The sequence below is a fragment of the Pseudomonas sp. PDM15 genome (assembly GCF_014851565.1).
Taxonomy (GTDB): Bacteria; Pseudomonadota; Gammaproteobacteria; order Pseudomonadales; family Pseudomonadaceae; genus Aquipseudomonas.
On the sequence record NZ_JACVAA010000003.1, the window covers coordinates 565,936 to 744,421 of the forward strand.

At 64.9% G+C, this 178,486-nt stretch carries 178 protein-coding genes (1 of these 178 cut by a window edge); 59 read left to right on the forward strand and 119 right to left on the reverse strand.

The features are described 5' to 3' along the window. The 9 genes in view from ccmI to ccmA are tightly spaced (at most 13 nt apart) and all read right to left on the reverse strand, a layout consistent with a single transcriptional unit that may run on beyond the window. Positions 1–1,167 carry the 5' portion of a c-type cytochrome biogenesis protein CcmI gene (gene ccmI, locus IB232_RS10555; protein WP_192398455.1) on the reverse strand. 30 nt of this gene lie to the left of the window's left edge, so 1,167 of the gene's 1,197 nt are visible here — the first part of the coding sequence; its start codon is at positions 1,165–1,167; its stop codon lies off the left edge, out of view. Further along, positions 1,167–1,649 carry a cytochrome c-type biogenesis protein gene (locus IB232_RS10560; protein WP_192398456.1) on the reverse strand — a complete coding sequence of 161 codons (483 nt, stop codon included), beginning with the start codon at positions 1,647–1,649 and terminating at the stop codon, positions 1,167–1,169. The genes ccmI and IB232_RS10560 overlap by 1 nt, the downstream gene beginning before the upstream one ends. Continuing rightward, the gene (locus IB232_RS10565) at positions 1,646–2,179 is read right to left on the reverse strand and encodes a DsbE family thiol:disulfide interchange protein (RefSeq protein WP_192398457.1); all 534 of its coding nucleotides are present in this window, start codon (positions 2,177–2,179) and stop codon (positions 1,646–1,648) included. Before IB232_RS10565 ends, IB232_RS10560 begins: the two co-directional genes overlap by 4 nt. Further along, positions 2,176–4,149, reverse strand: a complete 1,974-nt coding sequence (locus tag IB232_RS10570) for a heme lyase CcmF/NrfE family subunit (RefSeq protein WP_192398734.1) — start codon at positions 4,147–4,149, stop codon at positions 2,176–2,178. The genes IB232_RS10565 and IB232_RS10570 overlap by 4 nt, the downstream gene beginning before the upstream one ends. Before the next feature lie 11 nt (positions 4,150–4,160). Beyond that, positions 4,161–4,616: a cytochrome c maturation protein CcmE gene (gene ccmE, locus IB232_RS10575; RefSeq protein ID WP_192398458.1), complete on the reverse strand. Its 456-nt coding sequence runs from the start codon at positions 4,614–4,616 to the stop codon at positions 4,161–4,163. After that, the gene (ccmD, locus tag IB232_RS10580; protein WP_192398459.1) at positions 4,613–4,789 is read right to left on the reverse strand and encodes a heme exporter protein CcmD; all 177 of its coding nucleotides are present in this window, start codon (positions 4,787–4,789) and stop codon (positions 4,613–4,615) included. The genes ccmE and ccmD overlap by 4 nt, the downstream gene beginning before the upstream one ends. Then, entirely contained in the window at positions 4,786–5,544 is a 759-nt protein-coding gene (locus IB232_RS10585) for a heme ABC transporter permease (protein ID WP_192398460.1), read from the reverse strand. Before IB232_RS10585 ends, ccmD begins: the two co-directional genes overlap by 4 nt. Positions 5,545–5,557: 13 nt before the next feature. Then, positions 5,558–6,229 carry a heme exporter protein CcmB gene (gene ccmB / locus IB232_RS10590; RefSeq protein ID WP_137972873.1) on the reverse strand — a complete coding sequence of 224 codons (672 nt, stop codon included), beginning with the start codon at positions 6,227–6,229 and terminating at the stop codon, positions 5,558–5,560. Then, complete coding sequence (gene ccmA / locus IB232_RS10595; RefSeq protein ID WP_192398462.1) at positions 6,226–6,861, reverse strand: cytochrome c biogenesis heme-transporting ATPase CcmA; 636 nt, start codon at positions 6,859–6,861, stop codon at positions 6,226–6,228. Before ccmA ends, ccmB begins: the two co-directional genes overlap by 4 nt. A gap of 149 nt (positions 6,862–7,010) precedes the next feature. On the opposite strand from ccmA, the gene IB232_RS10600 reads away from it, so the two are divergent. Further along, positions 7,011–8,561 (forward strand): flagellar hook-length control protein FliK, encoded by a 1,551-nt coding sequence (locus IB232_RS10600; protein WP_192398464.1) that lies wholly within the window; start codon positions 7,011–7,013, stop codon positions 8,559–8,561. Next, complete coding sequence (locus IB232_RS10605) at positions 8,558–8,902, forward strand: EscU/YscU/HrcU family type III secretion system export apparatus switch protein (RefSeq protein ID WP_192398465.1); 345 nt, start codon at positions 8,558–8,560, stop codon at positions 8,900–8,902. The genes IB232_RS10600 and IB232_RS10605 overlap by 4 nt, the downstream gene beginning before the upstream one ends. Here IB232_RS10605 and IB232_RS10610 read toward each other — a convergent pair. The 15 genes from IB232_RS10610 to flhA all read right to left on the reverse strand — a co-directional run bounded on the left by IB232_RS10610 (position 8,856) and on the right by flhA (position 23,606). Beyond that, positions 8,856–9,323: a rhodanese-like domain-containing protein gene (locus tag IB232_RS10610; RefSeq protein WP_192398467.1), complete on the reverse strand. Its 468-nt coding sequence runs from the start codon at positions 9,321–9,323 to the stop codon at positions 8,856–8,858. The two genes, IB232_RS10605 and IB232_RS10610, sit on opposite strands and share 47 nt — an antisense overlap. Positions 9,324–9,442: 119 nt before the next feature. Further along, positions 9,443–9,847 carry a DUF2802 domain-containing protein gene (locus IB232_RS10615; RefSeq protein ID WP_192398469.1) on the reverse strand — a complete coding sequence of 135 codons (405 nt, stop codon included), beginning with the start codon at positions 9,845–9,847 and terminating at the stop codon, positions 9,443–9,445. Positions 9,848–9,850: 3 nt separating this feature from the next. After that, the gene (locus IB232_RS10620) at positions 9,851–10,330 is read right to left on the reverse strand and encodes a chemotaxis protein CheW (protein ID WP_137972867.1); all 480 of its coding nucleotides are present in this window, start codon (positions 10,328–10,330) and stop codon (positions 9,851–9,853) included. Between the two features lie 79 nt (positions 10,331–10,409). Continuing rightward, positions 10,410–11,228, reverse strand: coding sequence for a CheW domain-containing protein (locus tag IB232_RS10625; protein ID WP_192398470.1), 819 nt, complete (start codon positions 11,226–11,228; stop codon positions 10,410–10,412). An 85-nt stretch (positions 11,229–11,313) separates the two neighbouring features. Next, positions 11,314–12,102, reverse strand: a complete 789-nt coding sequence (locus IB232_RS10630) for a ParA family protein (RefSeq protein ID WP_192398471.1) — start codon at positions 12,100–12,102, stop codon at positions 11,314–11,316. A gap of 52 nt (positions 12,103–12,154) precedes the next feature. Next, complete coding sequence (gene motD / locus IB232_RS10635) at positions 12,155–13,039, reverse strand: flagellar motor protein MotD (RefSeq protein WP_192398472.1); 885 nt, start codon at positions 13,037–13,039, stop codon at positions 12,155–12,157. Between the two features lie 17 nt (positions 13,040–13,056). Further along, complete coding sequence (locus tag IB232_RS10640; protein ID WP_192398473.1) at positions 13,057–13,797, reverse strand: flagellar motor protein; 741 nt, start codon at positions 13,795–13,797, stop codon at positions 13,057–13,059. Continuing rightward, positions 13,797–14,921 (reverse strand): protein-glutamate methylesterase/protein-glutamine glutaminase, encoded by a 1,125-nt coding sequence (locus tag IB232_RS10645; RefSeq protein WP_192398474.1) that lies wholly within the window; start codon positions 14,919–14,921, stop codon positions 13,797–13,799. Before IB232_RS10645 ends, IB232_RS10640 begins: the two co-directional genes overlap by 1 nt. Before the next feature lie 39 nt (positions 14,922–14,960). Continuing rightward, positions 14,961–17,177, reverse strand: a complete 2,217-nt coding sequence (locus IB232_RS10650; protein ID WP_192398475.1) for a chemotaxis protein CheA — start codon at positions 17,175–17,177, stop codon at positions 14,961–14,963. A gap of 29 nt (positions 17,178–17,206) precedes the next feature. Next, on the reverse strand, positions 17,207–17,995 hold the full coding sequence (locus IB232_RS10655; RefSeq protein WP_192398476.1) for a protein phosphatase CheZ: 789 nt from the start codon (positions 17,993–17,995) through the stop codon (positions 17,207–17,209). Between the two features lie 19 nt (positions 17,996–18,014). Continuing rightward, a complete protein-coding gene (locus IB232_RS10660; RefSeq protein ID WP_171016308.1) occupies positions 18,015–18,389 on the reverse strand; it encodes a chemotaxis response regulator CheY in 375 nt (124 codons plus the stop codon). An 82-nt stretch (positions 18,390–18,471) separates the two neighbouring features. Further along, a complete protein-coding gene (gene fliA / locus IB232_RS10665) occupies positions 18,472–19,218 on the reverse strand; it encodes an RNA polymerase sigma factor FliA (protein ID WP_137972859.1) in 747 nt (248 codons plus the stop codon). Then, on the reverse strand, positions 19,215–20,048 hold the full coding sequence (gene fleN, locus IB232_RS10670) for a flagellar synthesis regulator FleN (RefSeq protein ID WP_137972858.1): 834 nt from the start codon (positions 20,046–20,048) through the stop codon (positions 19,215–19,217). The genes fliA and fleN overlap by 4 nt, the downstream gene beginning before the upstream one ends. 96 nt (positions 20,049–20,144) lie before the next feature. Further along, complete coding sequence (gene flhF / locus IB232_RS10675; RefSeq protein WP_192398477.1) at positions 20,145–21,470, reverse strand: flagellar biosynthesis protein FlhF; 1,326 nt, start codon at positions 21,468–21,470, stop codon at positions 20,145–20,147. Positions 21,471–21,482: 12 nt separating this feature from the next. Next, positions 21,483–23,606 carry a flagellar biosynthesis protein FlhA gene (flhA, locus tag IB232_RS10680; RefSeq protein ID WP_192398479.1) on the reverse strand — a complete coding sequence of 708 codons (2,124 nt, stop codon included), beginning with the start codon at positions 23,604–23,606 and terminating at the stop codon, positions 21,483–21,485. Between the two features lie 182 nt (positions 23,607–23,788). Between flhA and sodC the strand changes: the two genes are divergently transcribed. Then, complete coding sequence (sodC, locus tag IB232_RS10685) at positions 23,789–24,310, forward strand: superoxide dismutase family protein (RefSeq protein WP_192398481.1); 522 nt, start codon at positions 23,789–23,791, stop codon at positions 24,308–24,310. A 4-nt stretch (positions 24,311–24,314) separates the two neighbouring features. Here the strand turns inward: sodC and flhB are convergent, their stop codons facing one another. The 47 genes from flhB to IB232_RS10920 all read right to left on the reverse strand — a co-directional run bounded on the left by flhB (position 24,315) and on the right by IB232_RS10920 (position 71,413). Beyond that, entirely contained in the window at positions 24,315–25,451 is a 1,137-nt protein-coding gene (gene flhB / locus IB232_RS10690; RefSeq protein ID WP_192398483.1) for a flagellar biosynthesis protein FlhB, read from the reverse strand. 12 nt (positions 25,452–25,463) lie between these two features. Next, positions 25,464–26,240 carry a flagellar biosynthetic protein FliR gene (gene fliR / locus IB232_RS10695; protein WP_192398484.1) on the reverse strand — a complete coding sequence of 259 codons (777 nt, stop codon included), beginning with the start codon at positions 26,238–26,240 and terminating at the stop codon, positions 25,464–25,466. Beyond that, on the reverse strand, positions 26,240–26,509 hold the full coding sequence (fliQ, locus tag IB232_RS10700) for a flagellar biosynthesis protein FliQ (RefSeq protein WP_192398486.1): 270 nt from the start codon (positions 26,507–26,509) through the stop codon (positions 26,240–26,242). The genes fliR and fliQ overlap by 1 nt, the downstream gene beginning before the upstream one ends. Positions 26,510–26,520: 11 nt before the next feature. After that, positions 26,521–27,309 carry a flagellar type III secretion system pore protein FliP gene (fliP, locus tag IB232_RS10705; RefSeq protein ID WP_192398487.1) on the reverse strand — a complete coding sequence of 263 codons (789 nt, stop codon included), beginning with the start codon at positions 27,307–27,309 and terminating at the stop codon, positions 26,521–26,523. Continuing rightward, complete coding sequence (gene fliO / locus IB232_RS10710) at positions 27,309–27,743, reverse strand: flagellar biosynthetic protein FliO (RefSeq protein ID WP_192398488.1); 435 nt, start codon at positions 27,741–27,743, stop codon at positions 27,309–27,311. Before fliO ends, fliP begins: the two co-directional genes overlap by 1 nt. 7 nt (positions 27,744–27,750) lie before the next feature. Next, positions 27,751–28,233 carry a flagellar motor switch protein FliN gene (gene fliN / locus IB232_RS10715; RefSeq protein ID WP_192398490.1) on the reverse strand — a complete coding sequence of 161 codons (483 nt, stop codon included), beginning with the start codon at positions 28,231–28,233 and terminating at the stop codon, positions 27,751–27,753. Positions 28,234–28,319: 86 nt separating this feature from the next. Continuing rightward, positions 28,320–29,291 carry a flagellar motor switch protein FliM gene (gene fliM / locus IB232_RS10720; RefSeq protein ID WP_192398492.1) on the reverse strand — a complete coding sequence of 324 codons (972 nt, stop codon included), beginning with the start codon at positions 29,289–29,291 and terminating at the stop codon, positions 28,320–28,322. A gap of 12 nt (positions 29,292–29,303) precedes the next feature. Further along, a complete protein-coding gene (gene fliL, locus IB232_RS10725) occupies positions 29,304–29,843 on the reverse strand; it encodes a flagellar basal body-associated protein FliL (protein WP_192398494.1) in 540 nt (179 codons plus the stop codon). 209 nt (positions 29,844–30,052) lie between these two features. Further along, positions 30,053–31,348, reverse strand: a complete 1,296-nt coding sequence (locus IB232_RS10730; RefSeq protein ID WP_192398496.1) for a flagellar hook-length control protein FliK — start codon at positions 31,346–31,348, stop codon at positions 30,053–30,055. Positions 31,349–31,417: 69 nt separating this feature from the next. Beyond that, positions 31,418–31,768, reverse strand: a complete 351-nt coding sequence (locus IB232_RS10735) for an Hpt domain-containing protein (protein WP_192398498.1) — start codon at positions 31,766–31,768, stop codon at positions 31,418–31,420. 29 nt (positions 31,769–31,797) lie between these two features. Then, the gene (locus IB232_RS10740) at positions 31,798–33,492 is read right to left on the reverse strand and encodes a fused response regulator/phosphatase (protein ID WP_192398500.1); all 1,695 of its coding nucleotides are present in this window, start codon (positions 33,490–33,492) and stop codon (positions 31,798–31,800) included. Positions 33,493–33,497: 5 nt separating this feature from the next. Further along, entirely contained in the window at positions 33,498–33,803 is a 306-nt protein-coding gene (locus tag IB232_RS10745) for an STAS domain-containing protein (RefSeq protein WP_137972844.1), read from the reverse strand. 70 nt (positions 33,804–33,873) lie between these two features. Beyond that, a complete protein-coding gene (gene fliJ, locus IB232_RS10750; RefSeq protein WP_137972843.1) occupies positions 33,874–34,323 on the reverse strand; it encodes a flagellar export protein FliJ in 450 nt (149 codons plus the stop codon). Between the two features lie 3 nt (positions 34,324–34,326). Next, the gene (gene fliI, locus IB232_RS10755) at positions 34,327–35,685 is read right to left on the reverse strand and encodes a flagellar protein export ATPase FliI (protein WP_192398502.1); all 1,359 of its coding nucleotides are present in this window, start codon (positions 35,683–35,685) and stop codon (positions 34,327–34,329) included. Beyond that, the gene (gene fliH, locus IB232_RS10760; protein ID WP_225592241.1) at positions 35,675–36,457 is read right to left on the reverse strand and encodes a flagellar assembly protein FliH; all 783 of its coding nucleotides are present in this window, start codon (positions 36,455–36,457) and stop codon (positions 35,675–35,677) included. The genes fliI and fliH overlap by 11 nt, the downstream gene beginning before the upstream one ends. 3 nt (positions 36,458–36,460) lie before the next feature. After that, complete coding sequence (fliG, locus tag IB232_RS10765; RefSeq protein WP_192398504.1) at positions 36,461–37,477, reverse strand: flagellar motor switch protein FliG; 1,017 nt, start codon at positions 37,475–37,477, stop codon at positions 36,461–36,463. After that, a complete protein-coding gene (gene fliF, locus IB232_RS10770) occupies positions 37,470–39,263 on the reverse strand; it encodes a flagellar basal-body MS-ring/collar protein FliF (protein ID WP_192398506.1) in 1,794 nt (597 codons plus the stop codon). The genes fliG and fliF overlap by 8 nt, the downstream gene beginning before the upstream one ends. A gap of 17 nt (positions 39,264–39,280) precedes the next feature. Further along, positions 39,281–39,613, reverse strand: a complete 333-nt coding sequence (fliE, locus tag IB232_RS10775; RefSeq protein ID WP_137972839.1) for a flagellar hook-basal body complex protein FliE — start codon at positions 39,611–39,613, stop codon at positions 39,281–39,283. A 151-nt stretch (positions 39,614–39,764) separates the two neighbouring features. Beyond that, positions 39,765–41,222, reverse strand: a complete 1,458-nt coding sequence (gene fleR, locus IB232_RS10780) for a sigma-54-dependent response regulator transcription factor FleR (protein ID WP_192398508.1) — start codon at positions 41,220–41,222, stop codon at positions 39,765–39,767. Positions 41,223–41,226: 4 nt separating this feature from the next. Continuing rightward, entirely contained in the window at positions 41,227–42,444 is a 1,218-nt protein-coding gene (locus IB232_RS10785) for a sensor histidine kinase (protein ID WP_192398510.1), read from the reverse strand. Positions 42,445–42,601: 157 nt separating this feature from the next. Then, positions 42,602–44,077 carry a sigma-54 dependent transcriptional regulator gene (locus IB232_RS10790; protein ID WP_192398511.1) on the reverse strand — a complete coding sequence of 492 codons (1,476 nt, stop codon included), beginning with the start codon at positions 44,075–44,077 and terminating at the stop codon, positions 42,602–42,604. Between the two features lie 179 nt (positions 44,078–44,256). After that, complete coding sequence (fliT, locus tag IB232_RS10795) at positions 44,257–44,553, reverse strand: flagellar protein FliT (RefSeq protein WP_137972835.1); 297 nt, start codon at positions 44,551–44,553, stop codon at positions 44,257–44,259. Between the two features lie 29 nt (positions 44,554–44,582). Further along, entirely contained in the window at positions 44,583–44,963 is a 381-nt protein-coding gene (fliS, locus tag IB232_RS10800) for a flagellar export chaperone FliS (protein ID WP_192398513.1), read from the reverse strand. An 87-nt stretch (positions 44,964–45,050) separates the two neighbouring features. Beyond that, positions 45,051–45,446, reverse strand: a complete 396-nt coding sequence (fliS, locus tag IB232_RS10805; RefSeq protein WP_192398515.1) for a flagellar export chaperone FliS — start codon at positions 45,444–45,446, stop codon at positions 45,051–45,053. A gap of 2 nt (positions 45,447–45,448) precedes the next feature. Then, positions 45,449–47,206 carry a flagellar filament capping protein FliD gene (fliD, locus tag IB232_RS10810; RefSeq protein ID WP_225592242.1) on the reverse strand — a complete coding sequence of 586 codons (1,758 nt, stop codon included), beginning with the start codon at positions 47,204–47,206 and terminating at the stop codon, positions 45,449–45,451. Positions 47,207–47,283: 77 nt separating this feature from the next. Beyond that, the gene (locus IB232_RS10815; RefSeq protein WP_192398517.1) at positions 47,284–47,664 is read right to left on the reverse strand and encodes a flagellar protein FlaG; all 381 of its coding nucleotides are present in this window, start codon (positions 47,662–47,664) and stop codon (positions 47,284–47,286) included. Between the two features lie 72 nt (positions 47,665–47,736). After that, positions 47,737–49,356 (reverse strand): flagellin, encoded by a 1,620-nt coding sequence (locus IB232_RS23755; protein WP_192398519.1) that lies wholly within the window; start codon positions 49,354–49,356, stop codon positions 47,737–47,739. Between the two features lie 264 nt (positions 49,357–49,620). Further along, positions 49,621–50,385, reverse strand: coding sequence for a cephalosporin hydroxylase family protein (locus IB232_RS10825; protein WP_192398521.1), 765 nt, complete (start codon positions 50,383–50,385; stop codon positions 49,621–49,623). A gap of 20 nt (positions 50,386–50,405) precedes the next feature. Beyond that, on the reverse strand, positions 50,406–51,302 hold the full coding sequence (locus tag IB232_RS10830) for an NAD-dependent epimerase/dehydratase family protein (protein ID WP_192398522.1): 897 nt from the start codon (positions 51,300–51,302) through the stop codon (positions 50,406–50,408). Beyond that, positions 51,302–52,525 (reverse strand): class I SAM-dependent methyltransferase, encoded by a 1,224-nt coding sequence (locus tag IB232_RS10835; RefSeq protein WP_192398524.1) that lies wholly within the window; start codon positions 52,523–52,525, stop codon positions 51,302–51,304. The genes IB232_RS10830 and IB232_RS10835 overlap by 1 nt, the downstream gene beginning before the upstream one ends. Further along, complete coding sequence (locus tag IB232_RS10840; protein WP_192398526.1) at positions 52,522–53,082, reverse strand: dTDP-4-dehydrorhamnose 3,5-epimerase family protein; 561 nt, start codon at positions 53,080–53,082, stop codon at positions 52,522–52,524. Before IB232_RS10840 ends, IB232_RS10835 begins: the two co-directional genes overlap by 4 nt. Next, positions 53,079–54,152 (reverse strand): CDP-glucose 4,6-dehydratase, encoded by a 1,074-nt coding sequence (gene rfbG / locus IB232_RS10845; RefSeq protein WP_412547728.1) that lies wholly within the window; start codon positions 54,150–54,152, stop codon positions 53,079–53,081. The genes IB232_RS10840 and rfbG overlap by 4 nt, the downstream gene beginning before the upstream one ends. After that, positions 54,143–54,916, reverse strand: a complete 774-nt coding sequence (gene rfbF / locus IB232_RS10850) for a glucose-1-phosphate cytidylyltransferase (protein ID WP_192398530.1) — start codon at positions 54,914–54,916, stop codon at positions 54,143–54,145. Before rfbF ends, rfbG begins: the two co-directional genes overlap by 10 nt. Continuing rightward, the gene (locus tag IB232_RS10855; protein WP_192398531.1) at positions 54,916–57,735 is read right to left on the reverse strand and encodes a tetratricopeptide repeat protein; all 2,820 of its coding nucleotides are present in this window, start codon (positions 57,733–57,735) and stop codon (positions 54,916–54,918) included. Before IB232_RS10855 ends, rfbF begins: the two co-directional genes overlap by 1 nt. A gap of 132 nt (positions 57,736–57,867) precedes the next feature. Next, positions 57,868–59,547, reverse strand: coding sequence for a flagellar hook-associated protein 3 (locus IB232_RS10860; protein ID WP_225592243.1), 1,680 nt, complete (start codon positions 59,545–59,547; stop codon positions 57,868–57,870). A gap of 14 nt (positions 59,548–59,561) precedes the next feature. Then, positions 59,562–61,625 (reverse strand): flagellar hook-associated protein FlgK, encoded by a 2,064-nt coding sequence (gene flgK / locus IB232_RS10865; protein WP_192398533.1) that lies wholly within the window; start codon positions 61,623–61,625, stop codon positions 59,562–59,564. A 10-nt stretch (positions 61,626–61,635) separates the two neighbouring features. Further along, positions 61,636–62,793, reverse strand: a complete 1,158-nt coding sequence (gene flgJ, locus IB232_RS10870) for a flagellar assembly peptidoglycan hydrolase FlgJ (protein WP_192398535.1) — start codon at positions 62,791–62,793, stop codon at positions 61,636–61,638. An 11-nt stretch (positions 62,794–62,804) separates the two neighbouring features. Then, positions 62,805–63,905: a flagellar basal body P-ring protein FlgI gene (locus IB232_RS10875; RefSeq protein ID WP_192398537.1), complete on the reverse strand. Its 1,101-nt coding sequence runs from the start codon at positions 63,903–63,905 to the stop codon at positions 62,805–62,807. A gap of 13 nt (positions 63,906–63,918) precedes the next feature. Continuing rightward, on the reverse strand, positions 63,919–64,632 hold the full coding sequence (gene flgH, locus IB232_RS10880; RefSeq protein WP_192398538.1) for a flagellar basal body L-ring protein FlgH: 714 nt from the start codon (positions 64,630–64,632) through the stop codon (positions 63,919–63,921). Positions 64,633–64,690: 58 nt separating this feature from the next. Then, a complete protein-coding gene (gene flgG, locus IB232_RS10885) occupies positions 64,691–65,476 on the reverse strand; it encodes a flagellar basal-body rod protein FlgG (protein WP_137972812.1) in 786 nt (261 codons plus the stop codon). 46 nt (positions 65,477–65,522) lie between these two features. After that, a complete protein-coding gene (locus tag IB232_RS10890; RefSeq protein ID WP_192398540.1) occupies positions 65,523–66,266 on the reverse strand; it encodes a flagellar basal body rod protein FlgF in 744 nt (247 codons plus the stop codon). A gap of 196 nt (positions 66,267–66,462) precedes the next feature. Further along, complete coding sequence (gene flgE / locus IB232_RS10895; RefSeq protein ID WP_192398541.1) at positions 66,463–67,773, reverse strand: flagellar hook protein FlgE; 1,311 nt, start codon at positions 67,771–67,773, stop codon at positions 66,463–66,465. A gap of 44 nt (positions 67,774–67,817) precedes the next feature. Beyond that, positions 67,818–68,486, reverse strand: a complete 669-nt coding sequence (flgD, locus tag IB232_RS10900; RefSeq protein ID WP_192398543.1) for a flagellar hook assembly protein FlgD — start codon at positions 68,484–68,486, stop codon at positions 67,818–67,820. Positions 68,487–68,508: 22 nt separating this feature from the next. Further along, complete coding sequence (gene flgC / locus IB232_RS10905) at positions 68,509–68,952, reverse strand: flagellar basal body rod protein FlgC (protein WP_192398544.1); 444 nt, start codon at positions 68,950–68,952, stop codon at positions 68,509–68,511. 14 nt (positions 68,953–68,966) lie between these two features. Continuing rightward, entirely contained in the window at positions 68,967–69,374 is a 408-nt protein-coding gene (gene flgB, locus IB232_RS10910; RefSeq protein WP_192398546.1) for a flagellar basal body rod protein FlgB, read from the reverse strand. 234 nt (positions 69,375–69,608) lie between these two features. Beyond that, positions 69,609–70,436: a protein-glutamate O-methyltransferase CheR gene (gene cheR, locus IB232_RS10915; RefSeq protein ID WP_192398548.1), complete on the reverse strand. Its 828-nt coding sequence runs from the start codon at positions 70,434–70,436 to the stop codon at positions 69,609–69,611. 44 nt (positions 70,437–70,480) lie between these two features. After that, positions 70,481–71,413: a chemotaxis protein CheV gene (locus tag IB232_RS10920; protein ID WP_192398550.1), complete on the reverse strand. Its 933-nt coding sequence runs from the start codon at positions 71,411–71,413 to the stop codon at positions 70,481–70,483. 78 nt (positions 71,414–71,491) lie between these two features. On the opposite strand from IB232_RS10920, the gene flgA reads away from it, so the two are divergent. From flgA to IB232_RS10940, 4 genes are all read left to right on the forward strand, one after another. After that, the gene (flgA, locus tag IB232_RS10925; RefSeq protein ID WP_192398552.1) at positions 71,492–72,250 is read left to right on the forward strand and encodes a flagellar basal body P-ring formation chaperone FlgA; all 759 of its coding nucleotides are present in this window, start codon (positions 71,492–71,494) and stop codon (positions 72,248–72,250) included. 133 nt (positions 72,251–72,383) lie between these two features. Continuing rightward, positions 72,384–72,725: a flagellar biosynthesis anti-sigma factor FlgM gene (gene flgM / locus IB232_RS10930; protein WP_192398553.1), complete on the forward strand. Its 342-nt coding sequence runs from the start codon at positions 72,384–72,386 to the stop codon at positions 72,723–72,725. Between the two features lie 49 nt (positions 72,726–72,774). Then, positions 72,775–73,242 (forward strand): flagella synthesis protein FlgN, encoded by a 468-nt coding sequence (locus IB232_RS10935; protein WP_192398554.1) that lies wholly within the window; start codon positions 72,775–72,777, stop codon positions 73,240–73,242. Between the two features lie 77 nt (positions 73,243–73,319). Next, positions 73,320–74,060: a flagellar brake protein gene (locus IB232_RS10940; RefSeq protein ID WP_192398555.1), complete on the forward strand. Its 741-nt coding sequence runs from the start codon at positions 73,320–73,322 to the stop codon at positions 74,058–74,060. 46 nt (positions 74,061–74,106) lie between these two features. Here IB232_RS10940 and IB232_RS10945 read toward each other — a convergent pair whose 3' ends face one another. From IB232_RS10945 to IB232_RS10955, 3 genes are all read right to left on the reverse strand, one after another. Next, the gene (locus IB232_RS10945; RefSeq protein ID WP_192398742.1) at positions 74,107–75,348 is read right to left on the reverse strand and encodes a glutamine synthetase family protein; all 1,242 of its coding nucleotides are present in this window, start codon (positions 75,346–75,348) and stop codon (positions 74,107–74,109) included. 178 nt (positions 75,349–75,526) lie between these two features. Continuing rightward, positions 75,527–75,763 carry a glutaredoxin family protein gene (locus tag IB232_RS10950; RefSeq protein WP_192398556.1) on the reverse strand — a complete coding sequence of 79 codons (237 nt, stop codon included), beginning with the start codon at positions 75,761–75,763 and terminating at the stop codon, positions 75,527–75,529. 46 nt (positions 75,764–75,809) lie between these two features. After that, on the reverse strand, positions 75,810–76,952 hold the full coding sequence (locus IB232_RS10955) for a DUF5610 domain-containing protein (RefSeq protein ID WP_192398557.1): 1,143 nt from the start codon (positions 76,950–76,952) through the stop codon (positions 75,810–75,812). A gap of 148 nt (positions 76,953–77,100) precedes the next feature. Here IB232_RS10955 and IB232_RS10960 point away from each other — a divergent pair, with 148 nt between their 5' ends. Beyond that, the gene (locus IB232_RS10960) at positions 77,101–79,059 is read left to right on the forward strand and encodes a cation:proton antiporter (protein ID WP_192398558.1); all 1,959 of its coding nucleotides are present in this window, start codon (positions 77,101–77,103) and stop codon (positions 79,057–79,059) included. Between the two features lies 1 nt (position 79,060). Here the strand turns inward: IB232_RS10960 and IB232_RS10965 are convergent, their stop codons facing one another. After that, entirely contained in the window at positions 79,061–79,618 is a 558-nt protein-coding gene (locus IB232_RS10965; RefSeq protein WP_192398560.1) for a TetR/AcrR family transcriptional regulator, read from the reverse strand. A 128-nt stretch (positions 79,619–79,746) separates the two neighbouring features. Between IB232_RS10965 and IB232_RS10970 the strand changes: the two genes are divergently transcribed. The 3 genes from IB232_RS10970 (at position 79,747) to IB232_RS10980 (ending at position 82,673) form a co-directional block, all read left to right on the forward strand. Further along, the gene (locus tag IB232_RS10970) at positions 79,747–80,343 is read left to right on the forward strand and encodes a glutathione S-transferase family protein (protein WP_192398562.1); all 597 of its coding nucleotides are present in this window, start codon (positions 79,747–79,749) and stop codon (positions 80,341–80,343) included. Positions 80,344–80,441: 98 nt separating this feature from the next. Further along, positions 80,442–81,299 carry an MBL fold metallo-hydrolase gene (locus tag IB232_RS10975; protein WP_192398564.1) on the forward strand — a complete coding sequence of 286 codons (858 nt, stop codon included), beginning with the start codon at positions 80,442–80,444 and terminating at the stop codon, positions 81,297–81,299. A gap of 108 nt (positions 81,300–81,407) precedes the next feature. Beyond that, positions 81,408–82,673, forward strand: coding sequence for an OprD family porin (locus IB232_RS10980; RefSeq protein ID WP_192398566.1), 1,266 nt, complete (start codon positions 81,408–81,410; stop codon positions 82,671–82,673). 57 nt (positions 82,674–82,730) lie between these two features. Here the strand turns inward: IB232_RS10980 and IB232_RS10985 are convergent, their stop codons facing one another. After that, positions 82,731–83,939 (reverse strand): ammonium transporter, encoded by a 1,209-nt coding sequence (locus IB232_RS10985; protein WP_192398568.1) that lies wholly within the window; start codon positions 83,937–83,939, stop codon positions 82,731–82,733. Positions 83,940–84,314: 375 nt separating this feature from the next. Between IB232_RS10985 and IB232_RS10990 the strand changes: the two genes are divergently transcribed. The 3 genes from IB232_RS10990 to IB232_RS11000 are packed head-to-tail and all read left to right on the forward strand — an operon-like array spanning position 84,315 to position 85,404. Continuing rightward, entirely contained in the window at positions 84,315–84,686 is a 372-nt protein-coding gene (locus tag IB232_RS10990) for a DUF883 family protein (RefSeq protein WP_412547729.1), read from the forward strand. Positions 84,687–84,709: 23 nt separating this feature from the next. After that, positions 84,710–85,090, forward strand: a complete 381-nt coding sequence (locus IB232_RS10995) for a phage holin family protein (RefSeq protein ID WP_192398744.1) — start codon at positions 84,710–84,712, stop codon at positions 85,088–85,090. Beyond that, complete coding sequence (locus tag IB232_RS11000; RefSeq protein ID WP_192398571.1) at positions 85,087–85,404, forward strand: hypothetical protein; 318 nt, start codon at positions 85,087–85,089, stop codon at positions 85,402–85,404. The genes IB232_RS10995 and IB232_RS11000 overlap by 4 nt, the downstream gene beginning before the upstream one ends. Before the next feature lie 217 nt (positions 85,405–85,621). Here the strand turns inward: IB232_RS11000 and IB232_RS23760 are convergent, their stop codons facing one another. Further along, positions 85,622–86,734 (reverse strand): GGDEF domain-containing protein, encoded by a 1,113-nt coding sequence (locus IB232_RS23760; protein WP_192398572.1) that lies wholly within the window; start codon positions 86,732–86,734, stop codon positions 85,622–85,624. Positions 86,735–86,944: 210 nt separating this feature from the next. On the opposite strand from IB232_RS23760, the gene IB232_RS11010 reads away from it, so the two are divergent. From IB232_RS11010 to IB232_RS11020, 3 genes are read left to right on the forward strand one after another with little or no spacing between them, the layout of a single operon-like run. Continuing rightward, positions 86,945–88,276, forward strand: a complete 1,332-nt coding sequence (locus tag IB232_RS11010; protein WP_192398573.1) for a deoxyguanosinetriphosphate triphosphohydrolase — start codon at positions 86,945–86,947, stop codon at positions 88,274–88,276. Positions 88,277–88,280: 4 nt separating this feature from the next. Next, positions 88,281–89,330: an FUSC family protein gene (locus IB232_RS11015; protein ID WP_192398574.1), complete on the forward strand. Its 1,050-nt coding sequence runs from the start codon at positions 88,281–88,283 to the stop codon at positions 89,328–89,330. Between the two features lie 54 nt (positions 89,331–89,384). Next, positions 89,385–92,339, forward strand: coding sequence for an HD domain-containing phosphohydrolase (locus tag IB232_RS11020; protein WP_192398575.1), 2,955 nt, complete (start codon positions 89,385–89,387; stop codon positions 92,337–92,339). 58 nt (positions 92,340–92,397) lie between these two features. Here the strand turns inward: IB232_RS11020 and IB232_RS11025 are convergent, their stop codons facing one another. Then, on the reverse strand, positions 92,398–92,739 hold the full coding sequence (locus IB232_RS11025) for a YggL family protein (protein WP_192398576.1): 342 nt from the start codon (positions 92,737–92,739) through the stop codon (positions 92,398–92,400). A gap of 197 nt (positions 92,740–92,936) precedes the next feature. Here IB232_RS11025 and dacB point away from each other — a divergent pair, with 197 nt between their 5' ends. After that, on the forward strand, positions 92,937–94,370 hold the full coding sequence (gene dacB, locus IB232_RS11030; protein ID WP_192398577.1) for a D-alanyl-D-alanine carboxypeptidase/D-alanyl-D-alanine-endopeptidase: 1,434 nt from the start codon (positions 92,937–92,939) through the stop codon (positions 94,368–94,370). A 125-nt stretch (positions 94,371–94,495) separates the two neighbouring features. On the opposite strand, the gene rlmKL is transcribed toward dacB, so the two are convergent. Continuing rightward, positions 94,496–96,688, reverse strand: coding sequence for a bifunctional 23S rRNA (guanine(2069)-N(7))-methyltransferase RlmK/23S rRNA (guanine(2445)-N(2))-methyltransferase RlmL (gene rlmKL / locus IB232_RS11035; RefSeq protein ID WP_192398579.1), 2,193 nt, complete (start codon positions 96,686–96,688; stop codon positions 94,496–94,498). A gap of 405 nt (positions 96,689–97,093) precedes the next feature. On the opposite strand from rlmKL, the gene rmf reads away from it, so the two are divergent. Continuing rightward, on the forward strand, positions 97,094–97,309 hold the full coding sequence (gene rmf, locus IB232_RS11040; protein WP_043216230.1) for a ribosome modulation factor: 216 nt from the start codon (positions 97,094–97,096) through the stop codon (positions 97,307–97,309). A gap of 87 nt (positions 97,310–97,396) precedes the next feature. Here rmf and IB232_RS11045 read toward each other — a convergent pair whose 3' ends face one another. Together IB232_RS11045 and IB232_RS11050 are read right to left on the reverse strand one after the other, a co-directional pair. After that, on the reverse strand, positions 97,397–98,422 hold the full coding sequence (locus IB232_RS11045) for a quinone-dependent dihydroorotate dehydrogenase (RefSeq protein ID WP_192398581.1): 1,026 nt from the start codon (positions 98,420–98,422) through the stop codon (positions 97,397–97,399). 107 nt (positions 98,423–98,529) lie between these two features. Continuing rightward, entirely contained in the window at positions 98,530–98,751 is a 222-nt protein-coding gene (locus tag IB232_RS11050; RefSeq protein ID WP_137972780.1) for a DUF2835 domain-containing protein, read from the reverse strand. Positions 98,752–98,900: 149 nt separating this feature from the next. Between IB232_RS11050 and IB232_RS11055 the strand changes: the two genes are divergently transcribed. Next, positions 98,901–99,794: a DUF6685 family protein gene (locus IB232_RS11055; protein WP_192398582.1), complete on the forward strand. Its 894-nt coding sequence runs from the start codon at positions 98,901–98,903 to the stop codon at positions 99,792–99,794. A 65-nt stretch (positions 99,795–99,859) separates the two neighbouring features. Here the strand turns inward: IB232_RS11055 and IB232_RS11060 are convergent, their stop codons facing one another. From IB232_RS11060 to IB232_RS11075, 4 genes are all read right to left on the reverse strand, one after another. Then, positions 99,860–100,216 carry a ribonuclease E inhibitor RraB gene (locus IB232_RS11060; RefSeq protein ID WP_137972778.1) on the reverse strand — a complete coding sequence of 119 codons (357 nt, stop codon included), beginning with the start codon at positions 100,214–100,216 and terminating at the stop codon, positions 99,860–99,862. A gap of 242 nt (positions 100,217–100,458) precedes the next feature. Beyond that, a complete protein-coding gene (locus IB232_RS11065; protein ID WP_192398584.1) occupies positions 100,459–101,220 on the reverse strand; it encodes an SDR family oxidoreductase in 762 nt (253 codons plus the stop codon). After that, positions 101,217–102,140 carry an alpha/beta hydrolase gene (locus tag IB232_RS11070; RefSeq protein ID WP_192398586.1) on the reverse strand — a complete coding sequence of 308 codons (924 nt, stop codon included), beginning with the start codon at positions 102,138–102,140 and terminating at the stop codon, positions 101,217–101,219. The genes IB232_RS11065 and IB232_RS11070 overlap by 4 nt, the downstream gene beginning before the upstream one ends. Next, positions 102,124–103,599 carry a flavin-containing monooxygenase gene (locus IB232_RS11075; RefSeq protein ID WP_192398588.1) on the reverse strand — a complete coding sequence of 492 codons (1,476 nt, stop codon included), beginning with the start codon at positions 103,597–103,599 and terminating at the stop codon, positions 102,124–102,126. The genes IB232_RS11070 and IB232_RS11075 overlap by 17 nt, the downstream gene beginning before the upstream one ends. Before the next feature lie 108 nt (positions 103,600–103,707). Here IB232_RS11075 and IB232_RS11080 point away from each other — a divergent pair, with 108 nt between their 5' ends. Beyond that, on the forward strand, positions 103,708–104,718 hold the full coding sequence (locus IB232_RS11080) for an AraC family transcriptional regulator (RefSeq protein WP_192398590.1): 1,011 nt from the start codon (positions 103,708–103,710) through the stop codon (positions 104,716–104,718). Here IB232_RS11080 and IB232_RS11085 read toward each other — a convergent pair. Continuing rightward, on the reverse strand, positions 104,707–105,657 hold the full coding sequence (locus tag IB232_RS11085) for a helix-turn-helix transcriptional regulator (RefSeq protein WP_192398592.1): 951 nt from the start codon (positions 105,655–105,657) through the stop codon (positions 104,707–104,709). The two genes, IB232_RS11080 and IB232_RS11085, sit on opposite strands and share 12 nt — an antisense overlap. Before the next feature lie 85 nt (positions 105,658–105,742). Here IB232_RS11085 and IB232_RS11090 point away from each other — a divergent pair, with 85 nt between their 5' ends. Beyond that, entirely contained in the window at positions 105,743–106,450 is a 708-nt protein-coding gene (locus tag IB232_RS11090; protein ID WP_192398593.1) for a glutathione S-transferase family protein, read from the forward strand. A 1-nt stretch (position 106,451) separates the two neighbouring features. Here the strand turns inward: IB232_RS11090 and IB232_RS11095 are convergent, their stop codons facing one another. From IB232_RS11095 to IB232_RS11125, 7 genes are all read right to left on the reverse strand, one after another. After that, on the reverse strand, positions 106,452–108,524 hold the full coding sequence (locus IB232_RS11095; protein ID WP_192398595.1) for an LTA synthase family protein: 2,073 nt from the start codon (positions 108,522–108,524) through the stop codon (positions 106,452–106,454). Between the two features lie 82 nt (positions 108,525–108,606). Beyond that, positions 108,607–110,208, reverse strand: coding sequence for a SulP family inorganic anion transporter (locus IB232_RS11100; RefSeq protein ID WP_192398597.1), 1,602 nt, complete (start codon positions 110,206–110,208; stop codon positions 108,607–108,609). Between the two features lie 6 nt (positions 110,209–110,214). Next, the gene (locus IB232_RS11105; RefSeq protein WP_192398599.1) at positions 110,215–112,725 is read right to left on the reverse strand and encodes an efflux RND transporter permease subunit; all 2,511 of its coding nucleotides are present in this window, start codon (positions 112,723–112,725) and stop codon (positions 110,215–110,217) included. 21 nt (positions 112,726–112,746) lie between these two features. After that, positions 112,747–113,817 (reverse strand): WD40/YVTN/BNR-like repeat-containing protein, encoded by a 1,071-nt coding sequence (locus tag IB232_RS11110; RefSeq protein WP_192398601.1) that lies wholly within the window; start codon positions 113,815–113,817, stop codon positions 112,747–112,749. Between the two features lie 162 nt (positions 113,818–113,979). After that, positions 113,980–115,338 (reverse strand): DUF1329 domain-containing protein, encoded by a 1,359-nt coding sequence (locus IB232_RS11115; RefSeq protein WP_192398603.1) that lies wholly within the window; start codon positions 115,336–115,338, stop codon positions 113,980–113,982. A gap of 40 nt (positions 115,339–115,378) precedes the next feature. Then, positions 115,379–117,283 (reverse strand): DUF1302 domain-containing protein, encoded by a 1,905-nt coding sequence (locus IB232_RS11120; protein ID WP_192398605.1) that lies wholly within the window; start codon positions 117,281–117,283, stop codon positions 115,379–115,381. A gap of 122 nt (positions 117,284–117,405) precedes the next feature. Next, on the reverse strand, positions 117,406–117,966 hold the full coding sequence (locus tag IB232_RS11125) for an RBBP9/YdeN family alpha/beta hydrolase (RefSeq protein WP_318652257.1): 561 nt from the start codon (positions 117,964–117,966) through the stop codon (positions 117,406–117,408). A 293-nt stretch (positions 117,967–118,259) separates the two neighbouring features. Here IB232_RS11125 and IB232_RS11130 point away from each other — a divergent pair, with 293 nt between their 5' ends. After that, the gene (locus IB232_RS11130) at positions 118,260–119,273 is read left to right on the forward strand and encodes an AraC family transcriptional regulator (protein WP_192398609.1); all 1,014 of its coding nucleotides are present in this window, start codon (positions 118,260–118,262) and stop codon (positions 119,271–119,273) included. 1 nt (position 119,274) lies between these two features. Here IB232_RS11130 and IB232_RS11135 read toward each other — a convergent pair whose 3' ends face one another. The 10 genes from IB232_RS11135 to IB232_RS11180 form a co-directional block, all read right to left on the reverse strand. Then, positions 119,275–120,003 (reverse strand): hypothetical protein, encoded by a 729-nt coding sequence (locus tag IB232_RS11135; protein WP_192398611.1) that lies wholly within the window; start codon positions 120,001–120,003, stop codon positions 119,275–119,277. Positions 120,004–120,197: 194 nt separating this feature from the next. Then, positions 120,198–120,824 (reverse strand): CoA transferase subunit B, encoded by a 627-nt coding sequence (locus IB232_RS11140; protein WP_192398613.1) that lies wholly within the window; start codon positions 120,822–120,824, stop codon positions 120,198–120,200. Positions 120,825–120,826: 2 nt separating this feature from the next. Next, positions 120,827–121,522, reverse strand: a complete 696-nt coding sequence (locus IB232_RS11145; protein WP_192398615.1) for a CoA transferase subunit A — start codon at positions 121,520–121,522, stop codon at positions 120,827–120,829. A gap of 46 nt (positions 121,523–121,568) precedes the next feature. Beyond that, on the reverse strand, positions 121,569–122,579 hold the full coding sequence (locus tag IB232_RS11150) for a YeiH family protein (protein WP_192398616.1): 1,011 nt from the start codon (positions 122,577–122,579) through the stop codon (positions 121,569–121,571). Then, a complete protein-coding gene (locus IB232_RS11155; RefSeq protein WP_192398618.1) occupies positions 122,576–122,749 on the reverse strand; it encodes a hypothetical protein in 174 nt (57 codons plus the stop codon). The genes IB232_RS11150 and IB232_RS11155 overlap by 4 nt, the downstream gene beginning before the upstream one ends. Beyond that, the gene (locus IB232_RS11160; RefSeq protein WP_192398620.1) at positions 122,746–123,408 is read right to left on the reverse strand and encodes a DsbA family oxidoreductase; all 663 of its coding nucleotides are present in this window, start codon (positions 123,406–123,408) and stop codon (positions 122,746–122,748) included. The genes IB232_RS11155 and IB232_RS11160 overlap by 4 nt, the downstream gene beginning before the upstream one ends. Beyond that, complete coding sequence (locus IB232_RS11165; RefSeq protein WP_192398622.1) at positions 123,405–124,736, reverse strand: MFS transporter; 1,332 nt, start codon at positions 124,734–124,736, stop codon at positions 123,405–123,407. Before IB232_RS11165 ends, IB232_RS11160 begins: the two co-directional genes overlap by 4 nt. A gap of 314 nt (positions 124,737–125,050) precedes the next feature. Continuing rightward, complete coding sequence (locus IB232_RS11170; protein ID WP_192398624.1) at positions 125,051–126,100, reverse strand: 3-keto-5-aminohexanoate cleavage protein; 1,050 nt, start codon at positions 126,098–126,100, stop codon at positions 125,051–125,053. 52 nt (positions 126,101–126,152) lie between these two features. Further along, the gene (locus IB232_RS11175; RefSeq protein WP_192398626.1) at positions 126,153–127,001 is read right to left on the reverse strand and encodes a TauD/TfdA dioxygenase family protein; all 849 of its coding nucleotides are present in this window, start codon (positions 126,999–127,001) and stop codon (positions 126,153–126,155) included. A 10-nt stretch (positions 127,002–127,011) separates the two neighbouring features. After that, positions 127,012–127,992 carry a quinone oxidoreductase family protein gene (locus IB232_RS11180; protein WP_192398628.1) on the reverse strand — a complete coding sequence of 327 codons (981 nt, stop codon included), beginning with the start codon at positions 127,990–127,992 and terminating at the stop codon, positions 127,012–127,014. 214 nt (positions 127,993–128,206) lie between these two features. Here IB232_RS11180 and IB232_RS11185 point away from each other — a divergent pair, with 214 nt between their 5' ends. The 8 genes from IB232_RS11185 (at position 128,207) to IB232_RS11220 (ending at position 135,674) form a co-directional block, all read left to right on the forward strand. Then, positions 128,207–129,544, forward strand: a complete 1,338-nt coding sequence (locus IB232_RS11185; protein WP_192398630.1) for a DUF3300 domain-containing protein — start codon at positions 128,207–128,209, stop codon at positions 129,542–129,544. Positions 129,545–129,559: 15 nt separating this feature from the next. Beyond that, positions 129,560–130,450, forward strand: coding sequence for a DUF2950 domain-containing protein (locus tag IB232_RS11190; RefSeq protein WP_192398632.1), 891 nt, complete (start codon positions 129,560–129,562; stop codon positions 130,448–130,450). A gap of 113 nt (positions 130,451–130,563) precedes the next feature. Then, a complete protein-coding gene (locus tag IB232_RS11195) occupies positions 130,564–131,001 on the forward strand; it encodes a hypothetical protein (protein ID WP_192398634.1) in 438 nt (145 codons plus the stop codon). 3 nt (positions 131,002–131,004) lie between these two features. Further along, complete coding sequence (locus IB232_RS11200) at positions 131,005–131,355, forward strand: VOC family protein (protein WP_192398636.1); 351 nt, start codon at positions 131,005–131,007, stop codon at positions 131,353–131,355. Positions 131,356–132,449: 1,094 nt separating this feature from the next. Next, positions 132,450–132,989 (forward strand): methyl-accepting chemotaxis protein, encoded by a 540-nt coding sequence (locus tag IB232_RS23935; RefSeq protein ID WP_412547730.1) that lies wholly within the window; start codon positions 132,450–132,452, stop codon positions 132,987–132,989. A 20-nt stretch (positions 132,990–133,009) separates the two neighbouring features. After that, positions 133,010–133,603: a YdcF family protein gene (locus IB232_RS11210; protein WP_192398640.1), complete on the forward strand. Its 594-nt coding sequence runs from the start codon at positions 133,010–133,012 to the stop codon at positions 133,601–133,603. Between the two features lie 132 nt (positions 133,604–133,735). After that, positions 133,736–134,743, forward strand: coding sequence for an alpha/beta fold hydrolase (locus tag IB232_RS11215; protein ID WP_192398642.1), 1,008 nt, complete (start codon positions 133,736–133,738; stop codon positions 134,741–134,743). Positions 134,744–134,873: 130 nt separating this feature from the next. Then, positions 134,874–135,674 carry a substrate-binding periplasmic protein gene (locus IB232_RS11220; RefSeq protein WP_192398644.1) on the forward strand — a complete coding sequence of 267 codons (801 nt, stop codon included), beginning with the start codon at positions 134,874–134,876 and terminating at the stop codon, positions 135,672–135,674. A gap of 71 nt (positions 135,675–135,745) precedes the next feature. Here IB232_RS11220 and speE read toward each other — a convergent pair whose 3' ends face one another. Further along, positions 135,746–136,606 (reverse strand): polyamine aminopropyltransferase, encoded by an 861-nt coding sequence (gene speE, locus IB232_RS11225; RefSeq protein ID WP_192398645.1) that lies wholly within the window; start codon positions 136,604–136,606, stop codon positions 135,746–135,748. Between the two features lie 118 nt (positions 136,607–136,724). Beyond that, a complete protein-coding gene (locus IB232_RS11230) occupies positions 136,725–136,907 on the reverse strand; it encodes a PLD nuclease N-terminal domain-containing protein (RefSeq protein WP_192398647.1) in 183 nt (60 codons plus the stop codon). Between the two features lie 236 nt (positions 136,908–137,143). On the opposite strand from IB232_RS11230, the gene IB232_RS11235 reads away from it, so the two are divergent. The 7 genes from IB232_RS11235 (at position 137,144) to IB232_RS11265 (ending at position 142,138) form a co-directional block, all read left to right on the forward strand. Further along, on the forward strand, positions 137,144–137,410 hold the full coding sequence (locus IB232_RS11235) for a hypothetical protein (RefSeq protein ID WP_137972742.1): 267 nt from the start codon (positions 137,144–137,146) through the stop codon (positions 137,408–137,410). 132 nt (positions 137,411–137,542) lie between these two features. Further along, entirely contained in the window at positions 137,543–137,827 is a 285-nt protein-coding gene (locus IB232_RS11240) for a DUF1652 domain-containing protein (protein WP_192398649.1), read from the forward strand. Between the two features lie 10 nt (positions 137,828–137,837). Beyond that, positions 137,838–138,530, forward strand: coding sequence for a DUF421 domain-containing protein (locus IB232_RS11245; protein WP_192398651.1), 693 nt, complete (start codon positions 137,838–137,840; stop codon positions 138,528–138,530). Beyond that, positions 138,527–139,618, forward strand: coding sequence for a DNA topoisomerase IB (locus tag IB232_RS11250; RefSeq protein WP_192398653.1), 1,092 nt, complete (start codon positions 138,527–138,529; stop codon positions 139,616–139,618). Before IB232_RS11245 ends, IB232_RS11250 begins: the two co-directional genes overlap by 4 nt. 84 nt (positions 139,619–139,702) lie before the next feature. Next, positions 139,703–140,686, forward strand: coding sequence for a DJ-1/PfpI family protein (locus tag IB232_RS11255; RefSeq protein WP_192398655.1), 984 nt, complete (start codon positions 139,703–139,705; stop codon positions 140,684–140,686). 32 nt (positions 140,687–140,718) lie between these two features. Beyond that, the gene (locus IB232_RS11260) at positions 140,719–140,964 is read left to right on the forward strand and encodes a DUF1272 domain-containing protein (RefSeq protein WP_192398657.1); all 246 of its coding nucleotides are present in this window, start codon (positions 140,719–140,721) and stop codon (positions 140,962–140,964) included. Between the two features lie 7 nt (positions 140,965–140,971). Then, positions 140,972–142,138: an MFS transporter gene (locus IB232_RS11265; protein WP_225592275.1), complete on the forward strand. Its 1,167-nt coding sequence runs from the start codon at positions 140,972–140,974 to the stop codon at positions 142,136–142,138. A 110-nt stretch (positions 142,139–142,248) separates the two neighbouring features. Here IB232_RS11265 and IB232_RS11270 read toward each other — a convergent pair whose 3' ends face one another. Both IB232_RS11270 and IB232_RS11275 read right to left on the reverse strand, forming a co-directional pair. Next, a complete protein-coding gene (locus IB232_RS11270; protein WP_192398661.1) occupies positions 142,249–143,205 on the reverse strand; it encodes a GGDEF domain-containing protein in 957 nt (318 codons plus the stop codon). 2 nt (positions 143,206–143,207) lie between these two features. Beyond that, on the reverse strand, positions 143,208–144,209 hold the full coding sequence (locus tag IB232_RS11275; protein ID WP_192398663.1) for a response regulator: 1,002 nt from the start codon (positions 144,207–144,209) through the stop codon (positions 143,208–143,210). 278 nt (positions 144,210–144,487) lie between these two features. Between IB232_RS11275 and IB232_RS11280 the strand changes: the two genes are divergently transcribed. Further along, positions 144,488–144,967: a hypothetical protein gene (locus IB232_RS11280; RefSeq protein ID WP_192398665.1), complete on the forward strand. Its 480-nt coding sequence runs from the start codon at positions 144,488–144,490 to the stop codon at positions 144,965–144,967. A 15-nt stretch (positions 144,968–144,982) separates the two neighbouring features. Beyond that, positions 144,983–145,432 carry a hypothetical protein gene (locus IB232_RS11285; RefSeq protein ID WP_225592245.1) on the forward strand — a complete coding sequence of 150 codons (450 nt, stop codon included), beginning with the start codon at positions 144,983–144,985 and terminating at the stop codon, positions 145,430–145,432. Positions 145,433–145,471: 39 nt separating this feature from the next. Here the strand turns inward: IB232_RS11285 and IB232_RS11290 are convergent, their stop codons facing one another. Further along, positions 145,472–146,023, reverse strand: a complete 552-nt coding sequence (locus IB232_RS11290) for a pesticin C-terminus-like muramidase (RefSeq protein WP_192398667.1) — start codon at positions 146,021–146,023, stop codon at positions 145,472–145,474. Between the two features lie 165 nt (positions 146,024–146,188). Here IB232_RS11290 and IB232_RS11295 point away from each other — a divergent pair, with 165 nt between their 5' ends. The 4 genes from IB232_RS11295 (at position 146,189) to IB232_RS11310 (ending at position 148,486) form a co-directional block, all read left to right on the forward strand. Further along, a complete protein-coding gene (locus tag IB232_RS11295) occupies positions 146,189–146,572 on the forward strand; it encodes a Mor transcription activator family protein (RefSeq protein ID WP_137972730.1) in 384 nt (127 codons plus the stop codon). 80 nt (positions 146,573–146,652) lie between these two features. Further along, entirely contained in the window at positions 146,653–147,318 is a 666-nt protein-coding gene (locus IB232_RS11300; protein ID WP_192398668.1) for a DUF2589 domain-containing protein, read from the forward strand. Positions 147,319–147,382: 64 nt separating this feature from the next. Beyond that, complete coding sequence (locus IB232_RS11305; protein WP_192398669.1) at positions 147,383–147,952, forward strand: DUF2589 domain-containing protein; 570 nt, start codon at positions 147,383–147,385, stop codon at positions 147,950–147,952. Continuing rightward, positions 147,953–148,486, forward strand: coding sequence for a hypothetical protein (locus IB232_RS11310; protein WP_192398670.1), 534 nt, complete (start codon positions 147,953–147,955; stop codon positions 148,484–148,486). Between the two features lie 8 nt (positions 148,487–148,494). Here the strand turns inward: IB232_RS11310 and IB232_RS11315 are convergent, their stop codons facing one another. Together IB232_RS11315 and nfuA are read right to left on the reverse strand one after the other, a co-directional pair. Then, positions 148,495–148,905, reverse strand: a complete 411-nt coding sequence (locus tag IB232_RS11315; RefSeq protein WP_192398671.1) for a hypothetical protein — start codon at positions 148,903–148,905, stop codon at positions 148,495–148,497. Positions 148,906–149,032: 127 nt separating this feature from the next. After that, entirely contained in the window at positions 149,033–149,617 is a 585-nt protein-coding gene (gene nfuA, locus IB232_RS11320) for a Fe-S biogenesis protein NfuA (protein WP_137972725.1), read from the reverse strand. 136 nt (positions 149,618–149,753) lie between these two features. Between nfuA and IB232_RS11325 the strand changes: the two genes are divergently transcribed. Together IB232_RS11325 and IB232_RS11330 are read left to right on the forward strand one after the other, a co-directional pair. Beyond that, the gene (locus IB232_RS11325) at positions 149,754–150,704 is read left to right on the forward strand and encodes an adenosine deaminase (protein ID WP_192398672.1); all 951 of its coding nucleotides are present in this window, start codon (positions 149,754–149,756) and stop codon (positions 150,702–150,704) included. Positions 150,705–150,745: 41 nt separating this feature from the next. After that, complete coding sequence (locus IB232_RS11330) at positions 150,746–151,534, forward strand: outer membrane protein OmpK (RefSeq protein WP_192398673.1); 789 nt, start codon at positions 150,746–150,748, stop codon at positions 151,532–151,534. A gap of 55 nt (positions 151,535–151,589) precedes the next feature. Here IB232_RS11330 and IB232_RS11335 read toward each other — a convergent pair whose 3' ends face one another. After that, positions 151,590–153,866 carry a fatty acid cis/trans isomerase gene (locus tag IB232_RS11335; protein ID WP_192398675.1) on the reverse strand — a complete coding sequence of 759 codons (2,277 nt, stop codon included), beginning with the start codon at positions 153,864–153,866 and terminating at the stop codon, positions 151,590–151,592. 155 nt (positions 153,867–154,021) lie between these two features. Here IB232_RS11335 and metH point away from each other — a divergent pair, with 155 nt between their 5' ends. From metH to IB232_RS11360, 5 genes are all read left to right on the forward strand, one after another. Next, positions 154,022–157,732, forward strand: a complete 3,711-nt coding sequence (metH, locus tag IB232_RS11340; protein ID WP_192398677.1) for a methionine synthase — start codon at positions 154,022–154,024, stop codon at positions 157,730–157,732. A gap of 39 nt (positions 157,733–157,771) precedes the next feature. Beyond that, positions 157,772–158,506, forward strand: coding sequence for a hypothetical protein (locus IB232_RS11345; protein WP_192398679.1), 735 nt, complete (start codon positions 157,772–157,774; stop codon positions 158,504–158,506). A gap of 78 nt (positions 158,507–158,584) precedes the next feature. Further along, complete coding sequence (pnuC, locus tag IB232_RS11350; protein ID WP_192398680.1) at positions 158,585–159,148, forward strand: nicotinamide riboside transporter PnuC; 564 nt, start codon at positions 158,585–158,587, stop codon at positions 159,146–159,148. After that, entirely contained in the window at positions 159,145–159,666 is a 522-nt protein-coding gene (locus IB232_RS11355; RefSeq protein ID WP_192398682.1) for an AAA family ATPase, read from the forward strand. Before pnuC ends, IB232_RS11355 begins: the two co-directional genes overlap by 4 nt. Positions 159,667–159,721: 55 nt before the next feature. Continuing rightward, positions 159,722–160,375 carry a potassium channel family protein gene (locus tag IB232_RS11360; protein WP_192398683.1) on the forward strand — a complete coding sequence of 218 codons (654 nt, stop codon included), beginning with the start codon at positions 159,722–159,724 and terminating at the stop codon, positions 160,373–160,375. 55 nt (positions 160,376–160,430) lie between these two features. Here IB232_RS11360 and IB232_RS11365 read toward each other — a convergent pair whose 3' ends face one another. Further along, the gene (locus IB232_RS11365) at positions 160,431–160,976 is read right to left on the reverse strand and encodes a hypothetical protein (protein WP_192398685.1); all 546 of its coding nucleotides are present in this window, start codon (positions 160,974–160,976) and stop codon (positions 160,431–160,433) included. A gap of 200 nt (positions 160,977–161,176) precedes the next feature. Between IB232_RS11365 and osmE the strand changes: the two genes are divergently transcribed. Both osmE and IB232_RS11375 read left to right on the forward strand, forming a co-directional pair. After that, a complete protein-coding gene (osmE, locus tag IB232_RS11370) occupies positions 161,177–161,509 on the forward strand; it encodes an osmotically-inducible lipoprotein OsmE (protein WP_192398687.1) in 333 nt (110 codons plus the stop codon). A gap of 309 nt (positions 161,510–161,818) precedes the next feature. After that, positions 161,819–163,087 carry a sensor domain-containing diguanylate cyclase gene (locus IB232_RS11375; protein WP_225592246.1) on the forward strand — a complete coding sequence of 423 codons (1,269 nt, stop codon included), beginning with the start codon at positions 161,819–161,821 and terminating at the stop codon, positions 163,085–163,087. 1 nt (position 163,088) lies between these two features. Here the strand turns inward: IB232_RS11375 and IB232_RS11380 are convergent, their stop codons facing one another. Then, on the reverse strand, positions 163,089–163,382 hold the full coding sequence (locus IB232_RS11380) for a DUF1883 domain-containing protein (RefSeq protein WP_192398689.1): 294 nt from the start codon (positions 163,380–163,382) through the stop codon (positions 163,089–163,091). Between the two features lie 147 nt (positions 163,383–163,529). Here IB232_RS11380 and IB232_RS11385 point away from each other — a divergent pair, with 147 nt between their 5' ends. The 6 genes from IB232_RS11385 to IB232_RS11410 are packed head-to-tail and all read left to right on the forward strand — an operon-like array spanning position 163,530 to position 168,244. Further along, on the forward strand, positions 163,530–164,006 hold the full coding sequence (locus tag IB232_RS11385; RefSeq protein ID WP_192398691.1) for a DUF2846 domain-containing protein: 477 nt from the start codon (positions 163,530–163,532) through the stop codon (positions 164,004–164,006). A 16-nt stretch (positions 164,007–164,022) separates the two neighbouring features. Further along, complete coding sequence (locus IB232_RS11390) at positions 164,023–164,625, forward strand: DUF1344 domain-containing protein (RefSeq protein WP_192398693.1); 603 nt, start codon at positions 164,023–164,025, stop codon at positions 164,623–164,625. Between the two features lie 28 nt (positions 164,626–164,653). Beyond that, complete coding sequence (locus tag IB232_RS11395) at positions 164,654–164,974, forward strand: cupin domain-containing protein (RefSeq protein ID WP_192398695.1); 321 nt, start codon at positions 164,654–164,656, stop codon at positions 164,972–164,974. Positions 164,975–165,022: 48 nt separating this feature from the next. Beyond that, complete coding sequence (locus IB232_RS11400; protein WP_192398696.1) at positions 165,023–166,051, forward strand: RNA methyltransferase; 1,029 nt, start codon at positions 165,023–165,025, stop codon at positions 166,049–166,051. Then, the gene (locus IB232_RS11405; protein ID WP_192398698.1) at positions 166,051–166,965 is read left to right on the forward strand and encodes an endonuclease/exonuclease/phosphatase family protein; all 915 of its coding nucleotides are present in this window, start codon (positions 166,051–166,053) and stop codon (positions 166,963–166,965) included. Before IB232_RS11400 ends, IB232_RS11405 begins: the two co-directional genes overlap by 1 nt. Before the next feature lies 1 nt (position 166,966). After that, a complete protein-coding gene (locus tag IB232_RS11410) occupies positions 166,967–168,244 on the forward strand; it encodes a leucine-rich repeat-containing protein kinase family protein (protein WP_192398699.1) in 1,278 nt (425 codons plus the stop codon). 44 nt (positions 168,245–168,288) lie between these two features. On the opposite strand, the gene IB232_RS11415 is transcribed toward IB232_RS11410, so the two are convergent. The 6 genes from IB232_RS11415 to IB232_RS11440 all read right to left on the reverse strand — a co-directional run bounded on the left by IB232_RS11415 (position 168,289) and on the right by IB232_RS11440 (position 178,300). Continuing rightward, positions 168,289–169,365 carry a polyamine ABC transporter substrate-binding protein gene (locus IB232_RS11415; protein WP_192398700.1) on the reverse strand — a complete coding sequence of 359 codons (1,077 nt, stop codon included), beginning with the start codon at positions 169,363–169,365 and terminating at the stop codon, positions 168,289–168,291. Positions 169,366–169,415: 50 nt separating this feature from the next. Next, on the reverse strand, positions 169,416–169,757 hold the full coding sequence (locus IB232_RS11420; protein WP_192398750.1) for a cupin domain-containing protein: 342 nt from the start codon (positions 169,755–169,757) through the stop codon (positions 169,416–169,418). 14 nt (positions 169,758–169,771) lie between these two features. Next, positions 169,772–171,178, reverse strand: coding sequence for an NAD(P)/FAD-dependent oxidoreductase (locus IB232_RS11425; RefSeq protein WP_192398701.1), 1,407 nt, complete (start codon positions 171,176–171,178; stop codon positions 169,772–169,774). Between the two features lie 45 nt (positions 171,179–171,223). Continuing rightward, complete coding sequence (locus tag IB232_RS11430; protein WP_192398702.1) at positions 171,224–172,045, reverse strand: helix-turn-helix domain-containing protein; 822 nt, start codon at positions 172,043–172,045, stop codon at positions 171,224–171,226. 246 nt (positions 172,046–172,291) lie between these two features. Then, on the reverse strand, positions 172,292–177,823 hold the full coding sequence (locus IB232_RS11435) for a calcium-binding protein (RefSeq protein WP_192398703.1): 5,532 nt from the start codon (positions 177,821–177,823) through the stop codon (positions 172,292–172,294). 24 nt (positions 177,824–177,847) lie between these two features. Further along, entirely contained in the window at positions 177,848–178,300 is a 453-nt protein-coding gene (locus IB232_RS11440; RefSeq protein ID WP_192398704.1) for a hypothetical protein, read from the reverse strand. Positions 178,301–178,486 lie beyond the last annotated feature (186 nt).

Sequence of the window (178,486 nt, forward strand, 5' to 3'; positions counted from 1 at the left end):
CAGTTGCTGGGGCTCGCTGGTGCTGCTGGCGATCGGCTGGCCGCGACCGACCCACTCACCCTGAGTGGCCACGCCACTGCGCGAAATCCGCGCCACCAGCTGGATCTGCGGGAAGCTGGAGAGTTTGAGCTGCTCCATCATCGCATCCTTGTCGCTCAGTTCGACCTTGGCCGGCAGGTCGGCCACGGTCAGGCGCTTGACCGCCAGCGGCATGGGCGGGCCAGACGCGGCGCGGGCGAAGACGAACACCGTATCGCCCGGCTGCACCTTGGATTTGAGTGTAGGAGCCAGATCGACGCTGACGCGGATCACCGCCATGGATTTGTTCACCACTTCACCCGGTGCCGGCTGGCCGGCGGCCTGCATCTGTTCGCGGGCACGGTCGATGCCGACCTGGATCGAGGCGCGGGCCGGGTCTTCCGCCGGCATCTGCGCCGACAGGCGCTGCCAGTAGTCGATGGCGTCGGCGAAGCGCTCTTCCTCGAAGGCGGCAATGCCCAGCAGACCGAGGCTGGTGGTCTCGTTGGGATCGGCCTTGAGCGCCTCGTCGGTGAGCGCCTGCATCTGCGCGCTCCACTGCTTGTTCGCGGCGAAGTACAGGGCCTGGGCCCACAGGCCGAGCAGCTCGGGCGCGCGGCCGGCGGCGCGCACCGCGTGCTCGTAGGCCATGGCGGACTTGCCGGCATCGCCGTTGCCCATGTAGATGCGGCCCAGGTAGTACCAGGCCTCGGCGGAATCCGGGTTGTCCTTGACCGCCTGTTCCAGGCGCGCAGTCATCTGGTCGATGGTCGGCCGATCCTGCATGGCAGCCAGGTCCTGGCTGGCGCCCCAGTGCCAGTACAGGCCGAAGGTGAGGCCCGGCAGCGCCAGGGCGATCAACAGAGGCAGGGCCTTGCCCAGCAGACGGCCGCGACCATTGCCGGCACCCTCGGTGTCGGCCAGCAGCTCACGCGCGGCCTCGGCCTGGCCGGCGTCGAACTGCTCGCCAGTCAGCGTGCCGGCCTCGCGCTGGGCGGTGAGTTCGGCCAGGCGCTCCTGGTACAGGGCGACGTTGAGTGCGGTGCGGTCTTCCTCGGCCTGGGCACGACGGCCACGCAGCACGGGAATCAGCAGGAAAGCCGTGCCGACCAGCAGCAGCAGGCCGACGGCGAGCCAGAATTCGATCATCAGTCTTGGGTATCCCGGGTTTCTTTCAGCAGAGCGTCCAGGCGCTCACGTTCGGCGGCGCTCAAGGCCACCTGTGCCGGCGCCTGCTCCACCTTGCGCCGGCGCAACACCAGCACGCAGAGCGCGATGGCGCCCAGGCCCAACAGGCCGAAGGGGCCGTACCAGAGCAGCCAGGTACGGCTGTCCAACGGCGGCTTGTACATCACGAAATCGCCGTAGCGCATGACCAGGAAATCGACGATCTCCTTGTCGCTCCTGCCCTCCTCCAGCATGCGGAAGATCTCGCGGCGCAGGTCGGTGGCGATCGGCGCATTGGAGTCGGCGATGTTCTGGTTCTGGCACTTGGGGCAGCGCAGCTCTTCGGTGAGGCCACGGAAGCGCTCGCGCTCCACCTCATCCTTGAACTGGTAGGTATCGATGGCGGCGCGGGCGGCGCCGACCAGGCTCAGCCCCAGCAGGCAGGCGATCAGCAGGCGCTTCACGGCTTCTCCTCCTGCAGGGCCTGGTAACGCGGCGCCAGCTCCTTGCGCCAGACGTTCTCGTCGATGGCGCCGACGTACTTGTGGCGGATGATGCCCTGGGCGTCGATCAGGAAGGTCTCTGGCGCGCCGTACACGCCCAGGTTGATGCCCAGCGAGCCCTGCGGGTCGGCGACGTTGACCTGGTACGGGTCGAGGTAGTCCTTCAGCCACTTGCGCGCGGCCTCGCTGTCGTCCTTATAGTTGACCCCGTGGATCACCACGCCGGCCTCCGCCAGGCGATTGAGCATGTGGTGCTCGGCCTTGCAGGTAGGGCACCAGGTGGCCCAGACGTTGACCAGCGCCGGGCCCTTGAGGTCCTTCTCGGTGATCAGGCGTTGCTCGTTCTTCAGGTCCGGCAGGCTGAAGGCCGGCAGCGGCTTGTCGATCAGCGCCGAGGGCAGTTCCTGCGGGTTGAGGAACAGGCCACGGTAGAGGAACACCGCCATGGCCAGGAACAGCGCCAGCGGCAACAGCAGAATCAGGCGTTTCATGCGGTCGCCTCCGGCATGCCCAGCACGTCGCGCACGCGACTACGCACCTTGACCCGGTAGCGCGGGTCGAAGGCCGCCAGCAGGCCGCCGAGGCCCATCATCAGGCCGCCCAGCCAGATCCAGCGCACGTAGGGTTTGATATGTACGCGCACGGCCCAGGCGCCATTCTCCAGCGGCTCACCGAGGGCGACGTAGAGGTCGCGGGTCAGCCCGGCGTCGATGCCGGCCTCGGTCATCGGCATCTGCTGCACGGTGTACAGGCGCTTCTCCGGGTGCAGCACGGCGACTTCCTCGCCATCCTGCAGCACGCGCACGGTGCCCTTGTCCGAGGTGAAGTTGGGGCCCTCGAAGTGCTTGGCGCCCTCGAAGACGAATACATAGCCGCCCAGCTCCAGGGACTCGCCCGGTGCCAGACGCAGATCGCGCTCGGCGCTGCCGTGGCTGACCAGCACCACACCGATGGCGCACACGGCGATGCCCAGATGCGCCAGCTGCATGCCCCAGTAGCTGCTGGAGAGGCTGCGCATCCCCTTCAGCAGGCCCTTGTGGCGGCACTTGTCGAGCAGGTCGCGACCGCCGGCCAGCAAGACCCAGAAGGCCAGCAGGAACACCGCCAGCACGCTCCAGTGGAAATCGCCGAAAGCCCAGCTGGCGAGGAAGCCGAGCACCACGCTGCCAACCAGTACCGGGGTAAGCATGCCGAGCAGCCATTTCACCGGGGTGTCCTTCCAGCGCACCACCACGCCGACGGCCATCACCAGCATCAGCAGCGCCATCAGCGGTACGAACAGGGCGTTGAAGTAAGGCGGGCCAACCGACAGTTTGGCGCCGGACAGCGCATCCAGCACCAGCGGGTAGAGGGTGCCGAGCAGGATCATCGAGGCCGCCACCACCAGCACCAGATTGTTGGCCAGCAGCAGCGTTTCACGCGACCACAGGGCGAAGCCGACCTGGCTCTTGACCACCGGCGCACGCACGGCGAACAGCGCCAGCGAGCCGCCGACCACCACCAGCAGGAAGATCAGGATGAACACGCCTCGCGCCGGGTCGTTGGCGAAGGCATGCACCGAGGTCAGCACGCCGGAGCGGACCAGGAAGGTACCGAGCAGGCTCAGGGAGAAGGCGGCGATGGCCAACAGCACGGTCCAGCTCTTGAACACGCCACGTTTCTCGGTCACGGCCAGCGAGTGGATAAGCGCGGTGCCGACCAGCCAGGGCATGAACGAGGCGTTCTCCACCGGGTCCCAGAACCACCAGCCGCCCCAGCCCAGCTCGTAGTAAGCCCACCAGGAGCCCAGGGCGATGCCGATGCCGAGAAAGGCCCAGGCGACTATGGTCCAGGGACGCGACCAACGTGCCCAGGCGGCGTCCAGCTTGCCGCCGAGCAGCGCGGCGATGGCGAAGGCAAAGGCCACCGAGAAGCCGACGTAACCCATGTACAGCATCGGCGGATGCACGATCAGACCGAAGTCCTGCAGCAGCGGGTTGAGGTCGCGGCCGTTGAGCGGCGCGTCCGGCAGCAGACGCTCGAAGGGGTTGGAAGTGATGATCAGGAACAGCAGGAAGCCGACGCTGATCATGCCCATCACGGCCAGCACGCGGGCCAGCATCACGTCCGGCAGCTGGCGCGAGAAGATCGCCACGGCGAAGGTCCAGCCGCTGAGGATCAATGCCCACAGCAGCAACGAACCCTCGTGGGCACCCCATACGGCGCTGAACTTGTAGTACCAGGGCAAGGCGCTGTTGGAGTTGTTGGCTACGTAGGCCACGGAGAAGTCGTCGGCCATGAAGGCCCAGGTCAGGCAGGCGAAGGCGAACGCCAGCATGGCGAACTGGCCCCAGGCCGCCGGCTGGGCCAGGCCCATCCACTGGCGATCTCCCAGCCAGGCGCCGATCAGCGGCAGGGTCGCCTGCACCAGGGCCAGGCACAGGGCGAGGATCAGGGCCACATGGCCCAGCTCGGGAATCATCAGCGCGGCGTTCATTGCTTGGCCTCGCCGCCTTCCGGCAGCTTGCCGCTGTCCTTCAGGGCCTTGGTGACTTCCGGCGGCATGTAGTTCTCGTCGTGCTTGGCCAGCACCTCATCGGCCACCAGCACGCCGTCGGCGCCCAGCTTGCCGAGGGCGACTATGCCCTGCTCCTCGCGGAACAGGTCCGGCAGGATGCCGCGGTAGCGGATGGTCACGTTCTTGGCGAAGTCGGTGACCACGAATTCGACGTCCAGCGAGTCGGCGGAACGCTTGACCGAACCCTTGGCGACCATGCCGCCGGCGCGGATGCGGGTGTCCTGCGGCGCTTCGCCGTTGGCGATCTGGGTCGGGGTGTAGAACAGGTTGATGTTCTCCTGCAGCGCGCTGAGGGCCAGGCCTACCGCGGCGGAAACGCCGACGAGGATGGCCAGGACGATGTACAGGCGTTTCTTGCGGACCGCATTCACTGTTGTTTCTCCCGGCGCAAACGGCGCGCCTCGTCTTGCAGGTAACGCCGGCGCGCCATAATCGGCAGCGCGACGTTGAGGGCCAGCACCGCCAGGCTGATGCCGTAGGCCGACCACACATAGGCGCCATGGTGACCCATGGCGAGGAATTCGGCGAAGGAGGCGAAACTCATGCCCTGCCCTCCACCAGACGACCGATCTCGGCTTTCACCCAGCTGCTGCGGGCCTCGCGCTTGAGCACTTCGGTGCGCATGCGGTAGAGCAACACGGCGCCGAGGAAGCAGTAGAAGCCCAGCACGCAGAGCAGCAGCGGCAGCCACATCTCCATGCTCATGCTGGCCTTGCCGGTGACCTTGAAGGTGGCCGGCTGGTGCAGGGTGTTCCACCACTCCACCGACTTCTGGATGATCGGGATGTTCACCGCACCGACCAGCGCCAGCACGGCGCAAGCCTTGGCCGCGCTATCGCGGTTGCTGATCGCATTGCCCAGGGCGATGACGCCGAAGTAGAGGAACAGCAGGATCAGCATCGAGGTCAGGCGTGCGTCCCAGATCCAGTAGGTGCCCCAGGTCGGCTTGCCCCAGATGGCACCGGTCACCAGCGCGACGAAGCACAGCCAGGCACCGATGGGCGCGGCCTGCTGCAGGGCCACGTCGGCCAGCTTCATCTTCCACACCAGGCCGACCAGGCCGGCCACCGCCATCATCAGGTAGCAGGACTGGGCGAGGAACGCCGCCGGCACGTGGATGTAGATGATCCGGTAGCTGTTGCCCTGGTACTTCTCGGGCGGAGCGAAGGCCAGGCCCCAGACGATGCCGACGGTCAGCAGCACGATGGCGGCCGCGGCCAGCCACGGCAGCCAGCGGCCACTGCGCTCATAGAACCACTTGGGCGAACCCCACTGGTGAAACCAGGTCCATCTCATCACGGTGACTCTTTAGTTATTCGCCGACGCTGATTCGCAGTCCGGCGCCGATTGCAAAGGGTGTCAGGGTGACCGCCAGGGCGGTCAGGCTGGCCAGCCACAACAGGTGACCGGCCGCGGGCAATCCTTGCAGGGCCGCCTGTAGCGCCCCGGTGCCGAGAATCAGCACCGGGATGTACAGCGGCAGAATCAACAGCGCCAGCAGCAGCCCGCCGCGCTTGAGACCGACGGTCAACGCCGCGCCAACGGCGCCGAGCAGGCTCAGCACCGGGGTACCGAGCAGCAGCGAAGCCAGCAGTACCGGCAGGCAGCGCCCGGGCAAACCGAGCATCAAGGCCAGCAGCGGCGCCAGCAGCACCAGGGCCAACCCCGAGAACAGCCAGTGTGCCAGCACCTTGGCCAGGACCAGAAGGGGCAGCGGGTGCGACGAAAGGACCCACTGCTCCAGCGAGCCGTCCTCGAAATCACTGCGGAAAAGCCCGTCCAGCGAGAGCAGCACGGCCAACAGCGCTGCCACCCAGATCAGCCCAGGCGACAAGGTCTGTAACAGATTGGTCTCGGGACCGACCGCCAACGGGAACAGGGCGATGACGATGGCGAAGAACACCAGCGGGTTGGCCAACTCGGCCGGGCGGCGGAACAGCAGGCGGGCTTCGCGTGATAGCAGCAGGAGGAAGACGTTATTCATGCGCTGCGCCTTCCCAGGTCCAGCTCGCGGTAGCCGGCAGGCTTCTCGCTCAGCGTGTGGTGGGTGGTCAGCACCACCAGACCGCCCTGCTCGCAGTGGCGAGCCAGGTGCGCTTCGAGTTGCGCCACGCCTTGTTTATCGAGAGCGGTGAAGGGTTCGTCGAGAACCCACAGCGGCGGCGCGTCCAGATACAGGCGGGCCAGGGCCACGCGGCGCTGCTGGCCGGCGGACAGAGTGTGGCAGGGCACATCCTCGAAGCCGCGCAAGCCGACCGCCTCCAGCGCCTGCCAGATGGCATCGCGCGCGGCCGGCTGATGCAGGGCGCACAGCCAGGCCAGGTTTTCTTCGGCGGTGAGCAGGCCCTTGATACCGGCGGCGTGGCCGATCCATAGCAGGCTGCGCCCCAGCTCGCCATGCTGGCTGGCCAGCGGCTTGCCGTTCAGCAGCACCTCACCGGCTGTTGGCTGCATCAGCCCGGCCAACAGGCGCAGCAGGCTGGTCTTGCCGCTACCGTTGGGACCAGCTACCTGCAACAGGATGCCGCCGGCGAGGTCCAACTCCAGGTGCTCGAACAGCAGACGCCAGTCCCGCTCGCAGGCGAGGGCAACGGCTTGGAGTCGTGGACTGATCACTGCATGGCATCCCGGAGGGGTTCAAGTCAGAGGGGGGCTGGCCGCTATACTGTGGCAAGTTGACCGTACAGCCAGCCCGAAACGGCCGGCATTATACATGCCGGGCTTTACCCTCCGAAGCCGGCTTTTTGACAGGGTGTGACCCGGCCATGGCAGAAATCAGCAGTCCTCGCCCGCTTCCCGCGACGTCGCCGGTCGTCCGCCCCGCCACGCCCAACGCCGCCGATCTGGCGGTGAAGCTGCTGCAACCCCTGGAGGGCATGCTGGCCGCCGGCGAAACCGCCAAGGCCGAGGTGCTGGCAGCCAAGGAGGTGGCGCAAAGCTTCCAGCTGCTGCTCAAGCTGACACTGAACGGCGGCAAGCAAGCCACCCTCGAAGCCAGCAGCCCACGCCCCTTGGCCCAGGGCACCACGCTCGCCGTCACTGCGCTCTCAGAAACTCGGCTGGCCGTGGCCCTGCAGGGTGGCGACACGCGCCTGCTCACCAGCCTGGACCTGGAGCAGTTGCCGGTCGGAACCCTGCTGCAGGGCAAGGTCGAATCCCGCGAGCAAATCGCCCAGCTCAAGACCCAGCAAGCGCTCTACCGGGTAGTGGTCAATCTGCTCAATACCTCGCTGTCCGGCAGCAAGCTGAGCGTGGAAACCCCGCTGCCGCTGCCCATAGGCAGCCTGCTCACCGCCCAGGTCCAGGGCAGCCAGGCACTCAACTTCCTGCCGCTGAGCGGCCGCCTGGACCAGTTGGTGCTGGGCCAGCAGCTGGCCGCCCAGCAGAGTCGCCAGGGTTCGCTCGAAGGCCTGTTCAAGGGCATGCAGGGCATGGCCCAGCAGGACGGCCTGCCGACCGAGCTGCGCACCAGCATCGACAAGCTGCTCGGCATGCTGCCGGACGGCAAGCAGCTGGGCAGCGCCGAAGGCCTGGCCAAGGCCATGGAGCAGAGCGGCGTGTTTCTAGAAGCCAAGCTGCTCAGCGGGCAGACCCAGAACCTGCCGCAGGACCTCAAGGCCAGCCTACTGCGCCTGGTGTCGCAGTTACTGCCTACACTACCGGGCGGCGGCCCGATGCCTTCAGCCAGTGCCGGTAGTGCACTGGCTCAAGCCATGCCCGCCTTCGTGCGCAACGCCCTTGGCGCACTCGGTCAGGCCGGACTGCGCCAGCAAGCCATGAGCTTCCCCCTGCCCTCGCGCCTGCTGCAGTCGATGGACGAGGAAGCCGATCTTGAGGCCCTGCTCAAACTGGCCGCTGCCGCCGTGTCGCGTCTGCAGACGCACCAGCTGTCGAGCCTGGCCCAGTCCCAAGTGACGCCTGAAGGCAACCTGCTGACCACCTGGCAGCTGGAACTGCCGATGCGCAACCAGCACGACGTGGTGCCGTTGCAGGTCAAGCTGCAGCGCGAGGAGCCGGGCAACACGGGCAGCAAGAAGGAGCAGAAGGAAACCCTGTGGCGCATCGACCTGGCCTTCGATCTCGACCCGCTGGGCCCGCTGCAGGTACAGGCGCAGCTGCTGCGCGGCAGCCTGTCCAGCCAGCTATGGGCCGAGCGGGCGGACACCGCGCAGCTGATCGATCAGGAGCTGGACAACCTGCGCCAGCGCCTGCTCGGCGCCGGCCTGGAGGTGGGCGAGCTGAGCTGCCGCCAGGGCATGCCGCCGCAAGGCCCGAAGACCAATCTGGAACAGCGCTGGGTGGATGAAACCGCATGAAGCAGGACAAAGCCCCGCGCCAAGCCATTGCCCTCTCCTACGATGGCAGCAATGCGCCCAGCCTCACCGCCAAGGGCGATGACGAGCTGGCCGAGGCGATCCTGGCCATCGCCCGCGAGTACGAAGTACCGATCTACGAAAATGCCGAGCTGGTGCGCCTGCTGGCGCGCCTGGAGCTGGGCGACGCGATTCCCGAGCCGCTGTACCGCACCATCGCCGAGATCATCGCCTTCGCCTGGTACCTCAAGGGCAAGCGTCCGGCCGGCTTCGTCGAGGACCCGGCGGAGCGCGACGTCACTCCGCAGTCTGACCGGCCGCGGTTGGCGGCTCCCCAGCGATAAAGGCGAACAGCTCGCCCTCCTGCCCCCGGCCCAGGGGGAAGTCCAGTAGCTGCCAGGCGAAGTAACCCGAGCGGAAGTAGAAGACTTGCTGGAAGCCCCAGCCCACGGCCCGGCGTGCGGCCTCGGCACTCGCCGGGCAGACCTCGCTGTCGCAGTACAGGACGATGGGCATGTTGCGCGGCCAGTCGGGGCTGGACAGCTCGGCGAAACGCTGGTCCAGCTGCAGATGCAGCGCCCCGTGCACATGGCCCCAGCCCCATTCGCGGGCCGGGCGCACATCGATGAACAGCACGCCAAACTCGTAAAGCTGGCGCGCCTGCACGGCATTCACCGTAGTGGCGCCGCGCACCTCGAGCGGCGCCTCGCTGGCATCCACGTTCGACACGACCAGGCACAATAGCAACAACAATGCAGAACGCATGGTGGCCTCCTTAGGAAGTCAGCTCCATGTATTCAGCTTAGGCACAGGGATATCGCGCGCTTGGAACGGTTAGCGTCGCGCGATCGGAGAGTCAGAACCGAAGGATGTAAGGGAGAGGCTCAAGAACGCTGCTTTGGCGCCTTGTGCAGGCGACTGACCAACTCGGCCTCGGCCTGGGTCAGGCCGCAGGAGTGGGTCAGGTCATCGACGCTGGCGCCCATCCCCACCAGGCGGGCGGCCTGGGTGAAGGAAAGGCTGGAGGGATCGCGCTGCTCCATCTGATTCAGCTTGTCCGGCAGCGGCGCCACCACGCGGCGCAGCTCGTGCAGCTCCTCACCCATGCGGATGCTACCGGTGAGGTAGGCATCCAGGCGGCGGGCCAGCTCTTTCACGCGTTGATCGCGGAGAGCGTCCCGCTCCTTCTGCAGCTCCTCCTGCTGACGCAGTTTCAGCGACAGCTGGTAGCAGAAACCGGCAAGCAGCACGCTGAACAAGCCGAGCACGGCAACCGCGATCTCCAGCATGGGTCAGATGCTCTCCAGCTCGGACCACTCTTCCTCGCTCATCATCTTGTCCAGTTCGACCAGGATGAGCAGCTCGCCATTCTTGTTGCACACGCCCTGGATGAACTTGGCCGACTCCTCGTTGCCCACGTTCGGCGCGGTCTCGACCTCGGATTGGCGCAGGTAAACAACCTCGGCGACGCTGTCGACCAGGATGCCGACCACCTGCTTGTCCGCCTCGATGATGACGATACGGGTGTTGTCGGTGACCGGCGCTGGCGACAGGCCGAAGCGCTGGCGGGTATCGATCACGGTGACCACGTTGCCGCGCAGGTTGATGATGCCCAGCACGTAGGTCGGGGCGCCCGGAACCGGGGCGATCTCGGTGTAGCGCAGTACTTCTTGCACCTGCATCACGTTGATGCCGTAGGTCTCGTTATCCAGGCGGAAGGTTACCCACTGCAGAATCGGATCTTCGGAACCTTGCGCTGACGATTTCTTCATGTCCCTAGCCTCGGTCAAGTTCGCGGGTGTGCCCGCTTGTCGTTAACTATAGAGCCCCGCGCGGAACGGGGCGTTGTATTCAATTCGCGCGGATCGCTCCGTTGCGCGTGGCGCCACTGGCGATCAGCTCGGCCAGGGCCGAGACATCCAGCAGCGCGCACATGTGTTCGATCACCGTGCCGGCCAGCCAGGGGCGTTGCGAACGCTGGCTGCGCCATTTGATCTCGCTCGGGTCCAGGCGGATCGAGCGGCTGACCTGATGTACCGCCAGCCCCCATTCATAGCCCTGCACGGAAATCACGTACTGCAGGCCGTCGCGAAAGTCTTCACGGTAGCGCTCGGGCATCACCCAGCGCGCCGTGTCCAGCACCTTCAGATTGCAGTCCTGACCCGGCAGCAGGCCGAGGAACCAGTCCGGCTGACCGAACAGCGGCGTCAGCTCGGTGCCCGCCAGCGGGTGAATGGTGCCCAGGCATACCAGCGGCACGGCCAGCGTCAGGCCGGCCACGTCGAACAGCAGGCATTCGAAGGGTTCTTCCGCCCAGCTCGGCCGTCCTTCCAGGCTCGGTGCGGCGACCGGCGCAGGTGCCACCTGCACTTCGACTTCGGGCTCGGCCGGTGCCACGGGCACTTCGATGACCGGCGGCACTTCCGGCATGCGCAGCTCGATGGTCGGCAGCACCTGCGGCTTGGCTTCCGCCAGGGCCAGCGGCCTGGCCAGTACCGGCTTGGCCTCCACGCGACGAGCATCGCGCACCTGCTCCTCGAGCACGGCGGCCTCGAACTCGTCGAAACTCAGCTCATGTTCCAGCTCGACAGCCGCGTCCTGCAGCAGCGCATCCAGGTAGGACTGCAGGGCCTGCTGTGGGCGAGTGGCGGTGGCGGCGGTACGGCTCATAGGGAGTTCCACGAAATAGGTCTTACAGACTATCGGCAGGGCTGGCCGATGACTTGAACCGGTCTGATCAGCATAGCCTGCTCCGTCAGGCTACCTGACTGGCCGGTTGCCCCGCCAGCAGGTGCTTGAGCAGCGCGCGGTACGCGATGACGCCGCGGCTGTTGTTGTCGAACTGGGAGGGCGTCTGCCCTGCCCGGCTGGCGTCGCGTAAGCGCGTGTCCACCGGTACGTAGGCCTGCCACAGGTGCTCGGGATAGGAATTGCGCAGCACCCGCAGGGTATTCAGTGATGCCTGGGTGCGGCGGTCGAACAGGGTCGGCACGATGGTGTAGGGCAACGGCTGCTTGCGCGAGCGATTGATCATGGCCAGGGTGCTGACCATGCGCTCCAGCCCCTTCACCGCGAGGAACTCGGTCTGCACCGGGATCACCAGCTGCTGGCTCGCGGCCAGCGCGTTGACCATCAGCACGCCGAGCAGCGGCGGGCTGTCGATGATGGCGTGGTCGAACTTTTCCCACAGCTGCGCCAGGCTCTTGGCGACGACCAGGCCCAGGCCGTTCTGCCCTGGCGACTGGCGCTCCAGCGTGGCCAGTGCGGTGCTGGAAGGCAGCAGAGAAATGTTCTCGTGGCTAGTCGGCAGCAGCAGGCGCGCCGGAAGCCCCTCGGGCACCGTGCCTTGGTGCAGGAACAAGTCGAAGCTGCTGTGCTCCAGGCTATCCGGATCATGGCCGAAATAGCTGGTCATCGAACCATGCGGGTCGAGGTCAACCACGACCACACGCTTGCCGGCGTCGGCCAGCAGGCCCGCCAGGGCGATGGAGGTGGTGGTTTTGCCGACTCCACCTTTTTGATTGGCTATTGCCCAGACTTTCATCTTCTTCGTCCTCCCGGCCTGGCCGTCCCCCTGCCGAGAACTGGATGACGCCTCACGGTGCGGGCGTCGGAATATTGGCGGAACCGCTCACCGGTGCCGCCTGTGGCTGTGCCGGTGCAGGTTGCGTGCCAGCCCGCTTCAGGGCGGCATCGGGCTTGGCGTTACCGCTGCCCACGCCACTGACGCTGCGGCGCACATCCAGATTGCGCGAGATCACCAGCACCACACGACGATTGCGCGAACGACCCTCGTCAGTGGCATTGTCGGCCACCGGCTGGAATTCGCCATAGCCGACCGCCGCCAGACGTCCGGGATTGACTCCGTCCATCGCCAGCATCCGCACTATGCTGGCCGCTCGCGCCGTGGAAAGTTCCCAGTTGCTGGGGTACTGGGCGGTGCTGATCGGCAGGTTGTCGGTGAAGCCTTCGACGTGAATCGGGTTCTCGTAGGGCGCGAGAATCTTGGCCACCTTCTCGATTAGGGTGAAGGCCATCTCGTTGGGCACCGCATCACCGCTGGGGAACAGCAGGCTGGAATTCAGCTCGATCTCCACCCACAGCTCGTTACCGCGCACGGTCAGCTGTTCGGAGGCGATCAGGTCGCCAAAGGCATCGCGCATGCTGCTGGCGATCTGCTGCAGCGGATCGCTGGGGTCTTCGCTGGAGGTGCTGCTATTGGGGTTGTCTTCGATCATCGAACGATCGGGTTCGGTGGTCCGAGGCTTCTCCTCACCGATGGGAATCGGCTTGATAGCCCGTTCGGGCTCGCTGAACACACCGACCAGGCTTTCCGAGAGCACCTTGTACTTGCCCTCGTTGATCGAGGAAATCGAGTACATCACCACGAAGAAGGCGAACAGCAGGGTGATGAAGTCCGCGTAGGACACCAGCCAGCGCTCGTGATTCTCGTGTTCCTCGTGGTGGCGCCGCCGGGCCATGTCGGTCCCCTACCCCGTCAGTCCATGAAGCCTTGCAGCTTCAGCTCGATGGAGCGCGGATTCTCGCCCTCAGCGATGGAGAGGATGCCTTCCAGCAACATTTCGCGGTAGCGCGACTGGCGCGCCGCGATCGACTTGAGCTTGTTGCCGATCGGCAACAGCAGCAGGTTAGCGAAGGCCACGCCGTAGATGGTGGCGACGAACGCCACGGCGATGCCGGCGCCCAGCTTGCTAGGGTCGGCCAGATTGCCCATGACGTGGATCAGGCCCATCACCGCACCGATGATGCCGATGGTCGGCGCATAGCCGCCCATGCTCTCGAACACCTTGGCCGCCTGGATATCGCGCCCTTCCTGGGTGTAGAGGTCGACCTCGAGGATGCTGCGGATGGCTTCCGGCTCGGCGCCGTCCACCAGCAGCTGCAAGCCTTTGCGGGCATAGGGATCGGGCTCGGCATCGGCGACCGGTTCGAGGCCGAGCAGCCCTTCCTTGCGCGCTGCCATGCTCCAGCTGACCACGCTGGCAATGCCGCCGGCCAGGTCGACGCGCGGGGGGAAGACGATCCAGCGCAGGATGACCAGGGAACGCTTGAACACGCTCATCGGCGCCTGCAGGAAGGCCGCGCCGAGGGTGCCACCGATCACGATCAGCGCTGCCGGGCCGTTGAGCAGGGCCCCGGCATGGCCGCCTTCAAGGTAGTTGCCGCCCAGAATGGCGACGAATGCCAGGATGATCCCGATGAGGCTCAGTACATCCATCAGATGCAGGCCTCGGCCAGGTGCCGGCCGATATCGTCCAGGCCGTACACGGCGTCGGCCAGGTTGGCCTTCACCACCGCCATGGGCATGCCGTAGATCACGCAGCTGGCTTCGTCCTGGGCCCATACCTGGCTGCCGCCCTGCTTGAGCAGGCGCGCGCCTTCGCGGCCATCGGCGCCCATGCCGGTGAGCACTACGGCCAGCACCTTGTCATTGAACGACTTGGCGGCGGAGCCGAAGGTGATATCAACGCAGGGCTTATAGTTCAGGCGTTCGTCACCCGGGAGGATGCGCACCGAGCCGCGCGGGTCGACCATCATCTGCTTGCCGCCAGGAGCCAGCAGGGCGACGCCTGGGCGCAGCAGATCGCCGTCCTCGGCTTCCTTGACGGTAATCCGGCACAGCTTGTCCAGGCGCTCGGCAAACGCCTTGGTGAAGGCCGCCGGCATGTGCTGGATCAGCACGATGGGCGCCGGGAAATTGGCCGGCAGCTGGGTCAGCACCCGCTGCAGGGCGACCGGGCCGCCGGTGGACGTGCCGATGGCGACCAGCTTGTAGGATTTACGCTTTGGGGCACCACCACTGGGCGCCGCCGGTGCAGGCGCCGCGCTCGGCCGGCTGGTGGCCGGAGCAGGTGCGGCAGTCGCCGGGCGCGCCGAGGCGCTGGAGGTGCTGCTGGCAGGCGCCGCCGCGCTGGGCGGTACACTGAAGGTGCTGTAACGGCGGTTACTGCGCGCGATGGTATGCACCTTCTCGCACAGCATGGCCTTGACCTTCTCGGGGTTGCGCGAGATGTCTTCGAAGTTCTTCGGCAGGTAATCGACCGCACCGGCATCCAGCGCATCGAGGGTGACGCGGGCGCCTTCATGGGTCAGCGAGGAGAACATCAGTACCGGCGTCGGGCAGCGCTGCATGATGTTCCGAACGGCCGTGATGCCGTCCATCATCGGCATCTCGTAGTCCATGGTGATCACGTCCGGCTTCAGCGCCAGGGCCTGATCGATGGCCTCACGGCCGTTGGTGGCGGTACCGACCACCTGGATATCGGGGTCGGCGGAGAGGATCTCCGAGACCCGGCGGCGGAAGAAGCCGGAATCATCCACCACCAGGACCTTGACTGCCATAAACACTCCAGAGCGACTGGCACAGCCAGCCGCGATCAATCAGATACGACGCGCGTAACGCTTGAGCATGCTCGGCACGTCGAGGATCAGGGCGATGCGCCCGTCACCGGTAATGGTAGCGCCAGACATGCCGGGCGTGCCTTGCAGCATCTTGCCGAGCGGCTTGATCACCACCTCTTCCTGGCCCACCAGCTGGTCGACCACGAAGCCGATACGCTGGCTGCCCACGGTGAGGATCACCACGTGGCCCTCGCGCTGCTCCTCGTTGGATGCGCCATTGACCAACCAGCGCTTGAGGTAGAACAGAGGCAGTGCCTTGTCGCGCACGATCACCACTTCCTGGCCGTCCACCACGTTGGTGCGCGACAGGTCGAGGTGGAAGATCTCGTTGACGTTGACCAGCGGGAAGGCAAAGGCCTGGTTGGCCAGCATCACCATCAGGGTCGGCATGATCGCCAGGGTCAGCGGCACCTTGATGATGATCTTCGAGCCCTGGCCCTTGACCGAGTGCACGTTGATGATGCCGTTGAGCTGGGAGATCTTGGTCTTCACCACGTCCATGCCGACGCCGCGGCCGGACACGTCCGAGATTTCGGTCTTGGTCGAGAAGCCCGGGGCGAAGATCAGGTTGTAGCACTCGGTCTCGCTCAGGCGGTCGGCCGCGTCCTTGTCCAGCAGGCCCTTCTCCACCGCCTTGGCGCGGAGAATCTCCGGGTCCATGCCTTTACCGTCGTCGGAGATCGACAGGAGGATATGGTCGCCTTCCTGCTCGGCGGACAGCACCACTCGCCCACCGCGCGCCTTGCCGGCGGCCTCGCGCTCTTCCGGCCCCTCGATGCCGTGGTCGACGGCGTTGCGCACCAAGTGCACCAGCGGGTCGGCCAGGGCCTCGACCAGGTTCTTGTCGAGGTCGGTCTCTTCGCCGACCAGCTCCAGGTTGATCTCTTTCTTCAGGTTGCGCGCCAGATCGCGGACCAGGCGCGGGAAGCGCCCGAAGACCTTCTTGATCGGCTGCATGCGGGTCTTCATAACCGAGGTCTGCAGATCGGCGGTGACCACGTCGAGATTGGACACGGCCTTGGCCATGGCCTCGTCGCCGCTGTTCAGGCCCAAGCGCACCAGGCGGTTACGCACCAGCACCAGTTCGCCGACCATGTTCATGATCTCGTCCAGGCGCGCAGTATCGACCCGCACCGTGGTTTCCGCCTCACTGGCGGCTCCGGCTGGGGCACCACCCGCGGCAGCTGCTGGCGCTGGCGCCGCAGCAGCGGCCTTGGCTGGCTCGGGCTTGGCCGCCGGTTTGGCAGCAGGCTTGGCCGGTTCGGCCTTCTTCGGCTCCGCCTTCTTCGCGGCCGGGGCGGCTACGACAGGCTTGGCGGCCGGAGCGGCGCTCTCGTCGGGGCCGGTGAACTTGCCCTTGCCGTGCAACTGGTCGAGCAAAGCCTCGAATTCGTCGTCGGTGATCTCGTCGCCGCCACCGGTTGTCGCAGACGAGGCTGCCGTCGGCTTGGCCGCAGGCGCCGGCTCTTCGGCGGTGAACTTGCCCTTGCCGTGCAGCTGGTCGAGCAGCGCTTCGAATTCGTCGTCGGTGATCTCGTCAGCGCCGGAGGCCGGCGCAGGAGCGGCAGTCTTAACCGAAGCGGCAGGAGACTCGTCCGCAGCGAACTTACCCTTGCCGTGCAGCTGGTCGAGCAGCGCCTCGAATTCGTCGTCGGTGATTTCGTCACCGCCGGCTGCCGACGTGGGCGCTTCCGCCGGTTGATCGCCGATGGCATCCAGGAGCTGTTCGAACTCGCTGTCGGAGATATCTTCATCAGCAGCCGCTTCCGACTCCGGCTCGGCCGCGGCGGCCAGTTCTTCGGCGCTCTCCGGCTCGGCCAGGCGCGCCAGTGCGGCCAGCAATTCGGGGGATGCGGGGGTAGGTTCGACCCGCTCGCGCACCTGGCTGAACATCTCGTTCACCGAGTCCAGCGCCTGCAGCACCACGTCCATCAGCTCGGCGGTCACGCGACGCTCACCCTTGCGCAGGATGTCGAACACGTTCTCCGCAATGTGGCAGCACTCCACCAGCTCGTTCAGCTGGAGGAAGCCCGCGCCACCCTTGACGGTGTGGAAACCACGAAAAATGGCATTGAGCAGGTCCATGTCATCGGGTCGGCTTTCCAGCTCGACCAGTTGCTCGGACAGCAACTCAAGAATTTCGCCGGCCTCTACCAGGAAGTCCTGGAGGATTTCTTCATCGGCGTCGAAGCTCATCGGTGCGCTCCAAAGGCTCTGTTAGAGCCTTAAAATCCAAGGCTGGACAGCAGATCGTCGACGTCGTCCTGACTGGACGCCACGTCCTCACGCTTATCGGCATGAATCTGCGGACCTTCACCCTTGGAAGGCTCTTTTTGTTGTTCTTGCTCGGCGCGGAGCACTGCGTGATCGTGTTCGATGCCGGCGAAACGGTCGACATGGCTGGCCATGAGCACCAGCTTGAGCAGGTTGCTTTCCACTTCGGTGACCAACTGGGTCACCCGCTTTATCACTTGTCCGGTGAGGTCCTGGAAGTCCTGCGCCAGCAGGATGTCGTTCAGGTGGCCGGAGAGTTTCTGGCTGTCGCGCTCGCTGCGGGCGAGGTACAGCTCGATGCGCTTGGCCAGGTCGCGGAAGGCGTCGGCGCCCATCTCGCGGCGCATGAACTTGCCCCATTCGGCCGACAGGCTCTGCGCCTCGTCGCCCAGGCCGTTGACCAGCGGCGCGCTCTGCTCGACCAGATCCATGGTGCGGTTGGCCGCCTTCTCGGTCATGGTGACCACGTAGGACAGGCGCTCGGTGGCATCTGAAATCTGCGAGATTTCCTGGGCGCCCGGCATACGCGGGTCGATCTGGAAATTGACGATCGCGTTGTGCAACTCGCGGGTGAGCTTGCCGACTTCCTGGTACAGGCCGTGATCGCGCGCCTTGCTCAACTCATGGATCAGCTGTACCGCTTCGCCGAAACGGCCTTTCTCAAGGCTGTCGACAAGTTGGGTAGCATGTGTCTTCAGGGTCGATTCGAGTTCGCCCAGGGTGGAATCATCGTTTGCCATAGCGCCCTCGCGGCGGACATCAGCCGTTAACCCGTTCGAAGATCTTCTCGATCTTCTCCTTAAGCACCTGGGCGGTGAACGGCTTTACTACATAGCCATTCACCCCGGCCTGGGCGGCTTCGATGATCTGCTCGCGCTTGGCTTCCGCAGTCACCATCAACACCGGCAGGGTCTTCAGACGGTCATCGGCACGCACCGCACGCAACAGGTCGATGCCGGTCATGCCGGGCATGTTCCAGTCGGTCACCAGGAAATCGAAGCTGCCGCTCTGCAGCATGGGCAGAGCGGTGTTGCCGTCGTCGGCCTCCGCGGTGTTGGTGAACCCCAGATCACGCAGGAGGTTCTTGATGATCCGTCGCATCGTCGAAAAATCGTCAACGATGAGGATTTTCATGTTCTTGTCCAAGTCGACCTCCGTACAGTCCTAAACGCCCCAGCAGCCCGGCAGCGTCGCAAATCATGAAACCGGCTAGCCGTCAGCTGGCCCGCCACTCGCCCAGCCTGGACCGCAAACGCGCGGCGCACTGGCTGTGCAACTGACTGACCCGGGATTCGCTGACCCCCAGGACTTCGCCGATTTCCTTCAAATTCAGTTCTTCGTCGTAATACAGCGACAGCACCAGGCGCTCGCGCTCCGGCAGGTTGGCGATGGCATCGGCCAGGGCCGCCTGGAAGCGTTCATCTTCCAGACCATGCAGGGGCCCTCCGTGACTGCTGCTGACATCCTCGTGCAGACCACCGCTCTCGCCGTCCTGAACCAGGTCGTCGAAGCTGAACAGACGGCTGCCCAAAGTGTCGCCAAGGATGCCGTAGTAATCCTCGAGACTCAATTGGAGTTCGGCCGCAACCTCTTGATCTTTAGCGTCTCTCCCGGTGCGCGCCTCGATTGCCCGAATCGCGTCGCTGACCATGCGGGTATTGCGGTGTACCGAACGCGGTGCCCAGTCACCCTTGCGCACCTCGTCCAGCATGGCGCCGCGGATGCGGATGCCGGCGTAGGTTTCGAAGCTGGCGCCCTTGCTGCCGTCGTATTTTTTCGAAGCTTCCAGTAGACCGATCATGCCCGCCTGGATCAGGTCGTCGACCTGCACGCTGGCCGGCAAGCGCGCCAGCAGGTGATAGGCGATGCGCTTGACCAGGGGCGCGTAGCGCTCGATCAATTGGTGCTGGGAATCCTGCGCCTGCGCCTTGTTGTACATGCGTAGTCCACTGGCTGCTGTCATACGGCCGTACCCGCGATCGGTTGCTGCACCAGACGCTCGACGAAGAACTCCAGATGGCCGCGCGGGTTGGCCGGTAGCGGCCAGGTGTCGACTTTCTGGGCGATCGCCTTGAACGCCAGTGCGCATTTCGAGCGCGGGAAGGCTTCGTATACCGCGCGCTGCTTCTGCACGGCCTTGCGTACGGACTCGTCATAAGGAACAGCGCCGACGTACTGCAAAGCCACATCAAGAAAACGGTCGGTTACCTTGGTCAGCTTAGCAAACAGATTGCGCCCTTCCTGCGGCGTATGGGCCATGTTGGCCAGCACCCGGAAGCGGCTCATGCCATAGTCGCGATTGAGAAGCTTGATCAGCGCATAAGCGTCGGTGATCGAAGTCGGCTCGTCGCAGACCACCACGATGACTTCCTGCGCCGCGCGCACGAAGCTGACCACGCCGTCGCCAATGCCGGCGGCGGTGTCGATGACCAGGACATCGAGGTTATCGCTGATGTCACTGAAGGCCTGGATCAGGCCGGCGTGCTGCACCGGGGACAATTGCACCATGCTCTGCGTGCCGGACGCCGCCGGCACGATGCGCACGCCGCCAGGGCCCTGGATCAGCACATCTTTGAGATCGCACTCGCCGGCGATCACGTCGGCCAGGGTGCGTTTGGCGGTCAGGCCGAGCAGGACGTCGACGTTGGCCAGGCCCAGGTCGGCGTCCATCAGCATGACCCGGCGACCGAGGTCGGCCAGTGCCAGCGAGAGATTCACCGACACATTGGTCTTGCCGACACCGCCCTTGCCGCCTGTGACTGCGATCACCTGTACGGGATGCATACTACCCATGTTCTTCTCTTACCTTGTCTTGCCTGGACTGGGCTGGTCGGGCAACCACACCGACCCTTTCCTAACACTAGAACGCCTTGCACGCTGCCGCCTGCCTTACCCCACGCGGCGCGCCGGGTGGTGGTACAGGCCGGCGAATACATCCGCCATGGCCTCCTCGCTCGGATCTTCGGCGGTCTGCAGACTAACGGCGCGGCTCACCAGCTGATGGCTGCGCGGCACCTGCAGATCGTCCGGAATCTTCGGCCCATCTGCCAGATAGGCTACCGGTAGATGCTGGCTGATAGCCAGCCCCAGAACTTCACCCAGGTTGGCGGCTTCATCGACCTTGCTCAGGATGCACCCAGCGAGGCCGCACTGCTTGTAGCTGTGATAGGCGGCCTTGAGCACCTGAGCCTGGCTGGTAGCGGCCAGCACCAGGTAATTTTTCGATTTGACCCCACGCGCGGCCAGACTTTCCAACTGCAGACGCAGGGCCGGATCATTGCCCGGCAGGCCGGCGGTATCGATCAGTACGACCTTCTTGCGCGCCAGCGGGGCCAGGGCCTGGACCAGCGACTGGCCCGGATCGACCTGGGTTACCGGCACGTTGAGGATGCGGCCGAGGGTCTTGATCTGCTCCTGGGCACCGATACGGAAACTGTCCATGCTGACCAGAGCGATGCTCTGCGGGCCGTATTTCAGCACATAGCGCGCCGCCATCTTGGCCAGGGTGGTGGTCTTGCCCATGCCGGCCGGGCCGACCAGGGCAATCACACCGCCCTCTTCCAGCGGTTCCACTTCAGGCGTCTTGATCGCGTGAGCCAGGTGGGCCAGCAGCATGCGCCAGGCCTGGCGCGGCTCGGCGACCTTGGCCACGCGCTCCAGCAGAGCCTTGGACAGCTCGGCGGACAGGCCCATACGCTGCAGGCGACGCCACAGGTTGGCCTGTTGCGGCTTGCGATTCTGCAGCTGGCCCCAGGCGATGGAACCCAGCTGTACTTCGATCAGCTCACGCAGGCCGTGCAATTCGAAGCGCATGGCATCCAGGGCGCGCTGGTCCACCGCAGCGGCAGCCGGCTTGACTGCAGGCTGTGCGGCGGCCACTGGGCGCTGGGCCTTGACGGCAGTGGCCGGCAGCTCGGGGGCGACCAGCGATTCATTGGCGAACAGCTGGCGATCCTTGCGCTCGTCGGCCACGGCGCGAATGGTCAGTTCGGCCTGGGCATTGGCGATCTTCGCCTGGGTCTTGCGCAGCTCGGCTTCCAGAGCCGGGTTGGCCTGGCGCGCCGGGGCGGTCGGCTGGTAGTCCAGGGCAGCGGTCAGCTCCACGCCACCGGCCACACGGCGATTGCCGATGATGGAGGCATCGGCGCCCAGCTCATCACGCACCAGTTTCATGGCGGTACGCATATCGGCGGCGAAGAAGCGTTTGACTTGCATGGCTTAGAACCCTCAGTTCTGGCCGACCGTGGCAACGATCGTGACCTGCTTGTTATCCGGTATTTCCTGGTAGGCCAGTACGTGCATGGCCGGCACGGCGAGCCGCGCGAATCGCGAGAGCATCGCCCGGACCGGACCGGCGACCAGCAGGATCACCGGTTTGCCGAGCATTTCCTGGCGCTGCGCCGCTTCCACCAGGGAGCGTTGCAGCTTCTCGGCCATGCCGGGTTCGAGGAGGATGCCATCCTCGGAGCCCTGACCGGCCTTCTGCAGGCTATTCAGCAATAACTGTTCCAACCTGGGCTCCAGCGTGATCACAGGCAGCTCCGGCTCTAGTCCCACAATGCTTTGCACGATTGCGCGAGAAAGCGCGACGCGAACGGCAGCCACCATCGCGGCGGGATCTTGACTCTTGCCGGCCACATTGGAGATGGCCTCGGCGATGCTGCGGATGTCGCGCACCGGCACCTGCTCCTGCAGCAGGGTTTGCAGCACTCGCAGCAGGGTCGACAGGGAAATCATGCCCGGCACCAGCTCTTCGGCCAGCTTCGGCGAGCTCTTGGCCAGCAGCTGCATCAATTGCTGGACCTCTTCGTGGCCGAGCAGTTCATGGGCATGCTTATGCAAGACCTGGTTGAGGTGAGTGGCGACCACGGTACTGGCGTCCACCACCGTGTAACCGAGCGACTGCGCCTGGTCGCGCTGGGTCGGGTCGATCCACACCGCCTCCAGGCCGAACGCCGGATCTTTGGCGGCGATGCCGTTGAGGGTGCCGAACACCTGGCCGGGGTTGATTGCCAGCTCGCGCTCCGGATACACCTCGGCCTCGGCCACGCTGACGCCCATCAGGGTCAAACGGTAGGCGTTGGGCAGCAGGTCGAGGTTGTCGCGGATATGCACGGACGGCATCAGGAAGCCCATCTCCTGGGACAACTTCTTGCGCACGCCCTTGATCCGCGCCAGCAGCTGGCCACCCTGATTGCGGTCGACCAGGGGAATCAGGCGATAACCCACTTCCAGGCCGACCATGTCCACCGGGGTCACATCGTCCCAGCCCAGTTCCTTGACCTCCTGGGCCTTCTGCGCCGGCAGCAGCTCCTGCTGGCGCTGGACTTCCTTGACCGCATCTTCCTTGGTCCTGCGCTGCTTGTGCGCGATCCAGTAGGCCGCACCGGCGGCCACCAGACCGAGACTGATGAAGGAAAAGTGCGGCATGCCCGGCACCAGGCCCATGGCGATCATGATCGCCGCCGACACAGCCAGAGCCTTGGGCGAGTTGAACATCTGCCGGCTGACCTGGGCACCCATGTCTTCCGAGGTGGATACGCGGGTCACCATGATCGCGGCGGCGGTCGATAGCAGCAGCGACGGGATCTGCGCCACCAGGCCGTCACCGATGGTCAGCAGGGTGTAGATGCGCCCCGCCTCGGCGAATGCCAGGTCGTGCTGCAGAACACCGATGGCCATGCCACCAATCAGGTTGATGAAGAGGATCAGCAGGCCGGCGACGGCGTCACCGCGGACGAATTTCGAGGCACCGTCCATCGAACCGTAGAAGTCGGCCTCCTGGGCCACCTCGGTACGGCGCTTCTTGGCCTCGGCCTGGTCGATCAGGCCGGCGTTGAGGTCGGCGTCGATGGCCATCTGCTTACCAGGCATGGCATCCAGGGTGAAGCGGGCACTCACCTCGGAGATACGCCCGGCACCCTTGGTGACCACCACGAAGTTGATGATCATCAAGATGGCGAACACCACAGCGCCGACCACGTAGTTGCCGCCGATCACCACCTCACCGAAGGCCTGGATCACCTTGCCCGCGGCGTCGTGGCCTTCCTGGCCGTGCAACAGCACCACGCGCGTCGAGGCCACGTTCAGCGCCAGGCGCAGCAGCGTCGCGGCTAGCAGCACGGTAGGGAACACGGCGAAGTCCAGCGGCCGCAGGGAGTAGATAGCGACCAACAGGACCACGATGGACAGGGCGATGCTGAAGGTGAAAAGCACGTCGAGCAGGAATGGCGGAATCGGCAGCATGACCATGGCGAGCATGACCAGCAGCAGCAACGGGATGCCCAGATTGCCGTGGCGCAACCCCGCCAGGTTGCTGCGTACATCACCGATGAGTTGCGCCCGATCCACTGCCACTTGATTACCCCAGCCAGTTCAATCTTTTGACGCAAAAAGGCGCCATGGGCAGGTCAGAGCAAGAACCCGGCCAGATTTTCCAGGCTTTTGAAAAACAAGGGCTTACATCCGAAACAGGAAACCCTGGCAGCAACTGGCAGTCACAAGTTCTCCAACCACCCATCAGGAGAACCGCCATGCGCCAATGGACCCTCGCCGCGCTGCTCGCCGCGGCCGGCAGTGTGCAGGCAGCCCCGCTCAACATTCCGCTCAACGCCGTGGATGCCAACGGCACCGGCCAGCAGGTCGGCACGGTCAAGGTCGAGCAGAGCCGCTATGGCCTAGTCTTCACCCCTACCCTATCCGGCCTGACGCCGGGCATCCATGGCTTTCACCTGCACACCAACGCGGATTGCGCGCCCGGCAGCAAGGACGGCCAGCCCTCGGCCGCCGAAATGGCTGGCGGCCACTGGGACCCGGACGGCGCCGGCAAGCATGGCACGCCATGGCAGGACGACGCCCATCGAGGCGACCTGCCGGCTCTGTATGTGGACGCAGACGGCAACTCCGGGCAACCGGTGCTGGCGCCGCGCCTGAAGAGCCTGGACGAACTCAAGGGCCATGCCCTGATGATTCACGCTGGCGGCGACAACCACGCAGACCATCCCAAGCCGCTGGGCGGAGGCGGTGTACGCGTGGCCTGTGGCGTGATCAAGTGACGCGTCACTCGTCGCGACGCAGGTCCGGCGGGATGGGCAGATTCGACAGCGGCGCCGGGCGCTTGCCCTTGCCAGAGCGGAACTGCTTGAGCTGGTAGACGTAGGCCAGTACCTGAGCCACGGCCAGGTACAGGCCCGCGGGGATCTCCTGGTCCACCTCGGTGGAGTAGAACACCGCCCGCGCCAACGCCGGCGATTCGAGCAGGGTGACCTTGTGCTCCTGGGCGATCTCGCGAATCTTCAGCGCCAGGAAGTCGCCGCCCTTGGCCAGCAGCATCGGTGCATTGCCCTTGGCCGGGTCGTACTTGAGCGCCACCGCGAAGTGGGTCGGGTTGGTGATCACCACGTCAGCCTCGGGCACCTGTTGCATCATCCGCCGCTCGGCCATCTGCCGCTGCAACTGGCGGATCTTCGACTTGACCTCGGGCTTGCCCTCGCTGTCCTTGTATTCGTCGCGGACTTCCTGCTTGGTCATCATCAGCTTCTGCTTGGTGTCCCAAAGCTGAAATGGCACATCAACGGCGGCGATCAGGATCAGCCCGCAGGCCATCCATAGCAGGCTCCAACCCGCCACCTGCATGGCATGCAGGATCGCCGACTCGACCGACTCGTTGGCGATGGCCAGCAGGTCGTCCTGGTCCGACTTCAATACCGCCAGGGCCACCATCAGGATGATCACGAACTTGGCCAGGGCCTTGAGCAGCTCCACCAAGGCCTTGGTGGAGAACATGCGCTTGAGCCCTTCCAGTGGGTTCATCCGGCTGAACTTGGGCTGCAGCGCCTCGGCGGAGAACAGCCAGCCGCCCAGAGCCACGGGGCCGACGATGGAAGCGATGAGCATGACCACGAAGAATGGCTGCAGGGCCAGCAGCGCCTCCATGCCGGTGGCCAGCAGGTGGCGCGCCATGGAGCCGTCGTCCAGCAGCACGTCGCGCGACAGGGAGAAGTTGCCGCGCATCATGTCCAGCATCGACTGGCCCATGTCGGCACCGAAGATCAGCAGCGCCGCAGCGCCGCCAAAAGTCACCGCCAGGGTGCTGAGCTCCTTGGAACGGGCTATCTGGCCTTTCTTGCGCGCCTCTTCAAGGCGCTTACTAGTGGGCTCCTCACTCTTGTCCGCGCCGCTTTCGCTCTCAGCCATCGCAGAGCCTCCTCAGCGCACGCGCGCGACTTCGCGCAATTGTTGTAAGGCCTCGCTGGTGAACACCTGGAAGTGCGCGAGGAAGTCGGAGACGCCGAGCCAGAAGATGAACAGGCCGAGCACCAGGGTCAGCGGGAAGCCGATGGAGAAGATGTTCAGCTGCGGCGCGGCGCGGGTCATCACCCCGAAGGCCAGGTTGATGATCAGCAGCGCGGTGACCACCGGTAGCGCCATCAGCAGGCCGGCGGCCATCACCCAGGTCAGCTTGCCGGCCATCGTCCAGTAGTGATCCAGAAGCATGCCCTCGCCCACCGGCAGGGTGACGAAGCTTTCCGCCAGCACTTCGAACACCACCAGGTGGCCGTTCATGGCCAGGAACAGCAGGGTCACCAGCATCAGCAGGAACTGGCCGAGCACCGGTACCGACACGCCGTTGGCCGGATCGACCATGGAGGCGAAGCCCAGGCCCATCTGCATGGCGATGATCTGCCCTGCCACGGTGAACAGATGGAAATACAGCTGCAGAACGAAGCCGAACATCACCCCGACCAGCACCTGCTCGCCGATCAGCAGCATGGACTGCAGGCTCACGGCGTCCACCTGCGGCATCGGCGGCAGGTTCGGTGCCAGCACCAGACAGATGGCCAGGGACAAGTACAGGCGCACCCGCATCGGCACCAGCTGGGTACCAATCACCGGCATCACCATCAGCATGGAAGCGATGCGGAACAGCGGCAGGAGGTACTGGCCCACCCAACCGCCGATCTGCATGTTGGTCAGCTCTAACATCAGCCGATCAACAGCGGGATGTTCTGCACCAGTGTCTGGGTGTACTCCATCAGCTCGCGCACCAGCCAGGGGCCGGCCCACATCAGCGTCAGCAGCATCACCAGCAGGCGCGGAACGAAGCTCAGGGTCTGTTCGTTGATCTGCGTGGCCGCCTGGAACATGGCCACCAGCAAACCTACGATCAGGCTCGGCAGCACCAGCAGGCCGACGATCAGGGCGGTCAGCCAGAGCGCTTCGCGGAACAGGTCGACGGCGATTTCCGGGGTCATCTGCGCGTCCTCTATAACGTGCCGAAACTACCAGCCAGGGTACCCATGATCAGCGCCCAGCCATCGATCAGGACGAACAGCATGATCTTGAACGGCAGGGAAATGATCAGTGGCGACAGCATCATCATGCCCATGGCCATGAGGATGCTCGCCACCACCATGTCGATGATCAGGAACGGGATGAAGATCATGAAGCCGATCTGGAAGGCGGTCTTCAGCTCCGAGGTGACGAAGGCCGGGATCAGGATGGTCAGCGGCGCCTGCTCCGGCGAGAGGATGTCGGTGCGCTTGGACAGGCGCACGAACAGCTCCAGGTCGGAGGCGCGGGTCTGCGCCAGCATGAACTCCTTGATCGGAACTTCGGCTTTGGCAATGGCCTGCTGCGCCGGCAGCTGCTCGTTGAGATAAGGCTGCAGGGCGTCGCGATTAATCTGCTCGAACACCGGCGCCATGATGAACATGGTCAGGAACAGCGCCAGGCCGATGAGGATCTGGTTCGACGGCGTCTGCTGCAGGCCCAGGGCCTGGCGCAGGATGGAGAACACGATGATGATCCGGGTGAAGCTGGTCATCAGCATGACGAACGCCGGGATGAAGCTCAGCGCCGTCATGATCAGCAGGATCTGCAGGCTGACCGAGTATTCCTGCTGCCCTTCGGCGTTGGTACTCAGGGTGATGGCGGGAATCGACAGCGGATTTTCGCCCTGCTGGATCAGCGCAGAAACGCCCGGCGGAGTCTCCTCGGCGAAAGCCAGCGAGGCGCCCAGACTGAGGACCAGTACCAGCAACAAACGCAGCATCAGGATTTGTCCTTCTGGTCCTTGCCGAGCAGTTCCATCAGGCGCTGGGCGAACTCGGGCGTGGCGGGCTCAGCAGCTTCGAGGCTTACCGGCTCCTTGAGTACGTGCAGTGGCGTGATACGTCCGGCAGTGAGGCCGAGCAGAACCTGCTCGCTGCCCACCTGCACCAGCAGTAGACGGTCGCGCGGGCCCAGAGCCTGACTGGCTATCAGCTTTATCGCCTGGTTGCCGCGCGGGCCGATCTGCTGCACCCGACGCATCACCCAGGCCAGGGCGAAGATCAGACCGATCACCAGCAACAAGCCGAGCAGCAGCTGCGCCAGCTGGCTGCCGATGTCGCTGCTGGCCATGGGGGTGGTCACCGCCTTGGCCGCCGGCTCGGCGGCCAGCACCGTCAGCGGGGCCAGCAGGAAGAGACTGCAGAGTGCGCGCATCATCGCCTCAACGCAGCTTCTTGATGCGTTCGCTGGGGCTGATCACATCGGTCAGGCGAATGCCGAACTTCTCGTTGACCACCACCACTTCGCCGTGGGCGATCAGAGTGCCATTGACCAGCACGTCCAATGGCTCGCCGGCCAGACGATCCAGCTCCACCACCGAACCCTGGTTGAGCTGCAGCAGGTTGCGGATGGAGATTTCGGTGCTGCCCACTTCCATGGAGATGGACACCGGGATATCGAGGATCACGTCCAGGTTCGGCCCGTCCAGCGAGACCGGTCCATTGCCCGGCTTGGGCGCGGCACCGAACTCCTCCATCGCCATGCGCGGCGCGGCTGGGGCGGCAGCACCGCCACCACCCTGGCTCATCAGCGCGTCGATGTCCGCCTGCCCGGCGTCGTCACCAGCCTCGGCGAGGGCCGCGGCCCACTCGTCGGCCAGGGCCTGCTCCTCGGGGCTGGTGCCTTCTTCGTTTTCGTCTGCCATCGCTCTACCTCGGCTGGCTGTTCATCTGAGGGTCAGTCGGACCGGAAGCGCGACTGACCGGAATATTGACCCGGGGCCCCGCGCCGTCAGCGCAGGCGCTCCACGGGTTCGAGAATCTGCAGGGCCAGGTTGCCCTTGTGGGCCCCTAGCTTGACCTTGAAGGCCGGCACGCCGTTGGCGCGCATGATCATCTGCTCCGGCAGCTCCACCGGAATCACGTCGCCGGGCTGCATGTGCAGGATGTCGCGCAGCTTGAGCTCGCGGCGCGCCAGGGTCGCCCCGAGCGGCACGCTGACGTCGAGGATGTCTTCGCGCAGGGCTTTGATCCAGCGCTCGTCCTGATCGTCCACGTCAGACTGGAAGCCGGCGTCGAGCATCTCGCGGATCGGCTCGATCATCGAATAGGGCATGGTGATATGCAGGTCGCCGCCACCGCCGTCCAGCTCGATGTGGAAGGTGGACACCACCACCACTTCGCTGGGGCTGACGATGTTGGCCAGGGCTGGGTTCACTTCCGAGTTCATGTACTCGAAGTTGACGTCCATTACCGCGTGCCAGGCTTCCTTGAGATCGATGAAGGCCTGGTCGATGACCATGCGCACCACGCGCAGCTCGGTCGGGGTGAACTCGCGGCCCTCGATCTTGGCGTGGCGGCCGTCGCCGCCGAAGAAGTTGTCCACCAGCTTGAACACCAGTTTGGCGTCGAGAATGAACAAAGCGGTACCGCGCAGCGGCTTCATCTTCACCAGGTTGAGGCTGGTCGGCACGTACAGTGAGTGCACGTACTCGCCGAACTTCATCACCTGCACACCGCCCACCGCCACGTCGGCGGAACGGCGCAGCAGGTTGAACATGCTGATACGGGTATAGCGGGCGAAACGCTCGTTGATCATCTCCAGGGTCGGCATGCGTCCGCGGACGATGCGATCCTGGCTGGTCAGGTCGTAATTCTTGACGCTGCCAGGGTCGGCATCGGCCTCGGTCTCGACCAGGCCATCGTCGACGCCATGCAGCAGCGCGTCGATCTCATCCTGTGACAGCAGATCTTGTACGGCCATGCGGGGCTCCTGCTACTGCAGCACGATGTTGGTGAACAGTACCTGTTCGACCACGGTTTTACCGGTTTCTTTCTGCGCCACTTCCTGCACCACGGCGGTCGCCTGGCTGCGCAGCATTTCCTTGCCGACCGGGGTCATCAGCGCGCCGAAGTCCTGGCCGGAGAACAGCATCACCAGGCGGTTGCGGATAAGCGGCATGTGCACCTTGAGAGCATCCAACTCGGCTTGGTTGCGCGCCATCAGCGCGACGCTGACCTGCATGTAGCGCTGCCGGCCCTGATGTTTGTAGTTGGCGATAAAGGCCGGAGCGATGCTCTCGTACAGCGCCGGCTGCTTGACCGGGGCCGCGCTTTCGCTGGTTGCTTCCTCGGTAGGTTTCTCTTCTTCCGCGCCCTTGTCTTTGCCCAGCAGGAACCAGGTGGCGCCAACGGACCCACCGATCGCCAACAGCAACACCACCACGATAATGATGATGAGTTTGAGCTTGCCCTTGCCGCCGGCCTTTTCGCCGCCTTCGGCAGCCGGTGCTTTAGGAGCTGGTTTCTTTGCCATGCCAAAAATCCGTCACTATTCAGTGTTTTGTCCCTGGTCAAGGGCTTAGGAGCAAGTGTTATGCCATCTTGTAAACAAGATAGCCGCTATCGCCCCGCCCGACACAGGCAGCCGATATACCAAGGCAACGACCGCCTGTCACCCGAAAACGACTGCGCCCGGTGCTTTATCGGCACCGGGCGCAGGATATTGCGGAGCTCGGCGAAGCGTCAGGCGTAGTAGTCCACCAAGCCACGCGGCGCGGCAGAGGATTGGCCGCGCAGCTCGCTGACGCCCGTCAGCACCTCGTCATCGCCGGAGCCGCTCATACCTCGGCCGCCGCCGTGCCGCCGCCCTTCCTCACCACCGCCCTGGGAACCACGGGCCATGGACTGGTCGGAAACGTTGACGTCCAGCTGGTTCATGCCCTGCTGGGCGAACAGCTCGCGCAGGCGGTGAACCTGGCCTTCCAACTGGTCACGCACGCTGGCGTTGGCACTGATGAAGGTGACCTGGGCCGCCTGGTCCTTGTTCAACTCGATGCGCACCTCCATGCGCCCCAGTTCGGCGGGGTCGAGCTGGATCTCGGCGGACTTGAGGTTCTGGCTGGACAGCCACATCACCTTGTCGACCACCGCCTCGCTCATGCCGGGATGGTTCACCTGCACCGGCTGGCCGGGTACTAGCGGCAGGCGCTGTACATTGTTCTGCTGATTGATGGCCTGGCTCAAGGCACTGAGCTTGCTGGCGAAGGCCTCGGCACGTGCGTCAGCCTGGCTTTCGCGAGCGGTGGACAGGGAAGTGTCCAGTCCTTCGACGAGCAGCTCGCCCTCCAGCCCCTCGGTCGATGTCTCCTCGCTGGGTACTGCATCGCCGGAGAAGGCGGCCAGGGCATTGGCGAAGCCCTGGCTGGCATTGGCCGACTTCTCGGCAGCTACCGCTCCAGGGCTCAGCTGTTGCTGTGCGGCAGCCTTCTCCTGCGCCCCCACTTCGAGCGCCAGCTTCACCGCCGGCAGGCTGTTGAGCATGTCCAGCTCGGGGTCATGGCTGGCCTCGGTCATGGTCGCCGGAGCAGCATTGGCCACAGCCGGCGTGGCTGCCTGCAAGAGAGGATCGCCACCCTCGACCGGTGCCTCGCCTTCGGCAACCAGCGGATCGACCGTCTCAGCCGCCGGTAGCTGACCGGTCATGGCCATCAGCAGCAACGGATCGACGCCCTCCTCGCTGCCCTCGGCCGACTCCTCCGGCAAGACATTGCCGCTTTCGGCAACGACCGGCTGTTCGGCGGCAGGCTCGGCCGTCACCTCATCTGCCGGCTTGGACTCCGCAGAGCGCTCCTCGGCGGCCTTGGCGTTGGCTTCCTTGCGCTCTGCGGCCTTGCTCTGGCGCTCCTTGGCGTAGACCTCAGCGAAGCTGGATGCCTCGTTGTTGCGGGGCTCCGGGGGATTGGACGGAGCCTTCGCCGCGGGTGTCTTCGGCCGCACTTCGGGCGCGGACTGAAGGAGAAAGTCGGGTGCAACGGACATGGGTACTCTCCGTTAGTGAGGGATCGTACCGGGATAGAGCAAGGGCCGGGCCAACTTTGCCCGACGCGCTCAGCGATAGCGTTGGCGCTCGGACTTGAGCAGGATGCGCACGATGGCGAACTCGCGGCCGATCTGCTCGATCAGTGCCGGCGCCTCGTCCAGCCGCTCACGCCGGGCGGCCTCCTCAAGATGCTTGCACAGGCCGGCCAGCAACGTGGCGCCCATGTTGCTGCAACTGCCCTTGAAGCTGTGCGCGGCTAGGCGCAGGGCCTGGGCGTCTTCGGCGGACATGGCCTCATGGATATGGCGCTGGCGCTCCTCCGAGTCGAGCAGGAAGGTATCCAGCAGCACGGGGTATTCCTCCCCCATGACATCCAGCAGGGAAGCCAACACGCTCTGATCGAGATGGGAATCGGACACCAGCTCACTCCATGATCGGGAAGCGCCGATTATGCCTGAGCCGCCCAGCGAAACTCCACGATGGCGCCACGCCCGTCGGACGACCACCGGCATTGGTCGGCAAGTTCGCAGATCAGGCGCAGGCCACGGCCGCTGAGGCTGCCGCAGTCGCGCTGCCGATCCAGAGCGCGGCTCACATCGAAGCCGGCGCCGCTGTCCTGCACATGGATGCGCAGGCAGCCGCCACCGGCCTCGGGCAGCAGCTCCAGGTCGAAGCGCACGAAGCCTTCCTGTAGCGACAGCAGGCGCTGGCTGCGCTCACGGTAGTACTGAGCGAAGCCCTGGGCATCAGACTTGAGCTTGGAGTCCAGGCCCAGCACACCGTGCTCCAGTGCATTGGAATACAGCTCGGCCATCACCGTGTACAGCGCCCCGCCTTGGGCGCGCAGGCCGCGCACCTCCATCAGCAACTGGAGCAGGAACGGCAGCGGGTTGAAGCGCTTGAGCGCCTCGGCGCGGAATTCGAAGCTGGCCGACCAGTCCAGCGGACTGCTCTGGCCACTGTCGGAAAAAGCCAGCGGCGGGCGACTGAGGTCGGAGTCGTCGACCATGCTCAGCTCGATCATGCTGACGTCGTCCTGGGCTTCGCCACGGAACGCCGCCAGCGCGCGCTGGATCTCGTCGAACAGGCGCTCCGGCGCATGACCACTGTCGAACACCTGCAACAGGCGCTCCTCGCCGAACAGCTGCTCGCTGGCGTCGCGGGTCTCCAGCACACCGTCGGAGAGCAGGAAGATGCGATCACCGGGCTGCAGCGGGTGAACCTCGTAGGCCTCGTTGAACGATGAAGGGTCCAGTACGCCCAGTGGCAGATGGCGCGACACCAGTGGCACCCGCTCGCCGCTGCCTACGCGCAGCAGGTGGCCATCCGGCAGACCGCCGTTCCACACCTCCACCACCCGGCGCTGGAAGCTCAGGTTGAGCATGGTGGCGCAGCAGAACACTCCGACCGGCAAGATGCGCTTGAGCTTGGCATTCATCTCGCGAAGGATTTCCGCCATGGAGAAGCCCTTGGCGGTCATGCCGTAGAACACCTCGGACAGCGGCATGGCCCCGATGGCCGCCGGCAGGCCGTGGCCGGTGAAGTCACCGAGCAGCACGTGCATGCCGCCGGAGGGCTTGAACGCGGCCAGCAGCAGGTCGCCGTTGAACAGGGCGAACGGCGATTGCAGGTAGCGGATGTTCGCCGCACTGAGGCAACCGGAGTGGGCCACCTTGTCGAACACCGCCTTGGCCACCCGCTGCTCGGTGAGCAGGTGCTCGTTGTGCTTGGCGATCAGGTCGCGCTGCTCCAGCACCGTCTTCTGCAGGCGGCGCAGGCGGTCCATGGCGGTGATCTTGGCCTGCAGGATGACCTGGTTGTAGGGCTTGGCGAGGAAGTCGTCACCGACCTCCAGGCAGCGTACCAGCGCTTCGCTCTCGGTCAGGGAGGTGAGGAAGATGATCGGCACCAGCGACTCGCCGGCCAGTTCCTTGATCCGCCGCGCCGCCTCGAAGCCGTCCATCACCGGCATCAGCGCATCCATCAGCACCAGCTGCGGGCGCTCCTGCTCGAACAGCCCGACCGCCTCCAGGCCATTGCTGGCGGTGAGCACGCGATGGCCCTGGCGGCTGACGATGGTGGACAGCAGCATCCTGTCCGCAGCGCTGTCCTCGGCGATCAGGATGGACAGGCGATTGGGCATGACAATCAGCCGATCTGGAACAGCTGTTCGAAGTTGGAGATCGAGAGAATCTTGCGCACGTCTGGATTGCAGTTCACCAGGCTGATGCGCGCATGGTCGCCGCCGGCGTGGTCACGCAGAAGCAGGAGCATGCCCAGCGCCGAGCTGTCCAGGTAGGTGGCGCCCTTGAGGTCTACCACGTAGCGCTTGGGGGTTGCGCTCACCCGCTCGTAGGCATCGCGGAATTCCTGGTGCGCAGAGAAATCGAAGCGTCCCTGGATGTGAATGGTCAGCTCCTGCCCGTCGCCCGAAGGTAGCGCGGTGATGGCCATGTAGCACTCCTTGTTGATTCTTATGCAAAGAGAAGATGTAGCACCCACAGGTGACGACGGCAACCGCGCGTCAATTCTGCTCGCGCTGCGGTAGACGTTGCGACAGCTCGTCGAGCAGCTTCTGCTCGCGCTTGTCCTCGGCCGCACGCGCCTCGTCCAGGTAGCGTTGGACGAGCTTACGCAGACCTTCCACCCGCGTATAGCGCTGCTGCCAGGCGGCTCTCGCCTTGTTGAGGTTCTGCCGGTGCCAGTTGATGCTCTGCAGCTGTTGGCCGATGGCGGTTTCCAGCTGGCTGAGGAAGCGTTGGTAGTTCATCAGCCATTGCCCGGAAACGCCTTTGCTGCCCTCGCTGATCCATTGCTGCTGGTAGTCGGCGCGGTAGCGCTCCAGCTCGCCCAGCTGCGCCTCGGCCTTGGCCAGCAGACCCTGCATGTGAGCCATCTGGCGGGCCGCTTCGCGCTCGGCGCGCTCGGCCATCTCGACAACCGGCGCCAGGCGCGCGGCGCGGCTGTTGGCCATCTATCAGGCCTGCGCCTGCGGGTTGAACACCTGGGCCAACTGGCGGACGCTCTCGGCCATGGACTCGCTCTCGCCCAGACTCTGCTTCAGGTAGCGCGCCATGGCCGGCTGGCGGGCGATGGCCAGATCGGTGTCGGGATCACCGCCCGGCACGTAGGCGCCGACGCTGATCAGGTCTCGGCTCTGCTGGTAGCGCGACCACAGCTGCTTGAAGCGCTGAGCCTGCTTGAGATGCTCCGGGCTGACCACCTGGGGCATGACCCGGCTGATCGAGGCCTCGATATCGATGGCCGGATAGTGGCCTTCCTCGGCCAGGCGGCGCGAAAGAACGAAGTGGCCGTCGAGCACGCCACGGGCAGCGTCGGCGATCGGGTCCTGCTGGTCGTCACCCTCACTGAGCACCGTGTAGAAGGCGGTGATCGAACCGCCACCCTGCTCCGCGTTGCCGGCCCGCTCCACCAGGCGTGGCAGCTTGGCGAACACCGACGGCGGATAACCCTTAGTCGCCGGTGGCTCGCCGATGGCCAGGGCGATCTCGCGCTGGGCCTGGGCGAAGCGGGTCAGCGAATCCATCAGCAGCAGGACGTTCTTGCCCTTGTCGCGGAAGTATTCGGCGATGCGCGTGCAGTACATGGCAGCGCGCAGGCGCATCAGCGGCGCATCGTCCGCCGGCGAGGCGACCACCACGGAGCGCTTGATGCCCTCCTCGCCGAGAATCTCGTCGATGAACTCCTTGACCTCGCGGCCCCGCTCGCCGATCAGGCCGACCACGATGATCTCCGCCTCGGTGAAACGGGTCATCATGCCCAGCAGCACTGACTTACCCACGCCGGTACCGGCGAACAGGCCCAGGCGCTGACCGCGGCCGACGGTGAGCAGGCCGTTGATGGAGCGGATGCCAACGTCCAGCGGCACATGAATCGGGTCGCGATTGAGCGGGTTGATGGTCGGGCCGTCCATTGGCACCCAGTCCTCGGCCTTCATCCCACCCTTGCCGTCCAGAGCGCGACCAGCACCATCCAGCACGCGGCCGAGCATGGACATGCCCATGGGCAGGCGACCGGTGTCCGGCAACGGCACCACGCGGGCGCCAGGGGCGATGCCGGCCAAGCTGCCGACCGGCATCAGGTAGATCTTGCCGGCGGAGAAGCCCATCACCTCGGCCTCGACCTGCACCGGATGGTAACTGTCGTCGTTGATCACCAGGCAGCGGCTGCCCAGCGCGGCACGCAGGCCCTCGGCCTCCAGAGTCAGGCCGACCATGCGCAGCAGGCGGCCCTCCACCACCGGCTGGGTCGGAAGCTCGACGGCCTCCTCGTAGCCGGCCATGCGTTTGGCGAAGCTGGTGCGCTCAAGGCGCATTGGGGCTCTCCAAATCGACCTGGATATCGGCCTCCGGCGGATTGGTGACCTGTGCCCGCTGCTGCTCGAACAGCTGCTTGAGGGCCATGCCCATGCGCGTCTCGACGCTGGCGTCGATGCGGCTGTGCTCGCTCTCGACCCGGCAGCCACCGGGCTGCAGGGAGTCGTCCTCGAGGATGCGCCAGCTCTCCTCGTGGCGCTCGCGCAGGGCCTTCACCAACTCGAAGTCCTGCGGATGAATATGGATGCGCACGTTGCTGGCACCCATGGGCAGCAGTTTCAACGCCTCGCGCAGCACATGGCGGATCTGGCTGGAGTCGCTGGTCAGCTCGCGCTGGATCACCTGGCGGGTCATCTGGCTGATCAGATTGACCAGCGCCTTCTCCAGCTCCTGATCCTGCTCGGCGATGGGTGCCATCAGATGGCCCATAAGCTGCTCCAGCTGCGCCAGCTTGCCGGCCAGGGCGGCATCGGCTTCCTGCTTGGCCTTGAGCTGGCCCGCGCGGAAGCCGTCTTTCTCGCCAGTGGCGAAACCTTCGTTGTAGGCGTCCTGACGAATCGCCTCGAGCTCGTCGAGAGTCAACGGCTTGACGTCTTCGACGGCCACCTCCTCCACCTGAACCGGCTCGGCCTCGACCGCAGGTGCGGGCTCCGGTTCGGGTTCGGGCGGAGTCTCGACCTCGGGATCGAAGCTGGGTATGGCCCAACGGTCGAAGCCCGCCACGTCCTTGGCGCGGATCAGCTCGCTGGGCGCTTCCTTGGGCGGCACCATGGCTTAGATCATCGCCTCGCCGCCGGCACCGCCGAGGACGATCTCGCCGGATTCGGCCATGCGTCGAGCGATGGTGAGGATTTCCTTTTGCGCCGTCTCCACTTCGCTGACGCGCACCGGGCCCTTGGCCTCCAGGTCGTCGCGCAGCAGCTCGGCGGCGCGCTTGGACATGTTCTTGAAGACTTTTTCCTTAATGCCGTCGTCGGCGCCCTTGAGGGCCAGCACCAGAATGTCCGAGGACACCTCGCGCAGCAGCGCCTGGATGCCGCGGTCGTCGACGTCGGCCAGGTTGTCGAAGACGAACATCAGATCCTCGATCTGGCTGGACAGGTCCTCGTCGACCTCGCGGATGGAGTCCATCAGCTGGCCCTCCACCGAGCTGTCGAGGAAGTTCATGATGTCCGCCGCGCGTTTCACGCCGCCCAGGTTGGCGCGGGTGGTGTTGGCGCTGCCGGAGAACTGCTTCTCGAGGATCTGGTTGAGCTCCTTGAGAGCCGCCGGCTGTACGGTGTTGAGCGAGGACACGCGCAGGATGATGTCCAGGCGCACCTTGTGGTCGAAGTGGCTGAGCACCTCGCCGGCCTGGTCCGGGTCGAGGTAGGCGACCACGATGGCCTGAATCTGCGGGTGTTCGTAGCGGATCACGTCGGCCACGGCGCGCGGCTCCATCCACTTCAGGCTGTCCAGGCCGCTGGTGCTGCCGCCGAGCAGGATGCGGTCGATCAGGTTGCCGGCCTTGTCCTCGCCCAGCGCTGCGGTGAGCATCTTGCGGATGTAGGCGTCGGAGCCCACGCCGAGGCTGGTCTGGTCGCCGACGATGTCGACGAACTCGCCCATCACCTGCTCAACCTGCTCGCGCTGCACGTTGCGCATGCCGGCCATGGCCACGCCGACCCGCTGCACTTCCTTGGGCCCGAGGTGGCGCAGCACCTGCGCCGCGTCCGTCTCGCCAAGGGACAGCAGGAGAATGGCGGCCTTGTCGACCTTGTTCAGCTTGACGGCGGTGCGATTGTCACTCATCGGCGTTGATCCACTCTTTGACTACCTGGGCGACGCGGCCCGGATCTTCCGCCACCAGACTCTTGATGGCGTTCAGTTGTGCATCATAACCCTCGGTGGGGCTTGGCAGCAGGATGCTCTGCGGGCCGCCGAGACTTACCCGATCGGAGGACAGCTCGCCCTCCAGGCCACCCATGTCGCCCAGTTCCACATCGCCCTCGCGGCCTTCGCCGGCGGCGTTCTTGCCGCCACCGGCGATGTTGTTGAGCACCGGGCGCAAAACGAACCACACCAGAAGGAAGATCAACAGTGCGGGGAAAAGTTGCTTCAGGGCGCCCATCCCCATCAGGAACAGCTCGCTCTGATACCAGGGAGTCTCGATGACTTCGCCCAGCTCGGAGGAGAACGGCGCGTTGATCACGCTGACGCTGTCGCCGCGGCTGGCATCGAAACCCACCGAGTCCTGCACCAGACGGGTGAAGCGGGCCAGATCATCGGCACCCCAGGGGCTGCTGGTGGTCTCGCCGGTTTCGGGGTTGATGCTGACCTTGTCGTCCAGCACCACGGCCACCGACAGGCGCTTGAGGCGGCCTTGCTGCTGCTTGGTATAGCTGATCGAACGGTCCAGCTCGAAGTTACGGGTGGACTGCTCGCGCTTGTCCGCCGGATACGGCGCCAGCATCGGCTGGCCGGTGGCCGGATCCATGATCTGCGCGCCGTTGGCATCCAGCAGCGGCTGGCCCGGGGCGACCGGGCCGGCCGGCGCCGGCGCTGCGGCGGCCTGTTCGGGAGCGGTGGCGGCTCCCGGCGGCTGGTTGCTCAGGGCACCCGGCACGCCTTGCGGCGGCATACTGCTGGAGCGCTGCTCGTTGACCTGCTGCTCGCTGCGCAGGGCCGGCTGGTCCGGGTTGAACATCTCAGAGGTGGATTCCACCGCACTGAAGTCGACGTCGGCAGAGACCTCGGCCTTGTAGCGGCCATTGCCCAGCACCGGCTGCAAGATGTTGTGCACGCGCTGGGTGAACAGGGTTTCCATGCGGCGGGTGTAATCGAACTGCTTGCCGGCCATGGTCAGCTCGGACAGTTCCTGCTGGTCGGACAGCAGGTTGCCCTTCTGGTCGACCACGGTGACCTGCGACTTGGTCAGCTCAGGCACGCTGGTGGCCACCAGGTTGACGATGGCCATCACCTGACTCGGCTCCAGAGTGCTGCCCGGGTACAACTCGACCAGCACCGAGGCGGTGGGCTTGCGTTCGTCACGGACGAATACCGAGCTCTTCGGGATGGCCAGGTGCACGCGGGCGCCCTTGACGTTGTTCAGGCTGGAGATGGTGCGCGCCAGCTCGCCTTCCAGGCCGCGGCGATAGCGGGTGGCCTCCATGAACTGGCTGGTGCCCAGGCTCTGCTCCTGGTCGAGAATCTCGAAGCCGACATTGCCGTCGGTCTGCGCCACGCCGGCGGCAGCCAGCTTCATACGAGCGCGGCCGAGGTCCTCGGACTTGACCAGCAGCGCGCCGGAATTGGGCTCCACGGTGTAGGCGATATCGGCGGCGTTGAGCACCTCCATCACCTGGTTGCTGTCCATACCGGCCAGGTTGCCCAGCAACGGCTTGTAGTCGGGCTGTTGCGACCACAGGACCACGGCGAAGCCGATCGCCACGCTGGCAGCCAGGCCGACCAGGAGGCCGAGTTGGCGCAGCATGGACATCTCGGAGAGGTTCTCCAGGAAGGCCAGCCCGAATAGCGGCTTCTTCGGCTCGTCGGCGCCAGTGGTGGCGGGTACGTTTGCAGCAACTGCTTCAGCCATGACTCAAATCCGCCCTGTTAAACCGGCATCTGCATGATGTCTTGATAGGCCTGAACCAGCTTGTTGCGCACCTGGGTCATGGCCTGGAAGGAAACGCTGGCCTTTTGCGAGGCGATCATCACGTCGGTGATGTCGACACCCGCCTGCCCCATCTCGAAGGCAGTGGCCAGTTGGCCGGAAACCTGCTGGGTCTCGTTCACCTTTTCCACGGCCTGGCCGAGCATATCGGCGAAGTTCGGCGCACCCGGCTCCGGCGCTGCAACCTGCGCAGGCTTGATCTTGGCCATGGCCTCCATCTGCATGGAGCGCATTTCCAACATCAGGCGATTGAATTCGACACCCTGGCTCATGACCTTTCCTCCAGCGGCCGCGGATTTTTGACGCTGCGCGGCCTATGCGGGGGTATCTGCAAGCACAGTGCCAAAAAACAAAGACCCGCGCGAGGCGGGCCAAGAGGGGACTGTTACTGCCCCGCCCGGCGAGGCCGGACGGGGCGAATGTTTAGCTGGCGTAGAGATAGGCTTCCACATCCATGCCGGCATCGCGCATCTGCGCCAGCTTGTAACGCAGGGTCCGCGGGCTGATGCCCAGGCGCTCGGCAGCCTCCTTGCGGCGGCCGCGCTCGGCGCGCAGGGTATCGATGATCACCTGGAACTCGCGACGACGCAGATCCTCACCCAGAGCGCCTGCGCCCTCCGCTGCCGGGGTTGGCTCCTCTGTCGGCAGCGGACTGCTAGTGGGCGTTCGGAGCGACGTTCCGGTCGCAGGGGCCACTGGATTGCCGGCCACCAGCCGCACGGTTGGCGCGACGCTGATCGGCGCCATGCCGATGGGCGCCGTCAGGCACAGGTCATGCGGCTGAATCAGCCCGCCCTGCTGCAGGATCAGCGCCCGCTGGATGGCGTTGTCCAGTTCGCGAACATTGCCTGGCCAGGCGTGAGCCACCAGAGCGGCACGGGCCTGCGGCGAGAGCTGCACGGCGGCATGATTCATTTTTTTGACGTGCTTGCTGAGCAGGCGTTCGGCCAACGGCAGAATGTCGGCAGGCCGCTCGCGCAGGGAGCGCCAGGCCAGCGGGAAGACCGACAGGCGATAGTAAAGGTCTTCACGGAAACGCCCGGCTGCCACTTCGCCAGCCAAATCACGGTTGGTGGTGGCCAGCACGCGGATATCCAGGTTGATCGGCTTGCGCGCCCCTACCCGCTCCACCTCGCGCTCCTGCAGCACGCGCAGCAGCTTGGCCTGCAGGCCCAGCGGCATTTCGGAAATCTCGTCGAGAAGAATGGTGCCGCCATCGGCCAGTTCGAACTTGCCCGGCTGGGCGGCGATGGCGCCAGTGAAGGCGCCCTTCTCGTGACCAAACAGGGTGGCCTCGAGCATGTTGTCAGGAATCGCCGCGCAGTTGATGGCGATGAACGGGCCATTACCCCGGTTCGACTGCTGGTGGATGTAGCGCGCCAGCACTTCCTTGCCGGTACCGGACTCGCCGGAGATCAGCACGGTGGAGTCGCTCCTGGCCACGCGGGCGGCCAGCTCCAGCAGTTGCCGGCTGGCCGGCTCGCAAGCCACCGGGCCATCGCTGTCGCTGGCCGGCAGACGACCGAGGGCATGGCGCGCCACCAGCTCCAGCAAGGTACGCGGCTCGAACGGCTTGACCAGGTAATCGGCAGCGCCCTGGCGAATCGCATCCACCGCGCGCTCTACCGCGCCATATGCCGTCATCAGCAATACTGGCAGCTGCGGATAGTTGGCACGGATCAGGCCGAGCAACTGGTGGCCGTCCATGCCGGGCATGTTGACGTCGCTGATCACCAGGCTAAAGGCCTCTTCGCCCAGCGCCTCGATGGCGTCCTCGGCGCACTCAACGGCTCGGAAGTCATGGCCGCCGAGCAGCAGGGTGTCGGCAAGCGCTTCACGCAGTGCGCGGTCGTCTTCGACCAGCAGAACCTTGGCGGTCATGGGCTTACTCCTGAATAACCGGTTGCGCCGCGCTGATCAGCGGCAATACGAGGGTGGCGCAGGTGCCGCGACCGACGCGGGAGCGCAGGCGCAGCTCGCCCTGATGGGCGCGCACCACCGCCTGAACCACCGCCAGGCCTAGACCGGTACCGGTGGTCTTGGTGGTGAAGAAAGGCTCGCCGAGGCGCGCCAGGGTGACTTCGTCTATGCCCGGACCGTTGTCGCTGACGCAAAGGCGCAGGCTGTTGTCGCGGGCATACAGATGAATCTTCAGGTTGGCTTCGCGGCCGCCGGCCTGGATGGCGTTCTCGATCAGATTGAGCACGGTGCCTACCAGGGTGTCGCGGTTGCACAGCAACTCGCCCAGGCGGACATCGCATTGCCAGCGCACATTCATGCCCAGCACATGGGGCTCGGCGGCACCGCGCAAAGCGTCGAAGAAGGCATTGGGGGCGATGCGGTCGGGCAGCGGCAGCTCGCCACGGGCGAATACCAGCATGTCGCGCACTTGGTGTTCCAGCTCGTGCAGGCGTTCCTTGATGCGGCCGGCGAAACGCTGTTGCTGCTCGAACGGCAGCTCCTGCTCGGCAAGGTGGCTGGCATACAGCAGCGCGGCCGACAACGGCGTGCGGATCTGGTGAGCCAGCGAGGCGACCATGCGCCCCAGGGACGACAGGCGCTCGTGGCGCGCCAGCTGATCCTGCAGGCGACGGGTTTCCGTCAAGTCGGTCAACAGCACCAGTTGGCCCGGCTCGCCCTGCAGGGAGCGCGTGGCAATGGACAGGCGGCGCCCGTCCTTGAGGGAAATCTCGTGACCGTCGTCTTCACGCGGGGCGAAGTTGCGTGCGATCACCTCGCGCCAGAGCATGCCCACCAGCGGCTTGGCCAGCAGGCTGCGCGCCACCGGATTGGCCTCGCGCACCACACCCTGCCCATCGATGACGATCACGCCCCCGGGCAGCAGATCGAGCAGACTCTGCAGGCGCTGGGCCAGGCGCTCCTTCTCGGCCAGCTCCTGCATGCGCTGAGCGCTAACCAGAGCCAGTTGACCCTTGAGCTCGCTGACCCGCGCCTCGAGCATGCTGTAGGAGCTGCTGAGCTGCGTGGACATCTGGTTGAACAGAGCGAAGGCCTGCTCCAGATTGGCACGGCTGGCCTGTTCGATAGGCGCAGCTGGCGCGGCGGCTTCGGGCGTAACGGGCGATGGGGCGGCTTGGCTCATGCTCTTCTCTCGGCTGGCGAACCGTCAGCAGACGGTCAGTCGAGAGTGTCTTAGCAATCCTCGTGCCTAAAAATTAGACCTTATATTTCAAGCACTTAAAAAATAAAGTCGGAGCTTGCGTCAAAGCTCCGGCTCCAATTCTTGAAAGCGAGGAGATTCAGTCCTCGTCTCCACCTTCGTCGTCACGGCGGCTCATGCCGTACTTGCGCATCTTCTCCACCAGGGTGGTGCGGCGAATGCGCAGGCGCTCGGCGGCTCGTGCCACGACGCCATTGGCATCGTGCAGTGCTTGCTGGATCAGGCCTTGTTCTAGATTACCGAGGTAATCCTTCAGATCCAGGCCCTCTGGCGGGAGCATGGCGGTGTTGGCTATGCCTGGCATGCTGGCGCCGATAGAGGCACGCTCGTCCAGCTCCTCGCGCAAGCTGATGGCCAGCTGCTCGTCCTCGTCATCGACGTGACGGAATTTCTTCGGCAGCTCACCGACGCCGATCACGCCGTAGGGATGCATGATCGCCATGCGCTCGACCAGGTTGGCGAGCTCGCGCACGTTGCCCGGCCAGTCATGACGGCACAGTGACATGATGGCAGCGGAGTTGAAGCGGATGGACCCGCGCTTCTCGAACTCCATGCGCGAGATCAGCTCGTTCATCAGCAGCGGAATGTCTTCCACGCGCTCGCGCAGTGGCGCCATCTCGATCGGGAAGACGTTCAGGCGGTAGTAGAGGTCCTCGCGGAAGGTCCCCTCCTCGATCATCTTCTCCAGGTTCTTGTGGGTGGCGGCGATGATGCGCACATCCACCGATTGGGTCTTGTTGCTCCCGACCCGCTCGAAGGTGCGTTCCTGCAGCACGCGCAACAGCTTGACCTGCATCGGCAGCGGCATGTCGCCGATCTCGTCGAGGAACAGGGTACCGCCGTTGGCCAGTTCGAAACGCCCGGCACGGCTGGTGATGGCGCCGGTAAATGCGCCCTTCTCATGGCCGAACAGTTCGCTTTCCAGCAGCTCCGCCGGAATCGCCCCGCAATTGACCGGCACGAACGGTGCTTCGCGGCGCTTGGAGTGATAGTGCAGGTTACGCGCGACCACTTCCTTGCCAGTGCCCGACTCGCCGAGGATCAGCACGCTGGCCTCGGTATCGGCCACCTGCTGCATCATCTGGCGCACCTGGTGGATGGCACGGCTGGTGCCGACCAGGCTACGGAACAGATTCGGCTCGCGCTGGCGGCCACGCTCGCGGGCCTGGTCGTACATCTCGCGATAGACCTGGGCGCGGTGCAAGGAGTCGAGCAGCTTGTTGTAGCTGGGCGGCATTTCCAGGCTGGCCAGCACGCGGCGGCGCAGATCCTCCGCCCAATCGGCCGGAACAGGCTCGCCGATCATCAGCAGCGGCAGGTTCTCGTCCCAGGCGATGATCTGCTTGAGCAGCTCCAGGGCACCGCCCTTGGCATTCACATCGCCAAGCAGGACGTTGAGTACTTCGCGGCTGGAATCGAGCTTGCCCACAGTCTCGCGCCAATCGGCGCTGCCGCAGGCCAAGTGGTCTTCGCCAAGAAAACCGAGGATCACCGCAAGGTCGCGGCGGCGCTCGGCGTTGTCGTCAATCAGCAGGATTTTGGTTTCACGCCACATCTTGTTCTGGTCTGGCTCGCGGGCTGGAAGAGGAAGTCGCCAAGCGACAACGGCAATTGGCCACTAGTAAAGTCAAAAATCAGGCGAGAGTCAAATTTATGGCGTAATTTTTTCTGCGAATCCCGAGAGCATCCGTAATTGTCTGTAGATGCCCGGGAAATTCGTAAGGAAGAGGAAACTCAGGTGAACAGCTGGTAGACCTTGGCACCCTGCTGAGACTGGTTGAGCTGTACCAACTCGCCAGCGAGGCGGCGCTGCTCGGCCTGGCAGGTCATCACCAGTTCGCGGTAGAGATCCAGCAGTGTCTGCATACGCTCACGCAGCACGCCCTCGTCACGCTCGGCCTCGACCATGGCCTCATCGACGGCATGGCGGCACTGGGCATCCAGTTCACCAATGGCAGCCCAGTCCCGGCGGGCGAGCGCATCGCGCAAGGCGTTACCGGTGGCTTCAAGAAGCTGGACGGATGAACTCATGGATACTTCCCCTTCACACTGCAGATGCTTCAGTGACTGATGGCATCCCAACCGGATTTCACGTTGCGCAACAGCTCGGCCACTTCATCGATGATAGCCACATCGTTGCCGATGTTGGCCTCGACCAGGCGCGAAACCATGTACTCGTAGAGTCTGTCGAGATTAGCGGCAATTTCGCCGCCTTGCTGCAGATCGAGACTCTCGCGCAGGCCGCCGATAATACCAATTGCCTTGCTGATCAGCTCGCCTTTCGCGGCGTGCTGGCCATGCATCATGACGCCCTTGGCCTGAGCCAAGCGGGACAGGCCACCTTCCATAAGCATCTGAATCAGTCGATGCGGGCTGGCATCGCTGACCTGGGCCTGAGTGTTGACGGTTTGATACTGCCGAAGGGCCACCATTGCGTTCATGATTGCTCCACTGAACATTGCCTGGATACAGTCTCTGTATCGGCAAAGCGGCACTCATCTTGAGGACCGAGCGAAGCAAAAAACGGATTATTCCGTAGCGGCGGCAGGCTCTACTTCGGGACCGATGCCATCCCAGGCGGACTTCAGCTGAGTCAGCAGCGCCTGCACTTCATCAAGACTACGCGGCGTATCGTCCAACGCCACGCCGGCCAGACGGCGAGTCATGTAGTCATAGAGCGCATCGAGGTTCTCGGCGATCTCGCCGCCCAGCTTCTTGTCGAGGCTGGCCTGCAGTACCCCCAGGATAGTGATGGTGCTGCCCACCGCCATGCCACGGATTTCGATGTCGCCCTCTGCCTGCGCCTGGCGCGCCAGCATAACTCGCTCCAGGGCGCCATCCAGCAACATCTGCACGGCGCGATAGGGGCTGACCTCTTGGCTGGTCTTGACCTTTTTGTAGGTATCGATCGGCTTCTTGCTCATCATCAATCCTTCTTCACGAGGCCGGGCAGGCTGGCCAACTGATTAGCCAGGCTCTCGCTGGTCTTCTGCAGACGGGAAACCAGTTGGTCCATGGCGGTGTACTGGGCGACCAGACGATCCTGAACCTTGGCGATACGCATATCGAGAGCCTCACGCTGGTCGTCGATATTGGACAGCGTGCTCTGGAGAGCCTTGGTGCGCTGATCAAGCACGCCGTCGCTCTTCAGGTAGTTATTGACATTGGCCTCCAGACGCCCCATCAGGCCGTTGTCGCCGGCCAGGTATTCGGAGACCTGCTCGAAGTTGCTGTCCAGCGCTGTGGTCAGCTTGGTGTCGTCAATCTTCAGGGTGCCATCTTTCTGGGTAGTGATACCCAGCTGGGCAAGTGCCTGAATGCCCTCGCCGCCGGCCATCTTCACTAGCTCGCTGCGCAACCCGGACACCAATCCTCTGGCGGTGACATCGCCCACTAAGGCACCGGTGACCGGATTCTCCCCCTCACCCATTGGCACCACGGCCGTCATCTGTCCCACACTGGTCATCAGGCTGTTATAGCCATCGACGAACTTTTGCAGATTGGTTTTGACCGTCGCTTTATCCACACCAATGGTCACGTCGACCGTCTTGCCGGCAGCGATGTCAGCGGAGCTCTGAATGCCGGCGAGATTCAGTGTGACGCCATCGATGGCGGAGGTGACCGAGTTGCTGTCGCTGACTACCTTGAGGCCATCGACGAACAACACGGCGGACTGAGCCTTGCTGATGATGCCGGCCGCACCGGTAGTGGAGTTTGGACCGGTAATGGTAGAGGTCGTACCCGTCGCCGGATTGAGAGTAGTCAGTGCGTTGCTGCCAACGGAACCACCGGACGAGGTAGCACTGGCAGTCAGGTCGGTGCCATTGGAGGAACTGAGCACCAGACGGGCACCGGAGGCATCGGTCTGGATAGCCGCAGAGATGCCTTGGGGATTGCCATTGATATTGATCAGGTCACGAACGTCTTCCATGGTGAAGCCATCAGGGATGGTCACGTTCAAATTGACGTCGCCTGAGGAGATGGAGATGTCGCCCCCCTGGAAGGTGGAGGTGGGACCACCCGCGAAGCTGGGTAGCTGCAGGCTCGAAGATGGCTTGAATGCTTGAGTGGTCAGCGCCACCGTGCCGGTGGTGACACCGTCTTCGGTAGCCGCAACCTCGATGTCGTTGCCTTCACCCGTCTTGCTGGAGCTCAGCACCAGGCGCGAACCCGAGGAGTCAGTGACTATGGTCGCGCTGACGCCGGCACTCTTGCCTTGGGCATTGATGGCATCACGCACGCCGGCCAGCGTGTTGTTGGCCGCAGTGACATTGACCTCGAAATTGGAAGAGCCCGTGGAGATGGTTAGCTTGCCGCTGTTGAACTTGGTCGAAGAGCTGGAATCGACCGATTGCAGGCCGACCTTGCTGCTGGAGGCCAGTTGCTGCACCTGCACACTGTACTTGCCGGCAATGGCCGAGCTGGTGGCCTTGGCGGTGAGCACCGAAGTGTTATTGGACAAGGCAGTCCGGCTATCGAAGATGGAAGCTTTGTTAAGCCCCTGAATAGCCGTCTGCAGGCCGCTCAGAGAACCCTTGAGCGTTCCGAGCGCGGAGAAGCGCGAGGTGGTGGCCTTTTCTAGGCGGTCCAGCTGCAGAGTCTTCGGCGCCTTCTCAGCGTTAACTAGCGCGGCGACGATTTCATCAATCTTGATGCCCGTTCCAACACCTAGTATTCCAGCCATATCTCACCTCGCCAAAAAAATGACTTTTAACGCCTCATGAGCGCTAACAGTCAAAAGCCGTGCCAACACTTTGGGCGTCAGGCCTCGGCCTTGAACAGCAGACTGCGCACTTCCTCCAGACTTTCCGCCAACTGCAGCGCCTCTTCGGAAGGAATCTGCCGAATGATATCCCCGGAACTGGAGTCGGTGACTTTCACCACCACCCTGCCGGACGTGTCTTCCACCGAAAAGTTGATGTTGCGTCGAACCGACTGGACGAACTCCTGGATAGTCGATACCGCAGATTCGACCTGATCCCGCGATGCCTCGGTCTGTTCGGTGGCTGCCGCCCTGCTCGCCTGCTCCTCACCGCTCGCCTCGACGGCGCCGGTTACCTGCTTGGGCTCGGATGCAGCGGGCGCCTTGCCCCCACTGGCCAGAGCCGGATTCAGCGAATTCTTGATTGAGCCGACGTCCATAAATTTCTCCTCACAATGAGGTAGCGGGGAGAAGAGCCAAGCCCTTCTCCCCGCAGTCTAGCGCCTTTGGCCTTAGCCGAGCAGGCTGAGTACAGCCTGCGGCAGCTGGTTGGCCTGGGCCAGGATTGCAGTACCGGCTTGCTGCAGGATCTGATTCTTGGTCAGTTCCGAGGTTTCGGCAGCGAAGTCAGTGTCGCGGATCCGGCTACGAGCAGCAGAAGCGTTCTCCGAGATGTTCTGCAGGTTCGAGATGGTGTTCTCGAAGCGGTTCTGCACAGCACCGAGCTGAGCGCGCTGACTGTCGATGTTGGAGATCGCCGAGCTGATGATACCCAAGGCGTTCTGCGCACCGACCGCAGTACCGATATCCACCTCGTCCACCGATTCCAGGGTGCTGTAAACGCTAGCAGCTTGGTTACCGGCATCGACAGTGTCGAAGTTCTCTACCTCGAAGGCATCCGGCGACTCGAAACGCACCTGACCGACGGTCACAGCACCATCACTGCCATCACCGGTCAGGGCAGCAACAGCGCCCACGGTATCGCTGGCATCTTCACCATCGTCTACGCCGTTGTCGCCATTGAAGGCCATGCTCTGCAGTTCAGCAGTGACGGTGGTGGCAGCGCCCAGGTCATCCACGGCAGAAGCGGTGAACTCGGTGATGCCAATATCGTCGCCGTTCTCGCTGGTCAGCTCCAAGGTGCCATCATTGAGCACAGTTGCGCTGACACCTGTGCGACCGGTCTCCTTGTTGATCGCATCGGCCAGACCGGACATATCGCTCCAATCGGTCATGTTGGCGGAGATGCTGACGCCATCGCTCTCTTCGGCATTGTTGGAGCCGTACAGGGTGAAGCTGATGGTACCGCCGGTCTGGGTATTGCTGAAGGCGCCGCCACCTGTAGCCTGCAGGCGGGCCACGGTGCGGGCATCGGCGGTCACGCCGGTGGAACCGGACACGTTGTTCACCGCGTTAGCCAGGTCACGAGCGGAAGTGCCGTCAGTCAGCGCGACCGAAGCGGTCCCCAGTTTGCCCTTGATGGTCAGACCATCGGTGTTAGCCGGGGAAGAGGCGTAGCCAACATCGGTAGAGATCACGTCGGTGTAGCCGGCGACCACGGAGGCTGCGATACCAGCCTGCGAATCAGTGCCTGCAGAGACGCTGCTGTTGAAGCGGTTTGCACCGATGCGCGAGGCGGAAGCCGCGCCGACGGATACGCTGATGGTTTCGAAGGCGTTGGCGCCGACCTGGAAGCTCTGCGAACCAAAGGTACCGTCGAGGATCTTGCGACCACCGAAGCTGGTGGTATCGGCGATACGATTCAGTTCCTGTTGCAGTTGGGACACTTCGTCCTGCAGAGCGGCACGTTCGCTGGCGCCGTTAGAGCCGTTGGCCGATTGCAGTGCCAGATCACGCATACGCTGCAGGATGCCGGTGGACTGCTGCAGGGCACCTTCAGCAGTTTGCGACAGGGAGATACCGTCGTTAGCGTTGCGGGTAGCAACGTTCAGACCGTTGATCTGGCTGGTCAGACGGTTGGAGATCTGCAGACCAGCAGCGTCGTCTTTGGCGCTGTTGATGCGGAAACCGGTGGACAGGCGCTGGAGAGAAGTATCCAGACCCTTGGACGAGGTGCCGAGGTTACGCTGAGTGTTCAGCGAGGCTACGTTTGTGTTGACTGTAAGGGCCATGGTGTTTGCCTCCAAAGGACCGTGCTACTGAGTTTGTCTGAGCCTGCGAGCTTTGGGCCTGCTTTTGCTCAGACGCCCCATAAAGTTCGCATTCGGTAATTTTATCGGCGCTACCGGCGGCAACTTTAGGTGGCTTTAGCAAGGAAAATCGATTTTTTTTATCGCTTTGAAAACAGATACTTAGAAGAAGAAAACGGTCCAGCGAGGCAGGAAAAAGAGATTTTTGACGCGCCGAACCAGGGTCAGCGCGCCATTCCCTGTGGATCAGACCCGCTTCAACCAGGCATCAGGCCAGTGGGTAATGTTCTGACTTAGGCTGCTCTCGTTGAAAAGCCAGGCTGGCTGCTCGATCACGAACTGCGGATTGGCCTTGGCGAAGTCGATGGCTGCATTGGAGGGGTTGTCGGTAGCCCAATCCTTGCCGGCACGGGGTACATCCTTCACTTCCTTCATCACGCCATCGGTAGAGACGATGTAGGAGCCCTTGGTCACCAGCGGCGAATACAGGCGCAGCTCTTCAGCCACGTGCGCATAGGTGTGGTTGGAGTCGAGGATCACCAGCACCGTCTCGCCCGGTTTGATCAGTGATTTCACCTGGGCCACGATATCGTCGGCAATCGAACTGCCCTCGATAAGGGTCAGGTAGCTGAACAGCTCATGCTCCTCAATGGCCTTGCGGTTGTGTGGGCGGATTTCGATGTCCACACCGATCACCCGCCCCTTGCCCATGGCCTTGAACAGGCTGGCGTAATAAATGAGGGAGCCGCCGTGGGCAATGCCGGTCTCGACGATCACGTCCGGCTTGACGCTGTAGATCACTTCCTGGATGCGGATCATGTCTTCCGGCAGCTGGATCACCGGGCGGCCCATCCAGGAGAAGGTATAGGGATATTTCTGGTTCCAGCCGAGGTTGACCCATTGCTGGGACAGCAGCTCGAAGGATTCGTCGGTGTACAGATCCAGCTCGCGGACGGCACCGCCCTCTTCCAGGATCAGCTTCTTGTTATCGGTATCGACTGTCAGTTTCACGTCCTGCTCCTTTCCGAGTATCAAATTCGCCCACGCCACCAGACGAGGGCATCATCCAAACCGCTATGCAGATCGAACCGCGGCTTCCAGCCGGTGGCCAGCAGGCGCTGGTTGTCGGCGATCAGCAACGGCGGATCATTGGCCGCAACCGAGATCGCACCGAATTGCAGCAGGTGTTCTGCGTCCAGCTGCCTGGCCAGGTACTCAATGACCTCGCGCAGGCGTATCGGCTGGCCGCCGCCAATATTGAATGAGCCATCAGCCTTGGTTTGCAGCAACTGCACCATGGCTGCAGCAACATCCGCCACATGCAGCAGGTCGCGCAATTGCTCGCCATGGGAGCAGCGCGCCGGCTCGCCCTTGAGCAAGGAGCCTAGTACCGCCGGGACCAGACGCCCTTGAGCCTCATACGGGCCATAGGCGTGAAAGATCCGCGCCCAGGCCACCGGCATACCGTGCAGCTGGCCGAACAGCTCGGCCAACTCGCGAGTGACATTCTTGCAACGGCCGTAGGGGGTCGCTGGCTGCAAGGGAGTTTCATACTCCCGACAGATGCCCTCACCACCCCAGTCGTATTCGGCACAGCTGCCGACCAGCACGGCATGTTCGCCACCGTGGCGCTGAAACGCTTCCAGCAGCTCCAGAGTCGACCGCACCCAGCCGAGATTGTCCGGCGAGGTCCAATACACCCCGGGCTTGGCGCACCAGGCTAGATGCAGCAAGCGCTGCGGGCGAACTCTATCGATCAGCGCAGCAGACGCACCTGGCTCAAGCAGATCGACACGGTACTGGTTGGCCACGCCATCCAGTGACTGCTGGCCGCAGGCCGCGTGCACTTCATGCCCTGCCGCCTGCAGCTGCTCGACCACCTGGCGGCCGACGAAGCCGCTGGCACCCGTGACCAGCACTCGCGCCATCAGAGGCTCCGCAGCTCGGGCACGGCCACCACGAACTGGCCCCCCCAGGATTTGACCATAGCCTGCTGCGCCATTACCTCGGCCAGAAGGTTCCATGGCAGCACCAGGACATAGTCCGGCTTCTCAGCTGCAATACGCGCCGGTTCAACGATAGGAATCCGGCTGCCCGGCAGGAACTTGCCCTGTTTATGAGGGTTGGCGTCGGCAACCCAGGCCAGCAGGTCGCCACGCACGCCGGCGTAGTTGAGCAGCGTATTACCCTTGGCAGCCGCCCCGTAACCCACGACTTTCTTGCCTTCGACCTTGGCCTTGAGCAGGAAACGCAGCAGCTCGTGCTTGATACGTTCGGCGGCCGGCGCCAAGCTGGCGTAGTAGGCAACGGTCTTGACGCCGCTCTCCTCCTCGCGCGTCAGCATCGCAGCGACTGCCGCCGATACCGGACGCTCGCCAGCGGTGTGCTGAGCAAACACCCGCAACGAACCACCGTGAGTGGGCAACTCTTCGACGTCGAACACGGCCAGGCCATTGCGCGCGCAGAGCGCCTGCACGGCCGTCAGCGACAGGTAGGAATAGTGCTCATGGTAGAGCGTGTCGAACTGATGCTCAGCCATCAGCCGCAGCAGATGGGGGAACTCGAAGGTCACCACGCCAGTCGGCTTGAGCAGCGCAGCAAAGCCTTTGAGGAAGTCATTGATGTCCGGCACATGGGCCAGCACGTTGTTGGCTACCATCAGGTCGGCGCCCCAGCCCTCTTCTGCCAGCTTGCGCCCAACCGCCTCGCCGAAGAACAGCTCGCGAATCTCCAGGCCTTTCTCCCGCGCAGCCCGTGCCGTGCTGGCAGTCGGTTCGATACCCAGACAGGGAATGCCACGCTTGGCCACGTACTGCAGCAGGTAACCATCGTTGGCGGCGATTTCCACCACCCGACTCTGCGCATTCAGGCCGAAGCGTTCGGTCATGCTCGATACATAGCGGTCAGCATGCGCTAACCAGCTGCTGGAGAAAGAGCTGAAGTAGGCGTAGTCGGCATCGAACAGGCTGTCAGCGCCGCGGTAGTCCTCGGTTTGTACCAGCCAGCAGGAGTCGCACACCTGAACCCGCAACGGCACCCACTGCTCCGCCTGGTCGAGCTGCGCGGCACTGACATAGGCATTGGACGGCGGCGCCGTACCCAGGTCGATCAACGGCAGGTGCAGGTGCGCACCACAGCCACGGCAATTCATAGACGTACTCCTTGGAAACTCTCATCCAGCAGCGGATGGCCGGCATCGCGGGCCGACAGGTTCTTGAATAGCAGCGGCCAGTCGATGGCCAGGCGTGGGTCGCTGACGGACAAGCCGCCCTCGTGGCCCGGGGTGTAGTCGGCGCTGTGCAGGTAGAGCAGCTCGGCATCGTCGCTAAGCGCCTGGAAGCCGTGGGCGAAGCCAGGTGGCAACAGCAGGCTGCGGCCGTCGCCCTCTTCCAGGCGTTCGGCATGCCAGTGCAGGAAAGTCGGCGAGCCCTGGCGCACGTCCACTGCCACATCCCACACGGCGCCGCGCAGGCAGCTGATCAGCTTGCTTTCGGCGTGCGGCGGATACTGGAAATGCAGGCCGCGCACGGTGCCACGCTCGCGGGTCAGCGACTGGTTGATCTGTCGTACATGAAATGGCTGGCCGAACAGCTGCAGGCTGCCTTCGCAGTACAGACGGGCGAAACGCCCACGCTCGTCCTTGTGTACACGGTGCTGCAGGGCGAACAGCCCGGGCAGCGGCAGCTCGATCAGCTGCAATTCGCTCATGCTTGCCCCCAGTAGCCGGCCAGCTGCGCCAGGGTTACGGCGCGCATGTCGTCGCCGCGCTGCCAGGCCAGATGCCAGTCGAGGGTCTGTTGCAGGCAGTCGTCCAGCGCCCAGCGTGGCTGCCAGCCAAGCAATTGGCGCGCGCGGCTGCTGTCCAGGCGCAACAGGCCGGCCTCGTGCAGCTCGCTCTGCTCGACCTTGAGACCAGGCGCCTGCGGCCAGCGCGCAGCAAGACGCGCCACCACCTCGCCAACATTGCAGGTATCACTATCGGCCGGCCCGAAGTTCCAGGCGCCAGCCACCGCCGTGCCCTGCTCATAAAGGCCCTGGGCCAGTTGCAGATAGCCGGCCAGCGGTTCCAGGGCGTGCTGCCAAGGACGCACAGCTTGGGGATAACGTAGGGTCACCGGTTCGCCGCGCGACCAGGCCGCCAGCACATCCGGCACCAGGCGATCGGCAGAGAAGTCGCCACCGCCCAGCACGTTACCCGCGCGCGCCGTGGCGAGGGCCAGGCCATGCTCGGCGTAACGGGAAACCGGGAAAAAGGACGATGCAAAGGACTGCGCGACCAATTCGCAGCACGCCTTGCTGCTGCTGTAGGGATCATGCCCGCCAAGCGGCTCGTTCTCCCGGTAGGCCCAGGCCCACTCATTGTTGGCGTAGACCTTATCAGTGGTCACCACCACACAGGCCTTCACACCACCGGCTTGGCGTACCGCTTCGAGCAGGTGCAGGGTGCCCATTACGTTGCTGGCATAGGTGCCCAGCGGATCGCGATAACCTTCGCGCACCAAAGGCTGAGCCGCCAGGTGCAGAACGATCTCCGGCTTAACTTCGGCCACAACCGCCAACAGCGCCGGCAGATCACGCAGATCGCCAATGCGGCTATCAATGCCCTCACCCACCCGCGCCAGCTCGAACAGGCTGGGATCGGTGGAAGGATCAAGGGCGAAGCCGGTAACCTGAGCACCCCAACTCTGCAGCCAGAGCGCCAGCCAGCCGCCCTTGAAGCCGGTATGGCCGGTCAGCAGGACGCGCTTGCCACGCCAGAACTCGCGGTTCAGCTCCACTGTTTCCAAGGTGCCTCTCCGCTCTGCCACAGCTGTTCCAGGTAGTTCTTGTCGCGCAGGGTATCCATCGGATGCCAGAAGCCTTCGTGCTGGAAGGCCATCAGCTGGCTATCGCTGGCCAGCTTGTCCAGCGGCTCGGCCTCCCAGGTGGTGGCGTCATCGGCGATGTACGGCAGCACCTTGGGCGACAGCACGAAGAAGCCGCCATTGATCCAGCCGCCGTCGCCGCGCGGCTTCTCGACGAAGCCGGTGACCTGATCCCCCTCGCGGGCCAGCGCGCCATAGCGACCTGGCGGCTGCACGGCAGTAACCGTGGCGTACTTGCCATGTTGTTTGTGGAAGGCCACCAGGGCTGCAATGTCCAGATCCGACACGCCGTCGCCGTAGGTGAAGCAGAACGCCTCGTCCTCTTCGAGGAAGCGCCCGACCCGGCGCAGGCGTCCGCCGGTCATGGTCTCTTCGCCGGTGTCGACCAGCGTCACGCGCCATGGCTCGCTGTAGTTCTGGTGCACTTCCATCTGGTTGTTACGCATGTCGAAGGTGACATCGGAGGTGTGCAGGAAGTAGTTGGCGAAGAAGTCCTTGATCGCATAGCCCTTATAGCCCAGACAGATGACGAAGTCCTGAATGCCGTGGGCCGAGTACTGCTTCATGATGTGCCAGAGAATCGGCTTGCCGCCGATCTCGATCATCGGCTTGGGCTTGAGGTGGGATTCCTCGCTGATGCGGGTCCCCAGGCCACCGGCCAGGATCACTGCCTTCATTATTGTTCTCCTTGTTCGCAGTAGCGTTGCCACATATCTCGGTAGGTTTGCTCCATGCGACGAGTGAAATCGACGGCATCACAGAGTTTTGAGGCCAGCATCTCGGCGCGCAAGCCCGAACGCAGCTTGACCAGTGCCGGTATGTCGGACCCGAGCGCTACCAGCTTATCCAGATACTCTGCTTCGCTGTCGGCTATCCATTCGTCGCGCCCAGCGCCATGCAGGATCAGCGCGCCGACCCGCCCCATAGACGGCCGATCGCGAAGGCTCACCACCGGCAGGCCCATGTACAGGCTTTCGTACAGAGTGGTCCCGGAGTTGTGCGGGAAGCAGTCCAGGGCGATATCCATCTGGGCCAGGGCGCTGGTCGCCGGCGAGGTGTAGCCCAGCAACAGACGCTCGGCGGCGATGCCCTGCTCGCCGAATAGCTCGATGTAGTGCTGCTGCAGGCTCTCGTCACTGAAAGAGCTGCTGTCCAGCATCAGGCGGGAATTCGGTACCCGCCTCAACAGCTCGGACCAGACGCGGATCACCTTGTGATTCAGGCGCACCGGGCGGGTCAAGCTGCCGAAAGTGACATAGCCATTGCGCAAAGCCGGCAGCTCGCCGATCTCCACGTCCATACGCTCCGGCGGCACATAGGCCACCGCGGGCGCCGGCATGCGCCAGAGCTGTTCGGCGAAGGAGGACTCGCAGCCCGACGGCAGCATCTGCTCGTCGGCCAGGAAGTAGTCCACTTGCTTCAGGCCGGTACCGAAGGCGAAGCCCATCCACCAGCTGACCTGTACCGGTGCCGGCTTGAGGGCGAAAACCTGCAGTCTGCTGCTGCCGGTATGACCAGCCAGGTCCACCAGTATGTCGATGCCATCGGCACGGATCTGCTCGGCGATGGCCTGATCACTGAGGCCCACGCAGTGCCGCCAGTGATCGACATGACCGATGAAGCGTTCGGTGACAGTGTCTTCGCGACGCACCAGGGAATAGGCGAAGATCTCGAACTGCTGGTGATCGTGCTGGCTCAGCAGCGGATCGATGAAGATCGCGCAGACATGGTTGCGGAAGTCCGGCGACATGTAGCCGATGCGCAACCGGCGAGCGCTGGTTCGCTCGTTCCCATACTGGAAGTAGAGCCTCCGTGGATAGCGCCGGGTGACCTCCCGATAGAGTTCGAACACCTGCTCGCCGGTCCAGTCGGCATGGTAGTTGGCGAAGAACAGCAGATTGGTGGTGGCGCCAGGAACATCGAGAGCTCCACGCAGCAGTTCGATCGATCGATCCAAGTTACCGAAATGCGACTCCACGCCCGCCAGATTGACCAGCACCGGCTCGTAATGGGGATCGAGCTCCACAGTCTTACGGAAGGCCGCCAGAGCCTCCTTCAGGCGCTTACCGCTGCTGAGGATGTTGCCCAGGTTGTTCCACAGGCTCGGCGAGTTGGGATTCAGTTCGAGGGCGACCTGCATCACCTTCTCCGCCTCGCTCAGCAGATGCCCGTCCAGATAGGTGTTAGCCAGGTTGTTCCAGGCCAACGGCTGCGATGGCGAGATGGCCAGGGCACGCATGAAGCAGCCCTCCGACTCATGCTGGCGCCCCACCGACTGATAGACCCCGCCCAGCATGTTCCAACCCGGCTGATAGTCTGGTTTGGCCTGTAGTCCCTGAGTCAGATAGCGCAGCGCCGTGTGCGGGTCCTGCTCGCTCTGGTAGGACTGCCCCAGCCAGCACAGCGCTTCATGATGCTGAGGATTCAGCTCCAGCGCGCGCTGCAGGTACTCCCGCGCCTCCGGGATCCGATCGGTCATCACCGCCGACATGCCGCGATGACACCAAGCATCCGCATCGCTCGGACAATGCTCGGTCCACTCACGCATGGCCTGCAGGTCATCCTCAAGCCGCTGGTTCTTGCGCAGGAAGTGACTAAGCCGCTGCCAGGCCAGGGAACAGTCGGGGCTATGCCGGAGCAGCTCGCGAAGGGCTGACTCGGCTAACGCCGACTCCCCTCGCCGCGCATGAACGGCCGCCAGTACCAAACGGGCTCGCCACTGGCTCGGATCGGCAGACAACACCGACTCTGCCAACCCTCGCGCACGGCCGACGTCATGATCCAGTTCAAGATCCGCCAGGGCGGAACGCAGCTCGAGGTCATCCGGCTGCTGGGCGTAAGCCACCAGCACCAGGGAATAGGCAGTTTCTCTCTGACTGAGGTGATAGCGGGCCAAGGCCTCGGCTCGACGAGTCTGCGGGGTCTGGCTCTTCAACTCCTCGGCCAGGGCCACGACCCGCTGCCACTCGCCGGCGAGATGGGCCTGCTCCAAGTGTTGCACCATGAGCTGCTGTGAGCTCTTCTCGAGGCAACACTTCTTATACTTGAGCCCACTACCACAGGGACAGGGATCATTGCGGCGCGGAGCTGCCGCAGGCAGTTGTTGAAGGATGTTCAAGCGTTCCTGCAACTGCTCCAGCAGCACCAATGCCTCATGAGCCCCGGCATGGCCTGGCTGCAGCACCAGCACCTGACTGAAGGCGGCGACGGCGGCAGGCCAATCCTGCGCCTGCAGGCTCGCTTGTCCGAGCTTCATCGCATATTCGGCGCTTTCGGGCTGCAACTCCAGCAACTGGTCGAAGGCCCGCAAGGCCGTAGCACCATCGTGACTGGCCAGTGCGGCCTCGCCCATGAGGGACCAAGCCTCCTTGTCCGTAGGGACGTGCTGGAGAACTTCCCTGCAGCTATTGCGGGTGCGGGTGTAGTCACCCTCCTCGAACCCCAGGCGCGCCTGGCGGCGAAAGAAATCCACTAACCACTCGGTATCGACTGACATGCACGGTCCCGTCAATTTTTCATCGCTATCTGTGCAAGTTAGCAATTAACAAGCCAGATGAAATCAGAAAAATCAGGGAGATGGGACCAGCGGAGATATCGCCCGCTTTACCCGGGCGAGCGATAGCCTCAATCAGCGCAGCTGGTTGAACAGATTCAGCCCGGCGATCTTCACGTAACTCTGCTGTGCGGCCTCCAGAATCACCGTCTGGAACGATAGGCGCGACAGCGCTTCGGCATAGTCCAGTTCGCGTAGGTCCGCCTGAACGGCCTTGTTGACCAGGGTGACGTCCTCGTTGTCGACTTCGGTCGAGTCGACCATGTTCAGGCGGGCACCAATTTCGGTTTGCACTTCAAGCACCTGACCAATGCCATTATCCAGATTCTTCAGGGCGATATTGACTTCGTCACGTATTGCCAGATTCCCGACGGGAGATGTGGGCGACGACTCCAAGGCTTGGCGCAATTGGGAGATCGTGTTGAGGATGCTGCGCTGTTCCTGGAACTGCGGCTTGACGCCGAATTCATCACCGGCCGCCGCCGCCCCGCTGAGGGTGAAGTCGGCGCCGAATACGTTGAAAGTCGCCGGATAGGGGCCGGGTGCTGTCCCCGAAGCGATGGGCGTACTACTTGGCCCCACGGGCTGGGCATAGACGTCAAAGTCCGAGGCGTTGGTGAAGCGCAGCACCACGCCGGAGGTGGGGAACTGGGAGTTAAATGTCGCCTGGTTGCTGATAGTGCCCCCGGCAACCACCGCCGTTGAGGCGTTGGTCGAGGAGCGAGTCACAGCGAATTCGGTTGGCGCCGCCTGCAGAGTGAAACTGTGGGTACCAATGCCTGGGGTGCCTGGCGTAGCAGTGTCGGCCAACAGAGCATCCAGATCCTGCTCGTTGTCACCCGGCTGCAGCACCACATCCAGCTGGAAACGCATGCCGCGGAAGTTGATGACGTTGCCCCCATTGGCCAGGGGATCAATCTGTCCACCGCCCGGAATTTCCGAAGTCACATCGGTGCCGGCACTGTCATAGATACGAAACTCGTTACCGCTGACGAACGCCAGTGAATAGGGCTCACCACTACGAAAGCTGTTATTGAAAGTGTCTTGATCTTCGACCAGCCCCTGGGACATGAAAACACGCTGATCCGCAGCCGGCACTGGCGGAATCGTGGTCGCCGGCAGCGGAGGTACCTGACCGGCCAGGGCCGGGTTATTGATGCCTGCGGTCTCCAGCACCCGATCTGCGTTGGTTACGTCTTCAAACAAGCGCTTGCCGTTGTCGTTGATCGCCACCGTGGTGGAACTGGCAACCTGCAGGCTGCGCTGCCCTTCATCGCCGAAGTATGAATATGTACCGTCGGGATTGCGGATGAACGGTTCTGTCTTGCCCAGGAACCCGGAGAACAGATATTCCCCGCGGGCATTGCGGCTATTCATCAGGTTGAGCAGCTCGCCCTCGCGCTCGCTAAGCTCTTTGGCAATGGACTTGCGGTCCTCCGCCGACAGGGCGCCGCCACCGGCCTGCACCGCCAGCTCGCGGATGCGCTGCAGCACGGTGTTGACCGAGTCGAGGGTGGTTTCTTCCTGGGTCAGGCTGTTCTTCGCCGCCGTCAGGTTGTCCTTGTACTGAGTCAGCAGCGCCTGCTGCTGCTCCAGTTGCAACAGACGCACCGACGCCACCGGATCGTCCGCCGGGGTCAGAATGCGCTTGCCGCTGCTGATCTGCTCCTGGGTGCGGATCACGTCGGAATAGTTGCGCCCAATGCCGTTCACACCGTTATTGAAGGCCTGGATGGAGGAGATGCGCATGACCATGATGGCTATCCGCCTTAGAAGGTGTTGATCAGGGTATCGAACAGAGTTCGCGCGACTTGAATGATCTGCGCCGACGCCTGGTAGTACTGTTCGAACTGGATGAGCTTGGCCGCCTCTTCGTCGAGGTTCACCGCCGACACCGAATCGCGGTTGTCGGTGGCCTGCTTGAGGATGGCTCCAGTTGCTTCACCATCCACCCGCGCCTGGCTGGTCAGGGTGCCGACCCGCTCCACCAGATCACCGTAGGAGTCAGTAAAACTCGTGCCGGTGGTACCAGGGAAGTTCGGGTCGATACCGATCGTCGCCTTGTTCTGCAGATCAGCCAGTTTCAAGGCGTTGCGGTTGTCCGATACGCCGTTGGTATTGAAGGCGATGGTGAAGTTGTCGCCGGTGCTCGGCCGGCCGCTGATGGTGAACTCGAAGGTGAAATCGTTGGGCGGCGTGCCGGCGGTGATCTGCTGGGTATTGTTCTGCCCCGGTACTATGGTGTTGCTGCTCAGCACGGCGCCGGTGGTATCCACCACGTCGTAACCGGTGGTCGAGGTAAATACGATGCGCAGCGGCGGCGTGGTGCGCAGGCTGTTCTCCAACGCCGCCTGGGCCACCGGGTCATAGATGTCGATCTTGGTCGTCAGGCTCGGCTGGGTGATCACACCGGTACCGATGTTGCCTGGGCTAGTTTCCGCCTTGAGCGGTGAGGCGAAGGCCAGCTCCTCTGCGTTCTTTAGATCGGCACGAATATCGTCACCAGCCGTACGGGTCGGCATCACCCGGAAGCGGTCGCCGGCGGCAAAGGTGCCTGCCGCGACATTCATCGAGAACCCCTCGAACACCAGAGGCGTACCGCTGGTGATGTCGTAAGGCGAAGGCGCTGCGACCAGCGGGGTATCCGGATCGCCATCGTCGTCATATAGCGCCGAGACCGTTTGCCCATCGGAGACCCGGCGCACTACATATTCGGTGGCGCTGGTAAATTCGACCTCGTAGTCGCTGGTGCTCAGCGCCGTGGTGTCTTCGATCAGCACATTGAGGTTGGCGGTTGTGTCGCTGTTGCCCACCCGGGCAATGCTGCGCTGGCCAATCAGCAGCGGATCGTTGATCGCGCGGAACAGCGGCTCGCCGAAGTTGCCCTTGAGATCCAGGCCCTGGCCGAGCTGGCTGTTGACCTGATCGGCAATCGAAAGTGCCAGGCGTCCCACGGCGTTCAGCGACTCGTCCAGTACATCTTCGCGGTAGCGAATCAGTCCGCCCATCTCCCCGCCAGTGATCAGCGAGGTGATGCCTTGGCGCGAGTTACCGCTGACGAACTGCACCTCGGCGCGCAGTGGGTCGGACTGCCCCGGCACCACTTCCAGGCGCGAGGCGGTGGCGCCGACCACCAGCGGCTGGCCGGAACCGATGAACAGGTTGTAGCTGCTGTCGTCCTGCGGCACCACGGTCACGCCGATGAACTCGGAAAGCTTGCGTACCGCTTCCTCGCGGGCGTCCAGCAGGTCGTTGGGCGCCTGGCCGTTGGCTGCGGCCACCGCGATGGCGTTGTTGTAGCCGGCGATGGAGGTGGCCAGTTGGTTGACCTGGTCGGTCACCGCCTCGAGCTGCTTGTTGATGAAGGCGTTCTGCTCGTACAGACGGTCGTAGATGGTATTGAAGCGCTTGGCCAGACCCTCGGCCTCGGACAGAACCAGCTGCCGTGCCGGGATATTGGCGGGGTCTTCCGCCGCAGTCTGCAGCGAGGCGAACAGCTTCTGCAGGCCGGGGGTGACGCCGGTGGTGCTGCCGGCCAGCAGCGAATCGAGCTGGTTGATCTGATCCAGATAGGCGGACACGTCGCTGTTCAGCGCCGTGCTGGTCCGCACCTGGGTCGTCAGGAATTCGTTGTAGATGCGCCGCACGTCTACCAGGGTGGTGCCCGAACCTATGTAGCCGGCCCCGCTGAACTGCGGGATGCGCGTGGCCTGCACCGTGTCCTGCCGCGAGAAGCCGGGCGTATTGACGTTGGTGATGTTGTGGCCGGTGACTGCCAGCGACGTCTTGTTCGCCGACAGGCCCGACAGGCCAATGCTCAGTAGGTCAGCCATGATCTAGCTCTCAGGTCCTTGTGGTCGGGCTGTCGACGGCGGCTACAGCCTGATAGGTCTGCATCTGCCGAGCGATCTGCGCGATCTTGCGGGCGTACTGAGGGTCGGTGGCGTAACCGGCCTCCTGCAGCTCACGCACGAAGCGTTCCGGTTTGTCGGTCACCGCCAGGGCTTCCTGGTAGCGGCCATTGCCCTGCAGGAAGCTCACGTAGTCGTTGAAGCTCTGCTGGTAGGAGTCGTAGGCACGGAACGACGCCGACTCCTTCACCGCCTCGCCGCCCTTGTATTCGGTGGTCAGCACCCGCGCCGAATCGCCTTCCCAGCCGCCGTGGGCCTTGATGCCGAAAAGGTTGTGGCTGCTGGAGCCATCGGCCTGGCGAATGATCGACTTGCCCCAGCCGGTTTCCAGGGCAGCCTGGGCCACTAGGTAGCGGGCGTCGACGCCGATCTTCTGCGCAGCCTCCTCGGCCATCGGCAGCATGGTCTCGATGAACTCGGCGGCCGAGGCGAAGGCCGACTTGCCCTTGGCCAGCGGCGGCTGGGCCACGCGGCGACCGCTAATGGCGTCGCTGTCGCCCAGGCTCAGCGGCTTGTCACCCGCCACAGCCGTGGCTTGCGCCGGCACCCAGTCGCTGCCGGCCAGCGGCTGCGCTTCGCCGGCGGCCGGTACTATGCCGGCCAGCAGACGGTCGGTGAGCTTGCTCGGCAGGCTCAGGCGACGCTGATTGAGCAGCTGCGAGTCGTCACGGGAGGCAACGCCGCCCTCGCCCGCCGGCTTGAAAGCACCGGCACGCGCCGCGCCCGCCGGTGCCTCGACCTGGGCGAACGGATTGACCCGCTTCGGCCCGCTCTTCATCTGGCTGAGCTGACGCTCCAGCACCGACGCCAGGCCGATGCCGCCATTGCTGGTCGACAGGGTCACGGCCAGTTGCTGGTCATGCATGTCCTGGTAGGTCTTGCTCTCGTTGCTGTTCATGAAGTTGCCTTCGCCGAACACTTCGTTCGCCTTGCGCATGGCCTTCATCATTTCGTTGAGGAACAGCGATTCGAATTCCTGGGCGACCTTCTTGATGTTGCTGTCGCTATCGCCGCCGACCTTGAACTGGTTGAGCCGGTTCAGGTCGGTGTAGGCGCCGCTGTCGAGGCCGGCTGCGATTCTGGAGTCCATGGTCGCCTCCGTTAGATCACGATCAGGTCGGCTTGCAAGGCGCCGGCTTGTTTCAGCGCCTCGAGGATGGCCATAAGGTCGGAAGGTGCGGCTCCCACCTGGTTAACCGCACGCACGATCTCGTCCAGGGTGGTGCCCGGGCCGAACTTGAACATCGGCTTGGCTTCCTGCTCGGCATCCACCTGGGAGCGCGGCACCACGGCGGTCTGGCCACCGGCCAGGGCGTTGGGCTGGCTGACGATGGGGTCTTCGGTGATGGTCACGGTCAGGCTGCCATGGGTCACCGCGGCCGGCTGCACCTTGACGTTCTGGCCGATGACGATGGTGCCGGTGCGCGAGTTGATGATGACCTTGGCCGCCGCCTGGCCCGACTCGATCTCGATATTCTCCAGCACCGCCAGGTAATCCACGCGCTGGTTCGGGTCCAGCGGCGCGCTGACACGCACGGAGCCGCCGTCGATGGCCTGGGCCACGCCCGGGCCGAGCAGACCGTTGATCTGGTCGACGATGTTCTTCGCCGTGGTGAAATCCGGGCGATTGAGGTTCAGGGTCAGGCTGTTGCCCTGGTCGAAACCGCTCGGCACCGGGCGCTCGACGGTGGCGCCAGCAGGAATGCGGCCGGCCGACGGCACGTTGACGGTGATGCTGGAGCCGTCGCTGCCGGTAGCGTCGAAGCCGCCTACCACCAGGTTGCCCTGGGCGATGGCGTAGACGTTGCCGTCGATACCCTTCATCGGCGTCATCAGCAGGCTGCCTCCGCGCAGACTCTTCGAGTTACCTATCGAGGAGATGGTCACGTCCAGGGTCTGGCCAGGCTTGGCAAAGGGCGGCAGCTCGGCATGCACGGACACGGCGGCGACGTTCTTCAGCTGCACGTTGCCGCCACCGGTCGGCACCTTGATCCCGAACTGGGCCAGCATGTTGTTGAAGGTCTGCAGGGTGAACGGCGTCTGGGTGGTCTGGTCGCCGGTACCATTGAGGCCCACCACCAGGCCATAGCCGATCAGCTGGTTGGTCCGCACGCCCTGGATGCTGGCCAGGTCCTTCAGGCGTTCGGCCTGCACGGCAGTGGCGGCGAGCAGCAGGCAGAGGGCGGAAAGCAGTCGCTTCATGATCGATACCTGGTCAGAACGGGAACAACGGGTTCATGAAGAACCGGTCGAACCAGCCCGGCTGGCTGGCGTCAGCGAAGGCGCCAGTGCCGGAATAGGTGATGCGGGCGTTGGCCACACGGGTCGAGGACACGGTGTTGTCGGTGGCGATATCGTCGGCGCGGATCATGCCGGCAATGCGCACCAGCTCGTCGCCGGTGTTCAGAGTCAGCCACTTCTCGCCGCGCACGGCGAGGATGCCGTTGGGCAGCACTTCGGCCACGGTCACGGTAATCGAGCCGGACAGGCTGTTGCTCTGGTCGGCCTCGCTCTCGCCATCGGTATCACGGGTACCTTCGTAGCCCACGTCCAGACTGAGGTTCTCGGCCTTGAGCGGGTTGAGGCTGGTGCTCGGGTTGTCGATGGACACGCCGCCGCCGAACAGCGAAGTCAGGCCGAGGTTGGCGCTGCTGTCCTTGGACATGCTGGAACCGGCCTTCTTGCTCGCCTGGGTGCGCTCGCTCAGGTTGATGGTGATGATGTCGCCGACCCGGTAGGCCTTGCGATCGTCATACAGGTTGGTTTCGAAGCCGGCCTGGTAGATCGAACCGTTGGTCTGCGCCGCCGGCAGCGGGGTGCGTGGCAGCACCGGCGCGTAATAGGGATCGTCCGGCTTCGGCGGAGGCGTGACGCAGCCACTCAGGACCACGCAGCCCAGCAGGGGGAGAAGAATCATCAGCCGGTTCATAACCACTACCTCACGGCGTTCGTGTTGCTAGTTGCCGGCGCCTAGGGCGCCCGCAGGATTAAAGGTTCTGCGTAATGAAGGAGAGCATCTGGTCCGAGGTGGAGATCACCTTGGAGTTCATCTCGTAGGCGCGCTGGGTGGTGATCATGTTGACCAGCTCTTCCACCACGCTGACGTTGGAGTTCTCCAGGGTGTTCTGCAGCACGGTGCCCAGGCCGGTCAGGCCGGGAGTGCCAACCTGCGGGGCACCGCTGGAGGCGGTCTCCAGGAACAAGTTGTTGCCGATGGCCTGCAGGCCCGCCGGGTTGACGAAGTCGGCGGTCTGGATGTTGCCGATCACCTGGGCGGCCGGGTTGCCGGGAGTGGTCACCGACACGGTGCCGTCTTCACCGACTGTGAACGTCTGCACCTCGGCCGGCAGGACAATGGCCGGCTCCAGGGGGAAGCCCTGGGAGGTGACGATCTGGCCGTCGGAGTCCAGGTGGAAACTGCCGTCACGGGTGTAGCCGACGGTGCCGTCCGGCATCAGGATCTGGAAGAAGCCGCGACCGTTGACCGCCATGTCCAGCGGCTGCTCGGTGGTCTGCAGGCTGCCGGCGGTGAAGATCTTCTGGGTGCCGGCGATGCGCACACCGGTACCGAGCTGCAGGCCGGTGGGCAGCTCGCTGTCCTGGCTCGACTGGCCGCCGGGCTGGCGACGGATCTGGTACAGCAGATCCTCGAACTCGGCGCGATCGCGCTTGAAGCCGGTGGTCGAGACGTTGGCCAGGTTGTTGGAAATGGTGGTCAGGTTCATGTCCTGGGCGGACAGACCGGTTTTCGCAACCCAGAGTGCAGGAAGCATATTCTTTCTCCTCGAGCGCCAGATTCATGGCGCTTCGCGTTGGTGATTAGCTGAGTTGCATGACCCGTGCCATGGCCGCCGCATCGTCTTCGGCGGTACGCATCATTTTCACGTGCAGCTCGAACTGGCGGGACAGCGAGAGGATCGCAGTCATCTCCTCGACGGCATTGACGTTGCTCGACTCGAGGAAGCCGGAGGTCACGCGCACGTTGGCATCTGTGGCGATTGGCTCGGTGGCGCCCTTGACGCGGACCAGTCCGTCGGTGCCCTTCTCCATGGTCTTGGGATCCGGATTGACCAGCTTGATGCGGTCCACCTCGGCCATCACGTTTGGCGCCTCGCCGAGGGCGCGGATGCTGATGGTGCCGTCCTGGCCGATCTCGACCTTCTGCTCCGGCGGCACGGCGATCGGCCCGCCATTGCCGAGTACCGGCAAGCCGTTGCCGGTGCGCAGCTGGCCGAAGGCATCAATCTGCAGGCTGGCGGTGCGCACGTAGGCTTCGCTGCCATCGGCCGCCTGCACGGCCATCCAGCCCTGGCCGTCGATGGCCACGTCCATGTCGCGGCCGGTCTCCTGCAACGAACCGGGGGTGAAGTCGGTGGCCGGGCGCTCGGTCATCGCGTAGACGCGAGCCGGATAGCTGTCGCCGAACACCGGCATCGAGCGCGCTTGCTCGTAGTCGCGCTGGAAGCCGCTGGTGGAAATGTTCGCCAGGTTGTTGGCGTGGGCACGCTGGGCCAGGGTGTTCTGGCTGGCGCCGGTCATGGAGATGTACAGCATCTTGTCCATGGTTTGCTCCGCAGGTCGGCAATTGCCGCTCGTAACTCAGTTACCTGCTGTACAGCAAGCCGCGTGCCAGGACTTATAAATATATCTATCTACATGATTAATAAGGATTTATTAAAAGAAAAGACTCCTTATGGAGCCTTGCTTGCAGGTCATCCGGCGGGGACTTGCCGCTGGCGGCAAGCCCCCTCCTCCCCTATCAACGCAGGTTGATGATGGTCTGGGTGATGGCGCTCTCGGTCTCGATGGTCTTGGCGTTGGCCTGGTAGTTGCGCTGGGCGACGATCAGGTTCACCAGCTGGTCCGACAGCTCGACGTTGGAGTCCTCCAGCGCACCGGCCTGCAGGGCACCCAGAGTGCCGGAGCGCGGCGTTCCGACTACCGGCTCGCCGGACTGGAAGGACTGTACCCAGGCGGTCTTGCCGACCGGGGTCAGGCCCTGCACGTTGGCGAAGTTGGCCAGTACCACCTGACCCTGGATCAACGACTGGCCGTTGGTGTAGCGCGCGAAGATCACACCGGTGTCGTCGATCTCCAGGCCAGCCAGCTCGCCGGTGGTGTAGCCGTCCTGGCTGACGGCGGTCACGGCGAAGGCACTGGAGAACTGGGTGGCATCGCGAATATCGATGGTTACCCCGGCTGCCGCCGCAGAGGCGCCGTTGGAACTCCATACTGGCGGCACCGAGTTGTCAGGGGCGGCCGGTGTCCAGTTGGTCATGGTCATCAGACCGGTAGCCGGGTCCACGGTCAGTTCCGGGGAGCTCAAGCTGGCGAGGTCGAGCTGGCCGGCGGTAGTGAAGCCCAGATTCGCGGTGAAAGGCGCAGTCGAGGTCGGATCGTTGGGGTTACGCCCGTCGATCAGCACATTCATGGTCCAGGTGTTGGCCGCCGTCTTGACGAAGTACTGGGTCATGACGTGGGCATTGCCCTGGGTGTCATAGATGTTGGTCGAGGTCGACGAGTTGTAGGTCTGCGGGTTCGTCGGGTCGAACGGCGTCACGGTCGGCACCGTGTTGGTCGAGTTCAGGTTGAAGGTCTGCTCCAGGTTCTCGGTGGCGCGTGGAGACTGGGCGGCGGTCTGAATCTGAATATCGTCGACGATACCGTTCTGCAGGTTGCCGGCCGCATCCACCGCATAGCCCTGCAGGCGGTAGCCGAAGTTGTTGACCACATAGCCATCACGATCGGTACCGAAGTAGCCGGCACGTGTATAGCTGATCTCGCCATTGTTGCTGGTAACGAAGAAGCCGTTGCCGTTGATGGCCAGGTCGAGAGCATTCTGGGTGTAGTTGATGTTGCCCTGGTTGAACAGCTGCGAAACGTCGCCCAGCAGCACGCCACTGCCCTGCGGGTTGGAGCCAGAGCCGAGCACCGAGGCGGCGTAGACGTCGGCGAACTCGGCGCGCGACTGCTTGAAGCCAGCTGTGCCGGCGTTGGCGATGTTGTTGCCGGTGACGTTGAGGTCGCTGGTGGCTGCCCGCAGACCGCTGAGACCGATGTTGAAAGCCATGGATATGCTCCTTTGCCGTTACTGCCGGCGCTTACAGCCTGGGGTTATTGACCGATTATCTGGACCTGGGACAGCGGCACTGCGCCGATGCCTGCCAGGTTGAGTTTCATTTCGCCACCGTTCTGGCCGAGGGCGACGCTGTCGACATTCGCCGGCAGCAATGTGTAGAGGCCCTTGGTGCCGTCGGCGTAGGTGGCCTGCGCTTCGAACTTGTAGGTGCCAGGCGGCATGAGATTGCCGCTCGAGTCCTTGCCGTCCCACATGAAGCTGACATTGCCGGCAGCCTGCTGGCCAAGGTTGACGCGGTTCACCGCCTTGCCGGCGCTGTCGTAGACGTTGACGTAGACGTTGCTGCTGGTGACCGGCAGAACCAGGCTGCCCTTGAAGGTCTCGCTGGTATCGACCACGGCCTTCTCGGAAGGCACGATCACCTTGCGCCCGACCAGCGACGAGGCCTGCAGGGCCTGGGAGGACTGATAGCCGGACAGCAGCGACTCCATGCGGGTGTTGAGCTGCTCGATACCCTCGACCTGGCTGAACTGCGCGAGCTGGGCGATGAACTCGCCGTTCTCCTGCGGCTCCAGCGGGTTCTGGTTGTTCAACTGCGCCACCAGCAGTTCGAGGAATTCATTCTTACCGAGCTCCTTGCTCTTACCGGTTTCCGGCTTGATCTGGTACTGGTCGAGTACGGAACTGACGCCACTGACACTCATTGTCTTGCTCCTCGTTCGCCGCTTACTGACCCAGGGTCAGCACGCGCTGCATCATCTGCTTGGCGGTGTTCATCATTTCGACGTTGGTCTGGAAGGCACGACTGGCGGAAATCATGTCGGCCATCTCCTCGACCACGTTGACATTCGGGTAGTACACGTAGCCCTTCTCGTCCGCCGCCGGATGGTTCGGCTCGTAGCGCGGGGTCAGGCTGCTCTGATCCTCGACCACACCCAGCACCTGAACACCGCGACCGGCCTGATCCTGGTCGGCGAACAGCGAACCGCGGTCGCCGCTCATGCTCGACTCGAACACGGTAGCGAACACCGGATGGCGCGCGCGGTAGGTCTGATCGATGCTCGAGGAGACGGTCTCGGCGTTGGCGATGTTGCTGGAGATGGTATTCAGGCGAGTGCTCTGGGCGCTCATGCCGGTACCGGCGATGTTGAAGACACTGGCGAGTGACATGTTCGTGATCTCCCTTATTCGCCGCGCAGGGCGCCGATCAGCCCTTTGAACTTGCTGTTGAGCATGGTGAAGCTGGCCTGGAACTGCACCGCGTTCTCGGCGTAGTTGGCCTGCTCCTGCTGCATGTCGACACTGTTCTGATCGATGGACGGATGGAACGGGGTGCGGAAGCGCAGCGCCGGATCGGCCAGCTGGATGCCGTCGACGGCAATATGCTGGCTATCGGTGCGGTTCAGGCCGAAGTGTTTGCCGTTCTGCTTCTCGTTCTGTTCGGCGAGCACGGCGGAGAAGTCCAGATCACGAGCCTTGTAATGCGGGGTATCGGCGTTGGCGATGTTGTTGGCCAGCACTTCGGCGCGCTCTGCGCGGAAGCCGAGGGCCGTTTCGTGGATGCCGAGTGCGTTTGCGAAGCTGATGCTCATGATCTGGAACCTTTGCCGTTTGGGCGTCGTGCCAGACATAAAGCAATGGCTGTGCCAGTTTTATTTTTACTTATAAATCATATGCTTATGTAAATAATTGAGTTATCCGAGAGCGGCAAGCGGCAAAGCTTTTCCGCTACGTGGCAAGGCCTTTGGCGGCACGGCAAAGCCCTTTGCCGCGCAAAAACGAAAACGGGAGGCTGTTGGCCTCCCGTTGCATTTTCCGACTTCGCCTCACTTCACCTTGTAGATGATCCCGGGGCTGCACTGAACCATCTGGTACAGATCCGGCAGGCCATTGAGCGCCTCAGAAGCACCGAGGAACAGGTAGCCGCCCGGCTTGAGGGTCGCGTGGATGCGGGTGAGGATGTCCTTCTTCACTTCGGCGGAGAAGTAGATCAACACGTTGCGGCAGAACACCACATCGAACTTGCCGAGGGCTGCATAGCTTTCCAGCAGGTTGATCGCACGGAACTCGACACGGCTCTTGATCGGCGCCTTGACCACCCAGCGCCCCGGCCCTTTGGGGTCAAAGTAGCGCTGCAGCCGCTCCTGTGACAAACCGCGGCCCATGGCAAGACTGTCGTACTCGCCGGACTTGCAGTTGGTCAGCATGGATGGCGACAGATCGGTGGCAACGATCTGCACCCCAGCCTTGAGCTGCCCCAGGTTGGCCTTCTCGAACTCGTCGATGGTCATCGACAGCGAATAAGGCTCCTGCCCCGAGGAGCAGGCCGCCGACCAGATGCGCAGACGCTGGTTGGGCGCCGCCTTTATCAGTTCGGGCAGCACCCGATTCTTCATGACCTCGAAGGGATAGGTATCGCGAAACCACAGGGTCTCGTTGGTGGTCATGGCGTCCACCACCTGCTCGCGCAACCCTCCGCGAGGCTGGGCCTGCATCTTCTGCACCAGCTCACCGAGGGTCTTGATTCCCTGCTGCTCCATCAGCTTGTTGAGGCGGCTCGACACCAGGTACTGCTTGTTGCTCCCCAGCAGAATGCCGCAGGCCTTTTCCAGAAAGGTACGGAACTGCTCGAAATCCAAATTGCCTGAAGACACTAATGCCGCCTCACCAAACATAGTTCTAACCGAGGGCAGAGCCCTCAGCCCCCATCCGCTACCCGGATACGCTCGACCACGCGGGAAGCCAGCTCGTCCGGACGGAATTTCGCGAGGAAATCGTCTGCGCCGACCTTCTTCACCATCGCCTTGTTGAACACCCCGGAGAGCGAAGTATGCAGAATCACGTGGAGGTTCTGCATCCTTGGATCGGAGCGAATCTCCGCAGTCAGGGTATAGCCATCCATCTCCGGCATCTCGATGTCGGAGATCAGCATGAGGAATTCCTCTGCCGGGGCCTTGCCCTCTTCCACTAGCTTGCGCAGGTAGTCGTAGGCTTGCCGACCGTCGTTGAGCGCCACCACCTCGACCCCGATGCTCTCCAGGCAGCGCGAGACCTGCTTGCGCGCCACGGACGAGTCGTCGCAGATGAGCACGCGCTTCGATACCGCGCGAGCCTGGGTCTCGACGTCAACCACGCCTTCGGAAATGGCCTCCGACATCGGTGCCACCTCGGCGAGGATCTTTTCCACGTCGATGATTTCCACCAGCTTGTTGTCGACACGAGTCACCGCCGTCAGGTAGTGGTCGCGGCCGGTTCCCTTGGGTGGCGGATGGATCTCTTCCCAGTTCATGTTGACGATGCGCTCGACCGAACGCACCAGGAAGCCCTGAACCTTGGTGTTGTACTCGGTGATGATCACGAAACTGTTGTTGATATCATCTAGCGCCTGCCTACCGGTGGCCAACGCCAGATCGAGGATGGGAATGGTGCCCCCGCGGATGTTCGCCACACCGCGCACCACCTGGCTGGACTTGGGCATCACGGTGAGCTTGGGGCATTGCAGCACCTCCTTCACCTTGAACACGTTGATGCCATACAGCTGCGAGCCGTCCAGACGGAACAGCAAGAGCTCGAGGCGGTTCTGCCCGACCAGTTGGGTACGCTGGTTAACCGAGTCCAATACTCCGGCCATGCCCAGACTCCTTATTGTTTATATCGTCGCGCTCCCGCTAAGCCTAGCAGGCGGCACGAGCCTTGCTTTGTGAGCTGCATGAACGCACTCACGACACTTTACCGACGCATGATGGCAAAACGCCTTCTCCTTGCCGGTGTTGTACCCGCTTTGGGCCTGCTCGGCTACAGCTCGCTGTACGCCGCGCCGCTGACCCTACCCGAAGAGCTTATCGGCGCTACCGAGGGCTTTCTTGAGTTCACCGTCGAGGACTATCTAGAGCGTAGCGAAATCCCGGCACGCCATGAGATTCAGGTGAATTCGATCGATCCGAGATTGCGCCTCGCCGCCTGTGACAGCGATTTGACGCAGAGTCTGGAAAGCCCCGCTCAGCCTGTTGGTCGAGTCACCGTCCGGGTCAGCTGTGAAGGCACAACGCCTTGGACAGTGTTCATCCCCGCTCAGGTGCGCATCTTCCGACCGGTGGCAGTACTAAAGAACCCGCTCAAACGCGACAGCATCATCGGTCCGGCGGATGTCGCCATGATCGAGCAGGACATCGGACTGCTCAACCGAGGCTATATCAGTGATCCCGAGCAGGCCATCGGCAAAAAACTGACGCGTCCGCTTCAGGCAGATCAAGTATTGACTCCTGCAACCCTCCAGCTGGCGGAAAGCGTGCGCCGCGGCGATCAGGTGGTGATCGCCGCGCGTAGTGGCGGCATTAACGTGCGTGTGCAAGGCGAGGCCTTGTCCGGTGGGTCTCTTGGCCAGCAGATCAACGTGCGCAACCTAAGTTCGCAACGCGTGGTCAGAGCCAGGGTGATAGGCCCAGGGCAGGTAGAGGTGGGGATGTAGGCACGATTCTTGTAGCGCATATCCCTGACGATTTCCTACACTGTTAAATGACGCACACAATTGCGCCCTAAAGTTTCGACGGGACCGGCCGACAACCCAGTCAAGCGTCCAGATACCGTCAGAGGTTTACAACATGGTTATCGACTTCAACCGGCTGAACAATGCCGCCAGCCCCGCCAACAGCGGGCGCACAGGCAATGCCCAGGCCAGCGGCCGTAACGAGGCTGTCAGCAGCACTCCGCAGAACGCGGCAAAGGTTGCCGACGAGCAGGCCACTGCCGGTAAGACTGGCGAATCCGTGCAGCTCAGCCGTGAAGCCCAGCAATTGCAGAAAGCCGGCGATAAGCTGCGCGACCTGCCGACCGTCGATAAAGAACGCGTCGCCAAGTTGAAGCAGGCCATTGCCGATGGCAGCTACCAGGTGGATGCCAAGCGCGTCGCCGGCAAGCTGCTCGATTTCGAATCCCAGCGCTAGTCCCAGGGCTGCGCTGGGGGTGTTGGACGCCCGATCCCCAGAGCCCGCGATGCAAAGTAACGATCTGCTGCAACTGTTCATCGAAGATATCGGCACGGCCCAGCGCCTGCTTGAGCTGATCGATGCCGAATTCCAGGCCATGGGCGAACGCGACCTGCCGCGCCTGGAACAGATCCTCGGCGAGAAACTCCCTCTCCTCACCCTGCTCGACCAGCACGGCAGCGCACGCAGCAAACTGCTCAGCGAGCAGCAACTGAGCGCCGATCGCGCCGGCCTGGAAGCCTTTGCCGCCCGCCAAGCCAACGGTGCAGAGCTACTGACGCGCAGCGATGAGCTGAACCAGCTGCTGGAAAGCTGCCGCGACGCCAACCAGCGCAATGGTCGGCTGATCCGCGCCAATCAGGCATCTCTAAAGAGCGTGCTCGGCATTCTCCGCGGCGGCGAGACGCCTGGGCTCTATGACAGCCGGGGCGGCGCCGCTAGAATCGCGCAGCAACGCCCACTCAGCCAGGCCTGAGCCATAACAACAAGCACAGGGACATACCGGCAATATGCCAGTATGCTAGTGCGGTAGTACCTGGAGATACCCGGATCGTGCCCAACCCATTCCTTGAGGACGATGGCCCACAGCCACCCAAGGTGCTTACCGCACCCTTGGAGATCTTTGCCAATCTGCGTTTGCTGCAGCAGAGCCATGATCCCCTCATTGTCATGTTCAAGGACCGCAACCTGCGGTTCCAGAGCTACCTGATCGAAATCGACCGCGATCGCGGCGTAATTGCTCTCGATGAAATGATTCCCAGCGATGGCGAGCGTTTCATGCAGAACGGCGAGCCGTTCCGTGTGGAAGGCTTTCACGATGGCGTGCGCATCGCTTGGGAGTGCGAAGACCCGGTGCAGATCGGCGAGCTGGACGGCTCGCGTTGCTACTGGAGCTACCTCCCGGAGCGGGTGACCTATCACCAGCGCCGCAACGCCTTCCGCGCAGCGCTCGGCCAGGGCCAGCTGGTCAACATCGAGCTGTCCGGCAGCAAGCTCAATCCCGGCATTAAGGGCCAGATGCTGGATATCTCCGCTACCGGCTGCCGCCTGCGCTTCGCCGGTGATGTCAGCAGCCGCCTGCAGCCCGGCCAGGTCTATGAGCGCTTCACCGCCATGTTGCCGATCGGCTCCATGACCACCGCCGGTGAACTGCGCCACGTGCACTATGCGGAGAAGGTCAACATGACCTTCGTCGGCCTGCGCTTCCACCGCATGAGCGGCCTGGAACAGCGCCAGGTGGAGCGCTTCGTCTATCAGCTACAGCGCGAGGCGCGCCGCGTCGAGCAGGAATAGCCTGCCTGCGCCAACCAGAGGCCGCCCACGGGCGGCCTCTGGCGTTTCAGGCCTGGGCTCCCAGCACCCTTCGCTCCCAGGGCGTGATCTCGTCCAGGTAGCTCATCAGCTCCATGCCCTTGCTGGCGCAATAGCCGCCGACGAATTCCTCACCAAACCACTGCCGAGCCAGCGAACTGTCCTGCAGGCGCTGCAAGGCAGCATGCATGGTGCACGGTAGGCTGAGCGCAGGCGGCACTTCGAATTCGCCCTGGACCGGCGCGCTCGGCTCCAGCCGTTGCTGCAGACCATGCAGGCCGGCGGCCAGGCTGGCAGCAATGGCCAGATAGGGATTGGCATCGGCCCCGGGCAGACGATTCTCCACCCGCCGCGCCGCAGGCCCGCTGGCCGGGATACGCAGCCCGGCGGCACGGTTGTCGTGTGACCAGCAGGCATTGTTCGGCGAGGCGTAGGGATGACACAGGCGCTGGTAGGAATTCACATGCGGCGCGAACAGCAAGGTGAAGTCCGCCAGCGCCGCCTGCTGCCCGCCGATGAAGTGGAAGAAGGCCGGCGTCGCCGTGCCATCCTCGGCACTGAAGATATTGCGTCCACTGCCCTGCTCCACCACGCTCTGGTGAATGTGCATGGAGCTGCCCGGCGTATGCGGCAGCGGCTTGGCCATGCACACCACCGCCAGACCGTGCTTGAGCCCGACCTCGCGCAGCAGATGCTTGAACAGGAAGGTCTGGTCGGCCACCTGCAGCAGGTCGCCGTGCAGCAGATTGATCTCGAACTGGCTGACGCCCATCTCGTGCATGAAGGTATCGCGCGGCAGACCAAGCGCCGCCATGCAGCGATAGACCTCCTCGAAGAATGGCCGCAGTCCGTTGCCGGACGACACGCTGAACGCCGAGCAGCCGCTCTCGCGACTGCCGTCCAGGCCCAGCGGCGGCTGGAAGGGTCGATTAGCATCGAGATGTCGCTCGAAAACGAAGAACTCCAGTTCGGTGGCCACCACCGGTTGCCAACCACGCTCGGCATAGCCAGCCAATACGCGCTTTAGCAGGCCGCGGGTGGAGAGCCCGGAGCTGCGCCCATCCAGTTCGTCGGCATCGCAGATGGCGATGGCCCGCGGTGACTCGCTCCAGGGCAGGCGGAAAACTCGCTCAGGGGAGGTGGTGAGCATCAGATCCCCGTCGTCGCTACCGTAGAAACGCGCCGGCGGATAGCCGCCCATGATGCACTGCAACAGCACTCCTCGCGCCAGCTGCAAGCGGCGGCCTTCGATAAAGCCCTCTGCAGTCATCACCTTGCCCCGCGGCACCCCGTTGAGGTCGGCGGTGACACATTCGATCTCGGTTATCCCGGACAAGCGCTCTGCGAGCGCACTACGGCCGTCGGTGCTCATGACTGCAATCCCTGTGGTTGATCCGTACAAAATACGCATCGGCCGTTCAAGATATCAAGCAGCCAAAAGAGATGGATCAGCGCAGGAAGGCTACAACCTGATCGGCGTCGAAGGGCCAGTCGAGCTCGGCGCCGTTGTCGTTGCGACGCAGCACCGGAATACGCAAACCGTATTGCTCGACCCAGTCCTCGCGCTCGGCGATGTCCACCAGTTCGACCAGCAGGCCATGTTCGACGAAGGGCATCAGCAACGCCTCGGCCACCTCGCAGAGGTGGCAGCCGAGGGTGCCGAAGAGTTGGCATTCAGGGGGCATCGCGCGCGTCTCCAATCAATCAGAGACGCAGTCTAGCACCCGCCGCTCAGGCCTCCTCGGCCGGCGCGTTCTGCAGCATGCCCTGCAGACCGTCGAGCAGGCGGCCGTTGAGTTCCTTGGCCTTCTCCAGCAGCGATCCGTCGAAACGCTCGTCGAGACTAAAGCCTCCGTCCAGCAGCTGCTCCAGGGTGCCCTTGGCATCTTCCGATACCTTGTCGGCGGTGCGCAGCGCATCGAGCAGGCCACGGGCGTAGTCGATCAGGTCGTCGTTCACCGCACTGGCCGCCTGACCACCCTGCTGGGCCACGGCGCCATAGGCATCGGTAGCCTGACGCACGCTGGTCTGGGTCAGTTGCAGCGACATCGAAGCCAGTTGCGAGCCATCCATATTCAGCTGCATGGCGCGGTCGAAGGCGCCCGCCAGATTGCCCGAATAAAAGTCGCTGGAAATGTCCTGCACCTGCTTGAACAGATCTTCCAGGGCAGCGCGCTCTTCATCGTCCAGCTCGCCTTCCACCTGCACCTGCCAGCCCCCGATCTGCATGCTGCCGGAGCTGCTGCTGGCGCTGGCCACGGAACCATTGCCGTTGCTGGCCGCAGCCGCACTGCTCTGCGACCAACTGGCGGAGGCGCTGGCGATGGAAATATTCAGGCGGTCGCCATCGCGGGTGGTGACCTGCATATCGAAGGTCTCGGCCTGAGCGGCGAAACGCTCGCTGCGCGCGGCCACGGCGACAGTGTTGCCACCACCGCTGGCGGGAGTCTTGGCGCCGTAGTCGGACTCTAGGCCTTTCAGGCCGTTCTGAATCTTGTCGTAGGTGGCATTGATGTCTTCCGCCACCTTGCCCTTGAGCACGCCCATGCCGTCGAGAATCTTGCGTGCTTCCTCGAAGCCTTTCTCCACGCCCTCACGGGCCTGGGCCAGCAGGCTTTCCAGCTTGGAAGTGTCGGCGCCGGCGGCGGCTTCGCTTTTCAGGCGCTGCTCGATGAAGCCGAGCACACGGTCCGCCACCTTATCGGGCGTGAAGTCCTCGCGCTTGCCGTCCAGTGCGCCCGGCTCCAGGCCCAGGCGATTGGCCAGGCGGTTGGCCAGCGTGCCCTGCGCATCCACATGGCCGCGCGGGTTGGCCAGGGTATTGATGCCAGTGGGGCGGGAATGCGACGGGGAAAGGGAAGCCAGAGTATTCATGATGAAGTACCAAGCAGGGTGAACTGCCTCTTTGACGGCAGGTACCCTGGAAAATTGAGGCAAAACCGACCAATGGCCACCTTGACCGAGAGCATGGACGCCCCGCTGCCGCTTCGGCATGCTCGCAGGCAATCGAAGGAGAATCGCCTTGTTCGCCGATCTGTTGATCATCCTGGCCTGCTCGCTGCTGGTCATTGCCCTGTTCCGTCGCCTGCGCCTGCCGCCGGTGCTCGGCTACCTCTGCGTCGGTCTGCTGGTGGGGCCGGCGGCGCTGAACTGGATAGGCTCGGCCCGGGACCTGCCGCGGCTGGCCGAGCTGGGCGTGGTGTTCCTGCTGTTCAGCCTCGGTCTGGAATTCTCCCTGCCGCGCATGCTGGCGTTGCGGCGTACCGTGTTCGGCCTGGGCAGTCTGCAGGTCGCCCTGTGCGGCCCGGCCCTCGGCGCCCTGCTCTATCTGGGCGGCGTGGCGCCGACCAGCGCCGCGGTGCTCGGCCTGGGCCTGGCGCTCTCCTCCACCGCCATCGTCGGCAAGGAGCTGGTCAGCCTCGGCGAGGTATTCAGCGGCCATGGCCAGAACGCCATGGGCGTGCTGCTGTTCCAGGACCTGGTGGCGGTATTGCTGCTGACCCTGGTGCCCGCCATTGCCGGGCACGGCGGCGAGCCCTGGTACCTGGCCATCCCATTGACGCTGGGCAAGACCGTGCTGCTGTTCCTCGGCCTACTGCTGGCCAGCCGCTGGTTGCTGCCAAAGCTGTTCCACGAGGTGGCGCAATCCCATTCCGCCGAGCTGTTCGTCATGCTCGCCCTGGTCATCGTCCTGCTCACCGCCTGGCTCACCCATATGCTCGGCCTGTCCATGGCCCTGGGCGCCTTCCTCGCCGGCATGCTGCTGGGCGAAAGCCACTACCGCCACCAGATCGAGGCGGATATCCGTCCGTTCCGCGACATCCTCCTCGGCCTGTTCTTCGTCTGCGTGGGCATGCTGATCGACCTCAAGCTGTTCGCCGAACAGGGCTGGGTCATCCTCGGCGCCACACTGCTGCTGCTCGCGCTCAAGGGCGGCCTGGTGGCCGTGTTGGTCAAGGTTCGCGGCGAGAGCGGCGAGACGGCCTGGCGCAGCGGCCTGGCCCTGGCCCAGGCCGGCGAGTTCTTCTTCGCCCTGGTGGCGCTGATGCGTCAGCAGCAGATGCTGGACGCACCGCTGGCCGGACTGCTGCTGGCCGCCGCGTTCTGCTCCATGGCGCTGACTCCGCTGCTGCTGCGCGCCGCGCCGCAGCTGGCCGCGCGCCTGCGCCGTACACCGGGGCGCGAGAGTCATCTGGAGGAAATCGCCAGCCACAGTGCGGAGCTGCAGGGCCATGCGGTGATCTGCGGCTACGGCCGGGTCGGCCAGTCCATCGGCCGTTTCCTGCAGCGCGAGGGCCAGGTCTTCGTTGCCCTCGACGACGACCCGGTGCGGGTCGAGGAAGCCAGCGCCGGCGAGAACAACGTGCACTACGGCGACTCGCGCCGGCGCGATCTGCTGGAGGCCGTCGGCATCGCCCGCGCGCGCCTGCTGGTGGTGGCCGTGGACAAGACCGACGTGGCCCTGGTCATCGTCGAGCAGGCGCGCCTGCATTGCCCCGATCTGCCTATCCTGGTGCGCACCCGCGACGATAGCCGGTTCGCCGAGCTGCAGGCGGCGGGCGCCAGCGAGGTGGTGCCGGAGGTGCTGGAGTCCAGCCTGATGCTGGCGTCTCACGCCCTGGTGATGCTCGGCACTCCCCAGCAGCGCGTGCAGCAGCATCTGGACGAGGTACGCAGCAATCGCTATCGCCTGCTGCACGGCTTCTACCACGGCGCCCAGGCCAATCTGGTGGACGCCCAAGGCCAGCCGCGCATGCTCCTGCATGCGGTGAACCTGCCACCGGATGCCCACGCCTGCGGCCGCTGCCCGACCGATATGCAGCTGGAGGCCCTAGGGTTGGAAGTGCAGGCGGTGCGCCGCGATGGCGTCGATCTGCCAATCGAGAAACGGCCCCAGCTGCAAGGGGGCGATACGGTGTTACTGTCCGGCCCGCTGCAGGCCATCGAAGCCGGAGAGGCGCGCCTGCTCGGCGGCGACTGAGTCAGACGCCGGCGGCGCTCAGCAACACCTCGGCCGCCGCCTTGGCCTGTAGGGCCTGGTCGCCGGGGCCCTGCACATGGGCCATGCTCAGCGCCCCTTCCAGAAGGAACTGCAGCTGCCCGGCCAATTGCTCCGCCTGGGGCGCTCGCAGCGCGTGCAACAGCTCGCGGAAATGCCCACCAAAAGCCGCCTTGAACCCCGCCGCCTGGCGATGGATCGGGTGCTCGCGGTCATGAAACTCCGCCGCCGCATGAATGAAGCTGCAGCCGCAGAAATCGCGTTCATTGATCCATGCATGCAGGCCGTCGAAGGTCAGCAGCAGCGCCTCCCGCGGCGGCCTGGCGGCGCGCAGCTGGGCCAGGTTGCCGAGAGTCTCGCGCTCGCGCTCTTCGAGCACGGCGAGGATCAGCTCATCCTTGGAGCGGAAGTGCTTGTACAGGGTCATCTTGGCCACCCCGGACTCTGCCAGGATGCGGTCGATGCCCGTGGCGTGGTAGCCCTCGCGGGCGAACAGGCCTTGGGCGGTGCTGATCAATTGTTCGCGTTTGCTCGATGCCATCGGGCCCTCCAAGTGGCGGACATTATGCGGGCGGTGATGACCGTCGCTCCAGTTCGGAAAAATCTCGCTTGAAATATACAGACCTGTCTGTCTAATATCGAGTCACATTCACCCGCGAGACTCATCCCATGCAGCTCCATGACTTCACCCTCTCCGGCAACTGCTACAAGGTCCGTCTATTCCTCGCCTTACTCGGCCGCGAAGTAGAGCTGCAGCAGACCGACTTGCTCGGCGGCGCGCAGAGGCGCCCTGAGTTCCTCGCCCTCAATCCGCGCGGCCAAGTGCCGGTGCTGGTCGACGAAGGTCAGGCGCTCTATGACTCCCAGGCCATCCTGGTGTATCTGGCCAGTCGCTATGCCGATGCCAGCTGGTATCCGCAGGACGCCCTGAGCCAGGCGCGCATCGCCAGCTGGCTGAGCTTCGCCGTCAACGAAGTGGCCAAGGGGCCGGGACAGGCCCGACTGCATGGACTGTTCCGCATGCCCGGCGACCTGCAGCAGGCCCAGCAGCGCGCCGTGCAGGTACTGGAGTTGGTGGACGCGCACCTGGCCCAGCACACCTGGCTGGCACAGGGTTCGGCTCCGAGCATCGCCGACATCGCCGTCTACCCTTATGTCGCCCTGGCTGGCGATGGCGGCCTCGACCTTGTGCCCTACGCCCATCTCGCCGCCTGGTTCGCGCGCATCCGCGCCCTGCCCGGCTACATCGGCATGCCGGGCCTCTGAGGGGCTCCGCGATCATATGCCGCCGCCCCGGCTGCGGGCGCCCTGCCGTTGGCTTTCGGCGCCGCCGTATCCCCCCCTGCACGTTGAAGGAAACTGATATGCGCTCCCTGCTCTTCGCTCTGCTGCTGGTCGCCGCCGGCACCAGCCAGGCCGCCGGCCTGCGCTTCGCCCTGGTCAAGACCGCCGAGACCGAGACCCGCGACGCCTTCACCGTCGAGGGTGGCGCCTGGACCGAAAAGGCCATCGCCAACCACGTCGCCGTGCTGATCGAGCATCACGCAGCAACCCTTTTGCTCGACACTTCCCTGGGACGCCAGGTGGACCAGCAGTTCGAATCGGAAATGCCCTGGTACGACAAGCCGCTGCTGCGCTACGGCCAGGTCACCCCGGTGCGCGACCAGCTGGACCGCGCTGGCATCCGTGTCGACCGCATCCTGCTCACCCACAGCCACTGGGACCACGCCTCGGGCCTGGCCGACTTCCCGGAGGTGCCGGTGTGGGCGCCCTACGAGGAGATCGAATTCAGCCGCATCGCCACCCCGCCGGCCGTGCTGCCCAGCCAGTTCGCCCATGCCATCCGCTGGGTGCCGTTCCAGTACGGCGAATACCCGTTCATGGGCTTCGCGCGCAGCCACGACATGTTCGGCGACGGCAGCCTGGTACTGGTGCCGCTGGAAGGCCACACGCCAGGTTCGGTCGGCCTGTTCCTGACCCTCGACAATGGTCGCCGCTTCTTCTTCACCGGCGACACCAGCTGGCGCCTGGAAGGTTTCACCGGGCCGAAGGAGAAGTTCTGGATCAGCAAGCGCATGGTCGACAACGACCCGGAGGGCACCCGTCAGCAGCTGGAGAAGGTCCACCAATTGCTGCTGGAGCAACCGCAGCTGACGGTGATACCGGCCCACGACGAAACGGTGCAGCGCCAACTCGGCTACTACCCGCACTGGATAGAGTGAGGCCCTCGACCAAGGTCTAGAAGCCGCCGCGGCGGCAAAGTGGTTTATTCCCCTCGCTGCAACCGGACCGGACAACCGGGCCGCCATCACCAGCCGAGGACAATAACAATGAGCAAGTCCCCTCTTGCCCGCGGCGTGGCCCTGGCCGCGCTGGGCACCAGCCTCACCCTGCCGACCATTAGCCAGGCTGCCTTCATCGAAGACAGCAAAGCCAGCGTGGAGCTGCGCAACTTCTACATGAACCGTGACTTCCGCCAGGAAGGTGCCGCCCAGTCCAAGGCCGAGGAATGGGCCCAGGGTTTTCTACTGCGCTACGAATCGGGCTACACCGAGGGCACCGTCGGTTTCGGCGTCGACGCCATCGGCACCCTGGGCCTGAAGCTCGACTCCAGCGCCGACGAGAGCGGCACCGGGCTACTGCAGCGCGACCGCGACACCGGCCGTGCCCAGGATGACTACGGCGATCTGGGCGTCACCGCCAAGGTCAAGGTCTCCAATAGCGTGCTCAAGGCCGGCACTCTGATGCCCAAGCTGCCGACCGTGCAGGCCAACGACTCGCGCCTGCTGCCGCAAAGCTTCCAGGGTGGCTGGATCAACTCCCAGGAGATTGCCGGGCTGACCTTCGATGCCGGCCAGCTGAGCCGGGTCAACCAGCGCGACTCCTCCGATCACGAAGCCATGACCATGACCACCGGCAACGGCCGCGGCATCACCGGCACCGGCGGTGTCACTAGCGACGAATTCAACTTCGCCGGCGCCAGCTACAAGTGGAACGACCAGCTGACCACCGCCTACCACTACGGCGCCCTGGATGAGTTCTACAAGCAGCACATCCTCAACGCCGTGCACCTGCTGCCGCTGGGCGACAAGCAGAGCCTGAAGAGCGATATCCGCTTCGCCCGCTCCACCGACGACGGCCAGACCAACGTCGACAACAAGGCCTTCGGCGCCATGTTCACCTACAGCCTGGGCGGCCACGCCTTTGGCCTCGGCTACCAGAAGATGAGCGGCGACACCGGCTACGCCTACATCGGCGGCACCGACCCGTTCCTGGTCAACTACGTGCAGATCGGCGACTTCGCCTTCAAGGACGAGAAATCCTGGCAGGCTCGCTACGACTACAACTTCGCCGCCCTCGGCATCCCCGGCCTGACCTTCATGACCCGCTATCTCTCCGGCGACAACGTCGACCGCGGCGCCGGCTTGTCCGAAGGCAAGGAGTGGGAGCGCAACACCGACATCGCCTACGTGTTCCAGGATGGCCCGCTGAAGAACTTCGGCGTCAAATGGCGCAACGCCACGACCCGCTCCAACTTCGGCAACGACCTGGACGAGAACCGTCTGATCCTCAGCTACAGCCTGTCGCTCTGGTAAATCCTGCGGCAACGAAAAAGCCCGCCAATCGGCGGGCTTCTTTTATCCAGCGCAGACTCAGTCCTGGCTGTTGGCGCCGATCTTGTGGATCGACAGGTCGGCACCGTAGTACTCCTGTTCCTGACTCAGGCGGATGCCGGTCAGGGTCTTGAGCAGGCCGTAGACCAGGAAGCCGCCGACCAGCGCCACCAGCACGCCCAGCGCGGTGCCAATCAGCTGGCTGGCCAGGCTCACGCCACCCAGGCCGCCCAGGTAGCTCTGGCCGAAGATGCCACAGGCAATACCGCCCCACACGCCGCACAGGCCGTGCAGCGGCCACACGCCGAGCACGTCGTCGATCTTCCATTTCACTTGGGTCGCGGTGAACGCCCAGACGAACAGCGCACCGGCGATGGCGCCGGTGACCAGCGCGCCGACCGGGTGCATCAGGTCAGAACCGGCGCACACCGCCACCAGGCCGGCCAGCGGGCCGTTGTGCAGGAAGCCCGGGTCATTGCGCCCGACCAGCAGCGCGGCAACGGTGCCGCCGACCATGGCCATCAGCGAGTTGACCGCCACCAGGCCGCTGATGCTGCCGAGGGTCTGGGCGCTCATCACGTTGAAGCCGAACCAGCCGATGATCAGGATCCACGAGCCCAGGGCGAGGAACGGGATGTTCGACGGCGCGAAGGCTACCAGGCGCCCCTCGCGATAGCGGCCGTCGCGACGACCGAGCAGGATCACCGCGCCGAAGGCCAACCAGCCGCCCACCGCATGCACCACCACCGAGCCGGCGAAGTCATGGAAGGCAGCGCCGAAGCGTTCGGTCAGCCAGGCCTGCAGGCCGAAGTTGCCGTTCCAGATCAGACCTTCGAAGAACGGATAGACGAAGGCGACGATCAGCAGCGTGGCGCACAGCTGCGGGCCGAACTTGGCGCGCTCGGCGATGCCCCCGGAAATGATCGCCGGGATGGCGGCGGCGAAGGTCAGCAGGAAGAAGAACTTCACCAGGGCGTAGCCGCTGCCGGCGGTCAGCTCGCTGGCCGGCGCGAAGAAGGTCACGCCATAGGCCACCCAGTAACCGACGAAGAAGTAGGCCAGGGCCGAGACGGCGAAGTCGGAGAGGATCTTCGACAGAGCGTTGACCTGGTTCTTGTGCCGCACCGTACCCACTTCGAGGAAGGCGAAGCCGGCGTGCATGGCCAGGACCATGATCGCGCCGAGCAGGATGAACAGGGTATTGGAGCCGTGAATCAGGGTTTCCACGGCGCTGTTTAGGTTTTCCATCGAATGGTTCCCCGGTCGAATAAGCACCAAAAACGATCTCGATCCCGATACGGCGCACCAAACACGAGCAATCTCTCGTCATGCACCGCTGTCGCCGCGCCCCGAATCGGAGCAGAAGCTTTCGCAAAAAATCATCAGCGATATTTTTCGCCTTTATTTTCAGCGATATACCGAAAGAGACAACAGATCCGCCGTGGACCGCGCGCGCCACCAAGGGGCGCGCCCGAAACACGGCGCACCAAGGCGAGGCAAAAGATGTGCCACACAAGGGCACGAATAAAGCCTGAACCTGGCCGGCCTGGCTCGGCTCGAACCTGAAGAGTCCGCAACCACGACCCATAGGAGGGCGCCATGCCTACCACCCCGAACTCCGACCTGTCCGGCTTCGAAACCACTGGCACCACCAGCACCACTCCGAACATCGACAAGGACGCCCACCGCCGTAATCTGCGCGATGCGCAGAATGCGTTGTCCGCCGAGTTCCAGGCCCTGATCAGCGACACCGAGAGCCTGCTGCGGCAGACCTCCGACGCGGCTGGCGCACAGGTTCAGGAGCTGCGTGCGCGTATCAGCGGCAACCTCGGCCGGGCCAAGGACATCCTCAAGGACACCGAACACACCCTGGAGCAACAGGGCCGTCTAGCGGTGGCCAAGACCGAGGAGTACGTCCAGCAGCATCCCTGGCAAACCCTCGGCGTAGCCGCTGGCGTGGGCTTCCTGCTCGGCCTGCTGGCCGGTCGTCGCTAAGCCGGAGGCCGAGCATGGATGACATGCAGTCGCAGGCGGCCAGCGAGCCGCCCAAGCCTTCCCTGAAGAAGCTGGGCGGCGCCCTGGTCGGGCTGCTGCAGGGCCATCTGGAGTTGCTCGGCATCGAGTTCCAGGAGGAGAAGTCGCGCTCGTTCCGGCTGTTCATCTTCTCCGGTCTCAGTCTGATCTTCGGTCTGCTGGTCCTGCTCGGACTGTCGACCGTGGTGCTGATCGCCTTCTGGGACACCTACCGCCTGCCCGCGGCCATCGGCCTGTGCCTGGTGTTCGCCACGGCCATGCTGCTGTGCGTGTTCAAGGCCATGCGCCTGGCACGCGACGGTGAGTCGCCGTTCCGCGCCACGGTCACCGAGCTGGCCCGCAACAAGGAGCGTCTATTGCCATGAGCGAAACACTGTCCAGCGCGGCCCGCCGCGACATGCGCAAGGAGCTGGTCCGCCTGCGCATGGAGATGCACCGCCAGCAGCTGCGCTACCACGTGCAGCCGCTGACCCATCCCTTGCAGCAGCTACGACAGATGCGCCAGGGCGAGCCGGCCAATGTGAAGACTCCGCTGATGGTCGCCGCCGGCGTGCTGCTGACTCTGTTCGGCGGCCGACTCGGCACCTTCGGCAAGCTGGCCCGCGTAGGCCTGATGCTCTACCCGGTGGTGCGTGGCGTGCAGGCCGCGCAGCGGCCGAGCGTCGAGCGGCATTACTAGGCTATCCGGCGCTCTTGCCAGATCGACCGCCTGCGTCGGATGGAGTGACGCGGTTTATCCGAGCATGAGCTGCCTTAATCAAAGGCAGCTTTCGCCATGTTGGCACCAGAGAGCGAAGCTCATCAGGACTTGGCAGCCCACAACTCGTTGCGCCTCACCCTCCTCCAACCAACTCACCCGCCATGAGCGCAACTACTGTTCAAGCGGCGGTCTCGGGTCAGATCAGGATCGGCCGGTGGAAGGGTGCCAGCTCCATGCGGTTGCGTCCGTTCTGCTTGGCCCGGTACAGCGCCTTGTCGGCGCGCTCGATCAGCGCCGGCACCGTCTCCTGCAGGTAGTACTGGGCAACGCCGATCGAGGCGGTGACGCGCACATTGGCCGGCATGCCCTCGAAGCTGACTTCGGCCAGCGCATCCTGGATGCGCTTGATGCAGTGTTGGGCCATTTCCAGCGAAGTCTGCGGCAGGAACAGGAGGAACTCCTCGCCGCCATAGCGGGCGAAGAAGTCGGTGCTGCGCAGCAGCGGCTGCACTGTATTGGCGAAGGTCCTGAGCACCTCGTCGCCGACCGGATGGCCGTAGGTGTCGTTGATCCGTTTGAAGTAGTCGAGGTCGAGGATGCACACGCAGAAGCCGGCGCCACCACGGTCGGTGCGGTTCTTCTCGTGGTGCAGCATCTCCAGCAGGTAGCGCCGGTTGTAGACCCCGGTCAGCTCGTCATGGGTGGCCAGCTCGGTAACCTGCTGCAGCACTTCCTGCAGCTGGACATTGCTGGCCATCAGCTTCTTGCGCAGGTCGCTGATATTGCCGCCGAGGATGGAAATGAATGGCAGGAAGGCGGAGAAGCTGCACCACAGCACCATCTCCACGGCCAGATTGAAGCGCTCACCGTCGATGCGCTGGATCAGCGGCAGGGTCAGGCCGTAGGCGGCGATGGTCAGCAGGCTCAGTACCAGGAGCTGCCGGGTATGCAGCTTGAAGCAGCCGAACACCATGATGATCAGCAGCACCACCAGATAGGCGCCACGTGCCTCGCCGGCATAGGTCTGGGTGAACAGCACCATGGCGATGGCCGCGACCATCTGCGCCATGGTCAGGCTGGGGTCGCGAAAACGCAGATTGAGGCCGAAGTGGAACAGCAGGAAGAAGCCGAGGTTGGTGAGCACCGCGATGACCGCCCAGACCGGCATGACCCAGGACGGCGAGATACCGTTGTACAGGGAAACGCCCTGGGGAACGCAGGCCAGAACGTACATCGCCACGCTCATCTGGAAGCGACGGATGCGTAGTTGCTGCTGCGAGTCCTTGGGTAAGGCAGCTTCTGAAATCACGTGTTTATTCTCTAATTGTTATGTACGCGATGGCACGACGATATCACTGTGATCACAAAAAACCCATGCGCCACCCTGCCGCCTGTCGCCCGCTCAGCGGTGGTGGGAGCGAAGAGTCCCGGTACTTGCAGGCATCGTCGCGAACACCGAAGCTAGGGCCATATGGCCTGGCGGAGCGCCAGGAAACCACCCCACCGGCGAGGACAGCCCTTGGATTGGCAAACCCTGCTCACCCGTGAACGTCTCGGCAAACCTGTCTATAGCTCTGACGAGCTTGGCCGCAGCCCGTTCCACAAGGATCACGACCGCATCATCTTCTCCGGCGCCTTCCGCCGCCTGGGACGCAAGACACAGGTCCACCCGGTCTCCAGCAACGATCACATCCACACCCGCCTGACCCACTCTCTGGAGGTCGGCTGCGTTGGCCGCTCGCTGGGCATGCGCGTCGGCGAGATGCTGCGCGACGCGTTGCCGAACTGGTGCGAGCCGAGCGACCTGGGCGTGATCGTGCAGTCCGCCTGCCTGGCCCACGACATCGGCAATCCTCCGTTCGGCCACTCTGGCGAAGACGCGATCCGCCACTGGTTCCAGCAGGCCAACGGGCGTGGCTGGCTGGACGACATGAGCGACGCCGAGCGCGGCGACTTTCTCAGTTTCGAGGGCAACGCCCAGGGCTTTCGCGTACTCACCCAGCTGGAATACCACCAGTTCGACGGCGGCATGCGCCTGACCTACGCGACCCTCGGCACCTACCTGAAATACCCGTGGACCGCTCGCCACGCCGAGGCCGTGGGCTACAAGAAGCACAAGTTCGGCTGCTACCAGAACGAGCTGCCGCGCCTGGAGCAGATCGCCGCCAAGCTCGGCCTGCCGCAGCTCGACGAACAGCGCTGGGCACGCCACCCATTGGTCTACCTGATGGAGGCGGCCGACGACATCTGCTACGCGCTGATCGACCTGGAAGACGGCGTGGAGATGGAGCTGCTCGACTACGCCGAAGTCGAGGCGCTGCTGTTCGACCTGGTCGGCGATGACCTGCCGGAAACCTACCGCCAGCTCGGCGCCAGCGACTCGCGCCGACGCAAGCTGGCGATCCTGCGCGGCAAGGCCATCGAACACCTGACCAACGCCGCTGCGCGGGCCTTCGTCGAGCAACAGCCGGCGCTGCTCAGTGGCACCCTGGAAGGTGACCTGGTCGAGCACATGCACGGCCCGGCCAAGCGCTGCGTGTTGCGCGCCAAGGGCATGGCACGGGAAAAGATCTTCCAGGACAAGCGCAAGACCCTGCACGAGATCGGCGCCTACACCACCCTGGAGATCCTGCTCAACGCCTTCTGCGGCGCGGCCCTTGAACAGCACTCCGGGCGCGGCCTGTCGTTCAAGAACCGGCGCATCCTCGACCTGCTGGCGCACTACGCGCCGGAGCCAGGCTGGCCGCTGTATCTGTCGTTCCTGCGGATGATCGACTTCATCGCCGGCATGACCGACAGCTACGCCACCGAAATGGCCCGGGAGATGACCGGGCGCTCCAGCCCGGTGTGATGCGATGAGGGAGCTGCTCAAGCAGGCGATCAGCTGGCACGCGGGCCCTCCGGCCTGGGGCCCGGCGGTGATCGCCTGCCTGGGCTGTGCCCTGCCCCTGGTGCTCGGTCTTTTCAGTGGCCACCCGGGCTTCCTCTGGGCCTCGGCCGGCGCCTTCCAGGCCGCCCAGGCCAACCCGCTGCATCGCTTCGGCATGCTGCGCCTGCTGTTGCTCACCCTGCTCGGGGCCTGCAGTGCCGGCCTGGGTTTCTGGTCGGCCAGCCACCCGCTGCTCAGCCTCTGCCTGTTCGGCGCCTACGGCTTCCTCCTCGCGTGGTTACAACGCTTCGGCACCGAGGCCGGCAAGCTGGGCATCGGTCTGGCCGTGTGCCTGTGCCTCGGCCAGGGCCAGTTCGGTATCGGCGGCCTGAAGAACGCCGACGCGGTGGGCACGCTGTTCGTCCTCGGCGGGCTCTGGGTCGCCCTGCTCGCCTTCGGCCTGCGTGGCCTGCACGGCCTGCGTATGTGGCCGTACATGCCGCGCTTCATGGCCATCCTCAAGGTGCTCAAGCGCCACGCCAAGCGCCTGCCGGAGCAGCGCTGGCGCCTGCACGCCCTGGGTTGCACCCTGGGTTGCGCGGCGGCCGGCCTGATCGTACAGCTCGCGGATCTACAGCGCGGCTACTGGCTGACCCTGGCGCTGATCGCCACCCTGCAGCTGGAGATCCGCGGCAGCCTGGTGCGCGCCCTGCAGCTGAGCATGGCCAGCCTGTGCGCCGCGGCGCTGCTGATCTACTTCGGCCACAGCCTGCAGAGCCCGCCGCTGATGGTGGCCTTCATCCTGCCGCTGATTGCTCTCAGCCGCGCCTTCCAGGCCCATCACTACGGTCTGTTCGTGCTGCAGGTGACGGTCAGCTTCGTACTGCTGGCCGAGAGCCTGTCGCATGACTGGCACCTGGCTCAGGTGCGTCTGTTCAACAGCCTGATCGGTGTGGTGCTGGCCATTCTGGTGGCCCTGCTGATGCACGGCCTGGCGCAGTGGCTGAGCAGAGATCGAACGGATTCGCAGAGCTAACGAAGCGGCTATGCTTCTGGCCTGACCTGAGATGTTTGTCAAAGGAGTGAGACAATGCAGGGCAAGACTCGAGGCAAAGAGCGGCGCTTTCCACTCCACGTTCATATCAGCGTGCTGTTCACTCTGCTGCTGCTCGGCAGCGGCGTGATCCTCGGCCTGTTCAACTACTACCAGACCACCCAGGTCATCCTCTCCAGCAGCAAGCAGTTGTTCGCCCAGATGCGCGAGGAAGTGGAAGCCGACCTGCAGCACACCTACCAGCCGATCCGCCATCTGCTCGGCCTGCTTGCCCTCAACGAGCGCAACCTGTCTCGCGACAGCTACCAACGGATGAGTCTGCTGCCAATCTTCGCCCAGGCCCTGCGCGACAATCCCAAGCTGGCCTCGCTCTACCTGGGCTACGAGGATGGCGACTTCTTCATGGTGCGGCCGCTGCGCGACGAGCGGCTCAAGCAGATCTTCAATGCCCCGGCCAACGCGGCCTTCCAGGTCTGGAGCATCGACCGCAGCGGCGAGGCCCGGCCGATCTCCGAGTCGCAGTTCTTCGACGCCGAGCTCAACTGGATCAGCCGCCGGCAGAACCTCAGCGAGAAGTACGACCCCCGTACCCGCCCGTGGTACCAGAGTGCCCGTGAGCGTGGCGAACTGATCACCACCGAGCCCTATGCGTTCTTCTCCACCAAGGACGTCGGCACCACCCTCGCCCGCACCAGCAGCGGCGACACGGTGCTCGGCGCCGACCTGACCCTGGCCGACCTCTCCGCCACCCTGGCCCGGCACAAGGTCACACCCTCCACCGAGGTGGTGCTGTATCGGCCGGATGGCGCCGCCGTCGCCTATCCGGATATTGGCAAGCTGGTGGTGAGCAACGGTACCACCCACCTGGCCCAGGTCGAGCGCCTCAGCCCGGCCCTCGGCGAATTGTTCCAGCGCAGCCTGGACAAGGACCGCGAAGGTGCCATGAAACTGGCAGGCAAGCGCTGGCAAGTGTCCTACAGCCAGCTCGACGAGGGCGGCCCTAACGGACTGCGCCTGGCCCTGCTGGCGCCGGAGGAAGAACTGCTCGCCGACGCCTACCGCATTCGCTGGCAAGGCGCGATGCTGACCCTGACCATCCTGCTGTTGTGCATCCCGCTGGGCTGGCTGATGTCACGCATCCTGGTCAGACCGCTGCGCGCCCTAGTCGCCGAGGCTGAGGCGATCCGCAGCTTCAACTTCGCCCACCCGGCCAGCGGCCGCTCGCCGGTGCTGGAGATCGACCAACTGGCCGTGGCCATGGGCAAGATGAAGGACACCCTGTCCAGCTTCCTCGACATCACCGCCAGCCTGTCCGCCGAGACCCGCTTCGACGCCCTGTTGCGCCGTGTACTGAAGGAGACGGTGGACCTCAGCGAGGCCAGCGCCGGGCTGCTCTACCTGCGCGACGGTAGCAGCGGCGCCCTGGAGCCCCACGGCCTGTTCATCAACGACGAGCAGCACAGCCTGGAACAGCACCGCATCCCCGCCTATCCGGCCGGCGCGGCCAGCATCCCCGCCTGGATCCGCCAGCCCGCCGAGGGCGGCGCTACCGCCGTGGCTTCGCTGGGTTTCGACCAGGCCGAAGGCTTCCAGAGCCTGCTGCACACCCTCGACAGCCCGCGCATACATCTGGTCTGCACCGGCCTGCACAACCGCCAGGGCGAGACGGTCGGCGTGCTGATGCTGCTGCACCGCGACACAGGCGAGGAAGCCGAGCCGACCATGTTGAAGCCGCAGCGCATCGCCTACGTCGAGGCGGTGTCCGGCGTCGCCGCCCTGTGCATCGAGAGCCAGCGTCTGCTGGAGCAGCAGAAGCAGCTGCTCGACGCCTTCATCCAACTGATCGCCGGCGCCATCGACGCCAAGAGCCCCTACACCGGCGGCCACTGCCAGCGCGTGCCGGAACTGACTCTGATGCTCGCCCGCGCTGCTGCCGCCAGCGACGCCGAGCCGTTCGCCGGTTACCAGCCCAGCGACGAGGAATGGGAGGCCCTGCATATCGCCGCCTGGCTGCACGACTGCGGCAAGGTCACCACGCCGGAATACGTGGTCGACAAGGCGACCAAGCTGGAAACCATCTACGACCGCATCCACGAGGTACGCACCCGTTTCGAGGTGCTCAAGCGCGATGCCTGGATCGCCTATTGGGAGGGCGTGGCCAAGGGCGGCGCGGAGGCCGGCCTGGCCGCCCTGCGTGACGAGACCCTGGCCGCCCTGGACGACGAATTCGCCTTCATCGCCCGCTGCAACCTGGGTGGCGAAGCCATGGCCGACGCCGACCTGGAACGCCTGCGCAGCATCGGCGCTCGTACCTGGACGCGGACCCTGGACGACCGCCTCGGCGTGTCCTGGGAAGAGAACCAGCGCCAGGCCCGCAGCCCGGCGCCCGCGCTGCCGGTGCAGGAACCGCTGCTGGCCGACAAGCCCGAACACCTGCTGGAGCGCCCGGACAGCGAGTTGATCCCGACGGACAACCCCTGGGGCTTCAAGCTCGACGTGCCGCTGCACAAGCTCAACCGCGGCGAGCTGTACAACCTCGGCATCACCCGCGGCACCCTCACCGCCGAGGAGCGCTACATCATCAACAATCACATGGTGCAAACCATCCGCATGCTCGATCACCTGCCGTTCCCCAAGCACCTGGCGAACGTCTCGGAGATCGCCGGCGGGCACCACGAAAAGATGGACGGCAGCGGCTACCCGAAACGCCTGAGGCGCGAGGAAATGAGCCTGCCGGCGCGGATGATGGCGATTGCCGACATCTTCGAGGCACTCACCGCAGTGGACCGCCCATACAAGAAGGGCAAGACCCTCACCGAGTCGCTCACCATCATGGCCGGCATGTGCCGCGGCGCCCACGTCGACCCGGAGCTGTTCGGCCTGTTCGTGCGCAGCGGCATTCCGCTGGCGTACGCCGAGCGCTACCTGCGCCCCGAACAGATCGACCCGGTGGACACCGCGGCGATCCTGGCCAAGGCCGGCCTGAGCTGATCTCCGGCCACAAAAAAGCCCGGCGCTGGCCGGGCTTTTTCATTCGCGTGGTGGCCGATCAGGCCTTGTTCACCGGGTTTTCCGGATACCACACGTCCATCAGCGGGCTGAGACTGAACTCGCTCAGCTCTTTGCGGCCCCTCAGCCAGGCTTCCAGAGCAGCGCGCTGCTCCTCATTGACCGAGCCGCGCTTGGCCAGGCAGACGAAGCCGTAGTCTTCACCGCCGACATAGCCCAGACCGTTGGCGTCGATACCGTCGCGCAGGAACTCGTCAACGAACTTGTCGGCGCCTTCTTCGCTCAGGCCTTCGTTGAAGCCGAGGGTCAGCTCGCAGCCCAGTTCCTGGAATTCGTCGACGCACAGTTTCTTGCGCAGGCGGCGGGAACGGTTGGTGGCCATAAACACTCCTAGATACTCATTGATTGCAACGGGCGGCACTCTAGCAGGTTGCCGCGCGAGCTGCCCGCCCGTTCAGAAATAAAGCCCGCGCAAGCGACTGTTCGAACCCCAAGTTCTGCATGCTTGGGGCATAATGCGCGGCAAAACAGCGGTATCCGCACCTCTTTTCGCCCTTTTTTCTGCCTGGGCCCGTGCCAATGATCAGAACGTTCCGCAGTCTCGTCGTCGCTTCGCTCCTGCTTCCCATCGCTCTTCCCCTCTCCGCCGCCCAGGTCAGCAGCACGCTGCCGGCCAAGGTGCAGCAGTCGCTCAAGGCCAACAAACTGCAGGCCAGCAGCCTGTCGCTGGTGGCCCTACCACTGGATGGCAGCGGTGGCGGCATCATCCACAACGCCGATGTGTCGGTGAACCCGGCCTCGACCATGAAGCTGGTCACCACCTACGCCGCCCTCGAACTGCTCGGCCCCACCCACCAGTGGCGCACCGAGTTCTATGGCGACGGCCCACTGAAGAACGGCGTGCTCAACGGCAACCTCTACCTCAAGGGTGGCGGCGACCCCAAGCTGAACATGGAGAAGCTCTGGCTGATGATGCGCGACCTGCGCGCCAACGGCGTGCAGCGCATCACCGGCGATCTGGTGCTGGACCGCAACCACTTCCACCACCCGACCCTGCCGAGCTTCAACGACGACGGCGGCGATCCGAACAAGCCCTTCCTGGTGGGCCCCGACTCGCTGCTGGTCAACCTCAAGGCCGTGCGCATGATCGCCCGCACCAGCGGCGGCAAGGTCAGCGTGATGATGGAGCCGCCGCTGACCAACGTGCGCATCGACAATCAGGTCAAAGCCCTCGGCGCCGCCAAGTGCCCGGCCTGGCCGGACGTGCGCTACAACCCCGTCACCCAGTTCGACGGCACCACCCTGGTGGTGACCGGCAAGCTGGCCGAGGGCTGCAGCGCCCAGACCTACCTGGCCCTGCTCGACCACCCGGCCTACGCCGCGGGCGCCGTGCGCGCCATCTGGCAGGAACTGGGCGGCAGCATCATCGGCAAGGACCGCGTCGGCGACGTGCCGAAGAACGCCCAGCTGCTGGCGCGCACCTTCTCGCCGGACCTCACCGAGATCATTCGCGACATCAACAAGTACAGTAACAACACCATGGCCCAGCAGCTGTTCCTCAGCCTGGGGCAGACCTTCCGCGACCGCGCCGACCCGGACGATGCCAAGGCCGCCCAGCGGGTGATCCGCAACTGGCTGGCGAAGAAAGGCATCACCGCGCCGCATCTGGTGATCGAGAACGGCTCCGGCCTGTCGCGCGCAGAAAGGGTCAGCGCCCGCGAGATGGCCGGCATGCTGCAGGCCGCCTGGCACAGCCCCTACGCGCCGGAGTTCATCGCCTCGATGCCGCTGGTGGGCATGGACGGCACCATGCGCAAGCGCCTCAAGCGCACCGGCATGGAAGGCCAGGGCCATATCAAGACCGGCACCCTGAACAACGTGCGCGCCATCGCCGGCTTCACTCGCACGGCCAAGGGCCAGAACTGGGTGGTGGTGGCGATCCTCAACGACCCGCGCCCTTGGGGCGCCTCGGCGATCCTCGACCAGGTGCTGCTGGACATCTACCGGCGCTGAGTGCGCCGCAACGAAAAAGCCCGCCATTCGGCGGGCTTTTTCATGTCGTACATTCCCGTGCGTCACCCTTCGGGCAGCTTCGCCGTGAAAAACGGCTGTCCTGCCGTTTTTTCATGGGAGCTGCATCAGGCCTTGGCGGTCAGGCGCCAGGCCCGGTGGATCTTCGCGTTACGCGCGAAGTCCTGGTCGATGGTCTGGGCGCTGATCTCCTCCACCGCATAGCGCTCGGTCAGGCTCTCGTCGAGCTGGAACTTGCGGAAGTTGTTGGAGAAGTACAGCACGCCGCCCTTGGCCAGGCGCGCCATGGCCAGGTCGAGCAGGTGCACGTGATCGCGCTGCACGTCGAACACGCCCTCCATGCGCTTGGAGTTGGAGAAGGTCGGCGGGTCGATGAAGATCAGCTCGTACTCGCCGCGATCGGCCTCCAGCCAGGCCATCACATCGCCCTGCTCCAGGCGCTGCTTATCGGAGAAACCATTGAGCGACAGATTGCGCCGCGCCCAGTCCAGGTAGGTCTTCGACAGGTCGACGCTGGTGGTGCTGCGCGCGCCGCCCTTGGCCGCGTGCACGGTGGCCGTGGCGGTGTAGCAGAACAGGTTGAGGAAGCGCTTGCCGGCAGCCTCCTGCTGGATGCGCAGGCGCAGCGGACGGTGGTCGAGGAACAGGCCGGTGTCCAGGTAGTCGGTGAGGTTGACCAGCAGGCGCACGCCGCCTTCGCTGACTTCCATGAACTGGCCTTGCGCCGCCTGGCGCTCGTACTGCTTGCTGCCGGTCTGGCGCTCGCGGCGCTTGATCACCACCTTGTCCGGCGCCACGCCGAGGGCCACCGGGATCGCAGCCAGAGCATCGAGCAGGCGCGCCTGGGCCTTGTCCGGGTCGATGGAGCGCGGCGGTGCGTACTCCTGCACGTGCACCCAGTCGCGGTACAGGTCGATGGCCAGGGCGTACTCGGGCATGTCGGCGTCGTACAGGCGATAGCACTCGATGCCGGCCTTCTTCGCCCACTTACCCAGGCTCTTGAGGTTCTTCTGCAGGCGGTTGGCGAACATCTGCCCGCCTTCGGACAGGCGAGCCGGCTCGCTGGCCACCGGCGCCGCAGCGCCCTCCTCGCCAGCATGACGGCGCTCGCTGCGCTCACCAGTGACGAACTGCTGCGGAAGCACCTTGAACAGCAGCAGCTTGCACGGCAGCGCACCGTTCCAGAAGGCGTACTGCTTGTGGCTACGCAGACCCATGCGCTTGCCCAATTCGGGCGCGCCGGTAAACACCGCCGCCTCCCAGTTCAGGCAGCTCTGGCGCAGGCGCTCTCCGAGGTTCTGGTAGAGATACAGCAGGCTCGCCTCGTCGCCCAGGCGCTCGCCGTAGGGCGGGTTGCTGACGATCAGGCCGGTCTGGTTCTTGTCCGGGCGCGGCTCGAAGGTGGCCAGTTCGCCCTGGTACAGCTTGACCCACTCGCCGAGGCCGGCGCGCTCGATGTTGTTGCGCGCCGGCTGGATCAGTCGCGGGTCGGCCTCGTAGCCGCGAATCCACAGCGGCGGCTTGGCCAGGCCGGCGGCGGCGCGCTGCTCGGCCTCGGCGTGCAGCTTCTTCCAGATCGCCGGCACATGGCCCAGCCAGTTGCTGAAGCCCCAACGCTCGCGACGCAGGTTCGGCGCCATGTCGGCGGCCATCATCGCCGCCTCGACCAGGAAGGTACCTACGCCGCACATGGGGTCAGCCAGGGCGCCGCCCTCGGCAGCGATGCGTGGCCAGCCGGCGCGGATCAGGATGGCCGCGGCCAGATTTTCCTTGAGCGGCGCGGCGCCCTGCTGCAGGCGGTAGCCGCGCTGGTGCAGGCTGTGCCCGGCCAGATCCAGCGAAAGCACCGCCTCGCCCTTGTCCAGGCGCAAATGCACACGCACGTCCGGATCGACCTTGTCGATCGACGGCCGGGTGCCGGCCGGCGTGCGCAGCTTGTCGACGATGGCGTCCTTGACCTTAAGCGCGCCGAAGTGCGTGTTGTCGATGCCGGCGCCATGGCCGCTGAATTCGACCGCCAGGGTGCCGTCCGCCTCCAGATGCTCGGCCCAGTCCACCGCCAGTACACCCTGGTAGAGCTCCTCGGCGTTCTGCACCGGGAAACGGCGCAGCACCAGCAGCACGCGGTTGGCCAGGCGCGACCACAGGCACAGGCGGTAACCCACCTCAATGGGTGCGAAGCCGCGCACGGCGGCGGTCTGCTCGCGGGCCTCCTCCAGGCCCAGGCCGCTGGCTTCTTCGAGCAGCAGGCCTTCCAGGCTCTTGGGGCAGGTGAGGATCAGTTCGTAGCGGTCAGACATGGGGCATCCAGTAATCGGGGTGGCTGCATGGCCACCATATGTGACGGAAGGTCGCACGGCGACCCTTCGTCGGAATAAACAGCGCTCGCAGACGAGAGCAGTTCGCAATGGCAAAGCGCCTGCGTGGACAGCCGAGGTTCCCAAACGACGCGGCCCTCAGCAATCGGGCCAGCAAAAAAGGGTTGAACCTTATGGCTCCCATCCCACTCACGTTACGTCCTTATGACAAAACGATCATTCACAGGGTGGAACGCATTCGATAGAAATCAACTCAGGCCGGCACCGCAACGGTGCTGGCAGGTGGCCCGCCACGCCGGCAGCGGGCCCTACTGGCAGGAGCATTTTCTGCCTGGTCCCACCAAGGGGCCAACGGGACATAACAGTCAACAGTGAGGGCAACACCCGATGAGAAGACTTAAGCGTGATCCGTTGGAACGAGCTTTCTTGCGCGGCTATCAGCACGGCATTCATGGTAAATCCCGCGATATGTGTCCTTTCACCCACCCTACTACCCGTCAAGCCTGGATCAATGGCTGGCGCGAGGGCCGCGGTGACAACTGGGACGGACTGACCGGCACCGCCGGCATCCACAGACTCAACGAACTCCACGCCGTCGGCTGAATCAGGATCACCCCGACTTCACCAGACCGTCCCATCCGGGCGGTGGGCGAGAGCCCAAGGGCCCCTTCGGGGCCCTTTTTTATGACTTCAGTTCTTCGGCAGCGCGGCGATGGCGTCCACCGCCTCGCGGATCAGCGCCGGCCCCTTGTAGATGAACCCGGAATAAATCTGCACTAGGCTCGCGCCGGCGGCGATCTTCTCCGCCGCGTGCGCGCCCTCAGTGATGCCACCCACGGCGACGATCGGCAGACGGCCCTTCAGCTCGCCAGCCAGTACACGCACGGTGTGGGTACTCTTGTCGCGCACCGGCGCGCCGGACAGGCCACCGGCCTCGTTGCCGAACGGCAGGTTCTCCACGCCCTCACGCCCCAGCGTGGTGTTGGTGGCGATCACCGCGTCCATGCCGGTTTCCACCAGGGCCTGGGCCACCTGCACGGTTTCCTCGTCGCTCATGTCCGGGGCGATCTTGATCGCCAGCGGCACGCGTTTGCCACGCTGTGCGGCCAGGTCTTCCTGGCGCTGGCGCAGGGCTTCGAGCAGCTGCCTGAGCTGGTCACCGAACTGCAGGCTGCGCAGGCCCGGAGTGTTGGGCGAGCTGACGTTGACGGTGACGTAGCTGGCGTGGGCATAGACCTTGTCCAGACCGATCAGATAGTCGTCCACCGCGCGCTCGACCGGGGTGTCGAAGTTCTTGCCGATGTTGATGCCCAGCACGCCCTTGTACTTGGCCGCGGCGACCCGGGCCAGTAGGTGGTCGACGCCATGGTTGTTGAATCCCATGCGGTTGATGATCGCGGTGGCTTCCGGCAGGCGGAACAGGCGCGGCTTGGGGTTGCCCGGCTGCGGGCGCGGGGTCACGGTGCCGATCTCGACGAAACCGAAGCCAAGCTGGGCGAAGCCGTCAATGGCGTCGCCGTTCTTGTCCAGGCCGGCGGCCAGGCCCACGGGGTTGGGGAACTCCAGGCCCATCACCGTCACCGGCAGATTGCTTGGGGCCTTGCACACCAGGCCGTTGAGGCCCAGGCGGCCACCGGCACCGATCAGGTCGACGGACAGTTCGTGAGAAGTTTCGGGGGCAAGACGGAACAGCAGCGCGCGGGCCAGGTCGTACATGGGCGGATCGGCTCGGAGTAAGGTGGCAGTGGGAAACAGAGCGCGATTATAGCCGCCGGCACTAGCCTCAGGCGAGGCAAGGGAGTAATAAGGAGACCGTTCGAGTGCTATTGCAGTTGACGCAGGCCCAGCAGTTCCCCGGCCGCGCTGAATTCCAGCTCGAACACGCCGTGAATACCGTCATGGCGCAGGAATGGACGCAGGTGATGCGCCGGCAAGCTGACCTTGCGGCCATCGCGGCTATAGAGCAGAACCCGATTGGCGCGCCCCTGGTACACGGCCAGGAAGCGTTCCGCAGGCAAAGCGATATCCAGCACCAGGCTGGGCATGGAGGCATCCTCGAAATGATCGGCATCATTCTGCCACAGGCAGCAGCCCAATCAGCGCCCACGATGATGGGCCCGACGCATCGCTATAGTGCACCGCGCCGGCGCCTCTGCCACACTGGCACCGTAGTGCCAGGAGTATCCTTCGGGTCATGAGTCTGTCCGAATCCCCCACCAGCATCGCCTCGCGCCTGTCCGCCCTGGCCCAGCGCCTCGGCCTCAGCGGCCGTGTGCCACGCCTGGTGTTCGAGCGCGCGCGCGCCCTGCGCCTGCCGTTCAAGGCGTTGCCGGTGCCGGTGCCGAGCGTCTGGTGGCAGGCCGGCCCGCCGCTGCATCGCCTGGTGGATCTGCCGCGCGATGCCCTCTCCGGACCGGTACAGGAAGACAAGGCGGCCGCCCGCGCCGTGCTGATGGGCGTGGTGGAACGTCAGCTGGTGCACCTCGACGACTTCGACCTACGCGAGATCGACGGTCTGTGCAGCCCGCCGCCGAGCCTGGACAGCGCCCTCACCAGTTTCGAAGAGCTGGCCTCCTGCCCCCTGGGGCGTTGTGCCCGCATCATCAGCTACAAGGATTTCCTCAAGACCATCAGTCATGCCATGCCGCGCTTCCTCGCTGCCGAGGCGGTGGAGCTGCGCCAGGCCAGCTGGTATGGCGAGCGCATGTTCTGGGCCGGCGAGCAACACGGCGAGGAGTTCGCCTGCGCCATCGCCTACGCCCGCCTGCGCGGCCTGGAAGTCACTCTGCCGGCCGAGCTGACCCGCTATCGCCTGAGCGCCAGCGGCCTGGCCGAACTGCGCCGGCTGTACCACATGACCGCCATGCCGGTGCAGGCCTGGAGCGAGCCGAGCTTCATGAGCCTGCTGCTGGACAATGGCCTGCCCTACGCGCGTCTGTCGCTGCTGCGCTACCCGGACGCCCCGGAATTCCTGTTGCTGCCCAAGGATTCGCCGGAGGCCAATGCCCTGGGCGAGGGCCTGCGCCTGGCCGGCGCACCGGACGTGATCGGCTACCTCGAAGCGCTGCAACAGCGCACCGCGGCCTGATTCATTAAAGAGATAGGGAAGACAGGTACCGACCAACCCAGCGGGTTGGCCGGCATTCACAGCGCTCAGAGCCGACTGGCGACCTGAGCGTCGAGACGGACTTCCTGGGTCACGCCCCAGCCGTCCAGCACGCCGCCGAGCGGCACCACCAGAGCCTCCAGATCCTGCTCGAAATCGCCGATACCGGCGTGGGTGGCATACATCACCTTACTCACCTGCAGGTGCCAGGCGCCATCCTCGCGGATGCTCACCTGCGCGTTCATGGACTCGCCGCGAAACTGCCTGGCCGCCTCTCTGGCCCGATCCTCATTCGGGAAGATGGCGTAGAACTCGATGGGATGGACACGGGCGAAATCGAAACCGCCCTCTTTCATGCGGCGCAGAACGTTAGTGCTGACATCATCTTGGAAGGCTGTGCTCATAAACGACCTCCTCTCAGGCGATGGATCGACCGCAGCCGCCAAGGATTTGGCAGCCATGCGGCACCGCGCGGTGCCGCCCGAGAATCAGGCAGCGACTGCCTGATCTGTCATGCGCGAGCCAGAGGCCCGCGGACGGTTGGCCAGACGAAGGCTGACCGATGCCGTCGTTTTTTCAGGGTAGCGTTTAGCCGGGCACCTTGCTGCCCCTCCTATCATTCAACCGAGCTTCAGCGACGGGCGGCTCAATCGCGGCTCATCCAGCCCATCAGCAGGCGACTGATGGCCGGTGGCGAGACCTGGCCGGCGCCGTACATCAGGCGGAAAAGCCAGTGAATCGGCCGGTGCACCCTGGGCCGCTCGACCTGGCGCCACAGCGCCTGGGCGATATCCTCGGCGCGCAGCTTCACTCCCATGCGCCGCAGCGCCGGCGGCGTGAAGCGCTGGCTATCAACCATCGGCGTGGCGACGAAGGGCGGCATCAGGTCGCCGACATGGATGCCATGGCGCCGCCACTCCAGCTCCAGCGCCTCGGTCAGGCCGCGCACGGCGAACTTGGAGGCCGAGTAGCTGACCATATGCGGCGTACCGTACAGGCCGGACGCCGAGCCCATGTTGACCACCTGCGCCCCCGGCGTGCCCTTGAGGTACGGGAACGCCGCATGGGTCACCTGCAACAGGCCGAGCACGTTGATCTGCAGGATGCGCGCATGCTCCTCCAGGCTGATCTCCTCGAAATGGCCGAAGCGCAGCACGCCGGCCGAGTTGAACAGCAGGCGCAGGCGCCCGCCGTGGGCCGCGCAGAAGTCCTGCAGCGCCTCGCGCACCGCACCGGCATCGGTGACGTTGAGTCCGGCGTGCCACACCCCGCCCAGCTCGGCGGCCAGCGCGGCGAGGGCCTGATGATCGATATCCAGCAGGCCGACGCTCCAGCCGCGGGAATGGAACAGTCGGGCGGCCGCCGCGCCAATGCCGGACGCGGCTCCGGTAATCAGGATGGTGTTCATCGGCAACCTCGCTCCCCCAGGAATTCGACGATCCGGCCCATGGCCAGGTCGGCGGCGGCCAACAGGCCGCAATTGATCTGGAACACATGCCACTGGCCCGGATAGACCTCCAGGCGCAGGTCCAGGCCCGGACGCTCGCCCAGGCGCAGGCTCTGCTCCAGCAGATGCTCGTCCTCACCGACCTGCACCAGCAGCGGCGGCAGACCGTGTAGCTCGGCCCGCAGCGGTGACAGCAGCGGCTGGCTGCGCGTCTCGCTCGCCGGGCAGTAGGCGTCTATCCCCTGCTGCAGCCAACCGCGGGTGATCAGCGGATCGCCGCCCGCTGGCTCGTGCCAGACGCTGCCCGTCAGATCGGTGACCGGCGACAGGCACACCAGCGCTGCCGGCTGCGGCAGCCCCTGCTCGCGCAGGCGCAGCGCGCAGCTCAGCGCCAGATGGCCGCCAGCCGAGTCACCGGCAAGAACGATACGCTCGGCCGGCTGGCCCTGCTCCAGCAGCGCCCGGTAGGCGGCCAGCACATCGTCGGCCGCCGCCGGCCAGGGATGCTCCGGTGCCAGACGATAGTCCAGCGCGCAGACCCGCAGGCCGGCCAGTTTCGCCAAGGTGGTGGTGATGGCGCGATGGGTGCGCGGCGAACCGACCATAAAGGCGCCGCCATGCACATACAGCAGCACCCAGCCGTTGCCCCGTGGTGGCGACAGCCATTCGCAGGCAACGCCGCCGAGCATGCCCGGTTCGATGCGCACCCCGCGCGCGGCTGGCGCAATCGCGGTGGCCAGGCGCAGCACGTGGCGCTGGATGCGCGGCGTCAGGCGCGGATGCATGCCGCTGCGGAACACCAGCCAGGTGCAGGCCCGCAGCAACGCCGTGAGCAGGCGCTGGGCAAGGCCTGGCATTGGTAGCTCAACGGACCAGGTCATAGTCGCTCCACTGCGGCCGGCGGGTGTGGCGGCGATAGCTGAAGGTGAAGCCGGACCAGTTGTTGGTGTGCTTGCCGGCGGCGTTCTTGTACCAGCTGGAGCAGCCCTGCTGCCACACCGAATGCTCGATGGCCTGCTGCACCCGGCGGTTCCATTCGGCCTGCACCGGCAGGCGCACGTCCAGGTAGCGCACGCCCTCCTCCAGCTTGGCCAGGCAGTCCAGCACGTAGGGGAACTGGCTCTCGAGCATGTAGATGATCGAGTTGTGGCCCAGGTTGGTGTTCGGCCCGTAGAGGATGAACAGGTTGGGGAAGCCGGCCACGCTGATGCCCTTGTAGGCCTCGGCACCGTCCTGCCATGCCTGGTTCAGGTCCAGGCCACCGAGGCCGCGGATCTGCATCGGCGCGAGGAAATCGCTGGCGGCGAAGCCGGTACCATGGATCAGCACATCCACTTCGCGCTCCACCCCGTCGGCGGTGACGATGCCGCGCTCGCTCACCTCGCGGATCGCCTCGTTGACCACCTCCACCTGCGGCTGCACCAGGGTCGGGTAGTAGTCGTTGCTGATCAGGATGCGCTTGCAGCCCAGCGGGTAGTCCGGGGTCAGCTTCGCCCGCAGCACCGGGTCGGCCACCTCGCGGGCGATATGACGGAGGAACAGCTGGCGGTACGGCTTCATCAGCACGGGCAGCAGAAAAAAGGCCACTCCGCGGGCCTCGTGAAACAGGTACTGCCAGGCCCGGTCGAGCTTCTGCGTCCACGGCCAACGCTGCATCAGCGCCAGCTCGAAGCGGCTGTAGGAGCGATCCGGCTTGGGCAACACGTAGGCCGGCGTGCGCTGGAACAGATGCAGCTTGCTCACCTTGGCGGCGATCTGCGGCACGAACTGGATGGCGCTGGCACCGGTACCGATCACCGCCACGCGCTTGCCGGTCAGATCCACATCGTGGCGCCAGCGCGCCGAGTGGAAACTCGCCCCGGCGAAACGCTCGAGCCCGGGGATATTCGGGTACAGCGGCCGGTTGAGCTGGCCACAGGCGCTGACCAAGGCCCGCGCGCTGAAGCTGGCGCCGTCGGAGGTGGTCACCCGCCACAGCGCGGCCGACTCGTCGAACCAGGCCTCGGCCACCTCGCTGTTGCAGCGGATGCGCCGCGCCAGGTCATGGCGCGCGATGCACTGGCGCACGTAGGCGAATATCTCCGTCTGGGGTGCGTAACGGCGGGTCCAGTCGGTCTTCGGCTCGAAGGAGAACGAGTACAGGTGCGAGGGCACGTCGCAGGCGGCGCCGGGATAATCATTGTCGCGCCAGGTGCCGCCGGGCTCAGCGCCCTTCTCGAGGATCAGGAAGTCGTCCTCGCCACGCTGACGCAGGCGCATGGCCAGGCCGAGGCCGGCGAAACCTGAGCCTATGATCAGCACGCGCAGGGGCGCCTGCTGCTCGGGAGTGGTCTTATTCATTCTTATCTCCGTGAGCCGCCAGTATTGCGGATGACGGCGATGCTACCCACTCCCCCCGCCTCAGTTTATGGCATAGTCGGCCAATAAATTGTGACTTTCGGACAAGCCATGACCCGCCCACGCCGCAGTGCCGTCAGCGTGCAACTCCTCACTCAATATGGCTTGGACCTCGGCCTGAGCCTCGATGCCTGCCTGCAGAACACCGGCCTGGACTGGCGCCTGCTGGCCGACCCCGGCGCCGAGGTGGAGGCCGAGCAGGAGCTGCAGCTGGTGAGCAACCTGCTTCACGCCGCGGGTGCGCGGCCGGGCCTGGGCCTGCCGCTGGGCCGGCGCTACCGGCTCAACAGCTACGGCATCTGGGGCTTCGCCCTGCTCGCCAGCCCGACCTTCCGCGACGCCGCCGGCCTCGGCCTGCGCTACCTGGACCTGACCTATGCCTTCCACGGCATGCGCCTGGAGGAAAACGACAGCGAGGTGCACCTGTTGCTGGACGACCACGACGTGCCCGCTGATGTGCGTGACTTCCTCCTGGAACGCGACCTGTCCGGCATGCTGCAGGTGCTGCGAGAGCTGTTCCACCGCGACCTGCCGATCCTGCGGGTGGAGCTGAACCTGCCGCAGCCGGCCGATCCTCGGCCCTTTGTCGAGGAAATCGGCGTGCTGCCGCGGTTCGGCCAGGCGCATAACCGCTTCGTCTTCCCCCGCCATCTGCTCGACCTGCCGCTGGCCGGCGCCCACCCGCAGGCGGCACAGTTGTGCGAGGAGCAGTGCCAGCGCCTGCTGGCCAAGCGCAGCCAGCACAGTGGTCTGGCCGGGCGCATCCGCAGCCTGCTGCTGGAACGCCCCGGCCGCTTGCCGGACATGGAACAGGTGGCCAGCGGGCTGAACATGAGCTCGCGCACTCTGCGCCGACGCCTGGACGAGGAAGGCAGCAACTTCCGCCTGCTGCTGGATGAAGTGCGCCAGGCCCTGGCCGAAGAACTGCTGGCCACCGGCGGCCTGACCCTGGAGGAGATCGCCGAACGCCTGGGCTACGGCGAAGTGTCCAACTTCATCCACGCCTTCAAACGCTGGAACGGCAAGGCGCCGCGCCAGTTCCAACGCAGCTCAGGCGGATAGCCGCGCCAGCAGCGCCCTGGCGTGCTCGGCCAGGGCATCGCCCAGTTCTGCGGGCTGCAGCACCTCGAACGGACAGGACAGCTGGCATAGCTGGCGGGCGAACCAGCTCAGGCTCTCGGTGCGCGCCCGCAGCAGCACTCCACCTTCCACCGGCTGCAACAGCCCCACGCGGCCACCCAGCTCCAGGCCGGCCTGCTGCAGGTCGCAGCGCAGCAGCACTTCCACCGCGATGGGCCGTGGCAGGTTGGCCAGGCTCTGCTGCAGATAGGCCTCGATATCGAACCCCTCCGGCTTGCCGAAATAGGCCGGCAACGGTTCGACGGTCAGCATCCGGTCCAGGCGGAACGAGCGCAGGCCGCCGCGCAGGTGGCAGTGGCCCACCGCATACCAGCGCCCATCGCGATAGATCAATCCGTAGGGATCGAACTCACGCTGGCTGTCCTGCCCGTCGCCGCTGCGGTAGCTCAGGCGCACCCGCTGGCGTAGCTGGGCCGCCGAAGCCAGCGGCAGCAGCACCTGGTCGCCGCCTTCGGCACGGGCGGCCGGCACCGCCAGGGTGATGCTCTCGCTGAGCGCGCGCATGCGGGGCTTGAGGTCGGCCGGCATCACCCGCTCCAGCTTGGCCTGGGCGCTGGCCACCGCCGGCGCTGCCTCGGACAGCCCCAGGCGCCGCGCCGCCAGCAGGCCGAGAGCGACGGCCAGGGTCTCGTCCTGGGTGAACATGATTGGCGGCAGCTTGAAGCCGGCCACCAGGCGATAGCCGCCGTAGCGCCCGCGCTCGGCCAGCACAGGAATGCCCAGCTCCTCCAGCGCGGCGATGTAACGGCGCAGAGTGCGGCCGTCCACTTCCAGGCGCCGTGCTAACTCGCTGCCGCTGAGCTGGCCATGCGTCTGCAGCAGCTCAAGTACTGCCAACACTCGGGTGGTCGGCTTGGCCATGATTCGCCTCGAAATCTATTAGGGCGGAATATAGCCTGATTAAGCCCTAGCTTGTCCCCATTCCCAATGATGCAAGGAGACAAGCATGCAACCCATCCTCTTCTATGGCGTGCCCCAGGGCTGTTCCTTCGGCTCGATAGTGGCGCTCGAATGGCTGGACCAGCCCTACCTGCTGAATCGCATCGACATGCTCAAGCGCCCCTGGGACCCGCTCTACACCAGGATCAACCCGTTGCTGCAGACGCCCGCCCTCCTGCTCGAAGACGGCCGGGTGCTGAGCCAGAGCCTGGCGATCCTCCTGCACCTGAACGGCCGCGCCCTGCACAACGGCCTGGGCATCGCCCCCGGCACGCCGGACTACGACCGCCTGGTGCAGACCCTGGCCTTCCTGAATACCGACTTCTTCGCCGCCTTCATCCCGCTGTGGAAGGCTTACGAGCTGGAGGGCCTGAGCGAGGACAAGCAGAAGCTGCTGCGCATGCTGGGTCGCGAGGACGTGAGCAAGTGCTGCGCGCATGTGGAGCGAATGCTGACCGGCAAGCAGTGGCTGCTGGGCGAGCGCCGCAGCCTGGCCGATGCCTACCTGGCCGGTATCGGTCGCTGGGTCGACTACCTGCAGCTATTCGACCTGCAGCACGACTTCCCCAATCTGGACCGCTACCTGCGCCAGCTCGCCGACGACCCGGCCGTGGCCTACGCCTGGGCCGTCGAGCGCGGCGAGGAGGCCTACAGCGACGTCAGCGCCGGCCATATCAGCCTGGAGGCGCTGCAGCCGCGCCTGGCCGCCCTCTAGCTCACTGGCCTGCCGCCGAGCCGCGGCTGTCAGCCACGCCGGTGGTGTTGCCCAGCAGGCTCTGAGTGGCGATCTGGAGGAAGGCCTCCAGGCGCTTCTGCAGCTCCGGCTGCTCGGCGTCACCTTGCAGCACCTGGGCCTTGCGCGCGCCGAGGTCATAGCGATACAGCTTGGCCGGCAGGTCCCTGGGCTGCACCAGGATCTTCTCGCCGCTGACGATGGCCACCGTCTGGTCGCTGCCCGACGGCTTGATCACGCCGATGCCCTGGTCGCCCTCCGGCAGGCCGAGCAGGTCGCGGCCCCAGCACTGCTGGCGGGTCTTGCCGCCCAGGCGGGCCATGATGGTCGGCACCACGTCGATCTGCGTGCCGACGGTGTCGCGGCGCACGCCGAACAGCTCCTGGATGCCCGGGGCGAGCAGCAGCAGCGGCACGTTGTGGCGGAACAGGTCCATCTCGGTGAGCTGCTCCGGGCTGCCGAAGCCGTGGTCGCCGACGATCACGAACAGGGTGTCCTTGTAGTACGGCGCCTTCTTCGCCTTGTCGAAGAACTGGCCCAGCGCCCAATCCGAGTAGCGCATGGCGGTGAGGTGCTGGTTGAGCGAGCCGCGGTCGGTCACCGGCGGCATCGGCAACTGCTCCGGCAGCGCATACGGCGTGTGGTTGGACAGGGTCTGCAGCAGCGCATAGAACGGCTTGGCCGGGTCCAGCTTGTTCAGCTCCACGGCGGCGCGGTCGAACATGTCCTGGTCGGACACGCCCCAGGTCGGGTCGATGAACACCGGGTCGACGAAGTCCTCGCGACCGATGAAATTGCGCATGCCCTGGTTGCTGAAGAATCCGGACTGGTTATCCCACTGGAAGTTGCCGTTGTACACGTACAGGTCGTCGTAGCCGCGCACACTGAGTTGCTGCGGCAGGCCGGAGAACTGGTGGCTGCCTTCCGGCGTGCGCATCAGGTACTCGAAGCTCGGCAGGTTGGGGAAGCAGGCCATGGTGGCGAACATGCCCTGGTGGGTGTGCGTGCCGTTGGAGAAGAAGCGGGTGAACAGCAGCCCTTCCTGACTCAGCCGATCGAAGTTGGGGGTGATGCCAGCATCGCTGCCCAAGGCGCCGACCCAGCGCCCGGCGAAGCTCTCCATCAGGATCACCACCACGTGCTTGATCGGCAGCGTGCCCTCGGCCAGCGGCGTGGAGTCGCGGCGGATCGCGGCGCTACCCTCATCCACCAGCACGTCCTGCTCGCCGAGCAGCATCTGGCGGACCACGGCGAGCGCCTCGGCATCGGGCATGGTGGCCTTCCAGGCGTTGTCACGGTGGCTGGAGAAGCTGTTCTCGGCGGCGTCGACCAGGGTCAGCACACCGTTCAGGCCCAGGTGGTTGGCGAACATCGAATCGGTGGTGAAGGCATCGCCCCAGCGCAGCGGCGGCCCCTGCTTGAGGGTGCCGCGGGCGCAGATCACCGCCAGCAGCAGACACAGGAAGAACACGCCGAAACGCCAGTACCAGGCCAGCGCAGGCTTGGCCCGCCGCGGCCGGGTGGCGCCCTCCAGCCAGTGGAACAGCATGCCCAGCGCCAGCGTCGCCAGGGCCCAGGCCAGCAGGTAGCGGCCCACCGGGAAGCCGTGCCAGAGCATGCTCGACACGGTGGCCAGGTCCTCTTCCAGGTACTGGAACACCAGGCTGTTCAGGCGCTGGTGGAACTCGCGGTAGAAGTCCATCTCCACCACGCCGAGCAGCAGGGTCAGGCTGGCGACCAGCGTCAGCCACACCACATGAGCATTGCGCGCCGCCATGGCGCGTTGGCTGAGCAGCGACAGCAGCAGCGGCGCCACGGCGTACACCACCACCCGCAGGTCGAAACGCAGGCCGTTGAAGAAGGCCTCGAACAGATCGCCGCGGCTGACATCGGTGATCAGCTCGCTGTTGTGATGCAGTAGTGCCAGGCGCAGCGACGAATACATCAGCATCAGCACCAGCGCGCTGGCGAGGGTGAAGAGCAGGTGGCTGGCCACGCTGGGTGGCAGGGGCGCAAGGGATTGCGCAGGGGAACGGGGGGCGTCCACTGAAGGCATAACGAATGGAGTCCGGTGTTTATGAGGGCGAAAATTGTCCGCCCCGACAGGTGAAAATTCCGTCGAGGCGGCCATTTGACGCTCAGACCGCCAGAGGTTCCCTCTCGGCCACGCACAGCCGACGGTAGGCCTGGCCGGTGGTCTCGAACAGCTGGCCAGCGAGCTCGCGCTCCAGGCTGGCCCGGCGCAGGCGATCCATCACCGGCCCCTTGATGGCCGACAGGTGCAGGCGCACGCCGCGGGCGGCCAGGCTACGGCTCAACTCGCCGAGGGCGGTCAGGGCGGAGAAATCCACGCCGTTGACCGCGGACATGTCGAGCACCAGCTCCCGGGTCTCGGCCGTCACCAGATCCTCGATGCGCGCAGCCACGGCCGCCGCGTTGCCGAAGAACAGGCTGCTGTCGACCCGCAGCAACAGCAGGTGCGGCCGGGTTTCCACCGCATGGCGGCGCACATTGCGGAAGGTCTCGCCGTCGGCCATGCGCCCGAGCACGGCGATGTGCGGCCGCGCGTTGCGCGCCAGGTGACCGCCGAGCGATAGCAGCACGCCGACCAGCACGCCCTGCTCCACGCCCAGCAACAGCACGCTGCCGGCGGTGGCCAGCCATACCCCCGCCTCGCCGCGATCGAAACGCCAGGCCCGGCGCAGGCCGTCGAGGTCGAGCATGCCGAGCACCGCATAGATGATGGTCGCCGCCAGGGCCGGCAGCGGCAGCAGGCTCAGCCAACCGCCGGGCAGGAGCAAGGCCAGCGCCAGCAGCAGCGCGGTAACCACGCCGGCCAGCTGACTGCGCGCGCCGGCGGCATGATTGAGGGCCGAGCGCGACAGCCCGCCGCTCACCGGCAAGCCCGCCGTCAGCGCGCTGGCCAGGTTGGCCAGGCCCTGGCCGAGCAGCTCGCGACCATCGTCGACGCGCTCGCCGCGCCGTTGCGCCAGCATACGCGCCGAGGAATGGCCGGAAACGAACACCACGAAGGCCAGCAGCAGCGCCGACGGCAGCAGTTCGGGCCACAGCGCGGGCTGCAGGCTGAGCCCCAGCGAAGGCAGGCCCTTGGGCAACTCGCCGAGCACCCGCACCCCGGCCCGATCCAGGTCACCGAGGGCCACCAGCAGGGTGGCGAGCGCCAGCAGCAGTGCCGGCGCCAGCCGCGCCAATACCAGCGGCAGGCAGCGGCGCACGGCGTACAACGCGAGCAATGTGCCCAGGCCCAGTGCGGCCGAGGGCCAGGCCGCTGGCGCGCCGAGCAGCGTATCGACCTGCCCTGCCGCCACCAGCAAGGCGGCGCCGGCGGTGAAGCCGCCGAGCACCGGGGCGCTGAGCAAGGCACAGAGGAAACCTAGGCGCAGCAGCGCGCAGAGCACCAGCAAGGCGCCACTGAGCAGCGCCAGCTGGGCAGCCAGGACGGGGGCACCGAGCGTGGTGGTCGCGTGCAATTCGGCCAGGGCCGTGGCGGTCACCAGAGAGGTCAGCGCCATGGGTCCCACCGACAGCGTGGTGCTGCTGCCAACCAGGGCATAGGCAAGGGCCGGCACTATGCTGGCGTACAGCCCGAGCACCGGCGGCAGGCCCGCGACCATGGCGTAGGCCATGCCCTGGGGCAGCAGCATCAGCGCCACCACCAGGCCGGCGCCGAGGTCACCGCCGAGCATCTCGCGGCGGTAGCCCTTGAGCCAGTCGAGCATATTGCGCTAGCGCCCGGCGACCCGGCGCAGCTCTTCCTGCAGCTCGGCACGCTTGCGCTGCGGCCCCTTGCCGAACGGCCAGCCGATGATCGAACCGCGCTCGCCCTGGCCGACATTGCGCAGCAGGAAGTGCGACAGCGCGGGGATCAGCACCAGCGCGCCGAGCATGTTCCACAGCAGCATGAAGGTCAGCAGGATGCCCATGTCGGCCTGGAACTTGATCGGCGACCAGGCCCAGCACACCACGCCGGCGGCCAGGGTGATGCCGACCAGCGCCACCACTCGCCCGGTGAAGGCCACCGCGCTGCGGTAGGCGTCGCCCAGGCTGCGGCCCTGGCGCTGGTAGTGCAGCTGCACGCTGAGCAGGTACAGCGCGTAGTCCACGCCGATGCCCACGCCGAGGGCGATCACCGGCAGGGTCGCCACCTTCACGCCGATTCCCATGGCCACCATCAGTGCTTCGCACAGCACCGAGGTGAGCACCAGCGGCAATAGCGCCACCAGCATGGCGCGCCAGCTGCGGAAAGTGATCAGGCAGAACACCGCCACCGCCAGGTAGACGTACAGCAGCATGCTGCGGTTGGCCTCGCGCACCACGAGATTCGTCGCTGCCTCGATGCCGGCGCTGCCGGCGGCCAGCAGGAATTGGCGGTCCTCGGTGCTGTTGTCCTTGGCGAAGCGCTCGGCGATGGCCACCACACCGTCCAGGGTCTCGGCCTTGTGGTCCTTGAGGAAGGCGATCACCGGCATCAGCGAGCACTGCGTGTTGAACAGCTCGGGCGCATTCACCGAGGCCTGCTGGGCGGCGTAGTTGAGCACGTCCTGGTTGCGCTGGATGCTGGCCATCTTCGGGTTGCCCTCGAAGGAGCCGGCGGTGATCTGGCGCACCGCGTTGACCAGCGACATGGTGGTCTGCACCCCCGGATGTTGCTGCAGCTCCCAGGCCAGGCGGTCGGCCAGGACCAGGGTGCGGTAGTTCAGGCAGCCCTCGGGGCCGGTCTTGATCATCACCGCGAACAGGTCGCTGGACAGCGCGTAGTGGCTGGTGATGTAGGCGTTGTCCAGGTTGTAGCGCGAGTCGGCGCGCAGCTCCGGGGCGCCACGATCCAGGTCACCGATCTTCAGCTGCAGGCTGAAGGCAAAGCCGCCGATGCCGAGCAGCGCCGCCAGCAGCACGGTGCCGGTCGCCCACTTGGGTGTGGTGAAGCGGTTCAGGCAGTCCCAGAGGCGGCCGAAGCCACGGTGCTGCTTGCCCTGGTCATCGATGCGCAGGGCCCGCTCGGCGGCCTTGGCGCCCACGCCGACGTAGGACAGCGCCACCGGCATCAGCAGCAGGCTGGTAAACACCAGCACGGCCACGCCGATGCTGGCGGCGATGGCCAGGTCCTGGATCACCGGAATGTCGATCAGCATCAGCACGGCGAAGCCGACGGCATCGGCCAGCAGCGCGGTGACACCGGCGATGAACAGGCGGCGGAAGGTGTAGCGCGCGGCGATCAGCTTGTGGGTGCCGCGGGCGATGTCCTGCATGATGCCGTTCATCTTCTGCGCCGCGTGGGACACGCCGATGGCGAAGATCAGGAAGGGCACCAGCACCGAATAGGGGTCGATGCTGTAGCCCAGCCAGGCGACGATGCCCAGCTGCCAGACCACCGCCAGCAGCGAGCAGCCGATCACCAGCAGGGTGCTGCGCAGGCAGCGGGTGTACAGCAGGATGATGGCAAAGGCGGCGACCACCGCCAGGGCGAAGAAGGCCATGACCTGCAGCAGGCCGTCGATCAGGTCGCCGACCAGCTTGGCGAAGCCGATCACCCGCAGCTTGTAGGGGCCGTCTTCGCCCTGCGCATCGATGCTCTCGACCTTGTGCTGCAGCGCCTCCAGGCTCTTGGCGAAGGCGTAGTAGTCGATGCCGTGGCCGGTGGCCGAGTCCTTGTCCAGCAGCGGCACCACCAGCATGCTCGACTTGAAGTCATTGGCCACCAGGCTGCCGACGATGCCGGCGCGGCCGATGTTCTGCCGCAGCTGTTCGATGCTGTCGGCCTTGCCGTCGTAACCATCGGGCATCACCGCGCCGCCCTGGAAGCCCTCCTCGGTCACCTCGGTCCAGCGCACGCTGGGCGCCCACAGCGAACGCAGCCAGGCGCGGTCCACGCCGGGGGTGAGGAACAGCTCGTCATTGACCTGCTTGAGCACGGCCAGGTAGGCCGGGTCGAAGATGTCGCCGTGGCGGCTCTCCACCACCACCCGCACCGAGTTGCCCAGGCCGCGCAGCTGGTCGCGGTTGTCGAGGAAGTTGCGGATGTACGGCTGGCTCTGCGGCAGCATTTTCTCGAAGCTAGGCCGCAGCTCCAGGCGGGTCAGCGCCATGTAGGCGAACAGCAGCGAGAGCATGGCAATGACGGCGACGAACCAGGGCCGGTGGTTGAACAGCAGACGCTCGAGGAAATGCCCGCTGTTGCGGTCGAAATCGCGCAGGTCGCGGATCACCGGCATGCTGTCTTGTTTGATGTTGCCCATGATGGTTTCTCGTTGACCTCGTTATGGCAGGCGCTGGCTGCGCGCACCGCGATTGCCGACCAGCACCAGGCTGTCGTCGGCGGCGAAATCGGCGCCGGCAATCGGCACCATCACGCTCTGCGGCAACACTTCCAGGCTGCGCCCTTGCGGCAACAGGCGCAGCACGTGGCCGGCTTGGCTGAACAGATGAATGCGCCGGGAGCCGTCCCACGCGGCGGCGGTGATGCTGCTCTGCAGGCCGCTGTCCAGTGTGCTCCAGCTGGCGCCACCGTCGGCGCTGCGCAGGATGTGGCCGCGCAGGCCGTAGACCAGCAGCTCGTCGCCCAGGCCGATGACGCCGAACAGGCTGCCGGCGTAGGGAATCTGCAGGGCGACGAAGCGCTGCTGCTCGGCGTTCCAGCGCAGTAGCAGGCCCTGCTCGCCGGCGATGTAGGGCACGCCCTCGACTGCGCCGATGGCATTCAGGTGCAGGCCCTGGGGGTTGTCGGTGCGCTCGCCGAAGGGGCGCCAGTGCTGACCGCCGTCGTCGGTGCGCAGGATCAGGCCGAACACGCCGACCGCGTAGCCGAGTCGCTCATCGGCGAACCAGACATCGAGCAGCGCCTTGTCGGCGCCCTCCTCGACCATCCGCTGGGCCTCGGCCAGGCGCAGCGGCCACTCCTCGCTGGCCGGCTCGGCGGCGGCCAGCGCCGCGTAGTGCCGCTGCATCAGGGCGCCGATCTGGCGGCCGTCGAGCTGCTTGCTCCAGCTGCCGCCGGCGTCCGCGCTGTGCAGGATGACGCCGTCATGTCCCACCGCCCAGCCTTTCGCCCGCGAGGGAAAATACACGGCGGTGAGGTCGCTGCTCACCGGCACTCGGGCCTGCTGCCAGTGGCCGCCGGTGTAGTCGGAATACAGGATGTGGCCACGCTGGCCCACCGCTACCAGATTGTCTCCCGTGCGGGCGACGTCGTTCAGCGGTGCCCGCTCCGCCAGTGGACTGTGGCGCGCCGGCAGATCCAGCACGTCGATGAACTCGCCCCGGACAGCGCCGGGCAACACGCCCAGCAGCAGGCTCAGCAAGGGAAGCAGGACTCGGTAGAAATCACTCATGGTCAATCTCGGCAATAAGGTTGCGCCGCGGGCACGGGTGCCATGCCCTGCGGCGCCGGATCAATGCCCCCGCCGTGCCACGCCGGCCCCCGGATTCCGGACGGCTGACGTTCTGCCCAGGGGGACCGGGCGGCACGTATGGCGGGGTTTGCGATCCGAAACTCAGCGGATACCGGCACCCGCCAGCGACTCAGGCGCCCATTGCGCCTTGGCCAGGGCGTCGATATAGCGGATGCCGCCATACGGGCCGACCACGCCGTTGATGTTGTAGGTGCCGCCGACCAGGTCGTAGATCATGAACGGCGTGGAGTCCGGCACGGTCTTGTCGTAGCTCTGGCTGAGGAAGGCGAAGGAGCCGCGATAGAGCTGGCCACGGGCGTCGTACTGGTCCGAGGCCAGGGCCACCCAGCTGTCCTCGTCGAGATAGAAGCGGCGCTTGGCGTAGATGTGTCGCGAACCCTGCTTGAGGGTGCCCTCGACCACCCAGACGCGGTGCTTCTCCCAGCGCACCAGCTCCGGCGCCACGTGGTTGGCGGTGGTGATGGCCTTGGCCTCGGGGGCGTAGGTCAGGCGGTAGGTGTTGTAGGGCACGATCATTTCCTGCTTGCCCACCAGCTTCCAGTCGTAGCGATCCAGCGCACCGTTGAAGACGAACACGTCGTCGTAGGTGCCGGCGCCAGCGGTACCCGGATTGGGCGTGTCGTAGGCCAGGCTCGGCGCCAGCTTCACCCGGCGCACACCCGGCAGGTATTGCCAGGCGCGGCGCGGCTGCTCCAGCGGGTTGGCCGCGTCGCGCAGCATGATCGCCTCGCCGGCGCGGCGAGCCGGGCCGGTGTAGTACAGCTTCATCTGGTAGTAGGTGTCGGCCGCCCCGATCGGCTTGTTCATGTCCTGGTAGATCGGGTAGCTGATGTAGGCCTGACCAGTAGTGGCGAGGCTAGCTACGCCGGCGGCATCGACGTTCCACGAGTCGTACTTGGAGTTGATGGTCACGCCCTGGTAGCGCAGCAGGAAGTTCCACATGGCCTCGGCGCCCGACTGCGGGATCGGGAACGGCACACCGGGCAGCACGTTGTCGATGGCCTGGCCGCCCTCCAGCGCCTTGGCGCCAGTGGCGTTCTTCAGGCTGTTGTCCAGTACCGCCTGGGGCATGGCCACAGTGCGGTGGGTCGGGAACAGTTCGACGCGGAAACTGGGGAAGCGCTTGGCCAGCTCCACCGTGGTGGCGCTGAGCTGGTCCTTGTACTGCTCGACATTCTTGCCGTCGATCACCAGCAGCGGCTTTTCGCCGGCGAAGGGATCGGGACGTACGCTGTCGCCGGCCTTGAAGCTGGCCGGGGCCTGGGTGAGGCCACCTTCATAGGCGGGAATCGAGCCATCGGCGTTGCCGGCTTTTTCGGCGCCGACCGGGGTCAGGCTGGTGCCGAGCTGGGCCGCCTGCTCGGCGGAAACCGCAGCATGCGCCTGGCCGGCAACGGCCAGGGCGAGGGAAGCAGCCAATACGCTTTGCACGAATTTCATCTTGTTGTTCTCCTGCTCAGAGGGCTGGGCAATTCGTGGATCAGAAAGTGGTTTTGAAGGTCAGGTAGACCGCGCCGCGGTCTTCGCCGCTGGCACCGCCACCGGAGAAGGACGAGTAGCCGCCGGCGTAGCAGGTGTAGCGCTGGGTGAGGTCAAGGGCGTTGGGGACCGCACCATCGTTGGCGCCGTCGTCGCACTTCTCGGCGTCGCCGAAGGAGTCCACGTATTTGAGGTCGACGTAGTACTGGTTGTAGATGGCCGCGCTGACGCCCACGGAGTAGTTGCCGGTGTCCTCGGCGCCACCGGCGGCGACCGGGGAAACCCCGTCGATGCCGACGTTGATCGACAGCGGCGCGGAGAGGTCCACGCCCGGGAATACCTGGTACCAGGTCGGGGTGAAGTTGACGGCCACGCCCCAGTTGTCGCGGGTCGGCTTGTCGATGCCGTGGTAGCTGTCCTCGCCCTTGTACAGCGCCTGGTTCTTGCTATCGAGGCTCAGCAGGTTGCTGTAGTAGACCTCGCCGAGCAGGGTCGCGGCGTCGAACAGCGGCGTCTCGGGCAGGGCCACCAGGCCGTTGACCACCCAGTGCAGGGTGTCGCCGGTGGCGCTCATGCTCTCGCCTTCCTTGAGCGGGGCGTCGACGACGCCGGTGTCGGCGTTGCGCGGCGACAAGGGGCCGGCGCCGTTGACCAGCAGCGGGCTGTAGATGGCGGGAATGCTCGACAGCGGCATGCCGTGACGGATGTTCAGGTCGCTGCCGACGCTGATGCCGCCGATGTCCTTCGACAGGCTCAGGCCGTAGATATCGATGTCCTCGCCATAGGCCAGGCGATACGAGGTGGTCTCGATCGAGTTGCGCAGCCCCGGCACGCCACCGGCCAGGGTCAGGCCACGGGCGTCGAGCACGGCCTGCGGCAGGATGTCGGAGGTGTTGCGGTAGTAGAGGCCCAGGGTGCCATCCAGCCACTCCGGCGACCACTTGGCCATCACGCCCCAGTCGCCCCGATCGTCCGGGGTCAGGTCATCGCCACGGCGGATATTGGTCAGCGTGCCGTTCGGGCCGGCCAGACCCGGTCCGCCGGTGTGGCCGAGGATGAACGACTGGGCGCCCTCGCCGATCAGGTCGGAGGTGCCGTAGTAGGTGCCGGCCTCCGGCAGGCGCGCGGCGTCCCAGTTGAAGAAGTACTGGGCGCCGAAGGACCACTCGGAGTTGAGGGTGAAGCTGGTGGACAACTGGTTGCGCGGAACGAACAGCTCCTTGGCCTCGGTGCCTGGCGATGCGGCCAGCTTGGCCAGGTCCAGGCCGGACTGGCCGTAGCTGATCGAATGCACCGGATTGAGCACGGTCTCGCCCCAGAACACGTTGTGCTGGCCGGCCTTCAGGCTGAGCAGCGATTCCTCGCCGACCTCGGTGCTGTAGAACACGAAGGCATCCAGAATCTCGCCGGACGGGCCGCTGTAGTAGCGCTGGGCGTAGCGGCTCAGGTGCGAGCTGCCGAACACTTCTGGGGCGGCAGGACGGCCACCCCAGCCGGCAATGGACGAGTACGCGTCGTTACCGTTGACGAAGGGGTTGGAGCTGGAGCCGGTGTTGTCGTAAGCCTTGTCGTACCAGCTGGCGGTGCTGACGCGGAAGCCCGTGCGGTTCTGGTACACCACGTCGAGCTCGGTCAGCAGGTCGACGCGGTTGGTGATGTTGGTGCCGGCCTTGCGGAAGTTGTAGTCGCCGTCGTTGTTGTTCGGCGTGCCGAGCATGCGCGAATCGGCGCTCTCGGTGCGCAGGCCGTAGTTGTACTTGACGGTGTTGTCGAAGCGCACGGACCAGTCCGGGCTGCCGGTATCGACTTCGAAGGCCTGGGCGGCCGGCACGGCGGCCAGCATGACGGCCGTGGCCAACAGGCTTCGACGCAAGGGAAAGCGATGCTGCTTGTTATTGTTGTGCATAGCGTTGACTCCGCTTTTTAGGGCTTACGACATGCCGCGCCCGCGACGCGTCGCGAGAGCGGGTAATGGGGTGGTTGTCTTTCCTTGTTCGGTTGAAAAAAGTGCTGCTCGAGCTTCCGGCTTCAGCCCAGCAATGCCTGGATAAGCTCCTCGGCCTGCGGCCAGTCGCCATAGCCGGACGCCGGATTGAGGTGGCCGACCGCGCCCAGCTCGACCAGGGTCGCGCCCCAGTCACGCGCCATTTCGCGCACCGCCTCGAGGCTGGCCAGGTGGTCGTTGCTGCTGGCCGCGACGATGCTGGGGAACGGCAGCGGACCGCGCGGCAGCGGCGACCAGCCGTTGTCCTGCAACGTTTGCGGGCTCGGGTATTGCGGCGGCCAGGCGCTGTTCAGGTCTGGCGGAGTCGCCAGCAGCGCGCCGAGAATCGGTGCTGAACGAAGCGCGGCCCAGTGCACCGCCATCAGCACGCCGGCGCTATGGGCGACCAGCACCACCGGCCCCTCGATGCGCTCCAGCTCGCTCTGGATCGCCGCGACCCGTGCGGCCAGGCTGAGCTTGTCGGCCTGCAGCGGCGGCACCGTGCGGCAGTTGGACAGGCGTGCGGCGAGCCGGGTCTGCCAGTGGTCCGCAACGTGGTCGCGCAGGCCGGGGATGATGAGAACGGTGAAGTCTTTGCTGGCCACGCTGGGCTCCTGGACTGCCGGATCAATCGACGCGCGAGGCATCGGGTTGACCAGACAGTAGAGGCCGGGACCAGCGCAGGCTTCACATTAGGCGTCAGCCATTTCGCAATTCATGACATGGCGCGGTCGGTCATGTGTTTGGCGCAGGGCAGTCGTCCGAGGTAGCGCTGCTACGCTCAGCATGGCAACCGCGATTTTTCATTTCATGACAGCCAGGTGACCGTCGCGGCGAGCTTCGGCATCATGCGTGGCGGCCGTCAAAAGCGGCTTATGCCTGTGAAGGAACTAGAACAATGACAACACTGGTTCGCGCAGCGGTACTCACCAACTACCTGGAAGTGGCCCAGCATCTGGGACTCAATGCCCAGGCGCTGCTCAACGAAGTGGGCCTCAGCAAGAACCTGCTGCAGGACCCGGAACACCGCATTCCGATCGACGCCGCCGTGCGTCTGCTGGAGAACTCCGCAAACACCAGCAACTGCCAGACCTTCGGCCTGCGCATGGCCGAATCGCGTCAGCTCTCCGACTTCGGCGCGGTCAGCCTGCTGCTGACCCACCAGCGCACCCTGCGCGAGGCCCTGCAGGTGGTGGTGCAGTACCGCCACCTGCTCAACGACTCGCTGGCCATCTTCATCGAGGAGGCCGGCAGCATGGTGATCATCCGCGAAGAGGTGGTCACAGAATCCGGCACCGGCAGCCGCCAGGCCAACGAGTTGGCCATCGGCGTGATGTATCGCCTGTGCGCCGCCCTGCTCGGCACGCACTGGAAACCGATCAGCGTCAGCTTCACCCACGCCGCGCCGGACGACCTGCAGGTGCACCGCCGCGTGCTCGGCCACAAGCTGGAATTCAATGGCGAGTTTAACGGCATCGTCTGCCACGCCGCCGACTTCGACGTGCCCAACCCGCAAGCCGATCCGGCCATGGCGCGCTACGCCCAGCGCTTCCTCGATTCGCTGCAGGCCGAGCAAGAAACGCCGCTGGTGTTCGAAGTACGCAAGGCCATCTACCTGCTGCTGCCCATGGGCCGCGCTACCATCGAGCAGATCGCCATGGCCATGGGCATGAACGTGCGCACCCTGCAGCGCCGCCTGGAAGACCACCAGGCCACCTTCAGCGACCTGATCAATGGCGTGCGCTGCGATCTGGTGATTCGCTACCTGGAGAACCCCAGCTACTCGCTGGGGCGTATCGCCGACATGCTCGGCTATTCGATGCCCAGCTCCTTCACCCGCTGGTTCATCGGCCAGTTCGGCATGCCGCCAGCGGCCTGGCGCAACGAGCACGGCCCGCGCAAGGACAAGTGACTCAAGGCTGGCCCTGCTCCGCGGCCAGGGCTAGCTCGTCGAGATCCAGCACCGCGCGGCTCAAGTAGAACTCGGCGCCGCCACCGCCCTCGCCCCGGCCGATCCCCTGCTGCAACTGACGATGGACGAAGCGGTAGCTGCTGCGAATCCTGCCCAGCGCGGCGCCATGCTGCGTGTGCAACAGATCGAAGCGCCGCTCGATGTCCGCATCCAGGGCCTGCAGGCGCTCGGCCGGTAGGAGCCAGGCCTGCTTCTGCGGCAGCGGGTAGTGGCGTAGCTGGTAGTCCAGCAACAGCCCGGCCAGGTCGCGGCTCTGCTCGCCGAGCGGCTGCGCCGGGCCGATCCGCGCCAGTTCGCGACTGGCCGCGTCGCCCAACTGCCGGCGCTGCTCCAGCAACAGGCTGATCAGCTGCGGATAGCGCTCTCGCTCGCTGCGCGGCAAGCCATCCAGCTGGTCGAACAACTGATGCATGGCCGTCAATGGCCGGGCCAGCTCCGCTGGCTGGCCGAGCTGCTGCACGTCGGCCTCCAGGCTGTTGAGATGGTGGAACACCGCGGTGAGGATGCGCGGATCGGGGGCCCGCTCGCGGGGGTCGAAGTACAGCATGGCGCTCGCGCAGAGCAGCCGGCTGTGGCTGTCCAGGCCATACAGCTGACGCACCGCGCGGGCATCGGCCAGCGCGTCCAGACACAGCAGGCAGAGCAGGTACGGCAGAACAGTCCTTCGCATCGTCCGGTCCTCGTGGGTTCTGGGTGTCGCAATTGCCTCGGTAAAAGGTGCGCACGGCCGCTAGCGCCAGCCGTCGCACGAAGGCCGGGGCATAGACCCCGGGGGACACATCCCGCCATGGAGTGAACGGGACGTGAAACACGCTCCGCCGGCAGCTCGGCTTGAACGACCGCGCGCCCGACGGCGGATCAGGCTCAGCGCAGGATGGTGCAGCCGGTAGCGGCCTGCAGTTGGTCGAAGTCGACGCCCGGCGCCATCTCCACCAGCTCGACACCCGCCTCGGTGATGTCCAGCACCGCCAGGTCGCTGATGATGCGGTCGACCACGCCGACGCCGGTCAGCGGCAGCTCGCAGCGCTCGAGGATCTTCGGCTCGCCCTTGGCCGTGTGCTCCATCAGCACCACCACGCGGCGCACGCCGGCCACCAGGTCCATGGCGCCGCCCATGCCCTTGATCATCTTGCCGGGGATCATCCAGTTGGCCAGATCGCCCTGCTGCGACACCTGCATGGCGCCGAGCAGGGCCAGGTCGACATGCCCGCCGCGGATCATGGCGAAGCTCTCGGCACTGTCGAAGAAGCTGCTGCCAGGCAGCGTGGTGATGGTCTGCTTGCCGGCGTTGATCAGGTCCGCATCGACCTCCTCCTCGCCAGGGAACGGGCCGATGCCGAGCAGGCCGTTCTCGCTCTGCAGCCAGACCTCCATGCCCTCGGGGATGTAGTTGGCCACCAGGGTCGGCAGGCCGATGCCGAGGTTGACGTAGAAGCCGTCCTGCAGCTCGGCGGCGGCGCGTTGCGCCATTTCTTCGCGGGTCCAGGCCATGCTCAGCTCCTCGTGGTGCGCATCTCGATGCGCTTCTGTGGGTTGGCATTGAGTACCAGGCGCTGCACATAGATGCCCGGCAGGTGGATCTCGTCCGGGGCCAGCTCGCCCACTTCGACGATTTCCTCCACCTCGGCCACGCAGACCCGGCCGGCCTTGGCGCACAGCGGGTTGAAGTTGCGCGCGGTCTTGTTGAAGGTCAGGTTGCCGGCGCGATCGGCCCTGGCGCCCTTGATCAGCGCGAGGTCAGCGGTCAGGGAGCGCTCCATCACGTACCACTCGCCATCGAACTGGCGGGTCTCCTTGCCCTCGGCGATCTGCGTGCCGTAGCCGGTGCGGGTGAAGAACGCCGGGATGCCCGCGCCGCCGGCGCGCAGCTTCTCGGCCAAGGTGCCCTGGGGGGTGAACTCCAGCTGCAGCTCGCCGGCCAGGTACTGGCGCTCGAACTCCTTGTTGCCGCCGACGTAGGAGGAAATCATCTTGTCGATCTGCCGGCTGTACAGCAGCGGGCCGAGGCCGAAATCATCGACCCCGCAGTTGTTGCTGATGACGGTGAAGCCACGTTTGCCGGTTTCGCCCAGCGCCGCGATCAGCGCCTCGGGAATGCCGCACAGGCCGAAGCCGCCGGAGGCGATGCTGATGCCGTCAGCCACCAGCCCCTCGAGCGCCGCGTGGGCGTTGGGGTAGATCTTGTTCATCGACAGTCTCTCTCGGGTTGTGCCGGCGCCAGCGCCGGCGCACGGATCACAGGCCCCAGCGCAGCAACAGCAGCACCAGGATGACCAGGAAGATGGTTTCGCCGACCATCAGCAGGATCGGCTTGATGCCCACGCTGGCCAGCTCCTTGAGCTGGGTCTTCATGCCCAGGGCGGCGATGGACACCACCAGGCACCAGCGCGACAGCTCGTTGACTCCGCCCTGCACCAGCTGCGGCACCCAGCCGGTGCTGTTGACGCAGGCGAGGATCAGGAAGCCGACGGCGAACCAGGGCAGCAGCGGCGGCCGCTCGCCACCGGTTTCCACACCCTGCAGGCGGGTGACCATGGCGGCCGCGACGATCACCGGCAGCAGCATGGCCACGCGCATCAGCTTGACCACGGTGGCGGTGTCGCCGGTCTCCGGCGACATGCTGTAGCCGGCGCCGACCACCTGGGCCACGTCGTGGATGGTGGCGCCGAGGAACACCCCGGCCTCCTGCGGCGACAGGCCCAGGGCGTTGGCGATCATCGGGTAGAGGATCATCGCCAGGGTCGACAGCGCCGACACGCCGATCACGGTGAACAGCGTGGCCTTTTCCTTCTGCGGGTGGCTGGGCAGCGCGGCGGCCAGGGCCAGCGCCGCCGAGGCGCCGCAGATGGCCGTGGCGCCGCCGGTGAGCATGCCGAAGATGCGCTTGAAACCCAGCGCCTTGGCCGCCAGCACCGAGACGGAGATGGTCACCACCACCAGGATCACCACCAGCGCCAGCGGCTTCCAGCCGAGGGCGGCGATCTGTTCCAGGGTGATGCGCATGCCCAGCAGGGCCACGCCGACGCGCAGCACGGTGCGCGCGGTGAATTCGATGCCGGCTTTGCACTTGCCATCGGCGGCGAGGAAGTTGAGCCCCAGCCCCAGCAGCAGGGCGAACAGCATCACCGGCGCGCCGTAGTGCTCAGAGAGGAAGGTGGCGGCGGCGGCCACCACCAGGCTGACGGTGATGCCCGGCGCCAGCTGGCGAGCCCGGTCGTTGATCTGGGTGAGAGCGATGGCGCTCATGGCGCGAAGTCCTCGATGACGATGGTGACGCGGCCGCCCTCTTCCTCGATTGGACAGGTGGCGGCCCGGAGCGGGTTGAAGTTGGCCAGGTAGGCACTGGCGAATGCGCACGGCGCGCGCTGGCCGGCCGCCGGGCTCTGCAGGGCCGGCACGTGATGGCGGTGGGTCATGCCTGCAGTCTCCGCCGCTCCGGAAGTCCGAGGGCCTCGCGCATGCCGCGCAGCAGCAGGTCGGCCGGCTGCGCGCCGGACAGCAGCAGGCGACCGTCGAAGACGAACTGCGGCACGCTGCTGGCAGCCGTATTCGGCGCCTGGAAGGGTCGGCCATCGCGGTACAGGGCGCGGGCCATCTCCTCGCGTGGGTAGCCGCAGGTCTCGGCGATGGTCAGCAGGGTATTGGCGTCGCCGATATCCTCGCCGAGGCGAAAATGCGCGGCGAACAGTCGCTCCAGCAGGCGATCACGCTGCTCCGGGCCACCCAGTTCCACGGCGCGGCGCAGCAGGCGATGCGCATCGGCGGTGTTGGGCATGCGGGCGATGCGCTGGAAGTCGAAGCGCAGATCGACGTCCGTACCCGCCTCCTGCACCTGGGCCTGGCGCAGGCGCACCGCGGTGTCACTGCCCAGGCGGCGGCGATAGAACTCGGCAAACGGCTCGCCAGCGGCCGGCAATTGCGGCAGCAGCTGCACGCTCTGCCAGTCGATGCTCACCACCTGGTGCGGCAGCGCCTGCTGCAGCTGCACCACGGCGCGCTTGAGCTGACGCTTGCCGATCAGGCACCAGGGGCAGACGAAGTCGAAGGCCACGTCGATGCGCAGGACGCGGCTCATGGCTGCACCTCCAGCGCTGCCGGGCCGGCCTCCTCCCGACCCTGGCCGCCACGCAGGCGGGCGATGTCCTGCAGGTAATGGCAACGGGCATAGAAGAACACCGCGGCGGCACCGATGCTGACCAGCGGCACCAGCTGGAAGGCGACCTGCAGGCCGAACAGATCGGACAGCTTGCCGGTTACGAACGGCCCCGGCGCCAGGCCCAGCAGGTTGTTGGCCAGGGTCAGGGTGGCGAAGGCGGTGCCGTGTACCGAGTAATGGGTCAGGTTGGCCACCATGGCCCCGGACGGGCCGGTGGTGCCGGCGGCGATCAGCATGCCCAGGCAGATCAGCAGCAGCTGCAACGGCCCGGCGGACAGGGCGAAGGCCAGCGACAGCAGCAGGCAGCTGCCCAGGCAGTAGGCGATGGCCAGGGCGATCTTGCGCTCCGGGGCATTGCGGCACAGACGGTCGCTGAGCATGCCGCAGAGGATCATGCCGGCGCCGCTGCACAGCACGATGATGCCGGCCAGGGCGCCGGCCTTGTCGGTGCCCATCTGGTAATAGCGATTGAGGTAGCTGGGCATCCACACGATCACCGTGCCGCCGACGAACAGCTGCAGCCCGCTGCCGACGTAGGCGGCGATCACCGAGCGGCTGCTATACAGGGTGCGCAGGGGCTTGGCGGCCTTGTCCGCCGCCTGCCGGGCGGCGTCGGCGAAGCGCTTGTGCGACACCCGCGCCTCCTTCACCACCAGCGGGTAGACCGCGGCCAGCAGCAGGCCGAACAGGGCCATGCCGCCGAACGCCCAGCGCCAGCCGAAGTTCGCCGCAATCGCACCACCCAGGGCCATGCCCAGCACTGAGCCGAACATGCCGCCGGCCATGAAGGCGCCAGTCAGGGTGGCGCGCATGTGCTTGGGAAACACCGAGAGCACCACGGCGATGCCGACGCTGCCGTAGGCGGCCTCGCCGACGCCGACCAGGAAGCGTGCCACCAGCATGTGCTCGTATTTCTGTGCCAGGCCGCAGGCCAGGGTAGCCAGGCTCCACAGCAGCGCCATCAGCGCCAGGCTGCGCACCCGGCCGAAGCGGTCGGCGAGCAGCGACAGAGGGAAGGTGAGCAGGCCGACCATCAGAGCGACGATGCCGCTGAGCAGGCCCAGCTGGCTGTCGGACAGCACCCATTCACCCTTCAGCAGCGGGAAGACCGCGTTGAGCACCTGCCGCGACATGTAGTCGGAGATCAGCAGGCCGAAGGTCAGGGCGAAGACGATCCAGGCATAGCTGCGCGGAATGCCGGCCGAGGTGTCGATTTCCTCGCCCTGGGTGCTGTGGTGAAAGGCCATGTGGCTACCTCGTTGTACTGCTACTGCTTGTTATTGTTGTAGTCGTGCAAGACGACGCTCGGCAAAGGCCTCTGGACGACCCTGTGGGGTCGCCAGCACCGCGGACGGCGCGCCCGGTTCGTGGCCCGGGCGCCGCCAGCGGCAGAGACCTTTGCCCAGCGGCGTGGCGCCTCCGACCTGCGGAGGGCGCCGTGTCACTCAACCGCGCTGGGGCAGCTGTTTCTGGCCCGGCGTGCGGTTCGGCGCGATGCCGCCTGCCAGCGGGGTTTGTGCGAGGCCGTCGAGCTGCACCGCACTCGGCAACTGCCGATCAATCACTTGCGCAGGAAGCCCTGCTGACCGCCCTTGGGATTCGGGGCGAAGCCGTTGGCGGCCAGGGTTTCCTCGACCGTGTCGTAGAACACGCCGATCTTGAGGATCTCGCGGGCTTCCTTGCCGTTGGCGACCGGGCGACCGATCTCCTTGGCAATGCGTACCAGCTGCTCGATCTGCTCGACGGAAGTCATCTTGCGCGAGCGATCCTGGGTCCAGATGTTGTCCTCGATGCCGCAGCGCACGTGCAGCCCCATCGCCATGCCCATGAGATTGACCGGCAGGGTGTTGAGCATGGTGCTCTCCACCGTGAGCATGGTGCCGTCGGGGATGGCGCGCAGGAAGTTGGCCATGCTGTAGATATGCGGCTGGTCCATGCCGCCGCCGATGGCCACCCAGTTGCACACCAGCGGCCCCTTGTAGACGCCGCGACGGATCAGGCGCTCGACCGTCTCGTAGCTGTTGATGTTGTAGAACTGGAAGGCGCTCTGGATGCCGGCGGCGGAGAGGCGCTTGATGTGCTCCTCGATGAAGCCCGGGCCGGACGGCACGATCATCTCGCGGTAGGCATCGTAGGTATCGCTACCCATGGAGGTGCCGGTGTAGTCGCGCACGTCCATCTGCTCGATGACGTTCATCTGCGTGGTGTTGACCGTCACCGTCACCTGGTCGGGCTTGGGATCGAGTTCGGCGAGCATGTGCCGGGTGTCGTCGTGCAGCCACTTCGCGGCGGCGCCGTCTTCCGGGGGCGCGAAGGAGATGGAGCCGCCGACCTGGATGACCATGTCCGGCACCGCCTCGCGTACCCCGGCGATTAGCTCGTTGAACTTGGACAAGCGCTTGGAGCCCTTGCCGTCCAGTTCACGCACGTGCAGGTGCAGAACGGAGGCGCCGGCTTCATAGCAATCGACGGCCTTCTGGATCTGCTCTTCCATGGTCACCGGAATGTCTTCCGGATAGTCCGAGGGGAACCATTCGGGGCCGTAAGGGGCTGCGGTGATGACGAGTTTGTCCTGGTTTTCAGGGAAGAGAGAACCGTCGAGGAAGTTCATGCCTGTTGCCTCAGATATTTATTAGTAGATGGCGCGAATGGGATGCTTCGAATCAGAAGGTCTTGTCGCCGATGATGCCGGCGCGCTCCATCTTGCGATGGCAAGGTGGGTAGTCCATGACCGCGTAATGCTGGGTGCTGCGGTTGTCCCAAATCGCCACGCTGTTGGGTTTCCAGCGCCAGCGCACCTGGTACTCCGGGATGTAGGCCTGGCTCACCAGATAGCGCAGCAGGTCGCTGCCGCCCATGCTGTAGTCCTGGCCGTAGCGCACATGCTCCGGTGTGTGGAAGTTGCTCAGGTGGGTGGCAAAGGCGTTGACGAACAACACCTTCTCGCCGGTCTCCGGATGGATGCGCACCACCGGGTGCTCGGCATCCGGGAACTGCGCCTTGAGCGCCAGGCGCTTCTCGATCGGCATGGCCGCACCGAAGCTGGCCTCGATGCTGTGGCGGGCACGCAGGCCGGCGATGCGTTGTTTCACTTCTTCCGGCAACTTCTCGTAGGCCAGCGCCATGTTCGCCCACATGGTGTCGCCGCCCACCGGCGGGCATTCCACGCAGCGCAGCACGCAGCCCATGGGCGGTGCCTCGCGCCAGGTGGCATCGGTGTGCCAGGCGTTCTCGTAACGGTCGTTGGGCGCATCCGGCGACTTGTAGATGCGCACCAGGCCCGGGTGCTCCGGGTCGCTGCCGGCCACCGGATGATCCTCCAGCTCGCCGAAGCGACGGGCGAAGGCCACGTGCTCGGCGCGGCTGATATCCTGGTCGCGCAGGAACAGCACCTTGTGCTTGAGCAGCAGCGCCTTGATCTCGGCGAACAGCTCATCGTCGCGGGAGGCATCACCCAGGTTGATGCCGCTCAGCTCGGCGCCGATGGCGCAGGTCAGTTGTTCGACTCGCATGACGGCCTCCTCAGATGACGAAGATCGACGACCCGGTGGTCTTGCGCGACTCCAGGTCGCGGTGCGCCTGCACCGCGTCCTGCAGGGCGTAGTGCTGGTTGATCTCGATGTGGATCTGGCCGCTGCCGACCAGGCCGAACAGCTCCTCGGCCAGTTCCGATTTCTCCTGCGGATCGGCGATGTAGTCGGCCAGGGCCGGACGGGTCATGTACAGCGAGCCCTTCATCGCCAGCAGCTGCGGATTGAAACCCTCGATCGGGCCTGAGGCGGTGCCGACGCAGACCAGCAGGCCGCGGCGCTTGAGCGAATCCAGCGAGCCCATGAAGGTGTCCTTGCCGACGCTGTCGAACACCACGTCGACGCCACGCCCGCCGGTCAGCTGGCGCACGCGCTGGGCAACATCCTCATGGCTGTAGTCGATCACGTGATCGCAGCCGTGGGCCCGTGCCACCTCGGCCTTGGCCGCGCTGGAGACGGTGCCTATCACGGTCAGGCCGAGCAGCTTGGCCCACTGCGAGACGATCAGGCCGACGCCACCGGCGGCGGCGTGCAAGAGGATGCTGTCGCCTTCGCGGAAGGCATGGATCTTCTTCATCAGGTAGGCCGAGGTCAGGCCGCGCATGGTCATGGCCGCGGCAGTCTCGAAGGCGATGGTCTCCGGCAGCTTGATCAGCGGCGCGGCCGCGATCAGGCGTTCGGTGCTGTAGGCGCCGAGGGTGTTGATGAAGCCGGTGTAGGTGACCCGGTCACCGACCGCCACGTTGTCCACCCCCTCGCCCAGCGCCACCACCACACCGGCCGCCTCGACGCCGATGCCATTGGGCAGCGGGATCGGGTAGGTGCCGTTGCGGAAATAGGTGTCGGCATAGTTCAGGCCGACGGCGACGTGGCGGATGCGCACCTGACCAGGGCCGGGTTCACCGACCTCGACGTCCTCGTAGCGCAGTACTTCCGGACCCCCGGCCTCGTAAAAACGGACGGCTTTGGCCATGCCTGTTCTCCAGTCTTGTTATTAGCCACCAATAGCGTGGATCGGACTGTAGAACCGGCCTCAGAGGGGTGCTTCTCATCGCACGACAGGGGCTTTTCATTTCATGACATCGGGCAGACAGCCCAGCACCTGCACTCTCGCGGAACTGGCCTATGCTAGGCAAAGCGCGGCGGCAGCCGCCTAAGGTTTGCGCCTGTGCGCAAGGAGAATCGCCATGCGTATGCACCCGACCCTGGGCCTGCTGGGCCTGCTCCTGGCACTGCTGGCAACGCCATTGCCCGCCGCGGACGCCGAGAGCAGCGCACCCAGCGAGCAGGTCTTCAGCAACGAAGAACTCGACCAGATGCTCGCCCCCCTGGCCCTGTACCCCGATGCCCTGCTGGCCCAGGTGCTGATGGCCGCCACCTACCCTGGCGACGTGGCCGACGCGGTGACCTGGTCCACGGAGCATCCGGACGCCAGCGGCGACGATGCCGTGCGCCAGGTGTCCGACCAGCCCTGGGACCCCAGCGTGCAATCGCTGGTGGCCTTCCCCGCCGTGCTGATCACCCTGGGCCAGGATCCCGCCTGGGTACAGAAGGTCGGCGATGCCTTCCTGGCCAGCCCCGATTCGGTGATGGACTCGGTGCAACGCCTGCGCCGCCAGGCCAAGGAGGCCGGCAACCTGGAGTCCAACGAGCAGCAGAAGGTCAGCGAACAGCCGGCCGCCGCGCCCGCCCAGGCGACCAGCACCGGCGGCAGCAGCCAGCAGACCATCATCATCGAGTCGGCCGATCCGCAGGTGGTCTACGTGCCCAGCTACAACCCCAGCGTGGTCTACGGCACCTGGCCTTACCCGACCTACCCGCCGGCCTACTACCCGCCACCACCGGGCTACTACTTCGGCTCCGCGGTGGTGGCCGGCATCGGCTTCGCCGCGGGCGTGGCGATCATCGACTCGCTGTGGGGTGACTGCGACTGGGGCGGTGGCGACATCGACATCGACGTGGACCGCTACAACAACATCAACAGCAATCGCCAGATCAACACCGGCGACAAGACCTGGAAGCACAACGCGGTGAACCGCGACGGCGTGCCCTACCGCGACCGCGCCAGCCGCGAGCAATACGGCCAGCGCCTGGCCAACGGCGAGCAGCGCCAGGAACTGCGCGGCCGCGACACGGCGCGCGTCGCCGACCGCGAACGGGCGCGGCAGAGCCTGGAGCAGCGCGGTTTCGAGAGCCCGGCCACCAGCAATCGCCAGGCCCGCGAGCGGGCCCAGACCGCCGATCGCGACATGCGCAACTCCGATCAGATGCGCCAGCGCGCCCAGTCCCGCGAACGCGGCACGGCGCAGAGCCGGCAGCAGGCCCGCCAGCAGCACGCCACCTCGCGCGGCGCCCGCGACAACGCCTTTGCCGGCGCCCGCACACCCGACCGAGAACGTGCCTATCAGCAACGCGGCCAGGCCAGCCGCGCCGCCGCCAGCCGCCCGCAGGCATCGCGCGCCAGCGGGCGGGCGGTGAGCCGCCCGGCCATGTCCTCGTCCCGCGGCGGCGCCAGACGGCGCTGATAAGGAGACCCGCCCATGCACGCGATCCAGCGTTTCGCCCTGCTCACCCTGCTGGCCCTGCCCGTGCAGGGACTGCACGCCCAGCAAGCCTTCCCCAGCCCCGAGGAAGCCGCCGCGGCCTTTGTCGCCGCCCTCGGCACCCAGCGGGCCGACGCCACGCGCCTGGCGGCGCTGCTCGGCAAGGACTGGCGCAGCTATATCCCGCGCGATGGCGTCGAGCGCGAGGACGTCGAGGCCTTCCTCGCCCTGTACCGGGAAAAACACGAGACCCGCCCCGAGGCCCGCAACCGCTCGCGCCTAGTGGTCGGCCACAGCGCCTGGGAATTGCCGCTGCCACTGGTGCGCGGCAAGGACGGCTGGTTCTTCGACACCCGGGCCGGTGGCGAGACCATCCGCCTGCGCCGCATCGGCCGCAACGAGCTGGCCACCTTGCAGGCGGTGCGCGCCTACCACGATGCACAGATGGACTACGCCGAGATCGACCGCGACGGCGATGGCGTACTGGAATACGCCCAGCAGTTCGTCAGCAGCGACGGCCAGCATGACGGCCTGTACTGGCCCGACCAGCCTGGCGTGGAAGAAAGCCCGCTGGGGCCGCTGTTCGGCGACGAGCTGCCGGACGGCGACTGGCACGGCTACCGCTACCGCATCCTCGACGCCCAGGGTACCTCGGCACCCGGCGGCGCCTACAACTACCGACTCGGCAACAACATGAGCCGCGGCTTCGCCCTCGTCGCCTGGCCCGCCGACTACGGCAACAGCGGAGTGATGAGCTTCATGATCAGCCATGAGGGCGAAGTGTTCGAGAAGGACCTCGGCCCCGAAGGTGACAAGCAGGCACTGGCCATGACCCGCTTCGACCCGGACGGCAGCTGGCAGGAGGCTTCGGAGGAAGAACTGCCCTGACCCGAGCGGGCCCCTGAATCCATCGAGGCAGCAGACATCCGCAGCGAGGCCTGCTAGGTTCTGCGGTCCCCCAATGGACCCGGCGCGTCAGCGCCCTCGATCAGGACGATTCCATGCGTGCCCTCTGCCTCCTTGCCGCCCTGCTACCCGCCCTCACCCAGGCCACCGGCCTGCAGCTGGATCAGCGTGACGGCGAGCAGCGTTTCTATCGTGGCCAGCTCGCCCTGAGCGGCGAATACAGCTACCGCCCCCACGACGAAATCAACTCGCAGCTGTGCTTCTTTCCCCAGGGCCCGAGCGCAGCCGCCATTCCCCGCGACGCGGACGACGCCCGCCTGCCCTGGTTCTGCTTCGCCAACCAGCAGCAGGCGTTCGCCCAGCTCGGCGTGCCGGCAGAGCTGCCAAGCGGCAAGTGCGTGATTGCCGGCACCGCGCGCATCCTGGTTTCTGAATACAAGGTCGACGCCCGCGCCATGGACGCGTCCGACCTCGCCCAGCTGGATGCGGTCCAACAAGTAGGCGCAGCCGAACTGCAACCCTGCGAGGAATAAGCCATGCACCAGCACCACAGCATCAATTACCTGGAAATCCCCTGCCGTGAGCCCGAGGCGAGCAAGGCCTTCTTCACTCAGGTATTCGGCTGGAGCTTCGTCGACTACGGCCCGGACTACAGCTGCTTCGTCGGCGCCGGCATCGACGGCGGCTTCTTCCGCGCGGCGCTGGACTTCGCCAGCGAGCGAGGCTGCCCGTTGATCGTGCTGTACAGCAGCGACCTCAACGCCACGCAGAATGCGGTGGAGGCGGCAGGCGGACGGATTCTCAAACCGGTGTTCGCCTTCCCCGGTGGCCGCCGCTTTCATTTCGCCGATCCCAGCGGCAACGAATACGCCGTCTGGTCGGAATAAGGCGACTTTCCTGCCTTTATGGGCGACGAAACGGCCGTTTCCGGCGCCTTGTCGCCAATTGTTCGCCGCCAGTAATTTGACTGGTTAATCTGACTGCAGGCCATGTGCCACCAGTCACGCCCAATCAGCTTCAAGTCACGACCAACTTCGCCGATACGTTCGGCAAACCAACAAGAACGGAGCCAACTCCCATGCAGCAAGGGCTGTTAGCCACACTCATGCCCCAGACCGAACAGGCCCCCAGCGACCAGCTGCTGAGCCGGATGCTGGCCTTCTTCGGCCTGTGCGGCCTCACCATCGGCCTGTACAGCGGCATCAAGTGGGCGCGCCTGGGCAACGACGCACTGGTGCAGGGCTCGCTGCTGCTGATCATCGGCATGCCGCTGGCCCTGCTGACGCTGCGCCAGGTCTGGCTGCCGGCCCGCGCGGTGGCCAATTTCGCCATGGCGCTGATCAGCAGCTACGCGATGATCCTCATCTATCAGCTCGGCGGCCTGCACTCCGCGCACATCTTCTGGCCGCTGGTGGTGATCGGCTTCGCCTACCTGCTGCTGGGCGGGCGCAGCGCGGCGTTCTGGGGGCTGCTGCAGCTGGTCTTCGTGTTCTGGCTGATCCGCCTGGACTGTTCCGGCGCCGCCCTGCCGCAGTTCGAGCTGAGCGCGCGCGATTCCATGGTCAACGAATACTCGGGCTACCTGCTGCCGGTGATCACCATGTGGCTGGCCCAGTGGTACAGCGCGCGGGTGCGCCAGCAGGCGCTGGACGGCGCCCAGCAGCACCTGCAGGAGGCCGAGCGGGTCGGCAAGGCCGCCACTGCCGGTAGCCAGCAGCTGGCCAGCCTGCTCGACGAGGTGCGCCACAGCGCCGGCGACCTGCGCCAGCTGTCGCAGCAGCTCTACCGCACCCTCGACAACATGCGCCAGCGCTGCCAGAGCATCGACGGCGACGTGCAGCAGCAGGCGGAAGCCATGCACCAGCTCGACCTGGCCGTGCATGAAGTGCTCGCCAGCCTGGCGCAGAGCACCGCGCACATGCAGCAGCTGAGCCAGGACACCCAGCACAGCAGCGGCCAGGTCAATGCCTGCGCCACGCGCATGCAGCAGGCCCAGGACAGCATGCAGGCGATCCAGGCGAGCAACCAGCGCATCGCCGAGTCCATGCAGATGATCAGCGCCATCGCCCAGCAGACCAACCTGCTGGCGCTCAACGCTGCCATCGAGGCGGCCCGCGCCGGCCAGCACGGACGTGGCTTCGCCGTGGTTGCCGACGAGGTACGCTCGCTGTCCCAGCGCAGCAACCAGACCGCCGACACGGTGCAGAGCGTGCTCGGCCAGTCCGAGAAAATCGTCAACACCGGTGCCGAGCAGGTCAGCGACGTGGGCGAGGCCCTGGCCGAGAACGCCAGCCTCACCGCCAACCTCTCCGGTGCCATCCTCGAACACAGCCAGGCGCTGGATCAGGCTCACCACCAACTGATTCAGGTGCGCGACCATAGCGCCGCACAACGCGAAGCCAGTCAGCGCCAGCGCGCCGCCAGCGCCGAGCTGCTCAGCGCTCAGGAGTCGCTGGTCAGCCTGGGCGAGCATCTGGAACAGCTGTCGCAGCAGCTGCATCAACGGGTGGAACAGCGCTGAACCAGTATCGTCACGTCGGCATGCGCCTGGCGCTGCCAGCGCTGCTGATCGGCGGAATCGCCACGGCAGCGCTGCAGATTGCCCAGTACGCAGCCGAGCCAGCGCCCGCCAGGGTCGATGCGGTGATCGTACTCGGCGCCGCCGTGTGGCAGAACCAGCCATCGCCGGTGTTCGAGGAGCGGATCAAGCATGGCATCCAGCTGATCCGCAATCAGGCCGCGGACTACCTGATCCTCACGGGTGGTATCGGCATCGCGGATTCCCACGCCGAATCCGCGGTCGCCCACCAGTACGCCCTCGCCGCCGGGGTTCCGGCCCATCGCATGCTGACCGAGGCGGTCTCCACCGTCACCGCCGAAAACCTGGCCCAGGCATGCGCCCTGATGAAACAACACGGGCTCGACAACGCGCTGATCGTCAGCGATCCCCTGCACATGAAGCGGGCGATGACGCTGGCCAAGGACATCGGCATCACCGCCTACGCTGCACCGACGCCCACCAGCCGCTATCGCAGCTGGCACACCAAGGCCGAATCGCTGGCCTACGAGACTTTCTTCTACCTCTCCCATCTGGTCATACGGCTCACACCCGCGGCACCGCGCTGCGCCGGCTAGACGCGCTTGCGACGCTCTAGACCGGAGCTGCGCGGCTCTCGCCAAGGAAACATCCGGGAACAGTGCCAGGCTTTCTCGACGGCGGGGAATTGTCCTAAAAATGCCGCATTTTCCATCGCCAGGACTCTCCCCATGCCCAGGTTGAATTCCACCCTGCTGTGCGCAGCCCTGCTGGCCAGCAGCACCGCCCTCCATGCCGCCACACCGAGCTACGGCGAACAGCTGGAAGGCTTCGATTATCCCCATCCGCTGCAACGCTTCGCGTTCCAGTCCCAGGGCCAGAGCCTGTCCATGGCCTACATGGACGTCGCCGCCACGGGCCAGGCCAACGGCCATACGGCGGTGTTGCTGCACGGCAAGAACTTCTGCGGCGCAACCTGGGAGCAGACCATCAAGACCCTGAGCGACCAGGGCTACCGGGTGATCTCACCGGACCAGGTCGGCTTCTGCGCCTCCAGCAAACCGCGCGGCTACCAGTTCAGCTTCAACCAGTTGGCGCTGAACACCCAGGCCCTGCTGGACCAGCTTGGCGTGGCCAAGGCCACGCTGATCGGCCACTCCATGGGCGGCATGCTCGCCGCGCGCTTCGCCCTCAACCATCCACACAGCGTGCAGCAGCTGGTGCTGGTCAACCCCATCGGCCTGGAGGACTGGCAAGCCGAGGGCGTGCCCTACGCCAGCATCGACCAGCTCAACCAGGGTGAGCTGAAGGCCAGCTTCGAGAGCATCAAGAACTACCAGCTGCGCTTCTATTACAACGGCCAGTGGGAGCCAGAGTACGACCGCTGGGTGGACATGCAGGTTGGCCTGTACCACGGCAAGGGCCGCGAGATCGTCGCCTGGAATCAGGCGCAGACCGCCGAGATGCTATTCAGCCAGCCGGTGATCCACGAGTTCGGCCGTATCCAGGCACCGACCCTGCTGCTGATCGGCGGCAAGGACCGTACCGCGCCAGGTGCCAATCGCGCACCCAAGGCAGTCGCCGAGCGCCTGGGCAACTACCCGGAGCTGGGCCGCAAGGCCGCCGCCGCATTGCCGAACGGCACGCTGGTGGAATTCCCCGAGCTCGGCCACTCACCGCAGGTCGAGGCGCCGGAGCGCTTCCACCAGGCGCTGCTGAAAGGCTTGATCACTCTGTAGAGCGCGCTGTCGTCACCGCGCTGACGCCCTGCCTAACTCGTGAAGAAGCCGGGATTGCCGGCTTTTGCGCCTCTGGACGACGCCTGCGCGGCCGACCATGCTTAGCGCAGTTGGGTGGGAGGGGTGAACCATGCCTGGTTGGCGCCTGTGGGCTCTGCCATTGCTGAGCAGTCTGTTGGTTTCTGCGGCGCATGCCGAGGACTGGCCGCAGCTCCGGCTGTGCTACGAAAGCCAGGATCTGTCGCCCTACACCAGCACCCCGTCCGGCGCGGCGGCGGAGCATCCCGGCCTGGTGGTGGAGCTGATCGAGCAGGCGGCGCGCAGCGCGGAGCTGCAACTGGTGCTGCATCGCCAGCCCTGGAAGCGTTGCGTCCATGAAGTGCGCCAGGGCGCCAGCGATGGCCTGTTCGTCGCCGTCTGGTGGGCCGATCGAGATGCCTGGGGACGTTTCCCGGGACGCTCTATGGATGGGCAGACACCCGTCGACCCCGGCCGCAGCCTCTGGCCAGCCGACTATCGCGTCATCGTGCGGCCCGACAGCCCGCTGCAGTGGGACGGCCAGCGTTTTCAGGGCATCATCCATGGCGTCGGCGCGCCGCTAGGCTATGCGGTCAGCCAGTACCTGCAGAGCCTGGGCGTGCTGACCCACGAATCGCTGGCGCCGGCCACCGCGCTCAAAATGGTGGTAGCGGGACGCCTGGACGGCTATGCACTGGAGACCGAGCTGGGGCTGGCCCTGATCAAGCGCGAGGGCCTGCAGGGGCAGCTGGTGCAACTGCCCACGCCCGTGGTGCAGGCCCACTGGTACCTGCCGCTCTCGCATCAGTTCTACGCGGCCCACCCCGAGCGGGCCGAACGGCTCTGGCAGGCCATTGGCGAACAGCGCGAGCAACGCGCCGACGAGCTGCGCCAGCGCTATCTGGGTCGTTAGTGCTCCTTCGATCAGCCTGCGACAGAAACGAAAAAGCCGGCATTCGCCGGCTTTATCATTTACGCATCACATCAGTCGTTGCTCGGCTTGTTCACCGCCTGCAGCACGTATTGCGGCAGGGCGAAGGCGCCCAGGTGGATTTCCGGATTGTAGTAGCGGGTGACGATGCCGCTGCCGGCGAAGCGCTGGCGCAGGGTGTCCAGCGGCAGCTTGCGGTAGCCGGCGTCAGTGCTGCCCCAGGCGAAGGTCATGCTGCCGCCGATATAGGTCGGCACGGCGGCCATATAGAAGTGCCAGTCGGCGAACAAACCGTCCATACGTCCGGCGGTGTTCTGTACGCCATCGAGCTGCATGAAGGGCGTGCCGTTCTGGGTCACCAGAATGCCGCCGTCGCTCAGGCAGCGGCGGCAGGCCTGGTAGAAGTTCTCCGAGAACAGCACCTCGCCCGGACCGATCGGGTCGGTGGAGTCGGAGATGATCACGTCGAACTTCTCGGTGGTGGTCGCCACGAAGTTCATGCCGTCGTCGATCACCAGGTTCAGCCGTGGGTCGTCATAGGCGCCGCAGCTGTGGTTGGGCAGGAACTCCTTGCACATGTCGACCACGGTGCCGTCGATCTCGACCATGGTGATGCTCTCCACGCTGTGGTGCTTGCGCACCTCGCGCAGCATGCCACCGTCGCCGCCGCCGATGATCAGCACGCGCTTGGCGTTGCCGTGGGCCAGGATCGGCACATGAGTGAGCATCTCGTGGTAGATGAACTCGTCAGCCTCAGTGGTCTGGATCACCCCGTCCAGCGCCATCACCCGGCCCATGCGGGCGTTCTCGAAGATCACCAGGTGCTGGTGCTCGGTGCGCACCTCATGCAGCAGCCGGTCCATGCGAAAGCGCTGGCCATAGCCGTCGTAGAGAGTTTCTTGGTAATCGCTCATGGGTGGTCCCCGTCGTCGCTGGTGGATTCGGACGGACCAGGCCCGCCCATGAAGAAGGCGCGCATTGTAAGGAGATACGCCCGGCGGCTCCAGCCGGGCGAGGCAACAGGATGTGTGACTAGAACTTCATGTTGCCGCGCGGCCCCATCAGCGCCCAGATGATCAGGCCGACCACCGGCAGCAGCGCGATCAGGGCCACCCAGAGCACCTTCTTCAAGGTGTCGGCATTGCTTTTCACCACGTTGATGATCGCCCAGATATCCAGGGCAAAGATAACCAGCGAGATAAGGCTGTACAGCATGGCGTCACTCCTGTGTGGGCTGCATTTCAATCTAGGATAACCAGCGCAGCGGCGCCTTCGCAAAGCTCTCGGCAGGGTGGAAAGCCCCGAAAAACGCCAACATGCGACATATTTCTATGTTTTTACGACAGGATGTGACTCCAAGGTCAGGTTTCGCCATCAACAGTTCACAGGCCGCGGCAATACGTGCTTTCGCTGGCCAGATTGCACACTGGGCATCCTTGGAGAACAGACCCATGAACACCTCGCTCCGCGTCAACGAAGCTCTGCTCATCGCCGGCCGCGCCTTCCAGCCGTTCCAGTGCGTCGCCTGGCAACCACAGGACGGCACCGGCGTGATCACCCTGGCGGTGATCGACCGCACCAACCGCCGTCTGAGCCAGGCTCAACTGGACAGCCGCACCTACGCCGACCCGGCGCAGCTGGCCGACGCACTGGCCCAGTCCCGCGAGCAGATCAGCCGCCAGGGCTATTCGCTCGACCCCTGGAGCATGCCCGAGTAACACTCCGCTCGCCCCGGCCTGCCGCCACCAGAAGCCCCCTGCGCCCTCCGGCCCAGGGGGCTTCGCTTTTCTGTACGAACCTAACGGCTGCCGCCCCGTCTACTCACTAACAGCCACAGACGGAGGCGCCGCATGAGCACCGCCCTGAGCCTCGAAGAGGCACTGCATATCGTCGAACAGGCCTTCCTGCCGCATGCCTGCCAAACCCGGGCGGATCGCGAGGACGCCAGCTTTTCCTTCCGCGTGTTCGATGACAGTGACGTCGAACTGCTTTCCCAAGCGCATGTAGCGCGCTCGCAGTATGGCGACCCGGCGCGCCTGGCCGGCCTGGTCGAACTCGCGCGCCTGGAACTGAGCAAGGACGGCTACGAGCTGGCGCCCTGGTCCATGCCCTGGAGCAACCCGCAAGTCGGTTGAGGAGGTACGCATGGAAGCTTTCGACTGGCAGCGCATGCTGCTCGATGACTTTCCCGTGGCCTTCCTTGGCGAGGTGGCGCTACGCGCGACGTTCGCCTACCTGGCCGTATTCATCTTCCTCAAGGTCTCCGGACGACGCGGCGTGCGCCAGCTGTCGCTGTTCGAACTGGTGGTGATCCTCACCCTCGGCTCGGCCGCCGGCGACATGTCGTTCTACCACGACGTACCGCTGCTACCGGTCGCCGTGGTGTTCATCACCCTGCTGGTGCTCTACAGCCTGACCACCCGTCTGATGAAGCGCAGCCCACGCTTCGGCAGCTGGGTCGAGGGCAAGCCGGTGGTGATCATTCGCGATGGCCTGTACGAGCTCGGCGCCCTGGAGACGCAGAACATCTCCAGCGACGAATTCCATATGGAGCTCCGCCGCGCCGGCGTGCAGCACCTGGGCCAGGTACGCCTGGGCATCCTCGAGGTCGACGGCGACCTCAGCCTGTACTGCTTCCCCGCCGAGGAGACCCACAGCGGCCTGTCGGTGCTGCCGGAAGAGCTCAACCCGGTCTACCAGCACATCCCCGCCGACGGCCTGTACGCCTGCAACCGCTGCGGCAACCCGCAACCGCTGCAGGCCAAGCATGATGCCACCTGCGCGCGCTGCGGCGGCGAGCTGTGGAATCAGGCCCTGGACTGGAAGCGCGAACGATGAGCGAACAGGCACCGCCGCTGGCCAGCGGCACCCGTCCACTGCCGGCCGACGAGCGCGAGGATACCGGCACCGCCCTGTGCCCTGTCCTGCCGCCGGACCTGGTATATGTCGATGACCGCCAGGCCGGGATCAGCCGCCGCAAGCTGCGCGGCCACTTCGCCTATTTCGACGTGGATGGCCAACGCATTCGCGACGCCGACGAGATCAAGCGCATCAACGCCCTGGCGATTCCGCCCGCCTACACCGACGTGTGGATCTGCCCCGACCCGCGCGGCCATCTGCAGGCCGTCGGCCGCGACGCCCGCGGGCGCAAGCAGTACCGCTACCACCCGCGCTGGCGCGAGGTGCGCGACTGCAACAAGTACGAACGCCTGCTCGACTTCGGCCGCGCCCTGCCCGGCCTGCGGCGCCAGGTGGAGGAGCATCTGGCCCTGCGCGATCTGGGTCGCGACAAGGTGATGGCCACGGTAGTCGCCCTGCTCGACTCCACCCTGATCCGCGTGGGCAACCCGCAGTACGCAAGGGACAACAAGTCCTTCGGCCTCACCACCCTACGCAACCGGCATGTCGAGGTGGCCGGCGCCGCCATCCGCTTCCACTTCCGCGGCAAGAGCGGCATCGAGCACCGCGTCAGTCTGACCCACCCGCGTTTGGCCCGGGCAGTGCGGCGCTGCATGGAGCTGCCCGGCCAGCAGCTGTTCCAGTACCTGGACGACGCCGGCGAACGCCGTGGTGTCAGCTCGGCGGACGTCAACCAGTACCTGCAGAGCCACGCCGGCAGCGATTTCACCGCCAAGGACTACCGCACCTGGGCCGGCAGCGCCCTGGCCCTGCAACGCCTGCGCGAGCTGCGCCCGAGCAGCGACAGTGAGGCCAAGAGCCAGGTGGTGGAAGTGACCCGCCAGGTATCACGCCTGCTCGGCAACACCCCGGCGATCTGCCGCAAGTGCTACATCCATCCGGCGGTGATCGATGCCTTTCTCGACGGCAGCCTGGCTACATTGCGCGCCGCCAAGCCGCGCCAGGGCCTGCGCGAGGAAGAGAGCCTGCTGCTGCGCTTTCTCGAACGCTTGTCCCAGGCCGACTGAGCGATTGGCCATATCTGTGGGTTTATTGTCCTTGTTGCCAGAAGCAGGCAGGCGCAGACTCGCCGCAAGCTTCTGGAGAACCCCATGCGCACCATCGCCAGCCTGATCTACCCCGATGTGATGAGCCTCGACGTGACCGGCCCACTGCAGGTATTCGCCTCGGCCAACGTCGAGCTGCGCCGCCTGGGCCAGGCCGAGGCGTATCGGCTGCTGGTGCTGGCCGACGAGGCCGGTGCGCTGGCCACTTCCGCCGGCTTCCGCCTGGTCGCCGACCAGGCCTGGCGCGATTGTGCGCCGGCCGAACTGGACACCCTGCTGATCCCCGGCGGCCTGGGTGAGACCGCGCAATGCGCCAATCAGCCGCTGCTGGCTTGGCTGCGCGACGCCGAGCCGCAGATCCGCCGCCTAGGCTCGGTGTGCTCCGGCGCGCTGATCCTGGCCGCCGCCGGTCTGCTCGACGGGCGCCGCGCCACCACCCACTGGGCCGACGTCGCGGCCCTGCGCTGCCACGAGGGAATCGAGGTGGACGGCGATCGCCTGCACACCTACGACCCGACCGGCCGCGACGGCGACGCCCATGTCTTCACCTCCGCCGGCGTCACTGCCGGCATCGACCTGGCCCTGGCGCTGGTCGAGGCCGACCTGGGCCGCCCGCTGGCCTTGGCCGTGGCCCGGCGCCTGGTGATGTTCCTGCGCCGCCCCGGCGGCCAGGCACAGTTCAGCGCCCTGCTCGCCCCGGACGCCAGCCGCACGCCGCGCCTGCTCAGCCTGCTGGAATGGATGGCGCAGAACCTGGCCGCCGACCTGTCGCTGGAAGCCCTGGCGCAGCAGGCCCACCTCTCGGCGCGCAGCCTGTCGCGGCTGTTCGTCCAGGAACTGGGCATGGGCCCCGGGCGCTACGTCGAACAGCTGCGCCTGGAGTCGGCGCGCCTGCTGCTGCAGGACGCCGGCGCCTCGATCAGCACCGTGGCGCGGCTGACCGGCTTCCGCCATCCGGAGAACCTGCGCCGCACCTTCCACAAACACCTGTCGGTGAGCCCCCAGGACTACGCCGAACGCTTCGCCTGAATCAATCATCCCTCGCGCCAAGGAGAACCACCATGCTGCAACTGCGCCCCGGCTGCGAATGCTGCGACCGCGACCTGCCACCCGAGTCGCTGGACGCGCGCATCTGCTCCTTCGAATGCACCTTCTGCGTCGACTGCGCGGAAGGTCGCCTGCAGGGCATCTGCCCCAACTGCGGCGGCGAACTGGTGCGCCGGCCGATCCGCCCCGCCGTCAAGCTGGCACGCTCGCCCGCCACCAGCGAACGCACCTACAAACCTGCCGGCTGTGCCCAGGGCTGACGCCATGCTGCTTATGCGCAACCCCACTCTGCTGCGTCTGTTCCTTGCCCAGGCTCTATTCTGGAGCTGCGCGATGATCGGCGTCACCCTGACCTCGCTGGTCGGCCTGCAGCTGGCACCGCTCAATGGCCTGGCCACCCTGCCCCTGGCGTTGCTGGTGCTCGGCTACCTGCTGGCGACCCAGCCGTTGTCAGCCTTCATGCAGCGCCGCGGGCGCCGCGCGGGCCTGTTGCTCGGTGCCGGCGCCGGTGTGCTCGGCGGCCTGCTCAGCGCGCTGGGCGTGTGGCTGGCGGACTTCTGGCTGTTCTGCCTTGGCGCCCTGCCCATCGGCGTGTACCAGGCCTCGGCCATGTATTACCGCTTCGCCGCCCTGGAGGCGGTGGACGACGCGCACAAGGGCCGCGCCACCGCCTGGGTGATTGGCGGCGGCCTGTGCGCGGCACTGCTGGCTCCGACGCTGACCCTGTGGGCCCGCGATGCCCTGGAGCGGCCCTTCGTCGGCGCCTATCTGCTGGTGTCGCTGCTCGCCACCCTGGCCATCGCCCTGCTTGCCGGCCTGCGCCAGGGCGCGCTGCCCCCGCCCCCCAGCCGTGGACTGGCCGCGATGCGCGGGCTGCTGGAAAGACCAACTGTGCGCAGCGCCATGCTCATCACCGCCATCGGCAACGGCCTGATGGTCCTGGTCATGAACGCCACGCCGCTGGCCATGAGCTTCTGCGGTCTGCCACTGGAAGCCGGCGCCGAGGTGATCCGCTGGCACATGGTCGGCATGTTCCTGCCGGCCTTCGTCGCCGGCCCGCTGGTGGATCGCCTGGGATGCAAGCGCGTGGCCCTGCTGGGCATCGCGCTGCTGACGGCCAGCGCCGCCATCGCCCTGAGCGGCAAGCTGCAGGCCTATTTCCTGGTTTCGTCGCTACTGCTCGGCATGGGCTGGAACCTGATGCTGGTGGCCGGCACCACCCTGCTCGGCCAGGGTCATTCCGCCGACGAGCGCGGCCAGGCCCAGGGCCTGATGGAGCTGGGCAACGGCAGCGTGGCGGCGGCCGCCTCCTTCGCCTCGGGCGCGCTGATCAGCGGACTGGGCTGGAGCCCGGTGAACCTGGCCATGCTGGGGCTGCTGGTGGTGGCGCTGCTGGCGCTGGTCGGCGGGGCCCGGCAGACGCAGGTAGCCTAGAAACCTGTAGCCATAGAGTGGGAGCGGCCTTGGCCGCGAAGCTTCTTGGCTGCTCATGGGCGTCGCGGCCAAGGCCGTTCCCACAGCAAACCTGCTGCACGCAGTTTCAGCTAGCCGCCGTGCACCGACACCTGATTGCGCCCGCCGTGCTTGGACTGGTAGAGCGCGCGGTCGGCCCATTCGATCAGTTGCTGGTGGTCCTGGCTGCTCTGCCCCAGGTCCGCCACGCCAAGGCTGATGGTGAAACGGATCTCCTGCCCCTCGTACTCCACCACCAGCGCCTCTACCAATTGGCGCAGACGCTCGGCGAACAGCCGAGCGCTGACCTTGTCGACGTCCGGCAGCAGTACCACGAACTCCTCACCGCCATAGCGCCCGGCGACGTCGGTATCGCGGATGGCCTCACGCACCACCTCGGCGACGAATTGGATCACCTTGTCTCCGGCCGGGTGGCCATAGGTGTCGTTGACCTTCTTGAAGTGGTCGATATCGAAGATCACCAGCGCCGCCATGCTGCCGTAACGGCGATGGCGCGAGTATTCGCGGCGCAGCTCCTCTTCCCAGTGCCCACGGTTGTTCAGGCCGGTGAGCCGGTCGGTGCGCGACAGATGCTTGAGCTGGCTGTTGGCCGACTGCAGCTGATGCTTGTTCACCGCCACATCGGTGACGTCGTAGATGATCAGGCAGATGTGCTCGATGCGGCTGTTGGTGGCTTGTAGCGGCAGGATGGTGGTGTTCTGGTACATGAAGTCTTCCTGCCCGGTGATGGGCTGGTAGTTCTTGAACCGTACCAGGTAAGGACGCTGCTCCCAGATGGTGAAGGCCGGGGTGCCGAGAGTGGCGACACTGTCCACCTTGTGGCGGAACCATTCCTGCTCCACTTCGGGGAACAGTTCGAAGAAGGACTTGTGCAGTACCTCTTCCGGGGTGAGCCCGGAGCGATTCTCCATGAAGCTGTTCCACACCTCGACGCTGAACTCGCGGTTCAGCACCACCACGCCCACGTCGATGCTCTGCACTATCGTCAGCAGCCAGTGGAACTCGTTGAGATCGATGTTCTCGGCCATGTTCAACCCATCATGTAGGCGAGTTTTTTGGTCAGCAGTGGCACCGAGTCCTCGGTGAACAGCAGCATCAGGTCGAAGTGGATATGGTGCCCCTCGATGCTGTAGCTGAATTCCACCGCCAGGGTCTTACGCCAGCGCTGTTGATTGAGGCGGATCAGCTCGTCGATCGGCGCATGCTGGCCGAGAATCTGCGGGTGGCCCTGGGAGAACTTGATATTGATCTGCTCGGCGATGCCACTGAGGCAAGCGCCGATCAGCACGCTGGACATGTCCAGCAGCATCTCCATGGAGGAGCTTTCGATGGCGCTGCGGTGCAGCAGCTTGGCCATGTCCGCCACTTCCGAGTCATGGAAGATCAGCAGCGCCTCGCCGGAAATGCCGCCGCCGATATAGCCCTGGCACACGGCGGTGAGGCGTTTGTCGCTCTGCGCGTCGGCCAGCGCCATGTGCAGCTCGCCGACCTCGAGGATGTTGACGTTGGGCAGTGGCAGTTGCACGAACACGCCCAGCACCCGCGCCAGCAGCGCGGCGGCGCGGCCCATGGCGACGTTGATCACCTCGCGGAAGGCATCGCGGAAATTCACCGACGGCTCGCCCAGCTCGCTCAGATCGCGCGGCGGCGAGGCGACGGCCTCGTCGAACAGGCCGAGGCGCTGCAGGGTCTCGCGGACCAGCTCGGGCTCGGCCGGTTTCTTCAGGAAGGCCAGCGCGCCCAGTTCGGTGACGCGGCGCACGGCCTCGTCCTGCACATCGCCGGAGACCACGATGACCTTGCACTGCAGCCCCTCGTCGCGCAGGCCGGCGAGCACGCCGTAGCCGTCCAGCACCGGCATGGTCAGGTCGAGCAGCAGCAGGTCGATGCCGCCCTCGCGAATCCGCTCCAGGGCCTCGGCACCATTGGTGGCCTGGCTAATCTGCACCGGCCACTCCGCCGGCAGGGCGCGCAGCAGCTGCTTGCGCGCCATGGCGGAGTCATCGCAGATCAGCAGGGAAATGGTCGCCATCGGCAATCCTCGTAACGCATGGGCCGGATCGGTACTACCAGCCTTCTTGTTAGCACTGTAGCCGCTTCGAGTCACGACGAAGCGGCTACAAAAGGGCCAATAAGGAAGCACCTTTTGCCGGCAAAAGCCATATCAATGTGCCATCACCGGCAGTCTATGTCGCCATTTGCGAAGGCGCGCACGCTTGGCCTGAAGCCTTTCCCTCTGTAGCGCCACCAGTACGGCTGAAACCATGGCTCCTGCCCCAATCCCGGGCGCCTACTACTCAGGAGTCACCGATGACCATCATCGTCACCGGCAGGAAGCTGGAGCAGAGCATCGCGGAGGATGCCTTTCGCAATGCCGGCCAGTACCTGCGCCAATCCCGCTTCGCCGCCTTCGTGCTCAACGAACTGATGACCGTACCCCAGCTGCTGCACATCGAAGTCACCGCCGGCCCGCGCGGCCGTCTCCAGGAGGCCTGGCGCCCGCCCCGCAGCAGCGAGCCCAATGGCGCCGGGCACCTGCTGTGGAACCTGGGCAGCGCCTACGGCGGCGCCGAGCAGACCGACACAGCCCCGGCGCTGGCGCTGGCCCACGAGCTCGGCCGGGCCTACTGCCATCTGGCCGGGCGGGTGGCGTACCTGCGCCACCTGAGCCAGGCGATGCGCGAGCAGCTGGACCGCCTGGATATCGGCGCCATCGACAACATCCTGGCGCTTCAGCTTCGCGACAAAACCTACCCCGGCCACCTGCGCCATTCCACCCTGCTGCCCTGAGACAAGGAGGCCACCATGCTCATTCGCACCCTGTGCTGCGCTCTCGCCCTTTCCGTCACCAGCGCCCAGGCCCTGCAGACCGGGCAGCTGCCCGAGCAGCGCCTGCGCGAACTCTCCGCCACCCTGGCCGACACGGCCGGCAGCAGCCATTGGCAGCAGCTGTGGAAGCGCAGCCGCGACGCCGGATACTTCCGCACCGACGGCACGCAGACGCGCTTCACCCTGCCCATGACCAGCATCCCCGACAAAGTGCGCGAGACCCTAGGCCAAGCCGGCAGCATCACGCCCGAGCAATCGACCCTGGCCCTGTACCGGCGCGACTTCGCCCCGCAGGTCATGGGCGTGGAAGGCGCGCAGAACCTCACCGCCATCTGCCTGCGCGTGGACTGGCGCAGCGTGCCGGATAACCCGCAGCCCGAGCAGCTGTTCGGCGCCAGCCTGCTGCTCACCTACCCCTGCCGCTGAAAGCCCGGGGCGCGGTAGTGCCGCGCCCCGGAGCCCAACTCACAACAGGCTGCCGAGCAGCTGCGCTTCCTGCTTGCGCCGGGTCGGGTAGCGATCGCCGAAGTTCGCCAGGTTGGCGCGGGCGGCGGACCAGTCGTGGGCCACCACCTGCCGCCAGAAGTTCGGCGTGCGCGAGGCCAGGTCGCCGTACTGGAAGGCCACCGAGGCAATCACCGTCTGCGCGGCGCCCGGCAGTGCGGCGAAATCGCCGCCGCTGGCCTTGCTGTAGGCGGCAGACAGGCGGTCGACGAAGGGCAGCTTGAAGGCCTCATCGATGGCCTCGGCTTCGGCGGCACTGACCGTCAATGGCTGGCGGGCCAGGCAGGCCGCCGCCTGCTGGCCGATCAGCCCCAGGTAGGGGCTCAGGCGCTGCACCAGCCCGGCCTCCAGACCCAGCTTCTGCAGGTCCGCCAGGTGGCGCTGGCCGAGATCGAAACCGGTGGCGATGGTCACTCCGCTGCGGCTGTTGGCGGCGTCCGGCACGTAGCCGCGAGTGGCCGGGCCGCCTTCGAGGCGGGCAATGAAACTGAAGTCGATGGCATAACGGGACATGGTGGTTCTCCTTGATTGAGGGAACCGCAGTCCATCACCCGCTCCGACGAAACATCAGCTTGAACAATTTCCTGACCAATCAGGGGACAAATTTCCCCATTAAACCCCAGGCCAGAGCATCCCTAGCATCCTTGTAAGTCCACAAGACCAACAAGGAGCACGACCATGGACGAAAATGACCTCAAACAGGTCGATGTCAGGCAACTGCCACACTCGCTGCAAGAACTGATCGAATGCGTCGGCCTGGAGAACGCTTACCGGCTGACCTGCTGTTTCGGTGGACGCCCCAAGTACATCCCCAAGTACCCCGCCCGCTCGACCCTCACCCTGATCCTTCCCCCGGAAGCGCTTTCCGCCCTGATCCAGCGTTACGCCGGCCTGTCCATCGAAGTGCCCAAGGCCGATCACTTCAGCCGCCAGATCCGCAACCAGCAGATCTTCCAAGAAAGCTGCGATGGCCTCTCGCGCAGCGCCCTGGCCGACAAGTACGGCCTCAGCCTGCGCCAGATCGGCAACATCCGGCGCCAGGAACACGAGACACACCGGTAAGTAGTTCCTACTGAATTCGAGGCCAACGCAGTCATAGCCTGGAATTGCGCATTTCGCGCAAATTATAAGGAGATTGACACATGTCCCAGATAGATACCGGCCTGATCGGCTCAGTTATCAATGCCCTGCCCCTCGATCGGATGATCTCCGGTCCGCTGCAGGCGATGATCACGGCCCAGGTCCAAGCCAGTAAGGCGTACGCCGACTTCCTGATGACCGTGTGTATTCAGGATGGCAAGGCGGTATCCGTACAGTTCGACTATGACGAGACGTTGGTCGATGAGAACGGGGTGTACCAGGGCACGGTGACCAAGAAGATGCGCATCCCGCTGCTGGCGGCCATCAGTCACCCGAACATCACCGTCGAAGAAGGCACCATCGACTTCGAGCTGACCATCAACCAGATGGCCGAAGACACCAGCGAGACCGCTGGCGAAGGCAGCTTCGAGGCCAAGCTGGGCTGGGGCCCGTTCAGCGTCACGGTGAAGGGCTCGGTGAGCCACAAGTCGACCCAGACCCGCAAGACCGACACCCGCGCGCGCTATGCGATCCACACCAAGATCGCACGTCAGGATCCGCCGGAAGCCCTGATGCGGGTGATCGACTTCCTCACCGACGCGGCAACCAAGCCGGTGATGCTGCCCAACACTCAGGCTGCCAGTAAGGACGCCCTGCCGACCGACGGCTTGGTGCCCGACCCGGCCAAGGCCCAGGCGGACGCCGCCGCCAAGAAGGGCGGCAAGTAAGCAGCGCAACCGACCCCGCCGCGAGGCGGGGTCACCCCACCCCGCATAAGCAAGGAGCCCCACGATGGCGCTGTTTTCCAAGAAGGAACCCATGACCGCCAGCGACCTGAGCCACATCACCCGTGGCCTGCACCAGGCGGCAGCCGCCACCCACCAGGTGATCGCCCAGCAGTACATCAAGCTGTTCGACCAGTTCTTCGACTACGACCCCAACGACCTGGGCACGCCGATGAAGGCCAAGATGGTCGAGGTGGCCCTGGACGAGGGCCATATCCTCAACATCCCGCTGATCACCCTGGTCGCCCCGCGCGGCCTGGCGCTGGCCGGCATGAAGGTCGACCTGTCGGTGAAGATGCAAGGCACCGAGCTGGAGAAGGCCCGCGACAACCTGCAGAACGGCGAGCTGCAGAGCGAGCGCTTCTTCGTCACCTTCGGCCAGGACAAGCGCAAGGGCCAGCAGCGTGATCCGGACGAGATCGCCATCAGCATGGTGTTCAAGGCCTGCGAGCCGCCGGAGGCGGTCAACCGCCTGCTGGAGGAATACACCAACCTGATCAGCCCGATCCGCACCCAGCCCGAGCCTGCGGCGATACCAACTCCGGCACCGAGCGGCGGCGAGGCGCCTGCCAGCTGAATGTTCGCCGCATTGGCTGGCCTGCTGTACGGCCTGACGACCCTCTGCTGGCTGCTGTTCTGGCACCGCGCCATGCTGGCGCCGGTGCTGCTGCGCCGTTACCCGCTGTTGCGCGCGCCCTGGCTCGGCGGCGCGCTGGTACAGCTGTTCGGTGCACTGCTGGCTTTGCAGCACGGCGCATCGCCGGGGCGCGAGTTCGAGGCCGTGCTGTTCGACGTGCTGCACAGTCGAGCGGACCTGGTGCTGTCCGCCTCGGCCAGCATCCTGGTGGTGGCCACGGTGGTCTACGGCGTCAACCAGCAGGCACCGCCGCAACCCTTTATCCGCCTGATGTCGTTCGCCCTAGTGGCGCTGCTCGGCTTCATGCTGCCGGTGGTGTGGATACCACCGCAGCACGAGGAGTGGATGAGCCTGCTGCGCCATGTGCAGACCGCCTCGCTCAACTGGGGCCTGTTCCTGATGTGCGCCGGCCTGCTGATCCTGCTGCAGGACCTGATCGAGGACAGCGCCGCGGAAGACAACCCGCGGCGCTGAAGCCAGGGTTAGTCAGATCCCAGGGTCATATTGCGGTCGCCGCTACTGGCGCTGATGCGCCAACGCTGGCCGAGGGCGTAGAACACCCCGAGGCCACCGAAGAAGGCCATGAACACCCCGCCAGCCAGCAGCACCCAGAGCTCCTTGGTTTCGCCGGGATCGGCCACCGCCGCGTGGATGATCCACAAACCCATCGCCGACAGGCACAGGCCGACGCCGACACCCAGCACGGTGCGCAAGCGGGTGGCGGCATGGCCGTGGTGCTGGTGGATCAACGCCACCAGTTGTTCCAGATCATCGGGACCGACGCCGACATCGGCGTCATCCTCGATCTGCACACCGCCATAGATCAGATGCAGACGAACGGCCTGATCCAGCCAGCCGTGGTCGCTGGTGTGCACGATGATGCGCTTGCCCATGGTATTGCTCCTTGCAGTATGAGGGAGCACCAGCCTTGCCCGACGCCGCGCGGCGCAGCAGCGGGAGCGATTTCCCGGGCAACAAAAAAGGCGCCCGCAGGCGCCTTTTCTCAGCAGCGAGGAACACTCAGTAGTAGGCGTTCTCGCGGTTGCTGTGGTCGGTCACGTCGCGCACGCCCTTGAGCTCGGGAATGCGCTCCAGCAGGGTCTTTTCGATGCCTTCCTTGAGGGTGAAGTCGGCCTGGCCGCAGCCCTGGCAGCCGCCGCCGAAACGCAGCACGGCGATGCCTTCCTCGACCACGTCGACCAGGCTCACCTGGCCGCCATGGCTGGCCAGGCCCGGGTTGATCTCGGTCTGCAGGTAGTAGTTGATGCGCTCGGTGACCGGGCTGTCCTCGTTGACCATCGGCACCTTGGCGTTCGGCGCCTTGATGGTCAGCTGTCCGCCCATGCGGTCGGTGGCGTAGTCGACCACGGCGTCTTCCAGGAAGGGCTCGCTGACGGCGTCGATCCAGGCGGTGAATTCCTTCAGCGCCAGGGCGGTGTCTTCGGCCTTCTGCTCACCCGGCTTGCAGTAGGCGATGCAGGTTTCCGCGTAGGGCGTGCCGGGCTGGGTGATGAAGACGCGGATACCGATGCCGGTGGTGTTCTGCTTCTTCAGCAGATCGGACAGATAATCGTGGGCCGCGTCGGTAATGATGATGGCGCTCATGGCAACTCCTCGCAAAACATGCGGCCAGTGTACGCCAATCGACCGGCAGGGATAAAGTCCTAGTAATTTAGTAGGAATAATTCCCAGCACCGACTCCGCTAGAATGCACACTCGATTTCCCTGAGTTAGCGCCACCATGACCGACTGGATCACCGCCCTGCCCAAGGCCGAACTGCACCTGCACCTGGAAGGTTCGCTGGAGCCCGAACTGCTGTTCGCCCTCGCCGAGCGCAACAGGATCGCCCTGCCCTGGGCCGACGTGAACAGCCTGCGCGGCGCCTACGCCTTCAACAACCTGCAGGAATTCCTCGACCTCTACTACCAGGGCGCCAACGTCCTGCGTACCGAGCAGGACTTCTACGACCTGACCTGGGCCTACCTGCTCAAGTGCCGGGAACAGGGCGTGATCCACACCGAGCCGTTCTTCGACCCGCAGACCCACACCGACCGCGGTATTCCCTTCGAAGTGGTGCTGCGCGGCATCAAGCAGGCGCTGGTCGATGGTGAGAAGCAGCTCGGCATCACCCACGGCCTGATCCTCAGCTTCCTGCGCCACCTGTCCGAGGAAGAGGCGTTCAAGACCCTGGAACAGGCCATGCCGTTCCGCGACGCCTTCGTCGCCGTCGGCCTGGACAGCTCGGAGAAGGGTTTTCCACCGCGCCTGTTCGAGCGGGTTTTCGCCAAGGCCCGCAGCGAAGGCCTGCTCACCGTCGCCCACGCCGGCGAAGAAGGCCCGCCCGAGTACATCTGGGAAGCGCTGGATCTGCTCAAGATCGAGCGCATCGACCACGGCGTGCGCGCCATCGAGGACGAGCGCCTGATGCAGCGCATCATCGACGAGCAGATCCCGCTGACCGTCTGCCCGCTGTCCAACATCAAGCTCTGCGTGTTCGACAACGTGGCCCAGCACAACATCCTGGCCATGCTGGAGCGCGGCGTGAAGGTGACGGTGAACTCCGACGACCCGGCCTACTTCGGCGGCTATGTCGGTGAGAACTTCGCTGCCCTGGAGCGCGATCTGGGCATGACCCGCGAGCAGGCCGCCCGTCTGGCCGCCAACAGCCTCGAGGCCAGGCTGGTAAAGTAGCGCGCTTTTTTCGCCTACCCAGTCAAGATTCGGAGTTGTAGATGTCCCGTTTCGCCACCGGCCTGAGCCTGGCCGCCACCCTTCTCAGCGGCCAGGCCATGGCCGCCGACCTGCTGCAATGGCAGGACAACAGCCTGACCTACCTCAACGGCATCGACTTCAAGGTCGACCCGCCCAGGCAGCAGACCCTGACCTTCGAGCATGCCAGCGGTTGGAGCTTCGGTGACCTGTTCATCTTTGTCGATGGCATCAAGTACAACACCGAGGCCACCAACGGCGCCAATGACGGCCACAGCTTCTACGGCGAGATCAGCCCACGCCTGTCGCTGGGCAAGCTCAGCGGTAGCGACCTATCGTTCGGCCCGATCAAGGACCTGCTGCTGGCGGCCACCTACGAGTTCGGCGAAGACGATGTCGACTCCTACCTGCTTGGCCCAGCCGTCGACCTGAACGTACCCGGCTTCGACTTCTTCCAGCTCAACACCTACTACCGCGAAACCGACGGCAAGCGCGACGGCAGCGGCGTGTGGCAGATCACCCCGGCCTGGAGCTACACCCTGGCCGTGGGCGACTCGGACCTGGTGATCGACGGCTTCATGGACTGGGTGGTGGACAACGACGACAGCTACCACGCCAACCTGCACTTCAACCCGCAGATCAAGTACGACATGGCCAAGGCCATGGGCTGGGGCAAGCGCTTCTACGTGGGTGTCGAGTACGACTACTGGAGCGACAAGTACGGCATCGACGATGACGGCTATGTCGGCGACGAAATCCTCGGCGGTACCGACCAGAGCGCCATCAGCCTGCTGCTGAAGGGCCACTTCTGAGCACGCGCTTGTGAAACAAAAAAGCCCGCCAATCGGCGGGCTTTTTTCATCCGGCTCAGAGGTTCTGGTAGCGGTTCATGTCCAGCACGCCCGCCTCCACCGGCTCGGTCTCCTGGATATAGGCCGAAAGGTCATGGAAGTAGCGCCAGAACTCGGGGTGGCTGCGGCGAATGCCCCAGCGCTGCACCAGCTTGTCGAACGCCGCCGGGTCGCGCGCCTGCTCCAGGGCGCCGACGAACTCCGGCACCTCGCTCGCCGGCAGGCTGAACATGAAGTTCGGGTAGCTGGTGAGCACGCCCGGATACACCGTCAGGGTATCCAGCCCCGGCTGGTAGCGCAGGGATTCGCCAGTCATGAAGGCCACGTTGCTGTGCGCACGGTTGCGCAGCAGGCTGTACACCTCGCGCTTGCCGTCGGCCAGCTCGACTCTTAGCAGAGTCGCCTCGGGCAACTGGTCGATCACCTTGAGGCCGCCGGCCGGTCGCCCGGGCAGGCGGCTCAGGGCCTGCTCGGCATCCTCCAGCTCAGCCGACAGGCCCGGGCGATGGCAGTCGGCACCCTCGCAGCGGTTGAGCGGATCGGGCCGCGCGTTGAGGTCGTCGTAGCGCGCCAGCAGCGCCTGGGCGAATGCGCCCTTGGCGCCCCGTTCCGGCAGAGTGATGCCGGTAGCGGTGTCCAGATCGGCAGCAGTGTAATCCAGCCACATCTTCAGCTTGCCGCCGTCCTGGTACCAGTCATCCAGATAGACCTGGCGCGCCTGGGGCGGCAACAGGCGGAGGAAGTTCAGCTCGGCGCCGTTGCGGATCAGGTCGAAGTACAGGCGGGTCTGCGCCTGGTGGGCGACATTGCCGAACACGTCGAAGTTGACCACCAGCTGGTAGTAGGTGCGCTCGAACAGCGGGTAGTCCATCAGCCACAGGGTCTGCGGAACCTCGCCTATCAGGCCCTTGCGCACCATGGCGCTGTCGTAGTGGCGGTAGATCGACAGCAAGGCGTTGTCGTTGCCGGCCCAGATGGTCGACCAACCCGGCACCGGCGCGTCGGCATAGGCGCCGCGACGCAGGTCTTCGTACTCGTTGCGCTTGTCGCGGTAGGCCTTCCACAGGCCGAGCAGGTCGCCGATCTCGTCGAACTGTCCGGGCATAGCCAGCAGCGGCGTGGCCTCTGCGCGGTACTCGGCATTGGTGATGTAAAGGTCGTGTTGCGGGTCCTGGAACAGCGCCCAGAAGTTGTCGCGAATCACGTCGGTGGCGATCTGTCCGCGGCACACCGGGCCACGGATGAAGGTGCGCACGAAGTACTCGGCGTTATCCAGCATGAACTGGTAGCGCGCCTGGGCCGGAATCGCGGCGAAGGTCTCGAACGGGTTGGCGCGACGCTGGGCGCCGTAGCCGGGCACGGCATCCACCGTCCAGTCGCTGGCGTAGAACAGCTCGCGGATGCGCACGAGCTTCTTGGCGCTGAGCGGATAGGTTATGTGGGTCTTGTGTACTACCACGCCCTGGATCGGCCATAGGCGGTAGTACACCTGGGCGCCCGGGTCCTCGTTGGGCCGGCGCGTGGCGATCGGATCGATCGGCTGACCGCTCGGCGTGCGCGAGCGCACCAGTTGGAAGAAGTGCCCCGCCTCGCCGCCCTCGAAGTACAGATGGGCGAGGAACAGGTGCTCGAACAGCCAGCGGTTGACCAGGCTTTCCCGCGCGCCGGGCGCATTAAGGAAGGCTTCCCACTCGGCCAGCTGCTTCTGCTCGGCGGCGGACGGCTGCAGCGCCTGCTCCTCCACCGGCGCGCCTTCCTTAAGCCATTGCTGCAGGGTGGTGTACTCGGCATCGCTCAGGCCGGTGACGGCGAAGGGCATGCCGGCATGGGCGAACTTCTTCGCATAGGCATCGAACTCGCCGGGCAGTGGACACTGGTTGTCCCGCTCGATGGAAATATCCAGGTCGGCCGGCAGCTTCGCATTGGGCTCAAGCGGATTGCTGCGCCCCAGCTCCAGCATGCGCGCCACCAGCGCGGCCTGGCCGGCCTGCGGATCCAGCACGGAGTGGAAGCCCTTGTCGCGCCAGGCCGCTTCGCCCTGGGCGTCGAAGTACAGCCGCGTGCTGGCCTGCGCCTTGGTCCGTCCGCCATCGTAAACCGGCAGCTTGTTGGCCCCGCGCAACACGCCTTCGCCGCTGCCCAGGTTGAGCTGGCACGGCGAGTCGTAGCAGGCGTGGCAGGCCACGCACTTGTTGGTCAGGATCGGCTGGACGTCACGACTGTAGGAAACCGGCTCGGCAGCGAACAACGGCGCACACAGCAGCGCCAACGGGGCGAGAAAACGACGGGGCATGGCAAGGTCCTTATGCGGCAAGCAGGCATTGTAAGGCCATGGCAGCGAAACGGCTCAATATGAGCCATTTTCATGCAGATCGTGCGGGCGTCTGAGAGCCATGCAGCTTTGCTATCATCCACGGCCTTTCTATACCGCTCATCCAGGTAGTCTCCATGTCCGACCGCAGCGCCCGCCTCCAGGCCCTTCAGCAAGCCCTGAAAGAACGCATCCTGATCCTCGACGGCGGCATGGGCACCATGATCCAGAGCTACAAGCTGGAGGAAGCGGATTACCGCGGCGCGCGCTTCGCCGACTGGCCGAGCGATGTGAAGGGCAACAACGATCTGCTGCTGCTGAGCAAGCCGGAGGTGATCGCCGAGATCGAGCGCGCCTACCTGGACGCTGGCGCCGACATCCTGGAAACCAACACCTTCAACGCCACGCGGGTCTCGCAAGCCGACTACGGCATGGAGGCGCTGGCCTACGAGTTGAACGTGGCCGGCGCCCGTGTCGCCCGCCAGGTGGCGGATGCCAAGACCCTGGAAACCCCGGACCGCCCGCGCTTCGTCGCCGGCGTCCTCGGCCCCACCAGCCGTACCTGCTCGATCTCCCCGGACGTCAACGACCCAGGCTTCCGCAACGTCACCTTCGACGAGCTGGTGGAGAACTACACCGAGGCCACCCGAGGCCTGATCGAGGGCGGCGCCGACCTGATCCTGATCGAGACCATCTTCGACACCCTCAACGCCAAGGCGGCGATCTTCGCCGTGCAGCAGGTGTTCGACGAGGACAACGTCGAGTTGCCGATCATGATCTCCGGCACCATCACCGACGCCTCCGGCCGCACCCTGTCCGGCCAGACCACCGAGGCCTTCTGGAACTCGATGCGGCATGCCCAGCCGATCTCCATCGGCCTGAACTGCGCCCTCGGTGCCAAGGAGCTGCGCCCCTACCTGGCCGAACTCGCGGCCAAGGCCGACACCCACGTCTCGGCCCACCCCAACGCCGGCCTGCCCAATGCCTTCGGCGAGTACGACGAGACCCCGGCGGAAATGGCCGCGGTGGTCGAGGAGTTCGCCGCCAGCGGCCTGCTCAACATCATCGGCGGCTGCTGCGGTACCACTCCGCCGCACATCAAGGCCATCGCCGAGGCGGTGGCCAAGTACAAGCCGCGCGCCATTCCGGAAATCGCCAAGGCCTGCCGCCTGTCCGGCCTGGAGCCGTTCACTATCGACCGCAGCTCGCTGTTCGTGAACGTCGGTGAGCGCACCAACATCACCGGTTCGGCCAAGTTCGCCCGCCTGATCCGCGAGGAGAACTACGCCGAGGCCCTGGAAGTCGCCCAGCAGCAGGTGGAAGCCGGCGCCCAGGTGATCGACATCAACATGGACGAAGGGATGCTCGACTCCCAGGCGGCCATGGTGAAATTCCTCAACCTCATCGCGTCGGAGCCGGACATCTCCCGCGTGCCGATCATGATCGACTCCTCCAAGTGGGAAGTGATCGAGGCCGGCCTCAAGTGCATCCAGGGCAAGGGCATCGTCAACTCGATCTCCATGAAGGAAGGCGTCGAACAGTTCAAGCACCACGCCAAGCTGTGCAAACGTTATGGCGCTGCTGTGGTGGTGATGGCCTTCGACGAGGTCGGCCAGGCCGACACCGCCGCGCGCAAGAAGGAAATCTGCAAGCGCTCCTACGACATCCTGGTCAACGAAGTGGGCTTCCCGCCGGAAGACATCATCTTCGACCCGAACATCTTCGCCGTGGCCACCGGCATCGAGGAGCACAACAACTACGCGGTGGACTTCATCGAGGCCTGCGCCTTCATCCGTGACGAGCTGCCCTATGCGCTCAGCTCCGGCGGCGTGTCCAACGTGTCCTTCTCGTTCCGCGGCAACAACCCGGTGCGCGAGGCGATCCACTCGGTCTTCCTCTACTACGCGATCCAGAACGGCCTGACCATGGGCATCGTCAACGCCGGCCAGCTGGAGATCTACGACGAAATTCCCAAGGAGCTGCGCGACAAGGTCGAGGACGTGGTGCTCAACCGCACGCCCGGCGGCACCGACGCCCTGTTGGCCATCGCCGACAACTACCGTGGCGGCGGCGCGGTGAAGGAAGCAGAGAGCGAGGAATGGCGCAGCTACCCGGTGGGCAAGCGCCTGGAGCATGCGCTGGTCAAGGGCATCACCACCTTCATCGTCGAAGACACTGAAGAATGCCGCCAGCAATGCGCGCGCCCCATCGAGGTGATCGAAGGCCCGCTGATGTCCGGCATGAACGTGGTCGGCGACCTGTTCGGCGCCGGCAAGATGTTCCTGCCCCAGGTAGTGAAGTCCGCTCGCGTGATGAAACAGGCCGTGGCCCACCTGATCCCCTTCATCGAAGCGGAGAAAGGCGACAAGCCGGAGGCCAAGGGCAAGATCCTCATGGCCACCGTGAAGGGCGACGTGCACGACATCGGCAAGAACATCGTGGGCGTGGTGCTCGGCTGCAACGGCTACGACATCGTCGATCTGGGCGTGATGGTGCCGGCGGAGAAGATCCTGCAGACCGCCATCGCCGAGAAGTGCGACATCATCGGCCTTTCCGGCCTGATCACCCCGTCGCTGGACGAGATGGTCCACGTCGCCCGCGAGATGCAGCGCCAGGGCTTCACCCTGCCGCTGATGATCGGCGGCGCCACCACCTCCAAGGCTCACACGGCGGTGAAGATCGAGCCCAAGTACCAGAACGACGCGGTGGTCTACGTCACCGACGCCTCGCGCGCCGTGGGCGTGGCTACCCAGCTGCTGTCGAAGGAACTCAAGGCCGACTTCGTGCAGAAGACCCGCGACGAGTACGTGGTGGTGCGTGAGCGCACCTCCGCGCGTGCCTCGCGCACCGAGCGCCTGCCGTACGCCGAGGCCCTGGCCAACAAGCTGCAGTTCGACTGGACCGGCTACCAGCCGCCAAAGCCGAGCTTCACCGGCGTGCAGGTGCTGGACGACATCGACCTGCGCGAACTGGCCGAGTACATCGACTGGACGCCGTTCTTCATTTCCTGGGACCTGGCCGGCAAGTACCCGCGCATCCTCACCGACGAAGTGGTTGGCGAGGCAGCGACTGCGCTGTTCAACGACGCCCAGGCGATGCTCAACAAACTGATCGACGAGAAGCTGATCAAGGCTCGCGCGGTGTTCGGCTTCTGGCCGGCCAACCAGGTGCGCCACGACGACATCGAGCTGTACGGCGACAACGGCAAGACCCTGGCCACCCTGCACCACCTACGCCAGCAGACCATCAAGCCGGACAGCAAGCCGAACCTGTCCCTGGCCGACTTCGTCGCGCCCAAGGAAAGCGGAAAAACGGACTATGTAGGCGGCTTCATTACCACCGCCGGCATCGGCGCCGAGGAAGTGGCCAAGGCCTATCAGGAGGCCGGCGACGACTACAACTCGATCATGGTCAAGGCCCTCGCCGACCGCCTCGCCGAAGCCTGCGCCGAGTGGCTGCACCAGCGCGTGCGCAAGCAGTACTGGGGCTATGACGCCGACGAGCAACTGGACAACGAGGCGCTGATCAAGGAGCAGTACGTCGGCATTCGCCCCGCTCCCGGCTACCCGGCTTGCCCGGATCACACCGAGAAGGCCACCCTGTTCAAGCTGCTCGATCCCGAGGCCGACGTCGGCAAGGCCGGCCGCAGCGGCGTGTTCATCACCGAGCACTACGCCATGTTCCCTGCCGCCGCCGTCAGCGGCTGGTACTTCGCCCACCCCGAGGCGCAGTACTTTGCCGTCGGCAAGGTCGACCAGGATCAGGTGGAAAGCTACTCCAAGCGCAAGGGTCAGGACCTGGCAGTCAGCGAACGCTGGTTGGCGCCGAATCTGGGGTATGACAACTAAGTATTTAATACATGCGCTTAAGTTGAGACCCGAAAACAAATGAACATCAGCTTAAGCGCAGAAATACTCTCTTGGAAAACATCTACATCCTCTGGCACTTACAGCCTTCAAGATGGATGGGATACCCCCTACAAATATTTCAATCTTGCAGAAAGCATAATAAAAACCCACAGTGATCCTTTTCAATTAATTGATGCGATATCCAATTTAAAACGGAGCATTGATCATCGCTTAAAGAAAATCTCTTCAGACTACTCCCTAAAGAAACTGAACCACTTCGGAGCTCCATCGGACACTCTCAGCAAACTTGAGGATCTTCAGATAGCCCGACCTGCGATGCTAACAACCATCCATAGCATTCGCAACCAAATCGAGCACGGTTTCCGGGAGCCACCTCAACTCCAAAGATGCTTAGAGCTAACAGACTTAACTTGGCACTTCTTAAAATCTACTGACTCTCTCTCCAGACTCATACCCGAGTCCTTCTCTCTAAACTATGAACATATATCAGGCTATGATTCAGAATTATGGCTTGAAATACATCTATCTCCGCTTAACGACTGGAAACCCCCTCAAATCAATGGATGGATAGAACCTTGGCTTCTTGCAGCAGAATCTGACTTTAGTATTCTTTGCGATCGTCTGGACGCCCATTTAAAAAAACAAGAAAACCAACAAAAACAACGACTCTACTTCTCCGGAGTTTGCACAGCGCCTAAGCACATCATTTTAGATCTCATAAGAGCTTACTTTCTTGCCGATCCATATATTTAACCGCTCTATGATTGAAAGCAGGAGCGGCTTCCTAGTATTTGCATGCGTTATATGTAACGCGCCGCGGCGCAAACTCTCATGACTCCCCTCGAAATCATCGCTTCCGCCCTCGGCATCACCTCCGTCTGGCTCACCGTGCGGCAGAACATGCTGTGCTGGCCCATCGGCCTGGTGATGGTGCTGCTCTACGCCTGGTTCTTCTTCGATGCCCGCCTGTACTCCCTGGTGCTGCTGCACGGCGTATTCGCCGCCATGCAGCTGTACGGCTGGTGGAAGTGGCGCCAGGGCGTGGATGAGAGCGGCCGGCGGCCAATCAGCAGTACCGGAACCAAAGAGGTGGCTATCGGCCTGGGTATGGCGCTGATCGGCGGCCTGCTGCTGGGCCTGGCCATGGATCGCTTCACCGAGGCCGTGTATCCCCAGATGGACGCCCTGCTCACCGCTTTCAGCCTGCTCGCCCAGCTTTGGATGGCGCTCAAGCGCTGGCAGTGCTGGGTGCTGTGGATAGTGGTCGATGTGCTCTACGTTGGCTTCTTCGCCTTCCAGGAATACTGGCTGACCGCCGGGCTGTATGGTGTGTTCACCGCTCTGGCCGTGCTCGGCCTGCGCGAATGGCGCGCCGCGCGGAGCAGCCTGGCATGAAAGTGGTGGTACTAACTGGCCCCGAATCGAGTGGCAAGACCTTTCTCGCCGAGCGCCTGCAGCAGCGCTTCGGCGGCCTGGTGGTCGGCGAGTACGTGCGCCACTTCATCGAACAGGAGCAGCGCGATACCAAACTGGCGGACATCCCCGCGATCGCCCGCGGTCAGCTGGCCTGGGAGGACGCCGCACGCGCGCAGAACCCCGATTTGCTGATCCTCGACACCCACCTGCTCAGCAATATCCTGTGGAGCCAGACGCTGTTCGGCGACTGCCCGGCCTGGCTGGAGCCGGAGCTGCTGGCCCGCCACTACGACCTGCACCTGTTGCTGTCGCCGCAGGATGTGGAGTGGGAAAGCGACGGCCAGCGCTGCCAGCCCGACCTGGCCGAGCGCCTATGCTTCCACCAAGGCTGCCGCGACTGGCTGCAGCGGCACCAGCGAGCCTGGGTCGATATCGACGGCGAGTGGGCTGCGCGCGAGCGCCAGGCCATTGAACAGGTACATCGACTGCTCGGCTGAAGCCCGCCGCCGCGCCGCCTAAACTGCCCTTCCACTCCGAGATCAGCACTGGATCATGTCGCCTATCACCTATATCCGCCTCCACCCCTCCGCCGGCCTGCTGTTCGTCCAGTTGCTCGGCGTGCTGCTGTATCCCTGGATGGAAAGCACGCAGATCGGCCGCGCACTGTTCGGTGCCTTCGGCCTGCTGGTGCTGGGCATGGCCCTGCATGTGGTCAAGCGCAGCCCGGTGCAGACCTGGGTGGCCGGCCTGCTGGCGCTGCTGGTCATAGGCCTGAACCTGCTCGACATGTTCGCCCCCAGCACACTGCTGGAAGCGTTGATCGCCATCCTGGAGGCCGCGTTCTACTTCTACGCGGCGGCCAGCCTGATCGCCTACATGAGCGCCGACCTGCACGCCAGCACCGATGAGCTATACGCGGTCGGTGCCACCTTCACCCTGCTGGCCTGGGCCTTCGCCCACCTGTTCACCTTCTGCCAGCTGCTGGCGCCCGGCAGCTTCGCCGCGGCCGTCGACCCCGAGGCGGCGCGTACCTGGATGGAGCTGCTGTTCCTTAGCTTCACCACCCTCTCCGGCGTCGGCCTGGGCGACATCATCCCGCTGACCCCGGTGGCCCGTTCACTGGTGATGATCGAGGAGTTCGCCGGGGTGATGTACCTGGCGCTGGTGGTTTCTCGACTGATCGCCATGACCGTGGCCAAGCGCTAAGAGCCAGAAAGAAAAAAGCCCGCTGATGCGGGCTTTTTCATGCATGAGGGGCGGGTTACTTCTTCACTTCGAAATCGCGGCCCCACAGGCGAATCGACTTCACTTCCGCGCTCGGCCCTTCGAAGACGAATTTCTGCCGCACGCCGGTCAGCGCCGGGATGGTTACGTCGTCCGGGTTGAGCAGGCCCGGCAGCGGCGCGCTGGAGTAGCCTTCCTGGTCGATGGCCAGCAGGGCGCCGGTCTGGCGCAGGTTGATCAGGCGCAGCGGCTTGTCGGTGGTGTTCTTGAAGCCCAGCAGTGCGCTGAGGTTACCGTCTTCGACGGTCTCGATCTTGAGCAGCTGCACGCTGACCTGGCCATCGAGCTGCTCCAGGTTGGAGACGACGATCGAGCCATCCGCGCCCTGGGCATCCACCCGACCTTCGGTGACGCCGTCCGACACACCGCCCAGCAGGTTCTTGCCGGCGGTAATCGCTGTGGACACGGCGGCCTTGGCGGAATCCTTGATGGTGCTCGTCTCGCCTGCCGCTTCCTCGGCGAAGGCAGCCTGCGTGCCCAGGGCGAGCATCAGGGCGAGGGCCAGCGGGGAAATCCTGTTCATGGTCGTACTCCTGTAATGACGACGGCTGAAAAGAGCCACAGATTGCTCGCCGGCCGCCGAAAAAGCGAGTCGGCGAACGAGGAATTGCCGGCTGGCTAACGATTCTCCTGCCCAGTGCCCCAGGAGAAAACTCGAACTCCGCGGCGACGGCTTCGCTCCAAGTACCAGGAGCCAGTCCGGCTCGCACACGGAGTGACAACATGTACAAGCACACTTTGGCGATACTGGGCCTGGCCGCCGCGGTAACCGGCTGCTCGACCATGGAGAATCCGGCGGACTACGCGACCTACCGCCACGAACCCCTGGTGCAGGATGTCCGCGACGGCATGACCAAGGACGAGGTACTCACCATCGGCGGGCCACCCTCCTCCGAGGTGCAGAACACCGTCACCGCCGGCACCTGCAACAACTACATCCTCAATGTCGACGGCAAGGAGCAACCCTACTACGTGACCTTCACCAGCGAAGGCCGCGTCGAGGGCAAGGGTTTCATGACCTGCGAGCAGCACCAGGACAACAAGCGCCGGCTCTGACAGCCGAACCGAAAAGACCCGCTGCCTTGCAGCGGGTCTTTGCATGGGGCTTAGAACAACAGCTGGAACAGGCCGATCACCACGATCAGGCCGATGATGAAGATGATGCCTACGGTCCCGCCTAGAAACTTCAACATGCTGGGCTCCTTATTTCCGGGTTCACGCAGTGTGTGACCGCCGTACCCGCCGCAACGTTTCCCCTGTTTGCCTCGCCGCTCCCGACTCGCTGGGTGGAAAACCCAGGCGAATTGCCTCGAACGGCTGTGCATAATGCGCGCATCAATGCCGACGGAAACGGATGCTCGCGCCTTGTCCCTCTCACTCCTGTTGCTCTCCTGCGCCCTGCCCGGCCTCGTCCTGCTGACCGTATTGCTGCGCCAGCACCGGCAGTTGCGACAGGCCGATGCGCTGCTGCAGGAGCTGGACCAGGGCGTGCTGCAACTGCATCGCGACGGGCGGGTTGCTCGGTACAACCGGGCGGCAGCCGAGCTGCTGGGGTGCGCCGGCCACAGCCTGCGTGGCGAGCCCGTGCAGCAGTGGCTGCCACAACCGCTCGCCGATGAAGCCCAGGTATTGGCGCGCGGTAGCGACGGCCAGCAACGCTCCCTGCGGGTAACCCGCCTGGCCAGCGGCCACCTGCTGCTGCGCCCGCTGCAGACCGAGGCTGAACGTTTTCAGCGCAGCCAGTACTTCGCCCGCATAGGCACCTGGGACTGGGATATCGACACCAATCGCCTGTACTGGTCAGAAGCCATCTACGCCATGTTTGGCCACCCGGTCGGCGCGGTCACGCCGAGCTACGAGCTGTTCTGCCAGAGCGTGCACCCGGACGATCGCGAGCACGTGCGCGCCGGCGAACTGCGTTGCATCGAGACCGGCGAGAACCACGACGAGGAGTACCGGGTGATCTGGCCGGACGGCACCGTGCGCTGGCTGCGCGAGACCGGCAACGTGATCAAGGACGCCAACGGCACGCCGGTGAAGATGATGGGCGTGGTGCGCGACATCACCGAGGAAAAGGCCTGGGCCAGCCAGATGCACCGCCTGGCCCATCACGACCCGCTGACCGGCCTGCCCAACCGCCTGGTGTTCGAGGAGCGCCTCGGCAACGCCCTGGAGCGTGCCCGCTGCAGCGACTCGCGGGTGGCGCTGGTGTTCATCGACCTCAATGGCTTCAAGGCGATCAACGACCGCCTCGGCCACCGGGCCGGCGATCAGGTGCTGGTGACGATGGCGGCACGCCTGCGCGAGGCGCTGCGCGGTTCGGACAGCGTGGCGCGGCTGGGTGGCGACGAGTTCGTCGCCATTCTCGAAGGCCTGTCGCCGGCCCATCCGCCCGAGCTAGAGGGTCAGGCCATCGCCGGCAAGCTGCTGGCCGTGCTGAGCCCGCCGGTGCCGGTGGACGACAGCCTGCAGCAGATCGGCACCAGCCTGGGCATCGCCCTGTTCCCCGAGCATGCACAGAGCATGGACCGTCTGATCCACATCGCCGACCAGGCCATGTACGCGGCCAAGCGTAGCGGCGACAACCAGTACCGCCTTGGCCAGGTACTGCCGCTACGCGCTCAGGGCGAGTGAATCAGGCGCCGGAGCGGCGCACGAACTTGATCGAGTATTCCATCTGCGGCTTGCGCGTCACGCTGATGGCGCGGCGCGTGACGGTGTCCAGGGTAATGTTCCAGAAGCCGCTGCTGGGCACAGTGATCCGCGCCGGGAACTTGTCGAAGGCACCACCGTGATAGGTATGACGGCCGCCATTGCGGTAGCTGCGGAAGTTGGCGTCGTTCATCAGACGGATATTGCAGGGCTGCGAGCAGTGAATCACGACGATGTCGTCTTCGTTGAGCTGCTCGCGCTGGTGGATGAATTTCATGCGTCGGGGTCCTGATGGGGTGAAGCGGAGCGCGACGATACCATGAGCCTGTAGCGCAGGCAGGTTCCGGCGATGGAACGTAGCTATTCATAGCCCAGCGAAGCGCTGCTACGCTGGGTTGAGCAAAACGTCCCGTCAGGAGTATTCATGCGTCTACCCGCTCTCGCGCTCGCCCTGTTCACCCTCGCCGGCTGCGCCGGTCCCGGCTACTTCGAGGCGGTGCCGCCGAGCAGTCCGGAGCAGGCCGTTGTCTACCTGTATCGCCCCGAGGCGGACAATCCGGGCCGGCAACCGCTGCGTTTCTCCTACCCGGACGTGCTGATCGACGAGCAGAGCGTCGGCACCCTGCAATTCAACTCCTACCGCCGCGTCGAACTGGCGCCGGGCCGCCACAGCCTGCGCATCACCGGCCTCACCCGCCAGGCCAAGTGGGAGCCGCGCGATATCAAGCAGAACTTCTCGGTCGCTCCGGGCGAGGTCAAGTACCTCAAGCTCGATGTGCGCTTCAATCTGAGCGAGATGACCCTGGGCACTCCCGGCCCCAGCTACCTAATCCACGTGCGCCCGATGCGCGCCGACGACGCCGTTTACGAGATCCGCAATACCCAACCGCAAACCCCATGAGGCAAGGAGCTACCCCATGAGCACCAAGCACTTTCTCGCCCTGTCGCTGACCGCCGCGCTGATCAGCGGCTGCCAGAGCAACGCCAACGACGAGCTGAACACCGAGTACGACCGCACCGAGGCCTATACCGAAGGCGTGCCCGGCGGCGCGGTCACCGAGACCGACGAGATGCAGGCCAGCGTCACCGCCATCGACCCGGCCAAGCGCAGCTTCACCCTGAGGGATGACGACGGCAACAGCCGCACCTTCCAGGCCCCGCCGGAGATGCACAACTTCGACCAGCTCAAGGTCGGTGATCGGGTCCGCGCCGTGGTCGCTCTGGAGCGCATCGTCTACCTGCGCCAACCGGGCGAGGTGGCGACCGATGGCGCCGCCGGCGTGGCCGCTACCGCGCCGCTGGGCAGCAAGCCGGGCATGCTGGTGGCCGACACCATCGAGATCACCGCGCTGGTCAAGGGCATGGACACCACCCTGCGCACCGCCACCCTGCAGTTGCCCGACGGCAGCGAGCGCACCATCAAGGTCCGCCCGGACGTCGACATGAAGACCGAGTACCTCGGCCGTCAGGTGGTACTGCGCATGACCTCCGCCTTCGCCATCAGCGTCACGCCGCAGTAACGGCCAGCGAGAGCAACGAGGCAAGCCCATGCCACCCAGAGTGACCGGTCTGCTGCAGTCTCCCGATGGCAAGCCAGGGGAAGAGCAGTTCATTCCCCTGCTGCAGACCGGGCAACTGCGCCTGGAGCAGATCGTCTCGCGCGGCCAGGCCAGCCCCACGGGCTTCTGGTACGACCAGCCGGCACCTGAGTGGGTAGCGCTGCTAGCCGGCAGCGCCACCCTCGAATTCGACGACGGCCACCTGCCACTGGCGGCCGGCGACGCCCTGCTGATTCCCGCCCACTGCCGCCATCGGGTCGCCGAGTGCTCGCAGGATGCCATCTGGCTGGCCCTGCACTTCCAGGCCTGACCGGCAGCCCTACGCCGTATCGACGGCCAGTGATAGCATGCGCGCCCCATGCGAATCTCCGACATCCACCAGCGCCTCGCCGACCTCGGCGCCCTGCCCGCCCATAGCGGCCGGGTGATTCGCGCCTGGCTGCAGGGCAAACCGCTGAACACCGGCACCAAGCGCCAGCACACCGAGCACTTCCTGCCGCTGTCCGTGCGCAATGGCCTGCCGCAGTTGAGCGACGAACTGGAAGGCCTGGCCCGGGTACGCTCCGAGCACCCGGCTGCCGACGGCTCGGTGCGCCTGCTGGTGGAACTGGGCGACGGCCAGATGGTGGAGAGCGTGCTGCTGCCGCGCGGCGGCCTCTGCGTGTCCACCCAGGTCGGTTGCGCCGTCGGTTGCGTGTTCTGCATGACCGGCAAGAGCGGCCTGCTACGCCAGGTCAGCAGCGCCGAAATCGCCGCCCAGGTGGCGCTCGCGCGCCGCTACCGGCCGGTGAAGAAAGTGGTGTTCATGGGTATGGGCGAGCCGGCGCACAACCTGGACAACGTGCTGGAAGCCATCGACCTGCTCGGCACCGACGGCGGCATCGGCCACAAGAACCTGGTGTTTTCCACCGTCGGCGACCCACGGGTGTTCGAGCGCCTGCCGCAGCAGCGGGTCAAGCCGGCCCTGGCCCTGTCGCTGCACAGCACCGACGCAGCCCTGCGCGAGCGCCTGCTGCCCAAGGCGCCAAAGATCACCCCCGAGGAGCTGCTGACCCTCGGCGAAACCTACGCCCGCCAGGCCGGCTACCCGATCCAGTACCAGTGGACCCTGCTCAAGGGCATCAACGACAGCCAGGAGGAAATGGACGCCATCCTGCGCCTGTTCAAGGGCAAGTACGCGGTGCTCAACCTGATTCCCTACAACAGCCTGGAAATGGACGAGTACCAGCGCCCGGACGGCGAGCGCATCGTGCAGATGGTGCGCTATCTGCACAGCCGCGGCGTACTGACCAAGGTGCGCAACAGCGCCGGGCAGGACATCGACGGCGGCTGCGGCCAGCTGCGCGCCCGCGCCGAGCGCGTCAACACCAGCCGGCTGCACGGCTGATGCTGCGCCTGCTCGCCTGCTGTGCCGCCTTGGGGCTGCTCTCGCCCTGGCTGGTGACGCTGCTGGCGGATCACTCGCAGCACCTGGCCTGGCTGTTCGACCTGGCCAGTCACTGGCAGTGGCTGCACCTCGCCCTGCTGCTGGCGTGCCTGGCGCTGCTGGCGCGGCGCCGGCCGCTCTGGTTGCTCCTGCTGCCGCTGGCCATGTTGCCCTGGTTGAGCGTGGCGCCGATGCTGCCGCAGCACACCGGCGAGCCGCGTCTGGAACTGCGTCTGATCACCGCCAACCTGCAGCAGAGCGACGATGCCCGCGCCCTGCGTGCCTGGCTCGACGAGCAGCCTGCCGACCTGGTACTGCTGCAGGAGGTCACCCCAGCGCTCGCCGGGCAGCTGGCCCGCTGGCAGGACTATCCGCACCGCGTCCTTGCCCCCGCCGACTCGCCCTTCGGCCTCGCCCTGCTGTCGCGCCTGCCGCTGCAGAACGGCCGGATTCGCCGCGACAGCGACGACATCCCGAGCATCGAGGCAACCCTGCACAGCGGCGACCGGGCCGTCAGCCTGAGCCTGGTACACCCGATGCCGCCGCTGTCGCCCTACTGGCACCACAAGCGCAACCTCGGCCTGCAGCTGGCGCTGCAGCGTAATGCCGCCGCTGGCCAACCCGGCCTGCTGGCGGGCGACCTCAATGCCAGCCCCTGGTCCCAGGCCACCCGCGACCTGCACGACCTCGGCTGGTACCGCGCCAGCGACCTGCGCCCCACCTGGCCGGCCCTGGGCCAAGGCTGGCTGGGCATCGCCATCGACCAGGTGCTGGTCCACGGGTCCTGGCGGGTCCTCGAGCAGGACCTGGGCCCGGACCTCGGCGCCGATCACCTGCCGCGCCGCCTGCACCTGCAACTGCTGGAAAGCGACTGACATGCAAAGCCTGGAACAACTGCGCCGCGGCGAACTGGCCGGCATCAGCCGCCTGGACCTGGCCGCCGACCTCGATGAGTTCCCTCGCGAGATCTTCGACCTGGCCGACAGCCTGGAGGTACTCAACCTCAGCGGCAACCGCCTGCGCGCCCTGCCCCACGACCTGTCGCGGCTGCACCGGCTGAAGGTGCTGTTCTGCTCGGACAACCCCTTCGAAACCCTGCCGGAAGCGCTCGGCGACTGCCCGCAGCTGGAGATGGTCGGCTTCAAGTCCAACCAGCTGCGTGAGGTGCCCGCCGCCGCGCTGCCGGAGAAGCTGCGCTGGCTGATCCTCACCGACAACCGTATCGAGTCCCTGCCGGCCGAGCTGGGCGAGCGCCCGCGCCTGCAGAAGCTGATGCTAGCCGGCAACAGCCTGAGCGAGCTGCCGCCAAGCCTGGCCGGGCTGCACCGCCTGGAACTGCTGCGCATTGCCGCCAACCGCCTGGAGACCCTACCCGACTGGCTGTTGCAGCTGCCGCGCCTGGCCTGGCTGGCCTTCGCCGGCAATCCCGGAAGCGACCGCGCCGAGGCGGCCGCGCTGGCCAGCCACCCGCAGGCGCCCATCGCCCGCGACCAGCTGGAGCTGGGCGAGCTGCTCGGCCAGGGTGCCAGCGGCCTGATCCATCGCGCGCGCTGGGGCGAGCGCGAGGTGGCGGTGAAGCTGTTCAAGGGGCAGATGACCAGCGACGGCCTGCCGCACAGCGAGATGGCCGCCTGCCTCTCTGCCGGTCGCCACCCGCAGCTGCTGCCGGTGATAGGGCCGTTGCAAGCGCAGGCCGGCGAGCCGGATGGCCTGCTGCTGGAGCTGCTGGAGCCGCGCTTCCGCGTACTGGCGGGGCCGCCTTCGCTGGCCAGCTGTACCCGCGACTGCTACGGACCCGAGCAGCGCTTTTCCGCCGAACAGGTGCAGGCGCTAGCCCGCGGCGTGGCCGGCGCGCTGGGGCACCTGCATGGCCAGGGCATCCTGCATGGCGACCTGTACGCCCACAACCTGCTGGTCGACGGCCACGACTGTCGCCTCAGCGACTTCGGTGCCGCCTCCTTCTTCACCCCTGGCAGCGCCCAGGGCGCGGCCCTGCAACGCCTGGAGAGCCGCGCCTTCGGCATCCTGCTGGAGGAGTTGCTGCAGCGCTGCGACGCGCCACCGGCCGACCTGCAGGCGCTGGCCGAAGATTGCCAGCAGTCCGCCACGGCCCGGCGCCCGGCCTTTGCCGAGATACTCGAGCGCCTGAAATGACGAAGCCCCGGATCGGCCGGGGCTTCAAGAGCGAATGAGGACGATCAGGTACCGCTCTTGACCTTGCTCCAGATGCGCGTGCGCACCCGGTCGATCTTCAGCGGCATGGCCTCCAGGGCGTACAGCTTGCTCATCACCTCCTGCGGCGGGTAGACCTTGTTGTCGGCCTTCAGCGCCGGGTCGACCAGGCCGTCGGCCTTGGCGTTGCCATTGGCGTAATGCACGTGGTTGCTGATGGCGGCCATCACCTCCGGCTGCAGCAGATAGTTCATGAAGGCGTAGCCTGCCGCCTCGTTCGGTGCGTCGGCCGGCATGGTGACCATGTCGAACCACATGGGCGCGCCTTCCTTGGGAATCACATATTCGATCTTCACCCCGTTGCCCGCCTCGGCGGCGCGGCTGGCAGCTTGCATGATGTCGCCGGAGAAGCCGATGGCCACGCAGATGTCGCCGTTGGCCAGATCGCCGACGTACTTGGAGGAATGGAAGTAGCGCACGTTGCCGCGCATCTGCATCAGCAATGCCTCGGCCTTCTTGTAATCGTCGAGGTTCTGGCTGTGGTGTGGCAGGCCCAGCTGGTGCAGCGCGATCGGCAGCATCTCCGGGCCGTTGTCGAGAATGGCCACGCCGCACTGGGCCAGCTTGGCCATGTGCTCGGGTTTGAAGATCAGGTCCCAGGAGTCCACCGCCACGCCCTCGCCGAGCACGGCCTTGACCTTGTCGACGTTGTAGCCGATGCCGGTGGTGCCCCACAGGTAGGGGAAGCCGTGCCGGTTGCCCGGATCGTTGGTCTCCAGGGCCGTCATCAGCACCGGATTGAGGTTGCTCCAGCCAGGCAGCTTGCTGCGGTCGAGCGGCTTCAGTGCGCCGCCCTGGATCTGCCGGGCCATGAAGTGGTTGGAGGGGAACACCACGTCGTAGCCGGAACGCCCAGCCATCAGCTTGGCGTCGAGGGTCTCGTTGCTGTCGTAGACGTCGTAGTGGGCGGCCTGGCCGCTGGCCTTCTCGAAGCTCTTCAGGGTGTCCGGGGCGATGTAGTCGGTCCAGTTGTAGATGCGCACGCCATCGGCGGCCTGGCTGGCCGCTGCGATCAACATCAGCGGGAGGATCTTCTTCAGCATGGGTTACCTCGTTGATTGTTCTTGTTAGGCAGTGACGCGGGTTGCACCGATCAGAAGATCAGCACGAAGGTCTTGCGCACCGTCTCCTGGATATCCCAGATGCCGGTGGTGTTGGCCGGCATCATCAGCGCGTCGCCGGCGCGGATCTCGATCGGCTCGCCGCCGTCCGGGGTGAAGGTGCAGCGCCCGGCGATGAAGTGGCAGAACTCCTGCTGTACGATCTGCCGCCGCCAGCGCCCTGGGCTGCATTCCCACACGCCAGCCTCGACGCCATCGCTGCGCTCGACGCTGTGGGTACGGGTTACCGCATGGGGCTCGCCCAGCGGCACGGCCACCGGGTTGACCTCGTCCAGAGCCAGCTCGGCGGTGTTCTTGAAGTGGTCGATGTTCATCGGATTCTCCGCAGTCATTTCATGAAACCCTCCATAAAGCCCGCCACGCCTTGGGCCAGACGGCGGCGCCAAGGCGCGCTGTGTGGGTCGGCCAGCACCCGGTCCTCATGCACGAAGCTGCGGATGATGGCGTTGTAGCCGAGCCAGCGCAGCGGCTCGGGCTCCCAGCCGGGCAGGCGCTCCAGGCCGGAGTCGCCGTACACCCAGGGCTGGCGGGTCAGTTGGTTGTCCTGACCGAGGATCAGCGCCGCCAGCGTGCGGCCGCCCAGGTTGCTGGCGCCGACGCCCTCGCCGCCGTAGCCGCCGGACAGGGCAATGCCGTTGCGCGTATCGCGCAGCATGTGCGGGTGGAAGCGCCGGGCCATGCCCAGGTTGCCGCCCCAGGCGTGGGTCAGGCGCACGTCGCGCAGCTGCGGGAACAGCTCACCGAACAGATAACGGCGCAGCTCGCGCTCGTCCTCGGTGAGGTTGAAGTCGCTGCGCAGCTGGCCGCCGAAGCGATAGCCGCCGCGGGCGCCGAACACCAGACGGTCGTCGGCGCTGCGCTGGCCGTAGGTGACCTGGCGACTGGCCTCGCTGAAGGCCTGACCGCGCGCAAGACCGATCTCGGCCCAGGTGGCCGCCGGCAATGGCTCGGTGGCGACGATCAGGCTCTGCACCGGCAACTGGTGGTGGCCCAGCGGCGGCAGGCTGGCGGCGTAGCCTTCGACGGCCGGCACCACCCAGTCCGCGCTGACGCTGCCGCTGGCGGTACGGACCAAGCCACGTTCCCACTCGGTCACCCGGCTCTGCTCGTAGAGTTCGACGCCCATAGCCTCGACGCAGCGCGCCAGCCCGCGCACCAGCTTGGCCGGCTGGATGGTCGCGCAGTGCGGGCTGTAGAGCGCGCCATAGGGATTGGCCACGCGCAGTTGCTCGGCCAGCTCGGCCGGCTCGAGCCAACGATAGTCGTCCTCGCCCAGGCCGAGGCCGCGCAGGTGCTGTAGATGCTCCTGCAGGCCGCTCAGCTGTTCCGGATAGCGCGCCGCGCAATAGAGCACGCCACCCTTGCGCAGATCGCAGGCGATGCCCTCACGTTCGGTGACGCTCGCCACTTCATCGGGGATGCCGTGCAGCAGGTCGAAGGCCGCGCGCCGTGGCTCGGCCGGCAGGCCGGCGAGCAGACGGTCCTCGCCAAGGATATTGCCCATCAGCCAGCCGCCGTTGCGCCCGGAGGCGCCGAAACCGGCGGTCTCGGCCTCGAGCACTACGACGCGCAGCTGCGGTGCCTGGCGCTTGAGGTAGTAGGCGGTCCACAGGCCGGTGTAGCCAGCGCCGACGATCACCACATCGGCACGCAGGTCGGCCTGCAGGCTCGGCCTCGGCGTCAGCGGCTCGTCGAGCTGATCCATCCACAGGCTGATGTTGCGCCACGAGGTCATCGGGGTCTCCGTCGTCGGTTGATCGGCAGAGACTAGTGAGGTGGCTCAGGGCTTGTCTTGCGTGCGGGCCCGCGAGGAAGTTTGCTTGAGGTAGGCCTTGGGCGTCATGCCCATGCGCTCGCGGAAGCACTTGTAGAAAGCCGACAGCGAGTTGAAGCCGGCGGCGAAGGCCAGCTCGTCTACCCGCCTCGGGTCGCTGCCCGCCGCCAGGCCGTCGAGCAGATGCTGCAGGCGCGCCTGGTTGACATAGCGGTAGAAGCTCTGCCCCAGCACCTGGTTAAGCAGGTGGGAAATCTGGTTGCGGCTATAGCCGGTGGCCGCGGCCACCTGTTGCAGGTCCAGCTCCGGATCGAGAAACGGCCGGTGCTTGTGGAAGTAATCCTGCAGGTCCTGCGCCAGCAGGCTCAGCTGGCGTGCGGACAGGCCCAGGCGGCTAGTGGCCGGACGCGAACTGCCGCCCTCGCCTGCCGAACGCGCCTCGTGCACCAGCGTGGCGTACTCGTTGATCCGCCAGATCAGTCCGTCGCGCACAGTGATCGCCTCACCGGTACGGAACGACGCCAGGCGCTCGCCGCCCTGCAGGGCGAAGCGGTACTGGATGAATGCCGTGTGGCCATCGATGCGGATGCGGTCGACATGCTCCAGCAGTTCGCCGGGGCGCCGCGGCAGGTTGTTCTCGACGTACTCGCGCAGGTCGGCCAGGTGCATGGTGCGCTGCTGGAAGAAGTCGTTGTACTCGATGTCCGGGTGATACAGCGTCAGCACCGCTTCGAGGTCGCGGTGCTTCCAGCTCAGGTGGTAGCGCAGGATGGTCTCGCGAGTACGCTCGGTCTGCGCGGCGTCGTCGGGGAAGTCGCTGGTGTACATGCAGTACTCGGGTCTATGAGTCTGCTCCAGATTGCCGCACCGATCTCAACTCATCAATAACTGACCAAAACACCCTTCATCAGCTTTGGTTAGAGATATAGCCTGGATGTGATCACGAAGACTTCGCAGAAAGTAAAGTGCAATCAGAGCGACTTGAGCGCTACGCGCTCGCAGGGAGTCAGTGCCGCGGCCCAGAATGCAGAAGGCCCGGCAGATGCCGGGCCTTCTGTTTTCACTCGATAGCTATCACTGCCAGTTGGCTGCGATGACTACATCCAGTTGCTGACGTTGATCGGCAGTCAGGTTGCTCTCACCGCCAGACGGTACACCGAAGCTGGCCATGGCATTCACCAGGTTTTGCACCTGGCTAGCAGTCAGAGCACGACCATCCGCGACCTGGAGCTGCTCGACCTGATAGGAACTACTCGAATACCAGTTCTTAATGCTGACACTATCATCAGTACCAATCACTTGGAGTTTGAGGTCATTCCCCGAGCGACTCAGCCAAAGCTCTTCTGCATCGATATCGCTACCGAACTGAAGTACATCCACCGCACCGGTATGGCTACCGGTTTCGACAATGCTATCCACACCATCACCTAGGTTGAATAGGTAGGTGTCGCTCTTGTAGCTGCCGTTCAGCGTGTCGTTGCCGGTACCACCTGCCAGTACGTTGTTGTCGGAGGAGCCGGTATCCGTCCTCAGCACATCGTCACCCGCCTCACCGAACAGGCGGTTGCTGCCATCGCCACCGTCGAGGGTGTCGTTACCGGCACCACCGCGCAGTTCATCGGTACCTGCATGACCAATCAGCGTCTCATTGCCGGAACCACCCTGCTGTACCCAGCCGTTCGCAAACAGCTGCGCCCAAGTCAAAGTTGTGCCATCGGCAAACTCGACTTTCTCAATGAGCGTCGTAGAGCCCCAGGTAGCCATCACCGTGGTCGAGGTCAGTGCATTCTTCAGCACCACCTTGTCCACGCCGTTGGCATGTGCAATCACCAGATCGACACCGGAGCGCTGGAATTGCAGATCCTCCAGCTTGATGCCCTCGCCGAAGCGCAGTACATCCACTGCGCCGGTCTGAGTGCCAGTCTCGACAATGCTGTCCACACCATCGCCCAGGTTGAACAGGTAGGTGTCGCTCTTGTAGCTGCCGTTCAGGGTGTCGTTGCCGGTACCACCGGCCAGTACGTTGTTGTCGGAGGAGCCGGTATCCGTCCTCAGCACATCGTCACCCGCCTCACCAAACAACCGGTTAGTGCCATTGCCACCGTCAAGGGTGTCGTTGCCAGCGCCACCATGCAACTCGCCCAGGTTGTCCCAATCAGCTAACGAGTCGTTGTGAGCCGTGCCGTATACTGTCATTTGCTTGATATCAGCGAGGGCCCACACAGTACCGCCAGCGAAACGGATCTCTTCGAGTTTGTAGTTGCTCGCACCATTACTGTTGAAGTAATTGCTCACAGTAACTTTATCGGTCGAACCCACCAGCGACAGGATCAGATTGTCGCCCGAGCGAGTGACCTGGATGTCGCTCGGAGCGATGTCCGCCGCGAACTCGATCGCATCTACCTTACCGGTACTGCTGTCGTTATTGCTGACCGTGTCCTGGCCCCAACCACGACTGAAGCGATATACGTCGCTACCAGCATCGCCGCTCAGGCTGTCGTTGCCAGCGCCACCGTCGAGCACATCATTGCCGTTACCACCATTCAGGTTGTCGTTACCGGCATCACCACCCAACACATCATTGCCTGCCGCACCAGACAGATAGTCGTTGCCGGCACCACCATTGAACTGATCATCGCTGGCATAACCAGTCAGGTTGTCGTCGCCGCCAGTGCTACGCAGCGCCAGCTCCTTGACCTGGTCGACGCTCCAGCTCGTGCCATCGGCAAAACGAATTTCCTCCAGCTTGTAGGTGCTAGCACCATCGCTGGTGAAGTAGTTGTTCACCGTCACCTTATCGGTCGAGCCCACCAGAGACAGAACCAGATTGCTACCCGAGCGGGTAATGATGATGTCGCTCGGGGCAATGTCCGCCGCGAACTCGATCGCATCCACTTTGCCGGTGCTGGTGTCGTAGTTGTTGACCGAGTCCTGACCCCAGCCGCGAGTGAAGCGGTACACGTCGCTGCCGGCATCGCCGCTTAGGCTGTCATTGCCGACACCGCCGTCCAGCACATCATTGCCGCTGCCACCGTTGAGACTGTCGGTGCCAGCACCGCCATTGAGTGCATCGTTGCCGTTGCCACCGCTCAGGTTGTCGTTGCCCTCACCTCCATTGAGGCTGTCGTTGCCGTCATCGCCGGACAGATTGTCGTTACCGGCATCACCACCCAACACATCGTTGCCTGCCGCACCAGACAGATAGTCGTTGCCGGCACCACCATTGAGCTGATCATCGCTGGCATAACCGGTCAGTTTGTCGTCGCCGCCAGTGCTACGCAGCGCCAGCTCCTTGACCTTGTCGACGCTCCAGCTCGTGCCATCGGCAAAACGAATCTCCTCCAGCTTGTAGGTGCTAGCACCATCGCTGGTGAAGTAGTTGTTCACCGTCACCTTATCGGTCGAACCCACCAGCGACAGAACCAGATCACTACCCGAGCGGGTGATGATGATGTCGCTCGGGGCAATGTCCGCAGCGAACTCGATCGCGTCCACTTTGCCGGTGCTGGTGTCGTAGTTGTTGACCGAGTCCTGACCCCAGCCGCGGCTGAAGCGGTATACGTCATTGCCGGCATCGCCGCTTAGGCTGTCATTGCCGACACCGCCGTCCAGCACATCATTGCCGCTGCCACCGTTGAGACTGTCGGTGCCAGCACCACCATTGAGTGCGTCGTTGCCGTTGCCACCGCTCAGGTTGTCGTTGCCCTCACCCCCATTGAGGCTGTCGTTGCCGTCATCGCCGGACAGATTGTCGTTACCAGCATCACCACCCAACACATCGTTGCCTGCCGCACCAGACAGATAGTCGTTGCCGGCACCACCATTGAGCTGATCATCGCTGGCATAACCGGTCAGTTTGTCGTCGCCGCCAGTGCTACGCAGCGCCAGCTCCTTGACCTTGTCGACGCTCCAGCTCGTGCCATCGGCAAAACGAATCTCCTCCAGCTTGTAGGTGCTAGCACCATCGCTGGTGAAGTAGTTGTTCACCGTCACCTTATCGGTCGAACCCACCAGCGACAGAACCAGATCGCTACCCGAGCGGGTGATGATGATGTCACCCGGGGCAATGTCCGCAGCGAACTCGATCGCGTCCACTTTGCCGGTGCTGGTGTCGTAGTTGTTGACCGAGTCCTGACCCCAGCCACGGCTGAAACGGTATACGTCGCTACCGACATCACCACTCAGGTTGTCGTTGCCGATTCCACCATCGAGCACGTCGTCGCCGTTGCCGCCACTCAGCGTGTCATTGCCCTCTGCGCCCAGCAACTGATCTCGACCGTCCTCACCATACAACCTATCAGCACCCTCTCCACCTTTCAGCCAGTCTTTTCCGGCCCCGCCGTAGAGGGTATCGCTTCCTGCATCCCCGTCCATGAAGTCAGAGCCGGCATTTCCTTTCAGCGAGTTATTACCCGCCGAGCCGAACAGGAAGTCAGTCTGACCGCCTCCGGTAAGGTTGAGGCTATCGAGAGAAGCGAATGCCACGCTGCTGCTGGCACCGAGCTGTACCTGAAGTTCGGCATAGCGATTTGGCGTCAACTGACGAACCCAATCACCCGCAAGAGCAACCTCATTACCGCTCCATCCGGCACGGCCAGCGAGCACTGACCCAAGCTCGAGAAGGTCAACGATCGCCTTGATCGGATCGCTGGCATGTACCTGAGTAAGCTTGTCGAGAGCGCCACTGTAGTCTAGGGCCAAGCCGGACTCGGAAACCGTCAGAGATACTGCATCGCTATAGGGCTTCAGGCGCGTCTGCAACAATAACCCGTCATAGACAGACTGCATCAGGCTTTCATAGGCATTGTTCAGCAGCCTGATCTGTTCAGCATTGAAGGCGAAATCTTTCTCCGTCAGATAAACAGTCCGTACCTCAGTCAACAGCATTCTGACTGAACGGGAAATTGTGCCGGAGGCTACCTCGAAGCTGGCACTTTTCTGCCCATTTGCCTCCGTTTTGCTGGTACTGGAGAAGTTGAAGAAGTTCTGTGCGTTGAAAACCTCCAAAACACGAATCTTTTCCAACAGGCTTCGTGTGGCCAACTGCTCTGTCGTCGGACCGGAATCCCCGCCACCAAGTACAGCACTGCCGCCGGCCGTGCCGCCGCTGGCACCAGTACCGATACCATCACCAACAGGTTTCTCCCAGGAGTAGGCAAAGCGGACCTCGAGCCCTTCATTGCCCAGCTCACCGATTCGCTCATCCCAGGTACGGAAGTCCGCGGTTGCAGCCCAGGCTCGAACCAGGCCATCAAGCTTGGATAGTTGCTCCTGTCTAGTCGTCGCGGCCGAGTATGCGGACAGCGAATCGCGCAGCTCACTGCTACCCGCTGCAGCTTCGCGCAGGTCTCGTACAGCACCGGAGCCACGCATGCCAGGCAGCGTCTTGGATTGCTCATCCAACGGTACGGAGTCGGTGAACTCGCGATAAAACGGATTACTGGCCAGATCGAGGTTGGCAGCGAGGCTCTGGTTGTCGTTGACACCGCCCTCGCTGCCATCGCCACGAATGAAGGTGCCGGTGGCGCTGATCAAGTTGCCGTTGGAGTTCTGCCGGGTGGCGGTAGCATCCAGATTGATAGCAACGATATTCAACTCAGCCAGACTCTTAAGCTCGTTGGCCTGGGAGTTGCCGTCCTGGTTGAGGTCCTGCCAGACGCGCACATTAGCGAACTGAGCATCTTGAGCATCGAATACTTCATCGCTATTGCTGTCTAAATCACGCAGAGCATCAAAGCCATCGATGGCTTTCTCGCCATTAGCCTTGATGGTATCAACACCAAACAGTTCCGCACCGGTATCAATAATGCCATTGCCATTGATATCTAATGCCAAGAAGCCGTCGTCACCCTTGACCCAACCGGTGCCGGTTTTCAAACCGTCACCATTAAAGTCGAATGTAATGCCATTGTTGGTACCGACTGTTTCGATACCATCTCCATCGAGATCAAGTGCTAAAGGGTCTCGACGCTGTACAAAATTTTGTGCGGCGCTAAAATCTGTGTTAACGGAGCTGGAAACGATATTATCCCACCACCATTCGCCTGCCCACCCTCCAAATAATCCAGCTACAATTGCCGCACCAAGTGCAATTCCGCCACTAACGGGAAGAGTTGCAATAAATGCTGCAGCTATTGCACCGGCAACTATCCCCCCAAGAATTCCTGACGACACACGCCCTAGCTCGTCGTAATTTCCTTCTTTAATTGCCCAAGCCGCTTCTGCCAAATCAAGGCCATCACCAATTGGCCCCATGCTTTTAAGTACACCTGAAGCTTTATCCAAAAGAACGCCATTAATCCAGCGCTCGCTAGTAAGCCCTTCTTTTGAATGAGCCACTTCATTAAATTGATTTGACAGATTATTAAAATAATCAGCCCGAGATGCGTCACCCTCAGCTATCGCTCTTTCGGCGTATTTTTGAGCAAGCCTCTGAGCCGCCTGAAGATCGGCATAAGCCTTCCCGGCTAACTGATCATATGCCTGAGCCTCTGATTGAGCGAGATCAGAAAAATATTCTGCACTGTTTTTTGCTGTTTCATAGGCTAAGTCCTGGGAGAACTGGGTAACATCCTCTGTCAATTTTTCATTTTGATTACCGCTCATATCAAGCTCCTTCTCAGTGCCTTACTATATTTTTTCATTAAAACCTTTCAGTCCTTGACCAGCAAAATACAGGGCGCTTCCTCCTAGCGAGAATGCCACTGACACCAGAAGGCAAAGAGCTAAATTTGACTCTGCACCACCCCTAATCACGCGCATTGTCAACCCATTTCCACCGGGCATGTAGCCACCATACAGAATAAATACACCCCCATAACAGAACGTCGAAATAAGCAAGCCAAAAATCATCACCTCCCACGAACCAAAAACCTCGATTACATTTGTCTCATTGCGAAAAATGGCCAATATACAGGCCGCAAAGACAGAGGCTATCGCCGCGGCAACTACGCAATGCGCGCTACTAGCGACCGTCGGAAGAGCTTCACCTAGAGTTTGACTTTCTGGAAAAAGTAAGCAGGCCAACCAGAAGGCCAAAAAAGCCAGCATAAAACAAGTTTCAAAAACATATCTTCCGATCACTGATCCTCCTCAGATGAATCTATCTGTCTCTTAAACTTTCATCCTGATACTCCCTGAGAGGACTCAGGAAGTAATCGATCACCTTTCTCTTGTCCGTCTTCACTTCCGCCCGCACGGCCATGCCTGGCGACAGTTCGATCCTGTTCTCGCCGACCTGGATGCTGTTCTCCTTCAACTGGATGCGCG

Coding starts and splice junctions, on each gene's coding strand:
- IB232_RS10605 (WP_192398465.1), top strand. CDS start 8,558: ATGAAGCAGGACAAAGCCCCGCGCCAAGCCATTGCCCTCTCCTACGAT.
- IB232_RS11080 (WP_192398590.1), top strand. CDS start 103,708: ATGACCCGCCCACGCCGCAGTGCCGTCAGCGTGCAACTCCTCACTCAA.
- IB232_RS11090 (WP_192398593.1), top strand. CDS start 105,743: ATGCAACCCATCCTCTTCTATGGCGTGCCCCAGGGCTGTTCCTTCGGC.
- motD (WP_192398472.1), bottom strand. CDS start 13,039: ATGGCCCGGCGGCGCCACCACGAGGAACACGAGAATCACGAGCGCTGG.
- IB232_RS11215 (WP_192398642.1), top strand. CDS start 133,736: ATGCCCAGGTTGAATTCCACCCTGCTGTGCGCAGCCCTGCTGGCCAGC.
- IB232_RS11060 (WP_137972778.1), bottom strand. CDS start 100,216: ATGAGCACAGCCTTCCAAGATGATGTCAGCACTAACGTTCTGCGCCGC.
- IB232_RS11155 (WP_192398618.1), bottom strand. CDS start 122,749: ATGACCCACCGCCATCACGTGCCGGCCCTGCAGAGCCCGGCGGCCGGC.
- IB232_RS11305 (WP_192398669.1), top strand. CDS start 147,383: ATGGCGCTGTTTTCCAAGAAGGAACCCATGACCGCCAGCGACCTGAGC.
- IB232_RS10980 (WP_192398566.1), top strand. CDS start 81,408: ATGAGCAAGTCCCCTCTTGCCCGCGGCGTGGCCCTGGCCGCGCTGGGC.
- fliH (WP_225592241.1), bottom strand. CDS start 36,457: ATGGTGCCGCCCAAGGAAGCGCCCAGCGAGCTGATCCGCGCCAAGGAC.
- IB232_RS10565 (WP_192398457.1), bottom strand. CDS start 2,179: ATGAAACGCCTGATTCTGCTGTTGCCGCTGGCGCTGTTCCTGGCCATG.
- IB232_RS11025 (WP_192398576.1), bottom strand. CDS start 92,739: ATGGCCACCAACCGTTCCCGCCGCCTGCGCAAGAAACTGTGCGTCGAC.
- IB232_RS11270 (WP_192398661.1), bottom strand. CDS start 143,205: ATGGCCGAGAACATCGATCTCAACGAGTTCCACTGGCTGCTGACGATA.
- IB232_RS11365 (WP_192398685.1), bottom strand. CDS start 160,976: ATGAACAGGATTTCCCCGCTGGCCCTCGCCCTGATGCTCGCCCTGGGC.
- IB232_RS11110 (WP_192398601.1), bottom strand. CDS start 113,817: ATGAGTGATTTCTACCGAGTCCTGCTTCCCTTGCTGAGCCTGCTGCTG.
- IB232_RS11410 (WP_192398699.1), top strand. CDS start 166,967: ATGCAAAGCCTGGAACAACTGCGCCGCGGCGAACTGGCCGGCATCAGC.
- IB232_RS11390 (WP_192398693.1), top strand. CDS start 164,023: ATGAGCACCAAGCACTTTCTCGCCCTGTCGCTGACCGCCGCGCTGATC.
- rfbF (WP_192398530.1), bottom strand. CDS start 54,916: ATGAAGGCAGTGATCCTGGCCGGTGGCCTGGGGACCCGCATCAGCGAG.
- IB232_RS10945 (WP_192398742.1), bottom strand. CDS start 75,348: ATGACTGCAGAGGGCTTTATCGAAGGCCGCCGCTTGCAGCTGGCGCGA.
- IB232_RS11070 (WP_192398586.1), bottom strand. CDS start 102,140: ATGACCTGGTCCGTTGAGCTACCAATGCCAGGCCTTGCCCAGCGCCTG.
- IB232_RS11335 (WP_192398675.1), bottom strand. CDS start 153,866: ATGCCCCGTCGTTTTCTCGCCCCGTTGGCGCTGCTGTGTGCGCCGTTG.
- fliQ (WP_192398486.1), bottom strand. CDS start 26,509: ATGACCCCGGAAATCGCCGTCGACCTGTTCCGCGAAGCGCTCTGGCTG.
- IB232_RS11245 (WP_192398651.1), top strand. CDS start 137,838: ATGGAAGCTTTCGACTGGCAGCGCATGCTGCTCGATGACTTTCCCGTG.
- IB232_RS11045 (WP_192398581.1), bottom strand. CDS start 98,422: ATGTACGACCTGGCCCGCGCGCTGCTGTTCCGTCTTGCCCCCGAAACT.
- fliR (WP_192398484.1), bottom strand. CDS start 26,240: ATGTTAGAGCTGACCAACATGCAGATCGGCGGTTGGGTGGGCCAGTAC.
- IB232_RS10655 (WP_192398476.1), bottom strand. CDS start 17,995: ATGGCAAACGATGATTCCACCCTGGGCGAACTCGAATCGACCCTGAAG.
- flgK (WP_192398533.1), bottom strand. CDS start 61,625: ATGGCTGACCTACTGAGCATTGGCCTGTCGGGCCTGTCGGCGAACAAG.
- fliO (WP_192398488.1), bottom strand. CDS start 27,743: ATGCGCGCACTCTGCAGTCTCTTCCTGCTGGCCCCGCTGACGGTGCTG.
- IB232_RS11280 (WP_192398665.1), top strand. CDS start 144,488: ATGACCATCATCGTCACCGGCAGGAAGCTGGAGCAGAGCATCGCGGAG.
- IB232_RS11355 (WP_192398682.1), top strand. CDS start 159,145: ATGAAAGTGGTGGTACTAACTGGCCCCGAATCGAGTGGCAAGACCTTT.
- IB232_RS11100 (WP_192398597.1), bottom strand. CDS start 110,208: ATGCTCGACTGGCTCAAGGGCTACCGCCGCGAGATGCTCGGCGGTGAC.
- IB232_RS10620 (WP_137972867.1), bottom strand. CDS start 10,330: ATGAAGAAATCGTCAGCGCAAGGTTCCGAAGATCCGATTCTGCAGTGG.
- IB232_RS10790 (WP_192398511.1), bottom strand. CDS start 44,077: ATGTGGCGTGAAACCAAAATCCTGCTGATTGACGACAACGCCGAGCGC.
- speE (WP_192398645.1), bottom strand. CDS start 136,606: ATGAGCGATTACCAAGAAACTCTCTACGACGGCTATGGCCAGCGCTTT.
- fliE (WP_137972839.1), bottom strand. CDS start 39,613: ATGAGCCAGGGTGTCGAATTCAATCGCCTGATGTTGGAAATGCGCTCC.
- IB232_RS11310 (WP_192398670.1), top strand. CDS start 147,953: ATGTTCGCCGCATTGGCTGGCCTGCTGTACGGCCTGACGACCCTCTGC.
- IB232_RS11285 (WP_225592245.1), top strand. CDS start 144,983: ATGCTCATTCGCACCCTGTGCTGCGCTCTCGCCCTTTCCGTCACCAGC.
- IB232_RS11360 (WP_192398683.1), top strand. CDS start 159,722: ATGTCGCCTATCACCTATATCCGCCTCCACCCCTCCGCCGGCCTGCTG.
- fliI (WP_192398502.1), bottom strand. CDS start 35,685: ATGCGCCTTGAGCGCACCAGCTTCGCCAAACGCATGGCCGGCTACGAG.
- IB232_RS10970 (WP_192398562.1), top strand. CDS start 79,747: ATGCAGCTCCATGACTTCACCCTCTCCGGCAACTGCTACAAGGTCCGT.
- metH (WP_192398677.1), top strand. CDS start 154,022: ATGTCCGACCGCAGCGCCCGCCTCCAGGCCCTTCAGCAAGCCCTGAAA.
- IB232_RS11345 (WP_192398679.1), top strand. CDS start 157,772: ATGAACATCAGCTTAAGCGCAGAAATACTCTCTTGGAAAACATCTACA.
- IB232_RS11055 (WP_192398582.1), top strand. CDS start 98,901: ATGAGTCTGTCCGAATCCCCCACCAGCATCGCCTCGCGCCTGTCCGCC.
- fliP (WP_192398487.1), bottom strand. CDS start 27,309: ATGCTGCGTTTGTTGCTGGTACTGGTCCTCAGTCTGGGCGCCTCGCTG.
- IB232_RS10995 (WP_192398744.1), top strand. CDS start 84,710: ATGCAGTCGCAGGCGGCCAGCGAGCCGCCCAAGCCTTCCCTGAAGAAG.
- IB232_RS10640 (WP_192398473.1), bottom strand. CDS start 13,797: ATGGATGTACTGAGCCTCATCGGGATCATCCTGGCATTCGTCGCCATT.
- fliN (WP_192398490.1), bottom strand. CDS start 28,233: ATGGCAGACGAAAACGAAGAAGGCACCAGCCCCGAGGAGCAGGCCCTG.
- IB232_RS10610 (WP_192398467.1), bottom strand. CDS start 9,323: ATGCGTTCTGCATTGTTGTTGCTATTGTGCCTGGTCGTGTCGAACGTG.
- IB232_RS11400 (WP_192398696.1), top strand. CDS start 165,023: ATGCGAATCTCCGACATCCACCAGCGCCTCGCCGACCTCGGCGCCCTG.
- IB232_RS11415 (WP_192398700.1), bottom strand. CDS start 169,365: ATGCTGAAGAAGATCCTCCCGCTGATGTTGATCGCAGCGGCCAGCCAG.
- ccmD (WP_192398459.1), bottom strand. CDS start 4,789: ATGAGTTTCGCCTCCTTCGCCGAATTCCTCGCCATGGGTCACCATGGC.
- IB232_RS11175 (WP_192398626.1), bottom strand. CDS start 127,001: ATGCGAGTCGAACAACTGACCTGCGCCATCGGCGCCGAGCTGAGCGGC.
- IB232_RS10600 (WP_192398464.1), top strand. CDS start 7,011: ATGGCAGAAATCAGCAGTCCTCGCCCGCTTCCCGCGACGTCGCCGGTC.
- flgB (WP_192398546.1), bottom strand. CDS start 69,374: ATGAGCATCAGCTTCGCAAACGCACTCGGCATCCACGAAACGGCCCTC.
- IB232_RS11020 (WP_192398575.1), top strand. CDS start 89,385: ATGCAGGGCAAGACTCGAGGCAAAGAGCGGCGCTTTCCACTCCACGTT.
- IB232_RS11180 (WP_192398628.1), bottom strand. CDS start 127,992: ATGGCCAAAGCCGTCCGTTTTTACGAGGCCGGGGGTCCGGAAGTACTG.
- IB232_RS11200 (WP_192398636.1), top strand. CDS start 131,005: ATGCACCAGCACCACAGCATCAATTACCTGGAAATCCCCTGCCGTGAG.
- flhB (WP_192398483.1), bottom strand. CDS start 25,451: ATGGCTGAGAGCGAAAGCGGCGCGGACAAGAGTGAGGAGCCCACTAGT.
- IB232_RS10935 (WP_192398554.1), top strand. CDS start 72,775: ATGCAAAGTAACGATCTGCTGCAACTGTTCATCGAAGATATCGGCACG.
- osmE (WP_192398687.1), top strand. CDS start 161,177: ATGTACAAGCACACTTTGGCGATACTGGGCCTGGCCGCCGCGGTAACC.
- IB232_RS23935 (WP_412547730.1), top strand. CDS start 132,450: ATGCAGCAGGCCCAGGACAGCATGCAGGCGATCCAGGCGAGCAACCAG.
- IB232_RS10645 (WP_192398474.1), bottom strand. CDS start 14,921: ATGGCAGTCAAGGTCCTGGTGGTGGATGATTCCGGCTTCTTCCGCCGC.
- IB232_RS11330 (WP_192398673.1), top strand. CDS start 150,746: ATGTCCCGTTTCGCCACCGGCCTGAGCCTGGCCGCCACCCTTCTCAGC.
- fliF (WP_192398506.1), bottom strand. CDS start 39,263: ATGGCTGAAGCAGTTGCTGCAAACGTACCCGCCACCACTGGCGCCGAC.
- IB232_RS11135 (WP_192398611.1), bottom strand. CDS start 120,003: ATGCGAAGGACTGTTCTGCCGTACCTGCTCTGCCTGCTGTGTCTGGAC.
- IB232_RS10745 (WP_137972844.1), bottom strand. CDS start 33,803: ATGGCCATCACCGCGCTACCTTCGGGCGACGGGCAGGAGCTGACCATT.
- flgG (WP_137972812.1), bottom strand. CDS start 65,476: ATGCTTCCTGCACTCTGGGTTGCGAAAACCGGTCTGTCCGCCCAGGAC.
- IB232_RS10950 (WP_192398556.1), bottom strand. CDS start 75,763: ATGCCCCCTGAATGCCAACTCTTCGGCACCCTCGGCTGCCACCTCTGC.
- fliM (WP_192398492.1), bottom strand. CDS start 29,291: ATGGCCGTACAAGATCTGCTGTCACAGGATGAGATCGACGCGCTGCTG.
- IB232_RS11425 (WP_192398701.1), bottom strand. CDS start 171,178: ATGACCTCGTGGCGCAACATCAGCCTGTGGATGGATCAGCTCGACGAG.
- IB232_RS11250 (WP_192398653.1), top strand. CDS start 138,527: ATGAGCGAACAGGCACCGCCGCTGGCCAGCGGCACCCGTCCACTGCCG.
- IB232_RS11050 (WP_137972780.1), bottom strand. CDS start 98,751: ATGCCCAGCCTGGTGCTGGATATCGCTTTGCCTGCGGAACGCTTCCTG.
- IB232_RS10570 (WP_192398734.1), bottom strand. CDS start 4,149: ATGATTCCCGAGCTGGGCCATGTGGCCCTGATCCTCGCCCTGTGCCTG.
- IB232_RS11405 (WP_192398698.1), top strand. CDS start 166,051: ATGCTGCGCCTGCTCGCCTGCTGTGCCGCCTTGGGGCTGCTCTCGCCC.
- rmf (WP_043216230.1), top strand. CDS start 97,094: ATGAGAAGACTTAAGCGTGATCCGTTGGAACGAGCTTTCTTGCGCGGC.
- IB232_RS10660 (WP_171016308.1), bottom strand. CDS start 18,389: ATGAAAATCCTCATCGTTGACGATTTTTCGACGATGCGACGGATCATC.
- IB232_RS11230 (WP_192398647.1), bottom strand. CDS start 136,907: ATGCTGTACAGCCTTATCTCGCTGGTTATCTTTGCCCTGGATATCTGG.
- rlmKL (WP_192398579.1), bottom strand. CDS start 96,688: ATGTCTGACCGCTACGAACTGATCCTCACCTGCCCCAAGAGCCTGGAA.
- IB232_RS11065 (WP_192398584.1), bottom strand. CDS start 101,220: ATGAACACCATCCTGATTACCGGAGCCGCGTCCGGCATTGGCGCGGCG.
- IB232_RS10615 (WP_192398469.1), bottom strand. CDS start 9,847: ATGCTGGAGATCGCGGTTGCCGTGCTCGGCTTGTTCAGCGTGCTGCTT.
- IB232_RS10955 (WP_192398557.1), bottom strand. CDS start 76,952: ATGAATACTCTGGCTTCCCTTTCCCCGTCGCATTCCCGCCCCACTGGC.
- IB232_RS11260 (WP_192398657.1), top strand. CDS start 140,719: ATGCTGCAACTGCGCCCCGGCTGCGAATGCTGCGACCGCGACCTGCCA.
- IB232_RS10875 (WP_192398537.1), bottom strand. CDS start 63,905: ATGAAGCGACTGCTTTCCGCCCTCTGCCTGCTGCTCGCCGCCACTGCC.
- flgM (WP_192398553.1), top strand. CDS start 72,384: ATGGTTATCGACTTCAACCGGCTGAACAATGCCGCCAGCCCCGCCAAC.
- ccmB (WP_137972873.1), bottom strand. CDS start 6,229: ATGAATAACGTCTTCCTCCTGCTGCTATCACGCGAAGCCCGCCTGCTG.
- IB232_RS11195 (WP_192398634.1), top strand. CDS start 130,564: ATGCGTGCCCTCTGCCTCCTTGCCGCCCTGCTACCCGCCCTCACCCAG.
- nfuA (WP_137972725.1), bottom strand. CDS start 149,617: ATGAGCGCCATCATCATTACCGACGCGGCCCACGATTATCTGTCCGAT.
- IB232_RS10630 (WP_192398471.1), bottom strand. CDS start 12,102: ATGAAAGTCTGGGCAATAGCCAATCAAAAAGGTGGAGTCGGCAAAACC.
- IB232_RS11170 (WP_192398624.1), bottom strand. CDS start 126,100: ATGAACTTCCTCGACGGTTCTCTCTTCCCTGAAAACCAGGACAAACTC.
- IB232_RS11120 (WP_192398605.1), bottom strand. CDS start 117,283: ATGCACAACAATAACAAGCAGCATCGCTTTCCCTTGCGTCGAAGCCTG.
- IB232_RS10975 (WP_192398564.1), top strand. CDS start 80,442: ATGCGCTCCCTGCTCTTCGCTCTGCTGCTGGTCGCCGCCGGCACCAGC.
- flgH (WP_192398538.1), bottom strand. CDS start 64,632: ATGAACCGGCTGATGATTCTTCTCCCCCTGCTGGGCTGCGTGGTCCTG.
- IB232_RS10650 (WP_192398475.1), bottom strand. CDS start 17,177: ATGAGCTTCGACGCCGATGAAGAAATCCTCCAGGACTTCCTGGTAGAG.
- fliS (WP_192398513.1), bottom strand. CDS start 44,963: ATGAACGCAATGGTGGCCCTTCGGCAGTATCAAACCGTCAACACTCAG.
- IB232_RS11300 (WP_192398668.1), top strand. CDS start 146,653: ATGTCCCAGATAGATACCGGCCTGATCGGCTCAGTTATCAATGCCCTG.
- flgA (WP_192398552.1), top strand. CDS start 71,492: ATGAACGCACTCACGACACTTTACCGACGCATGATGGCAAAACGCCTT.
- pnuC (WP_192398680.1), top strand. CDS start 158,585: ATGACTCCCCTCGAAATCATCGCTTCCGCCCTCGGCATCACCTCCGTC.
- IB232_RS10890 (WP_192398540.1), bottom strand. CDS start 66,266: ATGGACAAGATGCTGTACATCTCCATGACCGGCGCCAGCCAGAACACC.
- IB232_RS10830 (WP_192398522.1), bottom strand. CDS start 51,302: ATGGCGCGAGTGCTGGTCACGGGTGCCAGCGGCTTCGTCGGCCGCCAG.
- IB232_RS10625 (WP_192398470.1), bottom strand. CDS start 11,228: ATGAGCCGTACCGCCGCCACCGCCACTCGCCCACAGCAGGCCCTGCAG.
- IB232_RS10835 (WP_192398524.1), bottom strand. CDS start 52,525: ATGAATTGCCGTGGCTGTGGTGCGCACCTGCACCTGCCGTTGATCGAC.
- IB232_RS11185 (WP_192398630.1), top strand. CDS start 128,207: ATGCGTATGCACCCGACCCTGGGCCTGCTGGGCCTGCTCCTGGCACTG.
- flgJ (WP_192398535.1), bottom strand. CDS start 62,793: ATGGACTCCAGAATCGCAGCCGGCCTCGACAGCGGCGCCTACACCGAC.
- IB232_RS11295 (WP_137972730.1), top strand. CDS start 146,189: ATGGACGAAAATGACCTCAAACAGGTCGATGTCAGGCAACTGCCACAC.
- fliT (WP_137972835.1), bottom strand. CDS start 44,553: ATGAGTTCATCCGTCCAGCTTCTTGAAGCCACCGGTAACGCCTTGCGC.
- flgC (WP_192398544.1), bottom strand. CDS start 68,952: ATGTCACTCGCCAGTGTCTTCAACATCGCCGGTACCGGCATGAGCGCC.
- flgD (WP_192398543.1), bottom strand. CDS start 68,486: ATGAGTGTCAGTGGCGTCAGTTCCGTACTCGACCAGTACCAGATCAAG.
- sodC (WP_192398481.1), top strand. CDS start 23,789: ATGCGCCAATGGACCCTCGCCGCGCTGCTCGCCGCGGCCGGCAGTGTG.
- fliG (WP_192398504.1), bottom strand. CDS start 37,477: ATGAGTGACAATCGCACCGCCGTCAAGCTGAACAAGGTCGACAAGGCC.
- IB232_RS10985 (WP_192398568.1), bottom strand. CDS start 83,939: ATGGAAAACCTAAACAGCGCCGTGGAAACCCTGATTCACGGCTCCAAT.
- IB232_RS11140 (WP_192398613.1), bottom strand. CDS start 120,824: ATGGCCTGGACCCGCGAAGAAATGGCGCAACGCGCCGCCGCCGAGCTG.
- IB232_RS10855 (WP_192398531.1), bottom strand. CDS start 57,735: ATGTCAGTCGATACCGAGTGGTTAGTGGATTTCTTTCGCCGCCAGGCG.
- IB232_RS11145 (WP_192398615.1), bottom strand. CDS start 121,522: ATGAACAAGATCTACCCCAACGCCCACGCGGCGCTCGAGGGGCTGGTG.
- IB232_RS10860 (WP_225592243.1), bottom strand. CDS start 59,547: ATGGTCATGCGCATCTCCTCCATCCAGGCCTTCAATAACGGTGTGAAC.
- IB232_RS10815 (WP_192398517.1), bottom strand. CDS start 47,664: ATGGACGTCGGCTCAATCAAGAATTCGCTGAATCCGGCTCTGGCCAGT.
- IB232_RS11165 (WP_192398622.1), bottom strand. CDS start 124,736: ATGGCCTTTCACCACAGCACCCAGGGCGAGGAAATCGACACCTCGGCC.
- IB232_RS10920 (WP_192398550.1), bottom strand. CDS start 71,413: ATGGCCGGAGTATTGGACTCGGTTAACCAGCGTACCCAACTGGTCGGG.
- IB232_RS11255 (WP_192398655.1), top strand. CDS start 139,703: ATGCGCACCATCGCCAGCCTGATCTACCCCGATGTGATGAGCCTCGAC.
- IB232_RS11160 (WP_192398620.1), bottom strand. CDS start 123,408: ATGAGCCGCGTCCTGCGCATCGACGTGGCCTTCGACTTCGTCTGCCCC.
- fleR (WP_192398508.1), bottom strand. CDS start 41,222: ATGACCGCCAAGGTTCTGCTGGTCGAAGACGACCGCGCACTGCGTGAA.
- IB232_RS11290 (WP_192398667.1), bottom strand. CDS start 146,023: ATGTCCCGTTATGCCATCGACTTCAGTTTCATTGCCCGCCTCGAAGGC.
- IB232_RS11325 (WP_192398672.1), top strand. CDS start 149,754: ATGACCGACTGGATCACCGCCCTGCCCAAGGCCGAACTGCACCTGCAC.
- IB232_RS11420 (WP_192398750.1), bottom strand. CDS start 169,757: ATGAACATCGACCACTTCAAGAACACCGCCGAGCTGGCTCTGGACGAG.
- IB232_RS11075 (WP_192398588.1), bottom strand. CDS start 103,599: ATGAATAAGACCACTCCCGAGCAGCAGGCGCCCCTGCGCGTGCTGATC.
- IB232_RS10730 (WP_192398496.1), bottom strand. CDS start 31,348: ATGTCCGTTGCACCCGACTTTCTCCTTCAGTCCGCGCCCGAAGTGCGG.
- fliD (WP_225592242.1), bottom strand. CDS start 47,206: ATGGCTGGAATACTAGGTGTTGGAACGGGCATCAAGATTGATGAAATC.
- IB232_RS11385 (WP_192398691.1), top strand. CDS start 163,530: ATGCGTCTACCCGCTCTCGCGCTCGCCCTGTTCACCCTCGCCGGCTGC.
- IB232_RS11095 (WP_192398595.1), bottom strand. CDS start 108,524: ATGCCTTCAGTGGACGCCCCCCGTTCCCCTGCGCAATCCCTTGCGCCC.
- fliA (WP_137972859.1), bottom strand. CDS start 19,218: ATGACAGCAGCCAGTGGACTACGCATGTACAACAAGGCGCAGGCGCAG.
- IB232_RS11190 (WP_192398632.1), top strand. CDS start 129,560: ATGCACGCGATCCAGCGTTTCGCCCTGCTCACCCTGCTGGCCCTGCCC.
- IB232_RS23755 (WP_192398519.1), bottom strand. CDS start 49,356: ATGGCCCTTACAGTCAACACAAACGTAGCCTCGCTGAACACTCAGCGT.
- IB232_RS11085 (WP_192398592.1), bottom strand. CDS start 105,657: ATGGCCAAGCCGACCACCCGAGTGTTGGCAGTACTTGAGCTGCTGCAG.
- IB232_RS10965 (WP_192398560.1), bottom strand. CDS start 79,618: ATGGCATCGAGCAAACGCGAACAATTGATCAGCACCGCCCAAGGCCTG.
- IB232_RS10840 (WP_192398526.1), bottom strand. CDS start 53,082: ATGAGCGAATTGCAGCTGATCGAGCTGCCGCTGCCCGGGCTGTTCGCC.
- fliS (WP_192398515.1), bottom strand. CDS start 45,446: ATGAGCAAGAAGCCGATCGATACCTACAAAAAGGTCAAGACCAGCCAA.
- IB232_RS11315 (WP_192398671.1), bottom strand. CDS start 148,905: ATGGGCAAGCGCATCATCGTGCACACCAGCGACCACGGCTGGCTGGAT.
- fliL (WP_192398494.1), bottom strand. CDS start 29,843: ATGGCAAAGAAACCAGCTCCTAAAGCACCGGCTGCCGAAGGCGGCGAA.
- IB232_RS11210 (WP_192398640.1), top strand. CDS start 133,010: ATGCGCCTGGCGCTGCCAGCGCTGCTGATCGGCGGAATCGCCACGGCA.
- IB232_RS10785 (WP_192398510.1), bottom strand. CDS start 42,444: ATGAGCCAAGCCGCCCCATCGCCCGTTACGCCCGAAGCCGCCGCGCCA.
- IB232_RS11130 (WP_192398609.1), top strand. CDS start 118,260: ATGACAACACTGGTTCGCGCAGCGGTACTCACCAACTACCTGGAAGTG.
- IB232_RS11240 (WP_192398649.1), top strand. CDS start 137,543: ATGAGCACCGCCCTGAGCCTCGAAGAGGCACTGCATATCGTCGAACAG.
- IB232_RS11000 (WP_192398571.1), top strand. CDS start 85,087: ATGAGCGAAACACTGTCCAGCGCGGCCCGCCGCGACATGCGCAAGGAG.
- IB232_RS11220 (WP_192398644.1), top strand. CDS start 134,874: ATGCCTGGTTGGCGCCTGTGGGCTCTGCCATTGCTGAGCAGTCTGTTG.
- fleN (WP_137972858.1), bottom strand. CDS start 20,048: ATGGGTAGTATGCATCCCGTACAGGTGATCGCAGTCACAGGCGGCAAG.
- IB232_RS11275 (WP_192398663.1), bottom strand. CDS start 144,209: ATGGCGACCATTTCCCTGCTGATCTGCGATGACTCCGCCATGGCGCGC.
- IB232_RS10740 (WP_192398500.1), bottom strand. CDS start 33,492: ATGCCCAATCGCCTGTCCATCCTGATCGCCGAGGACAGCGCTGCGGAC.
- flgE (WP_192398541.1), bottom strand. CDS start 67,773: ATGGCTTTCAACATCGGTCTCAGCGGTCTGCGGGCAGCCACCAGCGAC.
- IB232_RS11380 (WP_192398689.1), bottom strand. CDS start 163,382: ATGAAATTCATCCACCAGCGCGAGCAGCTCAACGAAGACGACATCGTC.
- IB232_RS11430 (WP_192398702.1), bottom strand. CDS start 172,045: ATGTACACCAGCGACTTCCCCGACGACGCCGCGCAGACCGAGCGTACT.
- dacB (WP_192398577.1), top strand. CDS start 92,937: ATGATCAGAACGTTCCGCAGTCTCGTCGTCGCTTCGCTCCTGCTTCCC.
- IB232_RS11235 (WP_137972742.1), top strand. CDS start 137,144: ATGAACACCTCGCTCCGCGTCAACGAAGCTCTGCTCATCGCCGGCCGC.
- IB232_RS11105 (WP_192398599.1), bottom strand. CDS start 112,725: ATGGGCAACATCAAACAAGACAGCATGCCGGTGATCCGCGACCTGCGC.
- fliJ (WP_137972843.1), bottom strand. CDS start 34,323: ATGGCCAACAGCCGCGCCGCGCGCCTGGCGCCGGTTGTCGAGATGGCC.
- flhF (WP_192398477.1), bottom strand. CDS start 21,470: ATGCAAGTCAAACGCTTCTTCGCCGCCGATATGCGTACCGCCATGAAA.
- IB232_RS11015 (WP_192398574.1), top strand. CDS start 88,281: ATGAGGGAGCTGCTCAAGCAGGCGATCAGCTGGCACGCGGGCCCTCCG.
- IB232_RS11150 (WP_192398616.1), bottom strand. CDS start 122,579: ATGAGCGCCATCGCTCTCACCCAGATCAACGACCGGGCTCGCCAGCTG.
- IB232_RS11395 (WP_192398695.1), top strand. CDS start 164,654: ATGCCACCCAGAGTGACCGGTCTGCTGCAGTCTCCCGATGGCAAGCCA.
- IB232_RS11115 (WP_192398603.1), bottom strand. CDS start 115,338: ATGAAATTCGTGCAAAGCGTATTGGCTGCTTCCCTCGCCCTGGCCGTT.
- IB232_RS11435 (WP_192398703.1), bottom strand. CDS start 177,823: ATGAGCGGTAATCAAAATGAAAAATTGACAGAGGATGTTACCCAGTTC.